The organism is Microbacterium oryzae (genome assembly GCF_009735645.1).
In the GTDB taxonomy this organism is placed as follows: Bacteria; Actinomycetota; Actinomycetes; order Actinomycetales; family Microbacteriaceae; genus Microbacterium; species Microbacterium oryzae.
On the sequence record NZ_CP032550.1, the window covers coordinates 1,753,540 to 1,979,671 of the forward strand.

At 70.3% G+C, this 226,132-nt stretch carries 213 protein-coding genes, 7 tRNA genes and 2 pseudogenes (2 of these 222 running past the window's edge); 67 read left to right on the plus strand and 155 right to left on the minus strand.

The window, feature by feature from the left end; genetic code table 11:
- From prpB to D7D94_RS08195, 4 genes are all read left to right on the plus strand, one after another.
- Positions 1–515: the 3' portion of a methylisocitrate lyase gene (gene prpB / locus D7D94_RS08180; protein ID WP_156242147.1), read on the plus strand. It extends 388 nt beyond the left edge of the window; the window shows 515 of its 903 coding nt (coding positions 389–903); its start codon lies beyond the left edge, outside the window; the stop codon is at positions 513–515.
- Between the two features lie 2 nt (positions 516–517).
- Complete coding sequence (locus tag D7D94_RS08185) at positions 518–1,699, plus strand: bifunctional 2-methylcitrate synthase/citrate synthase (RefSeq protein WP_156242148.1); 1,182 nt, start codon at positions 518–520, stop codon at positions 1,697–1,699.
- A gap of 29 nt (positions 1,700–1,728) precedes the next feature.
- Complete coding sequence (locus D7D94_RS08190; protein WP_156242149.1) at positions 1,729–2,901, plus strand: thiolase family protein; 1,173 nt, start codon at positions 1,729–1,731, stop codon at positions 2,899–2,901.
- Positions 2,902–3,340: 439 nt separating this feature from the next.
- Positions 3,341–3,490, plus strand: coding sequence for a hypothetical protein (locus D7D94_RS08195; RefSeq protein ID WP_156242150.1), 150 nt, complete (start codon positions 3,341–3,343; stop codon positions 3,488–3,490).
- 69 nt (positions 3,491–3,559) lie between these two features.
- On the opposite strand, the gene D7D94_RS08200 is transcribed toward D7D94_RS08195, so the two are convergent.
- Both D7D94_RS08200 and D7D94_RS08205 read right to left on the minus strand, forming a co-directional pair.
- Positions 3,560–4,495: an aldose 1-epimerase family protein gene (locus D7D94_RS08200; protein WP_156242151.1), complete on the minus strand. Its 936-nt coding sequence runs from the start codon at positions 4,493–4,495 to the stop codon at positions 3,560–3,562.
- Between the two features lie 116 nt (positions 4,496–4,611).
- The gene (locus tag D7D94_RS08205) at positions 4,612–5,847 is read right to left on the minus strand and encodes an MFS transporter (RefSeq protein ID WP_156242152.1); all 1,236 of its coding nucleotides are present in this window, start codon (positions 5,845–5,847) and stop codon (positions 4,612–4,614) included.
- A gap of 105 nt (positions 5,848–5,952) precedes the next feature.
- Between D7D94_RS08205 and D7D94_RS08210 the strand changes: the two genes are divergently transcribed.
- On the plus strand, positions 5,953–7,386 hold the full coding sequence (locus D7D94_RS08210) for an amino acid permease (RefSeq protein WP_246171733.1): 1,434 nt from the start codon (positions 5,953–5,955) through the stop codon (positions 7,384–7,386).
- A gap of 61 nt (positions 7,387–7,447) precedes the next feature.
- Positions 7,448–8,560: a baeRF11 domain-containing protein gene (locus D7D94_RS08215; RefSeq protein ID WP_156242153.1), complete on the plus strand. Its 1,113-nt coding sequence runs from the start codon at positions 7,448–7,450 to the stop codon at positions 8,558–8,560.
- A gap of 61 nt (positions 8,561–8,621) precedes the next feature.
- Here D7D94_RS08215 and rhaS read toward each other — a convergent pair whose 3' ends face one another.
- The 5 genes from rhaS to D7D94_RS08240 form a co-directional block, all read right to left on the minus strand.
- Positions 8,622–9,677, minus strand: coding sequence for a rhamnose ABC transporter substrate-binding protein (gene rhaS, locus D7D94_RS08220; RefSeq protein ID WP_156242154.1), 1,056 nt, complete (start codon positions 9,675–9,677; stop codon positions 8,622–8,624).
- Between the two features lie 41 nt (positions 9,678–9,718).
- Complete coding sequence (locus D7D94_RS08225; protein WP_156242155.1) at positions 9,719–10,768, minus strand: ABC transporter permease; 1,050 nt, start codon at positions 10,766–10,768, stop codon at positions 9,719–9,721.
- Entirely contained in the window at positions 10,765–11,799 is a 1,035-nt protein-coding gene (locus tag D7D94_RS08230) for an ABC transporter permease (protein ID WP_156242156.1), read from the minus strand. Before D7D94_RS08230 ends, D7D94_RS08225 begins: the two co-directional genes overlap by 4 nt.
- A complete protein-coding gene (locus tag D7D94_RS08235; RefSeq protein ID WP_156242157.1) occupies positions 11,796–13,301 on the minus strand; it encodes a sugar ABC transporter ATP-binding protein in 1,506 nt (501 codons plus the stop codon). The genes D7D94_RS08230 and D7D94_RS08235 overlap by 4 nt, the downstream gene beginning before the upstream one ends.
- A 137-nt stretch (positions 13,302–13,438) precedes the next feature.
- Positions 13,439–14,440: a LacI family DNA-binding transcriptional regulator gene (locus tag D7D94_RS08240; protein ID WP_156242158.1), complete on the minus strand. Its 1,002-nt coding sequence runs from the start codon at positions 14,438–14,440 to the stop codon at positions 13,439–13,441.
- Positions 14,441–14,564: 124 nt separating this feature from the next.
- Between D7D94_RS08240 and D7D94_RS08245 the strand changes: the two genes are divergently transcribed.
- Both D7D94_RS08245 and D7D94_RS08250 read left to right on the plus strand, forming a co-directional pair.
- On the plus strand, positions 14,565–16,070 hold the full coding sequence (locus D7D94_RS08245; RefSeq protein ID WP_156242159.1) for a sugar ABC transporter ATP-binding protein: 1,506 nt from the start codon (positions 14,565–14,567) through the stop codon (positions 16,068–16,070).
- Between the two features lie 15 nt (positions 16,071–16,085).
- Positions 16,086–17,255 carry an RtcB family protein gene (locus D7D94_RS08250; RefSeq protein WP_156242160.1) on the plus strand — a complete coding sequence of 390 codons (1,170 nt, stop codon included), beginning with the start codon at positions 16,086–16,088 and terminating at the stop codon, positions 17,253–17,255.
- Positions 17,256–17,264: 9 nt separating this feature from the next.
- On the opposite strand, the gene D7D94_RS08255 is transcribed toward D7D94_RS08250, so the two are convergent.
- The 4 genes from D7D94_RS08255 to D7D94_RS08270 form a co-directional block, all read right to left on the minus strand.
- Complete coding sequence (locus D7D94_RS08255; RefSeq protein ID WP_156242161.1) at positions 17,265–18,317, minus strand: Gfo/Idh/MocA family protein; 1,053 nt, start codon at positions 18,315–18,317, stop codon at positions 17,265–17,267.
- 87 nt (positions 18,318–18,404) lie between these two features.
- Positions 18,405–18,953: a YaeQ family protein gene (locus D7D94_RS08260; RefSeq protein WP_156242162.1), complete on the minus strand. Its 549-nt coding sequence runs from the start codon at positions 18,951–18,953 to the stop codon at positions 18,405–18,407.
- 49 nt (positions 18,954–19,002) lie between these two features.
- Entirely contained in the window at positions 19,003–20,310 is a 1,308-nt protein-coding gene (locus D7D94_RS08265; protein WP_156242163.1) for an APC family permease, read from the minus strand.
- 109 nt (positions 20,311–20,419) lie between these two features.
- Complete coding sequence (locus D7D94_RS08270; protein ID WP_173024259.1) at positions 20,420–20,863, minus strand: MarR family winged helix-turn-helix transcriptional regulator; 444 nt, start codon at positions 20,861–20,863, stop codon at positions 20,420–20,422.
- Positions 20,864–20,957: 94 nt separating this feature from the next.
- On the opposite strand from D7D94_RS08270, the gene D7D94_RS08275 reads away from it, so the two are divergent.
- The 4 genes from D7D94_RS08275 (at position 20,958) to D7D94_RS08290 (ending at position 25,471) form a co-directional block, all read left to right on the plus strand.
- Positions 20,958–22,787, plus strand: a complete 1,830-nt coding sequence (locus D7D94_RS08275; RefSeq protein WP_246171734.1) for a flavin-containing monooxygenase — start codon at positions 20,958–20,960, stop codon at positions 22,785–22,787.
- A gap of 65 nt (positions 22,788–22,852) precedes the next feature.
- Positions 22,853–23,854, plus strand: coding sequence for an SDR family NAD(P)-dependent oxidoreductase (locus D7D94_RS08280; RefSeq protein WP_156242166.1), 1,002 nt, complete (start codon positions 22,853–22,855; stop codon positions 23,852–23,854).
- Positions 23,855–24,014: 160 nt separating this feature from the next.
- Positions 24,015–24,476: a transporter substrate-binding domain-containing protein gene (locus tag D7D94_RS08285; protein ID WP_173024260.1), complete on the plus strand. Its 462-nt coding sequence runs from the start codon at positions 24,015–24,017 to the stop codon at positions 24,474–24,476.
- Positions 24,473–25,471, plus strand: coding sequence for a cation diffusion facilitator family transporter (locus D7D94_RS08290; protein ID WP_156242167.1), 999 nt, complete (start codon positions 24,473–24,475; stop codon positions 25,469–25,471). Before D7D94_RS08285 ends, D7D94_RS08290 begins: the two co-directional genes overlap by 4 nt.
- Before the next feature lie 26 nt (positions 25,472–25,497).
- Here the strand turns inward: D7D94_RS08290 and D7D94_RS08295 are convergent, their stop codons facing one another.
- The 3 genes from D7D94_RS08295 to D7D94_RS08305 form a co-directional block, all read right to left on the minus strand.
- Positions 25,498–25,722 carry a hypothetical protein gene (locus D7D94_RS08295; RefSeq protein WP_156242168.1) on the minus strand — a complete coding sequence of 75 codons (225 nt, stop codon included), beginning with the start codon at positions 25,720–25,722 and terminating at the stop codon, positions 25,498–25,500.
- 86 nt (positions 25,723–25,808) lie between these two features.
- Positions 25,809–26,474 carry a hypothetical protein gene (locus D7D94_RS08300; protein WP_156242169.1) on the minus strand — a complete coding sequence of 222 codons (666 nt, stop codon included), beginning with the start codon at positions 26,472–26,474 and terminating at the stop codon, positions 25,809–25,811.
- A 26-nt stretch (positions 26,475–26,500) separates the two neighbouring features.
- Entirely contained in the window at positions 26,501–28,219 is a 1,719-nt protein-coding gene (locus D7D94_RS08305; RefSeq protein ID WP_156242170.1) for a glycerophosphodiester phosphodiesterase family protein, read from the minus strand.
- 363 nt (positions 28,220–28,582) lie between these two features.
- Between D7D94_RS08305 and istA the strand changes: the two genes are divergently transcribed.
- Both istA and istB read left to right on the plus strand, forming a co-directional pair.
- Complete coding sequence (istA, locus tag D7D94_RS08310) at positions 28,583–29,896, plus strand: IS21 family transposase (RefSeq protein WP_156242171.1); 1,314 nt, start codon at positions 28,583–28,585, stop codon at positions 29,894–29,896.
- A gap of 128 nt (positions 29,897–30,024) precedes the next feature.
- Positions 30,025–30,757, plus strand: a pseudogene (gene istB / locus D7D94_RS08315) (IS21-like element helper ATPase IstB).
- Positions 30,758–30,815: 58 nt separating this feature from the next.
- Here the strand turns inward: istB and D7D94_RS08320 are convergent.
- The 16 genes from D7D94_RS08320 to D7D94_RS08395 form a co-directional block, all read right to left on the minus strand.
- Positions 30,816–31,712, minus strand: a complete 897-nt coding sequence (locus D7D94_RS08320; RefSeq protein ID WP_156242172.1) for a F510_1955 family glycosylhydrolase — start codon at positions 31,710–31,712, stop codon at positions 30,816–30,818.
- A gap of 79 nt (positions 31,713–31,791) precedes the next feature.
- A complete protein-coding gene (locus D7D94_RS08325) occupies positions 31,792–32,403 on the minus strand; it encodes a DUF305 domain-containing protein (RefSeq protein WP_156242173.1) in 612 nt (203 codons plus the stop codon).
- Between the two features lie 68 nt (positions 32,404–32,471).
- Complete coding sequence (locus tag D7D94_RS08330; protein ID WP_156242174.1) at positions 32,472–32,915, minus strand: DUF6153 family protein; 444 nt, start codon at positions 32,913–32,915, stop codon at positions 32,472–32,474.
- Between the two features lie 44 nt (positions 32,916–32,959).
- Positions 32,960–35,191 (minus strand): heavy metal translocating P-type ATPase, encoded by a 2,232-nt coding sequence (locus tag D7D94_RS08335; protein ID WP_425486968.1) that lies wholly within the window; start codon positions 35,189–35,191, stop codon positions 32,960–32,962.
- Between the two features lie 69 nt (positions 35,192–35,260).
- Positions 35,261–35,587 (minus strand): heavy-metal-associated domain-containing protein, encoded by a 327-nt coding sequence (locus D7D94_RS08340; RefSeq protein WP_156242175.1) that lies wholly within the window; start codon positions 35,585–35,587, stop codon positions 35,261–35,263.
- A gap of 26 nt (positions 35,588–35,613) precedes the next feature.
- Positions 35,614–35,895 carry a metal-sensitive transcriptional regulator gene (locus D7D94_RS08345; RefSeq protein WP_156242176.1) on the minus strand — a complete coding sequence of 94 codons (282 nt, stop codon included), beginning with the start codon at positions 35,893–35,895 and terminating at the stop codon, positions 35,614–35,616.
- A 113-nt stretch (positions 35,896–36,008) separates the two neighbouring features.
- On the minus strand, positions 36,009–36,488 hold the full coding sequence (locus D7D94_RS08350) for a hypothetical protein (protein WP_156242177.1): 480 nt from the start codon (positions 36,486–36,488) through the stop codon (positions 36,009–36,011).
- A 108-nt stretch (positions 36,489–36,596) separates the two neighbouring features.
- Positions 36,597–37,682 (minus strand): DUF4238 domain-containing protein, encoded by a 1,086-nt coding sequence (locus D7D94_RS08355; protein ID WP_156242178.1) that lies wholly within the window; start codon positions 37,680–37,682, stop codon positions 36,597–36,599.
- 169 nt (positions 37,683–37,851) lie between these two features.
- A complete protein-coding gene (locus D7D94_RS08360; RefSeq protein ID WP_156242179.1) occupies positions 37,852–38,163 on the minus strand; it encodes a hypothetical protein in 312 nt (103 codons plus the stop codon).
- Between the two features lie 223 nt (positions 38,164–38,386).
- Complete coding sequence (locus tag D7D94_RS08365) at positions 38,387–38,716, minus strand: hypothetical protein (protein ID WP_156242180.1); 330 nt, start codon at positions 38,714–38,716, stop codon at positions 38,387–38,389.
- A 108-nt stretch (positions 38,717–38,824) separates the two neighbouring features.
- A complete protein-coding gene (locus D7D94_RS08370; RefSeq protein ID WP_156242181.1) occupies positions 38,825–39,964 on the minus strand; it encodes a tyrosine-type recombinase/integrase in 1,140 nt (379 codons plus the stop codon).
- Between the two features lie 304 nt (positions 39,965–40,268).
- Positions 40,269–40,499 (minus strand): helix-turn-helix transcriptional regulator, encoded by a 231-nt coding sequence (locus D7D94_RS08375; RefSeq protein WP_156242182.1) that lies wholly within the window; start codon positions 40,497–40,499, stop codon positions 40,269–40,271.
- Positions 40,500–41,267: 768 nt separating this feature from the next.
- A complete protein-coding gene (locus D7D94_RS08380; protein WP_156242183.1) occupies positions 41,268–43,013 on the minus strand; it encodes an AAA family ATPase in 1,746 nt (581 codons plus the stop codon).
- Positions 43,010–43,312, minus strand: a complete 303-nt coding sequence (locus tag D7D94_RS08385) for a hypothetical protein (protein WP_156242184.1) — start codon at positions 43,310–43,312, stop codon at positions 43,010–43,012. Before D7D94_RS08385 ends, D7D94_RS08380 begins: the two co-directional genes overlap by 4 nt.
- Positions 43,313–43,398: 86 nt before the next feature.
- A complete protein-coding gene (locus D7D94_RS08390) occupies positions 43,399–43,692 on the minus strand; it encodes a hypothetical protein (RefSeq protein ID WP_156242185.1) in 294 nt (97 codons plus the stop codon).
- Positions 43,693–43,818: 126 nt separating this feature from the next.
- Positions 43,819–45,777, minus strand: a complete 1,959-nt coding sequence (locus tag D7D94_RS08395; protein ID WP_173024262.1) for a DHH family phosphoesterase — start codon at positions 45,775–45,777, stop codon at positions 43,819–43,821.
- A gap of 523 nt (positions 45,778–46,300) precedes the next feature.
- Here D7D94_RS08395 and mobC point away from each other — a divergent pair.
- Both mobC and D7D94_RS08405 read left to right on the plus strand, forming a co-directional pair.
- Positions 46,301–46,942, plus strand: a complete 642-nt coding sequence (mobC, locus tag D7D94_RS08400; protein WP_156242187.1) for a plasmid mobilization relaxosome protein MobC — start codon at positions 46,301–46,303, stop codon at positions 46,940–46,942.
- Positions 46,943–47,181: 239 nt separating this feature from the next.
- Positions 47,182–48,876 (plus strand): hypothetical protein, encoded by a 1,695-nt coding sequence (locus D7D94_RS08405; protein WP_173024263.1) that lies wholly within the window; start codon positions 47,182–47,184, stop codon positions 48,874–48,876.
- A 158-nt stretch (positions 48,877–49,034) separates the two neighbouring features.
- On the opposite strand, the gene D7D94_RS08410 is transcribed toward D7D94_RS08405, so the two are convergent.
- From D7D94_RS08410 to D7D94_RS08510, 22 genes are all read right to left on the minus strand, one after another.
- Positions 49,035–49,703, minus strand: a complete 669-nt coding sequence (locus D7D94_RS08410; RefSeq protein ID WP_156242189.1) for a copper resistance CopC family protein — start codon at positions 49,701–49,703, stop codon at positions 49,035–49,037.
- The gene (locus D7D94_RS08415) at positions 49,700–51,568 is read right to left on the minus strand and encodes a bifunctional copper resistance protein CopD/cytochrome c oxidase assembly protein (protein WP_156242190.1); all 1,869 of its coding nucleotides are present in this window, start codon (positions 51,566–51,568) and stop codon (positions 49,700–49,702) included. Before D7D94_RS08415 ends, D7D94_RS08410 begins: the two co-directional genes overlap by 4 nt.
- Positions 51,565–52,056: a DUF3515 family protein gene (locus tag D7D94_RS08420; protein ID WP_156242191.1), complete on the minus strand. Its 492-nt coding sequence runs from the start codon at positions 52,054–52,056 to the stop codon at positions 51,565–51,567. Before D7D94_RS08420 ends, D7D94_RS08415 begins: the two co-directional genes overlap by 4 nt.
- Entirely contained in the window at positions 52,053–53,621 is a 1,569-nt protein-coding gene (gene lnt / locus D7D94_RS08425) for an apolipoprotein N-acyltransferase (RefSeq protein ID WP_343032131.1), read from the minus strand. The genes D7D94_RS08420 and lnt overlap by 4 nt, the downstream gene beginning before the upstream one ends.
- On the minus strand, positions 53,593–54,267 hold the full coding sequence (locus D7D94_RS08430; protein WP_246171735.1) for a DsbA family protein: 675 nt from the start codon (positions 54,265–54,267) through the stop codon (positions 53,593–53,595). Before D7D94_RS08430 ends, lnt begins: the two co-directional genes overlap by 29 nt.
- Complete coding sequence (gene resB, locus D7D94_RS08435; protein ID WP_156242193.1) at positions 54,264–55,991, minus strand: cytochrome c biogenesis protein ResB; 1,728 nt, start codon at positions 55,989–55,991, stop codon at positions 54,264–54,266. The genes D7D94_RS08430 and resB overlap by 4 nt, the downstream gene beginning before the upstream one ends.
- Entirely contained in the window at positions 55,972–56,706 is a 735-nt protein-coding gene (locus tag D7D94_RS08440) for a cytochrome c biogenesis CcdA family protein (protein ID WP_156242194.1), read from the minus strand. Before D7D94_RS08440 ends, resB begins: the two co-directional genes overlap by 20 nt.
- Before the next feature lies 1 nt (position 56,707).
- Positions 56,708–57,319: a TlpA family protein disulfide reductase gene (locus D7D94_RS08445; protein WP_246171736.1), complete on the minus strand. Its 612-nt coding sequence runs from the start codon at positions 57,317–57,319 to the stop codon at positions 56,708–56,710.
- A gap of 133 nt (positions 57,320–57,452) precedes the next feature.
- Positions 57,453–57,872: a hypothetical protein gene (locus D7D94_RS08450; RefSeq protein WP_156242195.1), complete on the minus strand. Its 420-nt coding sequence runs from the start codon at positions 57,870–57,872 to the stop codon at positions 57,453–57,455.
- Between the two features lie 42 nt (positions 57,873–57,914).
- Positions 57,915–59,807 (minus strand): heavy metal translocating P-type ATPase, encoded by a 1,893-nt coding sequence (locus tag D7D94_RS08455; RefSeq protein WP_156242196.1) that lies wholly within the window; start codon positions 59,805–59,807, stop codon positions 57,915–57,917.
- Positions 59,808–60,040: 233 nt separating this feature from the next.
- Positions 60,041–60,421: a Cd(II)/Pb(II)-sensing metalloregulatory transcriptional regulator CmtR gene (gene cmtR / locus D7D94_RS08460; RefSeq protein WP_156242197.1), complete on the minus strand. Its 381-nt coding sequence runs from the start codon at positions 60,419–60,421 to the stop codon at positions 60,041–60,043.
- 18 nt (positions 60,422–60,439) lie between these two features.
- Positions 60,440–61,387: a cytochrome c oxidase assembly protein gene (locus D7D94_RS08465; protein ID WP_156242198.1), complete on the minus strand. Its 948-nt coding sequence runs from the start codon at positions 61,385–61,387 to the stop codon at positions 60,440–60,442.
- Between the two features lie 10 nt (positions 61,388–61,397).
- The gene (locus D7D94_RS08470; protein WP_156242199.1) at positions 61,398–61,736 is read right to left on the minus strand and encodes a DUF6804 family protein; all 339 of its coding nucleotides are present in this window, start codon (positions 61,734–61,736) and stop codon (positions 61,398–61,400) included.
- Positions 61,733–62,278, minus strand: coding sequence for a signal peptidase II (locus D7D94_RS08475; RefSeq protein WP_156242200.1), 546 nt, complete (start codon positions 62,276–62,278; stop codon positions 61,733–61,735). Before D7D94_RS08475 ends, D7D94_RS08470 begins: the two co-directional genes overlap by 4 nt.
- On the minus strand, positions 62,268–62,945 hold the full coding sequence (locus D7D94_RS08480; protein WP_156242201.1) for a copper resistance CopC family protein: 678 nt from the start codon (positions 62,943–62,945) through the stop codon (positions 62,268–62,270). The genes D7D94_RS08475 and D7D94_RS08480 overlap by 11 nt, the downstream gene beginning before the upstream one ends.
- Complete coding sequence (locus tag D7D94_RS08485; protein ID WP_156242202.1) at positions 62,942–63,955, minus strand: flavin-containing monooxygenase; 1,014 nt, start codon at positions 63,953–63,955, stop codon at positions 62,942–62,944. The genes D7D94_RS08480 and D7D94_RS08485 overlap by 4 nt, the downstream gene beginning before the upstream one ends.
- 212 nt (positions 63,956–64,167) lie before the next feature.
- The gene (locus D7D94_RS08490) at positions 64,168–64,524 is read right to left on the minus strand and encodes a hypothetical protein (RefSeq protein ID WP_156242203.1); all 357 of its coding nucleotides are present in this window, start codon (positions 64,522–64,524) and stop codon (positions 64,168–64,170) included.
- Between the two features lie 139 nt (positions 64,525–64,663).
- The gene (locus D7D94_RS08495) at positions 64,664–65,608 is read right to left on the minus strand and encodes a cation diffusion facilitator family transporter (protein WP_156242204.1); all 945 of its coding nucleotides are present in this window, start codon (positions 65,606–65,608) and stop codon (positions 64,664–64,666) included.
- Positions 65,608–65,859: an ArsR/SmtB family transcription factor gene (locus tag D7D94_RS08500; protein WP_343032132.1), complete on the minus strand. Its 252-nt coding sequence runs from the start codon at positions 65,857–65,859 to the stop codon at positions 65,608–65,610. The genes D7D94_RS08495 and D7D94_RS08500 overlap by 1 nt, the downstream gene beginning before the upstream one ends.
- The gene (locus D7D94_RS14550) at positions 65,860–65,991 is read right to left on the minus strand and encodes a hypothetical protein (protein WP_343032133.1); all 132 of its coding nucleotides are present in this window, start codon (positions 65,989–65,991) and stop codon (positions 65,860–65,862) included.
- Between the two features lie 88 nt (positions 65,992–66,079).
- Positions 66,080–67,390, minus strand: coding sequence for an SNIPE associated domain-containing protein (locus D7D94_RS08505; RefSeq protein ID WP_156242205.1), 1,311 nt, complete (start codon positions 67,388–67,390; stop codon positions 66,080–66,082).
- A gap of 7 nt (positions 67,391–67,397) precedes the next feature.
- Entirely contained in the window at positions 67,398–68,417 is a 1,020-nt protein-coding gene (locus D7D94_RS08510) for a hypothetical protein (RefSeq protein WP_246171737.1), read from the minus strand.
- A 21-nt stretch (positions 68,418–68,438) separates the two neighbouring features.
- On the opposite strand from D7D94_RS08510, the gene D7D94_RS14445 reads away from it, so the two are divergent.
- Positions 68,439–68,648, plus strand: a complete 210-nt coding sequence (locus D7D94_RS14445) for a hypothetical protein (protein WP_246171738.1) — start codon at positions 68,439–68,441, stop codon at positions 68,646–68,648.
- 259 nt (positions 68,649–68,907) lie between these two features.
- Here the strand turns inward: D7D94_RS14445 and D7D94_RS08515 are convergent.
- The 4 genes from D7D94_RS08515 to D7D94_RS08530 all read right to left on the minus strand — a co-directional run bounded on the left by D7D94_RS08515 (position 68,908) and on the right by D7D94_RS08530 (position 73,588).
- Positions 68,908–68,998: transfer RNA gene (locus D7D94_RS08515), tRNA-Ser, on the minus strand.
- Positions 68,999–69,043: 45 nt separating this feature from the next.
- Positions 69,044–70,081 (minus strand): alpha-hydroxy acid oxidase, encoded by a 1,038-nt coding sequence (locus D7D94_RS08520; RefSeq protein ID WP_156242207.1) that lies wholly within the window; start codon positions 70,079–70,081, stop codon positions 69,044–69,046.
- Between the two features lie 129 nt (positions 70,082–70,210).
- Positions 70,211–72,376: an alpha-galactosidase gene (locus D7D94_RS08525; RefSeq protein WP_246171739.1), complete on the minus strand. Its 2,166-nt coding sequence runs from the start codon at positions 72,374–72,376 to the stop codon at positions 70,211–70,213.
- 81 nt (positions 72,377–72,457) lie between these two features.
- Positions 72,458–73,588, minus strand: a complete 1,131-nt coding sequence (locus D7D94_RS08530; protein ID WP_246171740.1) for an ROK family transcriptional regulator — start codon at positions 73,586–73,588, stop codon at positions 72,458–72,460.
- A 164-nt stretch (positions 73,589–73,752) separates the two neighbouring features.
- On the opposite strand from D7D94_RS08530, the gene D7D94_RS08535 reads away from it, so the two are divergent.
- Entirely contained in the window at positions 73,753–74,253 is a 501-nt protein-coding gene (locus D7D94_RS08535) for a pyridoxamine 5'-phosphate oxidase family protein (RefSeq protein WP_156242208.1), read from the plus strand.
- 265 nt (positions 74,254–74,518) lie between these two features.
- Here D7D94_RS08535 and D7D94_RS08540 read toward each other — a convergent pair whose 3' ends face one another.
- Genes D7D94_RS08540 through D7D94_RS08575 form a run of 8 tightly spaced genes read right to left on the minus strand, consistent with a single transcriptional unit; the run spans position 74,519 to position 82,568 of the window.
- Positions 74,519–75,166 (minus strand): VOC family protein, encoded by a 648-nt coding sequence (locus D7D94_RS08540; protein ID WP_156242209.1) that lies wholly within the window; start codon positions 75,164–75,166, stop codon positions 74,519–74,521.
- 2 nt (positions 75,167–75,168) lie between these two features.
- Entirely contained in the window at positions 75,169–75,786 is a 618-nt protein-coding gene (locus tag D7D94_RS08545) for an alkylhydroperoxidase domain protein (RefSeq protein WP_156242210.1), read from the minus strand.
- Positions 75,783–76,403: a CMD domain protein gene (locus D7D94_RS08550; protein ID WP_156242211.1), complete on the minus strand. Its 621-nt coding sequence runs from the start codon at positions 76,401–76,403 to the stop codon at positions 75,783–75,785. Before D7D94_RS08550 ends, D7D94_RS08545 begins: the two co-directional genes overlap by 4 nt.
- Positions 76,400–77,455, minus strand: a complete 1,056-nt coding sequence (locus D7D94_RS08555) for a putative FMN-dependent luciferase-like monooxygenase (protein WP_156242212.1) — start codon at positions 77,453–77,455, stop codon at positions 76,400–76,402. Before D7D94_RS08555 ends, D7D94_RS08550 begins: the two co-directional genes overlap by 4 nt.
- Positions 77,452–79,086 carry a dipeptide ABC transporter ATP-binding protein gene (locus D7D94_RS08560; protein WP_156242213.1) on the minus strand — a complete coding sequence of 545 codons (1,635 nt, stop codon included), beginning with the start codon at positions 79,084–79,086 and terminating at the stop codon, positions 77,452–77,454. The genes D7D94_RS08555 and D7D94_RS08560 overlap by 4 nt, the downstream gene beginning before the upstream one ends.
- A complete protein-coding gene (locus D7D94_RS08565) occupies positions 79,083–79,940 on the minus strand; it encodes an ABC transporter permease (protein WP_156242214.1) in 858 nt (285 codons plus the stop codon). Before D7D94_RS08565 ends, D7D94_RS08560 begins: the two co-directional genes overlap by 4 nt.
- Positions 79,937–80,911 carry an ABC transporter permease gene (locus D7D94_RS08570; protein WP_156242215.1) on the minus strand — a complete coding sequence of 325 codons (975 nt, stop codon included), beginning with the start codon at positions 80,909–80,911 and terminating at the stop codon, positions 79,937–79,939. Before D7D94_RS08570 ends, D7D94_RS08565 begins: the two co-directional genes overlap by 4 nt.
- Before the next feature lie 7 nt (positions 80,912–80,918).
- Complete coding sequence (locus D7D94_RS08575) at positions 80,919–82,568, minus strand: TIGR04028 family ABC transporter substrate-binding protein (protein ID WP_156242216.1); 1,650 nt, start codon at positions 82,566–82,568, stop codon at positions 80,919–80,921.
- A 145-nt stretch (positions 82,569–82,713) separates the two neighbouring features.
- Here D7D94_RS08575 and D7D94_RS08580 point away from each other — a divergent pair, with 145 nt between their 5' ends.
- Both D7D94_RS08580 and radA read left to right on the plus strand, forming a co-directional pair.
- A complete protein-coding gene (locus D7D94_RS08580) occupies positions 82,714–83,667 on the plus strand; it encodes an L-lactate dehydrogenase (protein ID WP_156242217.1) in 954 nt (317 codons plus the stop codon).
- A 39-nt stretch (positions 83,668–83,706) separates the two neighbouring features.
- On the plus strand, positions 83,707–85,065 hold the full coding sequence (gene radA / locus D7D94_RS08585; protein ID WP_156242218.1) for a DNA repair protein RadA: 1,359 nt from the start codon (positions 83,707–83,709) through the stop codon (positions 85,063–85,065).
- Positions 85,066–85,120: 55 nt separating this feature from the next.
- Here radA and D7D94_RS08590 read toward each other — a convergent pair whose 3' ends face one another.
- From D7D94_RS08590 to D7D94_RS08610, 5 genes are all read right to left on the minus strand, one after another.
- The gene (locus D7D94_RS08590) at positions 85,121–85,534 is read right to left on the minus strand and encodes a dehydrogenase (RefSeq protein WP_156242219.1); all 414 of its coding nucleotides are present in this window, start codon (positions 85,532–85,534) and stop codon (positions 85,121–85,123) included.
- A gap of 256 nt (positions 85,535–85,790) precedes the next feature.
- Positions 85,791–86,435: a hypothetical protein gene (locus D7D94_RS08595; RefSeq protein WP_246171741.1), complete on the minus strand. Its 645-nt coding sequence runs from the start codon at positions 86,433–86,435 to the stop codon at positions 85,791–85,793.
- Positions 86,436–86,447: 12 nt separating this feature from the next.
- A complete protein-coding gene (locus D7D94_RS08600; protein WP_156242220.1) occupies positions 86,448–86,951 on the minus strand; it encodes an amino-acid N-acetyltransferase in 504 nt (167 codons plus the stop codon).
- A gap of 118 nt (positions 86,952–87,069) precedes the next feature.
- Positions 87,070–89,595, minus strand: a complete 2,526-nt coding sequence (locus D7D94_RS08605) for an ATP-dependent Clp protease ATP-binding subunit (RefSeq protein ID WP_156242221.1) — start codon at positions 89,593–89,595, stop codon at positions 87,070–87,072.
- A 117-nt stretch (positions 89,596–89,712) separates the two neighbouring features.
- Positions 89,713–91,059, minus strand: coding sequence for an HNH endonuclease signature motif containing protein (locus D7D94_RS08610; protein WP_156242222.1), 1,347 nt, complete (start codon positions 91,057–91,059; stop codon positions 89,713–89,715).
- 153 nt (positions 91,060–91,212) lie between these two features.
- Between D7D94_RS08610 and D7D94_RS08615 the strand changes: the two genes are divergently transcribed.
- From D7D94_RS08615 to D7D94_RS08630, 4 genes are read left to right on the plus strand one after another with little or no spacing between them, the layout of a single operon-like run.
- A complete protein-coding gene (locus tag D7D94_RS08615) occupies positions 91,213–91,839 on the plus strand; it encodes a DUF2975 domain-containing protein (RefSeq protein ID WP_156242223.1) in 627 nt (208 codons plus the stop codon).
- Entirely contained in the window at positions 91,839–92,456 is a 618-nt protein-coding gene (locus D7D94_RS08620) for a hypothetical protein (protein WP_156242224.1), read from the plus strand. Before D7D94_RS08615 ends, D7D94_RS08620 begins: the two co-directional genes overlap by 1 nt.
- Positions 92,456–93,079: a hypothetical protein gene (locus D7D94_RS08625; protein WP_156242225.1), complete on the plus strand. Its 624-nt coding sequence runs from the start codon at positions 92,456–92,458 to the stop codon at positions 93,077–93,079. Before D7D94_RS08620 ends, D7D94_RS08625 begins: the two co-directional genes overlap by 1 nt.
- Positions 93,076–93,309 (plus strand): helix-turn-helix domain-containing protein, encoded by a 234-nt coding sequence (locus tag D7D94_RS08630; RefSeq protein WP_156242226.1) that lies wholly within the window; start codon positions 93,076–93,078, stop codon positions 93,307–93,309. Before D7D94_RS08625 ends, D7D94_RS08630 begins: the two co-directional genes overlap by 4 nt.
- 175 nt (positions 93,310–93,484) lie before the next feature.
- Here D7D94_RS08630 and D7D94_RS08635 read toward each other — a convergent pair whose 3' ends face one another.
- Genes D7D94_RS08635 through D7D94_RS08645 form a run of 3 tightly spaced genes read right to left on the minus strand, consistent with a single transcriptional unit; the run spans position 93,485 to position 101,012 of the window.
- Complete coding sequence (locus D7D94_RS08635) at positions 93,485–96,271, minus strand: ATP-dependent helicase (protein ID WP_156242227.1); 2,787 nt, start codon at positions 96,269–96,271, stop codon at positions 93,485–93,487.
- The gene (locus D7D94_RS08640; RefSeq protein WP_156242228.1) at positions 96,268–98,874 is read right to left on the minus strand and encodes a DEAD/DEAH box helicase; all 2,607 of its coding nucleotides are present in this window, start codon (positions 98,872–98,874) and stop codon (positions 96,268–96,270) included. Before D7D94_RS08640 ends, D7D94_RS08635 begins: the two co-directional genes overlap by 4 nt.
- A complete protein-coding gene (locus D7D94_RS08645; protein WP_156242229.1) occupies positions 98,871–101,012 on the minus strand; it encodes a DNA methyltransferase in 2,142 nt (713 codons plus the stop codon). Before D7D94_RS08645 ends, D7D94_RS08640 begins: the two co-directional genes overlap by 4 nt.
- Before the next feature lie 76 nt (positions 101,013–101,088).
- Here D7D94_RS08645 and D7D94_RS08650 point away from each other — a divergent pair, with 76 nt between their 5' ends.
- On the plus strand, positions 101,089–101,364 hold the full coding sequence (locus D7D94_RS08650; RefSeq protein WP_156242230.1) for a helix-turn-helix domain-containing protein: 276 nt from the start codon (positions 101,089–101,091) through the stop codon (positions 101,362–101,364).
- 98 nt (positions 101,365–101,462) lie between these two features.
- Here the strand turns inward: D7D94_RS08650 and D7D94_RS08655 are convergent, their stop codons facing one another.
- The gene (locus D7D94_RS08655; RefSeq protein WP_156242231.1) at positions 101,463–104,495 is read right to left on the minus strand and encodes a glycosyl hydrolase; all 3,033 of its coding nucleotides are present in this window, start codon (positions 104,493–104,495) and stop codon (positions 101,463–101,465) included.
- A 258-nt stretch (positions 104,496–104,753) separates the two neighbouring features.
- On the opposite strand from D7D94_RS08655, the gene D7D94_RS08660 reads away from it, so the two are divergent.
- A complete protein-coding gene (locus D7D94_RS08660; protein WP_156242232.1) occupies positions 104,754–106,160 on the plus strand; it encodes a dicarboxylate/amino acid:cation symporter in 1,407 nt (468 codons plus the stop codon).
- A gap of 80 nt (positions 106,161–106,240) precedes the next feature.
- Positions 106,241–107,026 (plus strand): SDR family NAD(P)-dependent oxidoreductase, encoded by a 786-nt coding sequence (locus tag D7D94_RS08665; protein WP_156242233.1) that lies wholly within the window; start codon positions 106,241–106,243, stop codon positions 107,024–107,026.
- Positions 107,027–107,030: 4 nt separating this feature from the next.
- On the opposite strand, the gene D7D94_RS08670 is transcribed toward D7D94_RS08665, so the two are convergent.
- Positions 107,031–108,821, minus strand: a complete 1,791-nt coding sequence (locus D7D94_RS08670; protein WP_156242234.1) for a cation:proton antiporter — start codon at positions 108,819–108,821, stop codon at positions 107,031–107,033.
- A gap of 57 nt (positions 108,822–108,878) precedes the next feature.
- On the opposite strand from D7D94_RS08670, the gene D7D94_RS08675 reads away from it, so the two are divergent.
- Positions 108,879–109,931, plus strand: coding sequence for an LLM class flavin-dependent oxidoreductase (locus D7D94_RS08675; RefSeq protein ID WP_156242235.1), 1,053 nt, complete (start codon positions 108,879–108,881; stop codon positions 109,929–109,931).
- A 39-nt stretch (positions 109,932–109,970) separates the two neighbouring features.
- Here the strand turns inward: D7D94_RS08675 and pheA are convergent, their stop codons facing one another.
- Positions 109,971–110,939: a prephenate dehydratase gene (gene pheA / locus D7D94_RS08680; protein WP_156242236.1), complete on the minus strand. Its 969-nt coding sequence runs from the start codon at positions 110,937–110,939 to the stop codon at positions 109,971–109,973.
- 81 nt (positions 110,940–111,020) lie between these two features.
- Between pheA and pgm the strand changes: the two genes are divergently transcribed.
- A complete protein-coding gene (gene pgm, locus D7D94_RS08685) occupies positions 111,021–112,664 on the plus strand; it encodes a phosphoglucomutase (alpha-D-glucose-1,6-bisphosphate-dependent) (RefSeq protein ID WP_156242237.1) in 1,644 nt (547 codons plus the stop codon).
- A gap of 56 nt (positions 112,665–112,720) precedes the next feature.
- Here pgm and D7D94_RS08690 read toward each other — a convergent pair whose 3' ends face one another.
- Positions 112,721–113,830, minus strand: a complete 1,110-nt coding sequence (locus tag D7D94_RS08690; protein ID WP_246171742.1) for an AI-2E family transporter — start codon at positions 113,828–113,830, stop codon at positions 112,721–112,723.
- Positions 113,831–114,047: 217 nt separating this feature from the next.
- Here D7D94_RS08690 and D7D94_RS08695 point away from each other — a divergent pair, with 217 nt between their 5' ends.
- Entirely contained in the window at positions 114,048–115,517 is a 1,470-nt protein-coding gene (locus D7D94_RS08695; RefSeq protein WP_156242239.1) for an alanine/glycine:cation symporter family protein, read from the plus strand.
- A 542-nt stretch (positions 115,518–116,059) separates the two neighbouring features.
- Positions 116,060–116,527, plus strand: coding sequence for a hypothetical protein (locus D7D94_RS08700; RefSeq protein WP_156242240.1), 468 nt, complete (start codon positions 116,060–116,062; stop codon positions 116,525–116,527).
- Positions 116,528–116,583: 56 nt separating this feature from the next.
- Here D7D94_RS08700 and D7D94_RS08705 read toward each other — a convergent pair.
- The 3 genes from D7D94_RS08705 to D7D94_RS08715 form a co-directional block, all read right to left on the minus strand.
- Positions 116,584–116,656: transfer RNA gene (locus D7D94_RS08705), tRNA-Arg, on the minus strand.
- A gap of 87 nt (positions 116,657–116,743) precedes the next feature.
- On the minus strand, positions 116,744–117,313 hold the full coding sequence (locus D7D94_RS08710; protein ID WP_156242241.1) for an asparagine synthase: 570 nt from the start codon (positions 117,311–117,313) through the stop codon (positions 116,744–116,746).
- Between the two features lie 53 nt (positions 117,314–117,366).
- A complete protein-coding gene (locus D7D94_RS08715; protein WP_156242242.1) occupies positions 117,367–117,762 on the minus strand; it encodes a tautomerase family protein in 396 nt (131 codons plus the stop codon).
- A gap of 123 nt (positions 117,763–117,885) precedes the next feature.
- Here D7D94_RS08715 and D7D94_RS08720 point away from each other — a divergent pair, with 123 nt between their 5' ends.
- Positions 117,886–118,905 (plus strand): Gfo/Idh/MocA family oxidoreductase, encoded by a 1,020-nt coding sequence (locus D7D94_RS08720; protein WP_156242243.1) that lies wholly within the window; start codon positions 117,886–117,888, stop codon positions 118,903–118,905.
- Between the two features lie 62 nt (positions 118,906–118,967).
- Here the strand turns inward: D7D94_RS08720 and D7D94_RS08725 are convergent, their stop codons facing one another.
- From D7D94_RS08725 to D7D94_RS08735, 3 genes are all read right to left on the minus strand, one after another.
- A complete protein-coding gene (locus D7D94_RS08725; RefSeq protein WP_156242244.1) occupies positions 118,968–120,422 on the minus strand; it encodes a sugar porter family MFS transporter in 1,455 nt (484 codons plus the stop codon).
- Between the two features lie 75 nt (positions 120,423–120,497).
- Complete coding sequence (locus tag D7D94_RS08730) at positions 120,498–121,541, minus strand: Gfo/Idh/MocA family protein (protein ID WP_156242245.1); 1,044 nt, start codon at positions 121,539–121,541, stop codon at positions 120,498–120,500.
- Positions 121,538–122,713, minus strand: a complete 1,176-nt coding sequence (locus tag D7D94_RS08735) for a Gfo/Idh/MocA family protein (RefSeq protein WP_156242246.1) — start codon at positions 122,711–122,713, stop codon at positions 121,538–121,540. The genes D7D94_RS08730 and D7D94_RS08735 overlap by 4 nt, the downstream gene beginning before the upstream one ends.
- A gap of 101 nt (positions 122,714–122,814) precedes the next feature.
- On the opposite strand from D7D94_RS08735, the gene D7D94_RS08740 reads away from it, so the two are divergent.
- The gene (locus D7D94_RS08740; RefSeq protein WP_156242247.1) at positions 122,815–123,762 is read left to right on the plus strand and encodes a sugar phosphate isomerase/epimerase family protein; all 948 of its coding nucleotides are present in this window, start codon (positions 122,815–122,817) and stop codon (positions 123,760–123,762) included.
- Between the two features lie 3 nt (positions 123,763–123,765).
- On the opposite strand, the gene D7D94_RS08745 is transcribed toward D7D94_RS08740, so the two are convergent.
- Complete coding sequence (locus D7D94_RS08745; protein WP_156242248.1) at positions 123,766–124,788, minus strand: LacI family DNA-binding transcriptional regulator; 1,023 nt, start codon at positions 124,786–124,788, stop codon at positions 123,766–123,768.
- 162 nt (positions 124,789–124,950) lie between these two features.
- Between D7D94_RS08745 and D7D94_RS08750 the strand changes: the two genes are divergently transcribed.
- The 3 genes from D7D94_RS08750 (at position 124,951) to D7D94_RS08760 (ending at position 127,935) form a co-directional block, all read left to right on the plus strand.
- Entirely contained in the window at positions 124,951–125,940 is a 990-nt protein-coding gene (locus tag D7D94_RS08750; protein ID WP_156242249.1) for a substrate-binding domain-containing protein, read from the plus strand.
- 70 nt (positions 125,941–126,010) lie between these two features.
- Positions 126,011–127,075, plus strand: coding sequence for an ABC transporter permease (locus D7D94_RS08755; RefSeq protein WP_156242250.1), 1,065 nt, complete (start codon positions 126,011–126,013; stop codon positions 127,073–127,075).
- Between the two features lie 5 nt (positions 127,076–127,080).
- Positions 127,081–127,935 carry an ATP-binding cassette domain-containing protein gene (locus D7D94_RS08760; RefSeq protein ID WP_156242251.1) on the plus strand — a complete coding sequence of 285 codons (855 nt, stop codon included), beginning with the start codon at positions 127,081–127,083 and terminating at the stop codon, positions 127,933–127,935.
- A 58-nt stretch (positions 127,936–127,993) separates the two neighbouring features.
- Here the strand turns inward: D7D94_RS08760 and D7D94_RS08765 are convergent, their stop codons facing one another.
- From D7D94_RS08765 to iolC, 11 genes are all read right to left on the minus strand, one after another.
- Entirely contained in the window at positions 127,994–128,995 is a 1,002-nt protein-coding gene (locus D7D94_RS08765) for a Gfo/Idh/MocA family protein (RefSeq protein ID WP_156242252.1), read from the minus strand.
- Positions 128,996–129,006: 11 nt separating this feature from the next.
- Positions 129,007–129,891: a sugar phosphate isomerase/epimerase family protein gene (locus D7D94_RS08770; protein WP_156242253.1), complete on the minus strand. Its 885-nt coding sequence runs from the start codon at positions 129,889–129,891 to the stop codon at positions 129,007–129,009.
- A 29-nt stretch (positions 129,892–129,920) separates the two neighbouring features.
- Positions 129,921–130,697, minus strand: a complete 777-nt coding sequence (locus D7D94_RS08775; protein WP_156242254.1) for an SDR family NAD(P)-dependent oxidoreductase — start codon at positions 130,695–130,697, stop codon at positions 129,921–129,923.
- Positions 130,694–131,560, minus strand: a complete 867-nt coding sequence (locus tag D7D94_RS08780) for a sugar phosphate isomerase/epimerase family protein (protein WP_156242255.1) — start codon at positions 131,558–131,560, stop codon at positions 130,694–130,696. The genes D7D94_RS08775 and D7D94_RS08780 overlap by 4 nt, the downstream gene beginning before the upstream one ends.
- A gap of 36 nt (positions 131,561–131,596) precedes the next feature.
- Positions 131,597–132,610, minus strand: a complete 1,014-nt coding sequence (locus D7D94_RS08785; RefSeq protein ID WP_156242256.1) for a Gfo/Idh/MocA family protein — start codon at positions 132,608–132,610, stop codon at positions 131,597–131,599.
- A 26-nt stretch (positions 132,611–132,636) separates the two neighbouring features.
- Entirely contained in the window at positions 132,637–133,542 is a 906-nt protein-coding gene (locus D7D94_RS08790; protein WP_156242257.1) for a sugar phosphate isomerase/epimerase family protein, read from the minus strand.
- 50 nt (positions 133,543–133,592) lie between these two features.
- Positions 133,593–135,506 carry a 3D-(3,5/4)-trihydroxycyclohexane-1,2-dione acylhydrolase (decyclizing) gene (gene iolD, locus D7D94_RS08795; protein ID WP_156242258.1) on the minus strand — a complete coding sequence of 638 codons (1,914 nt, stop codon included), beginning with the start codon at positions 135,504–135,506 and terminating at the stop codon, positions 133,593–133,595.
- A 3-nt stretch (positions 135,507–135,509) separates the two neighbouring features.
- On the minus strand, positions 135,510–136,406 hold the full coding sequence (gene iolB / locus D7D94_RS08800) for a 5-deoxy-glucuronate isomerase (protein ID WP_156242259.1): 897 nt from the start codon (positions 136,404–136,406) through the stop codon (positions 135,510–135,512).
- Positions 136,407–136,633: 227 nt separating this feature from the next.
- Positions 136,634–138,142 (minus strand): CoA-acylating methylmalonate-semialdehyde dehydrogenase, encoded by a 1,509-nt coding sequence (locus D7D94_RS08805; protein ID WP_156242260.1) that lies wholly within the window; start codon positions 138,140–138,142, stop codon positions 136,634–136,636.
- Positions 138,143–138,174: 32 nt separating this feature from the next.
- Positions 138,175–139,080 carry a class I fructose-bisphosphate aldolase gene (locus tag D7D94_RS08810; protein ID WP_173024264.1) on the minus strand — a complete coding sequence of 302 codons (906 nt, stop codon included), beginning with the start codon at positions 139,078–139,080 and terminating at the stop codon, positions 138,175–138,177.
- Position 139,081: 1 nt separating this feature from the next.
- Entirely contained in the window at positions 139,082–140,026 is a 945-nt protein-coding gene (gene iolC / locus D7D94_RS08815; protein ID WP_216648647.1) for a 5-dehydro-2-deoxygluconokinase, read from the minus strand.
- Between the two features lie 167 nt (positions 140,027–140,193).
- Between iolC and D7D94_RS08820 the strand changes: the two genes are divergently transcribed.
- The gene (locus D7D94_RS08820) at positions 140,194–140,952 is read left to right on the plus strand and encodes a GntR family transcriptional regulator (protein WP_156242262.1); all 759 of its coding nucleotides are present in this window, start codon (positions 140,194–140,196) and stop codon (positions 140,950–140,952) included.
- A 45-nt stretch (positions 140,953–140,997) separates the two neighbouring features.
- Here D7D94_RS08820 and D7D94_RS08825 read toward each other — a convergent pair whose 3' ends face one another.
- Both D7D94_RS08825 and D7D94_RS08830 read right to left on the minus strand, forming a co-directional pair.
- The gene (locus D7D94_RS08825) at positions 140,998–142,479 is read right to left on the minus strand and encodes a glyceraldehyde-3-phosphate dehydrogenase (protein WP_156242263.1); all 1,482 of its coding nucleotides are present in this window, start codon (positions 142,477–142,479) and stop codon (positions 140,998–141,000) included.
- A gap of 151 nt (positions 142,480–142,630) precedes the next feature.
- Positions 142,631–143,845 (minus strand): multidrug effflux MFS transporter, encoded by a 1,215-nt coding sequence (locus tag D7D94_RS08830; RefSeq protein WP_156242264.1) that lies wholly within the window; start codon positions 143,843–143,845, stop codon positions 142,631–142,633.
- 61 nt (positions 143,846–143,906) lie between these two features.
- Between D7D94_RS08830 and D7D94_RS08835 the strand changes: the two genes are divergently transcribed.
- The gene (locus D7D94_RS08835; protein WP_156242265.1) at positions 143,907–144,356 is read left to right on the plus strand and encodes a MarR family winged helix-turn-helix transcriptional regulator; all 450 of its coding nucleotides are present in this window, start codon (positions 143,907–143,909) and stop codon (positions 144,354–144,356) included.
- A gap of 105 nt (positions 144,357–144,461) precedes the next feature.
- Complete coding sequence (locus D7D94_RS08840) at positions 144,462–145,931, plus strand: MinD/ParA family ATP-binding protein (RefSeq protein ID WP_156242266.1); 1,470 nt, start codon at positions 144,462–144,464, stop codon at positions 145,929–145,931.
- 315 nt (positions 145,932–146,246) lie between these two features.
- Here D7D94_RS08840 and D7D94_RS08845 read toward each other — a convergent pair whose 3' ends face one another.
- The 5 genes from D7D94_RS08845 to D7D94_RS08865 all read right to left on the minus strand — a co-directional run bounded on the left by D7D94_RS08845 (position 146,247) and on the right by D7D94_RS08865 (position 153,295).
- Positions 146,247–148,748 (minus strand): DEAD/DEAH box helicase, encoded by a 2,502-nt coding sequence (locus D7D94_RS08845; protein WP_156242267.1) that lies wholly within the window; start codon positions 148,746–148,748, stop codon positions 146,247–146,249.
- Complete coding sequence (locus D7D94_RS08850; protein ID WP_156242268.1) at positions 148,748–149,815, minus strand: threonine aldolase family protein; 1,068 nt, start codon at positions 149,813–149,815, stop codon at positions 148,748–148,750. Before D7D94_RS08850 ends, D7D94_RS08845 begins: the two co-directional genes overlap by 1 nt.
- A gap of 22 nt (positions 149,816–149,837) precedes the next feature.
- Entirely contained in the window at positions 149,838–150,509 is a 672-nt protein-coding gene (locus tag D7D94_RS08855) for an SDR family oxidoreductase (RefSeq protein WP_156242269.1), read from the minus strand.
- A complete protein-coding gene (locus D7D94_RS08860) occupies positions 150,502–152,016 on the minus strand; it encodes a DUF6421 family protein (RefSeq protein ID WP_425486992.1) in 1,515 nt (504 codons plus the stop codon). Before D7D94_RS08860 ends, D7D94_RS08855 begins: the two co-directional genes overlap by 8 nt.
- 109 nt (positions 152,017–152,125) lie before the next feature.
- Positions 152,126–153,295, minus strand: coding sequence for an MFS transporter (locus tag D7D94_RS08865; RefSeq protein ID WP_156242271.1), 1,170 nt, complete (start codon positions 153,293–153,295; stop codon positions 152,126–152,128).
- Between the two features lie 45 nt (positions 153,296–153,340).
- Between D7D94_RS08865 and D7D94_RS08870 the strand changes: the two genes are divergently transcribed.
- Complete coding sequence (locus D7D94_RS08870) at positions 153,341–153,988, plus strand: IMPACT family protein (RefSeq protein WP_156242272.1); 648 nt, start codon at positions 153,341–153,343, stop codon at positions 153,986–153,988.
- Positions 153,989–153,992: 4 nt separating this feature from the next.
- Here D7D94_RS08870 and D7D94_RS08875 read toward each other — a convergent pair whose 3' ends face one another.
- The gene (locus D7D94_RS08875; RefSeq protein ID WP_156242273.1) at positions 153,993–154,892 is read right to left on the minus strand and encodes an NAD-dependent epimerase/dehydratase family protein; all 900 of its coding nucleotides are present in this window, start codon (positions 154,890–154,892) and stop codon (positions 153,993–153,995) included.
- Positions 154,893–154,962: 70 nt separating this feature from the next.
- On the opposite strand from D7D94_RS08875, the gene D7D94_RS08880 reads away from it, so the two are divergent.
- Complete coding sequence (locus tag D7D94_RS08880; protein ID WP_156242274.1) at positions 154,963–156,381, plus strand: amino acid permease; 1,419 nt, start codon at positions 154,963–154,965, stop codon at positions 156,379–156,381.
- On the opposite strand, the gene D7D94_RS08885 is transcribed toward D7D94_RS08880, so the two are convergent.
- A complete protein-coding gene (locus tag D7D94_RS08885) occupies positions 156,359–157,357 on the minus strand; it encodes a magnesium and cobalt transport protein CorA (RefSeq protein ID WP_156242275.1) in 999 nt (332 codons plus the stop codon). The two genes, D7D94_RS08880 and D7D94_RS08885, sit on opposite strands and share 23 nt — an antisense overlap.
- A gap of 70 nt (positions 157,358–157,427) precedes the next feature.
- Here D7D94_RS08885 and D7D94_RS08890 point away from each other — a divergent pair, with 70 nt between their 5' ends.
- The 4 genes from D7D94_RS08890 (at position 157,428) to D7D94_RS14365 (ending at position 160,692) form a co-directional block, all read left to right on the plus strand.
- Complete coding sequence (locus D7D94_RS08890; protein WP_156242276.1) at positions 157,428–158,345, plus strand: aldo/keto reductase; 918 nt, start codon at positions 157,428–157,430, stop codon at positions 158,343–158,345.
- A gap of 163 nt (positions 158,346–158,508) precedes the next feature.
- Positions 158,509–158,769, plus strand: a complete 261-nt coding sequence (locus D7D94_RS08895; RefSeq protein WP_156242277.1) for a DUF6458 family protein — start codon at positions 158,509–158,511, stop codon at positions 158,767–158,769.
- A 4-nt stretch (positions 158,770–158,773) separates the two neighbouring features.
- Entirely contained in the window at positions 158,774–160,057 is a 1,284-nt protein-coding gene (locus D7D94_RS08900) for a serine/threonine-protein kinase (protein WP_156242278.1), read from the plus strand.
- Complete coding sequence (locus D7D94_RS14365; protein ID WP_216648648.1) at positions 160,054–160,692, plus strand: hypothetical protein; 639 nt, start codon at positions 160,054–160,056, stop codon at positions 160,690–160,692. The genes D7D94_RS08900 and D7D94_RS14365 overlap by 4 nt, the downstream gene beginning before the upstream one ends.
- A 60-nt stretch (positions 160,693–160,752) precedes the next feature.
- Here the strand turns inward: D7D94_RS14365 and D7D94_RS08910 are convergent, their stop codons facing one another.
- From D7D94_RS08910 to D7D94_RS08920, 3 genes are all read right to left on the minus strand, one after another.
- Positions 160,753–160,896 carry a hypothetical protein gene (locus D7D94_RS08910; protein WP_156242279.1) on the minus strand — a complete coding sequence of 48 codons (144 nt, stop codon included), beginning with the start codon at positions 160,894–160,896 and terminating at the stop codon, positions 160,753–160,755.
- A gap of 28 nt (positions 160,897–160,924) precedes the next feature.
- Positions 160,925–161,167 (minus strand): hypothetical protein, encoded by a 243-nt coding sequence (locus D7D94_RS08915; RefSeq protein WP_246171743.1) that lies wholly within the window; start codon positions 161,165–161,167, stop codon positions 160,925–160,927.
- A gap of 79 nt (positions 161,168–161,246) precedes the next feature.
- Complete coding sequence (locus D7D94_RS08920; protein ID WP_216648649.1) at positions 161,247–161,639, minus strand: PIN domain-containing protein; 393 nt, start codon at positions 161,637–161,639, stop codon at positions 161,247–161,249.
- Between the two features lie 146 nt (positions 161,640–161,785).
- Here D7D94_RS08920 and D7D94_RS08925 point away from each other — a divergent pair, with 146 nt between their 5' ends.
- A complete protein-coding gene (locus D7D94_RS08925; protein ID WP_156242280.1) occupies positions 161,786–162,439 on the plus strand; it encodes a histidine phosphatase family protein in 654 nt (217 codons plus the stop codon).
- Here D7D94_RS08925 and D7D94_RS08930 read toward each other — a convergent pair.
- Positions 162,436–162,861, minus strand: a complete 426-nt coding sequence (locus D7D94_RS08930; protein WP_173024265.1) for an integrase core domain-containing protein — start codon at positions 162,859–162,861, stop codon at positions 162,436–162,438. The genes D7D94_RS08925 and D7D94_RS08930 overlap by 4 nt on opposite strands.
- A gap of 59 nt (positions 162,862–162,920) precedes the next feature.
- A protein-coding gene (locus D7D94_RS08935) for an IS3 family transposase (RefSeq protein ID WP_156242282.1) occupies positions 162,921–164,092 on the minus strand; the annotation gives its coding sequence in 2 pieces (ribosomal slippage) (positions 162,921–163,816 and positions 163,816–164,092; 1,173 coding nt in all).
- A 67-nt stretch (positions 164,093–164,159) separates the two neighbouring features.
- Here D7D94_RS08935 and D7D94_RS08940 point away from each other — a divergent pair.
- Positions 164,160–164,462: pseudogene (locus tag D7D94_RS08940) on the plus strand (transposase); the annotation flags it as partial.
- A gap of 99 nt (positions 164,463–164,561) precedes the next feature.
- Here the strand turns inward: D7D94_RS08940 and D7D94_RS08945 are convergent.
- From D7D94_RS08945 to D7D94_RS08980, 8 genes are all read right to left on the minus strand, one after another.
- On the minus strand, positions 164,562–165,794 hold the full coding sequence (locus D7D94_RS08945) for a Gfo/Idh/MocA family protein (RefSeq protein ID WP_246171744.1): 1,233 nt from the start codon (positions 165,792–165,794) through the stop codon (positions 164,562–164,564).
- Positions 165,791–166,609, minus strand: coding sequence for an SDR family oxidoreductase (locus D7D94_RS08950; protein WP_156242283.1), 819 nt, complete (start codon positions 166,607–166,609; stop codon positions 165,791–165,793). Before D7D94_RS08950 ends, D7D94_RS08945 begins: the two co-directional genes overlap by 4 nt.
- Positions 166,609–168,342 carry a GMC family oxidoreductase gene (locus D7D94_RS08955; RefSeq protein ID WP_156242284.1) on the minus strand — a complete coding sequence of 578 codons (1,734 nt, stop codon included), beginning with the start codon at positions 168,340–168,342 and terminating at the stop codon, positions 166,609–166,611. Before D7D94_RS08955 ends, D7D94_RS08950 begins: the two co-directional genes overlap by 1 nt.
- Positions 168,339–168,887, minus strand: a complete 549-nt coding sequence (locus tag D7D94_RS08960) for a gluconate 2-dehydrogenase subunit 3 family protein (RefSeq protein ID WP_216648650.1) — start codon at positions 168,885–168,887, stop codon at positions 168,339–168,341. The genes D7D94_RS08955 and D7D94_RS08960 overlap by 4 nt, the downstream gene beginning before the upstream one ends.
- Before the next feature lie 24 nt (positions 168,888–168,911).
- Entirely contained in the window at positions 168,912–169,772 is an 861-nt protein-coding gene (locus D7D94_RS08965; RefSeq protein WP_156242285.1) for a sugar phosphate isomerase/epimerase family protein, read from the minus strand.
- Positions 169,773–169,838: 66 nt separating this feature from the next.
- Positions 169,839–170,834, minus strand: a complete 996-nt coding sequence (locus D7D94_RS08970) for a substrate-binding domain-containing protein (RefSeq protein ID WP_173024266.1) — start codon at positions 170,832–170,834, stop codon at positions 169,839–169,841.
- A 138-nt stretch (positions 170,835–170,972) separates the two neighbouring features.
- Entirely contained in the window at positions 170,973–171,998 is a 1,026-nt protein-coding gene (locus D7D94_RS08975) for an ABC transporter permease (RefSeq protein ID WP_173024267.1), read from the minus strand.
- 41 nt (positions 171,999–172,039) lie between these two features.
- Positions 172,040–173,455, minus strand: coding sequence for a sugar ABC transporter ATP-binding protein (locus D7D94_RS08980; RefSeq protein ID WP_216648651.1), 1,416 nt, complete (start codon positions 173,453–173,455; stop codon positions 172,040–172,042).
- A 302-nt stretch (positions 173,456–173,757) separates the two neighbouring features.
- Here D7D94_RS08980 and D7D94_RS08985 point away from each other — a divergent pair, with 302 nt between their 5' ends.
- The 3 genes from D7D94_RS08985 to D7D94_RS09000 all read left to right on the plus strand — a co-directional run bounded on the left by D7D94_RS08985 (position 173,758) and on the right by D7D94_RS09000 (position 176,597).
- Positions 173,758–174,933, plus strand: coding sequence for an ROK family transcriptional regulator (locus tag D7D94_RS08985; RefSeq protein WP_173024268.1), 1,176 nt, complete (start codon positions 173,758–173,760; stop codon positions 174,931–174,933).
- A gap of 113 nt (positions 174,934–175,046) precedes the next feature.
- Entirely contained in the window at positions 175,047–175,586 is a 540-nt protein-coding gene (locus D7D94_RS14450; protein ID WP_246171960.1) for a hypothetical protein, read from the plus strand.
- A gap of 318 nt (positions 175,587–175,904) precedes the next feature.
- Positions 175,905–176,597, plus strand: coding sequence for a tyrosine-type recombinase/integrase (locus D7D94_RS09000; protein WP_173024269.1), 693 nt, complete (start codon positions 175,905–175,907; stop codon positions 176,595–176,597).
- A 20-nt stretch (positions 176,598–176,617) separates the two neighbouring features.
- On the opposite strand, the gene D7D94_RS09005 is transcribed toward D7D94_RS09000, so the two are convergent.
- The 5 genes from D7D94_RS09005 to serS form a co-directional block, all read right to left on the minus strand.
- Positions 176,618–176,709 (minus strand) — tRNA-Ser (locus tag D7D94_RS09005).
- A 61-nt stretch (positions 176,710–176,770) separates the two neighbouring features.
- Entirely contained in the window at positions 176,771–178,084 is a 1,314-nt protein-coding gene (locus tag D7D94_RS09010) for an LCP family protein (RefSeq protein ID WP_246171745.1), read from the minus strand.
- A 57-nt stretch (positions 178,085–178,141) separates the two neighbouring features.
- Positions 178,142–178,226, minus strand: a tRNA-Ser gene (locus D7D94_RS09015).
- Between the two features lie 96 nt (positions 178,227–178,322).
- A complete protein-coding gene (locus D7D94_RS09020; protein ID WP_156242291.1) occupies positions 178,323–179,171 on the minus strand; it encodes an HAD family hydrolase in 849 nt (282 codons plus the stop codon).
- On the minus strand, positions 179,168–180,433 hold the full coding sequence (gene serS / locus D7D94_RS09025) for a serine--tRNA ligase (RefSeq protein ID WP_156242292.1): 1,266 nt from the start codon (positions 180,431–180,433) through the stop codon (positions 179,168–179,170). Before serS ends, D7D94_RS09020 begins: the two co-directional genes overlap by 4 nt.
- Before the next feature lie 71 nt (positions 180,434–180,504).
- Here serS and D7D94_RS09030 point away from each other — a divergent pair, with 71 nt between their 5' ends.
- Positions 180,505–181,503, plus strand: a complete 999-nt coding sequence (locus D7D94_RS09030) for a diacylglycerol/lipid kinase family protein (protein WP_156242293.1) — start codon at positions 180,505–180,507, stop codon at positions 181,501–181,503.
- Between the two features lie 15 nt (positions 181,504–181,518).
- Here D7D94_RS09030 and cls read toward each other — a convergent pair whose 3' ends face one another.
- From cls to D7D94_RS09055, 5 genes are all read right to left on the minus strand, one after another.
- Positions 181,519–182,979, minus strand: a complete 1,461-nt coding sequence (cls, locus tag D7D94_RS09035) for a cardiolipin synthase (protein WP_156242294.1) — start codon at positions 182,977–182,979, stop codon at positions 181,519–181,521.
- A gap of 132 nt (positions 182,980–183,111) precedes the next feature.
- Positions 183,112–183,567 carry a DUF4383 domain-containing protein gene (locus D7D94_RS09040; RefSeq protein WP_156242295.1) on the minus strand — a complete coding sequence of 152 codons (456 nt, stop codon included), beginning with the start codon at positions 183,565–183,567 and terminating at the stop codon, positions 183,112–183,114.
- Positions 183,568–183,662: 95 nt separating this feature from the next.
- Complete coding sequence (locus D7D94_RS09045) at positions 183,663–184,805, minus strand: FAD-dependent oxidoreductase (protein WP_156242296.1); 1,143 nt, start codon at positions 184,803–184,805, stop codon at positions 183,663–183,665.
- Positions 184,802–185,509: a methyltransferase domain-containing protein gene (locus tag D7D94_RS09050; protein WP_156242297.1), complete on the minus strand. Its 708-nt coding sequence runs from the start codon at positions 185,507–185,509 to the stop codon at positions 184,802–184,804. The genes D7D94_RS09045 and D7D94_RS09050 overlap by 4 nt, the downstream gene beginning before the upstream one ends.
- Complete coding sequence (locus D7D94_RS09055) at positions 185,509–186,660, minus strand: type III polyketide synthase (RefSeq protein ID WP_156242298.1); 1,152 nt, start codon at positions 186,658–186,660, stop codon at positions 185,509–185,511. The genes D7D94_RS09050 and D7D94_RS09055 overlap by 1 nt, the downstream gene beginning before the upstream one ends.
- A gap of 171 nt (positions 186,661–186,831) precedes the next feature.
- On the opposite strand from D7D94_RS09055, the gene D7D94_RS09060 reads away from it, so the two are divergent.
- Positions 186,832–187,245 (plus strand): CBS domain-containing protein, encoded by a 414-nt coding sequence (locus D7D94_RS09060; protein ID WP_156242299.1) that lies wholly within the window; start codon positions 186,832–186,834, stop codon positions 187,243–187,245.
- A gap of 25 nt (positions 187,246–187,270) precedes the next feature.
- Here the strand turns inward: D7D94_RS09060 and D7D94_RS09065 are convergent, their stop codons facing one another.
- The 3 genes from D7D94_RS09065 to D7D94_RS14260 are packed head-to-tail and all read right to left on the minus strand — an operon-like array spanning position 187,271 to position 190,113.
- Positions 187,271–188,929, minus strand: a complete 1,659-nt coding sequence (locus D7D94_RS09065) for an alpha-amylase family protein (protein WP_156242300.1) — start codon at positions 188,927–188,929, stop codon at positions 187,271–187,273.
- Positions 188,926–189,882, minus strand: a complete 957-nt coding sequence (locus D7D94_RS09070) for a TIGR03557 family F420-dependent LLM class oxidoreductase (RefSeq protein ID WP_156242301.1) — start codon at positions 189,880–189,882, stop codon at positions 188,926–188,928. The genes D7D94_RS09065 and D7D94_RS09070 overlap by 4 nt, the downstream gene beginning before the upstream one ends.
- 54 nt (positions 189,883–189,936) lie before the next feature.
- The gene (locus D7D94_RS14260; RefSeq protein WP_173024270.1) at positions 189,937–190,113 is read right to left on the minus strand and encodes a hypothetical protein; all 177 of its coding nucleotides are present in this window, start codon (positions 190,111–190,113) and stop codon (positions 189,937–189,939) included.
- 144 nt (positions 190,114–190,257) lie between these two features.
- Here D7D94_RS14260 and D7D94_RS09075 point away from each other — a divergent pair, with 144 nt between their 5' ends.
- A complete protein-coding gene (locus D7D94_RS09075; RefSeq protein ID WP_156242302.1) occupies positions 190,258–191,373 on the plus strand; it encodes a DUF4192 family protein in 1,116 nt (371 codons plus the stop codon).
- 17 nt (positions 191,374–191,390) lie between these two features.
- Here the strand turns inward: D7D94_RS09075 and lysS are convergent, their stop codons facing one another.
- Positions 191,391–192,911: a lysine--tRNA ligase gene (gene lysS, locus D7D94_RS09080; protein ID WP_156242303.1), complete on the minus strand. Its 1,521-nt coding sequence runs from the start codon at positions 192,909–192,911 to the stop codon at positions 191,391–191,393.
- A 48-nt stretch (positions 192,912–192,959) separates the two neighbouring features.
- Entirely contained in the window at positions 192,960–193,712 is a 753-nt protein-coding gene (locus D7D94_RS09085; RefSeq protein WP_156243394.1) for a DUF2520 domain-containing protein, read from the minus strand.
- Between the two features lie 10 nt (positions 193,713–193,722).
- Here D7D94_RS09085 and D7D94_RS09090 point away from each other — a divergent pair, with 10 nt between their 5' ends.
- Positions 193,723–194,046 carry a hypothetical protein gene (locus D7D94_RS09090; protein WP_156242304.1) on the plus strand — a complete coding sequence of 108 codons (324 nt, stop codon included), beginning with the start codon at positions 193,723–193,725 and terminating at the stop codon, positions 194,044–194,046.
- Here the strand turns inward: D7D94_RS09090 and D7D94_RS09095 are convergent.
- The 15 genes from D7D94_RS09095 to tilS form a co-directional block, all read right to left on the minus strand.
- Entirely contained in the window at positions 194,027–195,301 is a 1,275-nt protein-coding gene (locus D7D94_RS09095; RefSeq protein ID WP_156242305.1) for an RNA polymerase sigma factor, read from the minus strand. The two genes, D7D94_RS09090 and D7D94_RS09095, sit on opposite strands and share 20 nt — an antisense overlap.
- Positions 195,302–195,311: 10 nt before the next feature.
- Positions 195,312–195,737, minus strand: coding sequence for a YciI family protein (locus D7D94_RS09100; protein ID WP_156242306.1), 426 nt, complete (start codon positions 195,735–195,737; stop codon positions 195,312–195,314).
- Positions 195,738–195,781: 44 nt separating this feature from the next.
- Positions 195,782–197,503: a PH domain-containing protein gene (locus D7D94_RS09105; protein WP_156242307.1), complete on the minus strand. Its 1,722-nt coding sequence runs from the start codon at positions 197,501–197,503 to the stop codon at positions 195,782–195,784.
- On the minus strand, positions 197,500–198,087 hold the full coding sequence (locus tag D7D94_RS09110) for a PH domain-containing protein (RefSeq protein WP_156242308.1): 588 nt from the start codon (positions 198,085–198,087) through the stop codon (positions 197,500–197,502). Before D7D94_RS09110 ends, D7D94_RS09105 begins: the two co-directional genes overlap by 4 nt.
- Positions 198,041–198,526, minus strand: a complete 486-nt coding sequence (locus D7D94_RS09115; RefSeq protein WP_156242309.1) for a DUF3180 family protein — start codon at positions 198,524–198,526, stop codon at positions 198,041–198,043. Before D7D94_RS09115 ends, D7D94_RS09110 begins: the two co-directional genes overlap by 47 nt.
- Positions 198,523–199,059 (minus strand): 2-amino-4-hydroxy-6-hydroxymethyldihydropteridine diphosphokinase, encoded by a 537-nt coding sequence (folK, locus tag D7D94_RS09120; RefSeq protein ID WP_156242310.1) that lies wholly within the window; start codon positions 199,057–199,059, stop codon positions 198,523–198,525. Before folK ends, D7D94_RS09115 begins: the two co-directional genes overlap by 4 nt.
- Positions 199,056–199,451, minus strand: coding sequence for a dihydroneopterin aldolase (folB, locus tag D7D94_RS09125; protein ID WP_156242311.1), 396 nt, complete (start codon positions 199,449–199,451; stop codon positions 199,056–199,058). Before folB ends, folK begins: the two co-directional genes overlap by 4 nt.
- 4 nt (positions 199,452–199,455) lie before the next feature.
- The gene (folP, locus tag D7D94_RS09130) at positions 199,456–200,247 is read right to left on the minus strand and encodes a dihydropteroate synthase (RefSeq protein ID WP_156242312.1); all 792 of its coding nucleotides are present in this window, start codon (positions 200,245–200,247) and stop codon (positions 199,456–199,458) included.
- Entirely contained in the window at positions 200,244–200,855 is a 612-nt protein-coding gene (gene folE, locus D7D94_RS09135; RefSeq protein ID WP_156242313.1) for a GTP cyclohydrolase I, read from the minus strand. The genes folP and folE overlap by 4 nt, the downstream gene beginning before the upstream one ends.
- Before the next feature lie 10 nt (positions 200,856–200,865).
- Positions 200,866–202,869 (minus strand): ATP-dependent zinc metalloprotease FtsH, encoded by a 2,004-nt coding sequence (ftsH, locus tag D7D94_RS09140; RefSeq protein ID WP_156242314.1) that lies wholly within the window; start codon positions 202,867–202,869, stop codon positions 200,866–200,868.
- A gap of 102 nt (positions 202,870–202,971) precedes the next feature.
- Positions 202,972–203,523 (minus strand): hypoxanthine phosphoribosyltransferase, encoded by a 552-nt coding sequence (hpt, locus tag D7D94_RS09145; protein WP_156242315.1) that lies wholly within the window; start codon positions 203,521–203,523, stop codon positions 202,972–202,974.
- 9 nt (positions 203,524–203,532) lie between these two features.
- Positions 203,533–204,513: an NAD-dependent epimerase/dehydratase family protein gene (locus D7D94_RS09150; RefSeq protein WP_156242316.1), complete on the minus strand. Its 981-nt coding sequence runs from the start codon at positions 204,511–204,513 to the stop codon at positions 203,533–203,535.
- Positions 204,510–207,203, minus strand: coding sequence for an alpha/beta fold hydrolase (locus tag D7D94_RS09155; RefSeq protein WP_156243395.1), 2,694 nt, complete (start codon positions 207,201–207,203; stop codon positions 204,510–204,512). The genes D7D94_RS09150 and D7D94_RS09155 overlap by 4 nt, the downstream gene beginning before the upstream one ends.
- Entirely contained in the window at positions 207,197–208,219 is a 1,023-nt protein-coding gene (locus tag D7D94_RS09160) for a 3-oxoacyl-ACP synthase III (RefSeq protein ID WP_156242317.1), read from the minus strand. Before D7D94_RS09160 ends, D7D94_RS09155 begins: the two co-directional genes overlap by 7 nt.
- A 102-nt stretch (positions 208,220–208,321) precedes the next feature.
- Positions 208,322–209,311, minus strand: a complete 990-nt coding sequence (gene tilS / locus D7D94_RS09165; protein WP_246171746.1) for a tRNA lysidine(34) synthetase TilS — start codon at positions 209,309–209,311, stop codon at positions 208,322–208,324.
- Positions 209,312–209,412: 101 nt separating this feature from the next.
- On the opposite strand from tilS, the gene D7D94_RS09170 reads away from it, so the two are divergent.
- Positions 209,413–209,949, plus strand: a complete 537-nt coding sequence (locus D7D94_RS09170; protein ID WP_156242319.1) for an inorganic diphosphatase — start codon at positions 209,413–209,415, stop codon at positions 209,947–209,949.
- Between the two features lie 63 nt (positions 209,950–210,012).
- Here the strand turns inward: D7D94_RS09170 and D7D94_RS09175 are convergent, their stop codons facing one another.
- Positions 210,013–211,518 (minus strand): peptidoglycan DD-metalloendopeptidase family protein, encoded by a 1,506-nt coding sequence (locus tag D7D94_RS09175; protein WP_156242320.1) that lies wholly within the window; start codon positions 211,516–211,518, stop codon positions 210,013–210,015.
- 212 nt (positions 211,519–211,730) lie between these two features.
- On the opposite strand from D7D94_RS09175, the gene D7D94_RS09180 reads away from it, so the two are divergent.
- The 3 genes from D7D94_RS09180 (at position 211,731) to D7D94_RS09190 (ending at position 212,057) form a co-directional block, all read left to right on the plus strand.
- Positions 211,731–211,803, plus strand: a tRNA-Glu gene (locus tag D7D94_RS09180).
- Between the two features lie 42 nt (positions 211,804–211,845).
- Positions 211,846–211,919 (plus strand) — tRNA-Asp (locus D7D94_RS09185).
- A 65-nt stretch (positions 211,920–211,984) separates the two neighbouring features.
- Positions 211,985–212,057 (plus strand) — tRNA-Phe (locus tag D7D94_RS09190).
- Between the two features lie 196 nt (positions 212,058–212,253).
- Here the strand turns inward: D7D94_RS09190 and D7D94_RS09195 are convergent.
- A complete protein-coding gene (locus D7D94_RS09195) occupies positions 212,254–213,306 on the minus strand; it encodes a hypothetical protein (protein WP_156242321.1) in 1,053 nt (350 codons plus the stop codon).
- On the minus strand, positions 213,303–214,595 hold the full coding sequence (locus tag D7D94_RS09200) for a M23 family metallopeptidase (RefSeq protein WP_156242322.1): 1,293 nt from the start codon (positions 214,593–214,595) through the stop codon (positions 213,303–213,305). Before D7D94_RS09200 ends, D7D94_RS09195 begins: the two co-directional genes overlap by 4 nt.
- 123 nt (positions 214,596–214,718) lie before the next feature.
- Between D7D94_RS09200 and D7D94_RS09205 the strand changes: the two genes are divergently transcribed.
- Both D7D94_RS09205 and D7D94_RS09210 read left to right on the plus strand, forming a co-directional pair.
- On the plus strand, positions 214,719–214,901 hold the full coding sequence (locus D7D94_RS09205) for a hypothetical protein (RefSeq protein ID WP_156242323.1): 183 nt from the start codon (positions 214,719–214,721) through the stop codon (positions 214,899–214,901).
- A 4-nt stretch (positions 214,902–214,905) separates the two neighbouring features.
- A complete protein-coding gene (locus tag D7D94_RS09210; protein ID WP_156242324.1) occupies positions 214,906–215,190 on the plus strand; it encodes an acylphosphatase in 285 nt (94 codons plus the stop codon).
- Positions 215,191–215,270: 80 nt separating this feature from the next.
- Here the strand turns inward: D7D94_RS09210 and D7D94_RS09215 are convergent, their stop codons facing one another.
- A complete protein-coding gene (locus D7D94_RS09215; protein ID WP_156242325.1) occupies positions 215,271–215,801 on the minus strand; it encodes a glycine cleavage system transcriptional repressor in 531 nt (176 codons plus the stop codon).
- Positions 215,802–216,016: 215 nt separating this feature from the next.
- On the opposite strand from D7D94_RS09215, the gene D7D94_RS09220 reads away from it, so the two are divergent.
- Together D7D94_RS09220 and D7D94_RS09225 are read left to right on the plus strand one after the other, a co-directional pair.
- Positions 216,017–217,567, plus strand: coding sequence for a sugar transferase (locus tag D7D94_RS09220; RefSeq protein WP_173024271.1), 1,551 nt, complete (start codon positions 216,017–216,019; stop codon positions 217,565–217,567).
- Entirely contained in the window at positions 217,567–218,448 is an 882-nt protein-coding gene (locus D7D94_RS09225) for a WecB/TagA/CpsF family glycosyltransferase (RefSeq protein ID WP_156242327.1), read from the plus strand. The genes D7D94_RS09220 and D7D94_RS09225 overlap by 1 nt, the downstream gene beginning before the upstream one ends.
- Here D7D94_RS09225 and D7D94_RS14265 read toward each other — a convergent pair.
- Positions 218,372–218,836, minus strand: a complete 465-nt coding sequence (locus D7D94_RS14265; RefSeq protein WP_246171747.1) for a VanZ family protein — start codon at positions 218,834–218,836, stop codon at positions 218,372–218,374. The genes D7D94_RS09225 and D7D94_RS14265 overlap by 77 nt on opposite strands.
- On the opposite strand from D7D94_RS14265, the gene D7D94_RS09235 reads away from it, so the two are divergent.
- The 3 genes from D7D94_RS09235 to D7D94_RS14275 are packed head-to-tail and all read left to right on the plus strand — an operon-like array spanning position 218,724 to position 221,562.
- Entirely contained in the window at positions 218,724–220,358 is a 1,635-nt protein-coding gene (locus D7D94_RS09235) for a class I adenylate-forming enzyme family protein (RefSeq protein ID WP_246171748.1), read from the plus strand. The genes D7D94_RS14265 and D7D94_RS09235 overlap by 113 nt on opposite strands.
- 29 nt (positions 220,359–220,387) lie before the next feature.
- Positions 220,388–221,188: a hypothetical protein gene (locus tag D7D94_RS14270; RefSeq protein WP_173024274.1), complete on the plus strand. Its 801-nt coding sequence runs from the start codon at positions 220,388–220,390 to the stop codon at positions 221,186–221,188.
- Positions 221,185–221,562 (plus strand): holo-ACP synthase, encoded by a 378-nt coding sequence (locus D7D94_RS14275; protein WP_173024275.1) that lies wholly within the window; start codon positions 221,185–221,187, stop codon positions 221,560–221,562. The genes D7D94_RS14270 and D7D94_RS14275 overlap by 4 nt, the downstream gene beginning before the upstream one ends.
- On the opposite strand, the gene nadE is transcribed toward D7D94_RS14275, so the two are convergent.
- The 3 genes from nadE to D7D94_RS09255 are packed head-to-tail and all read right to left on the minus strand — an operon-like array spanning position 221,549 to position 224,726.
- Positions 221,549–222,523: an NAD(+) synthase gene (nadE, locus tag D7D94_RS09245; RefSeq protein ID WP_156242329.1), complete on the minus strand. Its 975-nt coding sequence runs from the start codon at positions 222,521–222,523 to the stop codon at positions 221,549–221,551. The two genes, D7D94_RS14275 and nadE, sit on opposite strands and share 14 nt — an antisense overlap.
- Positions 222,520–224,544 (minus strand): asparagine synthase (glutamine-hydrolyzing), encoded by a 2,025-nt coding sequence (gene asnB, locus D7D94_RS09250; RefSeq protein WP_156242330.1) that lies wholly within the window; start codon positions 224,542–224,544, stop codon positions 222,520–222,522. The genes nadE and asnB overlap by 4 nt, the downstream gene beginning before the upstream one ends.
- Positions 224,544–224,726, minus strand: coding sequence for a hypothetical protein (locus tag D7D94_RS09255; protein ID WP_156242331.1), 183 nt, complete (start codon positions 224,724–224,726; stop codon positions 224,544–224,546). Before D7D94_RS09255 ends, asnB begins: the two co-directional genes overlap by 1 nt.
- Positions 224,727–224,833: 107 nt before the next feature.
- On the opposite strand from D7D94_RS09255, the gene D7D94_RS09260 reads away from it, so the two are divergent.
- Together D7D94_RS09260 and D7D94_RS09265 are read left to right on the plus strand one after the other, a co-directional pair.
- Entirely contained in the window at positions 224,834–225,085 is a 252-nt protein-coding gene (locus D7D94_RS09260; RefSeq protein WP_156242332.1) for an acyl carrier protein, read from the plus strand.
- On the plus strand, positions 225,082–225,660 hold the full coding sequence (locus D7D94_RS09265; protein WP_216648652.1) for a serine O-acetyltransferase: 579 nt from the start codon (positions 225,082–225,084) through the stop codon (positions 225,658–225,660). The genes D7D94_RS09260 and D7D94_RS09265 overlap by 4 nt, the downstream gene beginning before the upstream one ends.
- A 3-nt stretch (positions 225,661–225,663) precedes the next feature.
- On the opposite strand, the gene D7D94_RS09270 is transcribed toward D7D94_RS09265, so the two are convergent.
- Positions 225,664–226,132 carry the 3' portion of a G8 domain-containing protein gene (locus D7D94_RS09270; protein WP_156242333.1) on the minus strand. 2,141 nt of this gene lie beyond the right edge of the window, so the window shows 469 of its 2,610 coding nt (coding positions 2,142–2,610); its start codon lies beyond the right edge, outside the window — the gene reads right to left on this strand; it ends in the stop codon at positions 225,664–225,666.

Consider the following 226,132-nt stretch of genomic DNA (forward strand, 5'->3'; position numbering starts at 1 on the left):
ACGGCAAGGAGGTCGTCGACGAGCCCACCGCCCTGGGGCGCGTGCGAGCCGCCGTCGATGCGCGTCGCGACGACAACTTCCTCATCATGGCGCGCACGGACATCCGCGCCGTCGCGGGCCTCGACGCGGCGATCGACCGCGCGAAGGCCCTCGTCGATGCGGGCGCCGACGCGATCTTCCCCGAGGCGATGCGCGACCTGTCGGAGTTCGAGGCCGTCGCCGCCGCCCTCGACGTGCCGGTGCTGGCGAACATGACGGAGTTCGGCAAGAGCGAGCTGTTCACCGTCGACGCGCTCCGTGACGCCGGCGTGCGCATGGTCATCTGGCCCGTGTCGCTGCTGCGGATGGCCATGGGCGCGGCCGAGCGCGCGCTCGACGCTCTCGAGAGCGAGGGGAACCTCGTCTCGCAGCTCGGTGCGATGCAGCACCGCGCCGACCTCTACGACCTCATCGACTATCAGGGGTACAGCCGGTTCGACGCCGGCGTCTACGACTTCACGATCACGAAGGAGTGAGCATGAGCGAGGGCATCCGGAAGGGGCTCGTGGGGGTGGTCGTCGACGAGACGGCGATCTCGAAGGTCGACCCGGAGAGCAACAGCCTGCTCTACCGCGGCTATCCCGTGCAGGAGCTCGCGGCCACGCAGCCGTTCGAGGCCGTCGCGCACCTGCTGTGGCACGGCGAGCTGCCGAGCGCCGACGAGCTGGCCGAGCTGCGTGCGGAGGAGCGCCGTCATCGCGTGCTCGCTGACGAGGTGAAGGCCGTCATCGATCTGCTCCCGACCTCCGCGCACCCGATGGACGAGGTGCGGACGGCCGTCAGCGCGCTCGGCGCGCGCGTACTCGGTGGCGTGAGCGCGGTCGACGCGGGCGGAACGCGCGAGGAGAACCTGGCCCGAGCCATCCGTCTCTTCGCCGCCCTCCCCGCCGTCGTCGCGTACGGTCAGCGTCGTCGGCGCGGTCTCGAGGCCATCCCGCCGCGCGACGACCTCGACTACGCGGCCAACCTGCTGTGGATGACGTTCGGCGAGGAGTTCGACCCGGTCGTCGTCGACGCCTTCAACCGGTCGATGATCCTCTACGCGGAGCACTCGTTCAACGCGTCGACCTTCACCGCGCGCGTGGTGACCTCCACGCTCAGCGACCTCTACTCCGCGGTCACCGCCGCGATCGGCGCGCTGAAGGGGCCGCTGCACGGCGGCGCGAACGAGGCGGTGCTCGACATCTTCGAGGAGATCGGCGACGCCTCGCGGGTGCCGGCCTGGCTCGATGAGGCCCTCGCCGCCAAGCGCAAGATCATGGGCTTCGGGCACCGGGTGTACAAGCGCGGCGACTCGCGCGTGCCCACCATGCGCAAGGCGCTGGAGACGCTCGCCGAGCACTACGACCGGCCCGACGTGCTCGAGCTGTACACGACGCTCGAAGACGAGTTCGTGAGCCGCAAGGGCATCTACCCGAACCTCGACTATCCGTCGGGTCCGGCGTACAGCCTCATCGGCTTCGACACCCTCACCTTCACGCCGCTGTTCGTCGCGGCGCGCGTGACGGGGTGGACCGCGCACATCATGGAGCAGGCGGCGTCGAACGCGCTCATCCGGCCGCTGTCGGCGTACGTCGGCCCCGACGAGCGCCATGTCGAGGGGTACGTGCCCGACGAGACCGACCGGGAGATCGCCGAGCGCCCGGAGGAGTCGGCCTGACCCGAGCGGGCCGCGACGAGGAGGTTCGGATGGCCGAGCGGATCGTGATCGCATCGGGCGCGCGCACGCCCGTGGGCTCGTTCGCGGGCGTCTTCCGCGACGTCGATGCGCACGAGCTCGGCGCGGTGGCCGTGCGCGAGGCGCTCGCTCGAGCCGCCGTCGACCCCGCCGAGGTCGGCGAGGTCGTCATGGGCTGCGTCGCGCAGTACGGGCCCGACGCGTACAACGCGCGGCGCGTCGCACTGGCGGCGGGGCTCGAGCCGCGCGTGCCCGCACTCACGGTGAACCGGCTGTGCGGCTCGGGCGTTCAGGCGATCTGGTCGGGCGCACAGGAGCTGCTGTGGGGCGACGTCGACGTCGTGGTCGCGGGCGGCGACGAGAGCATGTCGCGCACGCCCTTCCTCTCCTACGGTCTGCGCGGCAACAAGCGCTTCGGCGACCGTTCCCTGCACGACGGGACCTTGGCCATCCTCACCGACCCGTTCAGCGGCCGTCACATGGGGACGACCGCCGAGAACGTCGCGGCGCGATACGGCGTCTCGCGTGAGGAGCAGGACGCGTTCGCCCTCGAGAGCCAGCGCCGCGCGGCGACCGATGCCGCACGCGCCGCCTTCGCTGAGGAGATCACGCCCGTGGTCGTCGGGGACGCTCCCGTGACGGTCGACCAGCATCCGCGCCCGGACACGACGCTCGACGCGCTCGCCCGCCTGCGCCCGGTCTTCCAGGAGGGCGGCACGGTCACCGCCGGCAACGCATCGGGCATCAACGACGGTGCCGCGGCGACCGTGCTCATGCGCGAATCGGATGCCCGTGCTCGCGGCATCGCCGGACTCGCGACGATCGAGGCGGTCACGACCGCCGGGATCGACCCCGCGCTCATGGGCTACGCGCCCGCCATCGCGCTGCAGCGGCTCTGGGATCGCACGGGGCTCTCGCCCGATGCCGTCGACGTGTTCGAGGTGAACGAGGCGTTCGCCGCCCAGGCCGTCGCCGTCATCCGCGACGCCGGGCTCGACCCCGCCCGCACGAACCCGTACGGCGGCGCGATCGCGCTCGGGCACCCGGTCGGCGCGACCGGCGCCATCCTCACCGTGCGCGCCGCGCTCGATCTGCAGCGGCGAGACCTGGAGCACGCGGTCGTGACGCTGTGCATCGGCGGCGGGCAGGCGATCGCCGCGCTCCTCCGCCGCTGGGACGGCTGAGCCGGGCAGACCGACCTCGATCGCGGGAGAGCGCTATCCCACGGTCGGAATACTGCTCAAGAGACGCGATTCGTTGCGAAAACCAGCAAGAACCGTGATTCTTCTCGCACAATTCCTCCTCTGAACCACTTCCTCCCGGCGCATTCTTGATGCAACGCGGTTCGCCGCTCCCGAGATTCGCATCACCCCAGGAGATCGCCATGAACACCACCATCGCCGACCACGACACCGACGCCTTCGACTTCCTCGCCACCCCCGTGTGGTTCGAGCGCCACCCCTCGCAGGCCGAGGGCGAGGACTTCTGATCCCCGCAGCCTCGACGCGATGAAGCGCTGCGACGCCCCCTCCACTGTCGGAGGGGGCGTCGCGCTGTCAAGGCCCTCCCTCGACCCCGGTCCGCGCGTGAGACTGAAGACCTTCCGACGAAGAGAGGTACGACATGAGCACTCCCGACGACCAGCAGCGGCCCTCCGACCCGGAGATCGCGCACCCGTCGCAGGCCGAGGGCATCGACCCCGATATGAGCACGGTCGAGCCGGACCCCGAGGAGTCGGGGCACCCCTCGCAGGCCGAGGGCGACGACGTCTGAGGCGCGCAGCCTCCTGAACGACGACGATGCCCCCTCCCACCACGGGAAGGGGCATCGTCGCGTCCCGCGTCAGATCGCGGCGATGGTCCAGGCCGCGACGTCGGCCGTCGCGCCCGGCTCGAGCAGCACGAGGTCGGTGCCCGAGTTGAAGGCGTCGGGCGGGCAGGTCATCGGCTCGATGGCGAGCCCCGCGCGATGGCCGACGCCGCGGTGCGGAAGGTCGGCGGTGTGCACCTGCACCCACGGGCAGCGCTCGTCCCAGAGCATCCGCACCCCGCGGCCCCGGGCATCCGTCACCTCGGCCACCGCCAGACCGGAGTCGTCGCGGGAGAGGCCCGTGTACGCGTGGTCGATCTCCGTCGCGCCGATCTGCCGCGCCTCGCGGTAGTCGAAGCGCTCCGCGTCGTCGGTGACGGGCGCGAGCTCGGTGGGGATGAGGCGCTCCTCGGTCGCGCCGAGCACGCTGTCGGCACGCAGCGCGAGCGTCCAGTCGTCGACCGTGCCCTCCCCCGCCACGAGGTACGGGTGCGGGCCGGTGCCGAACGGCGCCCGAGACGCGCTCGCGTTCGTCGCCGACACGGTCTGCGTGAGGCCGTGGTCGGCGTCGAGCGCGAACGTCGTCGTCACCGTCACGCGCCAGGGGTAGGCGTCCTGGGGCTCGATCGTCGCGGCGAGCGTCACGTGGGTCTCGCTCTCATCGACGACGGCGAACCCGGCCCAGGCCACGAGCCCGTGGAGCGCGTGCCCGCGCGACGGCTCGGTCAGTGCCAGCTGGTACTCGACGCCGTCGAAGGTGTAGCGCCCGTCCACCACGCGGTTCGGCCACGGTGCGAGCGTCGTGCCGCGGTAGGCGGGGCGCACCTCGTCGCTCGCGAACGGCACGACGAGATCGCGGCCCTCGTAGCGGAGCGTGCGCAGCGTGGCGCCCACGCTGGCGATGGCGGCCTCGTATGCGCCGGCTCGCAGCACGTGCTGCGTTCCCGAGACGTCGGCGGTGTGCGTCATGTTCTCTCCCTCTCGGCGCCCACGGCGCTCCGTCCGTCAGTATCCCGCGTGGGCGCCACCGGCGGCGAACCGCGCTCAGCCGCGCGCCGCCGCCTTCGCCTCGCGCTCCGCTGCCTTCAGCCGCGCGCCGCCGCCTTCGCCTCGCGCTCCGCTGCCTTCAGCTCGCGCTCGGCTGGGGTCCGCGCGCCGGGCGCGAGGAAGATCGCGACCGCCACGAGCGCCATCACGACGATGAGCGCCGAGCGCAGCCCGAACTGCTCGCCGAGGAGCCCGAGCACGGGCGGCCCGACGAGGAACGCGATGTAGCCGATCGTCGCCGCGAACGACACGCGCGCTGCGGTGTCATCGCCGGAGTCGCCGGCGGCCGACAGCGCGACGGGGAACCCGAGGGATGCCCCGAGCCCCCACAGCACGACCGCGGCGGCGGCCGCGATCTGGCTGTCGACGAAGATCACGACGGCGAGGCCCAGCGCACCGAGGAGGGAGCTCGCCGCGAGGACGGCGGCGCGACCGAACCGGTCGACGAACCAGCCGCCGACGAAGCGCCCGACGGTCATGGACGCGGCGAAGATCGCGTATACGGCCGATCCGAGGGCCGCATCGAACCCGTGGCCTTCCACCATGACGAGCGGCAGCCAGTCGTTGGCGGTCCCCTCGGCCATGGCGAGCGCGAGGATGATCCCGCCCACGAGCAGCAGGTTCGGGTCCTTCCAGACGGGCGTCCGCGCGCCCGCCGTCGCCCGCGGCGCCTCCCGCGCGCGATCGCGCACGACGGCGCGGCGTCCGACGCCTGCCGGCACGTTCCGGATGGCCAGCGCCAGTCCCACGACGATGATCGCGCCGACGACGGCGAGGTGCGTCCCCACCGGGAAGGCCGCCGCCGTCAGCAGCATCCCCGCGATCGCGCCGACGACCGTCCCCAGGCTGAAGAAGCCGTGCATGAGGGGCATGACCGAGCGGCCCAGCGCCTGCTCGACCTCCGCGCCCTCGACGTTCAGGCCGACCTCGCCGGAGCCCATCCCGAAGCCGAACAGGGCGAGCCCGAGGGCGACGACCGGGGCCATCCCGAGCGCGGCGCCGAGGCCGACGACGGCGACGCCGATCGCGCTGGCGAGCGTGCCGACGGCGATGACCGGACGCGTGCCGAGGCGTGCGACGAGCGGACCCGACGAGAGGATGCCGATCATCGAGCCGACCGAGAGTCCGAAGAGGATGAACCCCATCTGGTCGATCCGCGCGCTCAGCAGCGTCTGCACGTCGGGCGTGCGCGTCACCCACGACGAGATGCCGAGGCCGGGCAGGAGGAACATGACGAAGAGCGCGTTGCGGCGCTGTCGGATGGCGGGGGTCACGGGAGCCTTCGCGTGGGAGACAGGGTCGACCACAACCGTAGAGGACCGGGCACGCGTGCGGGCGCGCGGCGACTCCCCCGCCCCGTCATCCGCGAGGATGGAGGGATGACGACCCGAGGGACGCCCGCGTCCGCGCCCGCGAGCGACGACGCCCCGCGCATGAAGCGCGCCCTGCAGAGCCGCCACATCCAGATGATCGCGCTCGGCGGCGCGATCGGGACCGGCCTCTTCTACGGCTCGGCCGACACGATCGGCGTGGCGGGGCCATCCGTTCTGCTGGCGTACCTCGTCGTGGGCGCGGTGATCTTCCTCATCATCCGCGCGCTCGGCGAGATGTCGGTCGATGAGCCGGTCTCGGGCGCCTTCAGCCACTTCGCCCACCGCAACTGGAGTGCGCGGGCCGGCTTCGTCTCCGGCTGGAACTACTGGTTCAACTACATCGCCGTGGCCATGGTGGAGCTGTCGGTCGTCGGCACCTTCGTGAACTACTGGCTGCCGGCGGTGCCGCTGTGGGTGTCGGCCGCCGTCGTGCTCGTCCTCATCACCGGCGTCAACCTCGTCGGCGTCCGCGCGTTCGGCGAGTTCGAGTTCTGGTTCGCCATCGTGAAGGTCGGCGCGGTCATCGCGATGATCGTGCTCGGCGTCGTCGTGGTGGCCTTCGGCATCAACAACAGCGCCGACCTGCCCGACCCGACATTCGCGCACCTCGTCGACGACGGCGGCTTCTTCCCGCACGGGCTCGGCGGCACGATCGCATCCCTCGCCGTCGTCGCGTTCTCGTTCGGCGGCACCGAGCTCGTCGCCGTCACGGCCGGCGAGGCTGCGGACCCGCGCCGCACCATCCCGAAGGCGGTCAACCAGGTCATCCTGCGGATCCTCATCTTCTACATCGGCGCCCTCGCGGTCATCATGGCGGTGATGCCGTGGTCGCTCATCGACGGCGGCACCAGCCCCTTCGTGCAGATCTTCGATCGCATCGGCATCCCGGGCGCCGCGCACATCCTCAACCTCGTCGTGCTGACGGCCGTGGTCTCGGTCTACAACTCTGGCCTCTACTCCAACGGGCGCATGCTCTACTCCCTCGCCCAGCAGGGCAGCGCGCCCGCGTTCCTCGGCCGCCTGTCGCGCCGCGGAACTCCGGTCGCGGGCGTCCTCGCCTCATCGGCCGTCACCGTGCTCGCGGTCGTCGTGGTGTTCCTGTGGCCGGACTTCGCCTTCCAGTACCTGCTCTCGATCGCGCTCATCGCCGCGATCATCAACTGGGGCATGATCATGATCACCCAGCTGAAGTTCCGTCGGCGCATCGGGGCGGATGGCGCGGCTCGCCTCGCCTTCCCCCTCCCGCGGGCGAAGGTCACGCCATGGATCGTGCTCGTCTTCCTCGCCGGGGTCGTCGTGCTCATGGCCTTCTCCCCGCAGTACCGCACCGCCGTCATCGTCGGCCCGGTGTGGGTGGGCATCCTTCTGGTGGCCTACGAGGTGCGGGCGCGTCGCGCGCGGCGAGCGGATGGCCAGGGCGCGGATTCCAGGACCGCCTAACGCTCGCGAGAAGCGGATGCAACCCCCTCCGCATCCGCCCGAAGTGCCCTATCGTCGGCACATGCTCACCGTGGACATCCCAGAAGACGGCCAGCTCCTCGACCTGCTCGCCCACCGCCATCCGGCGAGCGTCACGATCGCGATCGGATCCTCGCCGAAACCGACCGATCACGAGCGCGTGCGCATCGCCCTGCGCGACGCCATCGACGACGCCGCGGAGCGCCTGGCCCAGACCGACATCCCCAAGGACGAGCAGAAGGAGGTGGTCTCGCAGCTGCGCGCGACGCTCGACGACGACGGGTTCTGGGAGCACCAGTCGCAGTCGATCCTGCTGCTGGCCGCCCCCGGCCGGAGGGAAGCCTTCCGCCTGCCGTTCGACGTCGAGGACCGCGTGACGATCGGCTCGCGGTTCGCGCTGCGGGCGCTGCTGCGCGCGCCGCACCACCACCACTGCGCGTTCGTCCTCCAGCTGTCGAAGCGGAAGGCGCGCCTCACCGAGCTCCTGGCCGACGGCCGGCTGGTCGAGCACCCGCTCGTCCTGCCCGACGACATCGAGTTCACGTTCATCCACGCGGAGAACGCCGGTCAGGCCGACCGCGACCGGGCCCGCGGATCGGACGGCGACCAGAGCGAGCGCGAGCGCTACTGCAAGATCGTGCAGGACGAGGTGGTGCGCATCGTGCCGCGCGGCACCCCGCTCATCCTCGCGACCTCGGAGGACCTCTCCGCCGCCTACCGGTCGCGTTCGACCCACGACGCGCTGCTGGATGCGGCCATTCCCGCCCACCCGGACTCGCTCGACGACAACCGGCTCGTCGAGGAGGCCTGCGCCATCCTCGAGGAGCGCAAGAAGGCGGCCACGGAGACGTGGAAGGAGCACTTCGGCGAGCTCCGCTCGCAGGGGCTCGCCACCTCGCGGGTATCGGAGGTCGCCGCGGCCGCCGCCGCCGCGGCGATCTCGGAGCTGCGCTTCGACGCGGGTGCCGACGTGCCGGGGAAGATCGACGAGTTCGGCCGCGTCGTGGCCGACAGCGACGATTCGGCCCTCGTGGAGGACGTCGTCGCGCACGTGCTGCAGTCGGGCGGTCAGGTGCGCGCCGTGCGCCGCGAGGAGCTCACCGACGGCGGGCCCTTCGCCGCCGTGTTGCGCTTCGCGGTGCCAACCCCGAGCTGATCCGATACAGCGAGAACGCCCGGCCCGTGCGATGCACGGGCCGGGCGTTCTGCGGGGCGACTCAGAAGTCGAAGTCGCCGATGTTCTCCTTGTCGAACACGAACGGGTCGCCCAGCAGGACGACGCCGTCGGCGCCGACGGTGTACTCGCCGAGGTCGCCCGCCTCGAAGGTGTCGCCCTCCTCGCCGGTGATGTCGCCGGCGATCAGCGCCTGCGCGGTGTAGGCGGAGAGGTAGCCGAGGTCCTCCGGGTTCCACAGCGCGAACGCCTCGACGGTGCCGTCCTCGACGTACTCCCGCATCTGGTTCGGCGTGCCGAGACCGGTCAGCGCGACCTTGCCCTGGAAGTCCGAGGTCTGCAGGTAGCGCGCCGCGGCGGCGATGCCGACCGTGGTGGGCGACACGATGCCCTCGAGCTTCGGGTGCGACTGCAGCAGCGCCGCGGTCTTGTCGAACGAGGTCTGGTCGTCATCGTCGCCGTAGACGGTCTCGACGACCTTGATGTCAGGGTACTCGCTGCCGAGGTACTCCTCCATCATCTCGATCCAGGTGTTCTGGTTCGTCGCGTTGGCGGCGGCCGACAGGATGGCGATCTCGCCGTCGCCGTCGATCTGCTCGGCGATGAGGTCGGCCTGGACCTTCGCGATGCCCTCGGCGTCAGCCTGGTTCACGAAGATGTCGCGGCACTCGGGGTTGGTGTCGGAGTCGAACGTGACGACCTTCACGTCGGCGTCGCGTGCCTCGTTGAGCGCGTCGCAGATGGCCTGCGGGTCGTTGGCCGAGACCACGAGCGCGCCGACGCCCTGCTGGGTGGCGGTGTTGATGTAGCTGACCTGCGCGTCGGGGGTCGCCTCGGCGGGGCCGACCTCGGCGAACGTGCCGCCGAACTCCTCGACCGCGCGCTCGCCGCCCTTCGACGAGGTGTCGAAGTACGGGTTGCCGAGGTTCTTCGGCAGGAACGTGACGGTCAGGTTGCTGCTGTCGCCGCCGCCGCTGCTGCTGCCCTCGGAGCCGGAGCCCGAGTCGGAGTTGCCGGAGTCGAGAGCGCAACCGGAGAGCGCCAGGGCGATGCCCATGGTGAGAGCGGCAGCAGCCGCACCCTTGCGTGCAAACGTCATTGTTCTTCCTTTCGTGGGGTAGGAGGTGTCGAGCGAGCCCATCATGCTGTGGAGGCCGCTGCCCGCACCCTTCCTCCTGGCTTGCGGCGTGCCTTCTGCACCCAGGCCAGGAAGCTGGCGGCCACCACGGAGACGACCAGGAGGGCGCCCGTGATGATGTTGATGACATCGGACGTCACGTTCGCCAGGCGCAGGGCGCTGGCGAGGATGCCGATGAGGAGGACCGCGGCGATGACGCCGTGGATCTTGCCGCGGCCGCCGAAGACGGACACGCCGCCCAGGACGACGGCCGCGATGACCTGCAGTTCGAGGCCGGTGGCGTTGTCGCCGCGGGCGCTGCCGAAGCGGAGCGTGTAGTAGATGCCGGCGAAGGCCGAGACGACGCCCGCGAGGACGAAGAGCACGAACTTCGTCCGCTCCACGGGGACGCCGGAGAAGTGCGCGGCCTCCTTCGACAGGCCGATGGCGTAGATGCCCCGGCCGAAGGGGGTGAAGTGCAGCAGCACGACGAACACGACCAGCAGGACGAGGAACGGCACGATGATCGCTGGGATCGGGGTGCCGGCGAACTTGGCCTTCGCGAGATCGGTCCACGTCTCCGGGAAGCTCGTGACGGCCGTCGTGCCGAGGAGGCCGACCGCGAGGCCGCGGAACAGCGCCAGCGTGCCGATCGTGACGGCGAGCGACGGGAGCCCGACGACGGTCACGAGGAAGCCGTTGAACGCGCCGCCGATCACGCCGACGACGAGCGCGACGAGCGCGGCCAGCTCGAACGGGGTGCCGGACTGCACGAGCACGCCGGTCACCACGCTGGAGAGCCCCACCATGCTGCCGACCGACAGGTCGATCTCGCCGGTGACCATGATGAGCGTCATCGGCAGCGCGATGAGGAGGATCGGCGCGACGTCGAGGATGAGGTACGTGAACGTGATCGGCTGCGCGAAGCCGCGCACCGTCAGTGCCGCGACGAGGGCGACGACGACGAGCAGCGCGATGATCGCGGTCTCGCGGCTCAGCACGAGCCGCTTCCAGAGCGGGCGGTCGAAGTCGCGGGCGACGCGATTCGACGACGTGACGGGTGCTGTGGTCATGACTGTTCCCTCGCCTCGATGAGCCGACGCTTCTGCCGCACCGCGAGCACGCGGTCGAGCACGATGGCGCTGATGATGAGCAGGCCGACGACCGCGCGCTGCCAGAAGTCGGGGATGCCGAGGATCGGCAGGGCGCGGTTGATGGTCATGAGGAGCATCGCGCCGATCGCCGCACCCCACACCGAGCCCACGCCGCCGACGATCGCGACGCCGCCGATGACGGCCGCGCCCACGGCGTCGAGCTCCCAGCCCGAGCCCGCCTGCGAGTTGATGGTGCCGTAGCGAGCGGCGTAGAAGACGCCGCCGAGCCCGGCGAGCGCGCCGGAGAGGACGAACGCGGTGAGCACGCGGCGCGTGACGCGCAGACCGTAGAGCTCGGCCGCGGCCGGGTCCGACCCGATGGCGTAGTACTCGCGGCCGCCGCGGGTGTTCTTCATGAACCATGCGGCGATGGCGAGCACGATGACCGCGACGATCGTGAGGATCGGGATGGTCAAAATCTGACCGGTGCCGAGCGCGAGGAAGCTCTTCGGCATGTCCGACGCGTTGACGCGGTCGCTGCCGGTCCACAGCACGTTGATGCCGCGGTAGGCGTACAGCGTGCCCAGCGTGATCACCATCGCCGGCACCTTCGCGAACGCGACGAGCGCGCCGTTGATGAGGCCGAGGACGGCGCCGAACAGCACGGCGAGGACGACCACGACGACGATCGGGATGCCGGGGATGTCGATGAACAGCCGACCGGTCAGGTAAGCGGAGAGGCCCATCACGGATCCGACGGAGAGGTCGACGTTGCGCGTGATGAGGACGATCGCCTGGCCGACGGCCACGAGCACGAGGATCGACGGCGTGAGGAGGAGGTCGCGCCATCCGTCGGGGCTGAAGAGGAAGGTCGGGTTCTTCACCGTCGCCGCGGCGACGACGATGACGAGCGCGAGGAGGATGCCGAACTCGCGCGCCTTGCCGAGCGTGCCGATGTGGCGCGTGACGTCGGAGGCGGGGATGGCGCGGGTCGCCTGGGTAGTGGTCATGCTGCGGCCTCCGAGGAGTGGGTGGCGGCGTGCATCACGTTCTCGCTCGTGGCGACCGCGCGGTCGATCTCGGCGGTGATCCGGCCTTCGCGCATGACGAGCACGCGGTCGGCCATGCCGAGCACCTCGGGGAGCTCCGACGAGATCATGAGGATGCCCATCCCCTGCTGCGCGAGCTGCGAGAGGAGACGGTGCACTTCGGACTTGGTGCCCACGTCGATGCCGCGGGTCGGCTCGTCGATGAGGAGCACGCGCGGGTTCGTCGCGAGCCACTTGGCCAGGACGACCTTCTGCTGGTTGCCGCCGGAGAGCGTGGCCGCGACGGTGTCGAGGGCGTTGCTCTTGACCTCGAGCCGGCTCGCCCACTCGCGGGCGGCGCGGTTCTCGATGCCGGTCGTGACGAGGCCGAGCTTGGCCAGTCGGTTGCGGATGGACAGGGTGATGTTCTCGCCCACGCCCGCCTCGACGACGAGCCCCTGCTTGCGCCGGTCCTCGGGGACGAGCGCGAGGCCCGCGCGCATGGCGGCGTTGGGGTTGCGCTTGGGGACGACCGAGCCGCCCATGCGCACGCTGCCGGCGGTGTAGTCGTCGACGCCGAAGACGGCGCGAGCGACCTCGCTGCGGCCGGCGCCCACGAGGCCCGCGAGCCCCACGATCTCGCCCGCGTGCACGGTGAAGGTGATGTCGGAGAAGACGCCGGGGCTGGTGAGGCCCTCGACCTCGAGCAGCGGCCCGCCCTTCTCGGCCTCGAGCTTCGGGAAGAGCTCGGTGACCTCGCGGCCGACCATCTGGTGGACGATCTCGTCGACGCTGGTCTCGGCGATGCTGCTGGTGGCGATGTACGCGCCGTCGCGCATGACGGTCACGGTGTCGCAGAGCGAGAACACCTCGTCGAAGCGGTGCGAGATGAAGATCAGCCCGCGTCCCTCGTCGCGGAGACTGCGCGCGATCGCGAACAGGCGCTCGACCTCGACGCCGGAGAGGGCGGCGGTCGGCTCGTCCATGATCAGCAGCGAGGCGTCGAGCGAGACGGCCTTGGCGATCTCGATGACCTGCTGATCGGCTATCGACAGCCCCTCCGCGGGGCGGTCGGGATCGATCGTCACGCCGAGGCGCGTGAAGAGGCGCTCGACCTCGTGGCGCATCGCCTTGCGGTCGATGCGGCCGAACTGCGTCGTGGGCTGGCGGCCCATGAAGATGTTCTCCGTCACCGAGAGGTCGGGGAAGAGCGTCGGCTCCTGGTAGATGACGGCCACGCCGGCCGCCTTGGACTGCGCGGTGGACGTGAAGTCCACGTCTTCGCCACGGAGGCGGAAGACGCCGCCATCCCGCTGATACAGGCCCGCGACGATCTTCACGAGCGTCGACTTGCCCGCTCCGTTCTCGCCCACGAGCGCGTGAATGGAGCCTGCGTCCACGGAGATGGTGCCCGAGCGCAGTGCGATCACTGAGCCGAAGGCCTTCTCCACGTCACGCAGCTCCAGCACCGGCGACTCCGCCATCGGCTGCTCCTGCCCTCTTCGTCGAGGACGAATCTGAATCGATTCAGTCCCAATGCGTGCCACTGTAGGAGCGCCGCGGAACGCGTGTCAAGCCGACGAAGCCGCCGTGACCATCCCGAGACCTGAACCGATTCACCTCACGCCGAGGCGCGGACGACGAGCTCCGGCTGGAACACCGTCTGGCGTGGGATGGCGTCGGGGTCGCTCGACTCCTCCAGGAGGATCCGCAGCGCGGTGCGGCCGATGATCCGGCTGGGCTGGCGCAGCGAGGTCAGCGGCACCGCCGCAGCGGCCGCGAACGGGATGTCGTCGAACCCGATGAGCGCGATCTGCTCGGGGACGAGCGAGCGGCCGGAGACGACGAGCGACTGCATGAGCCCGAGCGCGAGGAGGTCGTTGCCCGCGAACACGGCGTCCGGTCGATCGCGTCGGGGTCGCTCGAGGATCCGCTCCCCCGCCCTCGCGCCCTCGGTGACCGTCATCGCCTCGGTCGCGATGATCTCCAGTTCGACGTCCTCGTCGGCCTCGTCGACCGCGATCCGGGCGCCCGCGAGCCGGTCGTTCATCTGCCGCAGATCGAACGGGCCGCCCACCACCGCGATCCGCCGCCGGCCGATGCCGATGAGGTGCTCTGCGGCCATCCGCCCGCCGGCGAGGGAGTCGACGGAGACCGACGAGAACCGCCCGTCGCCGCTGAAGCGGTCGATGAGCACCGAGGGGATGCCGCGCGAGCGCAGCCGCTGCAGCTGCGACGCCACGTCGCCGTGCGGGGCGATGAGCACGCCGCGCACCTGCTGCTCCTCGAAGAGCTCGAGGTACATCCGCTCGCGCGAGATGTCCTCATCGGTGTTGCCGTGCAGCAGCGCGATGCCGTTGCGGAAGGCCTCGTCCTCGGCGCCGCGGACGACGTCGTTGAAGAACGGGTTCTGGCCGTCGAGCACGACGAAGCCCACCGTGTGGCTGACGCCCGCGCGAAGGCGCCGGGCCGCGTCGTTGCGCACGTAGGCGAGCTGCTCGATGGCGGCGTTCACCTTCGCGACCGTGTCGACGGCGACCTCGTCGGGCCGGTTCAGCACGTTGGAGACCGTCCCGACGGACACCCCGGCGAGCTGCGCGACGTCGCGGATGCTGGCGGGCACGGGCTCTCCTCGGGCGCGAGCAGGATGGCTGATGCACCGATGCAGGCAGCTCGCGACTACGCCTAGAGTAGTCCCGCGACCGATCGAATCGATTCAGTCCGGCTCAGCGTGGAGGAGGGCGAGCATGACCGCGCGCGATCCCGACGCGCTGCCCGTCCTGGAGATGCGCCGCGTGGTGAAGTCCTTCGGAGCCGTGCTCGCGCTGCGCTCGGCGAGCCTGCGGCTGGAGAGCGGGTCGGTGCACGCGCTCGTCGGAGAGAACGGCGCGGGCAAGTCCACGATCGTGAAGATCATCGCCGGCGTCTACCGGCGTGACGCCGGGCGCTTCGAGATCGACGGTGAGGCCGTCGACTTCACCTCCCCCGCGCAGTCGCGGGAGGCGGGCATCGCCGTCATCCACCAGGAGCCGACGCTCTTCCCGCACCTCTCCGTCATCGAGAACGTGTACCTCGGGCGCGAGCCGCGGGGGGCGCTCGGATCGATCGACCGCCGCGGCATGCGGGACCGGCTGCTGCGGATCCTCGGGCGCCTCGGCGTCGACATGGATCCCGATCTCCCCGCCGACGTGCTGTCCATCGCCGATCGGCAGATCGTCGAGATCGCGAAGGCGCTCACCGAGGACGCCCGCATCCTCATCATGGACGAGCCGACCTCCGCGCTCTCGGTCCGCGAGATCGAGCGGCTCTTCGCGATCGTGCGGAGCCTGCGCGACGAGGGCAGGGCCATCCTGTTCATCTCGCACCGGTTCCGCGAGGTCTTCGACCTCTGCGACACCATCACCGTGCTGCGCGACGGCGCCTTCGTCGAGACCATGGACATCGACGACACCACGGTCGACGAGCTCATGACCGCGATGGTCGGGCGCGACGTCACCGAGCTCTTCCCCAAGCAGGACGTCGAGATCGGCGAGCCCGTCCTCGAGGTGATGGAGCTCGAGAGCCGCGGCGCGTTCCACGACGTGTCGCTCACGGTGCGCGCGGGCGAGATCGTCGGCCTCGCGGGCATCGTCGGCTCGGGGCGCAGCGGCCTGGCGCGCGCCATCTTCGGCGTCGACCGGTACGACGAGGGCCGCGTGCTCGTGGACGGCGAGCGGGTTCCCTCGGGGAGCCCGGCAGCGGCCATCCGATGCGGCATCGCCCTCGTGCCCGCGGATCGCCTGCGGCACGGGCTCATCCCGAGCCTGCCGATCTCCCGCAGCGTGACCCTGGCGTCGCGTCGGTCGCTCGCGCGGCGCGGGCTGCTCTCCAGCAGGGCCGAGCGCGCGGCCGCGCGGGGGTGGGTCGAGCGCCTGCGCATCAAGGCCACCTCGCTGAGCGCTCCCGCCGGCTCGCTCAGCGGCGGCGGCCAGCAGCGGGTGGTGCTGGCGAACGCGCTTGCGACCCGGCCGCGGCTGCTCATCGTCGACGAGCCCACGCGCGGCATCGACGTGGCCTCGAAAGCCGAGATCCACCGGCTCCTCGGCGGGCTCGCGGGCGAGGGGATGGCCATCCTCATGATCTCGTCGGAGCTGCCGGAGATCCTCGGGATGTCGGATCGCGTGCTCGTCATGCGCGAGGGGCGCATCACCGCCGAGCTGCCGCGGCAGGCGGCCACGCCCGAGGCCGTGATCCGCGCGGCCACCGGCGGCTAGGGAGAGGGGAAGACCATGGAGAGGCTGTCGGATCGTCTGCTGTCGTGGGCGAGCCTGATCGACGAGCAGACCGTCGCGCAGGCGCGCACGTCGTCGCAGATGCCGTTCATCCACCCGCATCTGGCGCTCATGCCCGACGCCCATCTCGGACTCGGCGCGACCGTCGGCTCGGTCATCCCCACGCGCGGCGCCATCATGCCGGCCGCCGTCGGCGTCGACATCGGCTGCGGCATGATCGCCGTGCGCACGCCGTTCATGCGCGCCGATCTCACCGGGCGCGACCTCGGCGACCTGCGTCGACGGATCGAGCGCGCGGTTCCGCTCTCCGCCGGGCACGCCAATCACAAGGTCACCGCCACCGCCGCGCCCCGCGTCGCCGAGCTCGAGCGGCTGGCGGCCGAGGCGGGGTTCGATCCCGCGGCACGGGCGAAGGGCTGGCGCCTGCAGCTGGGTTCCCTCGGCAGCGGCAACCACTTCATCGAGGTGTCCGTCGACGAGACGGACGCGGTGTGGATGTTCCTGCACTCCGGCTCGCGCGGCGTGGGCAATCGCATCGCGCAGCACCACATCGCCATCGCGCAGCGCGTGTGCCGCGACGCGCGGATCGACCTGCCGAACCGCGACCTCGCCTACCTCGAGGAGGGCAGCGACGAGTTCGCGCAGTACATCCGCGAGCTGCGGTGGGCCCAGCGCTTCGCGCTGCTCAACCGCGAGGAGATGATGGACCGCGTCGCCGAGCAGCTGGGGCGCTTCCTCGGCACCGAGGTCGAGGAGCTCGAGCGCATCAACTGCCACCACAACTTCACGGAGTCGGAGATGCACTTCGGCGAGCGCGTGTGGGTGTCGCGGAAGGGCGCGATCCTCGCCGATGCGGGCCGCCCCGGGCTCATCCCCGGCTCGATGGGGACGGCGTCGTACATCGTCGAGGGGAAGGGCAACGCGCTGTCGCTGAACTCCTCGCCCCATGGCGCCGGACGGGAGTACTCCCGATCCGCCGCCCGCCGCACCTTCACGCGCGAGCAGCTGCGCGAGGCGATGGCCGGCATCGAGTACCGCGACACCGACGCGTTCCTCGACGAGATCCCGCAGGCCTACAAGCCCATCGACCGCGTGATGGCCGACGCGGCCGACCTCGTGACCGTGCGGCACACCCTGCGGCAGCTCGTCAACGTGAAGGGCGACTGACGGTCGGCCCTACTCCGTCTCGAACGGGAAGCGCACGCCGAGCGCCGAGCGCCACCGGTCGAGCGTCCGCACGGTCGCGAGAGTCTCCGCGTGCGTCATCTCGGCCGCCTCGCCGGTGCCGTCCGCCAGCGCGGCGAGCACCGCGCGCGCCTCGAGGGCGTAGGCGGGGGCCGGATCGATCTCGATGACCTGGGCACCGTCATCCGCAGTGGCGACCTCGATGGTCGTCGCGCCCGTCGGCGTCCACGGGTCGGCGATGCGGATGCGCCCCTGCTCGCCGAGGACCGTCACGTCGTTCGGCGCGTTCACGCGCACGCCCGTCGAGAGGGTCGCGGTGATGCCGCCGCGGTAGGTCGCGCGGGCGACCGCCCATTCGTCGACCCCGGTCGGGCCGACGACGCCGGCGGCCGAGAAGACGAGCGGCTCCGCGGCATGCATGCCCTCCGCTGCGTCGACGATCGCCGCCGCCATCGTCACCGGGTAGCCGCCGACGTCGAGAATGCCGCCGCCCGCCACGGCGGGGTCGAACAGCCGCCCCTCGCGCTCGGGCATCGCGAACGCGAACGCCGCGTCGATGTGGAGCACCCGCCCGATCGCGCCGTCGCGGATGAGATCGAGCACCGCGCGGGTCTGCGGGTGGAACCGGTACATGTACGCCTCGACGAGCGGCACGGCCGCGCCGCGAGCCTCGCTGACGAGGGCGGCGGTGGTGGCCTCGTTCACCGACAGCGGCTTCTCGCACAGCACGGCCTTGCCGGCGCGGATGGCCGCGCTCACGAGATCGGGATGGGCCGTGTGCACGGCGGAGACGTAGACCGCGCGCACGCGCGGATCGGCGAGCGCCTCCTCGTATGAGCCGGCGAAGACGTCGGCGTCACCGCTCGCCTCCGCCTCGTCCGCGAACACGCGCGCCCGCCCCGGGTCGGAGCTGCCGACCGCGACGATCCCGCCGCCGGTCGAGGAGAGATCGGCCAGGAACCGCCGTGCGATCTGCCCCGGGCCGAGCACGGCCCATCCGCCCGTCGTCGCGCTCGAAGCCGGGTTCGTCTCGGGAGAGCTCATCGTCGTCCTTTCGAGGGGAGCCGCGCGGTCGCCGCCGATGGGGCCCACCCTAGGGGCGACGGGAGGCGCGGGCAAAACCTCCTCGACTCAGTCGCTCGCGCGCGCCGGCACCTCGTGGATGGCCGTGCTGACGTTCGCACCGTTCAGCTCGAGATAGAGATGGCCCTCGGTCACCGAGACGGACATCGTATTGCGACGCTCGATGGCCGCGGTGGCGTCGTCGATGAAGCCGGGGTCGAAGCTCCGCAGCACGATGTCCTCGGCGCGGTGGATCGTCTTTCCCGCCCACGCGGCGAGCAGCCGCGCCGGGTCGCGGTGTGTGTAGACCGCGGTGCGCTCAGCGAGCTTGCTCGCGTAGTGGAGGCGCTCGGCGTCGGGAGCGCCGACCTCGATCCACGCGGTGATCGCGCCGGTGAGGTCGCGGACGATGACGGCGGGCTCGTCCGTCGACGAGATCCCCTCGCCGAACGCGATCCCCTCCTCGTACTCGAGGCAGTACGCGAGCACGCGGGTCAGCATGTAGGCGTCGGTCTCCGACGGATGCCGCGCGACGCGCAGGTTCAGCTCGTCGTAGACGCCGCGATCGACGTCGGCCAGCTGCACCGTGAAGGTGTGGATCATCGCGCCGATCGCCATAGCGACCGAGCCTACCGGGCGCGGGTGCGAAGCCCGCGCCCGGCGAGCCTCAGCTGCGCTTGCTCGTGGCGCGCGCGATGAAGAACAGCACCACGCCGACGGCGATCGCGATGGCGCCGAACAGCCAGACCCGGCCATCCTGCTGGGTGAGGAGCAGGATGCACGACGCGATGCCCAGCACGGGGACGAACGTCCAGACCCGGAAGTGCTCGTGCTCGACCTTGTCGCGGCGCAGCACGAGCACCGAGATGTTGGCGCTCAGGAAGACGAACAGCAGCAGCAGCACGACGGTCTCCGCCAGCAGCGCGAGGTCACCGAGCAGCGTCAGCAGCATGGCGATGAGGGTCGTGACGAGGATGGCCACCCACGGCGTCTTGCGCTGGGGCAGCACCTTCGCGAACACGGCCGGCAGGAGGCCCTGCTCGCCCATGCCGTAGGTGAGGCGGCTGGCCATGATCATCGTGAGCAGCGCGCCGTTCGCGACGGCGACGAGGGCGATGAGGCTGAACAGCCACGACGGGATGGCCATGCCGCTCGCCTCGACGACCTCGAGGAGCGGTCCGCTCGACTTCGTGAGCTCATCGGCGGGCAGGGCGATCGAGCTCGCGAGCCCGACGAGGATGTAGACCACGCCGGCGGTGAGGAGCGAGCCGAACAGTGCGCGCGGGTAGTCGCGGCGGGGGTTCTTGACCTCCTCGATGACGTTGGCCGACGTCTCGAATCCGACGAACGAGTAGTACGCCACGATGGCGCCGGCGAGCACCGCGCTCGCGGCCGACGTGCCCTCCGGCAGCTGCGTCACGCGCGACACGTCGCCCGCGCCGCCGCCGAGGATCAGCGCGCCGGCCGCGACGACGATGACGAGACCGCTGAGCTCGATGATCGTCATGACGAGGTTCGCGCCCATCGACTCGCGGATGCCGCGGGCGTTGAGAGCCGCGACCACCGCGAGGAACACGACCGCCACGAGCGGTGCGGGCAGATCGATGAAGGTGCTGAAGTAGTCGCCGGCGAAGGCGAGCGCGAGCCCGGCCGCACTCACGACGCCCGCGGCGAGCATCGAGAACCCGACGAGGAACGACACGATCGGGCTGCGGAACGCGCGCTCGGCGAACACCGCCGCGCCGCCCGCCTTGGGGTACTTCGTGACGAGCTCCGCGTACGACCCGGCGGTGAGCAGGGCCAGCAGCAGGGCGACCAGCAGCGGCGCCCAGAGCGCCCCGCCCACGTCGCCGGCCAGCACGCCCATGAGGGCGTAGATGCCGGCGCCGAGCACGTCGCCGAGGATGAACGCGAACAGCAGCGGGCCGGTGATGCCCCTTCGCAGCTTGGTGTCGGGGGCGGTGTCCTGCGTCATGCTGTCTCCTCGTGCTCGCGCCTCCGTCAGAGGCGTCCACCGAAGATGCTGTCGGATGGCCGTGGCCGCTGTCGCGCCCTTGACCCTGCGTGCGGGTTGTGGGTAGGGGTCAGCTGCCGCGCTTCTGCAGCTCGCGATTGATCGCGCGCATCCCGGTCTCGAGCGCGCGCAGCTCCTCGAGCGACAGCGCGTCCAGCACATCCTTCCCGAGCTCGGGACGTGCGCCCAGGATCTCCCGGACCGCCGCCCGTGCGCGATCCGTGGGACGGAGCCGACGCACCCGCTGATCACCGCCATCCTGAACCCGATCGAGCAGCCCCTGCTCGACCAGTCGCTCGACCAGCTTCGACATCGTCGCGAGGGAGACGCCGAAGAGGTCGCTCAGCCCGCTGACCGTCGCGCTCTCGTTCACGACCACCGCGGCGAGCGTCTTCAGCTGCTGGATGGTGAGCGTCGTCTCATGCAGGGATCCCACGACCCGCGGAATGGAACGGACCGAGAGGGCGACGGTCAGCGTCTCCAGGCTCCGCCGCACCTCGTCTCGCTCGTCCATCTCCCCACGGTAACCGCCGGGGCGGATTTCCAGCCAAGGCATAGCCGAAATAACTTAGCTTTGGGCTAACTTCATGGAGGGGGAAGGAACCACGATGACCGAGAGCACTTCGATCGACCTCGACGCGATCCGCGAGAAGTACCGGCAGGAGCGCGATCGCCGAATCCGTCCGGATGGTGCGGGCCAGTACCGCCGTGCCGCCGGCGAGTTCGGGTACTACGCCACCGATCCGTACACGGAGCGGGAGGAGCGCGCGCCGAAGACCGACCGCGTGGAGGCGCTCGTGATCGGCGCCGGCTTCGGCGGTCTGCTCACCGGCGCGTTCCTCCGCGACGCGGGCGTCGAGTCGATCCGCCTGATGGACGAGGCCGGCGACGTCGGTGGCACCTGGTATTGGAACCGCTACCCGGGCGTCCGCTGCGACATCGAGTCCTACGTCTACATGCCGCTCCTCGAGGAGACCGGCGCGATGCCCACCGAGCGCTACGCGACGGGAGAGGAGATCCGACAGCACGCCATCCGCATCGCCCGCCATTACGACCTCTATCGCGACACGCTCTTCCAGACTCGCGCCACCAGCCTCGTCTGGAACGAGGACGAGACCGAGTGGGAGGTCGAGACCGACCGCGGCGATCGCTTCCGGGCCCGCTACGTCATCACCTCCTCGGGAACGCTCACGCAGCCGAAGCTGCCGGGCATCCCGGGCATCGAGACGTTCCGCGGCCACACCTTCCACACGAGCCGCTGGGACTACGGCTACACGGGCGGCAGCGCGGACGGAGACCTGATCGGACTGCACGACAAGCGCGTCGCCGTCATCGGGACGGGTGCGACCGGGCTGCAGGTCATCCCGCACCTCGCCGAGCACGCGAAGGAGCTGTACGTCCTGCAGCGCACACCGTCGACCGTCGACGTGCGCGACAACCGTCCGACCGACTGGGAGTGGGCGACGAGCCTGCAGCCCGGATGGCAGCGCGAGCGGATGGAGAACTTCCTCCAGGTGCTGGCGGGCGAACCCGTCGACGAGTCGCTCGTGACTGACGGCTGGACGAAGACGACGAGCCTGCAGCGGCACATCCTCTCCGGCTCGGTCGACCAGGGGGTGTCGGACGAGGAGCGCGAGCGCCAGGACGAGATCGACGACGCCCTGACGATGGAGCGCATCCGCGCGCGCGTGGATGAGATCGTGACGGATCCGGCCACGGCCGAGGCTCTCAAGCCCTGGTACCGCTACATGTGCAAGCGGCCCGGCTTCAGCGACCTCTACCTGCAGGCCTTCAACCGCCCGAACGTCACGCTCGTCGACACCGCCGACTTCCACGGCGTCACGGGCATGACCGAGAACGCGGTGCTCGTCGGAGACGACGCGTACGAGGTCGACTGCGTCGTCTTCGCCACCGGATTCGAGACCGGCGTCTCGGGCGTCGTCTCCGGCACGCTTCCCGTCGCGGGTCGCGATGGCGTGCAGCTGCTGCAGGCGTGGGGCCGCGGACCGCGCACCCTCCACGGGTTCTTCACGCACGGCTTCCCGAACCTCTTCCAGCTCGGGCCGATGCAGAACGCGAACTCCGTCAACTTCGTGCACATCCTGCAGGAGCAGGCCGAGCACATCGCCGCGATCATCGCGCGCGCCGACGCCGACGACGCCCGCTGGGTGGAGCCGACAGCGGAGGCGGAGGCCGGATGGGTGCAGACGGTTTTCGCGACCGCCCGCGACGTTTCCGCGTTCCAGGCGGAGTGCACACCGGGCTACTACAACGGCGAGGGCACGCAGGCGATCACGGGATTGACCTACTCCCCCGGTCCCGTCGACTTTCATCGCCTTCTCCGAGAATGGCGAGCCGGAGACATGAGCGACGTCCTCGTGCGAGATGACGACGACGCCCGCCTCCGCCAGCGCGATCTCGCCGGGGTGGCCTCGTGACGCGACCCGCGCCATCCCCGCTCTTCCGCCGCACCTGCGGCTGAACCCACCCGAAAGGAACACGCATGGCACTCACTGCGAACTCGACCATCGGCGAGTGGCTCGACAGCCCCGTCGGCGGCCCCCTCGTCGAGGGGCTCCTCGCGCAGACCGGCGGCTCGGCGGAGGCGCTCGCGCCCGTCCGGGGCCTGCCGCTGCAGCAGCTCGTCTCGCTCAGCCAGGGGCAGATGCCCCAGAGCGTGATCGATGGACTCGTCCTCGAGGCCAACGACGGCATCGCTCCCGAGGAGGAGGCGAGCGCGGGCTGGCAGGAGCGCATCACGCCCGAGCGCTTCGCGGGTAAGACGATCGTCGTCACCGGCGCCGCATCCGGCATCGGCCGCGCCACCGCCTCGCGCATCGCCCGCGAGGGCGGCCGGGTCATCGCGGTGGACATCTCCGCCGACCGCCTCGCCGAGTTCCAGGCGTCGCTCCCCGAGGCCGACGTCACGGTCGTGTCCGGCGACATCACGAAGCAGGAGTCGGTCGACGAGATCGTCGCGGCCGCCGGCCAGCGCATCGACGGACTCGCGAACGTCGCCGGCATCAACGACGACTTCTCGCCGTTGCACGAGACGAGCGACGCGACGTGGGAGCGCGTGATGGGCGTGAACGTGACGGGCGCCTTCAAGCTCACCCGCGCCGTGCTCCCGGCGATGATCGATGCCGGCCGCGGCGCCGTCCTCAACGTCGCCAGCGAGGCCGGCCTCCGCGGCAACGCATCGGGCAACGCCTACACGACCTCGAAGCACGCCGTGGTCGGCATGACGAAGTCGGCCGCGTTCATGTACGGCCCGAGGGGCATCCGCGTCAACGCGGTGGCTCCGGGCGGCGTCGCCACGGGCATCCCCTTCCCCCCGAACGTGTCGCAGGCGGGCTCCGCGCGGCTGCACCCGTTCCAGAGCCAGATCCCCACGGTCGCGACGGCCGAGGAGCTCGCCGCGTCGATCACCTTCCTGCTCTCCGACGACGCCGTGAACATCAACGGCGCCATCCTCGCCTCCGATGGCGGATGGTCGGTGCAGTAGGTCTCGGATGACCGAAGGCGGGGCGGGTGCGATACGCACCCGCCCCGCCTCTCACGTCGCGGCTCGCGTGCGCGTTCGGTCGCGTAGCCCTCCCCCGCGCGGGAATCAAGCCGCGGCCGATCTGCCGCGTCGCGCGAGGGTCGTCGTTAGGGTCGTTCTCATGGTGAGAGGTCACATCACGCTCGCAGCCGTCGCGGCGCTCGCCGTGCTGCTGACCGGCTGCTCGATCCACATCCCCGCCGATCCTCACGGCACGCTCGACCGTGCGCAGGGCGGCGTCCTCCGCGTCGGCGCGACCGAGAATCCGCCCTGGGTCGAGGTGGATGAGGGCACGGAGCCGACCGGCTCCGAGGTCGACCTCGTCGACGAATTCGCGGATGGCCAGGGGGCCGATGTCGAATGGACCACCGGCAGCGAGGCGGTGCTGATGGACGCCCTCGACCGCGGCGAGCTCGACATGGTCGTCGGCGGCTTCCTCGACGACACCCCGTGGGCGGAGAAGGGCGCCGTCACCTTCCCCTACACCGCGGACGGGCCCGACAAGCACGTGATGATCGTTCGGATGGGCGAGAACCGGCTCCTCGTCACCCTCGAGGAGTTCCTGTACGAGGAGGCGTCATGACCGCGCGCTTCGGACGCACCGAGCTGCCCGAACGGCAGGAGCAGGCCCTGCGGAAGGCCGTCCGCTTCGAGTGGTACACGCTCGTGTTCCTCGCCATCACCATCACCATGGTCTATCTCGTGATGGGCAGCTCGCAGGCGATGAAGGCCGCGTGGATCGAGGACCTGCTCTCGCTCACACCGCCGATCGCGTTCCTGATCGCGGTGCGCATCGTCAACCGGCGACCCACCGAGAAGTACCCCTACGGCTACCACCGGGCCGTCGGCGTCGCGCACCTCGTCGCCGGCGTCGCGCTCTTCGCGATGGGCGTCTTCCTCATCATCGACTCGGCCTCCGGGCTCATCAGCGCGGAGCATCCGCCGATCGGCTCCATCGTGCTCTTCGGTCAGCCGATCTGGCTGGGGTGGCTGATGATGATCGCGATGGCGCTGACCATCCCGCTGCCGATCTACTTCGGCAAGGTGAAGATGCGGCTCGCTCGCGACCTGCACGACAAGGTGCTGTATGCCGACGCCGACATGAACAAGGCCGACTGGATGACCGCGGCCGGGTCGATCGTCGGCGTCGCGGGGATCGGGCTGGGGTTCTGGTGGGCGGACTCCGCCGCCGCGCTCTTCATCGCCGCGAGCATCGTGTCCGACGGCGTCAAGAACATGCGGGCGGCCATCACCGACCTCATCGACACGCGGGCCACGACCTTCGACGACGGGAGGCCCCATCCCGTCGCCGGCCAGGTGGACACCTACCTGCGCGATCTGTCCTGGGTGGAGAAGGCCGGCAGCCGCATGCGGGACCAGGGCCACGTCTTCCACGTCGAATCGTTCGTCGTGCCGCGGAAGGGCAAGACGCCGAGCCTCACTCAGCTCATGGAGGCGCGGAACGCCTGCGTTGATCTGGACTGGCGCGTGCAGGACATCGTGATCGTCCCCATCGACGAGCTGCCGGAGGAGGTCGGCGGCTCCGACGACTCCCGCCAGTCCGAGCGCAGTCGCTGAGGATCCCTCGCGCGACCGCGACCGGTTCAGACCGTCCGGCGGTTCTTCCGGCGGGTGAGGAGGACGGCGCCGCCCATCGCCAGGACCATCGCGACCGGCAGCGCAATCGCCATCGGCAGGCCGAACGGCACCCCGGCGAGGGCGGCGATGGCGAAGGTCGCGGCCATGCCGACCCCCATGCCCGCACCGGTCATGGCGCTCATGATGGTCGGGTCGATGAAGGGGGTGCGGGTGCTCTGCTGCGTGTTCATATCCTCACCGTACGAACCCGGCGCGACCACGACCATCCGCCGCCCGCCGGAATCTCGACCCGCCCCTCCCCCATGAGGAGGAGGTCTCACTCCCCCGGGCGGTGACGGATCATCGACGTGCCGATCGCCAGCGCGACGCCGCCGAGCACGACCCCGCACCATCCGTTGTAGCGCGACGGGTCCTGCCATGGCCCGAAGATCGACAGCAGTGCGGTCTGCGCGAGGACGAGGAGCACGAGCGCCGCGGCCATGTTGCCGAGCTTGACCGCGCGCATGAGCACGTCGCCGAGCCGTCGAGCGGAGAAGAAGCCGTGGATGGCGAGACCGAGCTCCACCAGCGCGATCACGGCGAGGGCGATCGCGATGTACCGGTCGTACCCGACGCGCACCTGCTCGCCGAGCGCGAGCGGGATGCACGCGACGGTGTAGACGGCTGCCATCGAGGTGAGCAGGATTCCCGAGATGCGATACGTCCGCATCGCCGCCTCGGTGCCGTGCCCGCCCTCCTCGCTCCGATGCGCGCGCACCACGAGGATCTTCACCGCGGCCATCCCGAGCGTGAAGAGCACGTTGGCCGCGATGAACGTGGAGAAGTGCCCGAGCAGGACGAGGGTCTTTGACCCCGCCACCGCGACGTGCACGGGCACGGCGGCTGCGGCCAGCACCACGTTCCGTCGCCCGGTGTCCTTCATCGCGGATGCGAGCCGCCGCATGTGCGGTGTCGCATCCGGGGTGTCGACTCCTGCGGGCATCCTCCGACAGTAACGCGCTCGGCTGATCAGCCGCTCGCGCCGGAGAGGAGCGGCTCGGCCTCGTCGAGCTGGTCGGTCACGAGACCGTCGATCCCCGCGGCCAGCAGCGCGTCCATGGCCATCCTGTCGTTCACGGTCCACGCGTAGATCGGCAGCCCGTGCGCGTGCGACCAGTCGATCATCTCGGGTGTGATGGACGCCTGCTCGACGACGTAGAAGTCGTTGCCGACGTCGGGGAGGTTCCCGACGTTGATCGCGATGGTGAGGCCGACGCGCAGATCGGGGCGCAGCTGCTTGAGCTTCTCCACAGACGCGCGGTCGAGCGAGTGGAAGATGTTGCCCTTCGTCCCGCCGATCGCATCGAGCTCCGCGAGCAGTTCATCGACGGGGTCGCGCGTCTCGTGGCCGGTGATCTTCAGCTCGATCATGAGCGGGATGCCGAGCTCGCGCGCGCGCTCCACATACTCGGTCATCGTGGGGATGGTGTCGGTGCGGCCGTGCATGCTGACCGTGGTCCGCAGGACCTCGGCGGTGCTCATCTCGTAGATGTTCTCGTTGCGTCCGGCGAGCACCGTGAGGTTCACGTCGTGGCTCGCCACGTAGTCGCCGTCTGCGGTCTGCTGCACGTCGACCTCGACGTAGTCGGGGTCGAACTCCGCCGCCGCCTCCAGCGCCGCGATCGTGTTCTCGGGGCCGCCGTTGTCGTAGCCGCGGTGCGCGATGAGGAGCGGGTCCTGGGGCAGCGCCGATGTCGCCTGCGACGCCCCTGCCGTCAGCGCACCGGTCCCGACGAGGGCGAGGACTCCGGTCACGGCGACCACCCGGATCCGCACGCGGCGCCACCGGACCGGCGCCGGCTCGGCGGCCGAGGCGTCGAGCCCAGCGGCCAGGCGAGCGCGGGCGACGACGAGGAGGGCGATGGCCTGCGCGGCGAACACGCTGACGAGCTGGTAGAGCACCCACGCGAGGATGGCCTGCCCCGCGAAGGTCTCCGGCTCCTTGCGGAGCCCGCTCTGTCCGGTCTCCAGCAGGAAGGCCGCGACCTTCGGCAGGAGAGCGACCACGACGGCCACCACGACGAGGGCGATCGCTGTGCGGCGCTCGTGATTTCGCCCCTCCCAGCGCTCATCGCGCGGCGTCTTCGGCCACAGCGTCAGCATCAGCGCCGGAAGGGCGAGGATGGCGGCGGCTGTGACGACGAGAAGCGCGCCCATGATGCCAGACCAGAGGGCGCCGCTCAGGACGTCCTTGAGGAATTCGCGCCCGATGAACGGCGGCACCGCGAGCACGGCACTGGCGGGGGCGAAGACGGTGATGCCCGCGAGCGGACCGGCCACGGCCATCCCGATGGCGAGGGGCCACGCGCGACGGGTGCTCGCCGCGACGCGGAGCCGCGGCCACATGCTGCCGCGCGATGCCTCCCCCGCCAGCCGCCGCTCGGCGACGACGAAGGCGAGCACGGCCCATCCGATCGAGGCCGCCGCGATGAGCGCACCGGCCGCTGCCAGCAGGGCGAGCGAGGCGGGGGAACCGGCGAGGACGAGCAGATTCTGGTCCGTCAGCGCACGCAGGCCCGCGCCGTGCAGGGCGCCTTCGAACAGCGCTCGGACGATCGGCGGGAGGATCGCCGCGATGCCGAGGTGGACGGCGATGAGCAGCGCCCAGAGCCTCGGCGGCAGCTGCACGAGCGGAAGCAGCAGCGCGCGAACGCCCTGCTGCTCGGAACTTCGCTCGATGCTTCCCATGGCATGGGCCATTCTCCCCTGGCAGGCTCCGCGGACTGGACCCCTTGCGCTCAGGGAGAAGCTGGATTACGCGTGCGGGTGGCGCGAACGACGAAACCCCCTCACGAGGAGGGGGTTTCTCTGGCGGTGACGGTGGGATTTGAACCCGTATCGACGGCTGGAGACTCCGGAGCCGGACCTCGGAACCCGCGTCTTTATGCGGAAGTTGCGCACAACTGGATGCATCGACGAGCAGGTGCTTGCAGGTGTCCTGTTACCGCTGTGTTACCGCAGTAACGGCGGTAGACCTCCCCCTGTTGACGCCGAGTGAAAACTGACCCCCAGGCGCCGAACGAAAACTGACCCCCTCGGCACCCTGGGAGGGTGATCGCTGTGGAGGACTGGGCCGAGATTCGTCGGCTGCACAAGTCGGAGAAGTTGGGCATCAAGCAGATCGCCAGCAAGTTGTCGATCTCGAGGAACACCGTCCGGCGCGCGTTGCGGTCAGATGAGCCACCTCGGTATGAGCGCGGGGCGTCGGGGTCGCTGGTGGATCCGTTCGTGCCGCGGATCATGCTGCTGCTCAAGGAGTACCCGCGGATGCCGGCGACGGTGATCGCCGAGCGGGTCGGGTGGACGCATTCGGCGTCGATCTTCCGCGCGAAGGTGTCGGAGCTGCGGCCGCTGTTCGCCGGCATCGACCCGGCAGACCGCACCGAATACACCGCGGGCGACATCATCCAGTGCGACCTGTGGTTCCCGGCGGTGCCGATCCCGGTGGCGCCGGGGCAGGCGGAGATCCTGCCGGTGCTGGTGATGACCCTCGGCTATTCGCGGTTCCATTCGGCGCTGATGATCCCGTCCCGTCAGGGCGGGGACATCCTCGAGGGCATGTGGCAGATCATCCAGCGGCTCGGGAGGGTGCCGCGCACGTTCGTGTGGGACCGGGAGTCCGCCATCGGCGGCACGGGGAAGCTCACGGTGCCTGCGGCGACGTTCGCGGGGGTGCTGTCGACGAGGTTCCGTCTGGCGCCGGCGGCGGATCCGGAGTTCAAGGGCATGGTGGAGCGCAACAACCACTACTTCGAGACCAGCTTCCTGCCGGGGCGCACGTTCACGAGCCCGGGGGACTTCAACCGTCAGCTGCAGGACTGGCTGGCACGCACGGCGAACGTCCGCACCGTCCGGTCAATCCAGGCACGCCCCGTGGATCTGCTGGAGGAGGATCTACGGGCGATGATCGACCTGCCGCGCACGGCGCCGTCGACGGGGCTTCGGACGCGGGTGCGGCTGGCGCGGGACTACTACGTCCGCGTCGACGCGAACGACTACAGCGTGGATCCGCGGATGATCGGCAAGAACGTCGACATCACCGCCACCGCCGACGAGGTGCTCGTCTTCTGCGACGGCGTGCTCGTGGCCCGTCACCGGCGCGCATGGGGCAGCAAGCAGGTCGTGAAGGACCCCGCGCACGTGGAAACCGCCAAGCGGTTGCGGCACGAGTTCAACGACCTCGCCCACGCCCGCGCCGAGAAGGCCCGCCACGCGGCGCTCGGCACGAAAGCACACGCCGACGGCCACCAGGTGCAGATCCGTGCCCTGACCGACTACGACGCCCTCTTCGGCGTCACCTTCACCACCACCCCCGACACTCAGCAGGCCGCCACGAGCGGCGCGATCACGAAGGAAGCACGATGACACCCACAGCCCCCACCCTCGACACCGCCCGCGACACGGCGCTGGAGACGACGATCGCGGCGCAGAGCGCGCTGATCACACCGAACGGCGAGAACCTCCACTCCCGCCTGAGCTACCTCGCGCGCGTGATGAAGACCCCCCACGATCGGACGGGTCTGGGAGGACCTCGGCACGAGGGCGCGGGAGGAGAACTGGTCCCACGAGGAGTACCTCGCCGCCGTCCTCGAACGCCAAGTCGCCGACCGCGAGTCCGCGGGCACGACGATGCGGATCCGCACCGCCCACTTCCCGCAGGTGAAGACCCTCGAGGACTTCAACCTCGACCACCTGCCCAGCTTGCGGCGCGACGTGCTGGCGCATCTGGCGACGGCGACGTTCATCCCGAAGGCGGAGAACGTGATCCTGCTGGGCCCTCCCGGGATCGGGAAGACGCACCTGGCGATCGGGCTCGGAGTGAAGGCCGCCCACGCCGGCTACAGCGTGCTGTTCGACACCGCGAACAACTGGATCACCCGCCTCGCGAACGCTCACCACAAGGGGCAGCTGGAGGAGGAGCTGAAGAAGATCCGCCGCTACAAGCTGATCATCGTCGACGAGATCGGCTACATCCCCTTCGACACCGACGCCGCCAACCTCTTCTTCCAACTCGTCGCCTCCCGCTATGAGCAGGGCTCCATCCTCGTCACCAGCAACCTGCCCTTCGGACGCTGGGGCGAGACCTTCTCGGATGACGTCGTCGCCGCGGCGATGATCGACCGCCTCGTCCATCACGCCGAAGTCCTCACCCTCACCGGCGACTCCTACCGCACCCACGGCCGCCGCGACCTCCTTCGCCAAGGCGAACGCGCCGGCAAGAGCTGAGCGCTCGACGTAGCGGGCGTTTCGCGCTTGTGCCGGCGCCCGCCCGCTCGACGAATCGCTACACATGGGGCTCGGGCGTGTAGATGATCGTCCAGGTCTCCCCGAAGTCGCTTGTGGTCGCGATCCCTCGGCGGTCGACGATGACGATCTCCTCCCCAGGGGTGACGGCGAGTGCTTGAGCGGCGCCTGTGTACTCGCCGCCGGTGGCCCACTTGCCGCTGGGCAGCTCGTAGACGAGGGTGCCGTCGACGCTGGTGCCGATGAGGAATCCGAGGTGGTTCACCGCGATGAGCATCATCCGCGGTGCCTCCGGGTCCAGTTGGAATGTCTTTCCCGCGTCGTGGCTGACGTAGAGCCCTTCGGGCGCGGTGGCGTAGACGGTATCGGGATCGTCGGGGTCGACGAGGACATCCCGCGCGTCGACGCCGACGCCGTCGTTCCAGGTGCGGCCACCGTCGTCGGAGCGGTAGACGATGCCGAAGTTGTTGGCATAGATGCGATCCGGGTCGGACTCGCTGACGGTGAGGTCGTGGAAGTCGGCCTCACCGGTGAAGGCAACGTTCGTCCAGGTGCGGGCGGTGTCGTCGGAGCGGATGAGGCCGAGGTTCTGGGCGCCGAAGTGATCGGGACTGCTCGGCCCGGGGTGCCCGGAGGCGTAGAACGTGCCGTTGACGGAAGTGAACCCCATGGCGTCGAAGTCGTTACCTGCGAGGGGTCCGGTCACTTCTGCTGACGGACGAAGCGTGTCGAGCTGATAGATGCCGCCGTGGCTGGCGATGAGCAGCCCACCGGTCTGCGGGTCGGGGGCGAGCCCGTGGATGTGCTCCAGGGCGACCTGGGTGGCGTGTTCGGGGTCCGCGGGGCGGCTCAGGGAGCACCCCGCGAGCACGGGGGCGGCGGCCGCGAGGGCGGCGAGGGCGGCGATGAGGCGGCGTCGGATGGGGCGGACGGGCATGGGAGATCTCCGGGTTCGTTCGGGCAGGGCAGAGGCCGGTGGCCGCCCGTGTGATGGGGCGGCCACCGGCGTGGCGGGCTCATAGCTGGGTGAGCAGCTCCTGCATCTCGGCGATCTCGGCGGTCTGGCCCGCGGTGATCTTCTCGGCGAGGGCAACAGCCTCGGGGTTCTGGCCGTTGTCGACCTCGGCCTGGGCCATCTTGATCGCGCCCTGGTGGTGCATGGTCATCTGCTCGAGGAACAGCGCGGACGCCGTCTCACCGTCGGCTTCATCGAGGGCGGTCATGTCCTCCTCGGACATCATGCCGCCGCCGTGGTCCATGCCTCCCATGTCGGCGTCCTGGCCCCAGGCTTCGAGCCACTGGTTCATGGTGTCGATCTCGGGGCCCTGAGCGGCTTTGATCCGCTCGGCGAGGGCGACGACATCCGGGTGGACACCGTCCTTGGCCAGCAGCGTGTCGGACATCTCGATGGCCTGCTGGTGATGCATGACCATCTCCATCGCGAACGTCACATCGGCGTCGTTGAAGACGGCGTCGCTGGCTTCGGTGGAGGGGGTGGGCAGGCCGCTGGCGGTGCTGCCGCCGTGGTCCATGCCCTCCATGTCGGACCCGCCGGTGTCGCTGCAGCCGGCGAGGATGAGCGCGGTGGCGAGGACGCCGGCGCTGAGCGTGATGGTGCGGAACTTCATGAGGATCTGTCTCCTTGGTCGTTGTTGAGGGCGCGCTGAAGCGCGCGGGATCTGCGAAGCAGATCACCTCACCTGCGACTGATGGACAGGACGTGCAGATCGGGTGGAGCAGACGGCGCTTCCACGAGCACGGGGGCCGAGAGCGGGGGCGCCAGCGAATGAGGCACGAACGCGGCTCGAGCGGGCCGGATGGCGAGAACGATGCCGACAGCGAGCAGCGCGAGCACGCACGCCATGAACGCCATCGCGTCCATACCGCCGCCACAGCCATCCCCGCTGCACGGTTCGGCAGTAGTGCCATCGGGTCCCGTCGCGCCGACGGTCGTGGCGCTGTCGGAGTGGTGGGTGCTCTCGGCGATGACGGCGGGGGCGTGGTGCGCGGTGCCGGTGCTGAGCACGTGCATGCCGAGCAGCCCGATGAGCACCCCGAGGACGGCGGCGGAGGTGAGCAGGAAGGCGTGCGCCCACGTGGCGCCCGGGTGCATCGCCCGGCGCAGCGTCATCACGCTCATCCGCTCACCGCCTTTCCTGTTCAGCACTCTACGAAATCTGCCTGTCAGGCGCCGCGCAGCACCGCGGCGGTGGTGACCTCGGGGCGCATGTCCAGTCGCCGAAGCAGCTGGGCGTTGAGGGCGACGACGATGGTGGACAGGGACATCAGGATCGCGCCGACCGACATCGGCAGCACGAACCCGAACGGGGCGAGCACGCCCGCTGCGAGCGGGACGGCGATCAGGTTGTACCCGGCAGCCCACCACAGGTTCTGCTTCATCTTCCGGTAGCTCGCCCGCGACAGCTCCATCACCGACAGCACTGAACGGGGGTCGTCGCTGGCGAGGATGACCCCCGCAGAGGCGATCGCGACATCCGTTCCCGCACCGATCGCCACACCGACATCGGCCTGCGCGAGTGCGGGCGCGTCGTTGACGCCGTCGCCGACCATGACAACCTTGCGGCCCTCGTCCTGCAGCTGCTTCACCTTGGAGGACTTGTCCTCCGGGCGCACCCCGGCGAAGAACCGGTCGATGCCCAGCTCGCCGGCAACGGAGGCGGCGACCGCCTCGGCGTCGCCGGTGATCATCACCACCTGCACGCCACGGGCATGCAGCGCATCGATCGCCTCGCGGGACTCACTGCGGATCTCATCAGCCAGGCGCAGCGCTCCGGCGACCTGCCCGTCGACGAGGACGTGCAGGATGATCGCGCCCTCCGCGCGCCACTCGTCCGCCACCGGCAGCTCACCCGCGCCCTCCTGCTCGAGCAGATACGGGCCGCCGACCTGCACGAGGTGCCCCTCGACGGTGGCGCGGACGCCGACCGCCGGTGATGACTCGAACCCAGAGGAGGCAGGCACGGTCAGCTGCTTCTCGGCGGCGCCGTTCACGATCGCGCGAGCCAGCGGATGCTCCGAGTCCGCTTCGGCGGCCGCCGCGAGGGCGAGCAGCCGGTCGGCGTCGAGCCCCGCAGTCGGGTGGATGGCGGTGACGGCGGGGGTGCCCTTGGTGAGGGTGCCGGTCTTGTCGAACAGCACCGTGTCGATCGTGCGCATGCTCTCCAGCGCCAGGCGATCCTTGATCAGCACCCCGCCACGCGCGGCACGCTCGGTCGCGATCGACACCACCAGCGGGATGGCCAGGCCCAGGGCATGCGGGCAGGCGATCACCAGGACCGTGATCGTACGGACAACGGCCTGGTCGGGCAGGCCGATCACCGTCCACACGACGGCGGTGATGACGCCGGCGATCAGCGCGAACCAGAACAGCAGCGCCGCGGCGCGGTCCGCGATCCGCTGCGCCCGGGAGGTGGAGTTCTGCGCTTCGGCGACGAGCCGCTGGATGCCCGCGAGGGTGGTGTTCTCGCCGATCGCGGTGATCTCCACGCGCAGTCCCGAGTCGGTGGCGACGGTGCCCGCGACGACCTGGTCGCCTTCGGAGCGGCGCACCGGGCGGGACTCGCCGGTGATCATGGCCTCATCCATGCTCGCCGAGCCCTGCACGATCCGGCCATCTGCCGGGACGCGACCGCCCGGGCGGACCACCACGACGTCGCCGACCTGCAGGTCGGCGGGGGCGACGGTAACGGTGGTGTCGCCCTCGACGCGCTCGGCCTCGTCCGGCAGGAGCGCTGCCAGGGAGTCCAGGGCGGAGGTGGTCTGCGCCAGGGAGCGCATCTCGATCCAATGCCCCAGCAGCATGATCACGATGAGAAGCGCGAGCTCCCACCAGAAGTCGAGATCGTGGTGCAGCAGCCCGACGCTCGCACCCCACGAGGCCAGGAACGCGACCGTGATCGCCAACCCGATCAGCAGCATCATCCCGGGCCTGCGGGTGCGCAGCTCGCTCACCGCGCCGGTGAGGAACGGGGCCCCGCCCCACACGTACATCACCGTGCCGAGCACGGGCGAGATCCATACCATCCACGCCACGTCGGGCAGCGAGTAGCCCAGCAGCATGGCGAACATGCTCGAGAAGCCCACGACCGGGACGGCGAGAGCGAGCATGATCCAGAACAGCCGGCGGAACTGCGCGACATGATCACCGTGACCGGCATGCCCACCGTGACCGCTGTGCCCGGCGGATGCGGCGTGGTCATGGCCTGCGTAGTCATGGCCGGAATGCAGGTGGTGGTCACTGCGGTCACGGTGGGCTTCGTGCTCGGCCGGCTCCGTCGCCACAGCCTCCGGCATACCGGCGGCGGTCGGCTCGGGACCTGCGTGGTCCGTCACGCGCTCCGGCTCGGCGTGGCGGTGGGCGCTCTGACCGTGCATCGTGTGGTCGTGCTGGCTCATCTGAGCCTCCTCGGCGAGTGGCCGCTGTGCGGCGGGGATTGCAGGAGATGGGTACGGCGTTCGGCCGCGTCAGGCGCCGGTGTTGACGGTGTAGCCAGCCTCGGCCACCGCCGCGTGCAGCGCGGCACGCTCAAGCGGTGCGGCGCTTCGTACCGTGACGGTCGATGTGCCGCCAGCGGTGAGCGCGACGGACACGTCCTGCACGCCCGGCACAGCCGACAGCTCTTCGGTGACGCTGCCCACGCAATGCGCGCACGTCATCCCGTCCACCAGCAGGGTGGTCGACGTTCCCGCCTCCATGGCCGGCTTCTGCGTCGTGGAGGAGTTCGGGGCCGCGCAGCAGGCGCATCCCGCCCCTGAGTCCTTGAGGCCGAGTTCGATTCGTTCGATGGTCATGATGATTGTCCTTTCGACGATGAGGGTCAGGAGCGGACCAGGCGCGCGATCGCTGCGTTGGCTTCGCGGATCTTCTCCTCCGCGACCGGACCGCCCTGAGCGGTGGCCTCGGCGACGCAGTGGCTGAGGTGGTCACCGAGCAGCGACAGCGCGACCACTTCGAGGGCCTTCGTGGCCGCGGACACCTGCGTGAGGATGTCGATGCAGTAGTCGTCGTCCTCGACCATCCGCGCGATCCCCGCTACCTGACCCTCCGCCCGACGCAACCTCTTCAGCAGCGCTTGCTTGTTGTCCGTGTACCCGTGCACGCCACCAGGATATACCCCCCGGGGGTATCCGAGGGGGTCAGTTTTCGTTCGGCGCCTGGGGGTCAGTTTTCGCTCGGCGTTGACACCCCTGCTTGCCTCGCCGAGGATTCCGGCTAGTCTGCCGTCGTCTGCTTCGGATCGCGTTCATGCAGGTCCAGCTGCGCCTCGAGCGCAGGACCGTATGCGTCCGCGATTCGCACACCGTTCAGTTCGCCGCGGCACCACCTCCGCAGGACCTGCGACATTGCCTCCACCCCCGCCGCGGACATCAGCGGATGCGTCCGATCATTGATGCTCTCAAGCGCGAACTGAGTCACGCTCTGGAGGTACTCCACGTCTCGCCGCGGTGCACTCAGCATGAGCCGCTCCAGCGCGACGACCGCCTCGGAGTGCGTGTGCATCGCCCCCTGCCAGTCGCCGATGCTCCGCGCCTTCAGAAGCCGAATGAGCGCGTCGAGCAGCCCAAGGGTGTCGGAACGACGCTGCTCCGTCGCCGCGTCGCGGCGTTGCGCGCGAATTGTCATGAGCGGCACGAGGGCGGTGGCTACAGCGCCCACGATCGCACCAGCCAACGCTGCCAAAGTTGGATCCATGCCGCGAGAGTAACGACCTCGTCGGACACTCGTGCCCGCAGCAAGGCGTCAGCGCCGGGGGCCCAAGAGCGGATCGCGCAGTGTCGCTACACCGCCATCTGAGCGAAATCAGGCACCTCCAGCGATTCGCGGGGTACCCGCGTCTTCCTCGGCATTCGAAAGGGCGCCGTCGCCGAACCACGGCTCGCCGTCGAACTCAGCGTCCATGAAGCCCCCTGCATCCATGTTGATGAGTGTCGGCTCGTGCAGTTCGTCGGGGACGAACCGAACGTCGTCGGGATGACAGTAGATGTACTCACGAGCGCTCTCAGCGGTGTGCTCGTTGAACAGCCGCTCCATTGCTGTGGTCCCGCGTTCTGTGCGGTCGAGGCGGCCACCTACTACCGCAGCCCTGATCTCCTGAATCATCGGGTCGCCCGCCTCGAACCGTTCGATCATGACCATCGGGTCGCTCATGAGCAGTCCCAGCTTGCGCGTGATCGGGACGGAGATCCCCCACGCTGTGGCGAAGCCAACCCCTTCCCACGGGTCGACATCACTCGAGTCGCGGATCAGGCTCACCGGCGCATCGCAGGTGATGAGGGAACGACGGTCGAATCGAACGAGCAACCACGGGCGCGTAACGAGGTACTTCGCGAGGTGTTCAGCGGTGTCGATCATGTGCTTGATGTGACCGACAGTCGAGATCGTGATCGGCGGGCCGCCTGGTTGGGTGGCTTCGTCCCAGATTCGCTGCGCCTGCTCCTCCGTTGCGTCGAAACCGAGGTTCTTCTTGATCCAGCGCGTGACGTTCGCTCGACCACCGGCGCCGACTTCGACTCGGACCATCTTCGCTTGCAGGCGCTCGATGGTCTTGCGGGTGTCGGGCCCGCGGACTGCTTGGAGCGCGAGGTAGTACGACAGCGACATCCGGGCCTCTTCGGAGACCGGGAACTCTCCTGCCTCCATGCGTCGGATGATCCCCACGGCTTCGCCCTCGAGAACGCTGAGCATCTTTTCAAAGCCGTCCGGCTCATTAGCACCGGGGACCGTGTGGAAGTGCGTCTGCGCAGCCACATTCTTCACAGAAGTGGTGAAGGAGGCCCGAGACCGGTCGAGCGGGACGGCGGTGACGCGATCTTGCGTGCCCGCGAAGCCACGAAGATATCCCTGCGGCACATAGTGGTGCAGCTTGGCGGTATTCCCGTTCCCCATGCTCGGAATGGTCTCAAACCCCGCCGACATTCGACGGCCACCGCCCGACCGGCCATGCCCGCACGTGGCAGTCGACTCGGTAGGCCCGGGCGCCGGAGCGCCCATGCGCGCGGAGTTTGCACGGCGGGGACCTCGGGTGGACCACCCGAAGTCCCTCGTTGCGCCGGCGTCACTCGAGCGTGCGGTCACCCGTGTTCCAGCGACGTACTGCGAGACGGGCGTCGCTCGTGGCGGTGTGGCGGGAGCGGCGCCGCTCGGCGCGGTGCGCGCGTCCTTCGTGGCACATCTCGCACGAGCACACGTAGATGCCGGTGAACGCGAACCTCCACTGGCAGCGGGTCACGGGACGCCAGTCGTGGGCGACATCGTGGCGGGGCGGCAGATCGCACTCACCGGACGCATGGTCGTGGTGAGCGGTCGCGGCGAGATCGCCGCGGGCGATGCGGATATGGATCGGGACGTGAGCGTCCGTACGGGACACGGGAACCTCCGAGGCGTGGGGCCCCTGCCCGCGATCCTCGGCGAGGACGAGCAGGGGCTACGGCTTTCGCCGTTGCCCGGAGAACTCGTCGATTCTGCGCATGCGGCCAGTCTGCCACGCACCGCCGACAGGACTCGGCGCCGCCTGCCACATGGACTGACGGCGCCGAGTCACGACCGCCCCTGTCGGGACGAGGTCATGCCGCAGGTCTGACTCCCGTTGCTCAGCGCCTCCTGATCGGAATGATGTTGGCCGCGCGGCGCTCGGCAGCCTTGCGCCTGCGACGCTCGCGCTTCTCCTGCAAGATCGCCTCGAGAATCTTCGCGTCTCTGGCTGCGCCATCGCGCCGCATCTCGGCCCAGCGGAGCACGGCTTCATCGAGGCCCTCGCCCGTAGCGAGGTCAGCGAGCGCTTCCGTGATCGTTGCCCCGGAGCCGACATGGCTGATGCAGGTCGAGGCCGTCCATCCATCACCCTCCTGCCTGAAGTAGATGTGTGCCGACGGCACGACCTCACGGCGAAGGTCCTTCAGTGCGCTGGTTATCTGGTCCATTGCTGCTCTTCCTATCTGTGCTGTGGTGCTGGCTAATCGGTGACGCGATCGTGCGACGGCGGGGGGTCCCGCGTGGAGCCGCCGCGGCGGCGAGCCAAGCTCACCGCGTCACTTCTGGAGCGCGGTGGCGCGCTGCTTGTCGAGCGCTTCGGCGACCTCGTGGAGGTCGTCCTCGAACAGCTCGGCATAGGTGTCGAGGGTCATGGTGGCGGAGGCGTGGCCGAGCATGCGCTGGACGACCTTCACGTTCGCGCCGGCGCTGATCGCGAGGGACGCAGCGGTGTGACGCAGGTCGTGCGGCGTCACCCGCGGCATCACCGGCGGCACCTCCTCCCCGCGCGCCCGCGCCTCGTCCGCGGCCCGCTGATCTTCGGCGCGGATCCGCTTCACCGCGGCAGCGAACCACCCGGACATGCTGTTGCCCTGACTCAGGTACCCGCCCAACTGCGCCGGCCACAGCAGCTCCTCCGCGGACTTGCCCTTGCAGGCGCGGGCGATGGCGTCGTCGAGGAACGCCGGGTAGGGGACTGTGCGGAACTTCTCCGGCTTCGGCGTGCCGAGCTGAACGTGTCCGTTGACGCGGACGGCGTTCTCGTTGACCCAGAAGCAGCGCCGCTGTCGGTCGACGTGCCGGATCTTCAGCCCGGTCACCTCGCCCCACCGCAGACCGGTGTAGGCGAGGAACCGCACGAAATCGGGGTACTTGGACGTCGCCGCCAGCCGCTCGACCTGCGCGTGCGTCAAGTACGGCTTCGCCTTGCGCTTCTTCTTCGGCGTCTTCACCTCCCGGGCCGGGTTGGCGAGGATTCGCCGGTCCCTCACCGCACCGTCGAGGATCGCGGCGAGGATCCCGTGCGCTCGCTTGACCGTCGTCGCCGACCGGCGGGCGCTCAACTCGGCGACCCACTTGCGGATCTCGGTGTGCTGGATCGTGTTGATCTTGCGGAGGCCCCAGCGGGGCGCGACGTGCACCCTCCAGGAGCTCTCATCGCTGTGCCAGGTGGAAGGCTTCACAGCGGCGGCGTGCGCGAGCAGCCAGTCCTCGCCGAGCTTTCCCACGGTCACGTTGCCGTCGCTGACGGAGACATAGGTCCCCTTGTTCACGGCGGTCTCGACCTCGTTGATAAACGCGACCGCGTCCATCTTCCGGCGGAACCCGCCCCGGCGGGTTGGGCGCCCGTCAGGGCGGCGATACCGGGCCTCCCAGCGCAGCCCGTTCTTCGTCTGGTACGAGTAGGCACTTCCCATCGCACACGCTCTCTTCCTGATGATCCGAATGTCTATGAGTTCGTGGCGATACCGGGTGGCATGCCTGATGTCATGCGACGGCCGGTCGCGCTGCCCTTCGAGGCGCACGGCCAGCGGTCGCGAATGGTCCGCCTGTGGCGGGAGAATCACCGTTCGACGACGGTGAGAATCTGCGGAGCCCGGCAGGCGCCAGCGTGCGCTGCCGCTGGCGGGACGACTCGTCCGCCAGAGCACGCACGTGCGACGGCAGCGACATCCTCGGCACCGCGCATGCCGGCGCGCGGCATCGGCGGGCGGACGCGGCTCATCGCATCTCCTCGGAGGTGCTCGTGAACTCCTGGGCGAGCAGCCATTCGTCGACCGCTGCGGGTCGATAGAAGATGCGGCGGCCGCCCGCTCGGATGTAATCCGGGCCGCGGCCGGTGACACGCCACTCGCTCAGCGTGCGCGTGCTCGTCTCCAAGCGCGCCGCGAGCGTCTCGGGCGTGATCAGTGAGTCCAGCAGCGGCGTGCTGATCGGGTTGACGATGCACATAGTTCTCCTCTCGAAAGCTGTTTCGCTTTCGAGAGGGCCTGGTTAGCCGAACCCGTTAACAGTTGCTATGGCGTACCCATCTCGACGAGGAGCTCTATTGGTCCTCTCGCACCTTTCACGTCTCAGTGCGTGACGATCACCTTAGGGCATACCCACTGACATTCTCGGCGCTGAACGTACCCACCGGCGTGTCGCGCCTCGGCGGAACCGTCTGCGTCCGCCTCCTTGGGTCAAGACATGCCTGCGCCGCTACGCGTCGCCGAGCGGGTGGGAGATGCCCCACAAGATGACCCCCGACTCCAGCTCGCTCTCGTTCCCATCTGCCCGCCGCACTGCATCGAGACGCCGCGCGGCATGACGCAGGCAGACCCCGTCGAGCAGTTGCACCTCGAGGCGGGCTCGTTGCAGCTCACCCGCCAGATCCCCGTGCGCCCCGATGCAGTGCCGTGGATCTTTTCGCTCCGCTGAAGCTCCACGTGCGCGACGTCCCGGGGAGACGCCGAGCCGTCGGATAGTCCGCCTCCGCCGCCAGGAGTTGCGCACCATTCACAGCTCACATCCCCTCGTGGGGCGACGTCCCAGCCGCCACGTGCGCACCATCGGCGAAGCGGATGAGCCGTCCAAGTTCGCCACACAGGGCTCGGGGAGCCAATCGGGACGGGGCTTCGTCTTCAGGGTCGTTCTCCGCTCGTAGGAAAGCGGGGGGGTGATCGGCCCCCCTGATCGCGTCGGGTACTCGAACGCTGTGGCCCAGTACCCGACGCGACGTCACGCGGTCGCCTGGAGGTTCCCATCGCGCACCCGAAGCCGCACCACCCGTCCCGGGCTCGCCGCCAGCAGCGGAAAGAGGTCACGCTCGACGGCGCGCTGCAGGTGGCGCGCCCCGTAGGCGGGATCGTACCCGCGCCCGGCGATCCAGTCCACGACGTCCGGTGCCCACTGGATCCGCCATCCGTTCTCGGCGAATCGGCGGGCGGCGCGGGTGAGCTCGAGCTCGGCGAGCTCCCCGATGGTGTCTGCGGCGAGCGGGGCGAACGGGATGACCGCGGTGAGTCGGTTCATCAGCTCTGGCGGTAGCGCCTTGGTGATCGCGCCCAGCTGCCTGTCGGCGTTGAACTCGTCGGTAGCGCCGAAGCCTGCGCTGCGGGTTGTGGCCTCACGGACACCCAGGTTCGACGTCAGGATGATGACCGTCTCCGCGAAGGAGGCTGTCTGGTCCCATCCGTCCTTGAGGCGCCCCTCGTCGAAGATCTGGAGGAAGAGGGGCCAGACCTCGGGGCTGGACTTCTCGAACTCGTCGAACAGGACCACGCTGCGGGGCTTCTCGATCACGCGCGTGGTGAGCAGCCCGTCGGTGGAGCTGTTCTTCCACGAGCGGTGGGCGCCGGTGAGCTTCACGCGCCCGTCTTGGCCGTTGCCGTACTCGGACATGTCGAGCCGGATCAGCGCGTCGGCGGATCCGTAGGCGACTTCGGCGGTGCGCTTGGCGAGTTCGGTCTTGCCGACGCCCGACGGGCCAGCGAAGAGGAAGATCCCGTGCGGGCGCTCGGGCCGGAGCTTGAGGCCGGCGAAGGCCGGTGCAAGACGGGTCGCGAACGTGGTGATCGCGGCGTCCTGCCCGCGCACGCTCTCCGTCAGTCGCTCTGTCAGCTCGGCGACCGTCGCCGGTGCGGGGAGGTCGACGAGCGGGACGTCCGCGTCGTCTGCGTGCCGCAGATGCTTGGCCTCGACGGTCGCGCTGCCGCTGATGCGGGCGCGGCCGATGGCCGCATCGATCCTGCTCAGCGCCAGCCCTGGCTGCGCGCGAGCGTCCTTGGGGGCGGAGGGTGCGAGCGCCGCCTCGGTGACCCCGAGGGCGAGGTTGACTCGGGCGCGCCGGGCGAGGTCGGCCGCGGCGCTGTCGATGATCGCCCGGAGGTCCGCGGCCGGGAGCTCGAGCAGGTGGATGTGGTGGAGGGTCGCCGCGAGTTCTTCGTGCACGTCGGCGAGGCGATCGAGCTGTGCCTGATCGATCGTCACGAGGAACGGAACGTGGTCGCGGTGGTGGGCGAGGCTGATCAGGTCGAGCAGTTCGACGTCGGGACCGCGCGTACCGAGACGGGCGACCTCGTCGAGGTCGTCGATCACGATGACCTCCTTCGCCCGCCAGCCGTCGGTGGAGGCCAGGTGGCGCAGGTCCGTCTGCAGCTCGGCCACCGAGTCGCTGTCAGGACGGAACCTGATGAAGGTGGGCCGCTCGTCCGCGCGACGAATGACCTGCTCGGTGTCGCTGATCAGGGTAGTGCGGCCGCTGCCCGGCTTGCCGGTGATCGACACGATCGGCGGGTTCGGGCGCAGCAGGTGCGCGGCGACCTCCCGGGCCTGGGACGGTCGCCAGAGCTTCTGCCCGGTCGGCTCCCGCGGGAGCAGATTCTCCAGTCCGGCGAAGTTCTCCGCCGGTGGGAAGCGCTGATCGGCGCTCTCGAAGGGGTCGGGATCGTTGTACGTCGGGCTGTTCGCGAGGTTGTCGTTCATTTGTCGTCCTGTCGTCGTGTGCGGCCGCGCTTCTTGCGCCGCGAAGTTGTTTCGTCCTGTGCGGGGTGACGCTGCGCCTGGCGGGCGGCGATCCGCGCCACTGCAGCGGCTGACGTCCGCCGCCTGTGCTTCTCGCAGTGGGCGGTGTCGCACGCCGTGACGGCGTAGAAGATGCACCCGCTGGCCAGCGCCGCCGCGCCGGCGAACCCGGGCGAGTGCAGCCAGTCGGACAGCCATGGCCAGATGGCATCGGCCCATGCATTGCCGGGCTGAGCAGTGAGGAGGGTGTTCGTGTTCACGGTGTTGCTCGTCCCTGTCGAAGTTGCTTCGACGTCAGTCCGACGGCCAGGCGTGGCCAGAGGCGGCGCATGCCCAGCCATCGAGGTCATTCCTCGGGATCGGAATCGGGATCGGGATCGGTCTCGCGAACGATGCGCCAGCGCGAGTCGTACTCGCCGCTGAGCGGGTTGCGGTCGATGATGAGCACCACCCAGATCGGCCCCGCGAACCCGCAGTACGCGCATACGGGAGACGCGATCTTGCCCCACGCGCCGATCCGCGGCGGGTCGTCCCATCCCGGCTCGTAAGGGCTGCCGGGGAAGATGTCCTCCCGGTGATCGCACCGGCGGCACCAGCGTTCCCACTTCGGCTTGGCGGCCGGATCCCGACTCTTGTTCATTCCGTCTCCTCTCCTGCACCGTGGTGCTCAGCCCGGTAGTCGGGGCATGCGCGCGCGACGGGCCGACCGATCCGACGTGGTGTTCACGTCGTGTCGGTCGGCCCGCTGCTGGTGTTGTGGTCGCGGCTATTCGATGCCGTTGCCGACGGCGCGATCGACGACGGCTTGCACGCTCTCTTCACCGCGGAACTTGCTCGTGCCGAGGGTGACGCGCAACCGCAGCAGGCTGCCGCCGGGGATGTTGCTCTTCGCGAGCGAGCGCAGCACGAGCAGGTGGTGGGCGGCGTTCCACCACAGCACCTTCAGCCCGATCGGCAGCACCAGTCGCAGGTGCTGGTCGCTGGCGCCGAGGGTGGAGATCCCGCACTTCGTGAGGTCGACGATCAGCTCGATGACGGGACGTTCGAACCCGTGCCCGAACGGTGCAAGCGCGCGGATGTCGTCCGCGAGGTCCTTCAGCGCGTCGACGCTGACCAGACCCGCATGCGCGTCCGGCGTCGGCCCGAGGATCAGATCCGCCTGGTTCGCATGCTCGAGTTCACCGGAAGCCACCGCCCGTCGATTGAGTGCCTCCGCCGCGTCACGCATGTCGACGGCGAGCCGGAGCAGCTCGTTGCGGTCGGCGGCGTGCACACCGCACGCGTGCTCATGTCCAATCGCGGTATACCCCAGCGGGGTGAGCGTGGAGATGACCGGGAACCACTGCGGCGACCGCGCGGATCCGCTGACCGGGCCGCTCGGGTCTGCCGGACGACGCGCCACGACCGTGGGCCGGCCGGTGCTGGACGTCACGGACGCGGCGAGGAGGCCGAGCATCCCCACGGGTGCGTCGGTGAAGTAGACGCCGTAGGCCTGCAGGGGCTGGGCAACGTGATCGTTGCCGTCGACCTCCGCCCAAAGCCGGCGCAGGTACTGCGCCGACAACTCCTTGCGCTGTTCGTTGCCGTCGAGCAGCGCCGTGGCGTGGGCGTACTTCTCCTCCGCCGTGGCGGCGGTGAACACGCCGAACGCGTCGGCCATGTCCCCCTCGATGCGGCGGACGGCGTTGAAGGCCGGCGCGAGCTGGAAGCCGAAGAAGTCCTCGGTGAGCTCCGCGCTGGTGAGCAGCTTCCCCGGGGTAAGGCGGGGCTGGCCGCGCCAGTCGAGGATCGGGTCGCCGTTGGCATCGAGCATCGGCCGACGGTGCTCGCGGAACGCTTGCATCAGCAGGGCGAATCCCTCGAAGGCGCCGACGAACTCGGGCGAGTGGTCGTGGTTGCGGAGCAGGATCATCAGGATGCTGTCCTCGACGTTGTACTCGCGGACATCGTCCGGAGGGATCGGAACGTACAGCAGCCGTGCGATCGAGATCGCGTCGCGCACCATCCGCCTGTTCTCGTACAGCAGCGGCATCACATCGGAGACAGTGCCGATCCCCGCGAAGAGGCGCAGCAGTCCGATGGCGGTCACCTTGTGCTGTGCGTAGCGGCCGGCGTATGCGGTGAGCACCTGGTGGATCACGTGCGCACCGCAGATCCCCGGGTGCGCATAGGTCTCGCCGATGCGCGCGGGGTTCACCGCGATGTCCGCGTTGCACCCCGGGGCGAGCTCGACATGGTGGTCCGTGACGAGCGTGTGCAAGCCCAGCTTGCGCGCCTCAGCAAGACCTGCGTGGCTGTTGATCCCCGCGTCGGTCGTGATGATCGCCGCCGCGTGCGGGAACTGAATCCGCACATCCTGAATCGTCTCCGGCGTGATGTCGTGACCTCGCCGATAGTCGGGCACGTGCAACTGCACATCGAAGCCGAGTTCGCTCAGCCCCGCCCAGGCGATCACCCCCGACGTGACACCATCCATATCGAAATCGGGGACGACGACGATCTGCTCCCCCGCTTTCTGCATCCGCCGCAGTTCCTCGACCATCAGGCCAACGTTCTGCAGTTCCTCATGCGTGGCATCGTTGATCTCATCGAGGTACTCCTCCGTCCAACCGCGGTTGTCCTTCAGCAGCCGGAACAACGAGTCATCGAAGAACTCGTCCAGCGTCAGAATGTCGCCGCCGAAGTCGGCATCGACGGAGTTATCGGGGAAAGCAGGAATGCTCATATACGTCTCCAGAAGAGATAAGGGGAACGGTGTCTCACGCGTCCTTCCAGCTGCCTCCGCAGGAGCGCAGGCAGGCGATTGGAACGACGAGTCGACCGGCACGCGGATACGCGTGCAGGCCTCAACTCCTCCCTCGGGGCGGCCCTGCCGCCCCACTCCTCTCACCCCGATGACACCGGCGGCCGGCCCGCCCGGACGACCGGCGTCGTATCCGCAGCTCTCTCCGTTCCGGGACGGCGGTGCCGTCCCCCGTGGCTCCGCCGAAACGTCGGCCACGCCCCAGGCGGGGTCCGACGCCTTCGCTCGGAAGGGGTGGATCGAAGGAGGGGACCTGGCCCCTCCTCGCAAGCAAAGGCCCCGGGAGCGTGCGGCGGCGCGGTCCCGGGGCCGGCCCGACAGGATGGGCGAGCGACGCGAGAACGTAATACAGTCGGGTTGCTTGCTTCGAACTGCTCTTCGGTGTTGACTCGAACCCTGATCCAAGGGCTGGGTCAACACCGAAGAGCGGTGAGCGGAGGGCGCAGTGAACGACGAAGTCGTGAACATGGGGCGCCCGACCCGCGAGGGCAACGGAACGCCAGTGGAGGAGCCCTCGCGTCCGCACCCGAGTCCGAGCGCAGGCGAGGGCTCCGTGGTCGAAGAGCGCAGCGATGAGGCCACGCCCGCTAGCAAGCTCGTCCCGGTGCGGATGCGCCGGGACGAGCTTGCCGCGCTCGACGAGGTGCAGCGGCACCTCGGAGTGAACCAGTCCGACGCGCTGCGTCGGTCCGTTCTGCTCGTCGCGGCGGCCCTCGCCGCGACGCCTTCAGCCGATCCCGCCGAGCGAACCCTCGCCCGCCGGCTGGCGAAGAAGCTCACTCCCCGCCAACCTCCGGTGGTGTCCGATAAGGCACTGCTCGCGGATATCCGCGATCGCCTCGCGGAGGTCGCGCATCGGTATCAGCAACAGGCTTTCCAGTTGCAGAAGATCGGCAACAACTGGAACCAGATCGTCAAGGTCCTGCATGCTTTGAAGAACACCCGTGGGATGTTCGCGGGCATGCTCGCCCCGCTCGAATCCGCGATCCACGGTGTCGATCGTGCGCTGATCGATCTGGAATCGCGGATGACCCGGGACGCGGAGCGCGATGCCGAAATCAGCGAGAAGCTCGAGCGGCTGTTCTGATGCCGGTGATCTACATGACTGTGCACCCGAAGTCGGCACGACTCATCAGCTACACGGTCCGCGATAAACCGGGCCAGGGGGACGTTCCGAGGGTGTTGCACGCCGCCGGTGTCCGCTGCCGGCCGGAGACCTCCGCACGGGAGTTCGCGAGAACGCGGGCGCGGCACGGCACCCAGGGCGCGACGCGCAGATCACCGTCGAGGTATGCGCTTCCGGAGGAAGGCGAGACGGCCACACATGTGAAGCGCACGTACCCGGGCGGGCGCAGGTACTGGGCTCCGGCACGGGTGGGTGAGGCCGCGACGCACGTCCGCCACGAGGGCCGTCAGGTTCCCCAGGCCGAGGCGCGGCACGTGATCGTGTCGTTCGGGCTCGATGAGGTCAACCCCGACGACCCAGAGCAGGTCGCCTCCGCGTTCGAGTTCGTCGTGCGCATGCAGCGCACCCTGTACCCGGGCATCCAGGCGCACCTCGTCGGGCAGGCCGACGGCGACGGCCGTGCCTTCCACGTGCACATCGCCTGGAACGCCACCCTCCACAGCGACATGACCGTCGACGGGAAGACATACACCGCCGGGCGGAAGCTCGCCGGCGACCTCACCAACATCGACAAGGTCCACGAACGTGCCGACCGATTCCTCGCCGACCACGGCGCCGAGTACGGCCTCGGCCCGCAACGACTGCCGTCGGTGGCGGAGCGGAGGAAGCAGACCCGCAACGCCCGCGACCGCAACCGCGGCCACGACCGCACCGACAAGAGACGGTCCAACCACGACCGCATCCGCGACGCGTTCGAGACCGCGATAGACGACCCCCGCGCCGTGACGCTCGAGGCCTGGACAGCGGTGATGGCCGAGCACGGCGTCACCGTCACCGAGCCGGGATGGCGGCGGGGCAAACCACCTAAGATCGCCCGCCTCAGCTACCAGCTCGACGGCATGGCCACGCCCGTGCGGGCCAGCACCCTCGGGACTCACTACGACCACGCCAGCACACTGGCGATGCTCGACGACAACGCCTACGGCCGGCCACGACCCCCACGGCCCGCCGCGGTAAAGACTGGCCCGCCCCGGCCGGTCACGGAGCCGACCCCCGAGGAGCTCACTGAGGCGCATGCCGCCGTCGTGACGCTGGCGCGCGAGGAACAGCTGGACGCGTGGATCGACGACCGCGCCCGCGAAGACGGCTACGCGGACGGCGACGGGCAACTCGCCGAACGCGGCTTCTCCAGGCACAACCCCGACCTGCGCGCGCACCTCCACCAGCAGATGGCGATCTGGATCCAGCAGCAAGGCAAGCAGGCTTCCGAGCCGGAGCAGACCACGGAGGCCACGCAACCGCCCGCGCCGGCAGTGGAGCAGCGGAGGAGTGCATTCGATCGTGTCGTCGCGAACACGCCCTCGTACGAGGATCTCGTCGCCGCGGCGAACGAGGCCGCAGCAGAGACAATCGCTCAGGCCCGGCGCCGCCCGGCAACACCCGCGCCCTCCCCATCGGCGGCGCCAGAGCGCGCGTGGGCATCCGGGGTCGATGAGGACGCCGCCGGCACGCTCTACGTCCCGCACCCCGCGAGTCCCGCTGAGACCGACCGGGTCGACGAGCAAGCGCCCGTCGAGCATCCCACCCGCCGGTCACCCGCCACCCAGCCCACCCTGGACCTCGCGAGAGAACACGAGACAGCCGCCCAAGCGGCCGCTCTCTCCGAGGCAGAGACCGACGGCGAGAACGCCACAGGGCCGGCGGCATCGCCCCCGACGGTGCCGCAACTCACGGACGAGCCAGCGTCCGCCGAGCAGTCACGGCGCCCGACACAGCGAGGCGCTTCGCCACACGAAGCTCCGGAGCGCGCGCAGCGAGCCGCTCAGCGCTTCCCGGAGTTGCAGCCGGAGGAGGACGACGATCAAGCATCCGACAGCCGCCAGCCCGGCGAGTAGCCCCCGCTAGTTCGGCCGCATCGCGAAGCGCGAGCTCGATGGTGCAGCAGCACGATCCCTGTGCTCGGAGGCTCATTTCAGCGCGACGGGCACGCTCATGCTTCAGATCCTTCCAGATCTCCGCTGGACCACTTCGGCCTGTCGCACCGCGCCACGGCTCACCGCCGTCGGCGTGACTTCGCCCGCAGAGCGAGGAGACCCCCGATGAATGCAGCGACCAGCAGCACGCAGGCCCCGATGACGCCGGCCACCGCGAGCCCTTCGCCTTCGCTCTCGGGCGCTGCGTCTTCGGAGCTGCTCGGCTGCGGTGCGGGTGCGCTTTCGGAGACGTCCGCCGTCGGCCCGGGCTCCTGGCTGGGCTCGGGCGCGGCGCCGGGCTGCACGCGGGTGTCTTCGTTGCGGCAGGCGGGCTGATCCCATCCAAGCCCGGGCTCGGCGCCCTCTGCCGGGGCGTACGTGAACTCGTAGGACTCCGAGATCGGGTGGCCGTCACTGGAAACGGCGTTCCACACGACCGAGTAGGTGCCTGCCTCGCCGAGCGCGACTGGCGTCGTCAGGACGTTCATATCGATCGTCGAGCAGGACGTCTCGTAGTACAGGCCGTCCGGTCCCTGCACCCGCGCGTAGCTGGCCTGGCCGAAGTCGATCAGCTCCGCGCTGAACGTCAGAGCGACGGTGTCAAGTTCCGTGACGGTCTCTCCCGCGGCAGGTGACGCTTCCAGAAGGTTGTCGTGGGCGGACGCCGCTTGGGCGGGGACCAACGCGAGCGCGGCAACGGCGATGACGCCGACGAGAGCTCCGAGTCGTGTGCGGGGGCGGATGGTCATGCGGTTCCTTTCGATGAGGGCGATATGACGGGGCGCTGGCCGGTTCGACGCCCGACGGCGACCAGCGGGATGAAGGGGATCACGCCGATCGCGGCGATGAACCCGGCGACGCGCTGGTCCTCGAGCGCGGAGGGCCCCCAACTGCGGCCCATCGCTCCGAACCAGTCGGCGAAGGCGAGGCCAGGCTGAAGGACGTTCCACAGGCCCAGGGCGATCACGGCGACCACGACAGCGACCAGCCCGCCGAACCGGCTCACAGGCCGTGCTCTGGCAGCCAGGACGCTCCAGGTCAGGAGACTCCCGGCGGTGAGCGACTGGGCGATCAGCCACTCGTGTCCGAGCGGGTCGACGAGCGTCCAGGGCAGCACGCGGGTCGCCCCAACGCCCCACAGGGTCGCGACGACGGCCACGGTGGCTACTGCCGGGTGACGGAGGATCCGGAGCACGCGCGAGTCGGCTGCGACCTGGAGCCACTCGCGGATGCCGCGGCTGCCGTCGTTGCGATGTTGGATCGCCTCGACGGCGAGTCGATGCGGAGCACCCAGGACGAGTAGGGGCGGTACGACCAGGAGCAGCAGGATCCTGCTGAGCATGTTCATGCTGTGCAGGTAGTCCCCATACGCGGCGATCGGCCCGGACGTGGTCCAGAACAGCAGCGCTGCTCCGCAGATCCAGAAAGCCGTTCGCGCCGGCGGCCAGCCGCGGCCGGTGCGCCGCAGCCGGCGCACTCCGGCGAGGTAGAAGAAGATCCCGGCAGCGGCGGCGACCGCCCACAGCAGGTCGGGATCCCACGCTGTGAGCCACGCGAGCGGCGTCAGCTCCGGCGGCAGCGGGGCTTCGGTGAGGATCTCCGCCGCCGTGGTCAGCGCCGGGGCGAGCACGTCGGCGGGTGCCGGGGTGCGGGCGAGCGCGGCGGCGGCACCGCTGGCGATCCCCATGATGGCCAGCTCGGCGGCGACGATCGCCCAGAACGCGCCGCCTCCGGTGGCGGTCATCCGCGGGACGAGACGGCGGCGGTAGAGCACGCCGACCACGCCGAGGGCGAGTAGAGCCGCGGCCTTCACCCCGAGCAGCGCGCCGTATGGGCTGAGGAGTTCGCGCGGGTCGGTGATCGATGTGAGCATGCGTGCGACGCCGGAGACACCGACGAGCGTGAACGAAGCGAGCGCGAGGGTGGAGTAGCGTTCCACCACGGTCCGCACCCGACTGGCCGTGAGCACAGGCCGCAGGACCACGAGGGTCACGAGCCCGCCGAGCCAGACGGTCGCGCCGATGACGTGCAGGATCAGCGCCATGACCGCGGCGTCGTGATTGGCGAGGGTGCCCGAGTGTCCCTGGGTCGCCATCGGCACCAAGGCCGCGATCGCCAGCACGGCGGTGGCGAGCGTCGAGACCCAGTTGCGCACCGCGAACGCCAGAACCGTGATGAGCGCGGCCGCGATCGTGCTGATCAGCCACACCCGACCGAGCTCCGTCTCGGTCAGATACCGCCCGAGCTGCTCACCGAACGCGGGGCCGGCGGACACCTCTGGGTTGAACGTGGATACGAACGTGAGGAAGCCGGTGACGCCGCTGGTCACGGTGAACACCGCCGCAGACGCGGATGCCAGGTCGAGAGCGAGATCGAACTCGCGCTCCCCCGCTCGTAGGGCGAACACCGCGACGACGAGGCCTCCGACCATGGTCGCGGCGGAGAGGTTCACGAGAAGCTTCACGACGGGCAACCCCCAGCGGATGGCCGCGCCGGGATCTGAGACCACGCGCGGGGCTGCACCGCCGCCGATCAGCAGCCCGAGGATCAATGCAGCCAGCGCGGCAAGGAGAAGGATGAGGGGGCCCGCGAGCCGGAGCATGCGCGAGGTCACTCGTCATCTCCTTCATCGGCATCCGGCAGGTCTGGGGAGGTGCATGCGCCGGTCGCGGGCAGCTGCTGGACCGCGTTGGAGAGCAGGCCGAGCACCTCATCGGCGGACACGACCGTCGTGTCGACGAAGGCCTGAGCGGCGGGCTCGCGCCCGTACGTCGTCAGGCGCAGGTTCGGTGTCTCGGCCTCGTCGACGATCCAGTCCACGCCGCCGATGCTCACGCACTGCAATGTCGTCGGGGCCGGAGGCTCGAGACCGCAGCTGAACACGACCGCGGTCGGGTCACCCCAGGCGCCGGTCGCCTGGGCGTCGGTCCACTGGCGGTCGAGGTCGCCGACGCTGTCGGGCAGGCGGACGGATACGTCCGCGCAAGCCGGGGTCGCCGCGTCCGCGGCGGACTCGAGGGTGACCGTGTAAGCACAGCCGGTGAACGTGACCGCCCCGACGAGGAGAGTCGCGAGGGACAGAGCGAATCGGCGCGGGTTCATGAGGGGTTCCGTTCGTCGAGGCGAAGCGCGGCACGGCGGCGCGTGACGCCGAGGAGCAGGAGAGCGACGAGTGCGCCGGCGGCAGCGAGCACGGTCGGCCACGACCCCAGCACCACGGCGGGCGTGAGGCCGGTACGCAGTGGGACCTCACTTACGCGGGCTGCCGTGGTGCCGGCCGCCGCTCCGTCGAGGACGGTGCCGTCAGGTGCGACGATCTGGCTGGTGCCGGTCGTGGAGATGTTGGCAACGGCGCGGCCGGCCTCGATCGCGCGCATACGAGCGATGGCGAGCTGCTGGAGGTTCTCGTCGGTGCCGCGGAAGTCTGCGTTGTTCGTCTGGAACACATACGCCTCCGCGCCGCCGAGCGCGCCGGCGCGGATCACGTCGTCGTAGATGACGTCGAAGCAGATCGCCAGACCGAGTTCGACGCCGCCCACCGTGACCACGGGCGGGTTGGCGCCCGGGGTGTACTCGCGCTGGATCAGTCCGATCAGGTCCGGGGCGATCGCCTGGTAGAGCCATCGGTCTGGCACGTACTCGCCGAACGGCACAGGGTTGGCCTTGTCGTGCAGCTGCGGTGCCCCCTCTCCCGTCCACAGCAGGGATGTGTTGTACGTGTCATCACCGCGCTGGGTGGCGGCGTTCGCGAGCAGCGGCGCGCCTGCTCGGCCCACCACGTCGTCAAGCACGGCTGCGGTTGCGGGCCGGCTCAGCGGATCGGAGTCGACGGCCCCCTCGGGCCAGACGAGCAGGTCCACGTCCTTGTCGAGCAGCGGGTCGGTCGCGGTGAAGTGTGCAGCGAGGAGGTCGCCGGCGGCGCGCTCGTCGAAGTACGCCGATGGGCCGTTCGCCTGTACCCAGCCCATCCGCAACTCGCCCGCCGGGGTCGTCGGGAACGCCGGCAGCAACGCAAGCGCCACGCCGGCTGCGAGTGGGACGAGGGTACGGCGCGGCGCACGCGCACGCATCACCTCGATCGCGGAGGCGCACAGTGCGACGACGAGGAACGACAGCCCGCCCGTCCCGGTCCACGACGCGACCTGGGCGAACGGGCCGTCGACTTGACTGAGCCCGATCCGTGCCCACGGGAATCCCGTGTACGGCCACGTCCCCATGATCAGCTCCCGAAGGGTCCACAGCCCCGCGACGAGCAACGGCAGCAGTACGACGCCGCCCCGTCGTGGCGGGAACAACCGGTATGCGAGAGCGATCGGCACCGCCCCGGCCGCGAACAGCACGGCCTGCAGCGCGGCAAGAGCGACCCAGGGCAGCGGGCCGAGGAACTCCCCTACCCAGACGAGATGGAGAGGGAAGAACCCGGCGCCGAACGCCAGCCCGACTGCCAGCGCACCGGGGACGCTGCGCCCGATCAGCGTGACGAGACCGAGGCTCGCGGCGATGATCGCGGCAGGCCACCAGCCGACCGATGGGTAGGCGAGGTCGAGGATCAGGCCGCCGGCCAGCGCCAGTGGCGCGGCGAGGCGCATCCGCAGCGGCGGGCGCTCTTTCCCGGGCGCCGTCGGGTCCGGGGCCGTGTCAGTCGGCGATGGCGCGGTCGAGGGCATCGGTGAGGTCGGTCAGGGCGTTGAGCTCGAGCTTCTCGCCGTCGAGGAAGAACGTCGGCGTGCCGGTGACGCCCATCTCCTGCCCTTCCAGGAAGTCCTCCTCCACGCGCTCCTGCGTGGCCGGGTCGGCGACCGCTTCGTCGTAGGCGTCCATGTCCAGCCCCAGCTCCTCGGCGTACCCGCGGAATCGGTCGGCCTCCGACTCCGAGCCCTCGCCCCACTCGATCTGAGTCTCGAACATCCGGTCGTACATCTCCTCGAACCGGTCCTGCTGGGAGGCGGCCTCGACCGCGAGGGCCGCGTTCATCGAGTTGAAGTGACCTGGAAGCGGGAAGTACCGCACGACGTAGTTGATCTCGCCGGCGTACTGCTCACGGATCTCCTCGACGTACGGGTAGAACGCTCCGCACGCCTCGCACTCGAAGTCGAGGAACTCCACCAGCGTGGGCGCGTCCGGGCCGACCTCGTCGAGCACGTGCGAATCGCTGCGGGTGCCGGGCAGGGCGCCCTCGTCCGGGGTCACCGGAGCAGGCCGGGTGACGTTGACATACACGATCGCGACGATCACCAGGACGATGACGACTGCGGCGGCGATCAGCGTCGCCTTCACAGGCGTCGGCAGCTTCTTGCGGGCGGGGGCGGTCACGGGGTCTCCTTCAGTACGGGCGTTTCGGTGGGATGGTCGGTGACGGCGGCGAGATGGTCGTCGCGCAGCCGCGACACGACCTGGGAGAGTTGAGGGTCCTCGCCGCGGGCGAGGCCGGCGTACTCGAGACGCAGCCGACGCTCGCCGTCCGCGGATGTCGATATCGCGGCTTTCATCCATAGGCGACGGCGGGGCACGAGCAGCGCGGTGATGAGCCCGGCTGTGGCGACGGAGGCGAAGACGAGCACCCAGACGGCGCCGCCGTCGCGCTGGATCTGGAGCGACACGAACCGCTTCACGGAGGCGAGCAGGTCTCCGGTGCCGGAGGCGTCCTCGAACGTGATCGTGCCCCAGCCGTTCGGCAGGTCAGCGGTTGCACCTGGGGTGAGCTCGATGGACTCGAGTCCCGTGTCGCCACCGGTGACCTGGGTCATTCCGGACGTATCCAGCGTGTACACGGAGCGGGGTGTGCCGTCGTCGATGCCGAGGCTGCCGGAGAACACGTTGAACGTGACGACGGGGTTGACCAGGTCCGGGTACACGGACGTGTAGGCGCCACTGGCGAGCGTGCCCTGGGTCGGGTAGAAGAAGCCGACCAGACCGATCTGCTCGGGCAGTCCGTCGGGAACCTTGAGAATGCCGAGGGAGGTCATCATCCCGTCCTGCGGCAAGAACGGCTGCGACTCGCTGTACACGACCTCGCCCTCCGCGTTGCGGATCGTGATGGTCGGGGCATACCCGTTGCCGAGCAGGTAGAGCCGATCCCCTGCGACGTCGATCGGATGGTTCACGCGGACGACGTCCTTGCGGGCCTGCGTTTCCCCTGGGGTGCGGATCGTCAGCCGAGCGGCGAAGTCGCCTGCCTGGCCGGCGCCGGGCGTCCCGGGGAGCTCGTAGGTGACGTCGAACCGGTCGAGGGTGAGGGAGTACGGGGCGAGCGCGGTGTCGTCGACGAACCGGCCCGGCGTGAAAGACGAGTAGTCGCTGAGGCTGTTCACGAAGGTGGAGTTCTCGACGATGACCCGTTGCCCCGTGTAGGCGAAGCCGCCGGTGATGAGGACGGAGACGAGCACCCCGACCAGTGAGGCATGGAAGACGAGGTTCCCGGTCTCACGCAGGTAGCCGCGTTCGGCCGACACGGACCACACGCCGAGCGAGTCGTAGCGTTCCGTGCGGTACCCCTGACGGCGGAGCTGTCGTTCTGCGACCGCGACCGCTTCTGCGGCCTCCGTCTCCGCGTCCAGGTGGGCGGGCACGTGCACGTCCTCAGTGAGGTGATCATCGAGCCGCTGCAATCGGGCGGGCGTGCGAGGCGGGCGGGAGCGCAGCGCCTTCGCGTGGTGGCGGATACGCGGGATGATGCAGCCGATGAGCGAGACGAACAGCAGCAGGTAGACGGACGAGAACCACACCGACCCGTAGAGATCGAACATCTGCAGCGTGTCGAGCACCGGCGCGATGTCGGGGTTATCACGGAAGAACTGGGTCACGCCGTTGGGGTTCGCGACCCGCTGCGGGAAGATCGAGCCCGGCACAGCGATCATCGCGAGCAGAAGGAGCAGCACCAGCGCCGTACGCATGCTGGTCAGCTGGCGCCAGGCCCACCGCAGCCACCCCGTCACTCCGAGCATGGGCGAGACGATGCGCTCCTCGTCGCCGCGGTCGATGTGGTCTGCGGGACGTGCGGGATCCGTTACGACGGGTTCAGAGCGGGAGGGTGACATTCAGCATCACCCCCTGCAGCACCGACATGAGCCGGCCCCAGGCGCCGGTGACCATCAGCGCGCCGAGCAGCACGAGGACGGTGCCGCCGGCGATGTTGAAGGCTCGGATGTGACGACGCACGAACGCGACCGAGCGGGTCGCCCAGCCCAGGCCGAGGGCCAGCAGCAGGAACGGCAGACCGAGCCCGAGCGAGTACGCCAGGCCGAGCAGGCCTGCCCGCCATGGATCGCCGAGGTTCCACGACACGGACATGATCGCCGCCAGCGTCGGGCCGATGCACGGCGCCCACCCGATGCCCAGGGCGACGCCCAGCAGCGGTGCGCCGATCAGGCCGAGTCCGCTGCGCGTGCGCAGCCGGACGGTGCGCTGTGCGCCGCGGAAGACGCCGATGAACACCAGCCCCATCACGATGACGAACACGCCCAGGATCCGCGTGAGGACGGCCGAGTACTGCAGGAAGAACATCCCGAACACGCCGCCCAGGATGGTCACGGCCAGGAAGACGACCGTGAATCCGGCGATGAAGAGTCCGACGCCGGCAACAAGTCGCCCGCGCCCGGCGGCTCCTTCCGGTGCGCCGACGGCGGATCCGAGGTACCCGAAGTATCCAGGGACCAGGGGCAGCACGCAGGGCGAGACGAAGGAGACGAGTCCGGCGAGGGCAGCGACGAGGATGGCGAGCCACAGAGCCCCGTCGACGACGATCGCTCCCATCTCAGCCGTCCTCGGCGAGCACGTCGGACACGAGCGTCGACAGGATCGACGCCGACTGCAGCTGACCGATGATCCGCGCCGCGACCCGGCCCTGCCGATCCATCACCAGCGTGGTGGGCGTCGCCTGGATCGGAGTCGCGGCAGCGAAGGCGAGCTTCACCTGGCCGCCGTCCGCATCGATGACGCTCGGGTACGTGATGCCGTTGTCCGCAGCGAACGCGCGGGCGGTGGCGGGCTGGTCGTAGATGTTGATGCCGAGGAATCCCACGTCCTCGGCCTGATACTTCTGCCATACCTCTTCGAGCATCGGCGCTTCGGCGATGCAGGGGCCGCAAGCTGCGTACCAGAAGTTCACGACGTACACCCGGTCCGCGAACTCGACGTCGGAGACAGCATCACCGTACTCGGTGACGCCGTCGAACACGACCGGATCGCCGCGCTCTTCGGCGGCGATCGACTCGACGCGGAAATCACCGGATTCATAGGTCTGGTTGCCGACGTCGTACTCGGCCGCGACGCCGTCCTGCGGCGCGCAGCCGGTGAGCACAGTAAGCAGCATCGCGCCGAGAACGGCCGTCGTGGCGCGGGTACGGGACGGGGATCGGGTTGGCATAGGGCTCTCCTAGGACGGGCGACAGGTCCTGCGCATGCCCGAGCGTCGTCGCTCACCGCGGCGCGCGCCGCGAGCGGTCGTCCTCAGGACATGCGAACGACGCGCACCCGCAGGTGGCGTCGCGGGGAACCGGTCAGGTCCGGGAGATGCCCAACAGAGTCGTTGTCACCATAGGCGAGAAGACACGCTTCTGTGGGAGCAGTGCGGACAGCCACCGGCCCGCGACCGACAGCACCACCGGAGTGGGACGGCCGCCCAGCGCACGCCACGCGAAGATCGCCAGGAGCACGCCGCACAGCGCGCCCAGGACACAGAGCCCGGCCACGCCGAGCTCGTCCTCCGCGGGAGCGACCGGGACGATCACCTCGGCGTCAGAGGTCGGAGTAGCGGCGGCCGAAACGGAGACAGGCAGCACCGAGCCGCCCTCGAGGCTCTCGTGCGCGGGCGACGTCCAGATGCCCAAGAGCAACAGCGCCGCGGCTCCGACAGCCAGCAGGAGCCGCACCACCGACCCCCGGTCACGGCCGGGGGTCGGAAGGGCGGTCGGGCTCATGGGTTCCAGGGTAGTCGCGGCGGCTGGGAGGACCGTCCCGCCCTAAGCGAGCGTGTTGGCGGGGGCCGACTCGTCCCGCATCGCACCGATCAGCGCGGATCGTGGGCGCCGTGTCGCGCGGACGCCGTTGACGATGACGACGAGCTCGGCGATCTCGTGCACCAGCACCACGCCGGCGAGCCCGAGCACCCCGAACAGCGCGAGGGGGAAGAGCACGATGATGATCGCGAGGGCGAGCCCGATGTTGGCGGTCATAATGCGCCGTCCTCGGCGGGCGTGGGCGATCGCGGCGGGGATGAGTCGCAGGTCGTTGCCGGTGAAGGCGATGTCGGCGGACTCGACGGCGGCCGCCGAGCCCTTCACGCCCATCGCGATCCCGGTGGTCGCCGTCGCCAGGGCCGGGGCGTCGTTGATGCCGTCGCCCACCATCGCGACGGGGCCCTCGGCGACCAGCGCAGCGATCGCGTCGGCCTTGTCCTTGGGCAACTGTTCGGCGCGCACGTGGGTGATCCCGGCCTGCGCGGCCAGCGCCCGCGCGGCGCGCTCGCTGTCACCGGTGAGCATCACGGTGTCGATCCCCTGCGCGTTCAGCAGCCGGATCGTCTCGGCCGCCTCCGGGCGCAGCTCGTCGCGCACCCCGATCAGCCCGGCGATGTGTCCGTCAGCCTCGACGACGACGGTGGTCATGCCCGCCTCCGCCATCTCGTCCGCGCGGGCCTGCAAGGCACCGGGGTTCAACCAGCGAACATTCCCGACCCGCACGGCGGTGGCGCCGACGCGGCCCGTGATGCCGTGCCCCGGCTCCTCTGCGACATCCCGGCCTGGCGCGGTACTGGGCGATGCGGCGGTGATCGCCGCCGCGAGCGGGTGCGTGCTGGAGGACTCCAGCGCCGCGGCGAGGGCGAGCACGTCGGCACGGGAGCGACCGGGAGCGGCAGTGACCTCGACGACCTCGGGTTCGTTGCGGGTGAGGGTGCCGGTCTTGTCCAGTGCGACAGTGCGGATCGTGCCGAACTGCTCGAACGCCTCGCCCGACTTGATCACGACCCCGTACTTCGACGCGGAACCGATCGCGCTGATCACCGTCACGGGTACCGCGATCGCCAGCGCACACGGTGACGCGGCGACCAGCACCACGAGGGCACGCTCAATCCACAGGCCAGGGTCACCGACGAGGAACCCGAACGCGACGATCAGCGCGGCGACGATCAGCACGGCCGGGACGAGGGGACGGGCGATCCGGTCGGCCAGGCGCGCACGCTCGCCCTTGCGGGCGTGCGCCTGCTCGACGAGGTCGACGATCTGGGTAAGCGAGTTGTCACGCCCATCGGCGGTGGCCTCGATCCGCAGCGTCGCCGACCCGTTCACGGAGCCTGCCGCGACCGCGCTGCCCGGGCCGACCTCCACCGGGATCGACTCACCCGTGATCGCCGAGGTGTCCAGGCTCGAGCGCCCTTCGACAACGACGCCGTCGGTGGCGACGCGCTCCCCTGCGCCGACGACGAGGATGTCCAGCTCGCGGACGTCGGCGGCGGGAATGGTGACGTCACCGGAGAGACGTGAGACGCGGACGCTGTCGGGGATGAGCGACAGGAGCGCGCGCAGTCCCTCCTTCGCGCGGTCCATCGCCCGGTCCTCCAGCGCCTCGGCCAGGGAGAACAGGAACGCCAGGGTGGCGGCTTCGCCGACGTGACCGAGCAGCACGGCGCCGATCGCGGCGATCGTCATCAGCAGCCCGACGCCGAGACGACCGCGCAGCAGTCGGCGGATCGCGCCGGGCACGAACGTGTACGCCCCGGCCAGCAGAGCGCCCCACTGCAGGATCAGCGCGGGGACCTCCGCACCCGACCACTCGAAGATGTACCCGCCCAGCAGGGCGACACCAGCGATCGCGGACGGCAACAGCGCCGCATCCCGCCACCACGGCGGCCTCACCTCGAGCTCCGCGCCGTGATCGTGCTCGTCATCGTCATGCGAGTGCTTCGCGGTCTGCTTATCCGAGCCGCAGCACGCATCGCCCCCGTCATCATGCCCGCGGCGCGACCTGGGGGCGCGCTCGTCCACAGGACCGCAGCAGGCGTCGCCCGCGGCGGGCGGCGTGCTCAACTGCAGTCGACGAGCGGTCGTGGTGGTCTTCCGAGGCTCGTCCGGGCCGCAGCACTCCTCGCTCACTGCGCGACCTCCGGTGCGACCGCGCCGGCACCGGGGCCGCAGCACAGCGGCACATCGCAGTCGTCATCCACGCACGGCACGCCGTCGTCCACCGCGAGCACCGTCTCGACCAACATCGCGATCGCCTTCGTCAGATGCGGATCCGCGATCTCGTACCGCGTCTGCCGCCCCTCAGGCGTCGCGACGATCAGACCGCACCCCCGCAAGCAGGAGAGATGATTGGACACGTTCGTGCGCGTCAGCTCCAGGTCTCTCGCCAACCGCGCCGGGTATCCGGGCTCCTCGAGCAGCGAGAGCAGGATCCGGGATCGGGTCGGGTCGGCCATGGCCCGGCCGAGCCGGTTCATCACGTCAAGCCGGGAAGCAATGGTCAGCATACGGTGACTATACATCAATCAGTGACCATTTCCGGTGCGCTTCTGTAACCGCTCGAGATACGCGTTGTAAGCGTCGAGGTCATCGTCGCCGTGCACGTCGGCGTATCGGTCGTGCGCCCGCGCTCGGGCCGTGTCATCCCGGAACCAGCGGTGCATGATGTACAGCACCATGAACAGGGTCGGCGCCTCGCCGTACGACCAGGCGAGGGCGCCGGCGACGCGCTGGTCTTCGAGCGGGTCGAGTCCGAGGACTGCGGTGCTCTCGGCGAAGGTGCCGATCATCAGGGTGTTGCTCATCATGATGAACACGCCGAAGAACGCATGCAGCGCGGCCTCGGCGAACAGGTCCAGCGCTCGCGCGCCGTAACTCATCCGCACAGGCAGCGGGTCGTCCGACAGCACCGGAATCGTGAAGAGCATGCCGGCGAGGAAGAACCCGATCTCGAGCGCCTGGTGCCCACCGGGCAGGCGCAGGATCGGGTCGGCGAGGTTGTCGAGGTAGAGGCCGTAGAACGCCAGCAGGTACAGCGGCAACGCCACGGCGGGACTCAGCGCCCACCGTGCGGCGCGGCTGCGCAGCGCGCCGTGCGCAACGCTGAGCACGGCGCGCCCGAGCCCGCGGTGTGGTGTGGCGCGCAGCAGCAGCGTGCCCGGTGAACCGAGGACGAGCAAGGGTGGAATCGCCATCATCAGGGTGAGCTGCTGGAACATGAACACCGAGAACTGCGCGTACCCGTAGCTCTCCACGCCGAGCCCCATGACGATGACCAGCGCCATGCACCCGGCCAGGAAGCAGAGCGTGCGCGAGATCGGCCAGCGCCGCCCCTTCCGCCAGAGCCGGATTGCGCCGGCGAGGTAGGCGACGGCGAGCAGGATCCCGAGGCCCGCGAGCGGGGATGGCGGGTACGGCCCTACGGCGAAGTACTCGAGCAGCCCTGGCGGCGGCAGGTGCGGTGGCGATTCCATACCCGTGATGTCAGGAAGGCCGTGGAACCTTGATGAGGGCGCCCGCGGCGAGGAACGTCACCGCGGCCACCGGCTGCGCTGCCGTCCACACGGGACCCTCGAACGGGAACGGGTAGACGGGGTTCCACAGCACGGTGATCGCGGCGAAGACGACGATCCACCACCACTGGCGTGCCTGGAACGCGAACCATGCGGTGATCATGGCGAGGATCGCCACGATGAACAGCACGACCATCGCCCACTCACCGCCGAGCAGCAATGGCGCGAGGACCAGCGTCGGCGCTGCGATCAGGCTCGGGGCGAGCGCGTTGCGCTGATACATGGAAGGCGTGCGGGGGCGTCGGTTCATGATTCTCCGTTTCGGGTCGCGGGACGGATGGGGAGGCCGGGCCTGCGGGCGGGCGCGGCGCGTCTCGTTCGGCTGCTCTTCCGGAGCAGGTCGAGGACGAGGACCGCTCCACCGATACCGAGGGCGACGTCGGCGAGGTTGCCGATGAACAGGTCGCAGTAGGCGAGGAAGTCGATGACATGCCCCCGTCCGAACGAGGGCGGAGCGAACAGCCGGTCGACCAGGTTCCCGAACGCTCCGCCGAGGATGAAAGCCAGCCCGAGCGCCCGTCCCGTGGTCCGTGCGCGCAGGAGCGCTGCGCAGACCACGACGGTGAAGCCGACGCCGATGAGCGTGATCAGCCAGGTCTGGCTCGCGCCGAGCGACAGCACAGCGCCGGGGTTGTAGGCGAGCTGAAGCCCCAGGAGATCTCCGAGCAGCGGGATTCGCTCCGCCCCGGTCAACTGCGCGACGGCGAGGGCCTTGGTCACCTGGTCGATCATCAGCACGGCCGCCGCGACCGCACACGCCATCGCAAGCCGCAGGGCGCGCTCACGCCTCATCGGAGCCCCGCGCGTCTCGCCGTTTCCGTTCGCGCCGCATCATCAGGACCATCCCCCCGACGGGGGCGATGATCGCGATCGGAAGCATGATGCCGATGAACGGCAGGAAGATGTCGTCCGTTTGCGGGGCCGTGCCGGCTTCGTAGCCGGATGGAGTCTCCTCGGGGTGAGGCGAGGTCACCGCATCTGACGTGGGATCCGGCGAGGGCTCAGGCGTGCTCAACGAGGGATCGATCGTGTAGATGTACTCGCCCTCTGCCGACTCGGCACCGCTGGAGGTGATCTGCCAGCGGACGAGATACTCACCAGGCGCCGCGTCCGCTGCCAGGTGTTGTGTGGCGCTGGCGTCGCTGAAGCCGACGTCGTCCGTGGCGATGTTCTCACCCGACGGCGCGATCACCTCGATGCGGACCACATCGTCCAGACGCAGATTCTCATCGAAAGTCAGCGTGATCTCGTCCGGTGCGGTCGCCATGGTGGAGTCAGCCGTTGGATAGGAGGAGACGAGGTCTTCGGCAGCGAACGCGGTCGTCGACGCGCCCAGCGTCAGGCCGGCCCCCGCGAGGACCGCGAGGATCAGGATCCTCGCCGGTCGCCGGGTCCTCGGCTTGCGGCTCGTCCACGCGCGCGTCGGTTCGGGTTCGTATGTCACGTCGTCTTCCTTCATGGCCGGTTGGTGATGTGTCGGGCGATCGTCGCGGCGTCTCGCCAGGTGCCGTGCAGGGTCTCGGAGCCTCGGTGCCCGTAGCCCGGCATGCCGGCGACGAACAATCCGGGTACGCTCGTGCGCGTTCGACCACGCGAGTGGCCACGGACCTCGGCGGGCAGCCAGTCGTCGCCTGGCAGGTATCCCGTAGCGAGGATGACCGACGCCGGCGTCAGATGACGCCCATCTGCGAGCTCCACCTCGGCCCCGCTCGCCCGGGCGACGGCCGGGACGACGTCGATGCCGTCCCGATGGAGATCCGCGTAGCTGTCACCGAACAGCGGCTCCGGCCGGGTGCCGCCGAGGACGCTCCGACGACGGCCGGCAGCCCACGGGAACGTGGCGATGTGTCGGTAGCGGCGCGGGCTGCGCACGGCGAGCGAGACTCGGTGCGTCCCGCTCAGCTCGCGGGCGATCTGCACCCCGGCGTTCCCTCCGCCCACGATCAGCACCTCGCCGGGCGGAATGTCCACCGGCGACCGGTAGGCGCTGCTGTGCAGCATGCGGCCAGGTGGAGTGAGGTCTCCCGCCCAGGAGGGAAGGCGGGGCCGGGCGTTCGCACCCGTGGCGCAGACGACGTTGCGGGTCTGCACTTTCCCCGCACTCGTCTCGAGCAGCAAGGTCGCGCGTGACCCCACGCGGTGCAGACCGGTCGCACGCACACGCCACATAGGCGTGACGCCCAAGTGCTTCTCGACCGCACTGAGATAGGACGCCACCTCGTGCGCCCGGGGTCGGACTCGCGGCTCGCCGGGAAACGACAGCACAGGCAGCGCGCTATGGCGAGCGTCGCTGAACAGCGTCAGCGACCGCCAGCGGCGTTCCCAGCTGCGCCAGCCCGCAGCTGCATCGATGACGACGAAGTCACGCTGCGGGGAGAGGCCGCGCGCGATCAGCGCCGCGGCGACAGCGAGACCGCATTGGCCCGCGCCGACGATGATCGCACGACGATGCGACAGATCGATCTTCATGCTCGGTGCGCTCATGCGACGAGAGCGATCACGGCGACGAACGACCACACCAAGGCGACGGCCAGACAGACGGTCAACAGGGCGGACAGGATGAGCGTGGCCTTCTGCCAGGCTTTCACGAACACGGCTCCTCATACTTCAGAACTCACGACACGGACAGCGCGTCCCCGCAGGGCGCGCATGATCACCGCCACGGTGGGCGGTGCCGTGAGTCAGGTCCGCGAGATCGAGAGTTGAGAAAGCGTCAACGGCGTCGAGTGACGCTCAGGGGACGATGCGCGCACCAGCCAGAGGACGCGTCGCGTCCCGGCTGTCACAATGCCGGGCGGCCGTCTGCCGCGCAGCCGGAGGAAAGACACGATCAGCAGCAGGCCGCACAGTGCCCCGAGCAGGCAAGCAGCCAGCCCGAAGCCGACTGCACCGCTCGCCTCGGTCACAGCCGGAGTGTCGCTCACCGCAGACGGGTCAGCGACGCTCTCCGTGACACCAGCGGCTGAAGATGCTTCGGGCTCGATATGCGTCGCGCCCCACGCGCCCAGCACCAGCAGCAAGGCGAGCACGACGCTCATGATGATTCTCGTTATCGTGTGCCGCTCGCTCAGCACCACTGCAGCGCGGGTCGAGCGGGGTCGAGGCATCCCGCTCACTATAGATGCGCCTGCTTTGGGCGGCCTAAGAGCGTCGACTGTGCGCTCGTACTCGACGAGGTCACGCGTGCTTCACGGATTCGCGCTCGTGATCGCTGATGCGCTCGGTCTCGATCTGGAACGTCGAGTGATGCACGGACACCTCGAAGTGCTCAGCTACGCACTCCTTGACCTCGTGGAGCACTTGAGCGGCGTGTCCGTCGGCGAAGCAGGCGTCCTCCACGACGACGTGCGCGGTGAGCGTCGGCAACCCGGTCGCGACCGTGGAGGCGTGCACGTCGTGCACGTCCTTGACGTGCTCGAGCTCAAGGATGTGCCCGCGGACCTCGTCCAGGTCGAGCCCCTTCGGGGTGAACTCCATCAGCACGCCGGTCGTCTCACGCATCAGTGTGAACGCACGCGGCACGATCAACGCCGCAATGAAGAGGCCCGCGAGCGCATCGGCCTGCAGGAACCCCGTCGTGGCGATGACGATCGCCGCGACGATGACTCCGAGCGAACCGAGCGCGTCGTTGAGGACCTCGAGGAACGCGGCGCGCATGTTGAAGTTCGCACCGCGGCTCGACGAGAGGATGAGGATCGCGATGATGTTCGCGGTCAGTCCGACGATGCCGAACACGAGCAGCTCGGTGGCGGGCACGTCTGGGGGCTCAAACAGGCGCTTGACGCCCTCGATCGCGGTGTACAGGCCGACGGCGAGCAGGAGAGTCGCCTGCCCCAGTGCCGCGATCACTTCGATGCGCCGGTAGCCCCACGTCCGCTTCGAGGTGGGGGGCCGCAGCACCAGGGTCGCCGCGACGAGGGCGACCAGCAGGCCGGATGCGTCTGTGAGAGCGTGCGCGGTGTCGGTGAGCAGCGCCAGGCTCCCTGTGATGATCGACCCGACGGCCTGCGCCAACACGATGAATGCGGTGATCCCGAAAGCGATCCAGAGTCTGCGGCGGTGATCCCCGGGCCGCCCCGCGCTCTCACCCGCTGCCGAGCCGTGGTTGTGTCCCGCGCCCATCAGAGACCACCCTCCGCGCCGGCTCGCTCTGGGTCACGCAGGTGAGCGCACAGTTCTGCTTTCGTCCCGGTTGCCTCAAGCAGCTCCTCGGCCGCAGCGATCAAAGAGGAGATCGCCGCCGGCTCCGAGAGCGAGTACCAAGACGACCGGCCGTCCGGGCGGACGTCGACGAGGCGGCATTCCAGCAGGAAGCTCAGATGCTTGCTCACGGTCGACTGCGCCAATCCGATGTGCTCAACCAGATCACGCACTCAGTGCTCGCCACGGGCGAGATGCTGCAGGACGGCCAGCCGGGTGGGCTCGCCCAGCGCCTGGAACAGGTGCGCGTAGACCGCCGTTGCGTCCCGGTCAAGTTCGCGCGATGGCAGCTGAATCATCGACATATGACGATGATAGTGACGTGCAGCGATACGTCGCTAGTGGAGCGCGCAACTGATACCGATTACCGCTACGTCGAGGCCACTAGCGGCCCTAACCGCGCCTCGATGCGGGCCAGGCTCCCAAGGATTGCCGATACTCGGTGGCGTCGACGGTCTCGACGAACTCGAGGATGTTGCCGACGCGTTGCAGCAGCACGTCTCGCACTTCGGCTGGGGTGGCGAAGAAGAACTCCTTGCGCGGGTTCGCTTGATTGAGCGCACGGGAGGCGAAGTGCTTGTGCAGTTCGTTCTCGAGGGTGACGGCATCTTCGGAGAAGAAGAGCGCGTGCACGTCGAAGCGGAATGGCACGGATGCGCCGCTGAGCTCGGCGATGCGGTCGGTGGGCTCGAGGCGGCGGGTGAGTCCGATCTTGACGACACCGGCGCCGAAGGCGCCCTCGTTGGAGATGACGTAGATGTAGCCGGCGCGGATGTTCGCGGCCCGGTAGTCGTTCTGCTCGATCGCCTGGTCCACCGCTGCGAGCCTCTGGATGAGGTCGGCGTCGTCGCGGCCCTGGGCGCGGAGGGCGTCGAGGGCGTTGGTGAGGTGGGCGCGTTCTTTGTCCAGCCGGGCGCGTTCTTCCTCGAGTTCCCGCTGGACGCGTGCTTCCTCGCGCAACCGGGCACGTTCCTCACGGGCCGCTTCGCGCTCCTCTTGCTTCTTCATCAGCCAGTCGGCGGTGAGTTCGATCTCCTCGACCCGCAAGGCGTGGAAGGCGTCGTCGATGTGCATCTCCATGAGCGCACCGAGTCGCGCGATGGCGGTCCGTGATGCTTCCAGTCGACGCTTGGCGGTCTCGACGTTGCCGGCGCGAAGAGAGCGGATGACGTTGTCGGCCTCGGCGTTGTAGGCGCGGAGCATCAGCTTGCCCAGGTCCGCCGTCATACGACGCCCTTGGGCGAGGGAGTTGTTCAGGGTGAACAGGTCGGACTTCACGATCGCCCGCCCCTCACGGATCGCGTCGGCGATCCGCGCCTCGAGATTCTCAAGACGGTCCTTGTAGGCGGCAGCGGATTCCAGAGGGTGGTGGTACCGGTAGATGCCCACCGCCTGCAGCACTCGTGCATCGTCCAGCTCGACCGGCTGCTCACCGTCGGAAGCTGCGGCAAGCGCTCGACGCAGCCCGGCGTTCTCCGCTTCCAGGAAGGCGACCCGTGCACTCTCGCTCGACACCGGCTCGACAGCGGGTGCCGTCCCGGGCGCCTGGGCGGCGTCGCTGGTTGCGGTGTCGTCATCGGATAGCCAGAGCTGCCAGCCGGACGGCGGCTCTGGCCAGGACGGATCCGGGGTCCAACCTGCGGGTGGCTGCCATCCGGGCGGGGGCTTGGGCCATCCCGGCGGCGGGTTGAAGACGACGCTCATCGTGGGATCACAGGCGGCGGATGCCGGACGAGTCGATCGCGATCAGGCCGTGCGGGTTCTTGGACACCACCGCACCCAGGTGCTGCAGCGTCGCGGCAGGGACGATCGCCGACAGGTCCAGCTCGCTGAACGAGTCGCGATCGACCGCCACCGCGACGAACGGCACGTATGTCTCGCGGCCGGTGGCGGGGCTGATCGTCTCGGTGCCCAGCTCCAGGGAGATGCTGCGGATGAGGCCGCGCCGGTCGGCTTCGAAGACTTCGTGGAGGCTGCGCAGCGCGACGGCGTGCACGATGCCCGCGTAGCGATCCTTGGCGTCCTTCTGCGACAGCGGGGTCTCGCTGATCTCGTCCGTCGACTTGGTGTACTTGTACGCCTTGATCGTCGGCACCGTGTCGGGTCCTGGGATCGTCACGCGAAGCGTCAGCTCCGCCGTGCCCGGATCGAACTCCGCCGCGTGCGCCACGGGGAAGTGCTCGGGGTAGACCGAGTTCGCAAGCACGATCCCGACGTACTCCTGCACAGCCTCGACCGTCCCGTATCCGAGACCCGCGATCAGCTGGTCGAGAGCCTCGTTCTGCTCCGCGGCTTCACGCTCCCGCTCCGCCGACTCCGCCTCATACTTCTCGGTCGCGACCGCGAGCTTCTGCAGCCGATCCTGCTCGGCCTGCGCATGCTCCGCCGCCTGCGCGGCACGCTGTCCAGGGAGAGCATCGGTCGCGGCTTTCCACGCGTAGTAGTCGGTGGCGTACTGCTGCTCGACCTCAGCTTCGGCCGCGGCGAGCTTCTTCTTCCGCCCGAACAGCACCTTAGGCGCCTCGACCTCGCGACGCACGGGGAGGGGCGGGTCGGGGATCGGCTGCGGCGCCGGGATCGGGCGCCGCAGATCCTCACGCGGGAACGGCGGATGCTGGGCCGTCACACGCAGCGACTCCAGGTCAACGAAGTCATCGACCCCGAGCGTGGCCTCCAACAGCCCATCCAGCTCCGCGTACCGCTCCGCCAGGCCGATGTTCAGCGAGTCCACCTCGGCCTGCATGGCCTCGACGTGCGCCGCAAGCGCCTCACGCTCCAGACGCTTACGATCCGCCTCCGCCGCGCGGGACGCCGCGACCTGCGCGCGCTCCGCGGCGCGCTGCGCCTGCTCCGCGCGACGAGCCGCAACCAGCTGCTGCCGCGCCGCCGCCCGCTGCCGCTGCTCAGCCAAGCGCGCCTGGTGCTGTACCTCCGCAAGGAACCCACGACGACGAGCCACTGACAACCTCCACGACGAGATGACGCACCGCCCGCGAAGAGCTGACGCCGCTGATATGCACTCAAGCCCGCCCAACCGCTCTGGGCCAGGAGAGCCGCGCACCGATCCTAGCGGCCGCCTACGACGCCGCCGATTGGCGCGGGGCACCAACCGGGAAGCACTCGCGTAGAAGCGGTTACCGCTGCGTTACCGCGAGCCCTCCGCTGACACAGCGAAACCCCCGCGATCCCAGTGTTTCCAAGGGCTCTGCGGGGGTTTCGGATGGCGGTGACGGTGGGATTTGAACCCACGGTAGGGGGTTACCCTACACAACTTTTCGAGAGTTGCACCTTCGGCCGCTCGGACACGTCACCGCGGACAAGCTTAGGACAACTCCCGCCGAGACGCGAATCGAGCGATCAGCTGGGTGGCACGGCGAGTCGCGCGGCGAGCGCATCAGACGCCGTGCCCACGCCGGCTTGTGCGAGCGCGAGGCGCAGATCTCCGGTCATCCCGTCGAGAAGCGCCCTCACGCCGTCCCCGCCACCCGCGGCGAGCGCCCACCACGCGGGTCGCCCGACGAAGATGGCTCGTGCGCCGAGCGCGAGTGCGGCGAGCACGTGCCGCGCCTCTCGGATGCCGCTGTCGGCATACACCTCGGCCTCCCCCGCCACCGCCTCGACGACCTCGGCGAGCGCGTCCACCGCGGCGATCGATCCCGCCAGGCGTCGATGACCGTGCGTGGAGACGACGATCCCGGCGGCACCGGCGTCCACCGCACGACGCGCGTCGTCGCCGCGCAGCACGCCCTTGACGACCACGGGGAGTCCCGTGGCGTCGCGCAGCCGTGCGATCTCCTCGAGCCCCGGGCCGATGGCGGGCCGCCCCGCCACGCGGGCCCGCTCCTCGGGAGTGAGGTTGACGAGGCGCGCGCGGGCGGGGCCGTCGGGCCAGCTCGTCGGCTCGACATGCGGAGGCACGCGCAATGCCGTCAGCTCGACCGTGAGCAGGATGGCCGAGGCGCCGGCAGCCGCCGCGCGCTCGGCCAGCACGTAGGTGAGGTCGCGCTCCGGGAGCACGTAGGTCTGGAACCACCACGGCGCGCCCTGCTCCGCGATCCGGGCGAATGGGATGGCCGTGTTCGTCGAGACGCCCAGGAGCGTACCGGACGCTGCGGCCGCCCGCGCCGTCTCGACCTCGCCATCCAGATGGGCCGCGACCTGCTGCGCCATCGGCGCGACCATCACCGGATGCGCGATCCGCGTTCCCAGCACGGTCGTGCGGGTGTCCACCTCCAGCGCCCCGCGCAGCGAAACCGGCCGGAAGCGCACCTCATCCCACCGCGCGGCCTCCGCCTCGTCGGACCCGTCGGCCGTCGCGCGCACGTACTCGAAGACGTGCGCCGGAAGCCGTTCGCGCGCCCGCTCCCGAAGCCTCGCCACCTCGCCCCGGCTCATCCCGTGTCTCCCCCGGCCATCCCCTCGCGAGACCTCATCCCCGGCGCGAGACCGCGCGCGCCACCCGCGGTCTCGCGCGCGGGGTGAGGTCTCGCGGCGAAGGTCGCGGAGGGAAGGAGGACCCCGGGATCATGCGATCGCCACCGCCTCCACCACCAGCGCCGACGCGGGCGCGAGGAGCGGTGCGCGCACGCCCACGGTCGTCAGCAGCGAGCCCGGCAGCGTGACGCCGCCCTCCGCCACCCACGGGACCGGCTTGACGTCGCGGAAGTGCGCGGCCGTGAGCGCGGGAAGCACGTCGACCCGGTAGGTGCGCTGCGGGTCCAACCCCGGCAGGCGCAGCGCGGGCGGCACCGCCCACTCCCCCGTCGCCTCGCGCGTGAGGCGGTACAGCGCGTGCGAGCGGTCCGCCGACACGACGCCGGTGAGCGCGGTGCCCTCGTCCGCGGTCTCCGCGTGCATGAGCTCCCCGGTGTGCATGAGCGTCCGCAGGCGCTTGTACTCCGCGATCCAGGCCGTCAGCTCCGCGCGCTCCTCGTCGGTGAAGCGCGTGATGTCGGTCTCGATGCCGGCGGATGCGAACAGCGTTGTGGCCATCCGAAACCGGAGGTCGGTCACGCGATGCGTCGTGTGCGCGCGGGCGGGGCCGACGTGACTGCCGATGAGCTCGGGCGGCAGCAGCAGCTCCGTCCAGCGCTGGATCCTGGCGCGCTCGATCGGGTCGTTCGTGTCGGATGCCCAGACCCGATCCGTCCGCGCGAGAATGCCCAGGTCCACGCGCGCGCCGCCCGACGAGCACGACTCGATCTCGACCCGAGGATGGCGCCGGCGCAGCTCATCGAGGAGCGCGTACACCGCGCGCGTCTGCGCGTCGACACCGGGGCGCCCCGCGTGCACCGCCTCGAGCAGGTCGCGGTTCTGATCCCACTTCAGGTACTCGATCGGGTACTCGGTGAGCAGGGCGTCCAAGCGCTCGAGCAGCCATGCGGCGACATCGGGCCGTGCCACATCCAGCACCTGCTGATTGCGCCACGACCGAGCGGATGGCGTGAGCAGCCAGTCGGGATGGCTGCGGTGGAGCTCTGAATCGGGATTGACCATCTCGGGTTCGACCCAGAGGCCGAATCCCATGCCGCGGGCGCGGACGTGATCCACCAGCGCGTGCAGACCCTCGGGCCACACCTCCGGGTCCACGGCCCAGTCACCGAGTCCGGCGTCGTCGCTGCGACGGCCGAGGAACCAGCCGTCGTCCAGCACGAACCGCTCCACGCCGACCGCCGCCGCCGCGTCGGCGAGGGCGACGAGCGGCTCGAGCTCGTGGGCGAAGTAGACGGCCTCCCATGTGTTGAGGACCACCGGACGATCGCCGCGCGGATGGCGCTCCCGCGCGCGGAGGGCCCGGTGCACCCGCGAGGAGAGGCCATCCAGGCCCGCGTCGCTCCAGACGAACCACGCGTCGGGGGTGACGAACGAGTCCCCCGGCTCGAGGACGATCTCGCCCGCGCGCAGGAGCTCGGCCGCGCCGAGCACCGAGCGCCCCTCGGGGAGGCGGTCGGTGCGGTAGACCGCGTCGGCGCTCCACGCCAGGTGCACGGCCCACACCTCGCCCGACCGGTCGGAGAAGCCGTGCGTCCCCGCCACGGTGACGAGGGGCGCGTCGTGGCCGGTGCGCCCGCGCCGCGACTCGCGCGAGTGGCTCCCCATCCCGATCGGACGACGCTGCGGCGCGCGCTCGCGGGTCCATCGGCCGCTGAAGTCGAGCACCTCGGTCGCCCGCTCCGCCAGGGGCAGCGTGGCCTCGAGAGCCGCGAGCGCGATCGGCTCGGCGCCGGTGTTCACCAGCGTGTGCGACACCCGCAGCACGCCCGCCTCGTCGAAGCGCAGCGAGCTCTGCAGGCGCACGCCGTCCGCCTCGGCGCGCAGGGAGAAGCCGAGATCGTCGACCTCGACATCCGCGACGCGCCAGGAGGGCAGAAGCGGGGCGCCGCCGATCGCGCCCGCGATGCCGGGCCTCCCCTGCCATCCTTCGCGCTCGGTCGGCAGGATGGTCAGCGGCCACGGCACGTCGAGGGCGCTCGCCGACACCTGCCGCGCGGACGCGGCATCGAGAGCGGCGAGGCCGTCGGCGTGCACGGGCCCGGGGTCGCTCCCCCAGTGCAGTACCTCCGGCAGCCCCTCGTCTCGGAATGCGACGACGAGGGCCGCACCGGCGGAGCGGAAGATCGTCACCGACGGCACGAGAGCGTCGCCGCCATCGGCGTCGACTCCCGGCAGGGTCATCGGGCTGTGGGTCATGAGGTGGCCTCCGTCTCGACGGCGTCGTCACGAACAGGTTCGCGCGGGTGACCCCTGTTTGTCAAATCGTGAAACAAACAATCAGGCGAGCAGGGCCCGGATGGCCAGCCCCGCTCCCGCGCGCGCCCATTCGGAGAAGTCCCACGTGCGCACGTCGAGGTCGACCTCGACCGCATCCTTGTCGACCCGGTCCGCGATCGCCCGATGCATGGCGTCGCCGCCGAGCTCGACGACGGGGATGCCGTCGCCGGTGAGCACGATCTTCTGCGGGTCGACGAGGCTCGCCACGGTCGCGATGAGCATCCCGAGCGCGCGCCCGGCATCCGCGAACACGTCGAGCGCCCTCGCGTCTCCTGCCCTCGCCGCCTTGACGACGCCGGCGTAGTCCACGCCGGGCCGGTCGTACGCCTCGGCGATCGCGCCGCTGACGAGCATGCTCGACGCGCACCCGCGGTGCCCGAGCCCACAGGGCGGGCCGTCCTCGTCGACGATGAAATGGCTGATGAGGCCCGAGCGACTGTGGGCGCCGTCGAGCGGGCGCCCGTTCACGACGAGTCCGCAGCCGATACCGACGCCGACCGTGATGAGGGCCATGTCGTCGATGCCCGCACCCGCTCCGAACCAGTGCTCGGTCGCCGTGAGCGCCTGCACGTCGTTCTCGACGGCGCAGGGCAGGCCCGTCGCGTCGCGCACGAGCGCGCCCAGCGGCACGTCCGTCCAGTCGAGGAAGGCGGAGTGCTCGACGAGCGCACCGCCGGCGGGCTGACTGACGCGCCCGGCGATCGCGATCCCCACCGACGTCAGCGTCGGGTAGGTCTCGGCGAAGCCGCGCGCGACGTCGGCGATCTCGGCGACGACATCCGCCACCTCGCGCGAGGGCAGGGGACGCTCGACGCTCGCGACGGCGGCCGCAGCGAGGTCGGTGACAACCGCGTACAGCGCGTCGCCGGTGAGCTTGATTCCGAGGAAGTGCCGGGCGTCCGCGCGCAGATGCAGCATCTCGGAGGGGCGGCCGGTCTGCGCCATCAGGCGCGTCTGCCCCTCGGCGAGGACCCCGGCCTCGACGAGACCGCGCGTGATCCGAGTGAGACTGGCACGCGAGAGATGGAGGCGGCGCGCGATCTCCGCGCGGGGCAGCTCGCCGTGGATGAGCACCTCGAGAAGGGCAGCCCGCGAGGCGGGCGACATCTCGCCGATGTCGTCGCTTCCCACGCTCTCTGATACGTCCTCTGGACCGACCAACTTTGTCACCTTTCTAAACATACTCTCTTGTGCCCGCCTTGAACCCCGTGCCGTGTCGTGCGCAGCGGCGCCTGTCAAGGCGGTTCGCATCGCGGCGCGGGTTCCTAGGCTCGGAGGACCACGAAGGGAGAAGCATGGACAACGAGATCCGGCATGCGACCGAAGAGGACCACGAGACCATCAAGCGCATCGTGAAGGCGGCGAAGATCGGCCTGCTCACGACGGTCAGCGACGCGGGGCATCTGCACAGCCGTCCGCTCGCCGCGCAGGACGTGGAGTTCGACGGCGACCTGTGGTTCTTCACGCAGGACCCGAGCGACAAGGTCCGCGACATCGCGGGGAACGCCCAGGTCAACGTCGCGTTCGAGAGCGGCAAGGGCTACCTCTCGATCGCCGGGGTGGCCGAGGTCGTGCACGACCGCGCGAAGGTCGACGAGTACTGGTCGCCCATGGTGGCCGCATGGTTCCCCGAGGGGAAGGACGATCCGACCATCGCGCTCATCAAGGTGCACGCCGAGTCGGCGGAGTACTGGTCGCAGGACGACCCGGGCGTCGTCGCCGCGTTCAAGATCGTGAAGACCGCGATGACGGGCGGTCAGCCCGACGTCGGCACGAACCGCAGCGTCGAGCTGTAGCGGAAGACCGCGCGCTCGCTCGCACAGCGCGCGCCCGCTCGAAGACCGCGCGTACGCTCCGAAACGGGACGTGCCATCCGTGCTGTCTCGGAGCGTTCGCGCGTTCAGAGTGAGCGAAGACGCTGTGTCAGAGCGGCGAGGTGGTCTCGCGGGCGCCGACGGGGACCGAGACCGCATCCCCGCTCGCACACCGCGTCCACGCTCCGAGCCCCCACGTGGTGCATGCGGTCTCGGAGCGCTGGCGCGGTGCCCCGCACCCACCGTCCTACAGGACGGTGACCCGCCCCTCCGTCGGCTGCAGCGTGAGCCGGTAGCCCGCGGGGGTTCCGGCCACAACCGGCGCGACGCCGTCGTCGAGGGCGAGCGCGTCGAGCACGTCCTGCAGCGCCGCGGGGTCCGGCTCCACCCGCTCGAACGCCACGAGCTCGACGGCGGGGATGTCGCCCAGCCCCGGATGCGCGGTCGAGCCCCAGTCGATGAGGAACGGCACGTCGAGCCGCCGCCCCTCCCCCTGCGTCAGCCGCCACTGCAGTAGCGAGCCATCCGCCGTGCGGCGCGACAGATCGCTGACCTCGCCCGGGTCGTAGCCGCGCGCGCGGGCGCCCGCCACGGTCGCGTCGATGTCGTCCGGGTGCACGGCGTACGTGCGGACGACCGGCGCCGTGAGCGCGTCGATCCCGAACGTGGTCGGCAGTGCCGCGTCCGCGCGATCCGGATCGGGGCCGATGAGCTCGACGTACTGCCGCCCACGCTCCCCGCCGACCGTGAGCGCGACGAGCGCATTCGCGGTCCCCGTCGGGTGCACGCCGCCCGGAGAAGCCGTCACGCCCGTGCGCTCGGCGAACCACCGCACGAGCTCCTCGAGGTCGGGCCCGGCGATGACGACGTGATCGAGCAGCCGCGGGATGGCCACGGTCAGCTCCGCCGCCGGGCCGGAACCTCCGGCTCGCCCAGCGACAGCATGAGGCGGTTGGCCCAGTTGAAGAAGGCCGCGCCGTTGATCACGTCGACGATCTCGGCGTCATCGAGACCCGCGTCGCGCAGCCGCTGCACGTCGGCATCGTCGAACGCCAGCGGTGTCTCCGCGAGCGCCACCGACGAGGCCGCGACGGCGTTCCAGACCTCGTCGCCCAGGTCGGCGCCGACGCCCTCGTCGAGCAGGCGCTGCACATCCGCCTCGCGGCCGGACTCGCGGGTGGCCGCCGCGGCATGCACGTGCGCGCAGTAGACGCAGCCGTTGTACCGGGAGGTGGCCGCGGCCGCGAGCTCGCGCTCAGCCCGGCCGACACCGCTCGTGACGTTGAAGAAGATGTCGAGGTCGGTGAGCGTCCGCGCCCGCAGCGCCTCGGGGTCGCGCGCGAGCAGCCGGAAGTACGGCATCTTCGCGCGCGCGGGCTCGATGAGCGCGTCGCGCTGCTCGTCGGTCAGGTCGGCCTCGGCGACCGGCAGCAGCCACGGCACCCAGCCGAGACCCTGCTGCGTGAACGCCTCGGGCCGGGCGAGGTCGGGGTACTCGGTGACGAGCTCGGTCATGCTGCGGTCCCTTCGTGCGTGGCGTTCGTGCCGTTCGTGCTGCGCGCGAGCACCCGCAGCCCCCACGCCGCACGCAGCTGGAACGTGAGGAACGAGACGAGCTGCGACAGCGAGACGATGTCGTCTGCGCTCCAGCCCGCGTCGACGAGCGAGCGGATGGCCGTGGGCCGGGCCTCGCGCGGCCGGAAGACGAGCAGGTGGGTGTGGGTGAGCGCGGCCGCGAGGCGCTCGCCCAGCACGGCGGCGTCGGCGGTCCAGCGGAGGCCCTCGGTGCTCTCGCCCCGCAGCCCCTCCTCGCGGTAGGCGCCATAAGGGCCGCGCGTGGCGCCATCCGCGGCCGCTGCGTCGATCGCCTCGACGAGCTCGGGGGCCTCATCGCCGAGCAGGTCCGCGTAGAACGCGGTCGCCTCGTCGAAGCCATGCAGGCGCGCAGTGAAGGCGGCGACCGCGTAGCGCTCGGCGTGCGGGAAGGTGCCGGGGTCGGCCGGCTCGAGCAGCGCCTCGAAGCTGCGCTGCGCGTTCTCGCGGGCCTGCACGCGCTGATCTCGGATGGCCGAGAGCGCGCTGCCCGGGGCGACGCCCGCGAGCAGGTCGATGATGTCCGCGTTCTGGCTCATGAGGCTCCTTGAGTTTCGAGTTCGGCGGCGAGTGAGGGGACGGATGCGGGGGCGGGCACGGAGGTCGCGAGCCCCAGGCGCGGGGCGACCTCGGTCGCCAGCAGCTCGAGCGAGCGCAGCGTGAGCTCGTGAGTGGCTGCCACGGAGTGCACCTGGAACGACACGTCGGTGGCCGCGGGCAGCGTCTCGTCGGCGGCGAGCGACGCCACGACCTCGTCGACGGTGCCGACGTGCGTGTCGGTGAGCCGCGCGAGCTCGTCGATGCCCAGCCCGGCGGGATCGACGCCGAACATCGTCTGCGTGAGGCGGGCGAGGCCGTCCTGCGCGAGCTCGAGCGCACGGGTGCGGTTCTCGGGGTCGACGACGAGCGCGGTGCGCGACGCCAGCACGCGCGGGACGGCGCCGTCGGGCAGGGCGGCACGGTAGGCCGCGATGATCGGCAGCTGCACCTCGTGGAGCGGTGCGTCGGGAGCGCCGTCCGGTCGTGGCTGCGTGCGCGAGAGCATGAGGCCGTCGCCGCGCTCGCCCGCGCGGCGACCGCCGTCGGCCGAGAACGTGGCCTGCCAGATCCGGCGCGCGAGGTCGCCTGCGGCGGGGTAGATGCGGGACTCGGTGCCGCGGATGCCGCGGCCCTCGAGCGCGTCGAGGAACACCTCGAGGTGCTCGGCGAAGATCTCGCGGCGCCGGTTGGCGTCGCGCCCGAAGGCGGCGAACGACGCGGGCGTGCCGCCCGAGGCGACGCCGAGCTGCAGGCGGCCGCCGCTCAGCTGATCGAGCACGGCGGCGTCTTCGGCCGCGCGCACCGGGTCGTCGATGGGCAGGGTGAGCACGGCGGTGCCGAGCTCGATGCGCGAGGTGCGCTCGGCCGCCGCCGCGAGCAGCACGAACGGCGAGGGGAGCCCGCCCTCGTGCTCGCCGAAGTGATGCTGCGCGACCCAGGCCGAGGCGAAGCCGGAGTCCTCGGCCTGAGCGATCTGCTCGAGCGCGAACCGGTAGCGGTCCGCGGCCGATGCCTCTTCCAGCAACCGGGTGAAGAATCCGAGCCGGGTCATGCGTGTCCTCCGAAGGATGTGAAGGCCGTGCCGGGGATGGCCGCGAGCAGCTGCCGCGTGTACGCGTGCTGCGGATCGTCGAAGACCTGTCGCGCGCTGCCGAACTCGACCTGGCGGCCGCGCTGGAGCACCGACACCGTGTCGGCGATCTGGCGGATGACCGCGAGGTCGTGCGAGATGAAGACGTACGTCAGGCCCAGCTCGCTCTGCAGGCGGGCGAGCAGACGCAGGATCTGCGCCTGCACCGTGACGTCGAGCGCCGACACCGCCTCGTCGAGCACGACGAGCTCGGGCTCGAGGATGAGCGCGCGTGCGATCGCGACGCGCTGCCGCTGCCCGCCGGAGAGCTCGCGCGGTCGGCGCCGCCCGATCTCGGGGGCGAGCGACACGAGCTCGAGGTGATGCGCGACCCGTTCGGCCCGGTCTCCGCGGTCGCCGATGCGGTAGTTCTGCAGCGGCTCGGCCAGGATGTCGGCGATCGTCTGCCGCGGATCCAGCGACCCGTAGGGGTTCTGGTAGACGAGCTGCGTGGTGCGGCGGAACCCCCGCGGCGAGCGCAGCGCGGTGACATCGACATCGCCCACGCGGATGGTCCCGGCGGTCGGGCGGTTGAACCCCGCGATGCTTCGACCCGTCGTGGTCTTGCCCGACCCCGACTCCCCCACGAGCGCGTGCGTGGTGCCGCGCGGCACCGCGAATGTGACGTCGTCGACCGCGACGAGGGGCTCGCGCCCTGCACCGCGCGAGAACTCCTGCCGCAGCCCCGTGACCTCGACGAGCGGACGCGCGCCGGTCTCGACGACCGGCGGCGTGCGCTCGACGATCTGCGCGAGCGAGGGCGCATCGGCGAGGAGCGTGCGCGTGTAGGGCGACTGCGGCGCCGTGAGCACGGTCGCCGACGGCCCCTCCTCCTGCACCTCTCCCCCGCGCATCACGACGATGTCGTCGGAGCGGTCCGCTGCGACGGCGAGGTCGTGCGTGATGAAGAGGATGCCGGTGCCGGTCTCCGCGCGAAGGCGGTCGAGCAGGTCGAGGACGGTCCGCTGCACGGTGACGTCGAGGGCGCTCGTCGGCTCGTCGGCGATGATCAGCTCGGGCTCGAGCGCGAGCGCCGCCGCGATGAGCACGCGCTGGCGCATGCCACCGGACAGCTCGTGCGGGTACTGCCGCGCCCGCGTCTCGGGGTCGTCGATGTCGACGCGCTCGAGCAGGTCGATGACCCGCTGGTGGATCTTCCGGCGATCCCGCCAGCCGTGGATGCGCAGGGCCTCCGACACGCTGGCCTCGATCGTCGCGACGGGGTTGAGCGAGTTGCCCGGGTCCTGCGGGATCAGGCCGATGCACCGCCCGCGCAGCCGTCGCCATCCGCGCTCGTTCAGCCCGACCAGCTCGGTCTCGCCCGACGCGCGCTCGTTCAGCAGGATGCTGCCGCCGGCGACGTGCCCGTTGGAGGCGAGCAGGCCGATGACGGACTGCGCGACCGTGGTCTTGCCCGACCCGGACTCGCCGACGAGCGCGGTGACCTGACCGGCCTGCACGTCGAACGAGACGCCGCGCACGGCATCGACCGGGCCGTGGCCGGTGCGGTACTGCACGGCGAGGTCGCGGATGGACAGCAGCGGCGCGCTCATGCGGGCTCCCCTCCTCGGATGGCCTGGCTCAGGCGGTTGGTGGCCAGCACGACGATCACGACGACGGCGCCGGGGAGCACGGTGAGCCACCATGCGGTGGCGACGTAGTCGCGCCCCTCCGCGATGAGGAGTCCCCACTCCGGGGTGGGCGGCGGTGCGCCGTAGCCGAGGAAGCCGAGCGTCGAGATCTGCAGGATGGCGGAGCCGAGCTGCAGGGCGGCCAGCGCGATGACGGGGGTGAGGGAGTTCGGCAGGATGTGCCGCCACAGCACGCTGAGGAACGTGCCGCCGGAGCCGTACGCGGCCTCGACGAACTCGCTCACCCGCACGCTCACGACCTCCGCGCGGGCGAGCCGCGCGAAGACCGCGATCGACGTGACGCCCACGGCGATGGCCGCGTTCGTGGTGCCGAAGCCCAGCAGGATCACCACGCTCAGCGACAGCAGCAGGGCGGGGATGGCCAGGAGCACGTCGACCGCGCGCATGAGCACGTCGTCGACGACGCCGCCGGTCGCTCCCGCGGTGACCCCGATGGCGGTGCCCACGACGAGCCCGACGAGCACCGCGATGAGCGCGCCGCTGATGGAGTGCGAGGCGCCGTGGACGACGCGCGTGAAGACGTCGCGCCCGGTCGCGTCGGTGCCAAACCAGTGCGCGCCGCTCGGCGCCTGCAGCGAGCGGCCCACGCTCTCGGTGGGGCTGAGCGGGGCGAACAGGCTCGGCGCGATCGCCCACGCCAGCGCGAGGAGGAGCACGATCACCGGGATGAGGACGCCGGGCCGCAGCAGCGCCCGGCCGAGCAGGGCCCGGGAGGGTCGGGGCCGGGAGGGGCGGGTCGGAGCGAGGGTGCTCATCGGAGGGCTCCCTTCCGAGCGGGCCGAGCCGAGCGGGTCGCGCGGCCGGATGTGCGCAGCCGCGCGTCGAGCACGGGGTAGAGCAGGTCGACGACGAGGTTGATGACGACGAAGGTCACCGTCGTGATGACGACGACCGCGAGGAGCACCGGGGTGTCGCGATTCGCGACGGCCTGGGCGGTCAGCTGCCCGACGCCGTTGCGGGCGAAGACGGTCTCGGTGACCACCGCGCCGCCGACGAGCTCGCCGAACAGCAGTCCCGCCATCGTCAGCGTGGGCAGCAGCGCGTTGCGGGCGACGTTCCGCCACAGCAGCCATGACGTGCTGGCGCCGCGCGCGCGCACCACGGCAACGAACGGGCGGTGCCGCACCTCGTCGATGCTGCGCATGAGCACCTGCGCGAGCGGGGCGGCGATGGGGATGGCCAGGGTCGCCACGGGCAGGATGAGCGACTCGACCGGGCTCGCCCCGATCGCGGGGATGAGCCGCAGCCGGAACGAGAAGACCTGGATGAGGATGATCCCCACCCAGAACACCGGCAGCGAGACGAAGAACGGCGGGATGTTGCGAAAGACGCGGCGCAGCCATCCGCCCTTGCCGTAGGTCGCGGTGAAGGCGATCGTCACCGCGAGGAAGATCGCCGATCCCAGGCCCAGCACGGCGAGGAGCAGGGTCGACGGCAGGTTCGCGGCGATGAGGTCGGACACCGCCGCACCGCTCTGCACGGAGAAGCCGAAGTCGCCGCGGAGGAAGCCCGCCGCGGAGTCGAGGTAGCGGAGCACGAGCGGCTGGTCGGCGCCGTAGGAGGCGCGGATCTCGTCGAGCTGCTCGGGCGTGAGGCCGAGGTCGGGGTTGCCGTATCGGGCGAGCACGGCGTCGCCGGGCAGGGCCGCGAGGAGCACGTACGCCGCCGTGTAGGCGAGCACGAGCACCAGCAGCGCCTGCCCGGCGCGTCGCAGGACGTAGGTCATCCGGGGCCTACTGAGCCAGCCACGTGTCGTAGAACCACGGCCGGCCCACCGACTCGGTCCGGAAGCCCTGCACCGCGTCGACGAAGCCGAACACCTGGGGCTCCTCGAAGATGGGCAGGATGTAGGCCTGCTCGGCCATGCGCTGCTGCGCGGCGGCCGACGCCTCCGCGCGCCCCTCCTCGGTCGGCGTGGACGCGACCTGCTGCAGCAGCCCGTCGAGCTCCTCGTCGCCGATGCTGCCGTCGGGGTAGCCGTTCAGCAGCGTGTTGCGGTTGGCGGAGTGGTACTGCGACTTCAGGACGTCGAAGTCGGCGCGGCCGACCATGGAGTGGTACACCTGCAGCGTGCCGACCTCGACGCGGGCGGCATCCTGCGCGGCCTGGTCGCCGGGCAGCAGGTTCACCTCGATGCCGAGCTCGCCCAGCTGCTCCTGGATGAGCGTGACGACCTCCGCCGAGCGCGGCTGCGGCAGGGCCTCGTTGAACGTCAGGGACAGCTTCTGACCGTCCTTCTCGCGCACGCCATCCGACCCGATCTCCCAGCCGGCGCCATCCAGCAGCTCGGCCGCCTTGTCGGGGTCGTACTGGTAGTACTCGGAGGTGTCGGTGTAGCCGAGCGCGGTGGTCGCGAGCGCGCCGGTCGCCAGCGGGTAACTGTCGGTGAAGAGCGTCTCGACGATCTGCTCGCGGTCGATGCCGGCGATGAGCGCCTTCCGCACGTCGATGTCCTCGAGGATCGGGTCGCGGAAGCGGAAGCTCAGGCCGTTGTTGACGCCGTTGGTGGCGGCGGCGAGCAGCGAGAGCCCGTCGGCGTCGAACTGCGTCTCGTCGGGCGCCTCCACCTGGCGGGCGATGTGCGCCTGCTGAGCGGTGACGGTTCCGACGCGCACGCTGTCCTCGGGGACGACGAGGTAGTCGATGCCGTCGAGGTACGCACGGCCCTGGTGCTCGAGCGAGGGCGGCGCCCAGTCGTAGTCCTCGCGGACCTCGAGGGAGATCTCGGTGCCGATCTCCTCGTCCGCGATCACGAACGGGCCGCTGCCGATGATCTCGGTCGCGTTGCCGGGGCCGAACTCCTCCCCCGTGCGCTCCAGGGTCTCGTTGGAGACGAGCCCGGAGTTGATCGTCGAGACGGCCTGCGCGAACCCGGGCGACGGCGCGGAGAAGTGGAACTTCACCGTGCGGTCGTCGACGACCTCGCCGCGGTCGTAGTTGTTGATGGCCTCCGACACCGTGAGCGCGCGGTCGGGGTCGCCCTTGCCGAACAGGTCGATGTTGCGCACGACGTTCTCGGCGTCGAGCGGCGAGCCGTCGGAGTAGGTGACGCCCTCGCGGAGGGTGAAGGTGTACTCGGTCGCGTCGTCGTTGACCTGCCAGTCCTCGGCGATCCACGGCTCGAGCTCGAGCGTCTCGGGGTTCTGGTAGAGCAGGCGGTCCGCGATGTTGTCGACGATGCCGCCGTTCGGATAGAAGCCCGCGGCGGGCGGGTAGAGCGTGTTCCAGGTCTGCGGCTCGAGGTAGGTGAGCGTGCCGCCCTCCTGGGGCTCGCCGGACGGCGCCGACCCGGTCGAGGAGGACCCGCCCGAGCAGCCGGCGAGAAGAGCGGCGGCCGTGACGACGGAGGCCGCGGCGAGCGCCGCGCGAGGGATACGGGACATGGGAGTCTCCTTGGGACGAGATGGGATCACCGGCGTCGTGCGCCGATGAGGAGAGTTCACCACACGCGGGCGCTCGCGGCGCTTGCGCGCTTCATGCAACGTAAAGAGACTGGGCGGACATCGGCCGTCCGGCGAGAGGGGTTCCATGTCCGCGATCGAGAACGCGAAGGTCGCCGTCATCGGCGCGGGGGCGGTGGGAGCGAGCACGGCGTACGCGCTCCTCATCCGCGGCGCTGCGCGGCAGGTCGCCCTCTACGACGTGAACACCGCCAAGGTCGACGCCGAGGTGCTCGACCTCGCGCACGGCGCCCTGTTCACCGGCGCCAGCACGATCGCGGGCGGCAGCGACATCTCGGTCGTCGCCGGCGCGCAGGTCGTCGTCATCACGGCGGGAGCCGCCCAGCGGCCCGGACAGACGCGGCTCGACCTCATCGGGACGAACGCGCGGATCCTCGAGACGCTGCTGCCGCAGCTGCTCGAGGTCGCGCCCGATGCGGTCTACATCGTCGTCTCCAACCCGTGCGATGTGCTGACCTCTCTGGCGGTCGCGCAGACCGGGCTGCCGCCGCAGCGCCTCTTCGCGTCGGGCACCGTGCTCGACACGTCGCGCCTGCGCTGGCGGCTGTCGCAGCGGACGGGCGTCACGCCGAGCTCGGTGCACGCGCACATCGTGGGCGAGCACGGGGACTCGGAGTTCCCGCTGTGGTCGAGCGCCCGCATCGGGCCGGTCCCGATCCTCGACTGGCAGCCGGAGGACGGCGGCCGGCTCACGCTCGACGAGCTGGAGGACATCGCCTCCGACGTGCGGAACGCCGCGTACACCGTGATCCAGGGCAAGGGCGCGACGAACTACGCGATCGGGCTGTCAGCGACGCGCATCGTCGAGGCGGTCCTGCGCGACGAGCACGCCATCCTGCCGGTCTCGACCGTGCTGTCCGACTTCCACGGGATGGACGGAGTCGCCCTCTCGGTGCCGTCGGTCGTCTCGGCGAGCGGAGCCACCGCCATCCGCGAGACGTCGTTCGACGAGCGCGAGCTCGCGTCGCTGCGGGCGTCGGCCGCCGCGCTCGCCGACATCGAGGAGCAGCTGCGCGGCTGACCCGAGGGCGATGTCGGAGCCCCCGCCTACGCTGGAACCATGGCCACCAAACGCGCTCCCGCTCCGGCGTACGTCTGCTCCGAATGCGGATGGACGTCGCCCAAGTGGGTGGGGCGCTGCGGCGAGTGCCAGCAGTGGAACACGGTCGTCGAGGCGGCCGCTCCTGCGGGCGGCGCGCGCCGGGTCGCGCCGCTGATCCCCACCGCGTCCGCGCGCCCGATCACCTCGATCGACACGGCCGAGACGCCGCGTCGCGCGAGCGGCGTGGGCGAGTTCGACCGCGTGCTGGGCGGCGGCATCGTGCCGGGGGCGGCCATCCTGCTCTCCGGCGAGCCGGGCGTCGGCAAGTCCACGCTCCTGCTCGAGGTGGCCGCGCGGTCCGCGCGCGAGGGACGGCGCGTGCTCTACGTGAGCGCCGAGGAGTCGCCGGGGCAGGTGCGCCTGCGGGCGGAGCGGACCGGGGCGCTGCACGACGAGCTGTTCCTCGCCGCCGAGACCGACCTCGCCCGCATCCTCGGGCACATCGACGAGGTGCAGCCGGCGCTCGTCATCGTCGACTCGGTGCAGACGATCTCGTCCTCCCTGTCGGATGGCGCGGCCGGCATGCCGGGGCAGGTGCGGGAGGTGGCTTCCACGCTCATCCGCATCGCGAAAGAGCGCGATCTGCCGGTCATCCTCGTCGGGCACGTCACGAAAGACGGGCAGGTCGCCGGTCCGCGGCTGCTCGAGCACCTCGTCGACGTCGTATGCCACTTCGAGGGCGACCGGCAGACGAGCCTGCGGTTCATCCGCGCGCTGAAGAACCGCTTCGGGGCGGCCGACGAGGTGGGCTGCTTCGAGATGGCCGGCGATGGCATCGTCGAGGTGCCCGACCCGAGTGCGCTCTTCCTCTCGCACGGCAGCCCCGAGCCCGGCACGTGCATCTCCATCGCGCTCGAGGGGCGCCGCGCACTGCCCGTCGAGGTGCAGGCGCTGACCGTGCCGACGCAGGCGAACAACCCGCGTCGGGTGGTGCACGGGGTGGATCCGTCGCGGGTGGCGATGGTGCTGGCGGTGCTCGAGCGCCGGGCCGGCATCAAGACGAGCGACCTCGACGTGTACGTGTCCACCGTCGGCGGCGTGCGGTTCACGGAGCCTGCATCCGACCTGGCGATCGCGATCGCCGTGGCGGGCGCCGTGCGGAACCACGCCATCGCGCGCAACGTCGCGGCGGTCGGGGAGCTCAGCCTCTCCGGCGACGTGCGTCCGGTGACGCAGGGGGCGCAGCGCCGCGCGGAGGCCGCGCGGCTCGGCTACACGCGCGTGGTCGACGACCGGTCGGGCAAGCTCTCCTCGGCGCTCAACGACATCCGCGCCCTGCACCTGGTGCCGCAGCACACGGGGTACGCGGACTTCTGAGCGACCGAAGACCCGCCGCGGTCAGCGCGCGCCGCTCAGGCGTCGAGCGTGCCGCTCAGGCGTCGAGCGCAGCCAGCAGGTCGGCGGGCGACGCCTGCATCGGGTGCGGGCCGGCGATGTCGAGGAACACGGTCGTGATCGCGGTGCGGTGCTGCGTGAGAAACGCGCGCAGCCAGGCGGGCGAGTACACCCCGACCTGCGGCGGCAGGTTGCCGGGCTTGTGGCGGGCGTCGCTGAAGAGCAGCAGCGCGACCTGTCCGGTGCTCGGGTCGCGGTAGGTCCACACCTCGCCGCCGTCGAGCGGGTCGTCCTTCGGGCCCGGGGACAGCAGCGGCACGACGGTGTTGCCGTTGCGGAGGGCCAGGGCGACCGCCGCCATGTCCTGCTTCTCGAGCGCCCGGGCGAGGGCTTCGGAGCGGAATGCCGAGGGATCCGCGGCGACGGACTTCTTTCGCTTCGCAGAGGCCATGCGTCCAGCCTACGGACCGGCCGATCCGCGAGCGCCCCGCGGGGGAAATGAGGGACCCCCCGCCTCTGGTGATCCGAGAGGTGCGAGGGGTCCGAGTCCCTCCGATGCAGCCGCCGTGCTGGGGACACGATATGCGACGAGCCGCTGGGGACGGCTCTGGGTGCATTGGAGTTGATAAGACTCTACGTCACGCGTCCCATAGCGTCTGTCCCCTCTTCGGGGGACACGATCTTCGGGCGTGTCGGGTATTTCTTCGTCAGTTGAGGACGAACTGCGTGGTCTCGGCGGCTTTCACGCCGCCGATCTCGACCTGGAGGTGGTACGAGGCGCCGGATGCGGGAGCCGCCGGGCGGCTGTCGCTGTCGCAGGTGTCGACGCTGGAGCGCGTGCGGTCCCACACGACGGGCTCCGCGCTGGTGACGGTCTGCCCCGCGTCGAGCGTGACCTCCATGTCGCTCGGCTCGCTCTGGCAGTCGGTCGACGTCCACCACGTGTCGGCGCCGCTTATGACGGTGAAGCGCTGCGTGGTGGTGCCGACGTTCAGCAGGCATTCCGTGTCGCCGCTGTTGGTGAGCTCGATCGAGAAGCGCGGGTCCTGATCGGCCGCGTACTCGCTCTGGTCCGCGATCCCGGTGACCTCGAGGTCCTTCGGGTCGCAGGGTTGCGGCGTGGGTGCGCCGGTGGGCGTGGGCTCAGCGGATGGCGCGGGCTCGGTCGCCGCCGGAGCCGTCGTCGCGGAGGTGCCCGGGTTCTCCGTGGCGGGCGTGGACTCGCTCGCGCCGCGCCAGGGCTGCGCAACGGCGAGCCAGACGAGGCCGCCGACGATGAGGAGGGCGAGCAGGAGCACCATGAGGCGCCGACGTCGGTAGACGGCGGGACTGGGGCGGCGTCGCTGACTCACGCGGGCATCCTCTCAGAGGTGCTTGAGCATTCGGGTATTGCCGAGCGTGTTGGGCTTCACGTGCGCGAGATCCAGGAACTCGGCGATGCCCTCGTCGCGGCTGCGGACGAGCTGCGAGTACACGTCGGGCGAGACGACCTGCTCGCCGATGGGCTCGAAGCCGCGGCGGCGGAAGAAGTCGACCTCGAAGGTGAGGCAGAACAGGCGCGACAGGCCGAGCTCGCGCGCGTTCTGCTCGAGCCCTTCGACTATGGCGCGGCCGACGCCGTGGTGGATCCACTCGTCGGCGACGAGGAGGGTGCGGACCTCGCCCAGGTCCTCCCACATCACGTGGAGGGCGCCGCAGCCGATGACCTGACCCGCGCCATCCACCGCGACGAGGAACTCGGGCGTCGCCTCGTAGAGCACGACGAGATCCTTGCCGAGGAGAATGCGCCGTTCGACCAGCGGCTGGAGCATCCGGTGCACCCGCTCCATGTCGGCTGCTCGGGCCGGGCGCAGGGTGAACTCCGTCATGCTCCCAGCCTAGGACGGGGCACCTCCGCCTCTCCTGGACGCGGGCGACCGACCGAGCGAGCGGGCACGCGAAAGGGGCGGAGCCCGAAGGCCCCGCCCCTTGCCGATTCGACGGGTGTCAGTCGCCCAGCGCCGCCAGGTCCGGCGTCGCGGACAGGTCGCCGCCGGTGTTCACGCCGACCGAGACCTTCTCGCCACGCGGTGCGCTGTCGAACGTGAACTTGCCGTCGACGAGGTCCACCTTGATGTGGTGCCCCGCCTCGAGCTGGCCGTTCAGCAGCTGCTCCGACAGCCGGTCCTCGACCTCGCGCTGCATGGCGCGGCGGAGCGGACGGGCGCCGAGTGCGGGGTCGAACCCGACCTCGATGAGACGCTCCTTGGCCGCCTGCGACAGCTCGATCGTCATGTCGCGGTCGAGGAGGCGCTCGGCGAGGCGCTTCGTGAACAGGTCCACGATCTGCACGAGCTCGCTCTTCGACAGCTGCGGGAACACGATGATGTCGTCCACGCGGTTGAGGAACTCGGGCTTGAAGTGGCGCTTCAGCTCCTCGTCGACCTTGCCCTTCATCCGCTCGTAGGTCGTCTGCGTGTTGCCCTCGACCTGGAAGCCGACGGGGCCACCCGCGATCGCCGACGAACCGAGGTTCGTCGTCATGATGATCACCGTGTTCTTGAAGTCGACGACGCGACCCTGGCCATCCGTCAGCCGTCCCTCTTCCAGGATCTGGAGGAGCGAGTTGAAGATGTCGGGGTGCGCCTTCTCGATCTCGTCGAATAGCACGACGGAGAACGGCTTGCGGCGCACCTTCTCGGTGAGCTGGCCGCCCTCTTCGAAGCCGACGAACCCGGGAGGGGCGCCGAAGAGGCGCGAGACCGTGTGCTTCTCGCCGAACTCCGACATGTCGAGCGAGATGAGCGCGGCCTCGTCGTCGAAGAGGAACTCCGCGAGCGCCTTGGCGAGCTCGGTCTTGCCGACGCCGGTGGGGCCGGCGAAGATGAACGACCCCGAGGGGCGCTTCGGGTCCTTGAGGCCGGCGCGCTGACGACGGATGGTCTTCGACAACGCGGCGATCGCCTCCTCCTGGCCGATGACGCGCTGGTGCAGCGCCTTCTCCATGAAGACGAGGCGGCTGGTCTCCTCCTCGGTGAGCTTGAACACCGGGATGCCCGTCGCCTGCGCGAGGACCTCGGCGATCAGGCCCTCGTCGACGACCGCGTGGGTCGCGACGTCGCCCGAGCGCCACTGCTTCTCGAGGCGCAGACGCTCGCCGAGGAGCGCCTTCTCCTCGTCGCGCAGCGACGCGGCCTTCTCGAAGTCCTGCTCCTCGGAAGCGGCTTCCTTGGACTCGCGGACCTTGGCGATCTTCTCGTCGAACTCGCGCAGCTGCGGCGGCGACGACAGGATCGACAGACGCAGGCGGGCGCCGGCCTCGTCGATCAGGTCGATGGCCTTGTCCGGCAGGAAGCGGTCGCTCACGTAGCGGTCGGCGAGGTTCGCGGCCGCGACGATCGCGCCATCCGTGATCTGCACCTTGTGGTGCGCCTCGTAGCGGTCGCGCAGACCCTTGAGGATGTTGATCGCGTGGGGCAGCGAGGGCTCCGCGACCTGGATGGGCTGGAAGCGGCGCTCGAGGGCCGCGTCCTTCTCGAAGTGCTTGCGGTACTCGTCGAGCGTGGTGGCGCCGATGGTCTGCAGCTCGCCGCGCGCGAGGAGCGGCTTGAGGATCGAGGCCGCATCGATCGCGCCTTCGGCGGCACCGGCACCCACGAGGGTGTGGATCTCGTCGATGAAGACGATGATGTCGCCGCGGGTGCGGATCTCCTTGGTGACCTTCTTCAGGCGCTCCTCGAAGTCGCCGCGGTAGCGGGACCCGGCGATGAGCGAGCCGAGGTCGAGCGAGTAGAGCTGCTTGTCCTTCAGCGTCTCGGGCACATCGCCCTTGACGATCGCCTGAGCGAGGCCCTCGACGACGGCGGTCTTGCCGACGCCGGGCTCGCCGATGAGGACGGGGTTGTTCTTGGAGCGGCGCGAGAGGATCTGCATCACGCGCTCGATCTCCTTCTCGCGCCCGATGACGGGGTCGAGCTTGTTCTCGCGCGCGGCCTGCGTGAGGTTGCGACCGAACTGGTCGAGAACCTGCGAACCGCCCTGGGCGCCCTGTGTGGACTCCTGGCCGGTCGTCGCGACGCCCACGGGCTCCTTGCCCTGGTAGCCGGAGAGCAGCTGGATGACCTGCTGACGCACCTTGTTGAGGTCGGCGCCCAGCTTCACGAGCACCTGGGCGGCGACGCCCTCGCCCTCGCGGATCAGGCCGAGCAGGATGTGCTCGGTGCCGATGTAGTTGTGGCCGAGCTGCAGCGCCTCGCGCAGGGAAAGCTCGAGCACCTTCTTGGCGCGCGGCGTGAACGGGATGTGCCCCGTCGGCTGCTGCTGGCCCTGGCCGATGATGTCCTGAACCTGCTCGCGCACAGCATCGAGCGAGATCCCGAGCGATTCGAGCGCCTTTGCAGCGACGCCCTCACCCTCGTGGATGAGTCCGAGCAGGATGTGCTCGGTCCCGATGTAGTTGTGGTTGAGCATCTTCGCCTCTTCTTGGGCGAGGACGACCACCCGACGGGCACGGTCGGTGAATCTCTCGAACATGTCACTCCTCTGGGCCGAAGGCCGAGGACGCGTCGACAAAGGACGGTCGGCGCGCCGTGGTTCCACCGTAACCAGGGATGCCCCGCCCGGTGCTCGTGTTCGCCCTGGGCATAGCGCTCAGAACGGCGGCTTCTGATCGACGATGCGCTTGCGACGCTGCGGCAGCGGAACCTCTCGATACCTCCGGCCGGCCGGGCTGGTCCACTCGATCACTCCGGGCGACACCTGTCTCGGATGCCAGGCGGTCTGGTGCCGCAGCATGTGGTGCGGTCGACAGAGGGCCGCCAGATTCGAGGCTCTCGTCGGGCCGCCCCGGGCGTACTCGATCGTGTGGTCCTTCTCGCAGTGCTGCGCGGGCTGATCGCACGACGGGAAGCGGCACACCTCGTCGCGCACGTCGATCATGCGACGGATGGCCGCGGTCGGCTCGTAGTGATCGACGGTCAGGAGCGCCGCGGTGTCGGGGTTCTGGAACACCCGCTCCCATCCCGGCGCCTGCTTCGCGAAGCGCCGGGCGATGCCGGGGTCGAGTGGACCGTAGCCGTGCAGGAAGGCCGGCTCGTCGTCGAGTCCGGCGAGCGTGGTGACCGGGATCGTGATGGCGATCATGCCCCGGATCTCGGCGAGGAGGTTCGGCGTCCCCTCCCGCTCCACGACGTGGACGGTGGGAGCGGCCGTGAGCAGCTCGTCGGCGAGGATGTCCGCTCGGATCTGGTCCCGGGTCCGCTCATCCAGCTGCGGAGGCACGCCATCCGCCTCGGCTCGCACGCGCTCGGCGTGGTTCTGCCGGCGGATCTTCTTCTCGAACGCCTTCGCCTGCGCATCGGCCCGGTCCTTGATCGCGCGGATGACCTCGGCACTGTGCCGGATGACGAGCTCGCCGTTGCCGTCGGGCAGATCGCGCGCCCACACGCCGTGCTGTCGCCGCGCGACGTGCTGCCGGGCCTCGCGCGTCAGGACACCCAGTCGCTCCGCCAGCTGCTTCGCGAAGATCCGCAGCTGATGCTGCGTGGCATCCTCGGCGAACGCGATGGTCAGGGTCGTGTACTCCGGCAGCGCCTGCTCGTCGACGAACCCGGCGTACTCCTGGATGATCTCGGCGTGCTTGCGCGTGATCCGCCCCTCGGTGAGCGCCTCTCGCACCGCAGGCAGCCGTTTTATGAGCACCTCGGCATCGGCCATCCGCCGCTCGATCGCCGCCGAGGGCTCGTGCAGCGCCGCGCCGATCTCGGCGGCGATCGCGCGATAGGGGAAGGCGTACTCCGAGCTCGACCCCGAGCGCCCCATCTGATCTCGCGCGATCCCCGCGGCGATGGCGAGCGCCTGAGCTTCCGCGCCCGCGATGGAGGCCATCACGCGCCGGTAGTGGAGGAGCGACTCGACGACGTTGCCGAGCACGCGCGTCTCCTCCGGAGTGGCCTCGTACGTGAGGCGTTCTTTGAATCGTGGCCTTCGTTGGCTCATGCCCTCATCATCCCGCGGACCACCGACATTCGAACGGGAGATCGAGGCGTCCTCGATCCCCAGAAGTAACGAAATGATAACGAACGCATTGTGGGGCTTCGCGTCTTATCGATATTCGTTGTTATCGTTCTTCGTGAAGAAAGGAGGGCTTCCATGGCACCCTCTCCCGGCCATCCAGTCTCTCGCGGCGATGCGGTCGCTCTCGGCGTCATCGCCACGGGGGCGGTCTCCGTCGCTGTCGGCGCGGTCGTCGCCATCGTCGGCGGCGCGCTCTCCGTCTTCGCCGACGAACCGCAGGTGCGCCTGCCGCTGCAGCGGGCCGACATCCCGCAGCTCGACGGCGTCGCCGGCATCGTCGACGCCCGCGGTGCGGCAGCGGATGTCGTGCTCGCCGCTCCGCCCGCCGGCGCCCGCTGGCTGCTGCTCCTCGAGGGCGCCCTGCCCGCGCTCGCGACGATCGGAGTCTGCGTCGTCGCCTACGTGCTCGCGCTGGCGCTCATGCGCGGGCGTCCCTTCCGCCGTATGATCTCGACCGCTCTCGGCGCCATCGCGGGCCTCGTCCTCGTCGGCGGGATCGCGTCCCAAGCGTGCGGCGCGTTCGGTCGAGCCCTCGTCGTCGAGGATCTCGCCGCGCGCACTCCCGAGCTCATGGACATCCTCTGGCCCTTCCTGCTGGATCTGGATCTCGCGCCGATCGGATGGGGCTTCATCCTCGCGCTGGTCGCCGCCGCTTTCGCGATCGGCTCCCGCATCCAGCGCGACACGGAAGGGCTGGTGTGATGACCCTCTCGACCACCCGCGAGCGCTCCGAACAGGGCGACGCCATCACCGTCATCCTCTGCGGCGCGGCCGCCGTCATCGTCGTGCTGATCGCGAACGTGCTGGACTTCCTCGACACCTTCCGTCCCGATGGCGTCGCTGCACGCGTTCCGCTCGAGAGCGGCTCGGGCGAGGGCGTGCTCGAGAACACGTCGGCACGCGTCTCGGGCTCGCTCTCCGAGCTCACGGTGGTCGTGACCGACCTCAACGCGGTCTCGACGTTCTGCCTGGGCGCGGCGATCGTCGTCGCCGCGCTCGCCCAACTCGTCGTGATCGCCGCCGTGATGCACCTCGCCTGGAGCTTCCTGCGCGGCCGCTTCTTCGTCCGCGCCACCGCGCGCGACTTCGGCATCATCAGCTGGGCGATGTTCCTCGGCGCACTCGGAGTGCTGCTGCTTCAGCACATGGGAACGAACGGTGTCCTCGCGGCGCTCGGGACGGATGGCCGGGAGCCGGTTCATCCCATCGCCTTCTGGTCGTTCGCTCCGTACTGGTTCGCGGCGACGGCGGTCGGCCTGCTGTCCGTCGCCTTCCGTCGGGGCGCCCAGCTGCAGCGCGACACGGAAGGACTGGTGTGATGACGAGCAGCACCCGCACCGACCCCGCGCTGTTCCCGCAACGTGAACGCTGGGGCTTCCTCGGCATCGTCCTCCTCTGCGTGATCGCAGGATGCGCGATCGTGTTCGAGGGCGTCTCGCGCCTCACGGCGATCATCCCCAACACAGCGGTTCCCGTCGCGGTGCGGATCGTCGGCGAGGATGTCGCTCTGCCTGCCGGGCCGGAGGGCGCCGACGTCGTGGCCCATCTGGACCGCGCGATCATCCCGATGAGTGACCTCGCGCCACTGCCCTATGCCGCTTTCATCACGAGCGTCGTCGTGCACGTGCTGTGCCTGCTCGTCGTTCTCGTGTGCGTCGGGCTGTTCGCGCTCAACCTGTCGCGAGGTACCGCCTTCAACCGTCACAACACGAAGCTGCTGACCACGACCGGTGTCCTGGTCGGCGTCGGGTACGCGCTGCCACTGCTCCTCGATCGGTTCGCGACACTCCGAGCGCTCGACGCGTTGGGCGAGGGCAGGTTCCAGACTGCGGCGGAGGAGTTCGATGTCCTGCCACTCGTTGTGATCTTCGGGATCGGAGCGATCGCGAGCGCCTTCGCTCTCGGCGAGCGGCTGCAGCGCGACACGGACGGACTGGTGTGACGCCGGCGACCGAAGACGAGTGGACCGGTGTCCACTGCCGTCTCGACGAGCTGCTCGCCGAGCGCGGCATGACCCTCACCCGGCTCAGCGAGATCGTCGGCGTGAGCATCGTCAATCTGTCGGTGCTCAAGAACGATCGAGCCCGGGCCATCCGCTTCTCGACCCTGATCGCCGTATGCCAGGCGCTCGACTGCGAGATCGGCGATCTGCTGGTGCGCGCGGACCGGTGAGATCAGGAGTCGCCGGTGAGATCCGCGAGGATCTCCTCCACCTTGAAGTCGGTGGAGACCTCGCCGATCCGGTCGAACTCGCACAAGTCCATAGGGGCACGCTGCACCGAGCCCCTGCGCTTCCCAGCGCTCAACGCGCCTTGCGCCAGTGCGCACGATCTCGCCGTAGCGAACGTCATTCTCGTCCGCCTCTGGTCAACCAAGCGAGGTCGTCGAACGACGCCTCGGCCGCGTGGTCATGAGTGCAGGCGAACCGATTCGCACGGATGTCATCGGCGACAGCCGCCACCTTGCTCCTGATCTCGGACATCAACGAGGAGTTGACGGGGTCATTGGTGCTCTTGCCCTGCTCGTCCAGGTTCAGAATCTGGATTCGGTCCGCTGATGCTCCGGTGAGCTCCTCATATCCGAGCGCATAGATGGAGAGCTGATCGCGTGTCACGTCTTCCTCCTGCGACCGTGCGGTCGACTTGAAGTCGACGATGGCCGTCTCGTCCGTTTCCAGCGACTTGATGAGATCGATCCGGCCAATCACGGATACACCTGGAGCGATCGCCACCTCGATCTGCTTCTCCGAGTGGATGGTGCGGGTCAAGTCGTCGCCATGACGGTCGAAGTAGCGGTGAATCGCGTCGACAGCCGCACCGCGCAGCTGTTGCCGCAGGGCCGGGTAGGCGTACGGCGTATGAAGGTGCCGCTCGACCAGCTCTTCGGCCTCCGCGCGGGACGGCACATCGCCAGCCAGGGCTCGCTTGTGCATCTCGGCGAGCACGTCGTGCAGCCCCTTCCCGTAGCCGAGGGCCTCATCGATGGGCGGATTGAATCCGTACATGAAACGGAGCTTGAACTGGTACGGGCAGTCGAAGAGGTACTTGAGCTCAGAGAACGAGATGGCGATGTTGGGCGTCTCGAGCTTCGGCGTCGGCGTCAGGCGCGCGGCGTCGGTGAGTCCTTCGTCGGTGGTCGACACCCAGGCTGACGACGTGCAGTGGAGATAGAACTGGGATGCCTTCCCCTGCCCTTTCTTCTCCCCGGGTGCGTAGCTCGCATAGAGGAACTTCTGCGCGCGGGTGACGGCGACATAGAAGAGCCGGGTTTCATCAGACAAGCCGCCCTTGTACCTCGCTCCGTTCTTGACAGCCTCCGGCGCGATGAGATGCGGTATGGCTTGCGTTCCACCCACGCCCCGCATCGGGAAGCGTCCCTGCCGCAGGAACGGAAGGAATACCGCGGGCCACTGGAGCCCCTTCGCCCGGTGAACCGTCGAGATGACGACGGCGTCCGGGCGCACGTAGCCGGCATCCTCGTCGGATTCCTCATAAACCATCGGCGCCTGATACGTGAGGAACCCCACGAAGGACTCGTACTTGCGCTTCGGCTCGGAAGAGAAGTGAATCGTCTCGAAGTCTGAGATGACCTGCGAGAACTTGCCGAGCAGGTACATGACGAGCTCCCTGCGACGGACGTCGCCAGGAATCGTCTCTTCATGCAGGTCGAGTGCTTCGAGCGCCTTCAGGTAGAGGCGCTGAATGTTGTACGTACCCCACCTGTCGCTCTTCTCGAAGTCCGCTCCCTCATCGAGCACGCGCAGCAAGTCGTCCCAGCGGGCAGGGTCGGAGACGAGATCTGCCCCTTCCCACAGGGCGCGCAATTCGGCCTTGGAGGTCTCGCCCATCATGGAGCGGAAGAGCGCCGCGCATGCCTGGATCTCCGCAGCGTCGAAGAGGCGCGCGAGGCCCTTGATGATGAACGGGATGTTCCGGCGCTTCAGCTCAGCCACGAGCGGGTCCGCGTCCTTGACTGAGCGATAGAGCACGGCGCAGTCCGACCAGGAAAGGCCACGGGGCGCTGCCCCCGGCTTGTCCGTGAAGGGCACGCCCTGGAGGTCCTCGATCCGCTGGGCAATCCACTCGGCTTCCTCGCCCGCATCCGCGAACTGGAGCGCGAGCATGTCGCCGCGTTCCCACTCCTGATGCGACGCCTGCACCATCCTCTTCTGGAGTCGCTCGCTGGAGTCCAGCCGCTCAGCCACCGTGCGACCGAGCTCGACGACGCCCTTCGTAGACCGGAAGTTCTCACCCAGCTCGATACGGCGAACGTCGAAGTGGCGGTCCGCGAACGAGATGATGTTGTTCACTTCCGACCCGCGCCACTGATAGATCGTCTGGTCGTCGTCGCCGACCACGCAGAGGTTCGCTCCGAAGTGCACGAGGGCGGCGACCAGGCGCTCCTGAATCGGATTCACGTCCTGGTACTCGTCCACGATCACGTATCGGACTTCGTCGCGCACGTGATCGCGGAGTGCACGCTCCGAAGTGCCGAGATCGTCGCTTGTCTCGACCTTCGTCAAGAACTCGACGGCCTCCACCATCATCGACGTGTAGTCGAAGTACCGTCGCTGCTTCAGAAGCGACCGGTAGGAAGCAAGGCTCGACGCGACCGACTCCCGAACGAGCTCGTGGTCGACCTCGTCCTCCTGCAGGATGGCCAGCGCGGTCTTGTACGTGCGTGTGTCCAGGAAGCGCTTAAGCGGCGTTTCCACGCCCTGCACGAGCTTGGTGCAGGTCGTCAGTCCCGAATTCTTGCTCTCTCGATCGATAAGCAGCTGTTGAGTCACGTCAGTGAGGACGCCGTACTTGAAGGTGTCCGGCACGTAGGTCTGAAGCAGATCGAGGCAGAACCCGTGCATAGTGCCGATATACATCTCGGCCAACCCGACGACTTCGCCGATCTCCTCGTGCACGACAGAATGCACGCGCTCTTTGAGTTCAGCTGCGGCCTTCTCGGTGAATGTGAACGCGATGACGTTGGCCGGTCGAACGCCTGGTTGCGCAAGGATCTTCGCGATGCGCTGCGCGAGCACCTGCGTCTTGCCCGATCCGGCACAGGCGATCAGCTGCAGCGTGCTTTCGACGTCATCGATCGCTGCCTGCTGTGATGGAGTGAACGTCATCGTGCTCATGCGTACTTTCCTCCCGCTGAGCCGAACAGCTTGCCGGCATCACCGTCCGCGTGAAGCACCTCGTCCCGCACGGCGGGGTCGAGCATGTCGAGTACTCGGAGTTCCCCCGATGATCCGCTCGTGCCGAGCGAATCGATGCGGTGGAAAGCGTCGCCGTGCCGCTCAGCGAACTTGGCTAGCCCCTGCAGCTTGATGAGCGAGTCCTCGAGGTGCGTGCCGTGAGGATCGACGATGGACGGCCGGATCACGCCGTTCACCAGGGTGAAGATCAGGAAGTCGGGATGCAGCGTGCGCCAGTTGCCCTGAAGATCGCGGTACGCGATGCCCATGGCGTCGGGGCGCGTGACGGACGGGTTGCGGTACCAGCCCACGCAGTCCGTTCGAGACGCCTCCGTGCGCGCGACCTCCCGCTCCCACCCGTTGAGCGTCGTGAGCGGGAAGCGACCTTCCTCGTCCGCCATGAGGTGCTTGTCGAGCGTCTCCGCTGCCTGCGCCTGCCCCTCCACCATCTCGGCGAAGTCCTCCATTCGCGTCCTGGGCCGGATCAGCTGGCTCACCTGGGGCTCCACGGCCTGCGCTCGGATCTCATCGTACGTCTCCCGGCGTTCGTCCGCGAGTCCCCGGATGGCAACACGATGATCGTCAAACCATTCGGCGACGATCTCCTTCGCTGCCTCGTCGATCTTGTCGCGCACGTTCGGAACGGTAGCGAGTGCGGCAGCCTTCACATACGCGGCCCGCAGAGCCTCGTCGCTGTCGTCTTCCTCGGGGTCGGCGAGAAAGTCGATGTACGACTGTGCGATGTCAGCCCCGAACGCTCTCTTCGCAGCTTCGAACGCCACACGGATCGCGCGCTCGTCCGCCTGCTCAACGAAATCGGTGTAGGAGAGCTTCGTGGTGCCGAACCTGCCGGCGATCGTCATGCCGCGCACCGTGCGAACCTCGATCTCCGCGGTCCGGAGCTGCCCGTCGTACCGGGCGGCCAACGACTCGAGCGTGTTGTGCATCGTTCGTTGCACGGACGCTACAGCGCGATCCTGCAACCCGTCGGCTGCGAGCGCCTGCGCAAGACTCACCAGCTGCTTGACTGGCCGCGCTCCGCGACGCGGAAGCGCAATGGTCGGCAGCTGATCCCAGCATTCCCAGACGCTCTCAGGGATGCCCGGATTGGCAATCAGCTCACGACCGTCGACGAGCACCTTCTGGCCGGTAGACGGCATCGCGTCCGTGAGGCCGGTGAGGTACTTCGCGACGTTGCCGGCGGTCGTGCGGTCGAAGTGCGGCAGGATGCAGTCCACCGCGTTGAGCCGGTCGTCGCCCGGAATCCTCCGTGCGAGCGGCGTGCGGACCATGCGGCCGAGAAGCTGCGTGATGTGCGTGTGGTCCTTCGCCGGTCGGAAGGAGACAAGTACCTCTGCACGCGGACAGTCCCAGCCGGTCGAGATGCCGTCCTTCGCGATCAGGACCCGGACGTCGGTCTCATCCTGAACGCGCTGCGGCTCGATCCACTCGACCTCCCATGAACCGAAGGTGTGGATCTTGTGCTCGCCGAGGACATGGCGGACGTTCGCCGACGTCACGTCGGGAAGCTCCGTCTGAATGGTGTCGAGCCAGAGTCCGACGTCGTCGGGGTCCTCCGTGTTGGGAATCTGCAGCACCATCAGCGGTACGACCTTCTCGGCGGATGTCTCGCCGGGCAGGTTTCTCTGCTCGACCAGATACTTGTTCCAGCGCCGGGCGGACTCCTTCAGCTTGCGCGCCGCCCGCGTCGTCAGAGCGGTTTCGAGGTTCCCAGACTCGGCGGGAATGTCGAGCGCGATGGTGTCTTTGATGAGGCCGGACTGCTGAACGCGCACCGGATCGACCGCCACCGCAGGCAGCGTGGTGCGGCCGTCTCCGACCGCGGCTTCCTTCATGGCGTCGGTGAAGCGATCGATTGTGGCGGAAATGCCCCAGACGACGGGCATCGCGCTTCCCGTCATCTCTCCGTTGATGAGTCGCCGGACGATCGTCGACTTGTCTCGCGACGTGCGCGCTGTGAACCCGCGGTGCGCTTCGTCCAACACCAGGTAGACGGTGAGCCCTTCGTCGTCGATCGTGTTACCCAGGGTCTCCCAGATGTTCCACGCGAGGTCGTCGGGAGCGGGCACGAGCACATCGTCCGCCGCCTCCGCTTCCACGGCACGGTCAGCTCCGCGCGTCAGCAGGGACGTCTTCGAGAGTCGTTGCGTGTTGAGGAAGTACACGTGCTGGCTCTCGAGCGCGGGCAACGAGAACGGCGGCTTGATGGTGACCAGCCGGTCGTACGTGAGCTTCTCGGATGCCTGCACCAGGCGTCGCTTGGTCTGTTCGTTGAGGTTCGGATCATCGGAGAACCAGAGCACGACCGCGCCCGGATCCGGCTCGAACTCGAGCTCGGAGTCACCGTAGAAGAGCGCCTCGATGGCAGCGGCAGCCATGACGGTCTTACCGGCGCCCGTTGTCGCGGTGAGGGCAAACGACGTCTCCATCGCATCTCGGTGATAGAGCGTCCGCGCGCGTCGCAAATTGTCGAGTGTCTGCGTCACCGCGTCGCGCTGGTAGTCCTTCAGCGTGAATCTCACCGGGCACCCCGCATCGCGTCGATCTCGAAGTTGCGCAGGTACGCGTCGTAGAGCCGGACGGGCTCGACCTCTTCGGGAAGCGCGTGCGCGATCGCCTCGAAGAACCGGTCCTCGTCGGTCACGATGAACGCGAGACGAGCGTCCGGATTGGCCGCCATCGCGCTGACGAATTCGTCGGACTTGTCGATGTCGTCGAGCACTCCGTACGCCTCGGCGACGTCCCACCCATCCGGCAACACCTCGATCCTGCGGCCCCGCGAACCGGCCCGGACCCACAGCAGTGGCGCGATCCGTGCGAACTCGCGGTGCGACTGCACGCGCATCGGCGTCTCGTAGGTGAGGGTGAAGAACTCGACGTTCTCCTCGAGTCCATCCGCCATCGGAAACTCATCGTTGAATTTGTAGTCGCCCTTGATCGGCTCGCCGTGAGGCGTTTTGCCTGTGATCGCCGCTGCGACGCGCGGTTTGGTGATGTAGTCGCAGATCCCCCATCGTTCCCACTCTGGATCACCGCGGCGGAGCCCTTGAGCTCTGAGCTTCTGCTGTTCGTCAGCGCCGACTTCGTTATTCGTGACACTGATTGACACCCGGTGTCCGGAGTCTCGCTTGTTGAGGCGCATCACTGCGTGGGCCGTGCTTCCTGACCCTGAAAAGAAATCGAGCACCACGGCCGTCGGCTTCGCCGCAATGAAGAGGCGGAGAGCGTCCTCGACCGCATATAAGGACTTCGCGTAAGGAAAACGGCGGTCCGGAAGAATACGACGCAGAAGGCCGGTGCCATTCTCCTGGGCATTATGAGCCGGAAGGTCCCACTGCGTGTGTGGCATTGCGGACTTCTCCTCCACGTACTCTGCGCGCACGGAGCCGTCGGGCGCGCGCCCGGTCACCCTGGCTTTTCCTGAAGCAATGTCCTCGATCACGCCGCCGAGGATGTACTGAATTAGGTACTTCTGAGGTTTGTCAAGCGTCGCTTTTCCTGCGCGGACAAAACCCTGCTGCCAACGCGCGTCGAACGCAGTGTCCGTTAAGCTCCAATTCATTTCTGTACCGTCGTCCCGAGCCGGAAATACAGCGACGGTCCCCGCGGGAGGCTCGTACTGAGCAACGTCAAAATTAAGCGGCAGCGGATCACCTCGTCCCACAATATGCCCCGTCACGGGGTCGACGTGGATCGCGAAAAACTGATTAGGCCCGCAAGCACCGGGTCCCTTGTTGCCACGGCGTCCAGCGAGGCTGCGACGTCGCATCGTTTCCCAAGCGACCGCTTCTCCCCTGGAATCAGTTCTCCCTGGCGCGTGCAAGCGCGTGTGAGGAGCCCAGACGAAGAAAATGAACTCGTTGCTTCGCGAGAACTCGTTAGCTCTCACGACTCCTCGCGGGTTGATCACCGAAGAGACCATCTGAATCTTGCACGTCGGAAAAAGTTGCTCCAGCAACAGCCCCAGCCGCAGGTACTCCTTCTCATCGATCGTGACGATGAGCACGGAGTCGTCGGGGTTCAACAGCTCCTTCGCCAGCAGCAAACGTCGCTCCATGAACGCCAGCCACTTCGAATGGCGGTACATGTCGTCGCCCTCGACGTAGTCGTTGTTGTACTTCCAATCCCGAGCGCCCGAGTTGTATGGCGGATCGATGTAGATCGCGTCTACCGAGCCCCGGTGCGTGAACAGAAGCGCCTGCAAAGCGTGGTAATTCTCGGCGTTGATGACTGCGTGGAACGGCTTGTCGCCGCCGCGCTCCACCTTCCCTGTCGACACGAGTCCGGGATAGATCGGCTCGCGGAACTCGGTGACGACCACGACGTCCTCGACTGCGGAGCTTGCTCGCTCACCCTCGTCAGTCCTGGCGACCGACTCGAGGTGCGCCACGCGCGCGTCACCCGTTCCTTCGAAGGACCGCACGCGCCACAGCTTGTCGTCGGATGCCTTCGGCGTCTCTCCTCGCGGTGGCAGGATCCGCACGACATCGCCGACGCGAACGCGGCGGCCAGGTAGCTCAACGGCTTCCGGCGTGTGGCGCTCGAAGTTGAGACCGAACGCTCTGCGTTGCGAGAGCACCTCGAGCTCGCGAGCGATCTCGTTTCCCAGCGATGGGTTGGAGGTGCGCAGCTGCTTGATCAGTTCATGAATTCGAGCCACATTCCGACTCTAAAGGTACTTGTACCCGGTCTTTATCACCCTGGCACTCGGCACCGGTGGCGATGACGCTTGTCTGGTGCCTCGCGTCCCCTCTGCTGCCGTCGCGTACGTCGGCGAGCGCATCGCGGACTACCGTCGGCGGCAGACGATGACGCAGGATCAGCTCGCCGAACGCAGCGAGATCGACTCGTCGAACATCCGCAGCTACGAGAGCGGCCGGTCGATGATGAACATCCACTCGCTCGTCCGCATCTCGGCCGCTCTCGGGGTCGAGCCCGGCGACCTCCTCGACGGCCTCACACCGGAGATGTTCGCGGTCTCGAGCACCGACGGCCGCCGCAAGGCCGGCTAGCGAAACGCTCAGCAGCGCGCCCGCCCTCGCCCCGAAACGCCGCTGCGCGGCACCGGATCCACCGGTGCCGCGCAGCGCTCCCTCGTCGCGACCGCGTCCTACGCGACGCGCCCCTTGCCGAACGGGGTGATCGTGACGGGGCCCATGAGCCCGTACTCCTGCTTGCCCATCTGCCCGTACACGGCCGGATTCACCGTGCGCATGCGGTTGTTGAGCGGGGTCGCCACCTCGACGCGGATGGTGTTGCGCCCCACCTGCACGTAGTCGCTGACGTCGATCTTCGTGTCGAGGAAGTCGCGCTCCGCGACCACCTGGTCGTTGATCCACACCGTGAAGGTGTCGCGCACGGTTCCGAGCGACAGCATCGCGCCGGGCTTGCCGGGGTTCCATCCGTGGTCGAGCGTGAACTCCGCGCGGTAGTCGCCGATGCCCGACGCGTCGGTGATCTCGGGGATCTGCGACCACGGCACGAGCGAGTCGAGCGAGAGACGGTGCTCGATCTTCGCCGTCTCGACGCCTTCGCCGGACGGCTTCCAGTCGCTCACGACGACGTCCCACCGGCCGATCTCCACGGGCTTCGGGAGCTCGTGGATCTGCACCTTGCGGATGCGACCGCCGGCGAGCGGCACCTCGACCATGCCGGTCTTCGTGCTGTGGACGATCAGCTCGCCCTTCGGTCCGACCTCCGCGCCCTCGACGTCGGTGCTGGCGATCCACGTCTTGGGCGCGGGCGCGCCTGCCCATCCCTCCGGGCCGAACGCCACGACCATCGACTGACCGGGGACCAGGCGCACGCGCACGGTGGCGCGGTCGCCGTTCTGCTCGTATGCGGCGAGGCGCGCGACGGAGCCCGACCACGCGTCGAGCAGGTACGGCACGTGCCGCGGGTTCGTCACCATGAGCTCGACCGTCTGGTCGATCTCGACGAGCTTGTCCTTCGCGAAGTTGTGCTTCACGTTCGCGAGGTAGTAGTAGTCGATGTCGCCGTCGACCCGGTGCATGTGCTTGAGATGCGAGGTCGTATACGTCACGCGCGGGCGCACGCCGAGCGCCTCCAGCGCGACCGGCACGTCGGCGTCGCCCGCGGCCATCCGCGTCGTCGGCAGCGCCTTGATCTCCGCGACGATGCGCGCGACCTCGGCGTTCGTCTGCGCATCGCGCAGACCCGTCGACTCCGGCTTGTCCCAGTTGCCGTAGAAGACGATCGGGAACCCGGCGCCCGCCAGCTCGCGCAGGCGCTTGGCCGCACGCAGCGACATGGTCGGCTCGTTGCCGCGGAAGCGATCGGGATCGATCACGAACGCGCGGTAGGCGCCGCCCTCGGGCGCGAAGACGCCGTCGACGAGCTCCGAGCGCTCCTGGAAGAGCCCCGCTTCATTGAGGAAGCCGTGCGTCCATCCGGTGGGGATGCCCGACGCCGTCGCCCAGGGAGCGCCGATGCCGGTCTGCGCCCAGCCCTTCTGGCGGTAGAACGCGATGTCGTACTGCGGCACGCCCTGACGGAGCACCCACTGCGTGCGGGAGAGGTAGTCCGCCGCCGAGTGCAGGTGGTTCCAGACGGGCATCCGCGGGCCCCACGACTCGGAGTAGCCGACCGACTTGCCGCCGCCGTACGGCGTGAACGCGGCGAAGCCCGGCCATCCCGCCCCCGGCGCGATCTTGTACGAGAACCCGTGCAGCACGGTCTGGTTCACGCCGCCGACGAACGTCTCGCCGAGCGTGTTCAGCACCTCGTTCCACGTCACCGCGTACGCCTTGCCGAGGTACGCCGCAGCCTCGCACGAGAGGATCGTGCGGCCGCCGATGTCTCGACCGCTCGCCAGCACGCGGTAGTCGTCGAGGTTCTTCGCGCCGAGCGACTCGGTCTCGGGGATGTCGACGATGCTCGCCTGCTGCAGCGAGTCCTGCTCGAGCCCGTACGCCTGCACCCGGTACTGCAGGCCGAATCCGTGCGCCCAGTCCCGGAGCGGGATGAGGTGATACTCCGAGTACAGGTCGCTCAGCACCTGGTTGTAGTCGTCGCGCACGCGCATCGCGTTGACGTCGGCGAACTGGTAGACGTACTTCTCCTTCACCTCGACGATGCCGGCGAGGTAGGGCTCGAGGTCGTAGCCGATGCGCGTGCGGAACTCCGTGGCCGCCTCGCGCGCCCAGATCGTCGAGTGCGTCTCGACCTCGAGGGAGTCCTCGAAGAAGGTGCCGCCGGTCTTCGCCAGCAGCTCCCGCACGCGCGGGGTGAGGGTGGTCGACTCCCAGTACCGCTCGATGGCGTCGGCTCCCGAGAGGCTGAAGTGATCCACGACATACGACTCGGGGCTCGTGTGGGGTCCGGCCTCGGGCTTCTGGCCGGTGCCGCGCTGCCAGAACGCGAGGATCGTCCACTCCTCGCCCGCCGCGCCGGCGGGAGCGGTCCAGTCGAGTCGCTCGCCCTGCACCCGGTCGGTGAGGTCGACGAGCGACGAGTGCTGCAGCATGATGCCGTTGCGCGCGGGGCGCGAGAGGATGCGGAACGCCTGCACGCGCACGAGCGTGCGCCCTTCGACCCCCGCCGAGGGAGCGACGCCGGGCTCGGGCAGCGCGCCGGAGAAACGCTGGCCCGCGACGAGGTCGACCGAGCCGTGCGCGAGCTCGACGAGCGCCGACGGGTCCTGCGGCGTGATGCCGGGGATGGCCGCGGGCCAGGAGGGGCCGAGCGTCATGTCGATCTCGACGCCATGCTTCTCACCGGCCTCGAGTGCCGTCTCCACGGCCGCGACCCAGTGGGGGCTTCCCCAGCCGTGGTTCTCCACGTCGAGGAGGGCGCCGTCGACGCTGTGGTGCACGTTGGCGATCTCGAGGCCGCGGAAGCCGTTGTCGGCGGCCTGCTTCACCTCGGCCGCGATCTCGGCGAGCTCGACCTCGCCGTTGGGCCACCACCAGCGGAAGCGCGGAGCGGTGGCGGCCTCCGGGGTGCTGAAGCCGGCGAGCTCCGCCGCAGCGCCGGATCCCGGCTTCGCGAACACCGAGCGGGCGGCGGCCGACGCCGCAGCGGGGTGCTGCGCGACGAGCAGCGAGCCGGCGATCCCGGCGGCCGACAGGGCAAGCAGCTGCCGGCGGGTGAGGCCCGAAGTGGGCGAGGACGACGGTGTCATACCGGATCTCCATCGATGAGGTGTGAAGTCCGCGCGGGAGACGGCTTCAGCGACCCCCGACGCTCGGCGCGGATGAATCGATTCAATCGCACCGTCGGCCACGCTAGCACGCCGCGCTTCGGCACCCCGCGTCCGTTCCGCCCACGACATGCGCCGTCACAGATGGGCTTCCTGCGTATCACCGGCCCTTCCCCTATTCCGGCGCACCTAAAGTAGACGCTCGTGCCTGGTGGGAGATCCTCGCCGCCACAGGAGACCATGAGCAGCAGCACTACGACGGCCCGCCCCGCCCAGGCGAAGCGCCCCTTCTACACCTCGTTCGGCTTCCAGATCGTCGCCGCCCTCATCCTGGGCATCGTGCTCGGCCTGATCGGCCGCGCGATCGGCGCCTCCGCCGACGGCGAGCCCAACGGCCTCGCCGCGACCCTCGACACGATCGGCAGCTCGTACGTCACGATCCTGCGGACGGCGGTCGTCCCGCTCGTCTTCACCGCGATCGTCGCGAGCATCTCGAACCTCCGCCGCGTGCAGAACGCCGCCCGCCTCGCGGGTCAGACCATCCTGTGGTTCGCCATCACCGCGTTCATCGCGGTGAGCATCGGCATCGCCCTCGGTCTCGTCCTGCAGCCGGGCAACCGCGCGGGTTCCGGCCTCGAGGCCTCCGAGCCCTCGCACGTCGGCTCCTGGTGGGACTTCCTGCTGGGTCTCGTGCCGCAGAACTTCCTCGGCCTGGGCGTCTCGACGAACGTCGGCGATGACGGCAGCGTCTCCTCGAGCGTCAACTTCAACATCCTGCAGATCATCGTGGTCGCCGCGGTCGTCGGCATCGCCGCCCTCCGCGCCGGCCGCAAGGCGGAGCCGTTCCTCGCCTTCACCGAGTCGCTGCTGAAGGTCATCCAGCGCGTGGTGTGGTGGATCATCCGCATCGCCCCGATCGGCACGCTCGGCCTCATCGGCAACGCGGTCATCGAGTACGGCTGGGAGCGCCTCACCTCGCTCGCCTGGTTCGCACTGGCGATCTACATCGGCCTCGCGCTCGTGCTGTTCGTCGTCTACCCGATCCTCGTGAAGGCGCACGGCCTCTCGATCAAGCAGTTCTTCACGGGCGTCTGGCCCGTCGTGCAGCTCGGCTTCGTCAGCCGCTCGTCGATCGGGACGCTCCCCCTCACGCAGCGCGTGGCCGAGCGCAACTTCGGCGTTCCCCGCGAGTACGCGTCGTTCGCCGTCCCCTTCGGCTCGACGACGAAGATGGATGGCTGCGCCGCGATCTACCCGGCGATCGCCGCGATCTTCGTGGCTCAGTTCTTCGACATCCGGCTGTCACTCATCCAGTACGTCCTGATCGTCGTCGTCTCGGTCGTCGGCTCCGCCGCCACCGCCGGCACGACGGGTGCGACGGTCATGCTCACGCTGACCCTGTCGACCCTCGGCCTGCCCCTCGAAGGCGTCGGCCTGCTGCTCGCGATCGACCCGATCCTCGACATGGGCCGCACCGCGGTCAACGTCGCCGGTCAGGCGCTCATCCCCGCCATCGTCGCCAAGCGCGAGGGCATCCTCGACCGCGACCTCTACGACGCGCCGCGCGAGGGCCTGCCCTTCATCGACGAGTCCGAGACGAAGGACGCGGAGCACGCGGACGCCGCAGCGGTCGCCGCGCGCAGCTGACGCGACCCGCATCCGCTCGAGGGCGGCCATCCGATCGGATGGCCGCCCTCGGTCGTTCCCGGAGTGTCTACGGTGGGCACATGACCAGCTCCCCGCGACAGCTGCAGACCGCTCTCATCACCGGCGCGAGCTCGGGCCTCGGCGCGGAGTTCGCCGCTCAGCTCGCCGCCCGCGGCAGCGACCTCGTGCTCGTCGCGCGCCGCGAGGACCGGCTGCGCGAACTCGCCGACCGCCTCGAGCGCGAGCACGGCGTGCGGGTGCGGGTGGTGCCGCTCGACCTCGCCGCCGATGACGCCGCCTCGACGCTTCGGAAGCGGCTCGAGGCGGACGGCGTGCGCATCGACGGCCTCGTGAACAACGCCGGCTTCGGCATGCGCGGCGCCCTCGCGGAAGCCGACCCCGAGCGCCTCGACGCGATGGTGCGGACGAACGTCGGCGCGCTGACAGCCCTCACCCGCGAGTTCCTCCCCGACATCCTCACGGCGCACGGCGCGCTCGTGAACGTCGCCAGCACGGCGGCGTACCAGCCGTGCCCGGGGATGGCCGCCTACGGCGCGAGCAAGGCGTTCGTCCTCAGCTTCACCGAGGCGATCGCCGAGGAGACCCGCGGCAGCGGCGCGCGCGTGCTGGCCATCAGCCCGGGCCCGACGCGCACCGAGTTCTTCGACGAGATCGGCACGCGGGCGGCCGCGTTCCGCCGGCAGCAGAGCGTCGACGAGGTCGTCCGGCGGGCCCTCGACGCCGTGGATGCGCCCGCCGGCCCGCCGAGCGTCGTCTCCGGGCGACTCAACGCGGTCGCCGCCGGCGTCGTCCGCCTGCTCCCGCGCCGCCTCGCCCTCCGCATCAGCGGGAAGGTGCTCGCCTGACGCGTCAGCGCCGCCCGGGCTTGTCCGTCGACGGCGGACGCAGGCTCCCGCGGGTGTCGAGCGCGAGCTCCTCGGCGTCCATCGCCGTGATGAGCTCCCGCATGACCTCCTCGCTGAGATTGCCCTTGTCGCGCTCCTCGAGCAGCACCCGGCGACGCACCTCCAGCCATCCCTTCGACAGGTCGCGCACGCTCTCGTAGCTCGGCCGCTTGACGATCGGCTTCGCCTCCTCCGCCGCGTCCAGCGCGCGCTCCGCCTTGTCGGCGTTCTTCTCCACGCGGAGCAGCGACCTCGCGACCTTGTCAAACTTCTGCAGCGAGTCCTCGCCGTAGAGCGCCACCCACTCCTGCTGCTTCTGCCGCAGGTACTCGCGTCCGGCGTCCGCGCTGCGTCGACGCACGGCCTCGAGCTGACGCGCGTCGGACGCGCGCTGCGCGTCGGCGTTGACCCCCAGCAGGCGGATGAGCGGAGCGAGCGTGAGCCCCTGCAGCAGCAGCGTGCCCACGGTAATGATGAACGCGCACACGATGAGCACCTCGACGTTGCCCGTCGACATGCCCCCGTCGGTGAGATCCGGCAGGGCCGCCGCCATCGCCAGCGTCACCACGCCGCGCATTCCCGCCCACGAGACGACCGCGCGCTCGCGCACCGACATCTGCGGTTCGATGATGCGCTGGCGGATGGTCCGCTCCGTGATGGGGCGGCCGCGCTTCTCGAGACGCGCGCGCTGGCGCCGCACCATCCGCGCACGCCGGCTGCCGGGATTGTTGCGGTACTCCTCCGCGGCGTGCTTCCAGCGGACGAGCCGCAGGCGCTGCCAGGCCTGCCCCCATTCGTAGCTCAGGTAGACGAAGATCGGGCGGATGACGAGGACGACTGCGAACACCGTCAGCGCGAGCAGGAGGGTGCGGGGCCCCGAGACGTCCCCGAGCTCCGCCACGACATCGGGAAGCTGGAGGCCGATGTAGGAGAACACGAAGCTCTCCAGCAGGAAGTCCATCGAAGACCACAGCGGACCGTCCTGCTGCCGCGTCGCGTAGCTGGTCTTCGGGGCGTTGTAGCCGACGTAGAGTCCCATCGCGACGACGGCCAGCACGCCGGAGCCGTGCAGCTCCTCCGCGATCGCATAGGCCCCGAACGGCACGAGGAGGCCGACGGTCCCGGTGACGACGGGGTCGCTGATCCGCAGCCGGAGCTGATGCAGCACGATGCCGAAGACCATCCCGATCGCGATGCCGACGACGACGGCGAGCGCGAACTCGGTCAGGCCGTCCCAGACCGTCACGGTGGCGCCCGCGACGATCGCGGCGAACACGCGCACGAGCGTCAGCGACGTGGCGTCGTTGATGAGACTCTCGCCCGACATGACGGTCATCACCCGGCGCGGGAGGCCCAGCTTGCGCGCGATGGCCGCCGCCGACACCGCGTCGGGCGGGCCGACGATGGCGCCGAGGAGCAGCGCGCCGGCGACCGTGAGCTCGGGCATCATCAGCCAGGCGACGAGCCCCACGGCTGCGGCCGTGGTGAGCACCAGCCCGATCCCCAGTCGGCGGATGTGCGGCAGCGAGCGCTTGAAGCTCACGAACGACACCTCGAGCGCGGCGGAGTAGAGCAGCGGCGGCAGCGTGAGGTTCAGCAGCAGGTGGCCGTCGATCTCGATGGACGGCACGAACGGCAGCAGTGACACGGCGAGGGCGACGCCCGTCACGACGAGGGGAGCCGGCCATCCCCGCCATCGCGCAAAGGCCGCCACGGCGACCGAACAGACGAGAATGACGAAGATCTCGGCGCCCATACTGCCAGGCTATCCGCGCGAGGAATATGCGACCGCATCGTCGTGTTGGCGTGAGGGATGTCCGACGCACCCGCTCCCGCCCTGTCCGTCCTCGATCTCGTGTCCGTGCGCACGGGGCAATCCAGCTCCCAGGCGATCGCCGCATCGCTCCGGATGGCCCAGCGCGCCGACGAGCTCGGCTTGCGTCGGTACTGGTTCGCCGAGCACCACAACATGCCGGCCGTGGCGTCGACGACGCCGCCCGTCCTCATCGCGGCCGCCGCCGCGCGCACCTCCCGCATCCGCATCGGCTCCGGCGGCGTCATGCTTCCCAACCACTCGCCGCTCATCGTCGCCGAGCAGTTCGCGGCCCTCGAGGCGCTGGCCCCGGGCCGCATCGACCTCGGCCTCGGCCGGGCCCCCGGCAGCGACCCGGTGATCACGCAGCTGCTGCGGCGGTCCGGCACGACGAGCGAGGCGGAGCGCTTCCCCGACAACGTCGCCGACATCCTCTCGATCATGAGCCCCGAGGGCGCGACGGTGCGCTTCACGTCCGGCGGCGAATACCAGGTGCATGCCACCCCCGCCGCGACCGGCACCCCGGAGGTGTGGCTGCTCGGATCGAGCGACTACTCCGCGCAGCTCGCCGCGAGCATGGGTCTGCCGTATGTGTTCGCCAACCACTTCGCGGGCGAGGGCCTCGAGCGCGCGATGGCGCTGTACCGCAACCAGTTCCGCCCGAGCGCGTGGCTCGATGCGCCGAAGTCGTTCATCACCGCCAACGTGGTCGTCGCCGAGACGCAGGAGGAGGCCGAGCGCCGCGCCCTCCCCCAGCTGCGGCAGTTCGCGCGCCTGCGCACGAACAAGCCGATGCGCCCCATCGAGACCATCGACGAGGTGCTGGCCGCGCCATCCGACCCGCTCGAGGACTCGCTCGTGCAGCAGGGCCGCGCGCGGTGGTTCGTCGGCACCTCCGCCTCCGTCGCGGCGGAGCTTCGGGCCTTCGGTGCGCAGCACGGCGTCGACGAGGTCATGATCTCGCCCGCCGCCGGCTCGTACGACACCGACCCCCTCGACGCCGCCCCCGGCCGCGTGGAGACGATCGAGCGCCTCGCCGCCGAGCTCGTCTGATCCGCTGAGCCGACCTCGGTCGGCCGGTGAGCCCCGGGGCTACGCCTCGGGCTCGCCGGCCAGAAGCGCGCGCAGCCAGTCGCGCGCCTCGACGAAGGCCTCGTCGCCGTAGCGCTCCGGGTAGTGCACGACCTGCCGGTCGGCGCGCGGGTACGAGCCCAGGAAGACCACGTTCGGGCTGAAGCGACGCAACCCCATGAGCGCGTCGGCCATCCGCTCGTCGAACACATGGCCATCCGCATCGATGACGAAGCGGTACCGGCCGAGCTCGTCGCCCACGGGGCGGGACTCGAGCAGGCTGAGGTTGATGCCGCGCGTGGAGAACTGCTCGAGCAGCTCCAGCAGCGCGCCGGGCTCGTCCTTCGGCAGCTCGGCCACCAGCGAGGTCTTGTCCGCACCGGTGGGCGCGGCGGGCGCGACCGTGCTCGTCACGAGCACGAACCGCGTGACGGCCTGCTCGTTGTCGCCGATGTCCTCCGCCAGCACCTCGACATCGTGGTGGAGGGCCACGCCGGGCGCGACGATCGCCGCGTGCGCGGGCAGGCTGCCGTCGAGCATGCCGATCGCGCTCGCGACGTTGCTCGAGGCCACGACGTGCTCGTGCGCCGGCAGGTTCTCGCCGAGCCACGTCAGGCACTGCGCGTAGGCGACAGGATGCGCGGCGATGCCCGCCACGCCCTCGGCGCGGATGTCGTCCAGGGTCGCCCCGGGGTGGCCGACGAGCCAGAACCGCACCGGCACGAGGTACTCGCCCACGATGCGGAGGTTCGGGGTGGTCGCCAGCGCGTCCTGGGCGCTGGAGACGCCGCCCTCGACCGAGTTCTCGATGGCGATCATCGCGGCGTCGCTGCGGCCCGACACGACGTCTGACAGGGCCTGGCCGACGTTGCTCACCGGGCGCCAGATCTGACCGCGCGCCTCGGGCACCTGGGCCAGCGCGGCCTCCGTGAAGGTGCCCGCGGGGCCGAGGTAGCTGTACGTCCGGCGTTCGGGGGCATCCGTCGACATGACGATCAGCCTAGAGGGCGCACCGGCGCGTCCGAGACGCGGTGCTGTGCACGAAGGGCGCAGACGGGGCAGACTTGCCCTATGACGAGCCGTGCCGGACTCCCCGCAGAAGCATCCGACCTCATCGATGTCGACGAGCTGATCTCCGCCTACTACGACCGCCAGCCGGATCCCTCGGTCCCCGCGCAGCAGGTGGCGTTCGGCACGAGCGGCCATCGCGGGTCGAGCCTTCACACGAGCTTCAACGAGAACCACATCCTCGCCACCACGCAGGCGATCGTGGACTACCGCACCGAGCAGGGCATCGCCGGTCCGCTCTTCCTCGGACGCGACACCCACGGCCTGTCACTGCCGGCCGAGCGCAGCGCGATCGAGGTGCTCGTCGCGAACGGCATCGACGTGCGCGTCGACTCCCGCGACTCGTGGGTGCCGACCCCCGCACTCAGCCACGCGATCCTCGCGTACAACCGGGGCCGCGCGATCGACGACCCGGGTCGTGCCGACGGCATCGTCGTGACCCCCAGCCACAACCCGCCGGCCGACGGCGGCTTCAAGTACAACCCGCCGCACGGCGGCCCCGCCGACACCGACGCCACGGGCTGGATCGCCGACCGTGCGAACGCGCTCATCGCCGACGGCCTCGAGGCCGTCAAGCGCGTGCGGTTCGCCGACCTCGACGCGGACACGCTCGGCCAGTACGACTTCCGCGAGGCCTACGTGCGCGACCTCGCCTCGATCATCGACATCGAGGCCATTCGCAAGGCCGGCGTGCGCATCGGCGCCGACCCGCTCGGCGGTGCCTCGGTCGAGTACTGGGCGCTCATCGCCGAGATGCACGGCCTCGACCTCACGGTCGTGAACCCCGACGTCGACCCGACCTGGCGCTTCATGACGCTGGACTGGGACGAGAAGATCCGCATGGACCCCTCCTCCCCCTCGGCGATGGCCTCGCTCGTCGCCAAGCGCGCGGAGTACGACATCCTCACCGGCAACGACGCGGACTCCGACCGGCACGGCATCGTCACGCCCGATGCGGGGCTCATGAACCCCAACCACTACCTCGCCGTCGCGATCGACTACCTCTTCTCGCACCGGCCCGGATGGGCGCCGGAGGCAGCCGTCGGGAAGACCCTCGTCTCCTCGATGATGATCGACAAGGTGACCGCCGCCCTCGGCCGCAACCTGCTCGAGGTGCCGGTCGGCTTCAAGTGGTTCGTCCCCGGCCTGCTGGACGGCTCCGTCGCGTTCGGCGGCGAGGAGTCCGCCGGTGCGTCGTTCCTCCGCATGGACGGCACCGTCTGGACGACCGACAAGGACGGCATCCTCCTCTGCCTGCTGGCCGCGGAGATCCTCGCCGTCACCGGCAAGACCCCCTCGCAGCGCTACGCGGAGCTCGAAGCCGAGTACGGCTCATCCGCATACCAGCGCGTGGATGCCCCGGCCTCCACCGAGCAGAAGGCGGCGCTGAAGGCCCTCTCCCCCGACGACGTCTCGGCGTCGGAGCTCGCGGGCGAAGCCATCACGGCGAAGCTCTCGCACGCGCCGGGCAACGGCGCGGCGATCGGCGGCCTCAAGGTGCAGACCGAGCACGCGTGGTTCGCCGCGCGCCCGTCGGGCACCGAGGACGTCTACAAGCTGTACGCGGAGTCCCTGCGCGGCGAGGAGCACCTGCGCCAGGTGCAGGAGGAGGCCCGCGCGGTCGTCACCGCCGCGCTCGGCGGCTGATCCCGCTCGAGCCGCCCCGCTCGGAGCCCATCCGCTCGACTCCGAGGAGCCCGCCGTCAGGTCCTGACGGCGGGCTTCTTGTTGTCGCGAGCCCAGCGCGCGGGCGTCTCCGGGCCGTCCCACACCTGCACGATGCCCCAGACGACCGCGGCGAACGGCGCGGCGAGGACGGCGCCGAGGATGCCGCCGAGCACGGTGCCGACGGTCAGGGCGATCAGCACGACGAGCGAGTGCAGCTTGAGCGCGCGCCCCATCAGGAGCGGCTGCAGGAAGTTGCCCTCCAGCTGGTTCACCACCACCACGATGGCGATGACGATGAGGGCCACCACCGGACCGTTGGCGACCAGCGCCACGAGCGCGGCGAGGATGCCGGCCACGGTCGCGCCGACGATCGGGATGAAGGCGAGCAGGAACACGAGGATCGTCAGCGGGAACGCCAGCGGCACCCCCAGGACGAGGAGGCCGATGCCGATGCCGATGGCGTCGACCGCGGCGACGGCGGCGGTGCCGCGGAGGTAGGCGCCGAAGGTGTCGACGGTCTTCGAACCGGCACGGCGCACCCGGGCGTACCACTCGCCCTCGAACGGGCGGGTGAGGAAGCGCCACAGCTCCGGGCCGTCCTTGAGGAAGAAGAACAGCACCACCACGAGCAGCACGAAGCCGGTGACGAAGTTCGCCAGCGCGCCGACGCCGGCGACTGCGCCGGAGCCCACCGTCTGGCCGAACTGCGCGCTCGTGATGAAGTCGGTGACCGTGGCGAACCACTCGTCGATCTGCTCCTGATCGGGCGCGAAGGGCAGCGTCTGCACCCAAGCGATCACCTGCTGCACGCCGGCCTGCGCCTGCTCGTACAGGTCGTCCCACTGGTGGCGGACCGCCGAGACCATCGCCCAGCCGAGCCCGCCCACAATGAGCACGATCGCGAGCAGCACGATGATCGTCGACAGCGTCGGACGCAGTCGAGGCCGCAGCCGTGCCATGAGCGGCTCGAAGGCGCACGCGAAGATGAGCGCGAGGAGCACCGGGATGAACACCAGCGACAGCGAGCGGAACGTCACCACGAGGCCCGCGGCCAGGATGACCACGGCGATCAGCTGGATGGACCGGGTCGCCAGGGTGCCGAACCCGTCGGACCAGAGCCGTCGCGGCGTGTGCGCGGAGTTCATCGTCACCGCTTGCGTGGCCTGGGTGCGAGGCCGCTGCCTTCCGAACATCGCAGGTCTCCTGTCGTCGCGAGCGCGTCTCGACCATCCTGCCCGAACCGCCGGGAGAACCTCGGGAGGTTGACCGCGCCGCCCCGCTGTGCCACGGAGGCCCGGCCGTGCTCATAGACTCTGCCGGAGAAGCCGTGCGCGACGGCGCGCGGGCAGGAAAGGCAGACGAATGCTCGACACGATCCAGGCGTTCCTCGAACAGCTCAGCAGCGTCATCTGGGGACCGTGGCTCCTCATCCCCCTTCTTCTGGGCACCGGGCTGTACCTCACCATCCGATTGGGCGGCCTCCAGTTCGTGCGCCTCGGTCCGGCGCTGAGCCTCGGGCTCCTGCGCCGGAAGGACCGCGGCGCCGAGGGCGACATCTCGCAGTTCCAGGCGCTGACCACGGCGCTCGCGGCCACGGTCGGCACGGGCAACATCGTCGGCGTCGCGACCGCCATCGGCATCGGCGGCCCCGGAGCCCTGTTCTGGATGTGGGTGACGGGCCTCCTCGGCATGGCGTCGAAGTACTCGGAGGCGTTCCTCGGCGTCCGCTATCGCACCACCGATGCGGCCGGCGAGCGCAACGGCGGGCCGCAGCAGTACCTCGAGCGCGGCATCCGCAACGGATTCGGCAAGGTGCTCGCCTTCGCCTTCACGATCTTCACGATCTTCGCGTGCTTCGGCATCGGCAACATGACGCAGGGCAACTCGGTCGCGGCGAACCTCGAGCGCAGCTTCTCGATCCCGACGTGGGTGACCGGCGTCGTGCTCACGATCATCGCGCTCGCGGTGCTCGTCGGCGGCATCAAGTCGATCGGACGTGTGACGGCAGGCTTCGTGCCGATCATGATCGTCTTCTACGTCATCGGCGCGCTCTACATCCTCATCGCCAACATCGCCGACGTGCCCGCGGCCTTCGCGACGATCTTCCACGACGCCTTCACCGGCAGCGCGGCCGCCGGCGGGTTCGCCGGATCGGTCATCATCGTCGCCATCCAGTTCGGCGTCGCGCGCGGCATCTTCTCCAACGAGTCCGGCATGGGCTCGGCGGCGATCGCCGCCGCCGCCGCGCAGACGAGCCACCCGGTGCGCCAGGGCCTCGTGTCGATGACGCAGACGTTCATCGACACGATCATCGTGGTCTCGATGACCGGCCTCGTCATCATCACCACGGGCGCCTACCGGCTCACCGACGACGCCGGCGCGCAGATCGACGCGTCGCTCATGACGGGCGAGGCGTTCACCCACGGCCTGCCCGGCGAGTGGGGTCACTGGGTGGTGACGCTCGCGCTGGTCATGTTCGCGTTCTCGACGATCCTCGGATGGTCGTACTACGGCGAGCGCAACATCGAGAAGCTCCTGGGGCGGCGGGCGGTCCTTCCCTTCCGCATCGTCTTCTCGCTCGTGGTGTTCATCGGCTGCACGACGCAGCTCGGCGTGGTGTGGGCGTTCTCCGACGTGATGAACGGCCTCATGGCGCTGCCGAACCTCATCGGGCTGCTCATCCTCTCGGGCCTCGTCGCGCGCGAGACTCGGGCGTACCTCAAGCACGATCCGAAGCTCACCGCCTCCCAGGACGAGATCGAGCGCTTCATGGCGGGCGAGCCCGGCTGGGAGGAGTGGCGCGCCGGCGAGGCCGTGCGCGAGCGCCGCTGAACCCATCGCCCACGCAGGACGGCCCCCGCCGAAGCGGGGGCCGTTCTGCGTGAAATGCGCCCCACTGCAGGTTTCCACCTGCCACCCGAGACGTCCTCGGGCCGGGCCCAGATACCGTAGTGCGCCGTCTTGCCCCTCACGATCAGCCTCGACGTCGCTGGATACCAAACTCGCTCCCCCTCGATCACCTCCCGGAGGAACATGAATGCGTCTTCGCGTCCGGTGACGAGCTGCCCTCGGTGCAGACGTGCGACATTTCCGTACACCTTCAGGCGCGCAGCGCGGTGGTCCGCGCGCGAAGCCCACGGTGTCAGCAGCCGCTCCCGGTCGTGAGGGTCCTCATATGCGATGGTGACCGCGGGAACATCCGTGAAGACCCCAGCTCTCCAGGCGCGGGGGGCCAGCTTCTGCGTGACGAGCCAGATGACCTGGCCTCCGTCCTGCTGCCGAGCGGCCGTCCTCTCCCGGAAGTCCGTCGGCCAGCGCTGCACCTCGAGCGCGAGCTTCGTCTGCACCACGTACACGTCGGCATGACTTGCCGGATGCTCGAGGACCGGCTCGTCCGGCCTATCAGGGAAGACCTCGGTGACGATCATCGACAGAACCTTCAGGAGGCGGTGCTGAATCCAGAGATGCTCGTCGGACATCCTGCCGCCACCGAGATCGGGCCGCGCCAGACCGTGCTCGCAACCTCTTCCCGGCATCGCTGCGAGATAGCGGGTGCCGGTCTTGTTCTCGATGGGCTTCTTGTACACGGCAGCGCAATCTCCGACATGGCACCCGAGCTGTCCGGCGGCACAGTCCTTGATCCGCTCCCAGTCGTCGGGGTCGTCGACGTAATAGATTCGCGTCAGCCCGGTGGCGGTACCCCGTATCCGCGCGAACTTCTTCATCCCGATTCCGTGTTCGCGGTGGGACCTCCGTGCGCCATCAAGCTCCTGTGCTCTCATGCGGCGAGCGTCCCACGGGCGACGGACATCCGCGACGCAGCCGTGCGCGAGCGCCACTGAACCCCATTGGCAAAGCAGAACGGCCCCCGCCGAAGCGGGGGCCGTTCTGTGTGATGTGCGCCCGAAGGGACTCGAACCCCTAACCTTCTGATCCGTAGTCAGATGCTCTATCCATTGAGCTACGGGCGCAATCTCCGCTGCCGAAGCAACCGTATGAGCATACAACGCGGTCGAGCGCACTCACAAATCGGGGCGGACACCCCGGGCGCGTCGCACTCAGGCGGTGTCGGCCGACTCGGCCTCGCTGCGGCGCTCCTTGGTCTCCACCGCGAGCTTCTGCAGGTCGACGAGCCGCAGCGCCTGCATCCGCGCCTCGCGCATCGAGGCGTAGTTCGGGTCCTCGTCGGGACGCATGGCCTCCACGCGGAGGCGATTGTCGAGGGTGGAGGCGATGTCGCCCCAGGCCGCCTCGCGCGACTGCTCGACGAGCGCGAGGAGATTCGCCTCGTCCTCGAGCTCCGCGCGCAGCGCCTTGGCGACCCCGACGTACTGCTTGGCGCGACGACGGAGGTTGCGCACATCGCGGTCGCGGTAGTCGTGCGTGCCGCGCGACTGCGTGTGCCGCCCCCAGGCCGCCTTGCGCAGGCGCGAGATCTCCTGCGCGGCCTGCTCCGACTCATCCGCGAGCGAGGTGATCGCCTCGCGAGCCGCCGGCAGGAAGTGGGTCGCGTCGAACGCCTCGTCCAGCGAGATCGTGCTGACGAGGATCCTGTTCTTCACCGCGAGTCGTGCGGCGGCATGCGCGATCGCGAGACCCTCCTCGATCGCATCGGCGTTCCGTCCCACCGCACCTCCCCCACCCACCCTAGCGGCGCGGTGAAGGACGGGGCGAGCGGCGATCACGCGCCGGGGACGGTGAGCTCTCCCGTCAGGTACTGCGCGCGCCCGAAGCCGAAGCTCCAGTCCTCGGCGCCGTTCTCGACATAGCCGATGAAGACGTCCTGCGGGGCGACACCGACCGGCTCCAGCGCATCGGCAATGGCGGCATAGAGGCGCTGCTTCTGATCGGTCGCGCGACCGCGCTGCGTGAAGATCTGGATGATCACCGGGTCGGTCCGCTCGAAGCCGAGGCCGGCGTCCTCCGCGATGATCGTCGTGGCGGGGCGCGACGTGATCACCTGGAAGCGATCGCGCTCCGGGATGCCGTAGACCGAGACGATCGCGTCATGGATGGCCGTGGCGATCTCCGTGGGATTGGTGCGGGCGTCGCTGTGGTCGATGCGGACGAGAGGCATGGCGGGCTCCTGACGACGTGACTCGTTTGTAAGGACATTCTGTCATGGGGACCGCGCCCCTGTCAAGTATTGACAGGACAAAGTCGGGCCGGAAGAGTCGAGAGGTCAGAAAGGACCGCATCCATGCGCATCGGACTCGTGGGCTTCGGCGTCGGAGGACGCCTCTTCCACCTCCCCTATATCCAGGCAGCCACCGAGTGGGATCTCGTGGGGGTCGTCACGCGCTCCGCCGAGCGCCGCGCGGAGCTCGCTGTCGACGCCCCGGGAACCGCGGCATTCGACAGCCTCGATGACCTCATCGACGCCGGCGTCGACGCCGTCGTCCTCACCACGCCGGCCGACACGCGTCGCGAGCTGGTGCTCCGCGCACTGGAGCGCGGCGTGCACGTCGTCGCCGACAAGCCGTTCGCTCCCGACGCGCCCGCCGCGCGGGAGCTCGCGGCCGCTGCCACCGCCGCGGGGCGCACGCTCACGGTCTTCCACAACCGCCGCTGGGACACCGACATCCGCACCCTCGAGACCGTGCTCGCAAGCGGCGAGCTCGGCGGGGTGCAGCGCTTCGTGAACCGCATGGACCAGGACGCACCAGGGGTGCTCGAGACGGGCCCCGCGAGCGGCCTGCTGCGCGACCTCGGGGCGCACCTCGTCGACCAGGCGACGCACCTCTTCGGCCCGGTCGCCCGCGTGGACGGGCACCTCGACTGGGTGGACGTGGACGGCGAGCGCGCGGACGTGGGCTTCTCGCTCGGTCTGCACCACCGAAGCGGCACCTTCAGCACGGTCAGCGCGAGCAAGATCAATCGGCTCGGCGAGCGCGAGCTCATCGTCTACGGCGAGGGCGGCTCCTATACCTCCCGGATGGCCGATGTGCAGTACGAGGCCGTCGTCGCGGGCGACCGACCGCTCACGTCCGAGGCGTGGGGCGTCGAGGCGGAGGAGCGCTGGGGTGTGCTGGGCACGGCGGATGGCCATCGGCCGGTTCCCAGCGCCGCGGGCGACTACAGCGACTACTACCGCGGCCTGCACGCCGCGCTGGAGAGCGGATCGCCGTTCTCGGTCACGCTGGAGCAGGCCGTCCACACCATCGAGGTGCTGGACGCGGCGCGGCAGAGCGATGCCGAGGGGCGTTCGATCACCCTGTGAGCACGAGAGAAGGGGCCCGATCCGGCGAATGAACCGGATCGGGCCCCTTCTGCGTGCGAGGGTCAGCGGCGCGGCGAGCGCGCGCGCACCGTGTAGATCGCGCCAGTGGTGACGTCCTCCTCGAGGGACTCGAGGGTGCGACCGCGCGTCTCCGGCACCTGGGTGATGACGAAGATGAGCGCGAGCGCCCCGACGGCGGCGAACAGGAAGAACGTCCCGGTGATGCCGACGGCCTCGACGAGCGAGAGGAAGTACAGCGAGAGGAAGCCGTTGACGATCCACAGCATGAAGACCGAGATGCCCATGCCCACGCCGCGCATGTGGAGCGGGAAGATCTCCGACAGGTACACCCACACCGCGATGTTGAGGAACGTCTGCATCGAGCCGACGAACGCCACCACGAGGAAGAGGATGACCCAGGGGCGGAGCGGGTTGCCGGCGGGCAGGACCATCGAGGCGACGCCGATGAGCAGGTGGCACGTCGTGGTGAGCGTGAGGCCGATCGCGAACGTCGTCCGACGGTCGAGGCGGTCCATCATGGCGAGGGCGATGATGCCGCCGACCACGGCGATGACGCCGGGCGCGATGTTGGCGATGAGCGCCGCACCCTCCTCGAAGCCCGACTCGGTGAGCACCGTGTTGCCGAAGTACATGATCGAGTTGATGCCGGTGAGCTGCTGCGCGATGCCGAGCCCGATGCCGACGAGGAGGATGCGCGAGAGGTTCTTGTTGCTGAGGATGGCGCGCCATCCGAGCTGACCCTCCGCCTTCTCCTCGGCGGCGATGCGCTCGAGGTCGGCGATCTCGGCCTGGGCGCGGTCCTCGGACCGGACGGTCTTGAGGACCGCGAGCGCGTCGGCGTTGCGGCCCTTCTCGAGCAGCCACCGCGGGGACTCCGGCATGCGCAGCATGCCGAAGAAGAGCGCGATGGCGGGGATGGCGCAGATGGCGAACATGATGCGCCAGACGTGGTCCGCGCCGGCGTAGAGGTTGCCGATGACGGCGTTGATGACGAACGCGGCCAGCTGGCCGGTCACGATCATGAGCTCGTTGCGGCCCGCGAGCGAACCGCGGATCTCATACGGCGCGAGCTCGGCGAGGAAGACCGGCACGACGGTGGACGCGCCGCCCACCGCGAGGCCGAGGATCACGCGACCGACGACGAGCACGGCGAGGTTGGGCGTGAAGACGACGAACAGCGTGCCGGCGAAGAAGAGCACTGCCAGCAGGATGATCGTCTTCCGGCGGCCCCAGCCATCCGAGAGACGCCCGCCGAACATCGCGCCGATGGCGGCGGCGAAGATGAGCGAGCTGGTCGCGACGCCCTCCGTGAAGGCGTTGAGGCCGAGCTCCTCCGACATGGGAACGAGCGCGCCGTTGATGACGCCCGTGTCGTAGCCGAAGAGCAGGCCGCCGAAGGTGGCGATGAGGGCGACGAGGCCCAGCCGCTTGCGGTGCGGTCCTCCGGTGAGCGGAGGAAGGCTCGTACTGGAACCCCCCGAATGTGCACTTGCCATGATGACTCCTTCGTCCGATGCGCCATCCGACCGACGCTCGCTTGCGCCATATCCTGCCACCGAAACTTTGTCACGTCAAATAGACATACTGTCCTTTACCAGCTCGTTGCGGATGCGGTCCATCGTGTGGGCGATGTCGACCGTCTCCGCCAACGGCATGAGCGGTGTGCCGATCGCGCCGGATGCGATGCACCGTGCCGCCTCGGCCGCCTCGAAGCACAGCCCCTCGTCGGGCCGCGCCTGCGGGAATCGGGCCTCGGCGGAGCGGGAGGCGCCGGCGACGTCGGGATGGCCGATGAGCTCGACCGAGCCGGGCAGGTAGAACGGCGAGGCGAGCCGCAGGACGCCGGCGGTGCCCGTGATCGTCGCAGCCGTCCCGGTCGGCCCCTCCAGGGTCGTGAACAGATGGGCCTGACGTCCGCCGGGTCCACGCAGGACGATGCTGCTCTGCGCGTCCACCCCGGTATCGGTGAACGAGCCCGACGCGAGCACCCGGTCGGGCCCGCCGAGGACGAACGAGGCGAAGGACACGAGGTAGACGCCGAGGTCGTAGAGCGCTCCCCCTCCCAGGGCGGGGTCGAAGAGCCGCCCCTGCGGATCGGGCGGGAAGTACTCCCCCAGGTCGGCGACGAGCGCCCGCGGCTCGCCGATGAGCCCGTCGGCGAGAACCTGCCGCACGACGTCCATCGCCGGCAGGAACCGCGGCCACATCGCCTCCATCGCGAAGACGCCGCGCCGTGCCGCGGCCTCGGCGACCCGCTCCGCCTCCGGACCGTCCATGGCGAAGGGCTTCTCGACGACGACGTGCTTCCCCGCCTCGATGGCGAGCAGCGCGCAGCGCGCATGTAACGGGTTGGGCGTCGCGATGTAGATCACGTCGATATCGGGATCGGCTGCCAGGGCCTCGTAGGACGCGTGCACGCGCGGGATGCCGTGGCGGCGCGCGAACTCCGCGCCCCGCTCCTCCGACCGCGAGGCCACCGCCGACAGGCGCTGACGCGTGTGCTCGCACAGGGAGCGCGCGAGCACGTCGGCGATGCGGCCAGGGCCCATGATCCCCCAGCGGAGTGCGGGCGCATCGACCGGCGAGGGGATGCGCGGCGCGGGGAGCGCGGTCATGCCGCGGACTCGCCGGGGATGCGCGCGGCCGCTCCGGTGGCGGCCGCCTCACCAGCCGCGTCGAGCACGCGCATGGTGCGGGCGGCCGCGGCGAACGGCGTCTCCGACGGAGTTCCCGTCAGGATGCAGCCGAGGAACGCCTGCACCTGCGCGATGAACGCCTCGCCGTACCCGGTGCCCACTCCCCGCGAGCGGAAGGAGGACACGTCGGCGTAGGCGCCATGCAGCGGGCCGGTGATGATGCGCCGAGGCCCGTCGAAGCGCGCATCGCCTCCCGCCTCGTGCAGCCAGAGCGCGTTGAGGTCCTCGGTGCTGAAGCTCGCCATCCCCCGTTCGCCGAACACGCGGATCGACAGCGAGTTCGGCGTCGAGTGGGCGACCCGGCTCGCCTGCAGCGTGCCCAGCGCGCCGTCGCCGGCGACCAGCAGCAGCGCGGCCATGTCGTCGTTGGTGACGGGATGCGGCGTGCCGTCACGGTCCATCCGCTCGGGGATGACGGTCGCGAAGCGGGCGGCCGCGACCTCGGCGATGGGGCCGACCGCGAACTCGACCGCATCGATCGCGTGGAGCCCGAGATCGATGAGCGCCCCGCCACCGGAGGCGGCTCGGTCGAAGCGCCACGTGAACGGGTCGGCCGCGTCGGCCGCGTGATGGCAGTAGTACGTCGTCTCGAAGTGGCGGATCGCACCGATCACCCCGTCTGCGACCGCCGTGCGCAGCGCCGCCAGCCCCGGCAGCCGTCGGTATGAGAACCCGACCGCGTCGACCGCCCCCGCGCGTTCGGGGGCGGCGGCGAGCTCGGCGAGTCTGGCTGCCTGATCGCCGTCGAGCCCGAGGGGCTTCTCGGTCAGCACGTGCTTGCCCGAGGCGAGCACGCGAGCGAGCACGTCGAGGTGCTGATTGTTGGGCAGCGCCACGCTCACCGCATCGATCGATGGATCCGCCAGCAGCTCGTCGACGGAGGTTCCCCAGCGGCGAAAGCCGTAGCGCTCCGCGACGTCCTGGGCGAGTGGGGCGACGGCGTCGACCACGTGCGCGAGCTCCACCGTCACGCCGCGCAGCGCGTCGCCCATCGACGCGTTCCGGTAGCCGAAGGCGTGCGCCTGCCCGGCCATCCCCGCCCCGATCAGCCCCACGCGGACCGTGCGTCCGCCATCCGTCTCCGACACCATCGCCTCGCCTTTCGTCGCACCCTTGCGTCTGCGAAGTTAGAGCGTTCTAATAGCCATGTCAAGACAATTCGGGATTCTCACCCCCACGCGAAGGAGCGCACATGGAGATCGGCCTGCTGACGGACAGCCTCGGACACCTCGACAGGAAGGACGCCCTCGACGCAGCGGCCGCGATCGGCGCGACCCGCCTCGAGTTCGCGGCGGGCGACTGGTCGACGTCTCCGCATCTCGACCTCGAGGAGCTGCTGGCCTCCGCACCCGCGCGCGCCGCGCTCGAGCACGAGCTGGATGGCCATGGCCTCGCGCTCTCCGCGCTGAACGCCAGCGGCAACCCGCTCCACCCGCGCGAGGGCGAGCGCAACGACGCTCTCGTGCGCGGCACCATCCGGCTGGCGGGCGCCCTCGGCGTCGACACCGTGGTGCTCATGTCTGGCCTGCCCGCCGGCGCACCAGGAGATGCGACGCCGAATTGGATCACCACCTCCTGGCCGCCGGAGACGACGGAGATCCTCGAGCGCCAGTGGACGGACGTGGCACTGCCGTACTGGGAGGACCTCGCGCGCTTCGCGACGGAGCAGGGCGTGACGAAGCTCGCGGTCGAGATGCACGCGAACCAGCTGGTCTTCAGCGTGCCGAGCCTGCAGCGGCTGCGCGACGCCGTCGGGCCGATCGTCGGCGCGAACCTCGACCCGAGCCATCTCTTCTGGATGGGCGCCGACCCCCTGGCCGCGATCCAGGAGCTGTCCGGCGCCATCCACCACGTGCATGCCAAGGACACCCGCATCGAGGAGTCCGTGGCGGTCCGATCGCGCGTGGAGACCCTCACCGTGCTGCCGGTCGCCGAGCGCTCGTGGAACTACGTCACCGTCGGGCGCGGGCACGATGTCGAGTACTGGGCGCGGTTCATGGCGGCGCTGCGTGCCGCCGGCTACGACGGCACCCTCAGCATCGAGCACGAGGACCACGCCGTCGACCCGCGGCTCGGCGTCGAGGAGGCCGCGGCGACCCTGCGCGAGGCCGCCCATCGGGCGAGCATCCCGCTGCGCTGATGGTCAGTGCAGCGCTGGCGGGGGCGCCGTGCTCGCGCGCGGGATGAGCCGCGGGGCGAGCGCCCCCTGGGGCGGCAGCGCCTCCCCGGCCAGCCGGCTCAGCAGCCGAGCGGCGCCGAGCCGGCCGATCTCGCGGCTGTGCTGGTCGATGGAGCTCAGCTGCACGAGGTCAGACGCGGCGAGCGCGGTGTCGTCGTAGCCGAGAACCGACACGTCCTCGGGCACGCGCAGGCCCGCCGCGCGCACGGCGCTCATCGCGCCGAGCGCCGACAGGTCGTTGTTGGCGAAGACCGCGCTCGGAGTCTCGGAGAGGCCGAGCAGCATCTCCATCGCCCGACGCCCGCCCGCTTCCGTCATCTCCTCCTCGACCACGAGTTCGCGCAGGCCCAGCCGGCGCGCCGCGCTCGCGTACCCGGCGCGCCGATCACCGTAGGGCGATCCCTGCGGCACGGCGATGTGCGCGATCCCGCGATGACCGAGGGCATGGAGATGCTCGACGGCGAGCTCGCCCCCGCGGACCTCGTCCGCCGCCACCGAGTCGACGCCGTCGAGCAGCCGGGTGAGGGCGACCGCCGGCGTCTCGCCCGCACTGGCGAGCAGCTCCCGCCCGGTGCCCATGTAGCCGGCCACGAGAATCCCGTCCACGCGCAGGTCGGCGAACGACGCGATGGCGGCGCGCTCCGAAGCCGCCGTCGATGCGGATGTCGACGAGCCGAGGGAGACCATGAGCTGCACGCCCGCATCGGCGACCGCCTCGGCGATGCCGTCGTAGATGTCGGCGAACACCGGGTTGTGCACATCGAGCAGATACACCCCCACGGCGCCGGTCCGCTTGCTCGCGAGCCGACTGGCGAGACGGTTGGGCGAGTACCCGAGGCGACCGGCGACCTCCTGCACGCGGCGGCGCGTCGCCTCCGCGACCTTGGGCGACCCGCGCATGACGAGCGACACCAGTGCGCGCGAGACGCCGGCCTCGCGCGCCACATCGTCCATCGTGACCGCCCGCGATTCACGTGCCCGACCCATCCGGTCATCGTAGGCGAGCCCCTGGTAACGGAATTGACACAATGTCAAGACAAAAACTTGACAGCGTCGAGCGTTCCGGTCACTCTTATGTCCACCGCGTGGAAGCGGTGACGGTCGGTCGCAGGGCGAAGCAGCCCTCGACGTATCCCTGGAAGGACCACCATGAAGCTCACCACCCCCCGAAAGATCCTCGGCGCCGGCGCACTGGTCGCCGTGTTCGCCCTCACCGCCTGCAGTGGCGGCGGGGCGCAGCCGGAGGCCGGCGGAGACGGCTCCGGCGGCGGCGGAGGCGACTCGGGCTACACCTTCGCCATGGTCACGCACGAGACCCCCGGCGACACGTTCTGGGACAAGATCCGCGCGGGCGCGGAGCAGGCCGCGAAGGACACCGGCGCCAAGCTGCAGTACTCGAACGACCCGGCAGCCGACAAGCAGGCGCAGCTCATCCAGACCGCCATCGACTCCGACGTCGACGGCATCGCGACCACGCTCGCGACCCCCGACGCGCTGGCGTCGTCGGTCCAGGCGGCGGGCGAGGCGGGCATCCCGATCGTCGGCTTCAACTCCGGCATCGACCAGTACAAGGACGTCGGCGCGCTGATGTACTTCGGCTCGGACGAGACCCTCGCCGGTCGCACGGCGGGCGAGCGCATCACCGAGGACGGCGGCAAGCACCCGCTCTGCGTCATCCAGGCCGCCGGCTCCGTCGCGCTCGAGGCGCGCTGCGCGGGCGTGAAGGAAGGTGCGCCCGGCACCGAGAACATCCAGGTCAACGGCGCCGACGACTCGGCGGTCGTCGCGAGCCTCCAGGCCAAGCTGCAGCAGGACCCGTCGATCGACTACATCGTGACCCTGGGCGCCCCGATCGCCATCGACGCGCTCGACGCGATGGAGCAGTCGGGCAGCGAGGCGAAGCTCGTCACGTTCGACCTCAACGTCGACGCCGCGCAGGCGATCAAGGACGGCGAGATCGAGTTCTCGATCGACCAGCAGCCCTACGTGCAGGGCTACCTCGCGGTCACGTCGCTCTACCTGAACCTGAAGAACGGCAACGACATCGGCGGCGGCCAGCCCGTCCTCACCGGTCCCTCGTTCGTCGACTCGACGAACATCGACACCATCCTCCCGTTCGCCGAGAACAACACGCGCTGACCTCTCACCTGGTGAGCGGGGGCGCCCTCGGCGCCCCCGCTCACCCACCCCTACCCCCTAGGAGTCCCTCATGAGTCAGGCCACCACGCAGGCGCCGGTCAGCGCGCCGCATGAGTCCTCGAATCGCGTGAAGCTCGGCTGGTCCAACCGCATCCTCGCGCGGCCGGAGGTCGGCGCGGCCGTCGCCGCCGTGCTGATCTTCATCTTCTTCCTCGTCGTGGCGCCGTCGTTCCGCTCGCCCGACGCGCTCTTCACCGTCCTGTACCAGGCCTCCACGATCGGCATCGTCGCCGTCGCGGTGGGCCTGCTGATGATCGGCGGCGAGTTCGACCTCTCCGCCGGCGTCATCGTCACGAGCGCCGGGCTCTTCAACGCCCTGTTCTCGTACTACCTCGGCATCAACCTCATCGTCGGCGCGGTGGTGTCGCTCGTCTTCTGCCTCTTCGTGGGCTTCGTGAACGGCTATCTGGTGATGCGCACGGGCATCCCCAGCTTCCTCATCACACTCGGCTCGTTCTTCATCCTTCAGGGCGTGAACCTCGGCGTGACGAAGCTCGTGACGGGAGCGGTGGCGAGCCCGAACATCTCGCAGATGGACGGCTACGACCTCATGCACACGATCTTCGCCGGATCGTTCCGCATCGGGGGGATCACCATCTGGAACAGCGTCATCTACTGGCTGCTCCTCGTCGCCCTGGCGGCCTGGGTGCTCCAGCGCACGCGGATCGGCAACTGGATCTACGCCGTCGGCGGCAACGACGCGTCCGCCCGCGCGGTCGGCGTTCCCGTCATGCGCGTGAAGATCGGCCTGTTCATCACGGTGTCGTTCCTCGGCTGGTTCGTCGGCATGCACACGCTCTACCGCTTCAACACCCTGCAGGCGGGCAACGGCGTCGGCAACGAGTTCCTCTACATCATCGCCGCGGTGGTGGGCGGCACGCTCCTCACTGGCGGCTTCGGCAACGCGATCGGCGTCGCGATCGGCGCGTTCATCTTCGGCATGACCTCGCTCGGCATCGTCTACGCCGGGTGGGACCCGAACTGGTTCCGCGCGTTCCTCGGCGTCATGCTCGTGCTCGCCGTGCTCGTGAACCTCTACGTCAAGAAGCTCTCGACGACCAGGAAGGTGGGCTGATCGCCATGTCGGAGACCCTGCAGACCCACAAGCCGCTCATCCAGATGCAGGACGTCGGGAAGAGCTACGGCGCCATCCGCGCGCTCAAGGGCATCAACTTGACGGTCAACGCCGGCGAGGTCGCCTGCGTGCTCGGCGACAACGGCGCCGGCAAGTCGACGCTCATTAAGATCATGGCCGGGCTCCACCCGCACACGGAGGGGCGTCTGATCGTGAACGGCGAGGAGGCCTCGTTCAGCTCGCCGCGTGAGGCGCTCGCGCAGGGCATCGCGACCGTGTACCAGGACCTCGCGGTCGTCGGGCTCATGGAGGTGTGGCGCAACTTCTTCCTCGGGTCGGAGCTCGTCGGATCGAAGTTCCCGCTCGCCGGCATGCGCATCCGCGACATGAAGGCGATCGCCGACGCCGAGCTGCGCAAGATGGGCATCGTCGTGAAGGACCTCGACCAGCCCATCGGCACCCTCTCCGGCGGCCAGCGTCAGTGCGTGGCGATCGCCCGCGCCGTGTACTTCGGCGCGAAGGTGCTCATCCTCGACGAGCCGACGGCCGCCCTCGGCGTCAAGCAGTCGGGCGTCGTGCTCAAGTACGTCGCCGCGGCGCGCGACGCGGGCCTCGGCGTGGTCTTCATCACGCACAACCCGCACCACGCCTACCTCGTCGGCGACCACTTCGTCATCCTCAAGCTCGGGCAGGCGGTCCTCGACCGCACGCGCGACGAGGTCACCCTCGACGAGCTCACCCGGCAGATGGCGGGCGGCGACGAGCTCGCCGAGCTCAGCCACGAGCTCAAGGAGTTCGGCGGCCGCACCGAGGCCATCCGCACGGTCGAGGAGAACACCGCTCCCCGTCGTCGTCGCTGATCCCCCGCACGAGAACGGCCGCAGCTCCGAGGAGCTGCGGCCGTTCTCGTGTCTGCGGTCAGAGTGCGAGGTCGATGGCCTCCGCACGGCCGGTGATGAGCGAGCGCGCCGCCGCCTCCGCGATGGCCTGCGCCGCCAGCCCGTCGCGGAGCGTGGCGGGCATCGGCGCCGAGGTCTCCAGCGCCGACACGAACGCGCCCAGCGCGGCCGCGTACGTCGGCTGCACGCGCTCGAACCATCCGGCATGCAGGCCGTCCGACGTCGCGTGCGGGCCGCGGAAGCGCGTGACGCCGCCCGCGCGCATGCGGCCGGATTCGGCCATCCCCTCGGAGCCCAGCACCTCGATGCGCTCGTCGTACCCGTAGCCGGTGTGCCGCACGCTGTCGATCTGCACGAGCGCGCCGCTCGAGAGCCGCAGGGTCGCCGCCGACGTGTCGACGTCGCCGATCTCCGCCACCCGCGGGTCGGCGAGCGCGGATCCCGCGACGAAGACCTCGACCGGGTCGAGCCCCGTGATCCACCGCGCGAGGTCGAAGAAGTGCACGGTCTGGTCGCGCATCTGGCCGCCCGAGACCTTGAGGTACTCCAGCGGCGGCAGCGCGGGGCCGCGGGAGGTCAGCTGCACGAGCGCGACGTCGCCCACCTCCCCCGCGTCGACCAGGCGCTTGAGCTCGGCGTGGTCGCGGTCGAAGCGCCGGTTGAAGTCGACCATGACGGGGATGCCCGCCCGCTCGACGTACGCGACGGTCTCCGCCGCGCGCGCGAGGTCGAGGTCGATGGGCTTCTCCACGAGGGCGGCGAGGCCCGCGTCCGCGGCACGACGCAGGTTCTCCGCGTGCGTGTCGGTGGAGGAGGCGATGAAGACCGCGTCCACCTCGGCGGGATCGAACGCGTCGGCGAGCGTGCGGGCGGCACGGGCGCCGTGCCGCCCGGCGAGCGCCTCCGCGCGGCCGAAGTCCACGTCGTAGACGAGCCGGAAGTCGACATCCGGGTGGGCTGCGAGGCTCTGGGCGTGGACAGACCCGATGAACCCGGCGCCGATGAGAGCGAAGCGCTGCATGAGGGAGCCTTTCAGGAGACGAGGATGTGGAGCAGGCCGCGGATGGTCGTTGCCACCTCGAGGAAGTCGTGCTCGTTGGCCTTGTCGGAGAACATCTCCGACACCCACCAGCCGTCGTAGCCGGTCGACTTGATCGCGTCGATCCACTCCTGCAGGGGGATGGCCCCGCCTCCGATCATCACGTTGCGGTGCACGCTCTGATCCGGGACGTCCCTCTCGCGATCGAGACCCAGGCCATCCGAGATGTGCGCGGCCTTGATGAGCTCCTTCGGCGTCGCCGCGACTTCCTCGAGGGTGTCGCCCGTCGTCCAGTAGTGCCACGTGTCGAGCGCGATGCCGACGTTGTCGCGGCCGGCGCGCTCGATGATCTCCAGCGAGTGGCGGTGCCGGCTGAGGTTCGACCACGCGAGCGGCTCGAGGTACAGGTCCAGGCCGCGGTCCGCGACGATGTCGGCCGCCTCGCGCACGTTCGTCGCCGCCGCGTCGAGGGCGTCGCTCTCCGACAGGCCCAGCGTGCCCCGGTAGCGCAGGTCGTCGGCCGAGAGCCGGCCCGCGCGGAAGTCCTTCACGACCTCCCAGTCCACGGGTCCCGTGCACAGCTGCAGGATCGGCGCACCCACGACGACGGCGATGTCGGCCATCCGCTCGACCTCGGCGAGGAAGTCCGCGCGCGCGTCGCCCTGCCGCTCGAGGTCGAGGACCGCGCCGATGCCGGTCACCTCGAGCCCCTCGAGCAGCGGCGGCAGCGTCTCGACGGCGTAGCCGGCATCGAGGTAGCGGTACAGCTTCGGGCTCTGCAGCTCGATGCCCCCGTATCCGGCGGCCTTCGCGACGGCGATGTCGTTGACGACGTTGCCGTAGAAGGTCGTCGTGACGTTCATGGAGAGCTTGGTCATGGATGGTCCTTCGTCGTGATCGGGTCTCGTCAGGCAGGTGGGCGGGGCGTTCCGATGGACGCGGTGGTGCCGCCGTCGACGGGGAGGATCGCCCCGGTGATGTACGACGCGTCGGGGCTCGCGAGGAACAGAGCCGCGGCCGCCACCTCGGCGGGCTCGGCCGCGCGGTCCAGCGCGAGCCGGTCGACGAGGTGCGCGTGGAATGCGGGGTCGTCGAGGCGCTCGGCGGTCTGGGCGGTGCGCGTGAAGCCGGGTGCGATGGCGTTGACGCGCACGCCGGAGCGGCCCTCGTCGATCGCCATGGTCTGCACGAGGGCGTTCACGGCGGCCTTCGTCGCGCTGTAGCCGGGCTGCGCCCAGTCGCCGCCGAGACCCGCGATGGACGTGATGGCGAGGAACGTGCCGCGCGCGTCGCGCAGGTGGGGCATGCTCGCCCGCGCGAGGAACAGGGTCCCGTCGAGATTCAGCGAGCGCATCCGCTCCCACGACGCGTCGTCGAGGTCGGAGATGGCCCCGTGCTCGCTGAGACCGGCGTTGGCGATGACGACGTCGAGGCCGCCCCAGGCCGCGAGCACCTCGGCGACCGCACTCTCCACACCCTGGCGCGTGGCGACATCCGCCACCACCACGAGGGCGCGCGAAGGGGCGACCGCCGCGGTCTCCTCGAGGGTCGCGCGGGTGCGCCCGATGAGGGCCACCCGCGCTCCCTGCTCGAGGAACGCGCGTGTGATCGCCGCGCCGATGCCGGTGCCCGCTCCCGTGACGAGCACCCGGGTGCCGTCGTACGGGTAGCGCGCCCAGGTCATCCGACGAGCTCGCGCAGCCTCTGCAGCTGGTGGTGCGCCGACGCGTCGGCGTTCTCGTCCTCGGCGAACACGTTCGACACGATGAGGGCGTCCTCGCGGTCGAAGTAGCCGATCTGCTTCAGCGTGCCGAACAGCTCCGCCCAGTCCACGTCGCCGTCGCCGATGTTGAGGTGCTGGTGCACCCGCGCCGCGTTGCCGGGAGGGTTGGAGATGTACCGCAGGCCGTGCGAGCGGTGGTGGTCGAACGAGTCGGCGGCGTACACCGCGCCGAGGCGCTCCCCCACCTCGGGCAGCAGCGTGGCTGCCCGGTCGCCGTAGTGGAACGTGTGCGCGGCGACGTAGACGAAGCCCACGCGGGGGGTGTCGAGCGCGCGGATGATGCGCCACGCCTCGAGCCCGTCCTCGACGAAGTCGTCGGGGTGCGGGTCGATGTTCAGCGTCACGCCCTCCTGCTCGAGCACGGGGAGGAGCTCCTCCATCGACCGGTAGAACGCGGCCTCGGAGTCCTCCTCGCGCTCGGGGCGCCCCGAGAACTCGGTGTTCACCACGGGGGCGCCGAGCTCGGCGGCCACGCGGATGTACCGCTTCATGTTGCGCACGCCGGCCTCACGCTGCGGCTCCTCCGGCCACGAGAACCGCTGCACCGGCAGCACCGACGTGATGGTCACGCCGGCGTCCGATGCGCGCTTGCGCAGCGTGCGGATCATCGCCGAGTCCACCTTGGGGTGGTGGAAGTGGCGGCCGAAGTCCGGGTTCGGGGTCAGCTGGAGGTACTCGTACCCCAGCCGGGCCACGAGGTCCGGGAAGTCCAGCAGGTGGACGGAGTCGTTGTACGGCGTGGGGTCGAGGGCGATGCGCACCATCGGTGTTCTCCTTCGCAGCGGATGTCGGCGGCCGGGTCAGGCGTAGAAAGCCGGGCGCTCGGCGGCGTCGACCGTGTGGATGCCGCCCTCGAGGGCGCGCACGCCGGCCTCGCACGCGAGGGCGACGAGGTAGCCGTCCCAGGCGTTCGGGCCGTCGACGAGGCGGCCGTCGCGGACGGCGTCCACCCAGCGCTGGATCTCGTTGTCGTAGGCCGCGGCGAAGCGCGTGGTGAAGCTCTGGTGCTCGGCGGTCGACACGCGACCGGCCTGCCACAGCTGCAGCCCCGAAGGCTGACCGATGCGGGCCACGCCCTGCTGGAACACGGCCTCCGTGCCGACCTGGTAGCCAAACTGCACGCTCACGTTCATCTCGACGTCGACGTGCACGCCGTTCTCGAGCTCCATGAGCACGAGGATCGGCTCGCGCAGACGCTCGGGCGAGAGGTCGTTGCGGCGCGGGTACTTGACCTCGACGGTCTTGATGGGCGAGCCCGCGAGCCACGGCACGACGTCGAACTCGTGCACGACGGAGTCCGTGATGAGCATCTTCTGCGAGTAGGAGTCGGGCACGCTCGGGTTGCGGTGCACGCCGCGGAGCATGAGCAGCTCGCCGGCCTCGCCCGAGACGATGAGCTGACGCAGCTGCTCGTACTCGGCGTCGAAGCGGCGCATGAAGCCGACCTGGATGTGCGGGCGGTCGAGCTTCTGCTCGAGCTCGAGGATCTGAGCGGAGGTCGTCGAGTCCTGCGTGAGCGGCTTCTCGCACAAAATCGGCAGGCGGGCCGCGAGCGCGGGCTCGAGCACCGGCTGGTGGAACTGACCGGGCGTCGCGATGAGCACGGCGTCGACGGCGCCGGCCTCGATCGCGTCCTCGATGCGCGAGAAGGTCTGCGACCCCGGCGCGTTCTCGGCCGCGGCCGCCGCGCGGGCGGCGTCGGGCTCGATGATCGCCGAGACGAAGGCGCCGCTGATGCGGTGGGTGATGCGGGCGATGTGGTCTGCGCCCATCATGCCGGCGCCGACGACGCCGATGCGGAGGTCCTGGCTCATGATGTCTCCTGGTTCTGACGCGGGCGTCAACGGGTGCGTGCGAAGGACGTGCAGCCGAAGATGTGCTGCCGGGTGCGGGTGGCGATGCCGAGCGGGAGGTCGATGTCGACGCCGGGCATGTCCTGCTCGACGATCGCGAAGATCTCCGGGTCGATGGCCGCGACGGCCTCGATGATCGGGCCGAACTCGGGGATGCCGGCGGGCGGCTCCACCATGACGTCGATCGCGGAGTCCGCGAACGCGATGTCGTTCTTCAGCACCTCGAAGCGGTACTCCGGGTCGATCTGCTTCAGGTGCAGGTACCCGATGCGCTCGGGGTGCTCCTGGATGAGGCGCAGGTTGTCGCCGCCGTAGTACGCGTAGTGGCCGGTGTCGAGGCACAGGTTGAGGTACTGCGGGTCGGTGAGCTCGAGCAGGCGCACGACCTCGCCGCGCGTGCCGACGTGGCTGTCGGCGTGCGAGTGGAACTGCTGCTTGACGCCGTACTCCTCGAGCAGCGCCTTGCCGAGCCGGTCGTGGCCCTTGGCGAGCTTGTCCCACTGCTCGGCGTCGAGGGTGCGTGCCTCGAGCGCCTCGCCCGTCAGGTCGGAGCGCCACAGGTCGGGGATGACGACCATGTGCTCGGCGCCGACGGCCGCCGCGAGACCGGCGACCTGCACGGCCTGGTCCCAGGCGCGCTGCCACTGCTCCTCGCCCTTGTGGAACCCGGTGAACACCGTCCCCGCCGACAGCTTTAGATCGCGCTTGGCGAGCTCGTCCTGCAGCTGGTTCGGGTCGGTCGGCAGGTAGCCGTACGGGCCCAGCTCGATCCAGTTGTAGCCGGCCTTCTGGACCTCGTCCAGGAAGCGGTCCCAGGGGATCTGGCGCGGGTGCTCGGGGTACCACACGCCCCACGAGTCGGGTGCGGTGCCGATGCGGAGTCCGGTGCTCATCGTGTCCTCTTCATTGATCGACTAATTGTCTTGACAAACATACATGCAGTTCAGCCGAGGAGTGGCTTCTGCAGCTTCGCCTGCTCCTCGTACTCGACGCGCGCGCTCTGCGTGGAGTCGAGCGTCGAGACCTGCGCCACCGGCACGTCCCACCATCCCGCTCCGTCGGGAGCGTAGATCTGCGGGTCGCTGTTGATGTGGATGACCGTGGAGCGGTCGGATGCCTTCGCCTGCGCCATGGCGGCGCGGAGGTCGTCGACGGCGGACTCGGTCGGCTCGATCTCGATGACGTCGAGGCCGTAGCTGCGCGCGTTCATCGCGAGGTCGACGGGGAGCACGTCCTCGCCCTGGAAGTTGCGTGCCTGCGGGTCGTAGGCGCGGTACTTCGTGCCGAAGCGTTCGGAGCCGACCGTCTCGGAGAGGTGGCCGATCGAGGCGTAGCCGTGGTTCTGGATGAGGACCACGATGATCTTGATGCCCTCCGCCACGGCCGTGACGAGCTCGGTGTTGAGCATGAGGTACGAGCCGTCGCCGACCATGACGATGACGTCGCGCTCGGAGCCGGACTCGACCGCGCCGCGCTTCACGCCGATGCCGCCGGCGATCTCGTAGCCCATGCACGAGAACGCGTATTCGACGTGGTAGCCGAGCGGGTCGCGGACGCGCCACAGCTTGTGGAGGTCGCCCGGAAGCGAGCCGGCGGCCTGCACGACGACGTCCTGCGGGTCGCTCGCCTGCTGCACGGCGCCGATGATCTCCGGCTGACCGGGCAGGGCGAGGCCGGACGGCGCGAACGCCGCGTCCACCGTCGCATCCCACTCCGCCTTCTCGCGCGCGATGCGCTCGGCGTACTCGCCGTCGACGCGGAGGTCGGGCAGTGCGGCGATGAGCTCGTCGAGCGCCTCGCGGGCGTCGGCGATGACGGGCAACTGGGTGCCGTGCTTGTAGGCGTCGAACGCCGCGACGTTGATGTTCACGAACGTGACGTCGGGGTTCTGGAACGCCGTGCGCGAGGCCGTGGTGAAGTCGCTGTAGCGCGTGCCGATGCCGATCACGACGTCGGCTTCCGCCGCGAGGCGGTTGGCGGCGAGCGTGCCGGTCGCGCCGACGCCGCCGAGGTTCTGCGGGTGGTCCCAGTTGAGGACGCCGCCGCCGGCCTGCGAGGTGCCGACCGGGATGCCCGTGGCCTCGACGAACGCGCGCAGCTCGCGCTCCGCGTCGGAGTAGAGGACGCCGCCGCCGGCGACGAGGAAGGGGCGCTTGGCGGCGCGGATGGCCTGCACGGCCTGGGCGAACGCGTCGCGATCCGGGCGCGGCCGGCGGATGCGCCACTCGCGATCCTGCAGGAACTCCAGCGGCACGTCGAGCGCCTCGGCCTGCACGTCCTCGGGGAGGGCGATCGTCACGGCGCCGGTCTCGGCGGGGTCGGTCAGCACGCGCATCGCGGCGAGCGCGATGGAGAACAGCTGCTCGGGGCGCTGCACGCGGTCGAAGAAGCGCGAGACCGGGCGGAAGGCGTCGGTCACCTGGATGCCCAGGTCGTGCGGGTGCTCGAGCTGCTGCAGCACGGGGTCCGCCACGCGCGTGGCGAACGTGTCGCTCGGCAGCAGCAGCGCCGGGAGCCGGTTGGCCGTGGCGAGCGCCGCGCCGGTGAGCATGTTGGCCGCGCCCGGGCCCACGGAGGCCGCCGAGGCGTAGGTGCCCAGGCGGCGGTGCATGCGCGCGTAGCCGACGGCCTGGTGCACCATCGCCTGCTCGTTGCGGGCCTGGTAGTACGGCATGAGCTCGGGCTGCTCGTGATTGAACTGCTTGAGCGCCTGGCCGATGCCGGCGACGTTGCCGTGGCCGAAGATGCCGAAGACGCCGGGGATCGTCCGCTCGCGGTGGTCGCCGTCGACGGTCCACTGGTGCGCCAGGAACTCGACGAGCGCCTGGCTCACGGTCATCCGCTTGGTGCCGCCCATGGGTCAGCCTTTCTCGTAGGGGAGGCGGGAGTCGAACTCCTGACCCTCCCAGGTCTCGCGCACCCAGGCGTGTCCCGGGTCGTCGCTGATCAGCCAGGCGCGCTCCGCATCGGGGCCCGCCATCACGTTGAGGTAGTAGAGGTCGTACCCGGGGGCCGCCACGGCGGGGCCGTGGTAGCCGAACGGGACGAGGGCGACGTCGCCCGTGCGCACCTGCGCGTTGATGTCGATCGCGCCGGCCGGCGACGAGTAGGTGCTGAACATGCCAAAGGACGCCTCCTGCGTGCCCTTCTCGCCGCCCACGCGGGACGGCGCGGTCTCGAAGTAGTAGATCTCCTCAAGACGCGACTCGTGGCCGGGCTTGTGCTCGTCGTGCTTGTGCGGCGGGTACGACGACCAGTTCTCCGCCGGGGTGATGACCTCGCACACGATGAACCGCGCGGCGTCGAGCGCCTGCGGCGTGCCGAAGTTGTGCACCTGACGGCTGGACGCCCCCGCGCCCCGCAGCTCGACCGGGGTGTCCGCGGCCGGGATGACCCGCGTCGGGAAGACCTCGTCGGTCGGCGAGGTCGCGACCGCCACGCGGCCTTCGCCGCTCAGGATGGCCGTGGCCGCGCTGGAGAGGTACGCCACGTCGGTCGGACCGTGGAACACCGACGGACGACCCGCGAGGGCGATCTCGTCATCGCTCCCGCCCTCGCTGACACGGAGCGCGAACGAGCCGGACAGCGGCACGACGAGCTTCTCGACGCCGGCCTCGAGCGCGAGCTCCTCCCCCGCCTCCAGCCGCGCGACGCGCAGGCCGGTGTGGGCCCATCCCTCGATCGACCCGTCGACGACGGTCTCCCAGCCGTCGCGCGCGAGCGCGCCCCGGGTGTGGAACCAGCGCTGTTCGGTCATGTGCGTGTCTCTCCTTGGTGGTCGTCTACCCGCGGTCGGACGTTGAGCCCCTGCCGGACGTTGAGCGAGCGAGGAACGAGCGAGACGAAACGCGGTGACCGCGTCTCGAGATCGGCTCACGGCGTTTCGTCTCGCTTCGCTCGCTCAACGTCCGGGGGCTGGAGCCCCCGGAGCTCAACGTCCGGGGCTGGAGCCCCCGGAGCTCAACGTCCGGGGGCTGGAGCCCGTCAGTCGTTCTGGGGGAAGCCCAGGTTGATGCCGCCGTGCGTGGCGGGGTCGAGCCAGCGGCTCGTGATCGCCTTCTCACGCGTGAAGAAGTCGAACCCGTGCACACCGTACGCCTTCGCGTCGCCGAAGAGCGAGGCCTTCCAGCCGCCGAACGAGTGGTACGCGACCGGCACGGGGATCGGCACGTTGATGCCGATCATGCCGACCTGGATCTCGTGCTGGAAGCGGCGAGCCGCTCCCCCGTCGTTGGTGAAGATCGCGGTGCCGTTGCCGAACTGACCGGAGTTGATCAGGTCGACGCCCTCCTGGAAGCTCTCCACGCGGATGACCTGCAGCACGGGGCCGAAGATCTCCTCCTGGTAGGCGCGCGACGTCGTGGGCAGCTCGTCGATGAGGGTCGGGCCGAAGAAGAACCCGTCCTCGTGGCCGTCCACGCGGAAGTCGCGTCCGTCGACGACGATCTTCGCGCCATCCGCTTCGGCGATGTCGACATAGCCGGCGACCTTGTCGCGGTGCTGCGCCGTGATGAGCGGGCCCATGTCGGGCTCGACGCCGTCGACGCCCGCGCCGTTGCCGATGCGGAGGTTGGCGATGCGCTCGGAGATCTTCGCGATGAGCTCGTCGGCCACCGGCTCGACGGCCAGAACGACCGAGACCGCCATGCAGCGCTCGCCGGCCGCGCCGTAGCCCGCGTTCACGGCCTGGTCGGCGACGAGGTCGAGGTCGGCGTCGGGGAGGACCAGCATGTGGTTCTTCGCGCCGCCGAGGGCCTGCACGCGCTTGCCGTGCTTGGAGGCCGTCTCGTAGATGTACTGCGCGATGGGGGTCGACCCGACGAACGAGATCGACTGCACGCGGGGGTCGGTCAGGAGGCCGTCGACGGCCTCCTTGTCGCCCTGGAGAACGGTGAAGACGCCGTCGGGGAGACCGGCCTCCTTCCACAGCTCGGCCATCCACAGCGCCGCGGAGGGGTCCTTCTCGCTGGGCTTGAGGACGACCGAGTTGCCGGCCGCTATCGCGACGGGGAAGAACCACATCGGGACCATCGCGGGGAAGTTGAACGGGCTGATGATGCCCACGACGCCCAGGGGCTGCTTGATCGAGTAGACGTCGATGCCCGTGGAGGCGTTCTCGCTGAAGGCGCCCTTGATGAGGTGCGGGAACCCGGTGGCGAGCTCGACGACCTCCTGGCCGCGGAGGATCTCGCCCATCGCGTCGGAGAGCACCTTGCCGTGCTCGGCGGTGATGATCGCCGCGAGCTCCTTCTTGCGCGCGTTCAGCAGCTCGCGGAACGCGAACATGACCGTCTGGCGCTTGGCCATCGACAGGCGGCTCCAGACCTCGAAGCCGCGCTGCGCGGAGGCGAGGGCCTCCTCGATCTCGGCGGCGTCGGCGAGGGAGAGCTCGGCGCTCTGGGCGCCGGTGGCGGGGTTGTAGACCGGCGCGGTGCGGCCCGAGCGCGAGGCGCGGTGCGCGCCGTCGATCCAGTGTCCGATGGTGTTGGTCATGAGATGTCCTTCGGTGAGGTGGGGCGGATGCGTCAGACGGCGGCGGGCAGCGAGGTGTGCACGAGACGGGCCGCCGTGTCGACGGCCGCGGCGACGTCGCCGTCGGGCGGGTAGAGGAGGGTGCGGCCGACGGTGAGGCCCTTGACGCCGGGCAGCGCGAGAGCGCCCTCCCAGGCGGCGAACGTCTCATCGGGGTCGGCACCGGAGTCGCCGCCGAGCAGCAGCGTGGGCATGGTGGTCGCGGCCATGACGCGCTCCATGTCGTCGACGACCGGCAGCTTCATCCACGTGTAGGAGCTGTCGGCGCCGAGGCCCGACGCAATCGCGACCGAGAGGATCACGGCGTCGGTCGAGAGGTCGTTCACGATCCGGCCATCGCGCCAGTGGCTCATGAACGGCTCGAGCATGATGGGCAGCCGCGCGGCGGCGGCCTCGCCCACGGCCTTCGCCGTCGCCTCGAGCGTGGGGGCGGTGCCCGGGTCGTCGAGGTTCACGCGGATGAGCGTCTTGGCGAAGTCGATGCCCTTGGCGCTCATCGTCGCCACGTCGTACGCGCCGTAGCGGTCGTCCATCTCGAACGAGGCGCCGCGCAGTCCGCCGCGGTTCATCGAGCCCACGACGACCTTGTCGTCGAGGAGGCCGAGGGCCGCGAGGTCGTCGATGATGTCGGGGGTGCCGAGCACGCCGTCGACGCCGGGGTGGCTGAGGGCGGTCGCGAGGCGCTCGAGCAGCGTGTAGCGGTTCGCCATTGCGGTGGCTTCGCTGCCGACCGCGAGGGCCCCGCGGGCCGGGTGGTCGGCGGCGATGATGAACAGGCGGCCGTCGCCCTGCAGCACGTCGCGACGACGGCGCGAGGAGAAGGCCTCGCCGATCTCGTGCGGGCGCTGCGCGCGGATGTCGCGCAGACGCGCGAAGTCGGCCTCGGTGAGTGTGGTCATCTCAGGCTCCCTGCAGCAGGTTCTCGACCTCTTCGGCCGTGGGCATGGCGGTGGAGCACTCGCGACGCGATGCGACGACGGCTCCGGCGACGTTGGCGAAGCGCAGCGTGCGCTCCAGACCCCATCCTTCGAGGAGGCCGTGGCAGAGGGCGCCGCCGAAGGCGTCGCCGGCGCCGAGGCCGTTGATGACCTCGACCGCGTGGACGGGCACCTGGACGACCTCATCGCGGGTCTTCGCGAGCACGCCCTTGGGGCCCTGCTTGACGATGGCGATCTCGACGCCCCGCTCGAGGAGCGCGTCGGCCGCGCGCTGCGGCTCGGTCTCGCCGACCGCGACCTGACACTCCTCGCGGTTGCCGACGGCGACGGTGACCTTGTCGAGCACCTGCCCGATCTGCTCGGTCGCGAGCGAGGGGTCCTCCCAGAACATCGGGCGGTAGTCGAGGTCGAGGATGGTGTGGGTCCGACGCTCGCGGGCGGCGAGGGCGGTGTGGTGCGCCTCGCGGCTCGGCTCCTCGCTCAGGCCCGTCGTCGTGAACCAGAAGATGCGGGCGTCGCGCACGGCGTCGAGGTCGATCTGCGCGGCGTCGACGTTCATGTCGGGAGCCTTGGGCTCCCGGTAGAAGTAGAGCGGGAAGTCGTCCGGCGGGAAGATCTCGCAGAACGTGACCGGGGTGTTCAGCGTCGGGTCGGTCGCCACGTAGCGGTTGTCGACGCCGAGGCGCGTCAGCTCGCCGAGGAGATAGCGACCGAAGGGGTCGTCTCCCACGCGGGACACGAGCGCCGAGTGGTGCCCGTAGCGCGCGGCGGCGACGGTCACGTTGCCGGCGGTTCCGCCGAGGTACTTGCCGAAGGTCTCGACCTTCTCGAGTCCGACACCGTCCTGCAGCGGGTAGATGTCGACGCCGAGGCGGCCGATCGCGAGAACGTCGGGTGAGTTGCTCATCGTCATGCTCCGTTGTCCTGACTGGGCGGCTCCGCCCGGCTTACGTCTATGTCATGACAATATCACAAGCAGGCCGACGCGCAAGGGGGAAGTTCGACATGACAAAGACCGGGCCTAGTAACGTTGTCCCAACAAAGGCCGAGCGACGGCCGAGAAGGAGCGCCCTCATGGCAGAGCCGGCAGTGTGGCCAGACGAACTGTTCGCCGATCTCGAGCGGACGGGCCCGGTGCCCCTCTACTTCCAGGTGTCCAGCCGGCTCGAGGCGGCCATCCGCAACGGGACCATCCCCGCCGGCGCGCGCCTCGAGAACGAGATCGAGATCGGCCACCGCCTCGGGCTGTCGCGCCCGACCGTGCGCCGCGCCATCCAGGAGCTCGTCGACAAGGGCCTTCTCGTCCGCCGCCGCGGGATCGGCACGCAGGTCGTGCAGGGTCAGGTCACCCGGCAGGTCGAGCTGACGAGTCTCTACGAGGACCTGCAGAACACGCAGCACGCGCCCACGACGCGCGTGCTCACGCGCGACCTCCGCGCGGCGCCCGCCGACGTCGCCGAGCAGCTGGGCGTGCCGGTCGGCTCCGAGGCGCTGTACCTCCGCCGCCAGCGCAGCACCGACGGCGTGCCGGTCGCGCTGCTGGAGAACTGGCTGCCCAGCGACTTCGCCGACATCTCCCTCGAGCTCCTCGAAGAGCAGGGGCTGTACCAGATCCTGCGATCGCGCGGCGTGACCATCCGGGTCGCCAAGCAGCGCATCGGCGCGCGGCGCGAGCACGGCGACGAGGCGGAGCTGCTCGACGTCGACAAGGGCGGGCCGCTGCTCACGATGGAGCGCGTCGCCTACGACTCGTCAGGACGCGCCGTCGAATTCGGGCACCACTGCTACCGGCCCGACATGTACAGCTTCGAGACGACGCTCGTCGCGAAGTAGCGGCGGCCAGGGCGGCGGCCGGGCGAGCCCCGGCCGCGCGCGGGCTCAGACCGGAACGGGCTCCGCCCCCAGCACGACCGGCTCGCGCACCGGGAGGATCGTCGGGTGCACGTTCGCCATCTTCTCCAGCACTCGCACCACCTGGCACGAGTATCCGTACTCGTTGTCGTACCAGACATAGAGCACGACGCTCTCCTCGCCCGCGATCGTCGCGAGGCCGTCGACGATGCCGGCGCGGTTGCTGCCGACGAAGTCCGTCGAGACCACCTCGGGCGACTCGACGTAGTCGATCTGCTGACGCAGCGGCGAGGTGAGCGAGGTCTGCCGCAGGAAGGCGTTGACCTCGTCCTTGGTCGTCGGCCGCGCGAGCTGCAGGTTGAGGATGGCCAGGGAGACATCCGGGGTGGGGACGCGGATGGCGCTGCCCGACAGGCGACCCGCCAGCTGCGGCAGCGCCTTGGCGACGGCCTTCGCGGCTCCGGTCTCGGCGATGACCATGTTGAGCGCGGCGGAGCGGCCACGACGGTCGCCCTTGTGGAAGTTGTCGATGAGGTTCTGGTCGTTCGTGTAGGAGTGCACGGTCTCGACGTGCCCGTGGCGGATGCCGAACGCCTCGTCGACGGCCGCGAGCATCGGCGTGATCGCGTTCGTCGTGCACGACGCCGCCGACAGGATGACGTCGTCGGCCGAGATATCGTCGCTGTTGATGCCGGAGACGATGTTCTTGATCGCGCCCTTGCCGGGCGCCGTGAGGAGCACTCGAGAGACGCCGCGGGCGCGGAGGTGCTGCCCGAGGCCCTCCTCGTCGCGCCAGCGCCCGGTGTTGTCGACGACGATCGCGTCCTCGATGCCGTAGCGCGTGTAGTCGACCTCGGCGGGGTCGTTCGCGTAGATGAACTGGATGAGCGTGCCGTTGGCGAGGAGGGTGTCATTCTCCTCGTCGACCTCGATGGCGCCGGCGAAGGGGCCGTGCACCGAGTCGCGGCGCAGCAGGCTCGCGCGCTTGAGGAGGTCGTTCTCCGAGCCGCGGCGGACGACCACGGCCCGCAGCCGGAGGCCCGAGCCGTCGCCCTGGTGGGCGACGAGGATCCGCGCGAGCAGCCGCCCGATCCGTCCGAAGCCGTAGAGGACGACGTCCGTCGGCTTCGCGTCGCGCGCCTCGAGCACGGGCGCGAGCTCCTGGCGGAGGAAGTCCACGAGGTCCGTCGTGCCGTACGAGCCGCCGCGCGCGTCGAACCGCGCGACGAGACGCGCCACGTCGACCGAGGCGGGCCCGGGGCGGAGCGCTTCCAGCGCCTCGAGCACGGCGAAGGTCTTCTCCGGACGCAGCGCGTCGCCGCCGTGCTCGCGGGTGTCGCGGTGCGTGCGCAGGATCTCGACCGGCGAGATGTTCAGCAGGCGACGACCGTGGATGGACGTGACCACTCCCAGCTCGCGGTACAGGCGCCCGATCAGCGGGATCATCCGCTCAGCGAGCTCCTCCCGCGCGATCCACTCGGCACGGCGGGCTTCGAACTGCTGGCTCACGCTGGTCGTCTCCTTCGATCGGCGGGCACCCGTGCCCGCATCCTCCGTGGTTCCACGGTAGGGCGGTCGAGATGTTTCTTTCCGCGAAGCGACGACGCAAGAAACGCGACTCTTTACCTATCAGAAAGGGCGCGTCACCGCGGGTAGGGCTTCAGGCGCTCCGCCCAGCCACGCGGAAGGCCGCCAGAGCGACGATGGCCGACACTGCCATCACGAGACCGCACGGCACCGCGGTCGTCTCGCCGCCGAGCCCCACGAGCGGCGAGACGAGCGCCGCGAGGCCGAACTGCAGCGCGCCGAGCACGGCGGAGGCCATCCCCGCCACCCCGGGCGCGGCCCCCTGCGCGAGCGCGGTGGCGTTGCCGAGCACGAACCCGAGCGGAGCGATCGCGAGGAAGACCGCCACGGCGAGCAGCCACACCGGCGCAGCGGTCAGAGCGATCACCAGGAAGAGGACCGACCCGACAAGGGCGCCCGAGAGCCCCCAGCCGAGGAGCCGGCGCGGCGCGACGCGGGCTGCAAGGCTGGCGGACAGCGCACTGGTGAGCATGAGGGCGAGCGCGTTGACGCCGAAGAGGAGACCGTACTGCATCTCGTCGAGCCCCATCATCGACTGATAGAGGAACGGAGACGCGGAGATGTAGGCCATCATCACGGCGAAGGCGAACGCGAACGCGAACGCGTAGCCGAGGTACCCGCGCGTGCGGAGCGCGCGCGCACCGCCATCCGCCCCGTTCGCTTGCCGCACACGCGAGGACGCGGGAGAGGTCTCGCGCACGACGAGGATGACGGCCATCAGCATGAGCACCGCGATCCCGAGGACCACGCCCAGCACTCCGCGCCACCCGAGCGGTCCCGAGATGAGGCCCCCGACCAGCGGCGCGATCACGGGGGCCACTCCGCCGACGATCATCATGAGGCTGAACGCGCGGGCGGCCGCGGCGCCGGTCGCGAGGTCGGAGATGATCGCGCGTCCGAGCACCATGCCCGCAGCCCCGGCGAGCCCCTGCACGACCCGCGCCACCACGAGCACCTCCAGCGTGGGCGCGAACATCGCGACGACGCTGGACAGCACGAGCGCAACGGCGCCGACGAGAAGCGGGCCATGACGACCGACGCGGTCCGACAGCGGACCGAAGACGAGCTGACCGGCGGCGACCCCGATGAGGAAGCCCGTCAGCGTGAGCTGGACACCCGTTGCATCGGCCGCCAGGTCGGCGGCCATCTGCGGGAAGGCCGGCAGATAGAGGTCGGTCGCGAATGGCGCCACTGCTGACAGCAGCGCCAGCACCAGCAGGAGTCCGACGCCGATCGCGCCTTCCCTCCGGGCTCGTGCGGATGGCTGTTCGATCGTTCCCGTGCTCATACGCCCCTCAATCAGTTATGTGTGCATAACCGTATCATCCGAGGCGGATAGGCTCGTCTACATGTCCGACGCCGCCGATGCTCAGCTCGCCGATCTCGCAGATGCCGTGCTGACGCTGGCTCGTGAAATCGAGCTCCACCTCCTCGAGGACTCGGAGATCATCACCCTCACGGCCACGGCGCGGATGGTCCTGCGTCATGTCCACCACCATCCGGCGTCCTCCCCCAGCGAGATCGGCGTCCGACTGGGCGTGAAGCGCCCCAACGTGAGCGAGGCGCTGCGCCAGCTCGAGCACCTCGGACTGATCACGCGCACTCGGCCGGACGGCGACGGACGCGGCGTCGTCGTCAGCATCACGCAGCTCGCCGAGGACAACCTGTCGCGGATCCGCCGGGTGTGGGCCGACGCCCTCGCGCCCGCTCTGCGGCTCGACCTCGACGTCCCGGAGCTCGACCGCCGCCTGCGAGCACTGGTCGACGTCGTCGTCGCGCGTCGGACCGGGCAGCTCTGAGCGTCGCCGGCGGCGGCGCCTGCTGGCCTTGCTTCCGAGCGACGTCTGTAGGCTGAATCGGACATCCGCCGATCACGTCGGCCAATCCTCCGAGGAGACGACCAGATGCTTGACGACGCGACGCGGTCCGGGCTCTCGGCGGTGATCCGCTCCGACGGATCCGCCGTGCTCACGGTCGACGAGACCCCTCAGCCCATCGACACCACCCTCGTCGAGGACGCCCGCCGGGAGATCGTGCGACGCGCGGCGGAGATCGCCGCGATGCTCGACACCCCCATGCACGTGATGGTGCACGAGCCGGATGGCGACTGGCCGCTGGTCGTCCACCCCGACGGCCGCGTGGACTCCTCCGAGGGCGCCGCCGGCTCCTCCCCCGCCGCGGCGCCGCGGCCCGCGTCGGCATCGCAGCCCGTCCCCGCGCCGCAGCCGGTCGCCGCACCCCGTTCCGCGGCCGCTGCTCCCGCCCCGGTCGCCGCACCCCGGCCTGCAGCCGCGCCAGCACCGGCCGCCCCCGCTTCGCCCGCCGCCGCTGCACCGGCGCCCGCGCCCGCGCCCGCTGCGGCAGCTCAGCCGACGCGCGCCGCCGCACCTGCGCCCACCGCCGTACCCGCGCCAACCGCCCCCGCCGAGCCCGGGAACGCCGGGCCGCGCGAGTCCTTCCTGACCTCCGAGCACGTGGAGGAGCCCGCGACGCGCGGCTGGCGCGGTGCGCTCGTCCGCGCGGGCGTCCGCGTGGCCCCGGGCCCCGCCGAGCTCGCCGAACGCGAGGACATCGCGGCCGTCGCCCGGCACTGGGCCGGCCCCCGCACCATCGCCGTCGTCAACGGCAAGGGCGGCTCCGGCAAGACCCCGGCCACCATCCTCACCGCGGCGGTGTTCGCGCGCTTCGGCGGCGCGGGCGTGCTCGCATGGGACAACAATCAGACGCGCGGCACCCTCGGATGGCGCACCGAGCAGGGTCCGCACGAGGCCACGCTGCATGAGTTGCTGCCGGAGACCGACCACCTGCTCTCCGCCGGCGCGCAGGCCGCTGACCTCGCGCGATACGTGCACCACCAGACGCGCGACCGATTCGACGTGCTGCGCTCGCAGCCGATGGTCCTCGCCGGCCGGCAGCGCCTCGACTCCTCGGATGTCGACCGCATCCACGCCGTCGCCGCGAAGTACTACCGGCTCATCGTCATGGACTCCGGCAACGACGAGTCCGACCCGATGTGGCTGCGCATGATCGACCACACCGACCAGATCGTCGTGGCGACCACGTCGCGCGCGGAGCACGCCGAGGCGGGCGCGCTGCTGCTCGAGGCCCTCGCCTCGCGCGACGAGCGCTCGGCGCGACTGGCGCAGAACGCCGTCACGATCGTGAGCCAGGCGGACCCGAACGCGCACCCGAGCGAGCAGCGCAAGGTCATCGACGGGTACCGGTCGATCTCCCGCGACGTCGTCGGCATCCCGTACGACCCGGCGATGATCGGCGGGCTGCTGCACTACGGCGCGCTCCGCCCCGCGACCCAGCGCGCCTGGCTCTCCGCGGGCGCCAGCATCGCCCGCGGCCTGGACACCCTGCGCGGCTGACGCGGACTGACCCTGCTGAGCCGCCGCTGAACGCGAGTTCGGCACCACCGAATCGAGCGCTCTCGGATTCGGTGGTGCGGAACTGCGGGATACAAGGCCCTAACTGCGACTTCGGCACCACCGAATCTGGCGCTCTCGGATTCGGTGGTGCGGAACTGTCGGATACTAGGCCCTAACTGCGACTTCGGCACCACCGAATCTGGCGCTCCTGTACTCGGTGGTGCGGAACTGCCCGATACCGGGCCCTAAGTGCGAGTTCGGCACCACCGAGCCAGACCGCGCCCTCCAGCCCCCGTCCGGTGGTGCCGAACTGCCCTACAGCCGCACGACCTCGGTCACGCGCAGGATGGCGGTGCCCGCCTCTGCGGACGCCTCAAGATCCACCTCGCCGCGGATCCGCCAGTCGTGGTCCCCGGCAGGATCGTCGATCGTCTGCTCGACGCGCCACGTCATGCCGTCCTCCTCGATGCGGCAGAGCGCCGGCGAGCGCGAGGCCCCGCCTGTGCCGACCGAGTCGTGCTCGGCGTAGTACCGGTCGAGCGCGTGCGGCCAGTCGATCTCGGGGTCGAGCGCCGCGAGCTCCTCATCTTTCTCGAGCGCCGCGAGCTGCACGCGCCGGAACATCTCGTTCCGCACGAGCACCGTGAACGCACGGCGGTTGACCGTGACGGATGGCGGCGCCGGCGGCACGACGGACGTCGCGTCGTCGCCGTCTGCGCCGGACGCGAGCGCCTCCCACTCGTCCACGAGGCTCGAGTCGACCTGGCGCACGAGCTCGCCCAGCCATTCGATGATGTCGCGCAGCTCCTCCGTGCGCGCCTCGGCGGGCACGGTCTGGCGGATGGCGCGGTATGCGTCGCTGAGGTAGCGCAGCACGAGGCCCTCGCTGCGGCCGAGCTGGTACCAGTTCACGAACTCGGCGAACGACATCGCCTGCTCGAACATGTCGCGCACGACGGACTTCGGGCGCAGCTCGAAATCGCGCACCCACGGCTGGCTCGAGGCGAACACCTCGAACGACTGCTGCAGGAGGTCGGCGAGCGGCTTGGCGTAGGTGATCTCCTCGAGCGCGTTCATGCGCTCCTCGTACTCGATCCCCTCGCGCTTCATGGCCGCGACAGCCTCGCCGCGCGCCTTGAACTCCTGCTGCGAGAGGATGGCGCGCGGATCGTCGAGCGTCGCCTCGATCACGCTCACGACGTCCAGGGCGTACGAGCCGGTGCCCACGCCATCCGCACCGCCCGCCGGATCGAGCAGCTCGATCGCGGCGAGCGCGAACGGCGACAGCGGCTGGTTGAGGGCGAAGTTCGGCTGCAGCTCCACGACGAGGTGGATGCGCCCATCGGCGTCCACCTCGACGATGCCCGCCTCACGGAGGGTCCGGAAGATCGCCAGCGCCCGCCGAGCGAGCGCGTATTGCCGCGCACGCGACTCGTGGTTGTCGAAGACGAGCGAGCGCACGTTGCCGAAGACGTCGCCGCCACGGCCGATGACGTTGATGAGCATCGCGCTCGTGATCTGCAGCTGCGGCTGCAGGGGCTCGGGCTCGGCGTCGACGAGCTTCTCGAACGTCTGCTCGCTCCACGACACGAAGCCGGTGGGCGCCTTCTTGCGCTGCACCTTCTTCCGCTTGGCGGCGTCGTCCCCTGCCTTCCGCAGCGCCTGGGCGTTCTCGATGTCGTGCTCGGGGGCGAGCACCACGACGTTGCCGTACGGGTCGTACCCCGCGCGGCCCGCGCGACCGGCGATCTGGTGGAACTCGCGCGCCGAGACCCGCCGCATGCGCGTGCCGTCGTACTTCGACAGCGCGGTGATCATGACGGTGCGGATGGGCACGTTGATGCCGACGCCGAGGGTGTCGGTTCCGCAGATGACGCGGAGGAGCCCGCGCTGCGCGAGCGTCTCGACGAGCCGGCGGTAGCGGGGCAGCATGCCCGCGTGATGCACGCCGATGCCCGAGCGGACCAGCCGCGACAGCGTCTTGCCGAACGCGGTGGTGAAGCGGAAGCCGCCGATGGCCTCGGCGATCTCGTCGCGCTGCTGGCGCGTGGTGACCTTCACGCTCGCCAGGGCCTGCGCGCGCTCCATCGCGGCCGCCTGCGAGAAGTGCACGATGTAGATCGGCGCCTCGCGCTCCTCGAGGAGCCTCTCGACCGTCTCATGCGCGGGATGGTCGGAGTAGGTGTGGTGCAGCGGCACCGGCCGCTCGGCTCCCGCGACGAGCGTCGTCTGCCGGCCCGTCCGTCGCGAGAGGTCCTCCTGGATGGCCGTGGTGTCGCCGAGCGTGGCGGACATCAGGAGGAACTGCGCGCCCGGCAGCAGGAGCAGGGGAACCTGCCACGCCCAGCCGCGGTCGCTGTCGCCGTAGTAGTGGAACTCGTCCATGACGACCTGGTCGACCTCGGTGTCGGCGCCGTGACGCAGGGCGAGGTTCGCGAGGATCTCCGCCGTGCAGCAGATGATCGGCGCGTCGGGGTTCACCGACGAATCTCCCGTGACCATCCCCACGTTGTCGGCGCCGAAGATGTCGACGAGCGCGAAGAACTTCTCGCTGACCAGGGCCTTGATGGGCGCCGTGTAGTACGTGCGGCCGCCCCCGGCGAGCGCGACGGCGTGCGCGGCGATCGCGACGAGCGACTTCCCGGTTCCGGTCGGGGTGGCGAGGATGACGTTGCTGCCCGAGACGAGCTCGATGACCGCCTCGTCCTGCGCGGGGTAGAGCGCGAACCCGCGCTCGTCCGCCCACTCGACGAAGGCGTCGTAGAGCGCGTCCGCGTCGCCGGCGGTGGCCCGCGCTCGCTCGAGCAGCGAGGCCATCAGCGCGTGGTCTCGCGGGCGATCGCCGCCACGAAGGCGTCGATGTCCTCCTCCGTCGTGTCGAAGCTGCACATCCAGCGCACCTCGGCGGTCGCGGCGTCCCAGTCGTAGAAGCGCACGGTCTCGCGCAGCCGGTCGGCGACGCCCGCGGGCAGGATGGCGAAGAGCCCGTTCGCCTGCGTCTCGCGCGTGAAGCGCACCCCGCGGATCGACCCGTCCGCCACACCCGCCTCGACGGCGGCGCGGAGCCGCTGCGCCATGGCGTTCGCGTGCTGCGCGTTGCGGAGGTAGAGGTCGCCCTCGAACAGCGCGAGCAGCTGCGCGGACACGAAGCGCAGCTTGGAGGCGAGCTGCATGTTGAGCTTGCGGAGGTACGTGAGCCCCGTGGTCGCCTCGGGGTTCAGCACGACGATCGCCTCGGCGAGCATCGCGCCGTTCTTCGTGCCGCCCAGCGAGAGCACGTCGACGCCGGCGTCGCGCGTGAGGGCGCGCAGCGGCACGTCGAGCGCGGCCGCCGCGTTCGCGATGCGCGCGCCGTCGAGGTGCACGTGCATGCCGAGTCCGTGCGCGTGGTCGGCGATCGCGCGGATCTCCTCCGGCGTGTAGATGGTGCCGAGCTCGGTCGCCTGCGTGATCGACACGACGAGCGGCTGCGCGCGGTGCTCGTCTCCCCATCCCCAGGCCTCGCGGTCGATGAGCTCGGGGGTGAGCTTGCCGTCCTCCGTCGGCACGCCGAGGATCTTCATGCCGCCGATGCGCTCGGGGGCGCCCTGCTCGTCGGTGTTGATGTGGGCGGTGGTCGCCGCGACGACGGCTCCCCAGCGCGGCAGCATCGACTGCAGCGCGGTGACGTTGGCGCCCGTGCCGTTGAACACCGGGTAGACCTCGAGCGGGCCGCCGAGCTGCTCGGTCAGCACCTCGCGCAGGCGCGCGGTGTAGACGTCCTCGCCATAGGCGATCTGGTGGCCGTCATTGGCTGCCGCGATCGCGGCGAGCACGTCGGGATGGATGCCGGCGTAGTTGTCGGAGGCGAAGCTGCGGAGATTCGGGTCATGCAGTGAGGTCACCGACCCAGCCTATTCTCGCCATTCACGGCGGGAGTTCGCTCACGCGGTCGTTGGCCTCATCCGCGGGCATCGACCACAGCCCCGCGTAGGCGTCGGCGAGCCGGCCCTCGAGCCCCGCGAGCGCCTTCACGCGGAAGATCGTCGCCGCCGATGCGGGCGCCTCCTTCGCGAACCCGTGGGCCATCGCACGCACCCACGCCTCGCTCGCGGCCTTCACCGCCGCGTAGTTCGCCCCGCCCGCGAGCGGCCGCGCAACCGCCGTCGACGAGACGATCGCCACCCGCGCGCCGGGTGAGGCGATGAGGGATGGCCAGAGCGCTCGCGTCACGAGGCGGAGCGACGTGAACGACGCCTCGAGCGCGCGGTAGTCCTCGTCGCTCTGACCGGGGATCCCGCCGCCTCCGCGCCATCCGCCCACGAGGTGCAGCAGACCGTCGAGAGGTCCGACGGCCTCGGCCAGCACGCGCACCTGCCCCGGATCGACGAGATCGGCCTCGACGGTGTCGAAGCCGGCCGCGGCGAGAGCGGCGAGCTTCTCGGTGTCACGGCCGGCGACGATCACGCGGGCGCCGCCATCCGCCAGCCGCCGCGCGACCGCGCGGCCGGCCGCGCTCGTGCCCCCGGTGAGGAGAACCGCACGGGGCGGATCTGCAGAGGGGAGCACGGCGCGGCCGGCGGAGGCGGGTTCAGTCATCCGTCCCGCGGATGCCCGAGGTCTGCGCGATGACGTCGCGCATCTTGCGCTCGAGCGCCTCGTAGAACATCGACAGCGGGAACTCGTCGTCGAGGACCGCGTCGGTGTAGCCGCGCAGCGGGCCCGCGAGCACCTCATCGGGAAGCCCCCGCGCCCACCTCGAGGCGGGGTGCGGCGTCAGGACCGAGCGCACCAGGTCGTACGCGGCGAGCCAGTGCGCGGCCTTCGGCCGGTCGATCGAGCGCCAGTAGAGCTCGTCGATCGCGTCGCCGAGCGCCACGACGGCCGCCGGCACGGCCTTCCAGTCGAAGGCGAGCGCAGTGTCGGTCCAGTGCAGGGCGCCCCGCTGGTGCAGCCACGCGAACAGCAGCTGGCCGCCCAGGCCGTCGTAGTTGCGGACGCGGCTGCCCGTGATCGCGAACCGGAAGATGCGGTCGAAGATCACGGCGTACTGCACGAGCCGCGCCTGCGCGAGCGTCTCCTCCTCCACCGCATCGAGGCCGTCCGGATCGAGCTCCTTCGCCGCCGTGAGGCGCCGCTGGATGGCGACGCTCTCGCGGAACGCGGTGAGGTCGCACCGCAGCTCCTCCAGCGCGTAGAGGAAGTACGGCATCCGCTGCTTGATCATGAACGGATCGAAGGGCAGGTCGCCGCGCATGTGGGTGCGGTCGTGGATGATGTCCCACATGACGAAGGTCTGCTCGGTCAGCCGCTGATCGTCGAGCATGCGGGCGGCTTCGTCCGGCAGCTCGAGCTTGGTGATCTCCGCCGCGGCGCGGACGACGCGGCGGTAGCGGGCGGCTTCGCGATCCTGGAAGATCGCGCCCCAGGTGAAGGTCGGCACCTCCCGCACCGACACGGTCTCGGGGAACAGCACCGCGGAGTTCGTGTCGTATCCGGGTGTGAAGTCGACCAGGCGCAGGCTCACGAAGAGCCGATTGCTGTACGAGGTCGCCTCGAGTCGCGCGACGAACGGCGGCCAGATCACCTCGACGAGGAGCGCCTCCAGATGCCGGTCGCGGGAGCCGTTCTGCGTGTACATCGGGAAGACGACGAGGTGGCCGAGGCCGTCGACGCGGTGCTCCTCGGGGTGGAAGGCCACGAGCGCGTCATGGAAGTCCGGCACGCCGAAGCCGTCGTCGACCCAGCGCTCGAGGTCGGCGACGACGGCATCGAGGTAGGCCGCGTCGTGCGGGAAGCGCGGTGCGAGCTCGCGCACCGCCTCCTGCACGCGCTCCACCTCGGCGCGGGCGGCCCCATGATGCGCGGCGTCCGGCACGGAGCCGTCCGACGCCTGCATCCCCTGGATCGCGATCGCGGCCGCCTTGAGACGGAGCCACGCCGCGGACTCCGCCACCGGGCCATCCGCCCCGGCCCCCTCGAGGCGGCGACTCTCGACGCGGCTGTCCTCGACTCGGCCGTCCTCCATGCGGCCGTCCTCGAGGCGGCCGTCCTCGACGACCTCGGGCTCACCGATGATCGCCTTCGTGCTGCGCACCTGGCTCATGGACATGGGAACCTCCGATCGTGAGGCTCGGGCCGCGACATCGCGGCGGTGGGTGTCGTGAGGCCAGGTTATGCGGCGGGACGCGATTTGGGGAGGGTCGGCGGCCGACTCAGCGGCGGCCGCCGCGCCCCAGGACCACGCCGACGACGGTCTGGCTCGTCGTGATGACCACGAGGAGCACGAGCGTCGGCGTCCAGCTGCCGGTGTGCTCGGCGAGGAACCCGGCCGCGAACGGGCCCGCCGCGGCCAGCAGGTAGCCGAGGGACTGGGCCATGCCCGACAGCTTCGCGGCCTCGCCGTGACTGCGCGCGCGCAGGCTCAGCATGGTCAGCGCCGCGACGAGCGAGGCGCCCTGCGCGAGGCCGAGGAGGACGAGCCAGAGCGGCAGCGCATCCGGCCACACGAGCATGCCGGCGGTGCCGATCGCGAGGGGCGCGGTCGCCACGAGCATCCCCGCGGACTGGTCGCGGCCATCCCGCAGCAGCCGCGGGATGAGGAGCCCGCCGACGACGCCCAGCAGGAGGAAGACCGACAGGTGCAGGCCCGCGGTGGCGGCGGGGGTGCCCCAGGACGTCTCGATGGTCGGCAGCCAGGTCGCCAGCACGTAGAACGTCGTGGACTGCAGCCCCATGTACGCCGTCGCGAGCCACGCGGTGCCCCAGCGCCAGATGCTCGGATGGTGCGGCACCGGCACCGGCTCGAGCGCGGGCGAGTGGACGGCCGGTCCCGCGATGCGCGGCAGCCACGCCAGCGCCACGAGGAGCGCGAGACCGGCCCACACGACGAGCGAGAACCGCCAGTCCACCAGGTGAGCGAGCGGCACCGACAGCGCCGATCCGGCGGACGCCGCCAGCGTGAGGAACGCCGTGTAGAAGCCGGTCGCGAGCGACACGCGCTCGGGGTAGTCGCGGCGGACGAGCACCGGGGTGAGCACGTTGCCCACGGCGATGGCCGCGCCGATCGCGAAGGTGCCGATCCAGAGACCGGCGTCGCCCGCGTACGAGCGCACCACGGTGGCCGCCACCAGCGCGACGAGCGCGACGAGCACGGCCCGGTCGTCGCCGAAGCGCGCGGCCATCCGATGGACCAGCGGCGAGACCGCGGCGAACGCGAGGAGCGGCAGCGCCGTGAGGATGCCGAGGGCGCCCTCGCCGAGACCGGTGTCGGCCCCGAGGTCGCCGAGGACCGGTCCGACGGAGGTGATGGCGGGGCGGAGGCACAGCGCGACGAGGAAGACGAGCGCCGCCATCCCGCCGGTTCTGCGAGCGTGCGCGTTCATCCTTCGATCTCATCACGCCGGGGGCGGGTCGGTATCCTCGACGGGATGACCCGCCGGTTCCCGTCCACGATCGCCGCGACGGTGGAACACGAGCTCGTCATCCGCAAGTCGCGCTTCATCGCCCACCTCGAGCCGGTCGCCTCGCCGGAGGAGGCCGACGCCGTGATCGCGGCCGTGCGGAAGCGCGCGTGGGATGCACGCCACAACTGCGTGGCCATGGTCACCGGCGTCCTCGGCGATCAGGCGCGCTCGTCCGATGACGGCGAGCCGTCGGGGACGGCCGGCATCCCCATGCTCGAGGTGCTGCGCCGCCGCGAGCTCACCGACGTCGTCGCGGTCGTCACGCGCTACTTCGGGGGCATCAAGCTCGGCGCGGGCGGGCTCGTGCGCGCGTACTCATCGGCGGTGTCGGAGGCGCTGGACCTCGCCGCGATCGTCCGCCGCGAGGCACTCACGCAGGCGCTCGTCGACGTGCCGCACGCCGATGCGGGTCGCGTCGACAATCTGCTGCGCGACTGGGTGCTGCACCACGGCGCGACGCTCGGCGAGACGACCTACGGCGCGGCGGCGCGGTTCGAGCTGTGGGTGCCGGCGGATGGCCTGCGTCGCCTCGCCGAGGATCTCGCCGCGGCCTCCGGCGGCGTGCTCGCGCCGGTCGTCGGCGTCGAGCGGATCGTCGACGTCGCGGCGTAGCGCCTCAGACCTCGTCGCGCCAGGAGTGCTGCGGCGCGAATCCGAGGAGGCGGCGCGCCTTGTCGATCGAGAGCAGGGTCTCGGTGCCCGCGACGTCCCGCTGCAGTGGCATCTCGGGGAACACCTCCGCGGCGAGCTCGGCCGACGCGCGCGACATCACGGTGTCGGCGGCCGCGATGATGAAGTTCTCCGCGCCGACGATCTCGCTCTCGACCGCGAGACGGCACGCCTGCGCGCCGTCTCGCGCGTCGATGTAGCCCCAGGCGTTCCAGGAGCGCAGCCGCGGGTCCGCATCGAAGTCGGGGAACGCCGCGTAGTCCGCAGGCTCCATGACATTCGAGAACCGCAGGCCGATGAAGCCGGCGTCCGGGCACCAGCGCGCGAAGTGGCGGGCGTTCTCCTCGTCGACCGCCTTGCTCAGCGAGTACGACGTCTGCGGGCGCACCGCGTACTCCTCGTCGGCCGGCAGATACGGCGGCGGCGTCTCGTCGAAGGACAGCCCGAGGAGCGTCTCGCTCGAGGCGAAGACCACCCGGCGGACGCCCGCCAGGCGCGCGGCGGAGAACAGGTTGTAGGTGATGGCGGTGTTGTTGGCGAAGGTCGCGGCATCCGGGATGAGACCGGGGGCGGGGATGGCCGCGAGATGCACGAGCGCGTCGACGCCGCGCCCCGAGCCGACGGGGAGCGCACCGTAGTGCTCGTCGATGTGCGTGAGCACCTGCACGGCCTGGCCGTAATCGCTGAGGTCCGCCTGGAGGAAGCGCACGCCGTCGGGGAGCGTCGCGGGGCGGACCCGATCGACGGCGGTCACGGCGTACCCGTGCTCGGCGAAGTGCGCGACGACCGCCCGCCCGAGCTTCCCGCTGCCTCCGGTGATGACGATCTGCTTCGCTGCGCTGTCCACGCGCCCACCCTATGGCCCCAGCCGCCCTCTCACCCGACTCCGGGCCATCCGCTGGGAGAATGGAGGCACGATGTCTGAATCCGCGACCCTGCGCCGGGGCCTCTCCGCTCGTCACATCCGCTTCATGGCCCTCGGCTCCGCGATCGGCACCGGCCTCTTCTACGGATCGTCCGCGGCCATCCAGGCGGCCGGCCCTGCCGTGCTGCTCGCGTACATCGTGGGCGGGGCCGCGGTGTTCATGGTGATGCGGGCGCTCGGGGAGATGGCGGTGCGCCATCCGGTCGCCGGCTCGTTCGGGCAGTACGCCGCGCGCTACCTCGGGCCGCTCGCCGGGTTCGTCACCGGATGGACCTACGCCTTCGAGATGGTGATCGTCTGCCTGGCCGACGTCACCGCGTTCGGGATCTACATGGGGTTCTGGTTCCCCGACGTGCCGCGGTGGATCTGGGTGCTGTCGATCATCCTGTTCATCGGCGCGCTGAACCTGCTGAGCGTGAGGATCTTCGGGGAGCTGGAGTTCTGGCTGTCGCTCGTGAAGGTCTCCGCCATCGTCGCGATGATCGTCGGCGGCGTCGCGATCATCGCGTTCGGACTCGGCAACCAGTCGGAGAACGCCTCGGGCGTCGCCAACCTGTGGGCGCACGGCGGCTTCGCCCCCGAGGGGTTGGGCGGCATCGTCGCGAGCCTGGCCGTGGTGATGTTCGCATTCGGCGGCATCGAGATCATCGGCGTGGCCGCGGGCGAGGCCCAGGAGCCCAAGCGCGTGCTGCCGCAGGCGATCAACACCGTGCCGCTGCGGATCCTGCTGTTCTACGTGCTCACGCTCGGCATCATCATGACCCTGGTGCCGTGGACGTCGATCACGGGCGAGGCGAGCCCGTTCGTGTCGATCTTCTCGACCCTCGGCATCCCGTTCGCGCCGCACATCCTCAACGCCGTCGTGATCACCGCCGCGGTCTCGGCGATCAACTCCGACATCTTCGGTGCGGGGCGCATGATGTTCGGCCTCGCCCAGCAGGGTCAGGCGCCGGCCGCCTTCGCGCGGACGTCGCGCCATGGAGCCCCGCTCGTGCCGGTGCTCATCCTCGTCGCGACCCTGCTCGTCGGCGTGGTGCTGAACGCCGTGATCCCGGAGCAGGCGTTCCTCCTCATCGCGTCGGTCGCGACCTTCGCGACGGTCTGGGTGTGGCTGATGATCCTGCTCGCGCACGTGCGGATGAAGCGCGAGATCGCGCGCGAGCGGCGCCTGCCGTCCGAGTTCCCGGTGCCGCTGTGGCCGGCGGCCTCGTACGCGGCGACCGCGTTCGTGCTGTTCGTCGTGGTGGTGCTCGGCATCGTCCCCGAAACCCGGCCCGCGCTCGTCGTGGGGGTGGTGTGGCTCGGCGTGCTGTGGCTCGCGTTCACGCTGTTCGTCCGCGAGCGCGGACGCGCGGTGCCGGAGCTCGTCGACGCGACGGCGCCCGCCGCTACATCCACCTCCGCCACTTGAAGACGCCCCAGAGCGTCACGCTCGTCGCGGCCATGAGAGCGAGCGCCATCGGGTACCCCCAGACCCATTCCAGCTCGGGCATGTGCTCGAAGTTCATCCCGTAGATCCCGCCGACGAGCGTCGGCCCGAAGAGGATGGCCGCCCATCCGGAGATCTTCTTCACCTGCTCGTTCTGCTGCAGCGACGTCTCCGTCTGACGCTGCGTCACGATCGTGGCGTGCACGGTGAGCGCGTTGTCGAGGATCGCCCGGAACGCCGCGATCCGGTCGTTCAGCCGCAGCACGTGGTCGTGCACGTCGCGCAGCAGCTGCGACAGCTCCCCCACGACGCCGTACTTCTCCCCGCCGCGCAGCAGCCCGTCGAGCATCCCGCCGAGCGGCTGCGTGCCGCGCTGGAACGCGATCACCTCGCGCGAGAGCTCGTAGATGCGGCGGGAGAGCGACGTGTCGGTCTCGGTGAAGAGCGCGTCCTCGATCTCGTCGATGTCGTTCTCCACGCCGCTGACGACGGGCGCGTACTGGTCGACGACCTCGTCGAGGATCGCGTACAGCACCGCCTCCGGGCCGAGCGCGAGCAGGCCCGGCTCCGCCTCCATCCGCTGCCGCACGCGGGCGAGGTTCGGCGCCTCGCCGTGTCGCACGGTGACGACGAAGTCGGGCCCGACAAAGACGTGCAGCTCGCCGAACTCCACGGTCTCGGTGGCGTCGATGTACCAGGCCGGCCGCAGCACGACGAAGAGCGTCTCCCCGTAGCGCTCGAGCTTCGCCCGCTGATGCCCCTTGCGGGCATCCTCGACCGCGAGCGCGTGCAGCTCGAACTCCGCCGCGACCGTCGCCAGCTCCTCCGCGGTCGGGCGCAGCAGCCCGATCCACGCCATCCCGTCCTGCGCCCGCACGTGCTCGAAGGTCATGTCGAGGCTCGGCGGATCGGCGATGCGCACGCCGTCGACGTACACGGCGTTGTCGATGATGGGCATCCGCCCATTCTCGACGACCGCGGCCGTCGTGCGTCATGCTGGAGGCGATTCGCGACCGATGGAGGCGCCCATGTCCGTGCTCGACCCCCGCCCGCTCGGCTCGACGCCGCTCGTCGTCAGCCCCATCACGCTCGGCGCCTCGTCGCTCGGCAACCCCGAGCGCTCCCCCGCCGATCCCGTCGCCCTCGCGGAGGAGATGCTCGACGCCCCCTTCGCGGTCGTCGACACCTCGAACAACTACGCGGGCGGCGCGAGCGAGACCGCGCTCGGCCGCGCTCTCGAGGCGCGCGGCGGGCTGACGGACGGCCACAGCATCGTCACCAAGGTCGACGTCGGCCCGGACGGCCGCTTCGATCGGGATCGGGTGTGGCGCTCGTTCGAGGAGAGCGTCGAGCGGCTCGGCATCGAGCGCTTCCCGCTCGTGCACCTCCACGACCCATGGGCGACCACCGTCGAGGAGGCGAGCGCGCCGGGCGGCGCCATCCAGGGGATGGTCGAGCTGCGCGAGCAGGGGCTCGTCGGCTCGATCGGCATCGCGGTGGGCGAGATCAGCCTCGAGACCGCCTATGTGCGCACCGGGGTGTTCGACGCGCTGCTCACGCACAACCGGTTCACGCTCGTCGACCGGCGCGCCGAGGAGCTCATCGCGGAGGCGAACGAGCGCGGCATGGGCGTGTTCAACGCGGCGCCCTTCGGCGGCGGGCTGCTCGCCGGCGCGAGCACCCGCTATGCCTACCGCGAGGCTCCCGCCGACCTCCTCGCCTGGCTGGGCCGGCTTCGCGGACTCTGCGCCGAGTGGGGGCTCGCCGTCCCCGCGGCCGCGCTGCACTTCTCCCTCCGCCACGCGGGGATCCACTCGACGGTGGTCGGGGTCGGCCGGCCCGAGCGCATCCGCGAGCTCGAGAAGCTCCACGCCACGGCCATTCCCGACGACTTCTGGCCCGAGGTGGAGAAGCTCGGCACCCCGCCCTCCACCATCGACGACTGAGCGTGGGCACGGGAGGGCTACCCTCCCGTCACCGCCATGTCAACCGCGCGACGTGCGCGCGGCATTGCCGGTACATCTTGATGAGCCGTCGACGCGGTGACAGGCGACCCGAGCCCGTCCGTCGGCCGGCGCACAGCGCTCAGAGCGCGGAAGGAGCACCACCATGGGAATCGGATCCGGCATCGCCCTCATCGCGATCGGCGCCATCATCGCGTTCGCCATCGACGTCGACATCGCGGCCATCGACCTCACCATGATCGGCTACATCCTCATGGCCGCCGGTGTGCTGGTCTTCCTCATCAGCCTCGTCCTGATGATGCGGCGACGCAGCGCGGTCTCCACCCAGCGGACGGCTGTCGACCCGGCCAGCGGTGAGCGCATCACCACGCGGCGGACCACCGACAACGGAGAGCCGCTCGCCTGACGCCATGTCCGACCTCCTCCACGGGCCCGCCACCGGCGAGCTCCTCGACGGGCGCTATCGCCTCGTCTCCCGGGTGGGCGCGGGCGGGATGGCCACGGTCTACCACGCGCGAGACGAGCTGCTCGGGCGCGACGTCGCCGTCAAGCTGTTCCGGCCGATGCCCGACGACCCGCAGTCCCGCGAGCGTCGCCGAGCCGAGACGCACCTGCTCGCGACCCTCAACCATCCCTCGCTCGTCACGCTGTTCGACGCGCGCGTGGACGAGGACGACCATCCGTACCTCGTCATGGAGTACGTCGAAGGGCCCACGCTGCGCGATCGGATGGCCGCGGGCACGATCTCGAGAAGAGAGGTCGCGGAGACGGGCGCGGCGCTGGCCGACGCCCTCGCGGTCGTCCACGAGGCGGGCATCGTCCACCGCGACGTCAAGCCGTCGAACGTGCTCCTGCGCACCGCTCAGCTGCCCGGGATCGCCCCCTCGGTGACGCTCGCCGACTTCGGCATCGCCTACCTGCTCGACTCCAGCAGGATCACGACGCCCGGCACGATGATCGGAACCGCGGCGTACATCGCGCCGGAGCAGGTGCGCGGCGAGCAGCCCGCGCCGCCGTCGGACATCTACGCGCTCGGGCTGATGCTCCTCGAGATGCTGACGGGACGTCATCCCTTCCCGGCCGGCACCCCGCAGGAGGTCTTCGCGCTCCGACTGACCGGGGAGCCCGAGATCCCGGCCGACCTCGGGCCGCAGTGGCGGGCCCTGCTGACGGCGATGACCGATCGCGAGCCGGATCGCCGGCCCTCCGCCGCCGAAGTCGCCGACGCCGCGCGCGCACTCGCGGCGGAGGAGAGAGAGCGCGACGCCGACACCGCGTCTCTCGAGACGACGCAGCTGAGCGCTGTGGCCCCGGGCACCGCCCTGCTCGACACCGCGCCTCCCGACGCCGCTCATCGCGCCTTCGTCACGGCCGACGCGCCTGCCGCCGCCGATGACGCGACGCGCCCGTTCCCCGTCGAGCCGTCGAGCCTCGTCATTCCGATCGCGCGTGCGGATTCGGCGACCCCGCTCTCCTCCTTCGGCAGCGCCCCCGAGCGCGCTCCCTCCCGTCGCCGGGCGCTCGCGATCACCGTGGCCGCGGTGATCGCCGCGGCGCTCGTCGCGCTGGCGCTGGCGATCGGCGGGCCCACGCTGTTCGGCTCGTCCGAGCAGCCGGATCCGCCCGCCCTGCCGCAGGTCGACGACCCGCTGGGCGGTCACCTCGATGACCTCATGGAAGCGGTGATCCCGTGAGGCGGCTCCTGCTCCCCGGCGGCGTCGTCCTCGCCGGCGTCCTGCTGACGGGATGCGCGGCGGACGCGTCCGACTCGCAGACCACCGCGACGCTGCAGGACGGGGTCGTCGAGATCGCCGAGAGCGCCGCCTCGGGCGACCACGACGCGGCCCTCTCCTCCCTCGACGCGCTCGCGCAGGACGTGGACGACGCTCTCGTGGCCGGCGACATCGACGGCGGCCGAGCGGTCGCCATCCGGGATGCCATCGACGTCGTGCGTGCGGACCTCGAGACGCTCGCGGCTCCCGAGCCCTCACCGACGCCGAGCGAGCCCGTGCAGGAGGTCGCGACCGAGCCGCCCGCAGAGGAAGAGGCTCCCCCTGCTCCCGAGGCGCCCGTCACCGAGGCGCCCGAACAGGAGGCGCCGGAGCCCGAGACCGAGGCGCCCGAGCCGGAAAGCCCGGAGCCGGAGGTCACCGAGCCCGAGGTCACCGAGCCCGAGAACCCCGGAAACGGGAATCAGGGCAATGGGAACGGCAACAACGGCAACGGGAACAACGGCAACGGGAACAACGGGAACGGCAACAACGGCAATGGGAACGGGAACCAGGGGAACGGGAACGGCAACCAGGGCAAGGGGCACGGAAAGAAGTAGGCCGGCCGGTTCCGCTCTCGCGGAGTCCCGGCCGGCCTGAATCGAACCCGTGGGCGCGGGTCAGACCTCTTCGTCGCGGTCGACGTCGGTGTACTGCCCCGGCTGCTCGACGGTGCGGTTCGGACGCTCCTGCCCGTCCGGCTCCTCCACGTCGGTGTACTCCCCGGGGTCCTGCTGGTCGTCTCGACCCGTCTGCGTGCTCATGATCGCTCCTTCGCTGATCGTCTCGGGGTCACTCCGGTTCCGGAGCGCCCTCCTCGCCGGGGATCTCCGCGTCGATGACGCCGATCCCGATGGCGTGGTGGCTGGCGTCGTCGTTCACCTGCGGCTCGTCGGCGCGGGGCTCCTCGCCGGGCTCCTGAGAGGTGCTCGGCGCCTCCAGCGTCGCGTCCGCGCGCTCCTCCTCGGGGCGCATGTCGACGGCTTCCTCGTTCTCGGTGGACGTCTCCGTGGACGGGCGTTCTGCATCGGTCATATACGGCCTCCTCGTGTCGCCACCATCCTGGAGGATGAGCGGCCCTGGCACCACGGGTTGACCCGAGCGCCGGAGGAGATTAGGCCTCGGGCGGAAGCGGCGCGTCCCAGGGCTCGGCCTGCGCGACCGTCTGGTCGGAGTCGTGGACGGTCACGGTCTGGTCGAGCAGGCTGACACCCACCTCGTCGGCGCGCACGCGATGCGCGGCCTCGTCGGCAGCGCCATCCTCCCCGGTGCCCGCGAAGAAGACCCGCATGCGCCCGGTGCTGCGCTGCGCGGCCTCCACGAGTGCGGTCGCCTGAGCGCCGCTCACGAGCACGTCGTACGCGGCTGCCGGTCGCCCCTCCTTCACGCCGGCGGCGCGGTCGACCTCGTCGAGGACGAGCACGCGGGCCCGGGCGTACGGCTCGCCCTCGCCGCGGTGCAGCTCCGAGATCTGCTCGAGGTCGCCGATGCGCGTGATGTAGGTCATGGTCGTGACTCCTCCTGGTGGGATGGCGGCACGCTCACGGTATGCAGGCGGGCAGGGCCGCTGACAGGGGTTGACACCACCCGGCATCGGGACGAGGTGCGCACCGGAGCGGCGCCCGGGAGACGCAGGGAGACTACGGTTGCCGTGTGCTCGCGAACGATCCACTGCTCGACCACCCGGCTCCCGACAACCCGCAGGGGAAGCTCGTCCTCCTGCGCCATGGCGAGACCGAGTGGTCGAAGGATGGCCGGCACACCGGGCTGTCGGACATCCCGCTGACCGCGCGCGGCGAGGATCTCGCCCGCGGCGCCGGCGAGCTGGTCGCCGACTACGACTTCTCCCTCGTCCTGACGTCGCCGCTGCAGCGGGCGCGCCGCACCGCCGAGCTCGCGAATCTGCACGCCGAGGTCGATCCGCTCCTCGTCGAGTGGGACTACGGCGGGTACGAGGGGCGCACGACGATGGACATCCGCCGCGAGCTGGGGTACAACTGGAGCGCCTTCACCCACGGGGTGATCCGCGGCGAGACGCCCGGAGAGACCGTGGAGGAGGTCGCCGCACGGGCATCGCGCGTGCTCACGCGCGTGCTCCCCGCCATGGCGGAGGGAGATGTGGCGCTGGTCGCGCACGGCCACTTCCTGCGTATCCTGACGGCGGTGTTCCTGCGGATGACACCCCGCTTCGCCGCGCAGATCACGCTCGATGCCGGATCGGTGTCGGTGCTGAGCTTCTACCGCGAGCAGCCGGCCATCCTGTCCTGGAACTACGGACGCCAGCTCCCTGAATCGCCCCGGGTTTAGTGGAGGGCGAGTTCTCCCAGCGCCGGCTGGCGCTGGGGGTTGACCTCACGGTAGTACTCGTTCTCCTTTTCGATCGGCGTGAGGTATCCGATCGATGAGTGCAGCCGGTTCTCGTTGAACCAGTGCACCCAGGACAGCGTGGCGAGTTCGAGGTCATCGGCGCCGCGGAACGGACCGTCGATCTTCACGCACTCAGTCTTGTAGAGCCCGACGACGCTCTCTGCGAGGGCATTGTCGTAGCTGTCGCCGACGGTCCCGATCGATGCGATCGCGCCGACTTCAGCGAGCAGGTCTGTGTAGCGCAACGCGGTGTACTGCGACCCGGCGTCCGAATGTTGGATGACGCCGGTGATGTTCTGACCGGCCCGGTCGCGCACCCACAATGCCATCTCGAGGGCGTCCAACGGCAGGTCGGTGGGCATCTTCGACATCGTCCGCCACCCGACGATCGGGTCTGCTGAGGCTTTGATTGAGTCCGGTGTTATGCCGCCAGGGCGACGGCTTCCATCATTATGGTCTCGAACTCGACTGGGGTCAGTTTTCCGAGGCGACGCTGGCGGCGTTTGCGGTGGTAGACCCCTTCGATCCATCTCAAGATCGCCAGTCTGAGCTCGTGTCGAGTGGCCCAGGGGTGCCGGTCGAGGACGTTCTTCTGCAGCAGCGAGAACCAGCTCTCCATGGCGGCATTGTCTCCGCATGCCCCGACCCGGCCCATCGATCCACGAAGGTAGTGGCGCTTGAGGGCCTTCACGAATTTCCTGGAACGAAATTGACTGCCTCGATCCGAATGCACGATCACACCGGTCGGGTTGCCGCGGTGCGCGACGGCCATCTCGAGCGCGCTCACCGCCAGCCTGGCCTTCATCCGCGAGTCGATCGCGTAGCCGACGATCTTGTTCGCCCACACGTCTTTGATCGCGCAGAGGTAAAGCTTGCCCTCCGCGGTCCAGTGCTCGGTGATGTCGGTCAGCCACAGCTGGTTCGGGGCGTCGGCAGTGAAGTCGCGGTGCACGAGATCATCGTGCACCGGCGGGCCTGCCTTCCGGTAACGGCGCTTGCGGGTCGTGATCACCGACCGGATCCCCGCGAGGCGGCACAGCCGCCACACGCGCCGCTCGGACACCCGATAGCCGAGATCGGCGAGGTCATCCGCAAGCACCCGATACCCGCCCTCGGGGTCCTCCTCGTGCAGCTGCCGCAGCACCTCGATGAGATGCTGCTCCTCTGCTTCCCGCGCCGAGACCGGGTTCTTGAGCCACTGGTAGTACGCCTGCTCGGAGAACCCGAGCACCCGGCACGCCACCGCGACCGGCACCCTGACAGGGGCACCGGCCGCGGCCATCTCGCGGACGAGCGGGTAGATCATTTTGAGGGCGTGATATGCGCCTGCGACAGATACGCCGCAGCCCGACGGAGCACCTCGTTCTCCATCTCCAGCTCCCGGATCCGCTTGAGCGCGGCCGCCATCTCACGCCGCTCCTGCGGATCGGTCGACGGGGTCATCCCATGAGACTGGAACTTCGCATCACGCACCCAGGTCTGCAACGCGGTCTTCGAGACTCCGAGGTCCTTGCACACCACCTTCTGCGCGATGCCGGACTCCACAAGCGCGACCGCATCCCGCTTGAACTCGTCCGTGTACTTGATCGGCATGACTGCCATCCTTCCAGCGCAACCCTCCCAGGATTACGCGGTCAAGGACTCAATCAAAGCCTCAGCAGACCCGTCACTGCCCGGCTGCTGGCTGCTCGTCGAATGGCCCGACGACGCCACCGAGCCCACCGACTACTGGCTCTCCACCCTCCCGGAGAACACCCCGATCGCCGAGCTGGTCCGGCTCGGCAAGATCCGGTGGCGCATCGAGCACGACTACCGCGAACTCAAGCACGGCCTCGGCCTGAACCACTTCGAAGGCCGCACCTGGCCCGGCTGGCACCACCACGTCGCCCTCGTCACCGCCGCGCACCTCTTCATCACGACCCAGCGCCTCACCGCCGACCCAAAAGCGGCGGGGGCAGCCTGAGCTTCTACGACACCCTCCGCGAGCTCCAGACCGCGATCATCCGTCTTATGTCATGCCGTCCCTACTGCCAACGAGCTGGACCAACCTAACCAAGTACTACTAGGAGGGCACGACCTCGGTCTCGCCCTCCCAGGCCGGCTCGCGTCCCTCGTCGAGAGCTACATCGAACGGCCTCTGATCGCTCAGCGTCCACTCCGGCAGGTAGGTCTTCTGGCCACCGTTGACGGCCGACTCGTGCGACAGGATGCCCGCACACGTGATGTTCGCCGCCTGCACCGCGTTGGGGAACGTCTCCCCCTCGCCGGCGACCGCCATGAGCAGCGCGTGGGCGAGATGCGGGTGCGATCCCCCGTGACCGCCGCCCTGCACGAACGACCGGTGCTCCGACTCGCCCTCATCGGTGTAGACGCCCGCGGTCGTGAACGACTGGATTTCGGCGGGCAGCTGGCTCGCGAAGTCGGGCACCTCGATCCGCTCGGCACGCTCGCCGAGGTAGACGACGTGCGAACCGTCCTCCGTCTGCGACCACTCGAAGGAACGGATCGCACCGTACGCGTCGAAGCTCTCCCGGTACTCCCGGGCGACGGCCCAGAGATGCCGGGTGACCTCCGCGCCCAGATCGGCGTCGAGGAACTTGATGTGGGTCGACTCGATCGCGAACGGCGAGCCGTAGGCGGACTTCATCCGCTCGAAGACCGAGCCCGATCCGAGCGCCTGGACGTACTCGGCCTGGTGGCGGCCGAGCGCGAGCGTGGGGCTGATCGCGTGCGTCGCGTTGTACATCGGCGGCATGCCGTCCCAGTACGACGGCCACCCGGTCATGTCCTGGTGGTGCGAGGCGCGCAGGAACTGGAGCTTGCCGAGCGCGCCCGAGCGATAGAGGTCCTGGACGAAGAGGAACTCACGGCTGTACACCGTCGTCTCCATCATCATGTACGTCAGGCCCGTGCGACGCTGGGCGTCGACGATGCGCTTGCAGTCCTCGACGGAGATCGCCATCGGAATGGTGCAGCCGACGTGCTTGCCCGCCTCCAGAGCGGCGACAACATGGTCGGCGTGGAACTGCAGCGGGGTGTTGATGTGGATGATGTCGATGGATGCGTCGGCCAGCATCCGGTCGTAGTCGGTGTAGCGGACTTCCACGCCGTACCGGTCCCCGACCTCGTCGAGCTTCGATTGCGTGCGCTGGCAGATGGCATACATCTCGGCATTCGGGTGCCGCTGGTAGATGGGGATGAACTCCGCACCGAATTCCAGTCCCACGATGCCCACTCGGTACACGTCCTTGGTGGCCATGTTCTCGTCCTTTCCTGCTCCGACGGAGCTGCTCACTTCTTCGTTTCTCCCGCGTCGACGGTCATCGCGAGCCCGGTGACGCGGCGCGCCTCGTCCGACAGCAACCAGGTGACCGCTGCCGTGACGTCCTCGATCTCGACGTTCCGCGCGATCAGCTGTCGCTCGCGGAACCCGCTCAGCAGTTCCTCACGCGGAATCCCGTTCAGCTCGACCATCGCGGTCGTCATGTCCGTGTCGACCCCGGCGGGGTGAACGGAGTTGCACCGGATGCCGTAGGGTCCAAGCTCCGCGGCGAGCGCTTCCGCCAGCCCCACGAGACCGGCTTTGGCCGCCACATAGTGGCTGAGTCCGGGCACTGCTTTGATCGCGACCCCTGAGCCGATGAGGACGATGGATGCGTTCTCCGCCCTCTGCAGCAGATGGGGCACGACCGCACGACAGGTGTAGAAGGCCCCCGACAGCGTAACGTCGATCATCGTGCGCCAGTTCTCGACGGGGAGCTCCCACGTGTTGTGGAAACGGTCCGTGATGCCCGCGTTCACCACGAGGTGGTCGATCCCGCCGAGCCTCTCGGCGGCGGCATCGGCGGCCGCTTGGAGCCCGGCGGGATCGCGCACGTCGACCTCGAAGACCTCGGCGGAGCGACCGATCGCGCGCACCTCCGCGGCCACGGCGGCGAGGTCGGCGCTCGTCGCGGTCGGATAGGGCGGGTGATCGATCGCCCCGGCGCCTCCGAGGTCGACGAGCGCGACATCCGCTCCTTCGCGGGCGAGCCGAAGCGCGTGGCTGCGACCCTGCCCACGACCCGCGCCCGTCACGAACGCGACCCGGCCGCTGAAGCGGTCACCCACTATGCGACCATCGGCGTCGAGCTGGCGAGCCGGAGACCGTTCGAGGCGAGCAGACCCTCGGCGCTCAGATACGCGAGTGCCTGCACGGTCTGGTTCGGGTTGTATCCGCCGTAGCTGACGAACTGGCCCCCGCCGACGGCGAACAGGCCGCGGCACTCGTGGACCTCGCCGTACACGTTCGTCACCGATGTCGCCGGGTCGAGACCCATGCGGTGCACACCCACGTCGTGGGTCGACAGGTGGTACGGCGGCCGCGGCGAGTCCATCCAGTACTCCGTCGCGCCCATCTCCTTCGCGATGCGCTCCTTGTACCGACCCATCAGAGTCACGGAGTTCGCGTCGTGGTCCTCCCAATCGTGCGTGATGCGCAGGGCCGGCTGACCCCAGCGGTCCTTGACCACCGGGTCCAGGTCCGCGTAGTGACGCGCGTAGGGGAAGTTGGTGGTCTGCGAGTACATGCGGTGCATGTGACGGTACTTGTCGCGCATCCAGTGCTTGAACTCGAGGCCGAACTTCGCGACGCCCGGGTTGATGTTGTGATACGCCTCGATCGGCTGAAGGTCACCGGTGACGCTGATGATCGGCGATCCCCACAGCACACCGAGGTCGTTGTCGGGAACGAGCTCGGAGGTGTAGTCGTCGATCGCGCTGGACGCGTTGAACGTCCCCATGAACGGGTTGGTGACCTCCGGCAGCACCGAGGTGAACCAGCCGAAATTGTGCGTCATGAAGTGCTGACCGACCTGACCGTTCGAATTGATGCCGGAGATGAGCATCAGCCGAACGTTCTCGAGCGCGTACGCCGTCAGCACGACGGTGTTCGAGAACACGTCGTGCGTCTCGCCGAGCGCGTCGACGTAGGTCACCCCGCGCACTTCGCGCCCGTCGGGAGAGCGGTTGATGCGCAGCACCCGGCTGCGCGCGCGGAGCTCGAGGTTGCCCGTGGCCTTGGCCGCGGGCACCGACGTCACCTGTGTCGTGGACTTCGCCTTCACATGGCACGGGAAGCCATGGCAGAACCCGCAGTTAACGCAGGCAGGACGACCCCGATACTCCTCGGAGTTGATGGCGAGGGGCTGACGGAACGGATGCAAGCCGAGGCGCTCCGTCGCCGCCACCCACGGCACGTCTCCCGGCCCCTGTGCGACAGGCGGCATCGGGTAATCGCGCTCACGGGGCGGGTCGAAGGGATTTCCGCCCTCCTGGAGCACGCCCCCGACGTTCCCTGCCCGCCCGGAGAGGCCCTGCTCCTGCTCGACCCGCTCGTAGTAGGGCTCGAGGTCGGCATAGCTGATCGGCCAGTCGGCGAGCGAGGACCCCTCCGGCAGCGCGGCCTCCCCAAACCTCTCCGCGATGGCCGACCGCATCCGGAAATCCGCCTCGCGGAACCGGTACGCGGCGCATCCCCAGTGCAGGGTCCCGCCCCCCGTGCCGATCGAGGGCAGGCCGTAGAGCGGCTCGTCGGTGCCGAGCGCGCCCGCCGACCAGGGCAGTACACGCGCGGTCGACGATTCGTTCGGACGCCACGTAACAGGATCGACGTTCACGCCGGCCACGATCGCCCCGCGCTGGTAGTAGCGCAGTTCGTCCTGCTTGACCATGAAGTCCTCCTGCGTGTAGTCAGGACCCTTCTCGAGTGCCAGCACGTGTGCACCGGCCTTGGTCAGCTGCTCGGCGATGATTCCTCCGGCCGAACCCATTCCGACGATGATCGCGTCGTATTCCGCTCTCATTTCATGCTTCCTATCCGGGAGTACAGATCCTTGACGGTGAGGATGGGGATGCTCGTAGAGTCCACCCCGGGGTGCATCTGCTCCGGCGTATACCCCCATTGCGCGCCGGGGAAGCCCACCAGCTTCCAGCCCACGACGTCACGATTGCCGCCGTAGGCCGGATCGCCGAAGAACCCCTGCACAGTGTGTTCGCGGACGATGCGGTAGAACTGCCCGAGGAAGGCGTCCGGTCGAGCGCCGCTGAGCTCGTCGAGCTCTGCGATGACCGCGAGCTGCTGCTCGCCATCGAGGTCGAGATATGTGGCTCCCGCGGTCTCCACGGCGAACGCCTCGAACTCCGCGAGCCCCTCCCGGTAGACCGGCTGAAGGTCGCGCATGAACCCCGACAACGCACGGTCGATGTACTCCGTGACCCCGGCTTCCCGCGCCCCCGGCGACCCCTCCTCGGAGGGGATGATGTGGCCGACGATCGCGTCGATGGTCGCGGCTTCCCGCGGATTCAGGAAGAGAAGGGCGAAGTCGGGGTGAAACGTCGACCTGGTCATCATCACTGCCTTTCGTCGTTCGGACTACGCGCTTGGGTTCGCGCGGGCTGCCAGCTTCTGCTCGACGAGCGGACGCAAGTACTCGATGGAGGTGCGCGCGTCTTCGTCGGGCTCGATGCCACGGCGGTGGAATCCGGTCTCCATCGTCAGGAACCCGTCGAACTCCACATCGATCAGTGCGTCGATCAGGGACGGGAAGTCGCCCACACCAGACCCGGGGGGAAGCCGGTCGTTGTCGGAGATGTGGATGTGCTTGAGGTTCTCCCCCATCTTGTAGGCGTAGTCGCTCAAGACCTCCTTGTTGTACATGATGTGGAAGGTGTCGAACATGAGCTTCACGTTGGGGCGGTCGACGTCTTCCATCAGCTCAATCGCGTCGTCGGCGCTCATGCACAGGTTGGTGTCGTGCGAGGTCGGCTCGATCACGAGCGTCACCCCGGTGTGCGCGATCGCGTCGGCGACCTCGGTGAGAACCTCGCGGCTCCACTTCCAGGCCTGACGACGCGTGGTGCCGAAGATGATCCAGCCGGGCAGGTAGATGAGGGTCTTGCCGCCCCACTGCGCGGTAATCTCGGCGAGCTCCTTATAGTGTTCCACCGTCGCGCGGCGCTCTTCGATGTACGGCGAGGCGGGGTTGTTCCCGGGCCCCCCGGACGGAGCGGGCAGCATGCTGGAGAGCTGGAGGCCGTGCTCGTCGAGGAGTTCCCGCACCTGCTTGCGCCGGTCTGCGCCGAGGTGCGGAGGGTAGGCGTGCGGCGCAGCGGCGCCGATCTCGATTCCGTCGTAGCCGAGTCCCGCGATGCGCTTGATCGTCTCGTCGAGGGTGTAGGCCGGAACCCAGACGAAGAAGCTGGAGTAGGCCCAGGTGTTGTAGGAGATCTTCATTGCGTGTGTCCTTTCAGGGAGAAGTGTGGGGCCGGACGCTCACCGACGCATCCTGCCCCGGCGCGATCACTGGGGAGCGCGCCCCGTGTACTCTTCGACGTTGTCGGCGTTGATGAGGGTCGAATCGAGCACGATGCGCTCGTCGATGGGCTCGCCGGCGCACAGCTTCGCGGCGGCGATGACCGACTCCTTCACGACGAGCGGGTATCCGACTGTCGCCGCGTACTCCCCCGCCTGAACGAGGTCGAGGGCGCCCGACTCTCCGTCGATCCCGTAGACCTTGATCTCGCCCTCGCGACCGGCCTCCTTGATGGCCTGGATGGCGCCGAAGGACATCTGGTCGTTGTGCGTGAAGACGGCGTCGATCTCGCCGGAGCCGTATCGCTGGAGGAAGTCCTCCATCACCTGCAGACCTTCGGCGCGATCGTAGTTCGCCGTCTGGGTGGCGATGATCTCGACGTTCGAGCCCTCGAGGGCCTGGCGGAATCCGTCACCGCGATCGATCGTCGGCGATGCGCCCAGGCTGCCCGCGAGTTCGACGACGCTAGCGCCGTCGGGGAAGTCGGCGACGATGGCCTCGCCGCTCACGATTCCGGCCTCGACGTTGTCGGACCCGATGTAGGTCGACATCTCGGTGTCGACGGCGCGATCGGCCGCGATCACCTGGATGCCGGCGGCGGTCGCTCGGTCAACGGCCCCGGCCAGTGCCGCTGCGTCCTGCGGGGAGATGATCAGCACGTCGATGCCCTGCGCGATCATGTCGTCGACCTGACCGGACTGGACCGTGGAATCCCCCTGGCCGTCGCTCACGGTGATGTCCATGCCCGGGAAGAACGCTTCCGCGAACTCGGGGATCTGCTGCGTCGACTTCGCGCCGTACGGGAAGGAGGCGCTGCTCCACGAGACGCCGACCGAGCAGTCGATCGACGCGGGGTCCGCCTCGAGCGCGAGCTGCTCCTGGCACTCCTCGCCGCAATAGATGCTCGGAGCGAGTTCGTCACCGACCGCCTCGTTCTCCGATGTGGATTCTGCAGACCCGCTCGACGTGCAACCCGCGGTCATCAGGGCGATGGAACCGATGGCCGCCGCTAGGACGAGCCGACTTCCTCTGTTGTTTCTCAGGGCGTGCATCGTTGCACCTTTCTTCTTGGCGGTGGTGGGGGATCTTCTCGTGAGCCCGGGGCTCGGGGAAGTGCTTCGCTACATGCCTGCCATGGCGCCGCGCGTGTCGTCTGAACCGGACTGGGGCGAGGTCGGCTTCGCTCCCGATTTCGGCGCGGACTCCTTCCTCTCGCTCATTCGTCGCCTCGTCGCCTGCACCGCGACCAGCACGGCGATGACGATGACGACGCCCTTGACGATCTGCTGGTCGAAGGGCGAGATGCCGATCAGGTTCATGACGTTCGAAAGCACCGCGAGCAGGAGAGCGCCGAACACCGTCCCGACAGCGCCGCCGGTGCCGCCCATCAGGCTCGTCCCGCCGATGACGACCGCGGTGATGGCGTCGAGGTTCGCAAGGCTGCCTGCGGTGGGGTCGCCGACGCCGAGTCGTGACGCCGTCATCACTCCGGCCAGCCCCGCGCAGAGGCCGCTGATCGCGTACGCCATGACCAGCGTGCGCTTGGTGCGTACGCCCGAGAGGCGTGCGGCCTCGAGGCTTCCGCCGATCGCGTAGATGTAGCGACCGAAGGAGAGATAGCGGAGCACCAGGATGCCGACGATCGCGACGATGACGAACACGAGGAAGGGCCCAGGGATGCCGAGCACGTTTCCGCTGCCGATCACCCGGAAGATCTCGGCCGCATTGCTGAACTGCTGGGGTCCGCCGTTGGTCAGCCGCAGCGACAGTCCCTGGATGGCGACCATCGTCGCCAACGTCATGATGAAGGGTTGGATGCCCAGAACCGCGACGCCGATCCCGTTCAGGATGCCGACGCCGACGCCGACGAGCAACGCGACGATCATGGCGAGGGGGACGACCATTCCGTTGTTGATCAGCATGGCGGTCGTGACACCCGAGAGCGCCAGGATCGATCCGACGCTCAGGTCGATCCCGCCGGTCAGGATGACGAACGTCATCCCGATCGCGATCACCCCGACGATGGCCGACTGACGGCCGACGTTCAGGAGGTTGCTGGGCTGGAAGAAGGCCGGGACGAAGATCGCGACGAGCACGACGATCCCGATGAAGATCACGATGGGGAGCCAGTTTCCGCGTACCTTCATCGACAAAGAACTCAAGGCGCCGTTGCCTGCGGTAGACGTGTTCATCGGTTTCCTCCCACTGCGTGGAACATGATCTCTTCTTCGGTTGCGGTCGCGCCGTCGAGCTCGGCCGCGATCCCGCCGTGATACATCACGAGGATCCGGTGACTCAGCGCAAGCACCTCGGGCAGCTCCGAGGAGATGACGATCACCGCACGACCCTGCTCACAGAGCGTCTGGATGAGCTCGTAGATCTCCTGCTTCGCACCGATGTCGATGCCGCGTGTCGGCTCATCGAGGATGAGCACGTCGGCCCCCGCCTCCAGCCACTTCGCAAGCACGACCTTCTGCTGATTGCCCCCGGACAGGGTGCCGACGGGCGCGCCGACGTCGCCGGCCTTGATGCGCAGCTTCGTGACGTACTCGGCCGCGGTGCGGCGATCGGCCGCGGGCTGAGACCGCACGGCTCCGCGCTTGAGCATCCGCACGATCGGGATGTTGGCGGCTGTGGAGAGCGCGATGAACAGGCCCTGGCTCTTCCGCTCCTCGGGGACCAGCCCGATTCCGGCACGGATCGCCCGCAGTGGACTGTTGATCGTGGTCTTGGTGCCGGCAACGGCGACCGTGCCGCTCGTGATCGCATCCGCGCCGTAGATAACGCGCGCGAGTTCGGTGCGTCCCGCGCCGCGCAGGCCCGCGATGCCCAGCACCTCCCCCGAACGGACGGAGAACGAGATGTCATCGAGCACGCCCGCGCGCGAGAGGTTCTTCACCTCCAGCGCCACGTCCCCGAAGGACTGGTTGACCGCACGAGGCGCCCGGGTGAAGTCCCGGCCGACCATCTTCGAGACAAGGTCGTCATGGTCGGTCTCGGAGATCTTTCCGGCTCCGGTCAGCTTGCCGTCCTTCAGCACGACGTAGCGATCCGCGAGCCCGAAGACCTCTTCAAGGCGGTGCGAGACGAAGATTACGCTGACCCCGCGCTCCTTGAGGCCGTGGACGAGCGCGAGAAGATGGTCGACGTCCTCTCCGCCGAGAACCGCCGTGGGCTCGTCGAGGATCACGATCTGCGCCTTCCTGTGCAGCGCCTTCGCGATCTCGAGCATCTGCTTCTCCGCGATGCCGAGCTGACGCACCTTCATGGTTACGTCGACGGCCAGTCCGAGATCGCTCAGGAACGCGGCAGCTTCCTTGTTGGCCGCCCGCCAGTTGATGATCCCCTTTCCGGGGTACGCCCCGAAGAGAAGGTTCTCGGCGACCGAGAGGTCAGGGAAGAGGCTGAGCTCCTGGTAGACAGTCGCAATGCCGAGGTTTTCCGCGGCTGCGGGACCGCTGATCGTCGCGCGACGTCCGTTGACGAAGATCTCGCCGGCGTCCGGAGCATGGGCACCTGAAAGTATTCGGATCAGCGTGGACTTCCCGGCTCCGTTCTCACCGATCAGAGCGACTACCTGTCCGGGCTCGATACCGAAGCTCACGTCGTCCAATGCCTGGACTCCGAGGAAGTGCTTTGAGAGCCCTTTCACCTCAAGTCGGAGCGTCATCGTCGACCTCTTTCGTTCGGCAGTCGTCTGTGACCGTCTTATTGCTGACTCCCTCTACCGTAGGTAGAGTCGCAAACAGAAAAAAGCGCCCGAATAATTTTCTTTTCGGCATAATTCGGGGCTAGTGAAGGGTTGAAGCCACGCCAATGGGGACACTATGGACAGAAGTTCAGCTTCTAAAGCCGGACCGGAGCCTCGCACCCGATGCACATGCCGCCCGCAGCGTCATCGCTCGGATGATCGCAGACGGCGGACTGGTAAGCCGACGGGAGATCGTAAGAGCGACGGGGCTCGCGCGGTCGACGATCGATGGGCACCTCGCCGTCTTGCTCGAGAACGGCCTCATTGAAGTCGGCGGTCTTGGCGGGGGTAATCTCCGGGGCCGACCCGCCCAAGTTTTCAATATCAGTGCAGCCAAGGGGGTAGTGCTGGTGGCCGATGTGTCGATCGAGGTCACCCGCCTGGCGCTGACCACCTTGGACAAGGTGGTCGTCGAGCGGCGCGACATCGGTGTGCACGTCGAAGTGGGCCCCTCGGTGCTGCTCGACACCATCTGCGACGCCTTCGTTGAGATGCTGCACGCCAACTCGCTCGTCGCCGACGATGCCTTGGCGATATCCGTCGGACTCCCCGGGCCGGTCGATTCGCGTCGCGGCTTTGCCGTTCGCCCCCCGCTCATGCCGGGGTGGGACGGCTTCAGCGTCTGCAAGTACATGGCGGAACGCTTCGTCTGCGACGTCATCGTCGACAACGATGTCAACCTGATGGCACTGGGCGAGGCGCGCGCCGACGGGGGCGCCCACCTTCCCCTGCTAATGATCAACATCAGCACCGGAGTCGGCGCCGGATTCGTCAGTGAAAGCGGTCTGCTGTTACACGGGGCTGATGGGGCGGCCGCAGACATCGGCCACATACAGATGCGAGACATGAGCGACGTACTCTGCAGCTGCGGGAACCGCGGATGCCTCGAGGCGATCGCATCAGTCGGTGCCATGGCAGATCGCGTGTCGGAGGCGCTCGCCACTCCCATCGTGTCAAAGGATCTCATCAGTCGGCTCGTGCTTGGCGACGCCACGACCGTGAGTGTCGTGCGGGAGACCGCCGCGACGCTCGGGCGAGCGATCGCCGACCTCGTGAACTTCTGCAATCCGGCCCGGATCGTGATTGGAGGAGATGTCACCGAGTGCACCGAAGACGTGCTCTCGCAGATCCGGAGTGTTGTGTACCAGCAGGCTCAACCGCTGGCAACCCGCGACCTCTCCATCACGCATAGCTCGCTCGGAAACGAGGCCGGACTTATTGGCGGGATGATCTCGGGCATCGAGCAGGTGCTCTCGCCCCGCGGCATCCAATACCTTACCCGTCCGGCCGACTCCACGATGCTTCCGCTCGGGCTGCAGATCGGGGCCTAGGTGTACTGATGTCGCGCGTCAGACTATGTGGCAGGGCTGTTAGTTGAGTAATGAACGGAGAGTCCGACATGGGAAGACCACCTCAGATTCCGGTGGAGAAGAAGACGAGGACCGTGCTGAGCGTCCTCGCTGATGAGATCACGATCGCGGAGGCTGCGAGGCGTGAGAAGGTGTCCGAGCAGTCGATCGGGCGGTGGAAGCTGGACTTCCTCGAGGGCGGGAAGACCGCGCTGGTCGCGGGCAAGTCCGGCCCATCGACCCGGGAGCAGCAGCTCGAGGACGAGGTCGCGGAGCTGACGCAGGCTCTCGGTGAGGCCGCGGTCGAGATCCGGGTGTGGAAGAAGAGCGCGGAGGCCGGCTGGGCCCTTCGAGGACCTCGAGGTGATCCGCGTGGATGCGGGCATGCCGACCGCGAGGTTCGTGAAGCTGATCGGCGTGCCCGAGCGGTCGTATCGCCGCTGGCAGGCGAAGGCTCGCGTCGGCGCCTGGCCGAAGGGTCCGTGGCCGCAGCCGGCGAAGGACGCCGCCCGGCCGCTGGCGACAAAGCACGCGCTGGCGAAGCCGGAGTGGGGTCACCGGAAGATCTGGGCGCTGACCCGGCACGACGGGCACCGGGTGTCGCAGGCGACCGTGCTGCGGCTGCTGCGCGATGACGGGCTGATCCTGCCCTCGGAGTACCAGGAAGCAGCGCCGCCAGCTCGCGAAGGACCGCAAGGCGGCGATCGCGAGAACCCCGACCGGGCCGAACCAGGTGTGGCAGCTGGACTTCAGCGAGTTCGAGACCACCGAGGGTGGGACCTGGCGGATCGCGGGGTGTCGGGACTGGTTCTCGAAGCTGGAGCACCCGTTCCATGTGTCGCCGACCGCGAACCAGTACGACGCGATCGCGGCGATCGAGCTGGCTCTCGCCGAGTACGAGCGCGTTCGCCGAAGAGCAAGGCCTGCTCCAACAGCCGCACCCGGTGCGTGCGATGAAGAAGATTCCTGAACTCGGCACGATTGCGCAACGCTCACTCAAGCTCAGCGAGATCCCGACGGCGCAACAGGTTGCGGCCGCGATTGCAGCCCTGCGCGAGCGACGCTCCGACATCGCGGATCTGTTCGAGTTCATGGCTCTGACCGGCGTTCGCTGGGGCGAAGCCCGAGCTATACGCGTCCACTGGCTCAGTGAAAGCAGCTTCGCTCAACTCAACGTCGAGCGCTCGCACTCGGACGGGTACGCCGAGAAGGCGCCGAAGTCGTGGCGCGGCAAGAGATCCATCCCCCTCTCACCTCGCGCTCTCGAGATCTTCCGCACACACGCTGCCGAAAAGCAGCCGACGGACTATCTGTTCACGAACCAGCAAGGTGGACAACTCAAGGTAGGCATCGCACGGAAGTTTCCGCTCGGCTTCCGTCGCCACGCGCTCCGACACTTCGCCGCATCCACCTGGCTGCGGCTCGGCGCTCCCGTCAACGAGGTCGCCGAATATCTCGGTGACGACCCCCGCACGGTTCTCACCGTGTACGCACACATCCTCGGCGAAGAACAGCGCCATGGTTTTGCTCAGCGGCTGGCCGCCGCAGAACAGACTTTTCAAAAGTCCGTTCACTCCACGTACACTTCGGGCTCAAATGAGGCCCCGAGCGCCCCTTACGCGAAGCAAGAGCGCATCGGAATTTAGACACCTGATCAGGGATTCTTTGGCGGAGACGGAGGGATTTGAACCCTCGGTCCCCATAAGGGGACTCCACCTTAGCAGGGTGGTGCACTAGGCCTGACTATGCGACGTCTCCAGCGCCTGCGAACAGGCACAGGGACCATCCTAACGGGTCTGAGCCGGTGTCGCGAACCAGCTCAGCCGGCGCCGTTGGAGCAGGTGACCTGGCTCGCGTCGGAACCGTGCACGTTCGCACCCAGCTCGCCGTCCGTGGGGGCCTCCGTCGCACCCGGCGTCGCCGACGGGTCGACGGGCGCCTCGGTCTCGACGGGAGCGCCGGTGTCCTCGGGAGCGGGCGTCTGCGTGCCGTCCTCGCCCTCGGCGAGGATCGCGCCGCCGCCGGTGTCGCCGGTGAGCTCGAGCGGCACGTTCTGCTCGAGCGCCGCCCACAGCGCCTCGGCCGACGCGTAGTCGGGGGCCACGCGGTTGACGTCGTACGGGTCGTCGACCACCGGGTACTGCACGAACGTGAACTCGTTCAGCGGCACGTCCTTCGCCGCCATCGCGATCTGCACCAGCGTGACCGGATTCGTCAGGCTCGACGACGGGTCGACGTTCTGCAGGGTGGTGCGCGCGAGCGTGAGGAGCGTCGCGGGGTTGGTCAGCACCTCCTCGCTCGTGAGCTTGCGGGCCAGCGCCGACATGTAGACCTGCTGGTTGCTGATGCGCCCGAGGTCGCTGCCGTCGCCGACGCCGTGGCGGGTGCGGAGGAACTGCAGCGCCTCGACCCCGACGAGGGTGTAGTTCTCCGACGGCGGGATGGCGAGGCCGGTGTGCTCGTCGTAGATGCCCTTGCCGCCCACGCAGACGTTCACGCCGCCGATGGCGTTGGTGATCTCGATCACGCCGCCCCAGGTGACCGTCGCGCCGTAGTCGATGGTCTGCCCCGAGAGCTGCTCGATCGTCTTCACGATGCAGCCGAGATCGCCGCGGTAGTACGCCTCGTTGAGCTGGCTGCGGGTGAGGGCGGACGCGACGTCGCCCTGCGGGTCGGTGCACTCGGGAGCCTCGACCATGAGGTCGCGGGGGAAGCTGATGACGGTCACGCGCCGCGGCTCGGGTGAGATGTGCACGAGCATGTTGACGTCGTTCAGCACGCTGTCGCGGGAGTCGGGGTCGTACGCGGCGTCATCCGGGCAGCGGCCGCCGAAGTACTGCTTGTACTCCTCCTCGCACGCGTCGAGGCCGGCGAAGAGGATGTTCACGCCCTCGTTGTCGAGCGCGCCGATGTCGGGCGGCGAGGCGTCCTGCCCCTCGAGCACGACCGCGTCGGCGCTGAACGTCGAGCCGAAGTCCCACGCGGCGTAGCTCGCCACGCCCACGCCGCTGACGAGGAGCACGGAGACCGCCACGCCGAGCACGCGCAGCAGCTGGCGGAGCGGACTCGGCGAGGTCAGCCGGCCGTGGCGCGCGATGGTGCGCCGCGTGTCGTGCTTCCGGTTGTCGCTCACTCGCGTCCTCTCGGGCTGGACGGTGGCCGCCCGCGCCCTGACGCGAGCCGCCTTCCGCGGAGGGTGTGGGATTCGAACCCACGGGACATCTCTGCCCACCGGTTTTCAAGACCGGATCCTTCGGCCGCTCGGACAACCCTCCGTGCCCGCGCGAGCGCGGACGGCGTCGAGTCTAGTGGAACGGCCGTCCCGCTATTGTCGGCGGAGCCCCTGAGGGGTCGCTGTCAAGGTCCGCCGTTCAGACGATGGTCGCCGTCGCGACGCCGAGCTCCGACAGCGCAGCCGCGACGCCGCCGCCCTCGACGGGGAGCGTGAGCTGCGTCGCGTACTGCTGCACCTCGGGCGGCGCCTGGCCCATCACCACCGCGCTGCCGCCGCCCTCGCCGGCCCACGCCAGCATCTCGATGTCGTTCCGGCCATCCCCCATGACCGCGACCTGCGCGCGGTCGATCTCGAGCCACTCGCGCACCTTCTCCAGCGCGGTGGCCTTGTTCACGCCCTGCGGCGCGATGTCGAGCCAGGCCGACCAGCCGACCGAGTAGGTCACCTGCTGCAGGCCCATGCGCTCGACGAACGCGTTGAACTCCTCGCCGTCGTGCTCGGGCGAGACGACGACCACGCGCGTCACGCGCAGACCCAGCATCTCCTCGAACTCGACGTGGCGTGCGCCAGGGCGGTTCAGATCCCAGTCGTCCATGTACTGCGTGAACAGGCGCGTGCCGTCGGCGAGCTCGACCATGTAGCTCGCGCCGGGGAGGTGCTCGCGGATGAACTGCAGCACCTCGGTGGCGTCGAAGGTCTCGGTGGTGTGGCGGATGTACCCGGTCGGGTCCTCGGGATCGCGCGACATGATGGTCGCGCCGTTCGCGCACACGACGTACGGCGGGAGGATGCCCAGGCCCTCCATCACGGGGGCTGCGGACTCCCAGCTGCGCCCGGTCGCGATCGTCACGACGTGGCCGCGCTCGGCGGCCTCGGCGACCGCCTCCTGCACACCGGGGCTGAAGGTGCCGTCCTCGAGCACGACGGTGCCGTCGATGTCGAGGGCGATCAGCAGACGGGCGGACGCGTCGACGGGGTAGGTCATGCGATCGGCTCCAGGATCTCGAGTCCGCCCAGGTACGGCCGCAGCGGCTCCGGGACGACGACGGATCCGTCGGCGCGCTGATGCGTCTCGAGGAGGGCGACGATCCAGCGCGTGGTGGCGAGCGTCCCGTTGAGCGTCGCCACGTGGCGGGTCTTCCCGCCGTCGGGGCGGTGGCGGATGTCGAGGCGTCGCGCCTGGTAGGTGGTGCAGTTGGAGGTCGACGTGAGCTCGCGGTACGCGCCCTGCGTCGGCACCCAGGCCTCGGTGTCGTACTTGCGGGCCGCGCTCGAGCCGAGATCGCCGGCAGCGACATCGATCACGCGGTACGCGAGTCCGAGCGAACTGAGCATCTGCTCCTCGATGGCCAGCAGGCGCTCGTGCTCGGCCTCCGCGTCCTCGGGGGTCGTGTAGACGAACATCTCCAGCTTGTTGAACTGGTGCACGCGGATGATGCCGCGGGTGTCCTTGCCGTGCGACCCGGCCTCGCGCCGGTAGCAGGTCGACCAGCCCGCGTAGCGGATGGCCCCGCCCGAGAGGTCGACGATCTCGTCCTTGTGGTATCCGGCGAGGGCGACCTCGCTCGTGCCGACGAGGTAGAGGTCGTCCTCCTCGAGCCGGTAGATCTCGTCGGCGTGCGCGCCGAGGAAGCCGGTGCCGGCCATGATGTCGGGCCGCACGAGCGTCGGCGTGATCATCGGCGTGAAGCCGTGCTCGAGGGCCGTGTTGAGCGCGTAGTTCATGAGCGCGAGCTCCAGGCGCGCGCCGATGCCCTTGAGGAAGTAGAACCGGGCGCCGGAGACCTTCGCTCCGCGCTCCATGTCGATGGCGCCGAGCTTCTCGCCGAGTGCGAGATGGTCGAGCGGCTCGAAGTCGAAGGCGGGGATGTCGCCGACGCGGCGCAGTTCGACGAAGTCGTCCTCGCCGCCGGCGGGCACGCCGTCGATGACGACGTTCTGGATCGCGTCGATCGCGGCGCGGAAGGCGGCCTCTGCCTCGTTCGCGGCGGCCTGGGCGGCCTTCGCGCGGTCGGCGAGATCCTTCGCCTGCGCCACGAGCGCGGCCTTCTCGTCCTTCGGCGCCTTCGCGACGGTCTTCCCGAACGCGTTCTGCTCCGCGCGCAGGTCCTCGAACGCGCTGATCGCCGTGCGACGGGCGGCATCCGCGGCGAGCGCGGCGTCGACGGCTTCGGGCGATCCGCCGCGCGCCGCCTGAGAACGCTTGATGAGCTCGGGGTCTTCGCGCAGCAGTACGGGGTCGATCATCCTCCGAGTCTAGGCGCGCGGCGCGCGCGGACTCCCGGAGGCGGGACGACGCGCCGCCCTAGAGTGTGAGCATGACCGCCGAAGCCGCCCCCGCGCCGCGGGCCGCGCTGGTCTACAACCCCGTGAAGGTCGCCTCGGCCGACGCGCTGCGCTCGGCCGTCACGCTCATCTCCGAGGAGTGCGGATGGCTGCCGCCGCTCGTCTTCGAGACGACGATCGAGGATCCCGGGCAGCAGGCCACGCAGCGCGCCCTCGCCGAGGGGGTCGCCGCCGTCCTCGTCGCCGGCGGCGACGGGACCGTGCGCGCGGTGGCCGAGGCGATGAGGGGAACCGGCGTGCGCCTGGCCGTCGTCCCGAGCGGCACCGGCAACCTGCTCGCCCGCAACCTCCGACTGCCGCTGACCGATCCCGAGGAGATGGTGCGCGCGGCGATCGAGGGCGACGTCGTGGCCACCGACATCGGCGTCGCCCGGCTGCGTCGCCTCACCGGCGAGGTGGAGGAGCACGCCTTCGTCGTCATGGCGGGCATCGGACTCGACGCGGCGATGATCGCCAACACCAACGCACGTCTGAAGCGGCAGGTGGGATGGGTGGCCTACGTCGACGGCGCGGCCCGGTCGCTCCCCGGAGCGGAGCCCTTCCGCGTCGTCTACCAGCTCGACGGCGGGAGGCTCCACGCCGCGAAGGTGCAGAGCGTGCTGTTCGCCAACTGCGGCGCACTGCCGGCGGGCATCGAGCTCATCCCGGAGGCCTCGATCTTCGACGGCGTGCTCGACATCGCCCTCATCCAGCCGTCCGGCATGTTCGGGTGGCTCGGCGTCTTCCGCAAGGTGTGGTGGGACAACTCGGTGCTGCGCCGCTCGCGGCTGGGGCGCCGCGTGGTCGAGCGGCGGCGCGACTCGTCGGTGCGCTTCCTGCGCGGCACCGAGATGGAGACCGCACCGGTGGCCATCCAGCCGGTCGAGCTCGACGGCGACGAGTTCGGTCAGGCGACCCGGCTCCACTGCCGGATCGAGAAGGGTGCCCTCCTCATGGCCGTCCCCCACGGCCATCCGACCGCCCGGCTCTGACCGGGCGGCGCCGGCTCACTGCAGAGCGGACGTGAGGCGGGCGAGATTGTCGAGCACCTTGCTCCAAAACGACCGCGAGACCCAGTCGTCCAGCTCGAGCGCACGGCTGCGGGCGCGGTAGTCGTCCTCGACGTCGCGCAGCTGGCGGACGAACTCCTCGGCGCGCACGAGCAGCGAGACCTCGAAGTTCAGGCCGAACGAGCGCATGTCCATGTTGCTCGAGCCGATCACGGCCACCTCGTCGTCGACCGACACCGTCTTCGTGTGCAGGATGTACGGCGGCTGGAAGAGGTAGATGTGCACGCCGGCCTTGAGCAGCGCCTCGTAGTAGCTGCGCTGCGCGTGGTACACCATCGCCTGGTCGCTGATCTCCGAGACGAACAGCTCCACGCGCACGCCGCGGGAGACCGCCGCGCTCACCGCCAGCATGAGCGCCTCGTCGGGGACGAAGTACGGGCTGACCATGACGATCTTCCGCTGCGCCGCGTACAGGAGGGCGAGGAACAGCCGCAGGTTGTTCTCCACCTCGAACCCGGGCCCCGATGGCAGGACCTGGCAGTCGAAGTCGCCCGTTCCCGCTGCCATGTCGCGCAGGTCCACCCCGGGCGGGGTCTCACCGGTCTCGCTGTAGTAGTCGCTGAGGAAGACCGCATCGACGCTGGAGACCACAGGGCCGTCGAGCCGGACCATGAGGTCCACCCACTGGAGCCCGCGCTTGATGTTGGAGCGCACGTTGTAGCTCCGGTCGGTGACGTTCTGCGAGCCCATGTAGGCGACTTCGCCGTCGACGATGAGGAGCTTCCGGTGATTGCGGAGGTCGGGCCGCTGCCAGCGACGCCGCAGCGGACGCAGGGGCAGCAGGTAGTGCCAGTCCGCGCCCATCCGCTTGAGCCGGTCGCGCGTCTTCCGGTGCAGCGGCTTGGACAGGTTCGCCCAGTGGTCCATGAGCACGCGGACGGCGACGCCCCGCCCGCACGCCTCCTCCAGCGCCTGGAAGAAGTTCTCGGTCGACCGGTCGGACTTCAGGATGTAGAACTCGACGTGCACGTACCGACGAGCCGAGCGGATGGCCTCGGCCATCTCGTCGAGGCTCTCCTGGTATCCCGTCACCAGACGGGCGCCGTTGTCGCCGGAGAGCGGCAGCGCGCCCAGCTCGCGGTTCATGCGCACGATCGCGCTGAACCAGCCGGGCTCGTTCGGACGCGGGGTGCCGCGCTCCAGGTGCTCGTTCGCCTGACGGAGGACGCCGTTGATCTCGGTCTGCATCTCGCGGCGCTCCCGCGGCAGGCGGGGGTTGCCGATGAGGAGGAAGAGGATCATGCCCGGGATCGGCACGAGGAAGATCGCGAGCAGCCACGCCATCGCCGACGTGGGCTTGCGATTCGCCGGGACGACGATGAGCGCGAGGACGCGCACGACGACGTCGACGACGGTGTAGGCGCCGAGCCAGAAGGCGGAGCTCACCACCCAGTCCATCCGCACCCTCCTCGTCCTGGCCAGCCTAGCGAAGCGAGGTGGACGCTCCGGACGGGGCCGTCTGCGACGGCGCGACGGCCGGACACAGCGAACCGCCGTCCGCGCGAGCGGACGGCGGTTCGGCGGCTCCGGTCAGACGTGACGTCGCGCCGTGTTCCGTCCGAGGAGGAACCCGAGCGCGATCATCGCGACGGCCAGCACCAGGTGCAGCCAGTTGTCGGCGCTGTTCAGCGGGACGAAGTTCGCGGCGCTGTCGTGCGGGACGAACAGGCCGTAGATGAACAGCACCGCGTAGACGATGCCGCCGACGATGAGGTAGCTGCGCGCCGCGGACGCGGTGCGCGCCATCGCCAGGCCGGCGACGCCGTACAGGGCGTGCACGAGGTTGTGCAGGATCGACACCTGGAAGATGCCGAGGAGCATCGCCTCCGACGTGTGCGACGCGAATTCCAGCTGGTCGACGCCCGAGGTGATCCCCGGGATGAAGCCCGCGATGCCCACCAGGAGGAAGACGACTCCCAGGATCAGCGCGGCCTTCTGGACCGGGGTCTCGGCGTAGCCGACCCGATCGGTGGTTCTGTGGCTCATTACCCTCTCCTCTGCTGCTGCGTGCGGACTCTCTGGCGTCTCCAGGGAACCGCGCGCGGACGCATGGGGAAAGGGCTTGACATCAGTCACTTCCGTCACAGCCCGCGCATGGTGAAGGCTCCGGCGAGCACGCCGCGGAGGGGCGGACCTGCCAGGCCCCGGATCGCGGCGTTGCGCGCCGCGAGCAGAGCGCCCCCGCATGGCGCGCCCATCGTCATGTTGAAACGGGCGCGTCTCATCGCTCGCCCCGCCGCCGCGCGGCGATCTCGCGCGTACGCGCCCCACGGGTCATCGCCGCCCTGACGAGGCCGGAGGCGGTCCGCGAGTGCGCGCGCATCCAGCCAGCCGAGGTTCATCCCCTGTCCGCCGATCGGGCTCACCTCGTGCGCGGCGTCGCCCGCGAGCGCCACGCGGCCCTGCGCGAAGGTCGCGGCGAGCTGCTGACGTGCGGCGAAAGGGCTGGGCTCGCTCAGGGTGGCGGTGTCGAGCCGCGCGCCCACCCGCTCCTCGACGAGGGCGGCGAAAGCCGCGCGAGACCACGTGCGCTCGCCCGCCGCACCATCGGCACGGGGCCCGTCGGCGCGGAACCCGTCGGTGCGGACGACCCAGCGGCGACGGTCTCCCGGAAGCGGAAACGACTCCACCACGCCGTCGGGCTCGAGATGCAGCAGCGCGCTGCCGCGATGCTCGCCGAGGTCGTCGGCGTCGGCCATGACGAATCGGACGTCGGGATCGCGGCGCTCCCACCCGATCCCCGCGCGCTCTCGGACGAAGCTGCGCGTGCCATCCGCCCCGACCAGCAGCCGCGCGGCGACGGCGCCCTCTGACGTCTCCACCTCGACGCCGGCTGTCGTCGTCCGCAGGTCGCGGACCTCGATCCCGCGGCGCAGGGCGCGGGGAGCGGCCTCGCGCAGACGCCGTTCGAGGTGCGCCTCCGTGCGGTCTTGGGTGAGCATCCGCACGGGGTCCGCGAAGGACAGGGTCCCGATCCGCCGCCCGCGGCAGAGCGCGACGCCCTCGTGGATGCGCAGCGCCGCGTGCTCGATGTCGTCGCCGATGCCCGCCGCGGCGAGCGCGGCGAAGCCGGGCGGGTGGATGCCGACCGCGCGCGAGCTCGCCGACGGAGCGAGCGAGCGCTCCAGGACCGCGACGTCCGCCCCCTGCTGCGCGAGGAGGCATCCCAGCAGCATGCCGACCGGCCCCGCGCCCACGACGACGACGTCGTGCGACGCGCTCATGCCTCGTGCACCGCCTCGAGGCGCGCGGGCCGCCCTCGCTCCACCCGCCAGCCGGGCGGCACGATGGCCGCCAGCTCCGCGCGGGTGCGGCTGCGGCGGATGGATGTGAGTCCGTCCTCGCGCAGGAAGGTGCCGCGCAGGAGGAGCGGATGGACGGGCAGCGTGCCGAGCGCGAAGGCGACGTACGCGCCGCGCGACCGCTCGATGTCGCGATGCACCACGACACCACCGGGGCGCAGCAGCTGCGCGGTCTCCGCCATCAGGGCGGTGGCCTCGTCGTCGGAGAGGTGGTGGAGCACGTGGTTCGACATGACGACGTCGAACCGCTCGCCGCTCGCGAGCACGGCGGTGGTGTCCATGCGGCGCACGCGCAGGCCCGGCGTGGGCGGCACGCGCTCGGCGAACGCGAACGCACGCGGATCGGGGTCGATCGCGAGCACGTCGAGCCGCCCGGGCTTCCGTCGCGCCCACCGGCACACCGCGCGCGGGAAGTCGGCGCCGCCCGTGCCGACGTCGAGCAGGCGCACGTCTCCCTCCCGCAGGCGGGGCGCGATCCAGCGCCGATACGCCCCGTGCGGCGCGGCCACGACCGCGTTCATGAGCCCGAAGCGCGCGTAGGTGCGCGCGAGCCGGTCCGGGTCGCAGTCGGGGTCGTCCATCCGCTCGGCGACGACGGCGTCGCGCGCGGCGAGCCGTCCGGCCATCAGGAGCCCCGGATGGTCATCAGCGCGGACTCCACGGTGAGGCCCGGACCGAACGCCATGGCGGCGACGCGCTCCCCGGCGGAGGCGGCCGGCGAGTCCAGGATGTGACGCAGCACGAACAGCACCGTCGCGCTGGACATGTTGCCGAAGTCGCGCAGGGTCGCCCGTGCCGGCAGCAGCTGCGCCTCGCTGAGCTCGAGGGCCGACTCGACCTTGTCGAGGATGCTGCGACCACCCGGGTGGATGGCCCAGTGCGGGATGACCTCGCCCGCGCGCTGCTCGTCGAGCGCGCGCGCGAGGTCGGGCTCGGGAGCGAAGAGCGGCCGGACGGCGCCGGTCACGTGCTGGCCGAGGATGGCCGGGACCATGTTCGAGAGGACCATCTCGAATCCGTGGTCGCCGATGCGCCACGCCATGTCGGACTCGCCCTCCGGGGCGACCCGCGAGGCGAACCTGTCGAGCTCGAAGCCCGGCTCGTGCGACGGGATGGGGCGGGCCGACACGAGGGCCGCACCCGCGCCATCCCCGAACAGCGACGTCGCGATGATCGTGTCGGGGTCATCGGACGTGCGGAGGTGCAGCGTGCACAGCTCGACGCTCACAACGAGGACGACGGCCTCGGGATCGGCCTGGCACAGCTGCGTCGCCAGCCGCAGGGCGGGGAGCGACGCGTAGCAGCCCATGAACCCGAGGTGGAACCGCTGCACGTCGGCGGGAAGTCCGAGGTCGCGCGCGACGACGAAGTCCGGGCCGGGCGCGTAGAAGCCGGTGCACGACACGGTGATGACGTGGGTGACGTCCTCGGCCGAGAACTCCTCCTGGTTCGCCAGCGCCGCGCGTCCGGCGTCGACGTAGAGCCGGCTCGCCTCGCGCGCGTAGATGTCGTTGCGCGCCTTGGTCCCCGGCGACATCAGCAGGCCCGACTCCGCGTCGTAGAACACGCGCTCGACGCCGGGCTGCGCGGTGCGCTCACCGAGCTCGGTGAGCACCGTGTAGCGGCGCTCGATCCCGGAGACGCCGAACGACGTGCTGACCAGCCGCTTTGCCAGCCGCGACAGCTCGGGCTGCGATCCGAAGACCTCCCTCACCTCGTCCTGATGGAGAACGGTCGGGGGCACCACGGTCGCGAGGCCGGTGAGTGTGACGGTCATGCCGCCGACAGTATCCAGGTGAATCGGTCGGCGATAGGGGCTTGCGCGGTCGCGGGCCGGGGTGCACGGGCGGCGAGAGCGCGCACTCCGCGTCTGTCAACCGTCCTGCCGGCGGCCGCCGCGCCTCGTATCGTCGCGACCGACCCTGGAAGCGGACGAAGGAGCACGACCATGACCACGGCACGCGACATCATGACCTCCGATCCCCGGTGCATCGGCGAGCAGGAGTCCCTCGTCGACGCGGCCAAGCTGCTGGCCGACCTCGACGTCGGGGCTCTGCCGATCTGCGGGGAGGACGGGAAGCTCAAGGGGATGCTCACCGATCGCGACATCGTCGTGAAGTGCATCGCCTCCGGTGGCGACCCCGCCTCGACGCGGGCGGGACAGCTCGCGGAGGGCGCGCCCGTGACGGTGGATGCGGGCGACGACATCCGCGACGCCCTCACCCTGATGCAGGATCACCAGGTGCGCCGGCTCCCCGTGCTCGACGATCACCGCCTCGTCGGCATCATCAGCCAGGCCGACGTCGCTCTCGCGCTCGCGCCGGTCGAGACCGGCGAGACGGTCGAGGAGATCTCGACCTGACCGGACGCGGGTCCGGCGCCGCGTCTCAGGCGCGCGTCGGGCCCGCCTCCTCGGGCCCGATCTCCGACGCGCCGCGCAGCCGGTACCAGCGGAAGCCGTAGGCCTCGAGGGGGATCTCGAGCGGCCGCGGCAGCGCGCGCGGCGGCTCGGAGTCGAGCAGGTCGTGGAGGAGGACGTCGTCGTCGCCGTCGACGTCCAGCCGTACCTCGACCGGCTCATCCCGGAGGTTGTGGAGGAAGAGCGCGTCCCCCAGATCCGAGCGCATGCGGTGCGCGAGCACGCCCGCCGCACCGCACGGGACCGCCTCGAACGCGCCCCAGGAGATCGCGGGCGTCGCGCGGTAGGCGGCGATCACCGTCCGCAGGAACCGGTGCAGGGAGTCGGGGTCGCGCCGCTGGTCGGCGACGTTCACCTGTCGAGGAGACCAGGCGCCCTCCGGGAACGGCGCGATGGGCTCGCGCGACGTGGAGAAGCCGCCGCTCGCCGTCCACTGCATCGGCGTGCGCACCGCGCGGCGCCGCTCGAGGTCCGGGTTCTCGCCCATCCCGATCTCCTCGCCGTACAGCAGCGCGGTGGCCCCCGGCAGCGAGAACATCAGACTGTAGGCGAGCCGGATCCGACGCTGGTCACCGTCGAGCATGGTGGGCAGCCGCCGCACGATCCCGCGGCCGTAGACGCGCTGCGCCTCGTCGGGTGCGAGCGCCTCGAACACCTCCTGCCGCTCCTCCTCGCTGAGAAGGGCGAGGGAGAGCTCGTCATGATTGCGCAGGAAGAGCGCCCAGCTCACGTCGTCGGATGGCGCCCTGCGGCTCTCGATGGAGCGGACGATGGGGGTGGGGTCGCCGCGGACGAACGCGAGGTACAGCGCGACGTTGGTCTGGAAGTCGAACTGGAGGTCGAGCTCGTCGCCGCCCGACCCGAAGTACGCCTCCTGGCCATCGTGGTCGAGCGCGACCTCGCCCAGCAGCGCCGCACTCGGCGAGCGCCGGCGGAGGAATCGCTTGATGTCCTGCAGGTACTCGTGCGGGTCCGCGATCCGCTCCGGCGAGGGGTCCACGAGGAACGGCACCGCATCGACGCGGAAGCCGTCGATGCCGAGGCTCAGCCAGAACGCGACCACCTTCGCGATCTCATCCCGCACCCGCGGGTTCGCGAAGTTCAAGTCGGGCTGATGCCGGTAGAAGCTGTGCAGGAAGTACTGCTCGGTCTCCGGCTCCCACTCCCACATGCTCGCCTCCTCGCCGGGGAAGACGGTGTTCTCCGCGTCGTCGGGCGCATCGTCGCGCCAGACGTAGAAGTCGCGATACGGCGAGGTGCGCGACCGGCGCGCGGAGGCGAACCACGGGTGCTCGTCGGAGGTGTGGTTGACGACGAGGTCGACGATCACCCGCAGGCCGCGACCGTGCGCGACGCGGATGACCTCGAGGAGATCGCCGTGCGTGCCGTAGCGCGGGTCGACGCCGTAGAAGTCCGCCACGTCGTAGCCGTCGTCCTGGTTCGGAGACGGATAGAACGGCATGAGCCAGATCACCGTGGCGCCCAGGTCCGCGACGTAGTCGACGGCGCGGGCGAGCCCCGGCAGGTCTCCGACGCCGTCGCCGTCTGCGTCGAGGAAGGTCTCCACGTCGAGGCAGTAGACGACGGCGGATCGCCACCAGAGGTCGGCCACGTTCTCGCGCCTCATCGCGCGCTCCGCAGCTCGGCGAGAAGGGCAGGCGCGTGCTCCTCGAGGAAGCGGCGCTGGTCCTGCCCCACGTGGTGCAGATAGACGCGATTGACGCCCGCGGTGAGAGCGCGGATCCCGTCGGCGAGCTCGCGGGGGTCGTCGCCGACGAGCACGGTCTCGGCCGGGTCCTCGGCGGCCCGCTCGGCGAGCCGGTCGAAGTCCTCCGGCTGCGCGATGTCCCACGGCGAGACCTCGGTGACCGCGCCGTGGCGCCACTGATCGCGAGCGATCTCCGCCGCGCGCTCTCGCGACGCGTCGACGCTGAGGTGCAGCTGCAGGCTCACCTCGCCCTTCCCGCCCGCGGCCCGGTAGGCGCTCACCGTCTCCCCCAGTGCGTGCGCGTCCGTGCCCGTCGTGATGAGGCCATCCGCCCAGCCCGCGACACGGGCCGCGGTCCGCGGCGAGATCGCCGCGGCCACGAGCGACGGGATGGCTGCGGGGAGGCTCCACAGACGCGCCTCGTGCACGCGCACCGTGCCCTCGTGGTTCACGCACTCGCCGGCCAGCAGCCGGCGGATGATCGCCGCGCACTCGTCGAGGCGGCGGTCGCGGTCGCGCTTCTCCGGCCACGGGTCGCCCGTGACGTGCTCGTTCATGCGCTCGCCGCTGCCGAGGGCCGCCCAGAAGCGGCCGGGGAACATCTCGCCCAGCGACGCGATGGCGTGGGCCGTGATCACGGGGTGGTAGCGCTGGCCGGGCGCGGTGACCACACCGAAGCCGAAGCGGGTGGTCGCGAGCGCCGCCCCGAGCCAGGACCAGGCGAACCCCGACTCGCCCTGCGCGCGCCCCCACGGCGCGAGGTGGTCGGAGCACATGGCCCCGTCGAAGCCCACGGACTCCGCGAGCTGGACGGCGGACAGCAGCGCGCTCGGCGGCAGCTGCTCGTGGGACGCGTGGTAGCCGATGAACATGCCTCGAGCTTCGCGTGCGCGAGCCGTCGGCGGCAGAGCCTTGACAGGCCCCGGTCAGTCCTCGCGAGGCGGCAGGCCGCGCTTCGCGCGCTCCTCGGCCTCGATGGCCGCGTACGTGCGCCGCTCGGTGCGATCGAAGCGGAGGATGTTCCGCAGGATCAACCAGAACACCAGCGCGATCGCCACGGTGGGCGCGAGCGACCAGAGCGCCGCCACCCAGAAACTGTCCACGGTGGCATTCTACGGGGCCTGCGTGGGAGCTGCCCGGGCGCCGCACGACGACGCCCTCTCCACAGGGCGGCGTGCCGCGGCGTGCCGTGACTGTCCGGCTGTGGACGCGGCCGACGGCGACGGGCGCGGCGAGAGCCTCGAGACATGACGACCATCATCCGCGCGCAGTCCGCGCAGAAGTTCCTCTCCGTCCTCCCGCACGTGTGCGGCTACCTCCCGCGCCGGAGCCTCGTCGTGGTGCCCATCGTCGACGGGCACACCGCGGCTGTCGCGCGCTTCGACCTCCCACCCGACGAGGAGGCCGGTGCGGTCGCCGCGAACGCGATCAGCATCGTCTGCCGCCTGCCCGAGGCGTCGCGCTTCACCGCGGTCGTGTACACCGACCGCCCCTTCCACGACGACGCCGGCGGCGTCGCATTCGACGGGCTGATGCGGCGTCTCCGCGAGCTCGCGGACCGCTGCGGGCTCCATGTCGTCGACGCGCTCTGTGTGGCGGCCGACGGCTGGGGTTCGTACCTCGACGCACCGGATGAGCCGCGCCCGCTCGCCGAGATCGCGCACGAGGGCGCCCTTCCCGACGATGCCGCGCCGTCGCCGGTGCTCGCCCACCAGGCGGACGGCGTCGAGCTGCCGGCGTCGGACCTCGCGGAGCGGGAGCGGCTGGCACGCGCACTCCGAGGGATCGAGCAGGCCGCCGATGTGCTCGGCGGCCAGAGCCGGGCGGGGATCGGCGGCCTCCCCCCGCGCGCGCTCGCCGCGGCGTGCCTGCTCGGGCAGCTCCCGGAGGTGTTCGAGGAGTGCGTCGACTGGGACCCCGACGCGCTCGACCCGTACCTTGCGGCCGCGCTGGTCTGGGCGCTCGACCGCCCCTTCTACCGCGACGTCGCCCTGTCGCAGTGGAGCGCGGACCTGGCGGAGGGCTACCGCGCGCTGGAGTTCAACGAGCGGTGGCGGGCTGGCGACCGGTCGGAGCCGGATGGCCCGATCCGGCTCATGGGCGAGGGGCCGCGGCCCGATCCCGAGCGGCTGGAGCTCGCCCTCGCGCTCGTGCGCCGGCTCGCGGCCGCGGCGCCGCGGGAGGCGCGCGTCGGCCCGCTGGTCTCGGCGGCGTGGCTGAGCTGGGCGCTCGGCCGCGCGACCCACGCGGAGTACTACGTGTCGCTCGTCGCCGAGATCGATCCCGACCACGGCCTCGCCAGCATCATCGCGTCGATGCTGAACGCGGCCTACCTTCCGCCGTGGGCGTTCCAGCGACCGTGATCCGGTCGCCGGAGCGCCTACTTCACCAGCGGGAAGAGGATCGTCTCGCGGATGCCGAGACCGGTGATCGCCATGAGCAGACGATCGATGCCCATGCCCATTCCGCCGGTGGGCGGCATGCCGTGCTCGAGCGCGCGGAGGAACTCCTCGTCGATGCGCATGGCCTCGTCGTCGCCGCGGTCGGCGAGCTTGGCCTGCTCCACGAACCGCTCCCGCTGGATGACGGGGTCCACGAGCTCGGAGTAGCCTGTGGCGAGCTCGAAGCCTCGCACGTACAGGTCCCACTTCTCCACGACGCCGGGAATGCTCCGGTGCTCGCGCACCAGCGGGCTGGTGTCGACGGGGAAGTCCATGACGAAGGTCGGCCGGGTGAGGTGCTGCTTGACGAAGTGCTCCCACAGCTCCTCGACGAGCTTGCCGTGCGTGGCGTGCGACGGCACGTCGACGTCGTTCGCCTCGGCGAGCTTCAGCAGCTCCTCGAGCGGGGTGTCGGGGGTGACCTCCACGCCCGCGGCCTCGGAGAGGGAGGGGTACATCGAGACGCGGTCCCACTGCCCGCCGAGGTCGTACACCGTGCCATCCGCCCAGGTGACCTTCGTGTCCCCTGCGACCGCCATCGCGGCGTTCTGGATGAGCTCCTGCGTGAGGTCGGCGATGCCGTTGTAGTCGGTGTAGGCCTGGTAGGCCTCGAGCATCGCGAACTCGGGGCTGTGCGTGGAGTCCGCGCCCTCGTTGCGGAAGTTGCGGTTGATCTCGAAGACGCGGTCGATGCCTCCCACGACCGCCCGCTTGAGGTAGAGCTCGGGAGCGATGCGCATGTACAGGTCGGTGTCGAACGCGTTGGAGTGCGTGATGAACGGACGCGCGGTGGCGCCGCCGGGCTGCACCTGCAGCATCGGGGTCTCGACCTCGACGAAGTCGTGCTGGTCGAACGTGGCGCGCAGACTCGCGTTGACCTTCGCGCGCGAGCGGACCGTGGCGCGCGCCTGGTCGCGCACGATGAGATCGAGGAAGCGGCTGCGGACGCGGCCCTCCTCGCTCAGCTCGGTGTAGAGGTTGGGCAGCGGCAGGACGGCCTTGGCCGCGATCTCCCAGTTCGTCACCATGATCGACAGCTCGCCGCGACGGCTGGAGATGACCTCGCCGGAGACGAAGACGTGGTCGCCCAAGTCGACGAGCTCCTTCCAGCGCGCGAGCGACTCGTCGCCCACGTTCGCCAGCGAGACCATCGCCTGGATGCGGGATCCGTCGCCGGACTGCAGGCTCGCGAAGCAGAGCTTGCCGGTGTTGCGGCTGAACACGACGCGCCCCGCGACGCCCGCGGTCACCCCGGTCTCGGCGCCGGCCTCGAGCTCGCCGTACTCCGCGCGCAGGGCGGGGATGGTCGTGGTGACGGGGACGGTCACCGGGTAGGCGCCGCCGGCCGCCGAACCGCGCTCGGCGATCAGCCGCTCGCGCTTGGCCAGGCGGACAGCCTTCTGCTCGAAGACGTCCTCCTCGGTCGGTTCGGGGGCGTTCTCGACGGGCGTCTCAGACATGCAAGCTCCTCAGAAAGTCTGCCTGCAAGTCTAGTCAGCCGGTCCTGGTCACTCCTCGGGCGGCAGGTCGGGGATGGCCGGGCTCGCCTCCGTGAGCGCCTGGTCGACGGTCGAGCGCACGAGGGCCGACAGATAGCCGCCGGGGTTCTCCACTCCGATGCCGCGGAGGATCCCCGTCGCCTGGCGGACGATCTGCCGCGAGAACTCCGACGCCGTCGCGATCGCCTCGGCGTACGCCGCGCGGTCGGCCTCCTCGACCACGACCGGCTCGCACCCCAGCTCCACGGCGAGCGCCTGCGCGATGGGCAGCACCGGAGCCGGCGCCGTCACCGCGGCGTACGACGCGGAGAGCTGGCGCAGGTCGATCGTCGTGCCGGTGAAGGCCATCGCGGGGTGCACGGCCAGCGGGATGGCTCCCTTCTCGGCGGCCGCACGCAGCACCTCGATCCCGTGCGCCGCGTCGGTGTGGAGCACGAGCTGCCCGAGCTGCCACGCCCCCAGGTCGGCGAGCCCGCGCACGAGACCGGGGAGCTCGGCATGCGGCACCGCGAGCACGACGAGCTCGGAGCGGCGCACGACCTCGAGCGCGTCGAGCACGGGGACGTCGGGCAGCACGGCGGAGACGCGCTCGTCGTCGGACCCGCTCGTGATGCCGGTGATCGCATGCCCCGCGCCCGCGAGCGCGGCCCCGACCACGGGCCCCACCCGGCCGGCTCCGATGATCCCGACTCCCAGTCGCCCGTCCCGTCGCACGGCGTCGACCCTACGCGATGCCGCCGTGCCCTCGGGTCGACCTGGCATCCTCGTGGTCATGATGCGCTTCTGCCGCAGCCGTCACGACGGCGCGCGCTGCACCCGTCCCCTCGACCACCCCGGTCTGCACCGGCACCGCGCGATCATGTGGAGCGATCTCACCGCCGACGCCGCGGGGTGCCCGGGCACGGGCGAGCGCGGCACGCCCGCGCCGCCCCTCGACGACGGCTATCCGCACGGACGAGCGCTCTGCCCCACCTGCGGCAGGTTCATCGAGCTCGATCCGCGCGGGCGCCTCCTCCCCCACGACACATCGGATGCCGGCGAGAGCGACGCGGAGGTCGCGCACCGGCGCGAGTGGTTCAACGGGCACGGCTGGTAGCTGCGCCTGGTGCGGCCGCGCGCGCCTGCAGCACCGCGCGCTGCCGCTCGTTCCGGACGAGCTCCGCGGCCGCCGCGAATTCCGCTCGCGCCTCATCGTCCCGGCTGAGGCGCGCGAGCAGCTCGCCGCGCACCGCCGGCAGCAGATGGTAGGTGCGCAGCCGTCCGCCCGCGACGAGCTCGTCGACGATGCGCAGTCCGGCTTCGGGCCCCGATGCCTCCGCGACGGCCACGGCGCGGTTGAGGTCGACCACGGGCGAGGGCGCCACCTGCGCGAGCGCCTCGTACAGCCGCACGATGAGCGCCCAGTCGGTGCGGGCGACGTCGGGCGCGAGGGCATGGCACTCCGCGATGGCGGCCTGCAGCGCGTACGGGCCGCGACCTCTGCCCATCGCGTCGACGCGGGCGAGCGCCGCGCGGCCGCGCGCGATGGCGCCGCGGTCCCAGCGGCGACGATCCTGATCCGCCAGCAGCACGGGCTCGCCGCGGGCGTCGATGCGCGCGGCGAACCGCGAGGCCGTGAGCTCCATGAGGGCGAGGAGGCCGTGCGCCTCGGGCTCCCCGGGCAGCAGCGCAGCGAGGATGCGGGTCAGGCGGATGGCCTCGCGCGCGAGGTCCGGCCGCAGCAGGTCCTCGCCCGCGCTCGCGGAGTGGCCCTCGTTGAAGACGAGGTAGAGCACACCCAGCACCGCGGCCATCCGCATCGGCCGCTCTGCGGGCGGCGGGACCTCGAACGGCACCCCCGCCTCCGCGAGGGCGCGCTTGGCGCGCACGATCCGCTGCTGCACGGTGGCCGTCGGCACGAGGAAGGCCCGCGCGATCTCGTCGGCCTCGAGGCCGGCCACCACGCGCAGCGTGAGCGCCACCCGCGCCGGCGGTGCGAGCACGGGATGGCACGCGACGAACACGAGGCGCAGCACATCGTCGTCGATCTCGTCCGGGTCCCATGGGTCGGCGTCCGGCTGAGCCTCGTCGAGCGCGTGCGCGAGCGCCGCCACGCGTGCGTCGTAGCGCTCCCGGCGTCGCCAGACGTCGATCGCCTTGCGCTTGGCCGCCGTCGTCAGCCACGCGGCGCCATTCCGCGGGATGCCCGAGCTCGGCCACTGCGCGAGCGCGTCGGCCACCGCCTCCTGAGCGAGGTCCTCCGCGAGGGAGAAGTCGCCCGTGTAGCGCGTCAGGGTCGCGACGACGCGCGCGGACTCGGCGCGCCAGACGGCCGCGACGGCGCGGCGAGCCTCATCCGCCGCGCCGCTCACGGCGCCGCCGTCACTGCGCGCGGTTCGCCTGCTCCTCGCGCCATCCTGCTTCCTTCTCGATCCACTCGTTGTCAGCGGGGAAGTCGGTCATCTCCGTCACCCGGCGCACCTCGATCTTCGAGCCGGCGCCGAGCGGCACCTTACGAGCCCAGTGCGCGGCCTCGTCCTTCGTGGCGACCTCGATGATCCAGAAGCCGCTGAAGAGCTCCTTCGTCTCGCCATAGGGGCCGTCCGTGACGAGCGGCGGCTCGCTCGAGAAGTCGACGACGAACGCGTTGTCGTCGATGTCGGCGAGGCCCTCGCCCGCGAGGAGGACGCCGGCCTTCATGAGCTCCTCGTTGTACCGGCCCATCTGCTCGAGGATCTCCTCGAACGGCACCTCCCGATACGCCGCAGTGGCCTCGTCGGTCGCGCGCATGATCATCATGAACTTCATCGGTCTCTCCACCTCTCGCGGGGGTCGCGTCTCGACCCTCTCACTCAGTGCGTCGAACGAGGAAGACCGGAATCGACATCCGCGTCGGAATCCATCGCGATCGGCGCGATGTGCTCGCCCCAGCGGTGGGTGTGATCGCGCGAGGCGGCCTCCGCCGCGCCGCGGCTGGTCTCCTGCAGGAGGGCGATCGCGTCCTCGCGCTCGAGGCCCACGATCTGGCCGGAGATCGGCCCGACCACGGTGTGCGCCTGCCCCCAGGCGACCCGCTGCAGCCGGTCGACCGGCCCCTGCGCGATCGACACGCCCTGCAGGCGCGCGAGCGGGAAGATCGCGAGCTTCCGCCAGACCCGGCCGCGACGCAGCAGCAGGCCGAAGTCGGTGACCGCATAGCCGTGACGCCGCCACGACAGCGGGCGCCGCCATGCGGCGCGAGCCGGCATGCGCCGGTACGGGTCGCCCTCGACGGGGCCGAGGATCCCGTGCTCCCACACCAGCGGGAGATCTGCGATCGGGGCGTCCGGGAGGATCAGCGCGAGCACGCGCTCCACGTCCTCGCGCTTGCCGACCGGCAGCACCACGTTGAACTGCTGCGCGGTGCTGCTGGTCTGCTGCGACAGGCTCTTGCCCGTCATGCGGTTGATCTTCACGGTCCACCATCCGAACGGCCGCCACAGCAGCGACTGCGACACCTCGACCGCGAAGATGCGCCCGGGCGGGAGCGTCTCGGTGACCGTCGTGAAGAGCCCGAACGTGATGCGCACCCCGTCGGGGGTCGGCGCGATGGCGTAGCGCAGCGAGCGCGAGATCTGCGCCCAGACGATGGCGGCCGTCGCCACGACGAACGGGACCGCCATTCCGAGGCCGGCGCCGAGGAGCACGAGCAGCCCGTCGCCGTCCTCGTTCGCGAGCGCGATCGGGAGCAGCCCGAGCATGACGGCGGCGAAGACGAGCAGGAAGAAGACGAACCAGATGACGCCGCCGATCACCTGCGATCCCACGAGCCGCCCGGTCGGGATCTTCACGACGCTCTCCGGCGCGACGTCGGTGAGGTCCACCCCCTCGATGAGGCCGCTCACCCCCTCGTTGAGATGCCCGATGACCTGCGCGCGCAGCCCCGTCGCGGGCGCGGGCGCACCGGCGCGCGCGGCGGCCCTGGCCGCACGGGCGCCGGAGGCGAGGCGGAGGATGTCCGCCCGCACGTCCTCGGCGCGGGAGGTCGCCAGGTACTCGAGCACCACGTTCGCGTCGCTGCCGGCGCCCACGACCTCGAGCTTGGCCATGCCGATGAGTCGTGCGGGGAACGGGCGGGTGAGGTTCACGCCCTGCACGCGGTCGAGCGGCGCCCGACGGTGGGAGCGGAAGACGATGCCCTTGCGCACCTCGACGTGCTCGTCGGTGATGCGGAACTGCTGGAACCGCCACACCAGCCAGAACACGAGCACGAGCACCGCGACCACGCCGAGAGTCACGAGCAGCGCCACGAGGACGAGATTGTTGGCCAGCACCCAGTCGAACGGGTCCCCGCCCCGGTACTCGTCGACGTGGGCCTCGGGCGGCGTGAACAGCGACACCGCCCAGAAGATGAGACGGTCGCGCATGTTGTTCAGCGCGATGCCCGCGACGATGAGCAGCGCGAGGCCGCCCTTGAACAGCGGCGTGAGCGGGTGCAGCCGGTGCCACTCGCCGTCGGCGACGGCAGACGTGCCGCCGCCCGGCAGCACGGCCGTCTCCGGGCCGGCTCCGGGCGGGGGCGCCGCGGCGCTCACAGTCCCGTCCGCCGCGTCTCGGCCACCTCGATGAGCGCGTCGCGCAGCGCCTCGGCCGCCTGCTGACCGAGCCCGGGGATCTCCACGCCCGTGGTCGCCGCAGCCGTCACCATCTTCAGCTTCGCGATGCCGAAGGCGCGGTCGAGCGGACCGCCCGTGATGTCCACCAGCTGCATCCGTCCGTACGGCACCGCGACCATCCGCTGCCACAGGATCCCCTTGCGGAAGACGATGTCGTCGGCTCTCAGCATGTAGCCGAGAGCGCGCGCCTGTCGCGGGAGGATGGCGAGGGGCAGCGCGGTCACGAGCGTGATGGCACCCGCGACGATCCACGGCCAGACCTCCGCGTCGGCGAGCGCCCAGACGACGATCGCGACGGCCCAGATCACGACGAGGAAGATCGCGTTCTGCAGCAGCTGCGAGACGACGTACTTCGGCGAGATCTGATGCCAGGTGCCGTCGAGGGCGAGCCCGCCGCCTCGACGCGGCTCGCGGATGCCGCGGTAGGTCCGGTCATCGAGGACGGGGGTCGAGACCTCAGCGGGGCTCGGCTCCGGCTGCGGGTTCGTCGGGATCGCGCTCATCGGGGTCCTTCGGCAGCGTGCAGAGGTGCTCTGCGAGCAGTGCGGCAGCCACGAGGAGTGCACCCGCGATCGCGCACGCGATGGTCGTCCCGACCGACCCTAGCGCGGGTGCCACCGGCCGCGTGGCTCCGTAGAGCAGCAGACCGAGCGCCGCGGCTCCGACGACGGCGCCCACGATGCTCGACGCCTTCGCCAGCACGGCGATCCGCAGCGCGCGGAACGGATCCACCCGCGGCGCCTCGGGGTCGCGCACGGATCGACGGACCGGCCAGGCGAGCGCGAGCACGAGGGCGCCCAGCAGCACGAGGAGGACGGGCAGCATGAGCGAGGGCGCGAAGGTGGCCCGCCCCGACGCCGTGAGCACGTGATCGAGCAGGAATCCGGCACCGCCGCCCAGCAGGGCCGCGACGAGCAGCGACACCGCGTTCGTGCGCCTCATGCGCTCCCCCCTCGCAGGCGCGCGAGCAGGGCGTCGACGCGGCCGACGCCGGGCAGCACCGCGTCACGGTCGACCTCGAGCCACGGGGCGAGGACGAAGTCGCGCTCCGCCGCACGCGGGTGCGGCAGGATCAGCCGGGTGTCGTCGGAGCGCACGTCGCCGTAGGCGATGAGGTCGAGGTCGAGCGTGCGGTCGCCCCACCGCTCGCGACGCACGCGCCCGTGGCGCTCCTCGATCGCCTGCAGGTACCCCAGCAGCACGGTGGGCGCGAGCCGCGTCACCACCAGGGCCACCGCGTTGAGGTAGGCGGGGGCATCGGCGTCGGGGCCGTCGAGTTTCACGGCGACCGACTCGTGCGGGCGCGAGCAGGTCACGTCCTCGGTCAGCGGCAGGCGCTCGAGCTCGTGCACGGCGGCGGCGAGGGTGGCCGCTCGGTCGCCGAGGTTGGCGCCCATCGCGACCACGGCCGCGACGGGCGCGCGGCGCACGCGTGCGGGCGCCGAGCCGAGCGGCCGGGCCAGGTCGCGGCTCATCGGGCGTCCTGCCCGCGGGTCGCATCGAGCGCACAGCGGCGCACCGTGACCGACACGTCGGAGAACTGGGCGGCGATCGGCGCGTGCGGCTTGTGCACGGTCACGTCGACCGCCCGCACGCGCTCATCGGCCAGCACCGCGTCGGCGATGCGGTGGGCGAGGGTCTCGATGAGGTTCACGGGCTCGCCCGCCACGATCGCGACCACCTGCTCGGCGAGCTCGCCGTAGTGCACGGTGTCCGTGACGTCGTCCGACTCCGCGGCGCGACGTGTGGACAGCGACAGCCGCAGATCGATCGTGAAGTCCTGGCCGTTCTCGCGTTCGAAGCCGAAGACGCCGTGGCGCCCGAAGGCCGTCAGTCCGGTCAGTTCGATGCGGTCGAGCGCTTCCATGAGGTCAACCCTGCCAGGCCCGCGCGACCGCCAGCGCATCGCGCGTCGCCGCCGCGTCGTGCACGCGCACCCCCCACGCACCCGCATCGGCCGCGAGCGCGCTGGTGACCGCGGTCGCCAGGTCGCGCTGCGCGAGCGTGGGGGCGTCGCCGAGCGCGGCGGTGAGGAAGCCCTTCCGGGAGGTGCCGACGAGCACGCGGAAGCCGAGCGAGATGATCTCGTCGAGCTCGCGCAGCAGCGCCCAGTTCTGCTCGCCGCGCTTGGCGAATCCGATCCCCGGGTCGAGGATGATCCGCTCGCGGCGGACGCCGGCGGCGACCGCGGCGTCGACCCGGGCCGAGAGCTCGGCCGCGACCTCGCGCCCGATCCGCCCGTACGATGCCTCCCGGTACATGTCGGCGGACGGGCCGCGCCAGTGCCCGAGCGCCACGTCGACGTCGTGCGCGGCGGCCACCTCGAGCAGCGCGGGGTCCGCGAGGCCGCCCGAGACGTCGTTGAGGATGGCCGCGCCCGCGGCGATCGCGGATCGGGCGGTCTCCGCGCGATACGTGTCGATGCTCACGGTCGCGCCGTCCGCCGCGAGCGCGCGGATCACCGGCTCCACGCGCGCGATCTCGGCCGCAGCGCCCACCGGCTCCGCGCCGGGGCGCGTGGACTCGCCGCCGACGTCCAGCACGGTCGCGCCGTCCTGGATGAGTCGTCGTCCGTGCGCGACCGCCGCATCCGCCGCGAAGTGGGCGCCGCCATCCGAGAAGGAATCGGGGGTGACGTTCACGATGCCCCAGATCGAGGTCACGGCAGCTCCTCGTGCGCGAGACCGCCGCCCAGCGCGATGAGGGAGACGATCTCCCCGCGGGCCGCCGGCTCCGCGAGCTCGCCCCGGGCCGCGACGGTGACGGTGGAGCTGTCGCTCTGGCGCCCGCCGCGCATGGTCACGCACTGGTGCACGGCGTCGAGGACGACGACGACGCCGCGCGCGTCGAGCGAGCCCGCGATGGTGTCGGCGATCTGCTCGCCCAGCCGCTCCTGCACCTGCGGGCGCGCGGCCAGCACGTCGACGACCTTGGGGAGCGCGCCGAGTCCGACGACCTGCTCCCCCGGCAGATACGCGATGTGGGCGTGACCGGCGAAGGGCAGCAGATGGTGCTCGCAGACCGACCGGAAGCGCACCCCGCGCAGGAGCACCGCACCCGACGGGAGTGTGTCGGGAGCGGGGCCGCGGCTCACGCTGATCGTGTGCGCGAGCGGCGCTGCCGGGTCCTCCCCCACGCCCGCGAAGAACTCCGCGTACGCGTCGGCGACGCGCTGCGGGGTCTGGCGCAGCCCCGCGCGGTCGGGGTCCTCCCCGATCGCGACGAGCAGCTCGCGGGTGAGCGCCGCGACGCGCTCCCGGTCGACGGTCACGCGCGCACCGTCACGCGGTGGCGGGGCGCGCGTGTCCGGTCGCGGGCCGCGTCACCGGCTGGGTGGCGGAGCTCTCCGCCGTCGTCGAGGCGGCGATGCCGTCGACCTGGCGCTTGCGCGGCACGTCGATGGGCGGGAGCGCAGAGACCGGCCGGTCGCTCGACGACAGCCACTGCGGCCGCTCGGGGAGCTTCTTGACGTCCTTGAAGATCTCCTCGATCTGCAGGTGGTCGAGCGTCTCCTGCTCGAGGAGCGCCAGCGCCAGCCGGTCGAGGATCTCCCGGTTCGCGTTCAGCACCTCGTACGCCTCGTTGTGGGCGAGCTCGATGAGCGCGCGCACCTCGCCGTCGATGTGCTCGGCCAGGCGCTCCGAGTAGTCGCGCCCGTGGCCCATGTCGCGGCCCATGAAGACCTCGCCGCTGGAGCTGCCGAGCTTGACGGGGCCGACGGCCGTGGTCATGCCGTACTCGGTGACCATCTTGCGGGCGATGCTCGTGGCCTTCTCGATGTCGTTCGACGCGCCCGTGGTGGGGTCGTGGAAGACGATCTCCTCCGCCACGCGGCCGCCCATGGCGTAGGCGAGCTGGTCCTGCAGCTCGTTGCGCGTCACCGAGTACTTGTCCTCGAGCGGCAGCACCATCGTGTAGCCGAGCGCCTTGCCGCGCGGGAGGATCGTGATCTTCGTGACGGGGTCGGTGTAGTTCATCGCCGCGGCGGCGAGGGCGTGACCGCCCTCGTGGTACGCCGTGATGAGCTTCTCCTTGTCCTTCATCACGCGGGTGCGGCGCTGCGGGCCGGCGATGACGCGGTCGATCGCCTCGTCCATCGCGCGGTCGTCGATGAGCTGCGCGTTCGAGCGCGCGGTGAGGAGAGCCGCCTCGTTCAGCACGTTGGCGAGATCGGCGCCGGTGAACCCGGGCGTCTTCCGCGCGACGACCTCGAGGTCGACGTTGTCGGCCAGCGGCTTCCCGCGGCTGTGCACCTGCAGGATCCGCAGCCGGCCCTTGAGGTCGGGGGCGTCCACGCCGATCTGCCGGTCGAAGCGGCCGGGGCGCAGCAGTGCGGGGTCGAGGATGTCGGGGCGGTTCGTCGCCGCGATGACGATGACGTTGACCTTGGGGTCGAAGCCGTCCATCTCGACGAGCATCTGGTTCAGCGTCTGCTCGCGCTCGTCGTGACCGCCGCCCATGCCGGCGCCGCGGTGGCGGCCGACCGCGTCGATCTCGTCGATGAAGATGATGGCCGGCGAGTTCTCCTTGGCCTGGTTGAAGAGGTCGCGCACGCGGCTCGCGCCGACGCCGACGAACATCTCCACGAAGTCCGAGCCGGAGATCGAGTAGAACGGCACACCGGCCTCGCCGGCCACCGCGCGGGCAAGCAGGGTCTTGCCGGTTCCGGGAGGGCCGTACAGCAGCACGCCCTTCGGGATGCGGGCGCCCACGGCCTGGAAGCGGGCCGGGTCCTTCAGGAACTCCTTGATCTCCTGGAGCTCCTCGATGGCCTCGTCGGCACCGGCGACATCCCCGAACGTCACGTCCGGGTGCTCCTTGCTCATGAGCTTCGCGCGGGACTTGCCGAACTGCATCACGCCGCGGCCGCCGCCCTGGGCGCTCGACATCAGGAACCAGAACAGCAGGCCGAGCAGGAGGATCGGCACGGCCAGCGAGAGCAGGCTGTCCCAGATGGTCGCGCGCGGCACCGCGTCGTCGTAGCCGTCGGCGGGAGCGGCGGCGTCGACCGCGTCGACGACCTCCTCGGCGCGGGCGGTGACGTAGTAGAACTGCACGTCGGTCGCGCCCTCGTACGCCTTCGACAGTGTCATGTCCACGCGCTGGTCGCCGTCGGTGATGACGACCTCGCTGACCGTGTCGCCGTCGAGCAGCTCGAGGCCCTGCTGCGTGGAGATCTGTCGCGGCGCGCCCAGGTTGGAGATGAGCGAGAACCCGACGATCAGCAGCACGCCGACCAGAAGGATGTAGATCAGCGGGTTGCGAGTGAGCTTCTTGACGTCCATGCCTGGCGTGACTTCCTCCCGTCGACGCGACCGGCGTCGAGTCGTCTCAGGCTACCGCGGCCTCTCTATGCGCCGTCTGGGATTCGCCCACGGCGTACGGGGTCAGGCGTAGACGTGCGGCGCGAGCACCGCGACGTCGCGGAGGTTGCGGTAGTGCTCGGCGTAGTCGAGGCCGTAGCCGACGACGAACTCGTTCGGGATGTCGAAGCCGAGGTAGCGGCAGTCGATCTCGACCTTCGCGGCGTCGGGCTTGCGCAGCAGCGCCAGCACCTCGATCGACTCGGCGCCGCGGGAGGCGAAGTTGCTCAGCAGCCAGCTGAGCGTGAGGCCGGAGTCGATGATGTCCTCGACGATGAGCACGTGGTAGCCGCCGAGGTCGGTGTCGAGGTCCTTCCGGATCTGCACCACGCCGCTCGACTTCGTGCTGGAGCCGTAGCTCGACACCGCCATCCAGTCCATGACGACCTCGCGGTTGAGGCACCGCATGAAGTCCGCCATCACCATGACGGCGCCCTTCAGGACGCCGACGAGGAGGAGCTTCTTGCCCTCGTAGTCCTTCTCGACCTGAGCGGCGAGCTCGCGCAGCTTGGCGTGGATCTCCTCCTCCGTGACGAGGACGCGGTCGAGGTCACCGGAGATGTCGGCTGCACGCATGAGACCAGCTTACGTTCCGCTGCGGGAGCGGTGGTGCGCGCCGAGGCGCTCGAGCCCCTCGTCGATCGTCACCGTCGGCCGCCACTGCAGATCGCGCACCGTGTCGCGCAGGTCGAACCAGTGGGCGGTCGACAGCTGCTCCGCGAGGAACCGCGTCATGGGCGGCTCGTCGGCGCCGGGTCGGATGGCCCAGGCACGCTCCACGAGGGATCCCGCGACGCGCGCGACACCGGCCGGCACGCTCCACCGCGGCGGCTGGACGCCGGCCGCGCGGCAGATCCCCGCCATGAGGTCGCCCACGGGGCGCGGCTCGCCGTTCGTGAGGAGGTAGGCCCGGCCATGCGCCTCCGGCGCCCGGTCGAGCGCAGCGGCGATGCCCGTGGCGGCGTTGTCGATGTAGATCGTGTCGATGAGCGCGGTGCCGCCGTCGAGGAGAGGCAGGCGGCCGCGCCGCGCGCGCTCGACGATCCGCTCGATCAGCTGCGGGTCGCCCGGCCCCCACACGAGGTGCGGCCGGACGGCGACGACGTGCATCGCGTCGCCGTCGCGTGCGAGCGCGAGGAGCTCGGCCTCGGCCTTCGTCCGCGCGTAGTCGCCGCGTGCCGAGTCCGGCGACGCCGGCTCCGCCCCCACGCCGACGAGCGACGATCCCGTGTGCGCGACCGACGGCGACGACACCTGCACGAAGCGCTCGACGCCGGCGCGCCCGGCCGCGTCGAGCATCGTCCGCGTGCCCTCGACGTTCACGGCGCGGAACTCCGTCCGGTCCCCGGCGAGCGAGACCTTGGCGGCGAGGTGCACGATCCCGTCGACCCCTGCGACCGCCCGCTCGGCGGTCGCGGCGTCGGTCACCGAGCCCAGGGCATCCTCGGCCCCGGCCACGCCCGACGGGCGGCGCTGCAGCGTGCGCACCTCGTGCCCGGCCGCGAGGAGCTGCTCGACGACGGCGCGTCCGAGGAAGCCGGATGCTCCCGTGACGAGGACCCTCACGGCCGGATCGCCTTCCCGCCGGCCAGCGTCCGCTCGGCCCATTCCGACAGCCGGGTGCGGTCGATCTTGGAGTTGTGCCGGATGTCGGTGGGAAGCGCCGGCACCACGAGCACGGCCGCGAGCGGCAGCTCGGCCGCCGCGCGCACGGCGGCGGTCAGGTCGGGGCTCGCGAGGCCGGGGCGGCGCGCCGCGGGACGGGTCTCGACGACCGCCACGGCGCGCCGGTCCCCCTCCGGACCGATCCCGACGACGGCCGCGCGCCGCACGGCGGCGACGGTCTCGATCTGCTGCTCGGTCGCGACGGGGGCGACGGGCCCGTCGGCCGTGACGATGACGTGCGGCAGCCGCCCCTCGACCCACAGCCGGCCATCGGCGTCGAGATGCCCGACGTCGCCGGTGCGGTGCCAGCGGCGCCCGTCCTGCGGCACCTCCCGCGCGGCCGCCCGGTCGGTCAGCCACAGCCGGTCGTACGCCGACTTCAGGTGCGGAGCGGAGATGAGGATCTCCCCCAGCACGCCGGGCTCCTCACCCGGCTCGCCCGTCGCGCGCCCGGCAGGGTCCAGCGCGCTGATCCGCACGCGCCCCTCGCCGATCGGGCGGCCCACGCACACGCCGCCGTCCGGCGCGGCCGCCGCGACGCGGATGCCGTCGAGGGTGGTGTCGGTCACGAGCAGGCACTCGGTCATGCCGTACGGGGTGTGCGCCACGGCTTCGGGCATGAGGTCGCCCGCCGATTCCAGCAGCGCGCGGCCGATCGGCGCCCCCGTGGACAGGAACGTCCGCACGTCGGCGAGCGCCTTCCGGTCCGCCGAGGCCAGGGCATCGGCGGTGGCGACGACGTTCAGGATGGCCGCGGGCGAGAGGAAGACGATGCGCGCGTCGGACTCGCGAACGGCCGCGGCCACCGCCTGCGCGGTCAGCGTGCGCGGCGCGGACACGTCCATGTCGGGTGTGACCGAGCGCGTGCCGAGCGCAGGCCCCAGCAGGGCGAACGGCGCGAACCCGGTGACGAGGCCGGTGTCGGGCCCGACCTCGAAGTGCGCGGCGAGCGCGTCGCGCAGGGCCGACAGCTGCGCGTGCGAGTACACGGCGCCCTTCGCGGGCCCCGTGGAGCCCGAGGTGAAGAGGATGGCCGCGCGATCGGCGGGGTCCGGAGCCTCCGGGAGCTCGGCGTCCCGACCGAGCGCCGCGATCTCACCCAGCGTGTGCGAGACGCCGAGTGCGCGACGCGCCGCCGGGGCGAGCGCGACGGCGGAGATGCGCTGCCCCGGCCAGCCGAGGGCACGCGCGGCGGCGAGCCCCTTCCGCTCGCCGATGAGGAATGCGGGCCACGCGCCGCGCACGGCGCGCGAGAGGCCCTTCACACCGAGTCCGGCATCGGCGACGACGACGACCGCGCCGATGCGCAGGCAGGCGTAGACGACGGCGGTGAGGGTGGCACCCGGCGGCACGAGCACCGAGACGCGGTCGCCGCGGCGCACGCCGATCGCGTGCAGGCCGGCGGCGATCGCGCGGACGCGCTCATCCAGCTGCCGCCAGCTGACGCGCCGCGTGGCGTGACCGGAGAGCTCCACCACGGCGATGTCGTCGTCCTCGCGGCGGGCGTCCAGCGGCGCCCAGAGCGGCACGTGCGGCGTCGCGGGCGTCGGCGCCCCCTCGGAAGGCGCGGCGTCCTCGGGCCGTGCGGCGTCCTCGGGAAGGCGGCTCCGGCCATCCGACCCGATGCCGCCATCGGGCAGGCGGTCGCCCAGCCAGGTCAGCAGCGCGTCGGCGCAGGGGCGGTCCTCCGCGACGAGGTGACCGGCTCCTTCGAAGCGGTGCACGTCGGCATGCGGCATCCGCCGCACGAGGTCGTCGAGGTAGCGGTCGGAGAAGACCGGGTCCTTCGGGCCCCAGAGCATGAGGGCCGGCACGTCGAGCTCGGCGACGCCCGCGGCGATGCGCTGCAGCTCGGGGCGGCTCTCGTGCCCGGCGTCGGCGGGGATGTCCGCGACGAACGCGCCGATCCCGCCGCGGCGCGCCGCGGTGCGGTACGGGGAGCGGTAGGCGTCGCGCACATCCCTCGGCAGCGCCGGCGACGCGAGCGCGAGGGTGGTGTCGAGGAACGCGGTCGTGCGGACGGTCGCCGACGCGAGCGCCGCGCGCGAGCCCGCGAGGCGCAGCACGGCGGGAATGGGCACGCCCTCGGGATGGTGGATCGCCGTGTTGAGCAGCGCGACGCCGGCGAGGCGCTCCCGGTGATCGACCGCCCAGCCGAGGGAGACGACGCCGCCCCAGTCGTGACCGAGCGTGACGACCGGCCCCTCGGGGACGACGGCATCCGCAAAGGCCGCGAGGTCGGCGACGCGCTGCGCGAGCGGCCGATGCGCATCGGTGCGCTCGGACCATCCCATCTCGAGCTGGTCGACGGCGACGACGCGCCAGCCCTCGCCGGTCTCCTCCGCCTGCCGCAGCGTGGCGGCCACGACGTGGCGCCACAGATACGACCACGTCGGGTTGCCGTGAACGGCGAGGATGGTGCCCAGCTGCCGGGCGCCGAGCTTCGCGAGCTCGTCCGCGGTGTCGACGTGATGCCAGGTGCGGCTCACGCCGGCGTCGACTCCCCGCCCCTCGATCACCGCGACCCGACTGTGACGTGCGTCGAAACCCGGGAGGCTCGCCGGCAGGGGCGAGGCGGGCTGCGTCACCAGGAGAGCTCCATCATCGCCGTGTTCAGCCCCGAGCCGACGCCCATGAGGAGCACGCGATCGCCCCGCTTCAGGGTCGCGCTCTCCTCGACGAGGGTGATCGGGATGGACGCGGGTCCGACGTTGCCGTAGCGCGGGTAGGTCACCGGCACGCGGGAGCGGTCGAGCTTGGCGGCCTTCACGATGGCGTTCGTGTGAGCGGACGACACCTGGTGCGTGATGTAGCGGTCGACCGAGTCCCATCCCCACTCCGGCGCGGCCTCCTTCCACGCGGACACGACGAGCTCGAGGCCGCCCTTGAGCAGCGCCTTCGCGTCGGTGAACATGCCGTCGACGCTGCCCACGCAGAGCTCGTGGAACTGCGTCGCGGCGCGGGTGACGCCGCCGAGCAGGCGGTGGCCCTCGGGGTGCTCATCGGCGCGGCCCAGGACGGCCGCGGCTGCACCCGACCCCAGCGTGAGGGAGGCGAACTCGCTCATGAAGTCCTCGCGGCCGATGTCGGCGCGCAGCAGGCGGTTGATCGTGTTGACCTGGATGTCGTCGGCGTCCTCGCCGTTCACGACGATGGCGTAGCGGATCTGTCCGGACTCGATCATGCCGGCCGCGAGGCTCATGCCGTTCATGAAGCCGAGGCACGCGTTGGCGACATCGAAGTTCACGGCGGAGGTGGGCATCCCGAGACCGTGGTGCAGGCGCACCGCGACCGACGGCTCGAGGTGCTTGCGGGTGACGGAGGTGTTGACGAGCAGGCCCACCTCGGACGGGTCGACGCCGGCCTCGGCCAGCGCCCGTCGGCCCGCGGAGATCGTGGCGGCGTCGGACGACTCCCCCTCGGCCCAGTTGCGCCGCTCCAGCACACCGGCGACCCGTCGCAGCAGTCCGCTGCGCAGGCGCAGCCGCGACAGCGCATCCGAGAGGCGGCCCTCGATGTCATCGGAGGTCGTCACACGACTCGGCAGCTCGCTCGTGACGGACAGCAGTGCGACGTTGTCGAAGCGGGCGATGGCGTTTCCTGGCACGTATCCTCCGTAGGCGCGCGCCGGCGGAGCGGCCGCGTGGACCTTCCAGCGTATTCGCTCTCGTATGCGGCGCGGGTCATACGGGCCGGTATCCCGGTGGCGTCAGGCGCGGGCGGCGAACACCACCAGGCCCGCTCGGCGCGCGGCCGTGAAGCCGGGGAGGTCGATGGGTCCCTGCCCGCTCCAGTCCGAGACGAGGCGCGCGACCTCGAGGGTCTGCGTGCGGGTGAGGCTCGCGCCGAACTCGCTCTGCGCCACGTGCCGGATGATCCGGTGCCGGAGGGCGGGCGGGTTGGCGGCGAGCGCGGGGACGGAGATCGCGATGCCGGCCTCCGCCGGTTCGACGATGTCCTCGATGACCTCGTCGATCATGTCGGCGAAGGCCTCGTTGTCCTCGCGCAGCTGATCGGCCGTGCGCGCGAGCGCCTCCGCGACCCCCGGGCCGAGCTCGTGCTCGAGCACGGGGAGCACGCGGCTGCGCACCCGGACCCGCGCGAAGCGGTCCTCGTCGTTGTGCGGATCCGCCCACGGCGCGAGGTCGGATGCGCGGCAGAACGCGTGGGTCTGCGCGCGACGCAGCCCGAGAAGCGGCCGCAGCCACGCGAGACCGCGCGCGTCGACGCGACGCGGCGGCATGCCGGCGAGGCTTCCCGCGCCCGCCCCCCGAGCGAGGCCGAGCAGCACGGTCTCCGCCTGGTCGTCGAGCGTGTGGGCGAGGAGGACCGCGGCGGCGCCCTCCTCCGCTGCGACCTCGCGCAGGGCGGCGTAGCGGGCGTCGCGGGCGGCGGCCTCGGGACCGCCCTCCGCCCCCACCTCGACGCGGACGATGCGCGCATCCGCGGCCCCGGCCATCCGCGCCTGCTGCGCTGCTCGCCGAGCGACGTCGGCCGAATCGTCCTGCAGCCCGTGATCGACGGTCGCCGTCACGACCCGGAGGCCGAGTCGGGGCGCCTCGAATGCCGTCGCGACGGCGAGGGCCAGCGAGTCGGGCCCGCCCGACAGCGCGACGACGATCGCGGCGCCCGATCCCTCGAGCGGTGCGAGCGCGGTGCGCACGGCGAGACGGACGGCGGCGATGGCGGGATCGAGCACGATCCCACGCTAGCGGGCACGCGAGCACGCGCTTCGTCGGGCGGCGGCGCGCGCGGCTACGCTGGGCACGTCAGATTTCCTTACGAGAGGACACCACTCGCATGGGCGCGTACGACGCAGTCATCGAGATCCCGCGCGGCAGCCGCGTGAAGTACGAGGTCGACCACGGCACGGGGCGCGTGTTCCTCGACCGTGTGCTCTACACGACCTTCGGCTACCCGACCGACTACGGGTTCTTCGACAACACGCTGGGAGAGGACGGCGACCCGCTCGACGTCCTCGTGCTGCTCGACCACGCCATCTACCCCGGTGTCAGCGCCAAGGTGCGCCCCGTCGCCGTGCTGAAGATGAGCGACGAGGCCGGCGGCGACGACAAGGTCGTGGCCGTGCTCGCGAAGGACCCGCGCTGGGACCACATCCAGGACGTCGACGACCTCCCGGAGTTCACGCGCAAGGAGATCGCGCACTTCTTCGAGCACTACAAGGACCTCGAGCCCAACAAGTGGGTCAAGGTCGACGAGTGGGCCGGAGCCGCCGAGGCCGAGCGTCTCGTGCAGGAGGCGTTCGAGCGCTTCGAGGAGCACGAGGGCCAGACCCGCACGCAGGGCGAGGGCGAGCTGCCCGACTCCCGCGCCTGAGTCCCACGACGAGAAGGGGGCCCGCCGATCACCGATCGGCGGCCCCCTTCTCGTCGTCGCGCGTCAGACCGAGATGCCTCGCGCGGCCATGAAGTCGATGGGGTTCACCGTCGCGCCGTTGACGTAGACCTCGAAGTGCAGGTGGCAGCCGAACGAGTTGCCGGTGTTGCCCTCGAGTGCGATGAGCTGACCCGCCTCGACCCACTGGCCCTGCCCGACGAGCAGGCCGCCGTTGACGATGTGGCCGTAGCCGGTGCCCGTGCCGTCGCCGTTGTCGATGTGGATGTAGTTGCCGTAGCCGCCGTTGTACCCCGAGTAGATCACGGTGCCGGAGTGGGCGGCGTAGATGCCCGAGCCGCAGCCGGCGGCCAGGTCGACGCCCGCGTGGAACGACGACGAGCAGTAGCTCGACCCGCAGATCTGGTAGCGGCGCCCGTAGCCGGAGGTCTGCACGCCGTTGTTCGGACGCACCCAGCCGTTCGAGCCCGACTGCGTGCTGCCACCGCCGCCGCCGTTGTCGGCGGGAGCCTGCGGCGGCGCGGGCGCGGGCGCCGGCTGCTGTCCGCCGCCGCTGTTCTGCTGCTGGCGCTCCTGCTCCTGACGCTGCTGCTCCAGCTGGCGCTGCTGCTCGAGCTGCTGCTGCCGGAGGATCTCCCGCTGGCGCTCGGCCTCCTTGCGCGCACGCTCCTCAGCGAGGCGACGCTGCTCCTCCTCGTACCGCCGCTTCGCCTCGACACCCGCCTGGTACTCGGCGACGGTCTTCTCGGTGTTGTCCTTCAGAGCCGCGAGCTGCGCCTCGAGGGTGATGAGGTTCGCCTCCTGGTCGGCGAGCGCGGCCTCTGCGGCCTGCTGCGCCGCCTGCGCGGCCGCCATCTTCTCCTCGGCGATCTTCTGCAGCCGGTCCCGCTCGGTGCGGGCGGTCTCGGCCTGGTCGCTCAGCGACTGAGCGGAGTCGCGCGCGGAGGCCGCCTCGGCGTAGACGGACTCGTTCCGCTCGATGAGCTTGTCCATCTGCCCGAGCTGCGTGAGCAGCTCGTCGGCGTTCTCCGCGGAGCCCGCGAAGAGAAGCTCGAGCGAGGTGTCGTCGCCGCCGGAGCGGGAGAGCTGCGCGGCGAGCCGCGCGGCGGTCTGCGCCGCCGCATCGGCCTTCTCGGCCTGCTCGTCGGCCTGCTTCTGCAGCTCATCGGCGCGGTACGCCGCCTCGTAGAACGCCTGCTGCGCGGCGTAGTAGTCGTCTGCGGCGGCCTTCGCGGCGGCCTTCGTCTCGTCGACGCGGCTCTGGAGGCCGGCGATGAGTCCCTCGATGCGGGTGACCTCGGCCGCCTTCGCGGCCTCGTCGCCGCGCGCGGCTTCCACGTCGTCCCAGCTCGGATAGTCGTCGGGGTTGTACGTCAGCGCCGCCGCGGACTGCTTCGCGCCGAAGGCGCCCACTCCCGCGCCGATCGTGGCGACGCCGAGGGCGCCGAAGATCAGGGCGTTGCGTCGGGAGAGAGGGTTCCAGAGGATGCGTCGCTCTGCGGCGGTGGGTGCGCAGTCGCACTCCTCCACGAGGTTCTTCTCGACGTTCATCGCACCCTTCTCCGCACGTACACGCACCAGCCGAAACAGTAGCAACTTCCGTCACAGCCGGCATCTTCACGGGTGCGAAAGCGGGGGATTCCCAGCCCATCCTCGCGCGTCTTCCCGGCGCGGCACGCCCGGCGCGCGGGCGCGGTTTGGATTTTTCGAAACCGTCTGCGTATGCTGGATCGTCGGCAAGCGTGAGCCCGAGGTTCACTCCCGGCCCCATCGTTTAGCGGCCTAGGACGCCGCCCTTTCACGGCGGTAGCACGGGTTCGAATCCCGTTGGGGTCACACGAGCTGATACAATTGAAAATCTGTGCGAAAGCACATCATGGCCCTGTAGCGCAGTTGGTTAGCGTGCCGCCCTGTCACGGCGGAGGTCGCGGGTTCAAGTCCCGTCAGGGTCGCTCCGAACGATGGGCCTTCTTTCGAGAAGGCCTTTCGTCTAGGAAGCGGCAGATATCTGCAGCTCGGCTCTGTAGCTCAGTTGGTAGAGCGCACGACTGAAAATCGTGAGGTCACGGGATCGACGCCCGTCGGAGCCACCGAAGAGAGAATGCCCCCGGTTCGCCGGGGGCATTTCTCGTTCCGTCCGCCGTGCCGCGCCGGGTGAGACGCGCTCCCGGGCCGCCCGAGCGCGCCGAGACAGCGTCTCCGCTCCCACACCGCGGGTCGCGCGTGCTCAGTCGGAGCGTCCGCGCAGTCTCGGAGCGCAGAGGGCTCGCGGGAGCATCCGGAAGCTCAGCCCAGGGCGCCGGCGATCGCCACGAGCGAGCCGTACAGGGCGGCGAGGAACGCGATGAGCACGAGGCCCGGTCCCGGGCGGATCCGGAGGCGTCGCCCCGGGCGCGCCACGCGGCCGGGCGCGGAGAGCCGATTCGCCGGGACGCGATCGTCGCGCCATCGCTCCCACTGATCGATCTTCGCGACGACCGCGCGCAGCGCGGATTCGACGTTCTGCCAGCGTTCCGCGCGCAGGGTCACCACGTCGGCGGGCGACGTGAGGAAGACCCAGTCGTCGATGAGCTCGATGTCGAAGTCCGACGCCGCGTCCATCAGCAGAGCCGCGACATCCGGGGTGAAGAGGTACAGGGCATCCGTCTCGTACCCCTGCGGACACGTGAGCGTGAAGGCACGCTCGAAGTTCCCCTCGAGGCTCAGCCGCTGATCGCGCGCCACGGCACCCTCGTGCATCACCCGTCGCACGCTGCGGGACTCGAGACGGATGTTCGGAAGCGCGGTTCCGACGCGCGTGGCGGCATAGCCACCGAAGGTCGCCTGCGCGCGGTGGCCCTGGGATGTGCGGATCTCGTAGTTCCCGAACTCGACGGGGCGCCCGCCGCGGCTCCGCATGGCGTCGATGACGCCGACCCTCCCCCGCTCGCGCCACGGCTCGAGGTGCGAGCCGTCGTGGAGCCCTGGCGCGAAGTCGAGCCCGTTCAGGCCGGCGAACCGCGCCAGACGGAAGAACTCCCGACGGCTGCGCCGCCGGGCACCCATGCGGACCGATGCCCATGTGAGCACAGCGCCCGCGATGAGGAAGAGCAGCATCATCACGGACATCCCCGTGAGCTGCTCCGCCATGTCGGGCGCGGCTTCCTCGATCTCCTGCGCCACGCCGACGGACATCGCCAGCAGTCCGAGCGGAACGACGAGCGCCCCGAACGTCACCACGGCGACGCGCGCGCCGCGCCCCGGCTGACGCGCACCGGGCACGTCCCGGAATCGCCGCCAGAACCGTCGCACCTCCCGCGCGCGCACGCGCTCGGTGAGAGCGGAGGTGTCGAGCGTCACGCGCCGGACGGCGAGGACGTCTCGGTGGGCGCGGGGGTCTTGGGGGCGGGAGCGGACGGTGCGGGCGCCGACGGCGCCGGGGCGGGAGCCGAAGGCTCCGGAGGTGCGGTCGTCGGCGGCGCACTCGGCGCCGGCTCGGAGGTCTGCGGCGGCTGCGTCGGCTCCGGCTGCGTGGTGGCCGGCGGCTCGGTCGGCTCGGCCGTAGCCGGGGGCTTCGTCGGCTGCGGCGAGGGCTGCTGGGTCGCGGGCGGCGGCGTCGGCTGCGGCGACTTCGGCGGAGCGGTCGTGGGCGGCGGCGTCTTCGACGGCTCCGGCGTCTTCGTGGGCTCCGGCGTGCGGGTCGGCTCCGTCGGCTTCGGCTCGGGCGTGCGGTCCGGCTTCTCCGACGGCGAGGGCTCCGCGGAGGGCGGCACTTGGGCGGGCTCCGCGCCACCGGGCACCGGCTGCCACGGCTTCACGTCGACAGGGTCCCCCGCGCCGTCGAGGTAGCGCCGCGGGTCGACGGGGACGCCGTCGACGTGCACCTCGAAGTGCAGGTGGTTGCCGAAGCTGTGGCCGGTGTTTCCGACGAGGCCGATCGGATCGCCGGCCTCCACCCAGTCGCCCGCCTGGACGGCGCGACTGCCGTGGATCATGTGCCCGTAGAGCGTGCGCACGCCGTTGACATGCTGGATGATCACCGCGACGCCGTAGCCGTAGTGGCTCTCGCTGGAGAGCACGACGATGCCGGGAGACGCCGCGGTGATGGGCGTCCCGCCGGCCGCGGCCATGTCCATGCCCATGTGACGGCCGCCGCGAGCGCCGAACGGGTCGGTGAGGGTGGGGTTGGCGACCGGCCAGATGAACTTGCCGAGCGACGGAAGGTCCTTGTCGTCACCCAGGCGGGAGAGGTCGACGTCGAGGCCGGCCGCGCGCGCGTTGCCGATGAGCGCCTCGCGGGCCTTGCGCAGCGTGGCGGTGAGCTCGTCGATCGTCGTCGCGCCGTACGAGCTCGACGCGAGGTCCGGCACCTCCACCGTCTGCTCGGCGAAGCGCGCGGCCTCGTCCGAGAACCCCGCCGTCGGCGACTCCGGCGGCTCGGCCTCGTCACCCTGCGACGGGTCCACCGCGAGCGACACGGCGGCGACCGGTGCGCTCTCGGGAACCGGTCGGCCCACGGCCAGCGCGCTGGCTCCGGTGGTGACGGCGACGAGCGCGGCGACGGCCACACCCACGTGCGCGACCAGCGTCGCACGCGGCCGCTGCGCGGCCTCGTCTTCGCTCTGACGGTCCGATATCTCCGAATGCATTGAATTCCCCCACGCCTATCTTGGGGGATGCCGGCCGGAGAAGGAAGCGCAGGCTCCGATACCGCTGGAACGGCCATCCATCAAGCCCAGGAAAAGCGGCCGCAACGGTGCCAGGGTGAGCTCATGAGTCTGATCTGGCACCAGCAGGACGTGGAGTTCCGCCGCGAGTGGACCGGGAAGCCCGTCGAGGAGATCGAGAAGCACGCCGGCCCCGTCGTCGAGCAGCTCACGCCGGGTGCCGGCGCCGAGATCGTGCACGCGTATGCGATCGCGGTCGCCGAGGGCCGGCCCTTCGGGCTGGATTGATCGGATGGCCGAGGCGAGGCGGGTGCGCGTGGTCGTGGCGGGCGGCGTGCAGGGTGTGGGCTTCCGCTGGAGCACCGCGCGCCAAGCCGAGCGGCTGGGCGTGAGCGGCTGGGTGCGGAACGCGGGAAGCACCACCGTCGAGGCGGAGCTCGAGGGAGCGCCGGATGCCGTGCAGGCCGTGGTCGACTGGATGCGGCACGGGCCCGTCGGCGCGCGCGTGGACGCACTGACGGTGGAGGACACCACCGCCCAGGGCACATCCGACTTCGAGGTGAGCGCTTCGAGGTGAGCGCTTCGAGGTGAGCGCTTCGAGGTGAGCGCCTCGAGGTGAGCGCTTCGCGCTGACCTCCGCGTGCGCCGGGGTGGGCTTCAGCCCAGCGGCGCGGGCACGGTCTCGTCGACGGTGGCGACGTCGACCTGGATCTCGGCGGCGATGCCCTCGAGCTCGCGCGCGACGTCGGCCACGGCGACGCCCTCGGGGACGCGGACCGTGGCCGCGGTTTCGAAGAGGCGGCCTCCCGACATGGCGGCCTCCCGCGTCTGCGTCGACATGCTCTCGATGCTCGCACCGCCGCGCAGCAGCGCCGCCGACACCTCGCGGACGATTCCCGGGCGGTCGTCGCCGAGGACCTGCAGCGAGAACCTCGCACCCGTGACCGCCTCGGACTGCTCGGCCGCGCGCACGGTGATGGCGAGGCCGTCGATGCGCTCGAGGTCCTCCGTCAGCGCGACGACTCGCGACGTCGGCGCCGACACCTGCACCACTCCGGCGAAGGTGCCGTCGAGCTCGGCGAGCCGGCTGCTCTCCCAGTTGCCGCCGTGCGCCTCCACGACATCCGCCACCCGGGCGACGAGTCCGGCACGGTCTTGTCCGATGAGCGTGAGCACGAGCGAGGCCATGGCCCGAGCGTATCCGGCAGGCCCGACGCTGTCGACGCGCGGGGCAGGACGCTCCGCGCATCAATTCCCGACCCCGACGTATCAGCGCGACCTGAGCGCTCTCCTCCCTCAGTGAACGGGGCCCCATTCGTGCCGGACGGGCTCTTCGAGGGATGGGGGCATGCGATGGCGATTCTGCATCGGCAGCGGCGTGGAGCCGCACCAGGGGGCGCGCGGTGACCGCGCTCGAAGAGACCCTGGGAACGCTCCGCCCGCGGCGCCGCATCGGACTCCGTCCGCTGCGCGAGGTCGTCGGCCGCGAGCCGTTGGCGCTGCGGCCGACGGAGGAGACGCACGAGGTTGCGGTCGAGCGCCCGGTCGCCTCGCCGTATGCGACCGCGGCAGCCCCCCGCACCGCGACCGCTCTCGCTCGTCGCCTGCGCATCGAACGCGGACAGCGGCTCCTGACCGCCGCGGCCGACGCCGTCGTCGTGTCCGCGGCAGCCCTCCTGGCCTGGGTTCTCGCACCGTTCCTCGGCGCGCAGCCCGACGCCCTGCCGTGCGCGCTGAGCGCGGCCGTGTGGTGGACCGCTCTCCGCGTCGCCGGCTCCCGCTCGGCGACCGCCACGGCGGCTCGCCCGCGGCTTCTCGCCCCGACCGTCGTGGCCTTCGGCCTGCTCACGATGGGCTTCGTGGCGGTCGAGTCCGAAGCGATCCGCCCCGTGCTGCTCGTCGCGGCTCCGATCGGACTCGCCGGGCTCGCGCTGTCGCGGGAGGCGCTGCGCTTCCGCGCCGCAGTCCGCCGTCGCGCCGGGCACGATCTCGCGTCGGCCCTCCTCGTGGGCAGGGCGGTCGACGTCGAGGGCTTCGCCGCGGCCCTCGCCCGCGACGACGCGAGCGGCTACCGGATCGACGGCTCGGTGCTCATCGAGGACACCGCCGACCCCGCCGAGGTCATCGAGCGCGTGACGGCGGCCGCCGGGTCGCTGGGCACCGACACCGTCATCGTCGCGAGCGCCCCGCCCGCCGGCAGCGACCTCATCAAGCGCCTCGGATGGCGTCTGGAGGGGCTCGCAGCGGAGATCGTCGTCGCGAACGGACTGCGCGACACCGCGCCGTCGCGCCTCGCCCTCCTGCAGATCCAGGGCGTCCCCTTCGTGCAGGTGCAGGTCCCCCGCTACCGCGGGGCGTCGCACCTCGCCAAGCGCGCGGTCGACGTGGTCGTGTCGACTCTCGCGCTCGTCGCGATCGGCGCGGTGCTGCCGGTGATCGCCCTCGCGATCAAGCTCGACTCCCCCGGCCCGGTGTTCTTCCTGCAGGAGCGCATCGGACGCGACGGCCGCCCGTTCCGGATGGTGAAGTTCCGCTCGATGTCGCAGTCGGCCGAGGCCGAGCGCGAGCGCCTCGAGGCCGCGAACGAGGGAGCGGGGCCGCTCTTCAAGCTGCGGGACGACCCCCGCGTCACCACCGTCGGACGCTTCCTGCGGAAGTTCTCCGTCGACGAGCTCCCCCAGTTCTGGAACGTGCTGAGGGGCGACATGAGCGTCGTCGGGCCTCGGCCCCCGCTGCCGCGCGAGGTGTTCGCGTACGAGCGCTCCGCCTACCGCCGCCTGTATGTCAAGCCGGGCATCACCGGCCCCTGGCAGGTCGGTGGGCGCAGTGACCTGACGTGGGAGGAGAGCGTCCGCATCGACCTCCGCTACGTCGAGAACTGGTCCATCGCGACCGACCTGAAGATCATCCTCCGCACCGCCGCGGTGGTCGTCCGTCCGAAAGGGGCGTACTGATGTCTCAAGCAACCCTGTCTCTGTCGTCGGTGATGCCGACCCTCCGCCGACGCGCGACGCCGCCGCCGGCCGTCCCCCGCCTCGTCAGCGACGACTTCGCGAGCCTCCCCGTCATCGAGATCGGCGGCGCGCCCGTCCACCTCGTCGACGAGCGGGTCGCGCGACGCGTCATCGCCGAGGCGACCCGGCGACCGCTGCGCAAGCCGCTCGCGGTCTCGTCGATCAACCTCGATCACATCCACCACTTCGCCGGCGGCACGGACTCCTTCCGCTCCGACGGCTCGGTGCGCTGGCTCAACCTCATCGACGGCGCGCCCATCGCGCACCAGGCGCAGCGGATGACCGGCGTCGCCTACCCGCGTCTGGCGGGCAGCGACATCGTGACGTCGGTGCTCACCGACCTCGCCGCGGCCGACCTGTCCGTGGGCGTCGTGGGCGGCATGCCCGAGGTCGCCGAGCCGCTGCGCCAGCGTCTCGCCGACGGATGGCCGGGGCTGCGCTTCGCGGGCCACTGGTCGCCCTCGCGCGAGGAGCTGAACGACCCCGAGGCCTGCCGCCGGCTCTGCGACGAGATCCGCGCCACGGGAGTGAACGTGCTGCTGGTCTGCCTCGGCAAGCCGCGCCAGGAGCGCTGGATCTCCGCCTACGGCGCGCAGACCGGCGCCGACGCGCTGCTGGCGTTCGGCGCGGTCGTCGACTTCCTCGCCGGGCGCGTCAGCCGCGCCCCGGAGTGGGTCAGCAACGCCGGCGTCGAATGGGCGTACCGCCTCATGCTCGAGCCGCGCCGGCTCGCCCGCCGCTACCTCATCCAGGGTCCGCCGGCGTACCTCGCTGTGCGCCGTTCCCAGGCGCAGCCGATCCGCGCCCTGACGCCGGCCTGACCAGCCGACGCCGCACCGCCCATCCGATCGCCGCCCCGAGCAGCGCGCCCAGCGAATTCGCGAGCACGTCGCGCGGGGTGGCGAACCGGCCGTCGAGAGCCGTCTGCGCGACCTCGGCGGCCACCGAGACGCCCACCGCAACGAGGACGCCGAGCCACGGACGCCGCCACAGCAGCGTCAGCAGGAAGCCGAACGGCAGGAACAGCACGATGTTCGCACCGAACTCCACCCAGCCCTGTCTCACCCCGGGGAGCCCCAGCTCGCGCACCGCTTCGGTGATCGCCTCGACGGCTCTTCCGGGTGAGACCGGGGAGAGCAGCACGACGATCACGGCCAGCACGTACGCGCCCAGGCCCCACAGCGCCCAGCGGCGCGCATCCGATCTCACGTCCCTACCGTCGCACACGAACGTCGCCGCCTACCTCCTCGCAGAGGCACCGGGCGAGGCGACCGCGTGGATCGACGGCACCGGCGCGCTCTCCTACGCGAACCTCCGCGCGGCGGTCGGCGCGATGATGGACCGCGTGGCCGCCCTCGGCCTCGACCGCGGCGAGCCGGTGGCGGTCCTCGCCGCGAACGGGACGTTCTGGATCGCCTCGTACCTCGCGATCCTCGCCTCGGGGATGGTCGCGGTGCCGCTTCCGACCGCCCTCGACGCCGGGGAGATCGCTCGCCGCGCATCGTGGGCGCGCTGCGGCGCGCTTCTGGTCGGACGCTCGCAGTCGGCGAAGGCGGAGGCCGCAGCCGTCGCGGGCATCCCCGTCCTCGAGGAGGAGGACGGGGATGCGTGGGCCCGAGGAGAGGCGGCCGACTTCCCCGTCACCGAGGTCGATCCGGACGCCGACGCGGCGTACCTCTTCACCTCGGGCACGACCGGCGACCCTCGCGCCGTGCGGATCACGCATGAGAACATCCGCGCGAACACGGACTCGATCCTCGGCTACCTCGAGCTCGCCGCCGACGACCGGATGCTGGTCGTGCTGCCGTTCACCTATGTGTTCGGCGCCTCGCTGCTGCACACGCACCTCCGCGCGGGCGCCTCGCTCGTCGACCACCCGTCGTCCGCATTCCCGGAGACGATCGTGCAGGCGCTCGCCGACCACGCCTGCACCGGGATGGCCGGGGTGCCGTCGGTCTACAACCTCCTGGTCCGAGGCAGCACGTTCACGCGGCGCGAACTGCCCGCCCTGCGCCACATGCAGCAGGCCGGCGGAGCGCTCTCTCCGCGCGTGCTGCGCGAGCTCGTTGCCGGGCAGCCGCACGCGCGTCTGTTCGTGATGTACGGCCAGACGGAGGCGACTGCGCGACTGTCGTACCTGCCGCCCGAGGAGCTGCTGCGCCGGGAGGGCTCGATCGGCCGCGGCATCCCCGGCGTCGCACTCCGGGTGCTGGACGAGGGCGGCGCCGACGTCGCGCCCGGCGAGGTGGGCGAGATCGTCGCCACGGGGCGCAACATCTCCCCCGGCTACCTCGACGACCCTGCGGCGAGCGCCCGCAAGATGTCGGACGGCGTCCTGCGAACCGGCGACCTGGGCACCGTCGACGCCGACGGCTTCATCTACGTGGTCGACCGCGCCGAGGACTTCATCAAGTCGTGGGGCTACCGCATTGCGAGCACCGACGTGGAGGCCGCGGCCATGGAGCTGCCGGGACTCATCGCCGCGGCGGCCGTCGGCCTGCCCGACGAGCGGTCCGGTGAGCGCGTCGAGATGGTGGTCGTCACCGGCCCCGATCATCCCCCCACCACGCAGGATGTCATCCGCCACTGCCGCGAGCGCCTGGCTGCCTACATGGTTCCCGCGCGCGTGCACATCGTCGACGCCCTGCCCGTCAACGCGAACGGCAAGGTCGTCAAGCGCAGCGTGCGGGAGCTCTGCATCGCCGCATCACTGGCACGGGCGTCGTCATGAACGGGAGGCGCCGCGGTCTGCTCGGGGCCGTGGCCATCCTCGTTCTCGCCGTCAGCGCCGCCTACTGGACACTGGAGAACCCGCCGATGGACGAGATCGACGCGCGGCCGCCCGCCGCAGAGGAGCTGGAGGCGGTCGCGGGCAGCCGGATCTTCTTCGGCCATCAGTCCGTCGGGGCCAACGTGCTCTCGGGCGTCGAGGAGCTCTATGCGGGGGCGACGACGCGTGCACCGCGGATCGTCGAGACGACGGAGCCGCCCGCCGAGGACGGGGGCTTCATCGCCCACGCCTACCTCGGGGTGAACGGCGACCCGTACAGCAAGATCGCGGACTTCACGCGCATCCTCGACGGCCCCATGGGCGAGAGCGTCGACGTGGCGCTGCTGAAGTTCTGCTACCTCGACGTCACGGCCAGCAGCGACGTGCCCGCGCTGTTCGACGCGTACTCGCACGCGATGAGCGAGCTCGCCTGGCGGCACCCCGACGTCCGCTTCCTGTACACGACCGTCCCTCTCACGACCGATCCCAGCTGGCGTGCGAATCTCAAGGCTCTCGTCGGCCGGGGCGACCAGGCCGGGCCGCTCGACAACGTCGCGCGCGAGGAGTACAACGAGCTGATCCGCGAGCGCTACGGCGCCTCCGGTGCGCTGTTCGACGTCGCCGCCGTCGAGGCGACCCTGGCCCAGCGGCCCACCTCGCGCGCGGAGGGAGCGGACCGGTACTTCGTTCTCAACCGCGCCCTCGCCGCCGACAACGGACACCTCAACGCCCTCGGCGCCCGGGCGGCGGCGGGCGAGCTCATCCGCGTCCTCGCGCCGGACGTGCCGTGACCATCCACGGGATCGGGGTCGACGTCGCCGCCGTCCCGCGCATCGCCCGTCTCGTCGCGCTGCGGGGCGGAGCGGTCGCCGAGCGCTGGTTCACGCCGGAGGAGCGCCGCCGCTGCCGCGAGGATGCCTCTCCCCCACGCGCCTACGCCGAGACCTTCGCCGCGAAGGAGGCCGTCTGGAAGGCGCTCGGCCTCCGCGGCTGGGACGGCTCCGTGCCCTGGCGCTGGATCGGGATCGTGCACGAGGAGGAGACCGCGAAGCTCACCGGGCCCGTGGCGTCGGCTGCCGCGGCGCTCCGCGTGCACGTGCGGACGTCGTCGACGGAGGCCGTCGCGATGGCGGTCGCGACGGCCTCCGCGATCACACCTCGCTGACGGGTTCCACGAGCACCGGCGGCTCATGCAGGTAGGCCGTGGTCCGCCGCTTCTGCACGATGTCCCGGAACACGCGCTCGACCTGCTCGTCCTCGAGCCCGGTCGCCGCCGCGATCTCCGGCACCGGCACGCCGTGGTTGAGACCGTAGAGGCAGAGGTCCATCCGCTGATACGGCAGCGAGAAGTAGAACTCTTCCTGCGACTGCTCGAGCGAGTAGGTGTCGGTCGTCGACGGGCGCTCGCGGATGGCGTCGGGCACGCCGAGGTGAGCCGCCAGGGCATAGACCTGCGACTTGTAGAGGTGCGCGATCGGCTTCACGTCGGCCGCCCCGTCGCCGAGCTTCACGAAGAAGCCCTGGTCGTACTCCAGCCGGTTCGGCGTGCCCGCGACGATGTAGTTCAGCCGGTCGGCGTCGCCGTACTCGGTCATCTTGCGCACACGCTGCTTGGTGTTCGTCGCCGCGACGATCTCGAGGTACGCCTCGGTCGTCAGGCGCTGCGTGACACGCGTGCCGTCGGGAGCCTCGGCGACGACCGAGTAGATGCGGAAGGCGTCGGAGTCGACCACGCTCGGCAGCACGATCTTCGACTTCCATCCCTCGCCGTAGTCCGGCAGGACGCGTCGGATGGCCGCGTCGCGGCGTCCATAGGCGCCGGCCGCGGTGAGGATGTCGGTGAGGTCCTCCACGCGCGACTCGACGCCCAGCCACTCCGTCAGGCTGGTGCTGAAGCCGAGGGTGTCGTCCGACGACTCCCGCTCCGGCATGTGCACCGCGAACACGCGCTCCGGGCCGAACGCGCGCACGCAGAGCGCCGCCACCACGCTGGAGTCGATCCCGCCGGACACGCCCAGCACGGCGCCGCGGCGGCGGTGCCGTGCGGCGTAGTCGCGCAGGCTCGCGGTGATCCGCTCGACCTCCGCCTCCTCGTCGATCGCGAGCGTCTCGGGTCCGAATGTCATGTCGTGTCCTTCCTCCCGGCCGCGCCGGCTCCGTCCCGCATCTGTCCGAGATCGCCGACGAGGTCGAAGGCGACGACCGGCCCCGGGGGCCGTCGGGGTGCGCTCGGCCGCGCCCCCAGGAAGAGGGCGCTGAGCAGCTGCACGGAGAGCACGGCGACCAGGCGCATGTTGTCGGTGTTGCCGAGACCGCGCCCGTCGCGGGCACGGCACTTCGCGAGCAGCCGATCGACGATCTCCGGGCGGAACACCCCCGCGTCGACCAGGGCGCGCTGAGAGGCGACGTCGTCCAGCCAGTCGGGGGAGCCATCCGCGAAGAAGCTGGCGGCGTCGGGAGCGCGGTAGGGCTGCTTCGGGCGCTCGCGGATGGCCGTGGGCACGAGATCCGCGAAGGCCTGCTTGAGCAGGTGCTTCTCGTCGAGCCCGCGCATCTTCTGACGCGCCGGCAGGCGGCTGGCGAGTTCGACGAGGTTCGCATCGAGGAACGGGAATCGTCCCTCGATGGAGTTCGCCATGAGCATCCGGTCACCCTGCGACGACAGGATGTACCCGGGCAGCAGCGTGGTGAGCTCCAGCCACTGCGCCTGCGCGAGCGGGTCCCACCCCGCTCCCTCGTCGCCGAGGGCCGCCACGAGGGCCTCGTCGGGCGCTGCGGCGTCGACGCGCGCATCCGCGGTCAGCATGCTCTTGAGCACCGACGTCGACTCCCAGCGGGGCCGGTGCGACAGCGCCACGTCGTCGACGTCGGCGGTGCGCGAGAAGAAGCTGCGCGCGAAGGCGGGCGTGCTCCCGGGCGACCGCTTCATCCACGGGTACAGCAGCTCGACCGCCTGCCCGCGGACCTCCGAATCGGGGTTCCGCGCGAGAAACCGGCGCACCCGCGCCTCGCGGAAGATGTCGTAGCCGGCCAGCACCTCGTCGGCGCCCTCGCCGGTGACGACGACCTTGTAGCCTGAATCGCGGACCAGCTTCGAGAGCAGGTACATCGGCGCGGGCGCCGTGCGCAGCAGCGCGGTCTCCGCGTGCCGGACCACCTCGGGGAAGACCTCGGCGATGTCCCGCTCCGTCGCGACCACCTCGCTGTGGCGCGATCCCAGCCGGTCGACCATGACCGCCTGCGGCGAGCCCTCGTCGAACTCGGCGTCGGCGAACCGCAGCGAGAAGGTGTGGAGCTCGGCGCCGGTGTACTCGGCGATCGAGGCCGCGGTCACCGCCGAGTCGATGCCCCCGGACAGGTAGGCGCCCACCGGCACATCCGCCCGCTCGAAGCGCAGCCGCGTCGCAGCGACGACCGCTTCACGCAGCTCCCGCACGTTCTCGACGAGATCCTGCTTCGGCTCCGCGCCGCGCTCGGGGAAGGACGGCCGCCAGTGCCGGCGCAGCGTCTCCCCTCGCTCGCTGACGATCAGGGACGAGCCCGGCGGCACCTGCTTCACGCCCTCGAAGATCGTCCGCGGCGCCACGGTCGACCAGAAGGTCAGCACCTCGTCGAGGCCCAGGGGGTCGATCCGCCGCGGGACCTCGGCGTCCGCGAAGAGGGCCTTGACCTCCGACGCGAACAGAAGGCGCCCGCCCACCCGCGTGTAATAGAGGGGACGCACCCCGAGACGGTCGCGCGAGAGGATCAGCTCCCGTGAGCGGCGGTCCCAGATGGCCACGGCCCACTGCCCGTTGAACCGCTCGAAGCAGCCGTGCCCCCACTCCTCCCACGCGTGCACGATGGCCTCGGTGTCGGAGCGGCTGCGGAAGCGATGCCCGCGGCGCTCGAGCTCGGCGCGGAGCTCGACGTGGTTGAAGATCTCGCCGTTGAAGACGACCCAGACGGTGCGGTCCTCGTTCGACATGGGCTGCGTGCCGCCGGCCTCGTCGATGATCGCGAGGCGGGTGTGGCCGAGCAGCACCGTCTCATCGCGGAGGTAGCCGCTGCCGTCGGGGCCCCGGTGGCTGAGCTCGCCCATCATGGCGAGTCCGAGCTCGACGTCGGGCAGCGCGCTGGGCGAGTAGACGCCGCAGATGCCGCACATCAGACGGGCTCGCCCAGCTCGCGCAGGGTGCCGAGGATGGCGTCGGCGCTCCCGAGCCGCTCAGCGGAGATGAATGAGTCGGGCAGGACGATGTCGCACGCCTCCTCGAGGTGGATGGCGATGCTCACGGGACTCGCGCCGGCCGCGACCGCGCCGGCGGCCTCGTCCACGATGCGATGCATCTCACTCCGCACCATCGCGTTCCTCTCGTCTTCGACGTTGCTGTTACATTAGGCCGCGCCGGGAGCATTGCGCCAACGGCACGTAACGGCTCGACGAGGGGAAGACCGTGACCGCAGACATCCGCACCCGCATCGAGGGCTTCATCCTCGACTCGCTGCTCCTCGGCGACGCCTCTCGCATGCCCGCCGGCGGCGATTCGCTCGTCGAGACCGGCGTCATCGACTCCACGGGTGTGCTCGAGCTCATCGAGTTCGTCGAGCAGGAGTTCGGGATCAGCGTCGCCGACACCGAGACCGTGCCGGCCAACCTCGACGGGATCGACCAGCTCGTCGCGTTCGTGGAGCGCAAGACCGCGTGAGGGGCGCCTTCGCGGGTGACCTCGCCCGCATGCTCGGCGGCGTGGGCTCCTCCTGGCGCTCCCGGGCCGCGTTCCTGCTGTTCAACTCCGAGCTGCACTGCGTCGCCTGCTATCGCTTCGGGCGGTTCACGCGGCGGATGCGCGTCCGGCATCCCCTCGCCGCGCTGCCCCTGGTCGTGGCCCACCGCCTCTGGAACCGGCGGTGCACGCACCAGCACCAGTGCGACATCCACCGTGAGGCGGTGATCGGGCCCGGTCTGCTGATCATGCACCGCGGCGGGATCACGGTCGGCCCCGCCCGGATCGGCCCCAACTGCACGCTCTACCAGAACGTCACGATCGGGATGCGGGTGGCGCAGAACGACCAGGGCGTGCCGCGCATCGGCCGGAACGTCTGGATCGGCCCCGGAGCCACGATCTCCGGCGACGTGACGATCGGCGACGGCGTCACGATCTCGGCCGGCACCGTGCTCACGCGCGATGTCCCCTCCCGGTGCCTCGTGGCGGGCAACCCGGGAAGGGTCATCGCACAGGACTACGACAACAGCGCGATGGTTAACGCCCTGGATTCCTGACCGTCAGGGAGCGATGCTCCAAACCGGGCCCTCGTGATAGTCGAGCGTGGTCTCGTCGCCGGCGCGACCGAACGGGACGTCCTCGCCGTCGATGTCGACGTGGAGATACAGGACGCCGTTCTCCCACCACCAGGCGCCGTCCTCGCCGAGCGCGTCGAGGCTGGACGCCTCCTCCTGGGCGACGCCGTCGCCGCCGTCGAGCGCGCTGCCGCGGGCGACCTCGCTCGGCGGGGCGTCGAGATCGATCGCCAACTCGACCTCGCCAGCGTAGTTGCCGCCGATGCTGAACCGACGCAGCGGTCCGTCCACGCGGTAGCGCTCGCCCAGCTCGATCATGTTCCAGCCTGCTCCGGACGCCGTCGCCCCGTCGCTCTCCCGCGTGAGCGTCAACCCCTCCACGGGGTCCCTCGGGGAGATCTCGATGTAGCGGTGCTCCGACGACGTGATGAGACCGCGAGCTGTCGGCCCGAAC

Excerpts from the sequence above, each read along its gene's own strand:
- D7D94_RS08760 (WP_156242251.1), top strand. The coding sequence starts at position 127,081 with ATGTCGGAGACCCTGCAGACCCACAAGCCGCTCATCCAGATGCAGGAC.
- D7D94_RS09075 (WP_156242302.1), top strand. The coding sequence starts at position 190,258 with ATGACGACCATCATCCGCGCGCAGTCCGCGCAGAAGTTCCTCTCCGTC.
- D7D94_RS08695 (WP_156242239.1), top strand. The coding sequence starts at position 114,048 with ATGCTCGACACGATCCAGGCGTTCCTCGAACAGCTCAGCAGCGTCATC.
- radA (WP_156242218.1), top strand. The coding sequence starts at position 83,707 with ATGGCCACCAAACGCGCTCCCGCTCCGGCGTACGTCTGCTCCGAATGC.
- lnt (WP_343032131.1), bottom strand. The coding sequence starts at position 53,621 with ATGCCCTCGACCGCGCCATCGCCGACTGACACGGCCCCGGACCCGACG.
- D7D94_RS08625 (WP_156242225.1), top strand. The coding sequence starts at position 92,456 with ATGACGAGCAGCACCCGCACCGACCCCGCGCTGTTCCCGCAACGTGAA.
- iolC (WP_216648647.1), bottom strand. The coding sequence starts at position 140,026 with ATGAGCAACTCACCCGACGTTCTCGCGATCGGCCGCCTCGGCGTCGAC.
- D7D94_RS08410 (WP_156242189.1), bottom strand. The coding sequence starts at position 49,703 with ATGACCATCCGCCCCCGCACACGACTCGGAGCTCTCGTCGGCGTCATC.
- D7D94_RS08555 (WP_156242212.1), bottom strand. The coding sequence starts at position 77,455 with ATGACCCGGCTCGGATTCTTCACCCGGTTGCTGGAAGAGGCATCGGCC.
- D7D94_RS09000 (WP_173024269.1), top strand. The coding sequence starts at position 175,905 with ATGAAGAAGATTCCTGAACTCGGCACGATTGCGCAACGCTCACTCAAG.
- cmtR (WP_156242197.1), bottom strand. The coding sequence starts at position 60,421 with ATGCTGACCATTGCTTCCCGGCTTGACGTGATGAACCGGCTCGGCCGG.
- D7D94_RS08255 (WP_156242161.1), bottom strand. The coding sequence starts at position 18,317 with ATGAGCTCTCCCGAGACGAACCCGGCTTCGAGCGCGACGACGGGCGGA.
- D7D94_RS08350 (WP_156242177.1), bottom strand. The coding sequence starts at position 36,488 with ATGGATCCAACTTTGGCAGCGTTGGCTGGTGCGATCGTGGGCGCTGTA.
- cls (WP_156242294.1), bottom strand. The coding sequence starts at position 182,979 with ATGGACTGGGTGGTGAGCTCCGCCTTCTGGCTCGGCGCCTACACCGTC.
- D7D94_RS08715 (WP_156242242.1), bottom strand. The coding sequence starts at position 117,762 with ATGCCTCTCGTCCGCATCGACCACAGCGACGCCCGCACCAATCCCACG.
- D7D94_RS08445 (WP_246171736.1), bottom strand. The coding sequence starts at position 57,319 with ATGCCAACCCGATCCCCGTCCCGTACCCGCGCCACGACGGCCGTTCTC.
- D7D94_RS08520 (WP_156242207.1), bottom strand. The coding sequence starts at position 70,081 with ATGAGCCGGGGCGAGGTGGCGAGGCTTCGGGAGCGGGCGCGCGAACGG.
- D7D94_RS08880 (WP_156242274.1), top strand. The coding sequence starts at position 154,963 with ATGTCTGAATCCGCGACCCTGCGCCGGGGCCTCTCCGCTCGTCACATC.
- D7D94_RS08485 (WP_156242202.1), bottom strand. The coding sequence starts at position 63,955 with ATGAAGATCGATCTGTCGCATCGTCGTGCGATCATCGTCGGCGCGGGC.
- D7D94_RS08830 (WP_156242264.1), bottom strand. The coding sequence starts at position 143,845 with ATGAGCACGGGAACGATCGAACAGCCATCCGCACGAGCCCGGAGGGAA.
- D7D94_RS09085 (WP_156243394.1), bottom strand. The coding sequence starts at position 193,712 with ATGCCAGGTCGACCCGAGGGCACGGCGGCATCGCGTAGGGTCGACGCC.
- rhaS (WP_156242154.1), bottom strand. The coding sequence starts at position 9,677 with ATGACGTTTGCACGCAAGGGTGCGGCTGCTGCCGCTCTCACCATGGGC.
- D7D94_RS08895 (WP_156242277.1), top strand. The coding sequence starts at position 158,509 with ATGGGAATCGGATCCGGCATCGCCCTCATCGCGATCGGCGCCATCATC.
- D7D94_RS08600 (WP_156242220.1), bottom strand. The coding sequence starts at position 86,951 with ATGACGGAGTTCACCCTGCGCCCGGCCCGAGCAGCCGACATGGAGCGG.
- D7D94_RS08290 (WP_156242167.1), top strand. The coding sequence starts at position 24,473 with ATGACCGCGCGCTTCGGACGCACCGAGCTGCCCGAACGGCAGGAGCAG.
- D7D94_RS08885 (WP_156242275.1), bottom strand. The coding sequence starts at position 157,357 with ATGCCCATCATCGACAACGCCGTGTACGTCGACGGCGTGCGCATCGCC.
- D7D94_RS08785 (WP_156242256.1), bottom strand. The coding sequence starts at position 132,610 with ATGAGCCAGGACCTCCGCATCGGCGTCGTCGGCGCCGGCATGATGGGC.
- D7D94_RS08395 (WP_173024262.1), bottom strand. The coding sequence starts at position 45,777 with ATGAGCATTCCTGCTTTCCCCGATAACTCCGTCGATGCCGACTTCGGC.
- D7D94_RS09020 (WP_156242291.1), bottom strand. The coding sequence starts at position 179,171 with ATGACCTACCCCGTCGACGCGTCCGCCCGTCTGCTGATCGCCCTCGAC.
- D7D94_RS08340 (WP_156242175.1), bottom strand. The coding sequence starts at position 35,587 with ATGACCATCGAACGAATCGAACTCGGCCTCAAGGACTCAGGGGCGGGA.
- D7D94_RS08720 (WP_156242243.1), top strand. The coding sequence starts at position 117,886 with ATGCGCATCGGACTCGTGGGCTTCGGCGTCGGAGGACGCCTCTTCCAC.
- D7D94_RS08855 (WP_156242269.1), bottom strand. The coding sequence starts at position 150,509 with ATGACTGAACCCGCCTCCGCCGGCCGCGCCGTGCTCCCCTCTGCAGAT.
- D7D94_RS08725 (WP_156242244.1), bottom strand. The coding sequence starts at position 120,422 with ATGGCAAGTGCACATTCGGGGGGTTCCAGTACGAGCCTTCCTCCGCTC.
- D7D94_RS08920 (WP_216648649.1), bottom strand. The coding sequence starts at position 161,639 with ATGACCTACATCACGCGCATCGGCGACCTCGAGCAGATCTCGGAGCTG.
- D7D94_RS08780 (WP_156242255.1), bottom strand. The coding sequence starts at position 131,560 with ATGGTGCGCATCGCCCTCGACCCCACGCCGTACAACGACTCCGTCCAC.
- D7D94_RS14550 (WP_343032133.1), bottom strand. The coding sequence starts at position 65,991 with ATGTCGATGATTCAGCTGCCATCGCGCGAACTTGACCGGGACGCAACG.
- D7D94_RS08270 (WP_173024259.1), bottom strand. The coding sequence starts at position 20,863 with ATGGACGAGCGAGACGAGGTGCGGCGGAGCCTGGAGACGCTGACCGTC.
- asnB (WP_156242330.1), bottom strand. The coding sequence starts at position 224,544 with ATGTGCGGCATCTGCGGCGTCTACTCGCCCAGCGCGCTGCCCGACGTC.
- D7D94_RS09030 (WP_156242293.1), top strand. The coding sequence starts at position 180,505 with ATGACCGCCGAAGCCGCCCCCGCGCCGCGGGCCGCGCTGGTCTACAAC.
- hpt (WP_156242315.1), bottom strand. The coding sequence starts at position 203,523 with ATGCGTGCAGCCGACATCTCCGGTGACCTCGACCGCGTCCTCGTCACG.
- D7D94_RS08420 (WP_156242191.1), bottom strand. The coding sequence starts at position 52,056 with ATGAACCCGCGCCGATTCGCTCTGTCCCTCGCGACTCTCCTCGTCGGG.
- D7D94_RS08810 (WP_173024264.1), bottom strand. The coding sequence starts at position 139,080 with ATGACCACACTCACCGAGGCCGACTTCGCGCGTCTGCGCGACATCCGC.
- D7D94_RS08910 (WP_156242279.1), bottom strand. The coding sequence starts at position 160,896 with ATGAGCACGCAGACGGGTCGAGACGACCAGCAGGACCCCGGGGAGTAC.
- D7D94_RS08745 (WP_156242248.1), bottom strand. The coding sequence starts at position 124,788 with ATGGGTCGGGCACGTGAATCGCGGGCGGTCACGATGGACGATGTGGCG.
- D7D94_RS08215 (WP_156242153.1), top strand. The coding sequence starts at position 7,448 with ATGCTCACCGTGGACATCCCAGAAGACGGCCAGCTCCTCGACCTGCTC.
- D7D94_RS09170 (WP_156242319.1), top strand. The coding sequence starts at position 209,413 with ATGGGCGCGTACGACGCAGTCATCGAGATCCCGCGCGGCAGCCGCGTG.
- D7D94_RS08355 (WP_156242178.1), bottom strand. The coding sequence starts at position 37,682 with ATGGGGAACGGGAATACCGCCAAGCTGCACCACTATGTGCCGCAGGGA.
- pheA (WP_156242236.1), bottom strand. The coding sequence starts at position 110,939 with ATGTCGACGGATGCCCCCGAACGCCGGACGTACAGCTACCTCGGCCCC.
- D7D94_RS08200 (WP_156242151.1), bottom strand. The coding sequence starts at position 4,495 with ATGACGCACACCGCCGACGTCTCGGGAACGCAGCACGTGCTGCGAGCC.
- D7D94_RS08690 (WP_246171742.1), bottom strand. The coding sequence starts at position 113,830 with ATGAACTCCGCGCACACGCCGCGACGGCTCTGGTCCGACGGGTTCGGC.
- D7D94_RS09110 (WP_156242308.1), bottom strand. The coding sequence starts at position 198,087 with ATGAGCGCGATCCCGACGAACCCGCAGCCGGAGCCGAGCCCCGCTGAG.
- D7D94_RS08195 (WP_156242150.1), top strand. The coding sequence starts at position 3,341 with ATGAGCACTCCCGACGACCAGCAGCGGCCCTCCGACCCGGAGATCGCG.
- D7D94_RS08465 (WP_156242198.1), bottom strand. The coding sequence starts at position 61,387 with ATGGAATCGCCACCGCACCTGCCGCCGCCAGGGCTGCTCGAGTACTTC.
- folK (WP_156242310.1), bottom strand. The coding sequence starts at position 199,059 with ATGAGCCGCGACCTGGCCCGGCCGCTCGGCTCGGCGCCCGCACGCGTG.
- D7D94_RS08635 (WP_156242227.1), bottom strand. The coding sequence starts at position 96,271 with ATGAGCACGATGACGTTCACTCCATCACAGCAGGCAGCGATCGATGAC.
- D7D94_RS08300 (WP_156242169.1), bottom strand. The coding sequence starts at position 26,474 with ATGCCCGCAGGAGTCGACACCCCGGATGCGACACCGCACATGCGGCGG.
- D7D94_RS08605 (WP_156242221.1), bottom strand. The coding sequence starts at position 89,595 with ATGTTCGAGAGATTCACCGACCGTGCCCGTCGGGTGGTCGTCCTCGCC.
- iolB (WP_156242259.1), bottom strand. The coding sequence starts at position 136,406 with ATGACCGAACAGCGCTGGTTCCACACCCGGGGCGCGCTCGCGCGCGAC.
- D7D94_RS09225 (WP_156242327.1), top strand. The coding sequence starts at position 217,567 with ATGTCTCAAGCAACCCTGTCTCTGTCGTCGGTGATGCCGACCCTCCGC.
- D7D94_RS08775 (WP_156242254.1), bottom strand. The coding sequence starts at position 130,697 with ATGACCTGGGCGCGCTACCCGTACGACGGCACCCGGGTGCTCGTCACG.
- D7D94_RS08735 (WP_156242246.1), bottom strand. The coding sequence starts at position 122,713 with ATGGTGTCGGAGACGGATGGCGGACGCACGGTCCGCGTGGGGCTGATC.
- D7D94_RS08755 (WP_156242250.1), top strand. The coding sequence starts at position 126,011 with ATGAGTCAGGCCACCACGCAGGCGCCGGTCAGCGCGCCGCATGAGTCC.
- D7D94_RS08230 (WP_156242156.1), bottom strand. The coding sequence starts at position 11,799 with ATGACCACTACCCAGGCGACCCGCGCCATCCCCGCCTCCGACGTCACG.
- lysS (WP_156242303.1), bottom strand. The coding sequence starts at position 192,911 with ATGTCTGAGACGCCCGTCGAGAACGCCCCCGAACCGACCGAGGAGGAC.
- iolD (WP_156242258.1), bottom strand. The coding sequence starts at position 135,506 with ATGGGCGGCACCAAGCGGATGACCGTGAGCCAGGCGCTCGTCGAGTTC.
- D7D94_RS08860 (WP_425486992.1), bottom strand. The coding sequence starts at position 152,016 with ATGAGCCAGGTGCGCAGCACGAAGGCGATCATCGGTGAGCCCGAGGTC.
- D7D94_RS08975 (WP_173024267.1), bottom strand. The coding sequence starts at position 171,998 with ATGAAGGTACGCGGAAACTGGCTCCCCATCGTGATCTTCATCGGGATC.
- D7D94_RS09175 (WP_156242320.1), bottom strand. The coding sequence starts at position 211,518 with ATGAACGTCGAGAAGAACCTCGTGGAGGAGTGCGACTGCGCACCCACC.
- D7D94_RS08750 (WP_156242249.1), top strand. The coding sequence starts at position 124,951 with ATGAAGCTCACCACCCCCCGAAAGATCCTCGGCGCCGGCGCACTGGTC.
- D7D94_RS08845 (WP_156242267.1), bottom strand. The coding sequence starts at position 148,748 with ATGGCCTCGCTGCTCGAGCGAGCGCGGGCCACCGCCGGCGACGCGGAC.
- D7D94_RS09215 (WP_156242325.1), bottom strand. The coding sequence starts at position 215,801 with ATGGCCTCGCTCGTGCTCACGCTCATCGGACAAGACCGTGCCGGACTC.
- D7D94_RS08190 (WP_156242149.1), top strand. The coding sequence starts at position 1,729 with ATGGCCGAGCGGATCGTGATCGCATCGGGCGCGCGCACGCCCGTGGGC.
- D7D94_RS08915 (WP_246171743.1), bottom strand. The coding sequence starts at position 161,167 with ATGACCGATGCAGAACGCCCGTCCACGGAGACGTCCACCGAGAACGAG.
- D7D94_RS08955 (WP_156242284.1), bottom strand. The coding sequence starts at position 168,342 with ATGAGAGCGGAATACGACGCGATCATCGTCGGAATGGGTTCGGCCGGA.
- D7D94_RS08820 (WP_156242262.1), top strand. The coding sequence starts at position 140,194 with ATGGCAGAGCCGGCAGTGTGGCCAGACGAACTGTTCGCCGATCTCGAG.
- D7D94_RS08565 (WP_156242214.1), bottom strand. The coding sequence starts at position 79,940 with ATGAGCACCCTCGCTCCGACCCGCCCCTCCCGGCCCCGACCCTCCCGG.
- D7D94_RS08320 (WP_156242172.1), bottom strand. The coding sequence starts at position 31,712 with ATGCCCGTCCGCCCCATCCGACGCCGCCTCATCGCCGCCCTCGCCGCC.
- D7D94_RS08375 (WP_156242182.1), bottom strand. The coding sequence starts at position 40,499 with ATGTGCATCGTCAACCCGATCAGCACGCCGCTGCTGGACTCACTGATC.
- D7D94_RS08225 (WP_156242155.1), bottom strand. The coding sequence starts at position 10,768 with ATGACCACAGCACCCGTCACGTCGTCGAATCGCGTCGCCCGCGACTTC.
- D7D94_RS08390 (WP_156242185.1), bottom strand. The coding sequence starts at position 43,692 with ATGAACAAGAGTCGGGATCCGGCCGCCAAGCCGAAGTGGGAACGCTGG.
- D7D94_RS09100 (WP_156242306.1), bottom strand. The coding sequence starts at position 195,737 with ATGAAGTTCATGATGATCATGCGCGCGACCGACGAGGCCACTGCGGCG.
- D7D94_RS09210 (WP_156242324.1), top strand. The coding sequence starts at position 214,906 with ATGGCCGAGGCGAGGCGGGTGCGCGTGGTCGTGGCGGGCGGCGTGCAG.
- D7D94_RS09065 (WP_156242300.1), bottom strand. The coding sequence starts at position 188,929 with ATGAGGCGCGAGAACGTGGCCGACCTCTGGTGGCGATCCGCCGTCGTC.
- D7D94_RS08550 (WP_156242211.1), bottom strand. The coding sequence starts at position 76,403 with ATGAGCCAGAACGCGGACATCATCGACCTGCTCGCGGGCGTCGCCCCG.
- D7D94_RS08665 (WP_156242233.1), top strand. The coding sequence starts at position 106,241 with ATGACCAGCTCCCCGCGACAGCTGCAGACCGCTCTCATCACCGGCGCG.
- serS (WP_156242292.1), bottom strand. The coding sequence starts at position 180,433 with ATGATCGACCCCGTACTGCTGCGCGAAGACCCCGAGCTCATCAAGCGT.
- D7D94_RS08570 (WP_156242215.1), bottom strand. The coding sequence starts at position 80,911 with ATGACCTACGTCCTGCGACGCGCCGGGCAGGCGCTGCTGGTGCTCGTG.
- D7D94_RS08440 (WP_156242194.1), bottom strand. The coding sequence starts at position 56,706 with ATGGGAGCGATCGTCGTCGACGGGGCTCTGTGGCTCGCCATCCTCGTC.
- D7D94_RS08475 (WP_156242200.1), bottom strand. The coding sequence starts at position 62,278 with ATGAGGCGTGAGCGCGCCCTGCGGCTTGCGATGGCGTGTGCGGTCGCG.
- D7D94_RS08730 (WP_156242245.1), bottom strand. The coding sequence starts at position 121,541 with ATGACCGCGCTCCCCGCGCCGCGCATCCCCTCGCCGGTCGATGCGCCC.
- D7D94_RS08335 (WP_425486968.1), bottom strand. The coding sequence starts at position 35,191 with ATGAGCCAGCACGACCACACGATGCACGGTCAGAGCGCCCACCGCCAC.
- D7D94_RS08700 (WP_156242240.1), top strand. The coding sequence starts at position 116,060 with ATGCTCGAGGACCGGCTCGTCCGGCCTATCAGGGAAGACCTCGGTGAC.
- D7D94_RS08835 (WP_156242265.1), top strand. The coding sequence starts at position 143,907 with ATGTCCGACGCCGCCGATGCTCAGCTCGCCGATCTCGCAGATGCCGTG.
- D7D94_RS08330 (WP_156242174.1), bottom strand. The coding sequence starts at position 32,915 with ATGAGCGTGATGACGCTGCGCCGGGCGATGCACCCGGGCGCCACGTGG.
- D7D94_RS08505 (WP_156242205.1), bottom strand. The coding sequence starts at position 67,390 with ATGAGCGTCGTCTTCAACCCGCCGCCGGGATGGCCCAAGCCCCCGCCC.
- D7D94_RS09205 (WP_156242323.1), top strand. The coding sequence starts at position 214,719 with ATGAGTCTGATCTGGCACCAGCAGGACGTGGAGTTCCGCCGCGAGTGG.
- D7D94_RS09255 (WP_156242331.1), bottom strand. The coding sequence starts at position 224,726 with ATGCATCGCATCGTGGACGAGGCCGCCGGCGCGGTCGCGGCCGGCGCG.
- D7D94_RS08560 (WP_156242213.1), bottom strand. The coding sequence starts at position 79,086 with ATGAGCGCGCCGCTGCTGTCCATCCGCGACCTCGCCGTGCAGTACCGC.
- D7D94_RS08370 (WP_156242181.1), bottom strand. The coding sequence starts at position 39,964 with ATGGGAAGTGCCTACTCGTACCAGACGAAGAACGGGCTGCGCTGGGAG.
- D7D94_RS08325 (WP_156242173.1), bottom strand. The coding sequence starts at position 32,403 with ATGAAGTTCCGCACCATCACGCTCAGCGCCGGCGTCCTCGCCACCGCG.
- D7D94_RS08535 (WP_156242208.1), top strand. The coding sequence starts at position 73,753 with ATGGACAACGAGATCCGGCATGCGACCGAAGAGGACCACGAGACCATC.
- D7D94_RS09040 (WP_156242295.1), bottom strand. The coding sequence starts at position 183,567 with ATGAGCCACAGAACCACCGATCGGGTCGGCTACGCCGAGACCCCGGTC.
- D7D94_RS08365 (WP_156242180.1), bottom strand. The coding sequence starts at position 38,716 with ATGGACCAGATAACCAGCGCACTGAAGGACCTTCGCCGTGAGGTCGTG.
- D7D94_RS08580 (WP_156242217.1), top strand. The coding sequence starts at position 82,714 with ATGTCCGCGATCGAGAACGCGAAGGTCGCCGTCATCGGCGCGGGGGCG.
- D7D94_RS08985 (WP_173024268.1), top strand. The coding sequence starts at position 173,758 with ATGATCGCAGACGGCGGACTGGTAAGCCGACGGGAGATCGTAAGAGCG.
- D7D94_RS09200 (WP_156242322.1), bottom strand. The coding sequence starts at position 214,595 with ATGCATTCGGAGATATCGGACCGTCAGAGCGAAGACGAGGCCGCGCAG.
- D7D94_RS08890 (WP_156242276.1), top strand. The coding sequence starts at position 157,428 with ATGTCCGTGCTCGACCCCCGCCCGCTCGGCTCGACGCCGCTCGTCGTC.
- D7D94_RS08525 (WP_246171739.1), bottom strand. The coding sequence starts at position 72,376 with ATGACCCACAGCCCGATGACCCTGCCGGGAGTCGACGCCGATGGCGGC.
- nadE (WP_156242329.1), bottom strand. The coding sequence starts at position 222,523 with ATGACATTCGGACCCGAGACGCTCGCGATCGACGAGGAGGCGGAGGTC.
- D7D94_RS08450 (WP_156242195.1), bottom strand. The coding sequence starts at position 57,872 with ATGAGCCCGACCGCCCTTCCGACCCCCGGCCGTGACCGGGGGTCGGTG.
- D7D94_RS09060 (WP_156242299.1), top strand. The coding sequence starts at position 186,832 with ATGACCACGGCACGCGACATCATGACCTCCGATCCCCGGTGCATCGGC.
- D7D94_RS08805 (WP_156242260.1), bottom strand. The coding sequence starts at position 138,142 with ATGACCAACACCATCGGACACTGGATCGACGGCGCGCACCGCGCCTCG.
- D7D94_RS08660 (WP_156242232.1), top strand. The coding sequence starts at position 104,754 with ATGAGCAGCAGCACTACGACGGCCCGCCCCGCCCAGGCGAAGCGCCCC.
- D7D94_RS08250 (WP_156242160.1), top strand. The coding sequence starts at position 16,086 with ATGGAGAGGCTGTCGGATCGTCTGCTGTCGTGGGCGAGCCTGATCGAC.
- D7D94_RS08260 (WP_156242162.1), bottom strand. The coding sequence starts at position 18,953 with ATGGCGATCGGCGCGATGATCCACACCTTCACGGTGCAGCTGGCCGAC.
- D7D94_RS08740 (WP_156242247.1), top strand. The coding sequence starts at position 122,815 with ATGGAGATCGGCCTGCTGACGGACAGCCTCGGACACCTCGACAGGAAG.
- D7D94_RS08675 (WP_156242235.1), top strand. The coding sequence starts at position 108,879 with ATGTCCGACGCACCCGCTCCCGCCCTGTCCGTCCTCGATCTCGTGTCC.
- D7D94_RS08870 (WP_156242272.1), top strand. The coding sequence starts at position 153,341 with ATGACCCGCCGGTTCCCGTCCACGATCGCCGCGACGGTGGAACACGAG.
- D7D94_RS08930 (WP_173024265.1), bottom strand. The coding sequence starts at position 162,861 with ATGCCCACCGACCTGCCGTTGGACGCCCTCGAGATGGCATTGTGGGTG.
- D7D94_RS09050 (WP_156242297.1), bottom strand. The coding sequence starts at position 185,509 with ATGGCCGGACGGCTCGCCGCGCGCGACGCCGTCGTCGCCGAGCGGATG.
- D7D94_RS08590 (WP_156242219.1), bottom strand. The coding sequence starts at position 85,534 with ATGGCCTCTGCGAAGCGAAAGAAGTCCGTCGCCGCGGATCCCTCGGCA.
- resB (WP_156242193.1), bottom strand. The coding sequence starts at position 55,991 with ATGTCACCCTCCCGCTCTGAACCCGTCGTAACGGATCCCGCACGTCCC.
- D7D94_RS08770 (WP_156242253.1), bottom strand. The coding sequence starts at position 129,891 with ATGACCAAGCTCTCCATGAACGTCACGACGACCTTCTACGGCAACGTC.
- D7D94_RS08655 (WP_156242231.1), bottom strand. The coding sequence starts at position 104,495 with ATGACACCGTCGTCCTCGCCCACTTCGGGCCTCACCCGCCGGCAGCTG.
- pgm (WP_156242237.1), top strand. The coding sequence starts at position 111,021 with ATGACGAGCCGTGCCGGACTCCCCGCAGAAGCATCCGACCTCATCGAT.
- D7D94_RS08965 (WP_156242285.1), bottom strand. The coding sequence starts at position 169,772 with ATGAAGATCTCCTACAACACCTGGGCCTACTCCAGCTTCTTCGTCTGG.
- D7D94_RS08480 (WP_156242201.1), bottom strand. The coding sequence starts at position 62,945 with ATGAAGGAAGACGACGTGACATACGAACCCGAACCGACGCGCGCGTGG.
- D7D94_RS08900 (WP_156242278.1), top strand. The coding sequence starts at position 158,774 with ATGTCCGACCTCCTCCACGGGCCCGCCACCGGCGAGCTCCTCGACGGG.
- D7D94_RS09055 (WP_156242298.1), bottom strand. The coding sequence starts at position 186,660 with ATGACCGTCACACTCACCGGCCTCGCGACCGTGGTGCCCCCGACCGTT.
- D7D94_RS08245 (WP_156242159.1), top strand. The coding sequence starts at position 14,565 with ATGACCGCGCGCGATCCCGACGCGCTGCCCGTCCTGGAGATGCGCCGC.
- D7D94_RS08470 (WP_156242199.1), bottom strand. The coding sequence starts at position 61,736 with ATGAACCGACGCCCCCGCACGCCTTCCATGTATCAGCGCAACGCGCTC.
- D7D94_RS08185 (WP_156242148.1), top strand. The coding sequence starts at position 518 with ATGAGCGAGGGCATCCGGAAGGGGCTCGTGGGGGTGGTCGTCGACGAG.
- D7D94_RS08235 (WP_156242157.1), bottom strand. The coding sequence starts at position 13,301 with ATGGCGGAGTCGCCGGTGCTGGAGCTGCGTGACGTGGAGAAGGCCTTC.
- D7D94_RS08295 (WP_156242168.1), bottom strand. The coding sequence starts at position 25,722 with ATGAACACGCAGCAGAGCACCCGCACCCCCTTCATCGACCCGACCATC.
- D7D94_RS08615 (WP_156242223.1), top strand. The coding sequence starts at position 91,213 with ATGGCACCCTCTCCCGGCCATCCAGTCTCTCGCGGCGATGCGGTCGCT.
- D7D94_RS08545 (WP_156242210.1), bottom strand. The coding sequence starts at position 75,786 with ATGACCGAGCTCGTCACCGAGTACCCCGACCTCGCCCGGCCCGAGGCG.
- D7D94_RS09090 (WP_156242304.1), top strand. The coding sequence starts at position 193,723 with ATGATGCGCTTCTGCCGCAGCCGTCACGACGGCGCGCGCTGCACCCGT.
- ftsH (WP_156242314.1), bottom strand. The coding sequence starts at position 202,869 with ATGGACGTCAAGAAGCTCACTCGCAACCCGCTGATCTACATCCTTCTG.
- D7D94_RS08970 (WP_173024266.1), bottom strand. The coding sequence starts at position 170,834 with ATGACCGCGGGTTGCACGTCGAGCGGGTCTGCAGAATCCACATCGGAG.
- D7D94_RS08575 (WP_156242216.1), bottom strand. The coding sequence starts at position 82,568 with ATGTCCCGTATCCCTCGCGCGGCGCTCGCCGCGGCCTCCGTCGTCACG.
- D7D94_RS09070 (WP_156242301.1), bottom strand. The coding sequence starts at position 189,882 with ATGTTCATCGGCTACCACGCGTCCCACGAGCAGCTGCCGCCGAGCGCG.
- D7D94_RS08865 (WP_156242271.1), bottom strand. The coding sequence starts at position 153,295 with ATGAACGCGCACGCTCGCAGAACCGGCGGGATGGCGGCGCTCGTCTTC.
- D7D94_RS08280 (WP_156242166.1), top strand. The coding sequence starts at position 22,853 with ATGGCACTCACTGCGAACTCGACCATCGGCGAGTGGCTCGACAGCCCC.
- D7D94_RS08265 (WP_156242163.1), bottom strand. The coding sequence starts at position 20,310 with ATGACGCAGGACACCGCCCCCGACACCAAGCTGCGAAGGGGCATCACC.
- D7D94_RS08790 (WP_156242257.1), bottom strand. The coding sequence starts at position 133,542 with ATGAGCACCGGACTCCGCATCGGCACCGCACCCGACTCGTGGGGCGTG.
- D7D94_RS08210 (WP_246171733.1), top strand. The coding sequence starts at position 5,953 with ATGACGACCCGAGGGACGCCCGCGTCCGCGCCCGCGAGCGACGACGCC.
- D7D94_RS08380 (WP_156242183.1), bottom strand. The coding sequence starts at position 43,013 with ATGAACGACAACCTCGCGAACAGCCCGACGTACAACGATCCCGACCCC.
- D7D94_RS08305 (WP_156242170.1), bottom strand. The coding sequence starts at position 28,219 with ATGGGAAGCATCGAGCGAAGTTCCGAGCAGCAGGGCGTTCGCGCGCTG.
- D7D94_RS08840 (WP_156242266.1), top strand. The coding sequence starts at position 144,462 with ATGCTTGACGACGCGACGCGGTCCGGGCTCTCGGCGGTGATCCGCTCC.
- D7D94_RS08285 (WP_173024260.1), top strand. The coding sequence starts at position 24,015 with ATGGTGAGAGGTCACATCACGCTCGCAGCCGTCGCGGCGCTCGCCGTG.
- D7D94_RS08490 (WP_156242203.1), bottom strand. The coding sequence starts at position 64,524 with ATGAGCGTCGTGCTCGCCTTGCTGCTGGTGCTGGGCGCGTGGGGCGCG.
- D7D94_RS09115 (WP_156242309.1), bottom strand. The coding sequence starts at position 198,526 with ATGAGGCGCACGAACGCGGTGTCGCTGCTCGTCGCGGCCCTGCTGGGC.
- D7D94_RS08495 (WP_156242204.1), bottom strand. The coding sequence starts at position 65,608 with ATGGGCGCGGGACACAACCACGGCTCGGCAGCGGGTGAGAGCGCGGGG.
- folB (WP_156242311.1), bottom strand. The coding sequence starts at position 199,451 with ATGGAAGCGCTCGACCGCATCGAACTGACCGGACTGACGGCCTTCGGG.
- D7D94_RS08765 (WP_156242252.1), bottom strand. The coding sequence starts at position 128,995 with ATGCAGCGCTTCGCTCTCATCGGCGCCGGGTTCATCGGGTCTGTCCAC.
- D7D94_RS09045 (WP_156242296.1), bottom strand. The coding sequence starts at position 184,805 with ATGAGCGCGTCGCACGACGTCGTCGTCGTGGGCGCGGGGCCGGTCGGC.
- D7D94_RS08610 (WP_156242222.1), bottom strand. The coding sequence starts at position 91,059 with ATGAGCCAACGAAGGCCACGATTCAAAGAACGCCTCACGTACGAGGCC.
- D7D94_RS08275 (WP_246171734.1), top strand. The coding sequence starts at position 20,958 with ATGACCGAGAGCACTTCGATCGACCTCGACGCGATCCGCGAGAAGTAC.
- D7D94_RS08960 (WP_216648650.1), bottom strand. The coding sequence starts at position 168,887 with ATGACCAGGTCGACGTTTCACCCCGACTTCGCCCTTCTCTTCCTGAAT.
- D7D94_RS08620 (WP_156242224.1), top strand. The coding sequence starts at position 91,839 with ATGACCCTCTCGACCACCCGCGAGCGCTCCGAACAGGGCGACGCCATC.
- D7D94_RS08670 (WP_156242234.1), bottom strand. The coding sequence starts at position 108,821 with ATGGGCGCCGAGATCTTCGTCATTCTCGTCTGTTCGGTCGCCGTGGCG.